We start from the raw sequence: 161,587 nt of genomic DNA on the forward strand, positions 1-161,587 counted from the left end.
GTGTCGAAGAAGGTCACCCCCGACTCGGCCGCCGTCTCCAGCACGGCCAGGGCATCCCGATCGCTCACATCACCCCAGTCGGCACCCAACTGCCACGTGCCGAGACCGATCACCGAAGCATGCTGACCCAACCTGTCGAATACGCGCTCGTCCATGCCGTCAGTCTGACACTTCTGCGCCCCCGCACAGGACCCCACCCACCCTGTTGCCTATGCGTCAACAGAGAACCTCCTGTGAGGGTTTGCCACTCGTACGAGTGAAGCGCTTCGACGATTGATTGATTCGTGTCAACCGCCGCCTAGCGTGCAGCGCATGACCGACCGTTCAAGAAGTGAAGGGCGAACCGCGTGGTCGCGCCGGGGGGTTTCTGCTGAGCGCCGCCACGCTGGCCGCCGGGCCGCCGCTCTCGGTTCGGGGCAGTGCCGCGGCCGCCGATCTGCCCGGATTCCCCGACGGCGTCGACGTCCACCGTACGGCCTACCGCAACTGGGTCGGCGAGATCACCGCGGACGGACTGTGGGCCTGCGCTCCACGCGGCGGGGACCAGGTCGTCCAGGTGGTCAACTGGGCCTGGAAGCAGGGATGGACGGTCCGCGCGCGGGGCTGCTCGCACGGCTGGGCGCCGCTGACGATCCCCGAAGGGACCGCGGCGGACGCCCGCGTCCTGCTGGTCGACACCGCCACCCGGCTGACCGGTCTCTCGCTGGAGTCGGCCCAGCCCGCCGCCGTACGAGCCGGTGCCGGCGTGACCCTGGAAACCCTGCTCGGCTTCCTGGAGGACCACGGCCTCGGTCTCACCGCGACGCCCACGCCGGGCGATCTGACGCTCGGCGGCGCGCTGGCCATCGACGCGCACGGCACCGCCGTTCCGGCCGACGGCGAAAGCCGGCTGCCCGGACACACCTACGGCTCGCTCAGCAATCTCGCACTGTCGCTGACGGCGGTGGTCTGGGATCCCGGCACCGACGCCTATGTGCTGCGCACGTACGACCGCGCCGACGCTGACTGCGCGGCGCTCCTCACGCATCTGGGCCGAGCCCTGGTCACCGAGGCCGTGCTGCGCGTGGGCGTGAACACCAACCTGCGCTGCGTCAGCCGCGTCGACATCCCCGCCGCAGAGCTCTTCGCGGCGCCGGGTAGTGCGGGGCGTACCTTCACGAGCTTCCTCGACGCGGCCGGACGGGCCGAGGCGATCTGGTTCGCGTTCACCGAGTTTCCCTGGCTGAAGGTGTGGAGCGTCGCCCCCGCCCGCCCCCTCACCTCGCGGCGCGTGACATCGCCGTACAACTATCCCTTCTCCGACAACATCCCCACGGCCGTGGCCGATCTCGCCGGGCGGATGGTGACCGAAGCGGCCTGGTACCTGGCTCCGGCCCTGGGCACCGCGCAGCTCACCGCGGCCGCCCTGGGCCTGACGGCCACGCTGTCGGCGGACATCTGGGGGCCGTCCAAGAACACGTTGCTCTACATCAGGCCCACCACCCTGCGCGTGACCGCCAACGGCTACGCCGTGCTCACCTCACGGGCCGAAGTGCAGCGCGTCGTCTGGGAGTTCACCACGTTCTACCGGGAGCGGCTGGCCTCCTACGCGGCCCGCGGAGGCTACCCCGTCAACGGCCAGGTCGAGATCCGCGTGACCGGCCTCGACGACCCGTCGGACATCGCGTCGTCCGGCGCACACGCCCCTTTGCTGTCCGCGCTGCGACCCCGAGCCGACCACCCCGAGTGGGACACGGCCGTCTGGCTGGATGTCCTCACGCTGCCCGGGACTCCCGACGCCGAGGCGTTCTACCGGGAGTTGGAGCACTTCCTTCTCACGACATTCGACGGCGGGTACGCCCTCACCCGCGTCGAATGGTCCAAGGGCTGGGCCTATACGGACCAGGCGGCCTGGTCCGATCCGGCGGTCCTCGGCAGCACCGTGCCCGCCTCGTTCGACGACGGCGAAGGAGCGGACTGGGACGCGACAGCCGCCGTACTGGACCGGCTCGACCCGCACCGAGTCTTCGACAACGCCCTCCTGAAGCAGCTGTTCCCCTGACTCCGGGCGGCGCGCGCGGGAGGCGCCGCGCGGTGACCGTGCGGACCCCCCCGCACCCGTATCTGGTCAATGGGCAAGGCCCGCCGTCGACTTGGTCACCGAGCAAAGCCGCCCTCCCCGGCCACCGCATCACCGCGTCACCGCGTCACCGCGTCACCGCATCACCGCATCACCGCATCACCGCATCACCGAGCCGAGGCTCTGCGCAGGCAGGGCCTCGGCTCCTCGTCGTCGCCACTGGGTCTCCACGCGTTCAACTCCTTGTGAACACGGCCCAATTTACGGGCTACTTTGCTTCATCTCTTGACGACTTTGGTGCAGACCTTTAGGTTCCCGATCACCACAGCTCCATGAATGCGCTCGTTGTTCAGGAACGTGAACACTCCCCCACCATCAGCCTCCAGTGAAAGGCTGTGATCCCCCCTGATGTCCAGACAATCCCTCGCGCGCTCCACCGCGTTGCGCGGCACGCTCACCACCGCCGTGCTGGCTCTCTCCGCCAGTGCCCTGAGCGTGGCGCCCGCCTCCGCCGCCACCGGCACGATCACCGGTCTCGCGGGCAAGTGCCTCGACGTGGCGGGCGCGAACTCCGCCAACGGCACGGCCGTACAGCTCTACGACTGCAACGGGACCGCCGCCCAGCAGTGGACCGTCGGCTCGGACGGGTCGATACGGGCCCTCGGCAAGTGCCTTGACGTCACCGGCAATTCGACCGCGAACGGGGCCAGGCTCCAGCTGTGGGACTGTACGGGCGGCGCGAACCAGAAGTGGACGGTCTCCTCGGCGCGCGACATCGTCAATCCGCAGGCCGACAAGTGCGCCGACGTCACGGGCAACACCTCGGCGAACGGCACCCCGATACAGATCTGGAGCTGCACCGGCGGCGCCAACCAGAAGTGGACCGCGCCCGCTCCCGACGGGGGCACGACGCCCGCCGCGCCGATGGCCGTCGCCCCGTACCTCTACAACGGCTGGGGCAGCCCGCCGAACCCGGCCACCGTCATGAACGCCACCGGCGTCAAGTGGTTCACGCTGGCCTTCGTGCTCAGCAACGGCTACTGCAACCCGCAGTGGGACGGCAGCCGCGCGCTGACCGGCGGTGTCGACCAGCAGACCGTCAACGCCGTGCGGGCGAACGGTGGTGACGTCATCCCGTCCTTCGGCGGCTACAGCGGCAACAAGCTGGAGAGTTCCTGCTCCAGCGCCGGGGAGCTGGCGGCCGCGTACCAGAAGGTCATCAACGCCTACGGGCTCAAGGCGATCGACATCGACATCGAGGCCGACGCGTACAGCAACACGACGGTCCAACAGCGCACAGTGGACGCGCTCAAGACCATCAAGGCGAACAACCCCGGCATCAAGGTGTACGTCACCATCGGCACCGGGCAGAGCGGCCCCGACACGGGTCTCATCAACCGGGCCGCGGCGTCCGGGCTCACCGTGGACAGCTGGACGATCATGCCGTTCGATTTCGGCGGAGCCGGCCAGAACATGGGGACGCTCACCCAGCGGGCCGCGGAAGGTCTGAAGACGGCCCTCAAGAATGCTTACGGCTACGGCGACGACCAGGCGTACCGGGACATGGGCATCTCCTCCATGAACGGGATCACCGACCAGAACGAGACGGTCACCGTCGCCGACTTCCAGACCATCCTCGGCTATGCGCAGCAGCACCATCTGGCACGGCTGACGTTCTGGTCCGTCAACCGTGACCGGCCGTGCACGAGCGGCGTCGCCGACAGCTGCTCCGGAGTGAGCCAGCAGGACTGGGACTACACGCGGGTCTTCGCGAAGTACACCGGCTGACCTTGCCCACCCCCCACCAGCACAGGAGAGCCCCGTGTCCAGATCCAGAAGGCAGTCCGGCCGTCACCGGATACCGAAAGTGCTGATCGTGTTCGCCCTGGTGGCGACAACGGTGTCAGCCGTGGCGATCGCCTCGCAGGACAAGGCTGCCGCGCAGCCGGCCGCGCTGCCCACCGGTTGGGCCACCGTCGTCAACGCGGGCAGCGGCAAGTGCGTCGACGCGCGCGCCGCCGCCACGGCGAACGGCACCGCGGTCCAGCAGTACGCGTGCAACAGCAGCCAGGCCCAGCAGTGGCGGTTCGCGGCCACGTCCGGCGGATACTCCCAGGTCGACCTTCGCGCCGACGCCACCAAGGTCTGGGACGTCACCGATGTCTCCACGGCGGACAACGCCCTGGTGCAGTTGTGGACGTACGGCGGCGGCAACAACCAGCAGTGGCAGGCCGTGGCCGAGTCCAGTGGCGCGTACCACTTCCTGAACCGGGGCAGCGGCAAGTGCCTCGATGTGCCGAGCGCGTCCACCTCGGACAGCGTGCAACTCCAGCAGTACACCTGCAATGGCACGGCGGCCCAGTCCTTCTACGTCAACCCGGTCGACGCGACGCCGCCGCCCGGAACTCCGGACCTCGGTCCGAACGTCACTGTCTTCGACCCGTCGACTCCGGCCGCCACGATCCAGAGCAGCCTCGACTCGGCCTTCTCCCAGCAGGAGACCAACCAGTTCGGCACTGCCCGAAAGGCCTTCCTCTTCAAGCCGGGTACGTACGACGCCAACGCGAATGTCGGCTTCTACACACAGGTCGCCGGCCTTGGCCTGTCCCCCGACGACGTCAACATCCGCGGCGCGGTGCACGCCGAGGCCGACTGGTTCCAGGGCAACGCCACCCAGAATTTCTGGCGGTCGGCCGAGAACCTGTCGGTGACTCCGACGGGCGGTTCGGACCGCTGGGCGGTGTCGCAGGCCGCGCCCTACCGGCGGATGCACCTGAAGGGCAACCTCGCGCTGGACGACGGCGGTTGGTCCAGTGGCGGCTACATGGCCGACACGAAAATCGACGGGCAGGTCGACTCCGGTTCGCAGCAGCAGTGGCTGTCGCGGAACACCGAGTGGGGCAGCTGGACCGGCTCCAACTGGAACATGGTCTTCGTCGGCTCCAAGAACGCTCCGGTGAACAGCTTCCCGAGTCCGCCGTACACCACGGTCGACCAGACCCCGGTCACGCGTGAGAAGCCCTTCCTGTACGTCGACTCGACGGGCGCCTGGAAGGTGTTCGTGCCGTCCGTGCGCACCAACACCAGTGGCACCACATGGAGTTCCGGCACCCCCGCGGGCACGTCGCTGCCCATCGCCGACTTCTTCATCGTCAAGCCGGGCGCCACGGCCGCGCAGATGAACGACGCGCTCGCGCAGGGCAAGAATCTGCTGGTGACGCCGGGGGTCTACCACCTCGACCAGACGCTGAAGGTGACCAGGGCCGACACCGTCGTCCTGGGCCTGGGTCTCGCCACGCTCGTCCCCGACAACGGGATCACCGCGATGTCCGTGGCCGACGTGAACGGCGTCCAGCTCGCCGGACTGCTGATCGACGCGGGCACCACCAACTCGTCGCAGCTCATGGAGATGGGGCCGAGCGGCTCCTCCGCCGACCACAGCGCCGACCCCAGCTCGCTGCACGACGTGTTCTTCCGCATCGGCGGTGCGGGCGTCGGCAAGGCCACCACGAGCCTGACGATCAACAGCGACGACGTCATCGGTGACCATCTGTGGCTGTGGCGCGCCGACCACGGCAGTGGCGTCGGCTGGACCAGCAACACCGCCGACACCGGACTCGTCGTGAACGGCGACGACGTCACGATGTACGGCCTGTTCGTCGAGCACTACCAGAAGTACCAGACCATCTGGAACGGCAACGGCGGCCGCACGTTCTTCTACCAGAACGAGATGCCGTACGACCCGCCCAACCAGTCGTCCTGGATGAACGGTTCGACGCAGGGCTACGCCGCGTACAAGGTCGCCAACTCCGTGACGAGTCATCAGGTGTACGGCTTCGGCAGCTACTGCTACTTCAGCACCAACTCGAGCGTGGCCGCCGAGCACGCCATCGAGGCACCCAACACCGCGAACGTGAAGTTCAAGGACATGGTGACGGTCTCCCTGGGCGGCACCGGCACGATCCGGCATGTCGTCAACGACAAGGGCGGCCCGTCCAACTCCTCCACCAATGTCGCCAACCTCATCAGCTACCCATGACCCGCACAGAAAGGATCGATCAACCGATGCACACGATCAGATCCGGTCCGGCGCGCGCGGCCCTGCGGATTCTTCTCCTGCTGGCGACGCTGCTGGGCCTCGCGGCACCGCCCGCCGCCCAGGCGAGTACGGCGGCGACGCCGTTCAAGGTGCTGGCGCTCTACAACGGCACATGGGACGCGGCGCACATCGACTTCGTCAAGGAGGCGAACGACTGGTTCCCCAAGCAGGCCGCGGCGAACGGCTTCACCTACACGGCCAGCAACAACTGGGACCTGCTCAGCAACGGCGGCGTCAACGCGTATCAAGTCGTGCTGTTCCTCGACGATTTGCCGCAGACGGCGGCCCAGCGGACAGGGTTCGAGACGTACATGCGCAACGGGGGTGCCTGGCTGGGCTTCCATGTCTCGGCCTTCACAACCGACGCGGCAGCCTGGCCGTGGTACCACAACCAGTTCCTCGGCAGCGGCAACTTCCGGTCGAACACCTGGGGTCCGACGACGTCGGTCCTGAAGGTCGAGGACCGTACGCACCCCTCCACCAAGAACCTGCCGGCCACGTTCACCTCGTCGGTCAGCGAGTGGTACAGCTGGTCCAACGACCTGCGGCAGAACCCGGACATCAAGATCCTGGCCTCGGTCGACCCCAGCAGCTTTCCGCTGGGCACCGATCCCGACCAGAGCTGGTACAGCGGCTACTACCCGATTCTGTGGACCAACACGAAGTACAAGATGCTGTACGCGAACTTCGGTCACAACGCGATGGACTACTCGACCAACACCCGTCTGTCGTCGACGTTCGCGAGTGAGACACAGAACCGGTTCGTACTGGACGGGCTGAAATGGCTGGGCGGGGCGGATACCACCACCCCGCCGTCGGACTCGATCTCCGAGACCGCCTGGTACTCGCTGACGAATGCCGGCAACGGCACCTGTGTGGACGCCCGTTCGGCCGCCACGGCGAACGGGACGGCGATCCAGCAGTACGCCTGCAACGGCACGCAGGCACAGCAGTTCCAGTTCCCCTCGACCGACAGCGGCTACCGCCGAGTCGGTATCCGCGGCAACCCGCAGCAGGTCATCGACGTGACCGGTGTCTCGACGGCCGACAACGCGCCGCTCCAGCTGTGGAGTTACGGAGGCGGGCAGAACCAGCAGTGGCTCCCGGGCAAGGAGAGCACCGGGCGCTACCACTTCACGGCCCGGCACAGCGGCAAGTGCCTGACCGCGGCGAGCGCTTCGACGAACAGCGTGCAACTCACCCAGCGCACCTGCGACGGCTCCGCGGCACAGAGCTTCACGCTCACCGCGCAGCCCTGACCGCTCGGCGCGAGGGTGCCCCCGCCGCACTCCAGCGGCGGGGGCACCGGTCTGTCGTCGTCAGGAGCGTGCCAGTCGGGCGAGTTCGGTGCCGGCGAGCAGGAAGGCACCGACGCCGAAGTTCGCGGTGCTGTCGTAGGTGACGGGCTGGCTGGACTCGGGACGGTCGCCGACGTTCTGGACATAGCCCAGGAAGCCGTCGGGGTGTACGGCGGTGGTGACGAGGCCGTTCCAGGCCCGGGCCGCGACCGGGAGGTAGGTGGGCCGGTCGACCAGGCCCGCGCCGATCGCGTACGACGTGCCGTAGAGGAAGAAGGACGTGCCGCTGGTCTCGGGGCCCGGCAGGTGCGCGGCGTCGGCGAGGTTGACGTTCCAGAAGCCGTCACCGCGCTGCACGCCGGCCGCGCCCCTCACCAGGCGGGTCAGGGTGTCGCGGTATTCCGCGGTGTGCCCTTCCCCTGGGGGCAGGGCCTTGAGGATCTTGACGTGTCCGCCGGTCACCCATCCGTTGCCGCGCGACCACACGACCGGCTTGCCCGCGGGAGAAACGATCCCTCCGGGCAGGAAACGCTTGTCGCGGTACCACAGGCCCGTGGTGGGGTCGTACAGGCCGGGGCCACCCTCGATGCGCTTGGTGTGGTTGTAGAGGGCGTACAGCTTCTCCCAGTACCGGGGGTCCTTGCGCAGGGCGCCCATGCGGGCGAAGGGCGGCATGGCCATGTGGAGGGCGTCGTCCCACCACCAGTCGTCGTTCTTGTCGGGCTGGTCCTCGTAGACCATGCGGTGCAGGGACGTTTCGATCGCGGTGAGCTTGCGCTCCTCGGGCTCTCTCTCGTAGAGATCGAGGTAGGCCTGCCCTGCATTGTGGTTGTCGGCGTGGCGGGTGGTCACACCGCCATTGAGGCCGTACGCGTGCTTCTCGGCCCAGCCGCGGGCGTAGGCGAGGTAGCGGGCGCTGCCCGTCAGGCGCTGCAGCGCGAGCAGCCCGCTGAAGAAGGTGGCGTTGGCCCAGCCGTTGTCACCCGGGTCCGTGTGGGCGCCGATCCACTGGTCGGCCACACGGCGCAGGACAGCGGTGATCTCGGCCTTCGGCGGCAGCCCGGATGAGGCGGCGCGCGAGGCGGCGCGCGAGGCGGCGTGTGCGGTGCCCGCCAGGGAGGGCAGGAGGGATGCGGAGGCCGTGAGCGTGGCCGCGCCGGAGAGCAGGCGTCGTCTATGCATGTGAACAACTCCTACGGATGGGGACTCCCATCCTCAACTCCCGCCTCACACGCTGTCCATGGCGTGTCGTCAACTGGTCGCAAATCAAGGGCAGTTCAACTCAGCGCACCTCGTTCAGACTGCAGAACCGAGACTCCCGGGCTCTCACGAACCGGGCTCCTGGGCTCTCAGGAACCGGGCTCCCGCGTTCTCACACCCTCCCCCACCGCGCCATCGCGCAGGAGAACACCCCGAACAGGACGAGCCCCGCGGCGACGCAGGCCAACAGCCACGGGCCCAACGGGGTTTCGGAGAACGAGCGGAGCGTGTCGTCCAAGCCCTTGGCCCGGTCGGGTTCGTAGTCGACGGCGGCCCGCACCGCGAAGGCACCCGCCGTGGCGAACACCAGCCCGCGCGCCACCCCGCCCGCAACGCCCGTCGTATCGACCGCCCGCCGCACCTGCCGCGACATCTCCCCGAGCTTCAGTTGCTCGCGGTACTTGCGCAGCACGGCTCCAACGGCGATCCAGACACCCACCACGACGGCGCCGACTCCCGCCATGCCCACGATCCACTGCCCTGCCGGCCACTCCAGCGCCCGGGCCGTAACATCCTGAGACTGCTGGTCGCTGGAGGTCGTGCCCCCCGCACCGGCGGCGAAGGACAGCACGGAGTAGGCGACGCACGCGTAGAAGACACAGCGCACGGCCGACAGCAGTCGCGTTCGCGCGGTACGGCCGTCGCGCCCGGCCGCCCCGAAGAGCGCCTCGGAGAGCCGCCACAGCGCCATCCCGACGAGTCCGGCGCCAAGGGCCCACATCAGGACGGCCCCGAAGGGCTTCGTGGAGATCTCTTCGAGCGCGCCGCTCCGGTCCGCCGGGCGTCCACCGTCACCGAAGGCGATCCGCAGCGCCAGTGCGCCCACCAGGAGGTAGATCACGCCTCGCGCCACCAGCCCCGCCCTGGCGGTGCCCTCCCGTACCGATCCCGTCGCCGCCCGGCGGGCCCGGAGCCGGCCGCTCCGGGTCACCGCATCGGCGTTCACACGGATCCGGACTGGTGCGCCGGGACCGCCTCCAGCCGCAGCTGGACCTGGACCTCCTGGTCTCCTGCGTCCTCACCCAGCTCGGACAGGGCGAAGGCCTCACGCAGGGTCTCCCGCACGACCTGCACCGCGTGGGGGGTTCCCTGCACTTCCGCCGTCACCGGTCCCGACAGCCGGCCCGTTGGTACGGCCGCGCCCTCGGGCGCGTCCTCCGTGTCGAAAGTGCCGGTCCACACCGTCGGGTGATGGCCCTCGGCCTCTCGAATCTCGTCCTCGGCACACCGGTCCGAGGCGAAGCGACTGCACAGGACGGCGAACAGGTGCCCGGCGTCGGCCGCCGAGCAGTCGCTGAGCACCACCTGGACCTGCGATCCGGGCAGCGGATGCGCGCTCATGGAAATCCTCTCCCCTCTCGCACGGGGATCTCGCCTTCGATCGGGCGAGTCCTTGCGTTGTCGCGGGTACCCCACAGGCGCGAGTGAAACGGCCGTGCGTGCAGGCCACGTGTGGTGAGACACCCCCAGGTCAACACGCTCAGTGAGCTATGTTGAGTGCTCGTGGGACACAAAGGAGGCGCACCGGTGCCATCGCCGCAGCAGGCACGCGCACAGGCATCCGCGATCACCTCGGGCAAGAAGGCCCCGGAGGCGAGCGTGGCTCCCACGGCCCAGCTCAGGGAGCTGTTCGACGGACCGCGGCTCTCGCCGGGCCAGCGGCGCATCGCGCAGTACCTGATCGAGCACATCACCGAGGCGGCGTTCCTGTCGATCACGGATCTCGCGGAGCGCGTGGGCGTCAGCCAGCCCTCGGTCACCCGTTTCGCGGCGGCGGTCGGCTTCAGTGGTTACCCCGCGCTACGGGAGAAGCTCCAGTCGATCGCGCTCAGCATCCTCGGCAGCACGCCGGGCACGCCCGCGGAGACCACGAGCAACGAGCTGCAGGCGGCGGTGGACGCCGAGATCGAGAACCTGGAGAACCTGCGGAGGGACTTCGCCGATCCGGACGAGGTGATCCGTGTCGGCCGGGCGCTGTCGAAGTCGACGCCGCTGACCGTGCTGGGACTGCGGATCTCCGTGTCGCTGGCCGAGTACTTCGCCTACGCCGCACGGCGCATCCATCCGGACGTACGGCTGGTGACCCGGGGCGGCAGCGTCGCCTACGACGCACTCCTCCAGTCGCGCGAGGCGGGCGGCACCTGGGTGCTGGCCTTCGGGATGCCGCGGCACGCCCAGGAGACGCTCACGGCCCTGCGGGTCGCGCGCAGCGCCGGGCTCCAGGTGGCCCTGATCACCGACCTGGGGCTCGGACCGCTGGCGGACGAGGCGGACGTCACCTTCACCATCGGCACCGGGTCACGCCTCGTCTTCGACTCCTACGCCGCGCCCGTCGTGATGTCGGCGGCGCTGCTGCAGGCCATGACCGACGCCGATCCGGAGCGGACGCAGGCCCGCCTGGAGGAGTACGAGCAGGTCGCCGAGCAGCACCAGTTCTTCCTCAAGGACTGATTTTTCTTCGTCGAGCTACCGATCGACCTTCGTCGAGCTCTCGGGTCCCCTTGCAGAAAACCCTTTCCCCTACCGCCCGCCACCACGGCATCACGGGATCATTCACATCAATTCGCGCATGAATGTTTTCATGTTCTTGCGTATCCGGCGGTATATATAAATACTTCTCGCGGATCGCGACCAGGAGGCCCTCCGGGTCGCGTCCGACGACCACCCGGGACCGTCCGCTCCTACCCGCATCGGGTCCCGGGTGTTCAGACGGGCCTCGCCTGCGCGAGCGCCCGTGGTGGCGGCCCCGGCCATCCCCTAGACCGGGGCCGCCCCAGACCCCCACGACCCTTCCCGCCGACGTAACCCGGAAGCGATGAACATGGCCCTGACATACTCACCGATCACCTCGGACTGGCCGTGCCAGGTCAAGACCCCCGGCAGCTTCGACTGGGAGCGATCGGCGGTCAAATGGCTGCGTGAGCTGGTGCCGAGCCGCTACGCGAGCTACCCCGTCCTGCTCAAGCACCCCGTACTTCTCGCCCGCCACGCCCAGATCCAGGTGCAGCACGAGATACGGGTCGCCCGCACCGCGCTGCAGACCGCCCGGGCCGAACTGCCCGCCCTGGGGCTGCACGAAGGGGTCATCGAGCACACCATCAAGCTGTACGCCGCCGAGGTCATGCAGCTCCAGCACATCGCCCGCAGCATCCGCGCGGTGACCCACGCTCTGACGGACGGCAGCGCCGCGCGAAACTGAGGTCCCGGGGCCTGTGTGATGGTTCCGGCAGGACCGTCACCGAGGAGTCGCCGTGGACACGCACAGGCCGCCGCAGATTGTCGCAGGTGGAGCACGGGGAGTGGAGGGAGCCGGGGAATCCGCACCGGCACACACCCTCGACGTACGGTGGATTCACGGGTCGCCGTCGGCCAAGCACAACACCGATCCCGACATCCAGGTCCACGCGTACGACGCGCACACGATGATCCTCCGGCAGAACATGGCGATCGACTACGAAGCGCCCTTCATGTTCCTGCTGTTCGGTGAGGAACGGGCCGTTCTGATCGACACCGGCGCCACCGCGTCCGCCGAGTACTTCCCGCTGCGTCGCGTGGTCGACGAGGTGATGGAGACCTGGTTGGCCGCACATCCCCGGGACGCCTACGAGCTCCTGGTGCTGCACACGCATCCGCACAGCGACCACATCGCGGGGGACGGTCAGTTCACCGGCCGTCCCGGCACCAGAGTCGTGGACGCGGCCCTGGACAGCGCCTGGGAGTTCTTCGGCTTCCACGACGATCCCGAGGGCGTCGCCCGGGTCGACCTGGGTGGCCGCGTCCTCGAATGCCTGGCGACGCCCGGGCATCACGAGGCGGCGGTGACGTTCTTCGACCCCGGGACCGGGTTCCTGCTCACCGGCGACACGGTCTATCCCGGCCGTCTGTACGTGGAGGACTGGCCGGCGTTCACCCGCACGATCGACCGACTGATCGACTTCTGTGCCACCCGGCCGGTCACCCACGTCCTCGGCTGCCACATCGAGATGACCCGGCAACAGAGCCGGGACTACCCGGTACGCACCACATATCAACCCGACGAGCCGCCGCTGCAGATGACCACGGATCAACTGCGTGACATCCGAGCGGCGATCGAGACCGTCGGCGACCGGCCGGGACGCCATGTGTTCGACGACTTCGTGATCTGCCGCCGCGACACTCCGGACGCGGATTAGGAACGCGGACGCACCGCGAATGGCCCAAGCCGGCGCGATAGGAAACGGCGTGGGCGGGAACACGCAGAGCGAACAGCCCGACGAGCGGACTGGACGGTCGCATGGATTCCACAGCGTGGACGTTGATCCTCGTTGTCGCGGTGCTGGCCGCCGCTGCACTCGCGGTGGCCATCGTGCTCCTGATCCGGCTCGTCCGCGCCCGCCGCGACCTGCGGCGGGCCGGACTGCCGTCCGGGCCGCGCTGGGTCTTCTGGGGCGCGGTCCTCTACCTCGTGCTCCCGGCCGACCTGCTGCCCGACCCCGTGTATCTCGACGACATCGGCGTACTGCTGCTGGCCCTCCGGTCGCTGCGCGCCCTGCCGAAGGAACCGCTGCCCGACATGCGCGGGAACCCGCGTGCGCCGACAGGACGTTGACGTCTGTAGCGAGCACCACGTCGACGGGCGGCACCATGAGTGAGCTGGTTCCCGGGGCCAATATGCCCCTGCCGGGCGGCACCCTGACCCTCAGGGTGCCGGGCCCCTTCGACGTGTCCGCGCTCGTCACCGACGACAGCGGGAAGGTGCGCGGCGACGGCGACTTCGTGTTCTACAACCAGCCGTCCGCGCCCGGCGCCCGCCTCCAGGGCGAGCGCCTGACCATCGATCCCCTGGGGCTGCGGCCCGGAGCCAGCCGCGTCACCGTGGTCGTCAGTCCCGCCGACCCCGCGACGCCCCTGGGGCAGCTGCCCGCGCCCACGCTGCACGTCATCGCACCGGACGGTCGTCCCCTCGCCCGGTTCACCCCGCCACGACCACAGCGGGAGACGCTGCTGCTGCTCGCCGAGCTGTATCGGCGAGGCACCGCCTGGAAACTCCGCGCCCTGGGCCAGGGCTACGCGGACGGACTGGCGGGCATCGCCCGGGACTTCGGGGTGGATGTCACCGCGGACGACGCCCCGGCGGACCCGCCCCCCGGCGCGACGGCCGACCCGGACGGTTTCCTCGGTCCGGTGAATGCCGCCCGCTCCGCGGCCGGTTCCCCGCCCGTCTCCCTCGACGCACGACTCACGGCCGCGGCGCGGGCCCACGCCTCCGGCATGGCCGCCCGCGGACAGCTCCGTTCCGAGAGCCCGGACGGTGTCTCCGTGTACCAGCGCGTCACCTCGGCCGGATACGCGTATCTCACCATCGGCGAACACCTCGTGTCCGGCCCGCGCACACCGGCGGAGTTCGTGGATTACTGCCTCTCCTCCGAGCAGTCCCGGCGCACCCTGTGCGACCCTGGGTTCCGCCAGGCGGGGCTGGCGCACGTCAGCGACGGCCGCTCCGGCGTTTTGTACTGGACGGCGCTGTGGGCGCTGCCCTTCAGCCCCGCGGGCCTGGAGCGCACGACGCGCGAGGTCATCGCCCTCACCAACGCCGAACGGGCCACGGCCGGTCTGCCGCCGCTGTCCGGCGACTCCCCTCTCACCGCGGCGGCCCAGGCCCACAGCGCCGACATGGTGGCCCGCGCCTTCTACGCCCACACCTCACCCGACGGCAGCCAACCCTGGGACCGGGCCGCCGCCGCGGGCTCCACCCGCCGCACCGTCGGCGAGAACATCGCGTGCGGTCAGCGCTCCTCCGCCGAGGTCGTCCGCGGCTGGATGAACAGCCCCGGCCACCGCGCCAACATCCTCAAGCCCGACTTCACCCACATAGGCGTCGGCCTCGCGGGCGGCGGCGAGGCGGGCACGTACTGGACACAGCTCTTCGGAGGCTGACCGGGACGCCCGGGCCGCCGACAAGAACGCTTCGGCCGCGGGCTGAGGGCCCTTCAGCCGCCGACTGTAACTCTCGGCTGCCGGCAGGGGCTTTCGGGTGCGACACGCGTGTGCGGACCGGCGCTGAAATGACGCGTGCGGACGCGAGATTCGGCCGTTCGTGGCTCAAGACCATCGTTTCACCGCAGGTGGCAGAACAATGCAACCTGCTCAGCCGCCCCACGCGTACAGAATGAGCCGTCGCATGTTCAGGACGCGATCAGGCCGGGGCGTGTGGCACCGACAGAACGACAGGGGAGAAGAACAGATGGTCTCAGGAATGGTCGGCACAGGTACGGCGCTCGGCGCGGTTCTGGTGTCCCTCCTGGCGGTTCCCGCACAGGCCGCCGAGCCCGCTGCGGACGGCGTCAACGCCATTTCCCGCGCGGCGACTTCGCCGACGACGGCCCAGGATCTTGCGGCGCCGGATGTGACGGGGCTGGCCGACGTTCTGAAGACGGCGATCAGCCAGGGCGCACCGGGAGCCATGGCGCGGATCGACGACGACGGCACGGCCTACACGGTGACCAGGGGTATCGCCGACCGGGGCACCGGGCGCGCCATGAACGCGAGCGACCGCTTCAGGATCGGGAGCGCGACCAAGAGCTTCTCCGCCGTCGTACTGCTGCAACTGGTGGACGAGGGCAAGCTGGACCTCGACACCTCGGTGAACACGTATCTGCCCGGACTGCTGCCCGACGACCGGATCACGGTGCGGCACGTGCTGAGCCACCGCAGCGGCCTGTACGACTACACGAACGACATGTTCGCCGACACGGTCCCCGGCTTCGAAGCGGTGCGCAACAAGGTCTTCAGCTACCAGGACCTGGTGAACCTGTCTCTGCAGCAGCCTCTCACCAACGCGCCGGGCGCCGCCTACTCATACTCCAACACCAACTTCGTCGTCGCGGGCATGCTCATCGAGAAGCTCACCGGCCATCCCGTGGCCACGGAATACCAGAACCGCATCATCAATCCGCTGGAGCTGAGCGACACCCTCTACGTGCACCCCGACACAGCGATCCCGGGGGCGCACATCAACGGCTACCTCCCGCCCGACGGCGGCGGCGCTCTGGTGGACTCCACCGAACAGACGGTCTCCTGGGCGCAGAGCGCCGGCGCGATGATCTCCAGCACCCATGACCTGAACGTCTTCTTCTCGGCACTGATGGGCGGAAAGCTGATGTCCGCCGCCCAACTGGCGCAGATGCAGCAGTGGACCACGGTCAACAGCACCCAGGGCTACGGCCTCGGTCTGCGCCGCCGGGACCTGTCGTGCGGGGTGTCCGTCTACGGGCACACGGGCACCGTGCAGGGCTACTACACCTACGCGTTCACCTCGAAGGACGGCAAGCGCACCATCAGCTCGCTCGCCAACACCTCCAACAACGCCGATGTGCTGAACACCATGGCCCGCACCCTGGAATCCGCGTTCTGCGGCAAGTCCGCGACCAAGGCCGCCACACGCACCGCGGCGCCCCAGGAGCGGCACGAGGACATCGCACCGGCCATCACCCTCAACTGACCTCCCGGGCTGCACCTGACCCCGCACGCTTCGGCCGCCGGTGCGCGGCCCGCCAGGGGCCGGGTGCAGCTTCGGGGCCGGGGTGAGTCGCCGCGCGTCGTCCGCGGCCGGATGAACAGCCCCGTCCACCGCGCCGTCATCCTCCACCCCGACTTGACCCACATGGGCATCGGCACCGCAGCCACTGCCGCTGCCTCTTTTCCGCCAATTCACCGATTCGAATTCACCGATTCTGATGCATCCCCGGGCAATGCAACCCACTCCGCCTTCCAGCGCGTAGAGATGGTGCCGACGCCCGCATCCGCGGCGCGGTCCGTGCCGGAATCACACCGGCAGAAGGAACTCGGGAGAGAACTCAGATGGTCTCAGCAACGGTGGGCACGGGTACGGCGCTCGGCGCGGTTCTGGTGTCCCTCCTGGCGGCCCCCGCGCAGGCCGCGGCGCCCGCGGCCACCGGCGGAGCCGACACCGAACGGGTCGCAGCGGCGGGAGCGTTGGCGGCGCCCGACGACGCCGGGCTGCGCAAGGTGCTGCGCACGGCGCTGACGCAGGGAGCCCCCGGCGCGATGGCGCGGATCGACGACAATGGCACAGTGCACCGGCTGACCGAAGGAGTCGCCGACCGGACCACCCGACGGGCCATCAGCACCAAGGACCGGTTTCGCGTCGGCAGCGTCACCAAGACCTTCTCCGCCGTGGTGCTGCTCCAACTCGTCGACGAGGGCAAGCTGAAGCTGGACCGCTCGGTCAACAGCTATCTGCCCGGGCTGCTGCCCGACAACGGGATCACCGTGCGCCATGTGCTGAGCCACCGCAGCGGCCTGTACGACTACACCAACGACATGTTCGCCCAGACGGTCCCCGGCTTCGAGGCCGTCCGCAACAAGGTGTTCGGCTACCGGGACCTGGTGAAGCTCTCCTTGAAGAAGCCGCGCACCAACGCGCCGGGCGCGGCCTATGCGTACTCGAACACCAATTTCGTCGTCGCGGGCATGCTCATCGAGAAGCTCACCGGCCATCCCGTGGCCACGGAATACCAGAACCGCATCTTCGAGCCCCTCAACCTCTCCGAGACCTTCTACGTCCACCCCGGCACGGCGATCCCGGGTCGCCACGCCAACGGCTACCTCACCCCCGACGCGGCCGGTGCCGCCCTGGTGGACGCGACCAAGCAGACGGTCTCCTGGGCGCAGAGCGCGGGCGCGATCATCTCCACCGCGCACGACCTGGATACCTTCTACTCCGCCCTGATCCGAGGCAAGCTCATGTCCGCCGCCCAGCTGACGCAGATGCGCAAGTGGACGACGGTCAACAGCACCACGAGCTACGGCCTCGGGCTGCGCCGCCGTGACCTGTCGTGCGGAGTCTCCGTGTACGGGCACACGGGCACCGTGCAGGGCTACTACACGTACGCCTTCACCTCGAAGGACGGCAAGCGCAGCCTCACCGCGCTGGCGAACACCTCCAACAACACCACTGTGCTCAACACCATGTACGCCACCCTGGAATCCGCGTTCTGCGGCAAGCCCGCGACCAAGGCCGCCCCGCGCGGCTCCGCGCCCGTGGAGCGGAACGAGAACATCGCACCCGGCGTCGCCCGCTACTGACCGCTCGCGCCGCGCCTCACCCCTGACGGTTCGGCCGCCGGTGCGGCGGCTGGTCGGGGGCGGGGCGCAGCCTCGGCGCCGGGATGGGAAGGCCCTGGGCCTTGTCGCCGTCGACGGTGACGGGTTCGCTGTAGTGGCGGATCTCCAGGGGCTCGCCGGTCACCAGCGTGTACGTGGCGACGCCCGGCTCGATCTCCACGCGCAGACGACGGCCGAGGAGTTCCAGGGAGAAGGCGAGCCGGCTGAAGCGCTCCGGCAGCCGGGGCGCGAACTCCAGGGTGTCGCCGTGGTGGCGCATGCCCCCGAACCCGGCCACCAGGGCCATCCAGGTCCCGGCGAGCGAGGCGATGTGCAGGCCGTCACGGGTGTTGTGCTCCAGGTCCTCCAGATCCATCAGCGCGGCCTCCACCAAGTAGTCGTAGGCGAGGCCCGGATGCCCGGCCTCGACCGCGATCACGGCCTGGCAGCAGGCGGACAGGGAGGAGTCCCGGACGGTGAGGGGCTCGTAGTAGGCGAAGTTGCGGGCCGTGTGCTCCTCGTCGAAGAAGGGGCTGCACTTGTACATCGCGAGCACCAGGTCGGCCTGCTTGACGACCTGTTTGCGGTAGATGTCGAAGTACGGGAAGTGCAGCATCAGCGGGTACTGGTCGGGCCGGGTGGCGGCGAAGTCCCAGCGCTGGTAGCGGGTGAACCCGGCGTGCTGTTCGTGGACGCGGAGTTCGTCGTTGTAGGGGATGTGCATGGCGTCGGCGGCGTCGTGCCAGGCGGCACTCTCCTCGGCGTCGACGCCGAGCTCCGCGGCTCGCCGAGGGTGGCGCTCGACGACGTCCGCGGCGGCCAGCAGGTTCGTACGGGCCATGAGGTTGGTGTACGTGTTGTCGTCGGCGACCGCGCTGTATTCGTCGGGTCCCGTCACCCCGTCGATGTGGAACTTCCCCTGGTGGTCGTGGTGGCCGAGCGAGCGCCACAGACGGGCCGTCTCGACCAGCAGCTCGACCCCGGTGTCGCGTTCGAACCGCGCGTCGCCGGTGACAGCGGTGTAGCGGACCACGGCGTCGGCGATGTCGGCGTTCACATGGAAGGCGGCCGTGCCGGCGGGCCAGTACGCCGAGCCCTCCGAGCCCTCGATGGTGCGCCAGGGGAACGCGGCGCCCCGCAGACCGAGTTGGGCCGCCCGCTCGCGTGCGGCGGGCAAGGTGTTCTGGCGCCAGCGCAGTGCCTCGGCGACGGCGCCGGGCGAGGTGTAGGTGAGCAGCGGCAGCACGAAGGTCTCGGTGTCCCAGAAGGCGTGGCCGTCGTATCCGGAGCCGGTGAGCCCCTTGGCGGGTATCGCGCGCTGTTCGGCGCGGGCGCCGGCCTGCAGGACGTGGAAGAGCGCGAAGCGGACGGCCTGCTGGATCTCCTCGTCGCCCTCCACCTCGACATCGGCGCGCGCCCAGAAGTCGTCCAGATAGGCGCGCTGTTCGTCGACCAGCGCCTGCCAGCCGCCGTGTTCGGCCGCCGCGAGCGCCGCGTCGACCTGATCGCGTACGGCCGGCAAGGACCGGGGGCTCGACCAACCGTAGGAGACGACCTTCTCCAGACACAGCTTCTCGCCGGGTGCCAGGACGGAGGTGACGGTGAGCCGGGCGATGTCGTCGCCGCTCTCGCTGCTCGTGGTGGTCGGCTCGGGTCCGTTGACGACGTGGTCGGCGGCCGTGGCGACCCGCAGTCCGCTGCGCCGAGTGCGATGCACCAGCCGCAGCCGCCGCCCCGCCGCGAAGTGCTCCTCCGCCTCCAGCGGCGCCTGCAGGGCGGTCGCGGCCCGCGGGTCGCCGCCCCGGCCGGGCAACTGCTCGTTGGCCACGAGCTCCGACTGGACGACCACGCGGACGCGGGCGTCGACGGCCTCCACCTCGTACGCCACGGCGGCGATCGCCCGTTGGGTGAAGGACACCAGCCGGGTGGAGCGCAGCCGGACCGTGGAGCCGGCCGGTGAGGTCCACTCGCAGGTCCGGGTGAGCAGGCCGGTGCGCAGGTCGAGCACGCGTTCGTGGGAGCGCAGCAGTCCGTAGCGCAGATCGAACGGCTCGTCGTCGACCAGCAGACGGATGATCTTGCCATTGGTGACGTTGATGACCGTCTGGCCGGACTCGGGGTAGCCGTATCCCGCCTCGGCATAGGGCAGCGGGTGGACCTCGTGGACGCCGTTCAGATAGGAGCCCGGAAGGCCGTGGGGTTCGCCCTCGTCGAGGTTGCCGCGCCAGCCGACATGTCCGTTGGAGAGGGCGAACACGGACTCGCTCTGCGGCAGAAGGTCGAGGTGGAGGTCGTGCTCGCGCAGGATCCAGGGCGCGACGCCGTACGACGTGTGGGTGATCACGCCCGCTCCCCCAGTTCCGCCAGATCCCGTACGACGATGTCCGCGCCGTGTGCGCGCAGGGCGGCGCCCTGTCCCACCCGGTCGACGCCGACGACGTACCCGAAGTGGCCGGAGCGGCCAGCGTCCATGCCGGCCAGCGCGTCCTCGAAGACGGCGGATTCCGCGGCCTCGACTCCGAGGTCGCGCGCGGCGGCCAGAAACGTGTCCGGGTGCGGCTTGCCGGGAAGCCGCCGCTCGGCGGCGACGACACCGTCGATCCGTACGTCGAAGAGGGACTCCGCGCCGACCGAGCGCAGGATGTCGCGGCAGTTGGTGCTGGAGGAGACGACCGCGGTCCGCAGCCCGCTCGCGCGCACCGCTTCGATGTAACGCAGCGTACCGTCGTACGCCTCGACGCCGTCGCTGCGGATCAGCTCCAGCAGCAGGTCGTTCTTGCGGTTGCCCAGGCCCTGGACGGTGCTGCGGTCCGGTGGGTCCTCGGGCGCCCCCTCGGGCAGTTCTATGCCGCGAGAGGCGAGGAAGGTGCGGACGCCGTCGGCACGAGGGCGTCCGTCCACATACTCGTCGTAGTCGGCCTTGTCGTCGAAGGGACGGAATCCCTCACCGTCGCGCTGCCGCAGAAAGTCGTCGAACGTCCGCTTCCAGGCAGCCGCGTGGACGACGGCGGTCTTGGTGATGACGCCGTCGAGGTCGAAGAGGCAGGCCAGGATTTCTTTCGGAAGACCGAGCTCTGTCATAGGAGGAGTGTGCCCCGGGGACCCGCGGACAGTGGGTGGCGAACGACACACCGCATCGCGTCGGATCAGTCGTGCGGGTACGAATGGTGCTCGTGGGCAACCCTCCAGCGCCCGTGTTCCTTGCGCAGTCCGAGGGTGAGCCGCAGGCGAAGGTCGGGCTGTTCGGCGAACTCCTTCGCGGTTCCGCAGCGCAGCAGGGCGTGCGCGTACGCCACGTCCTCGCCCGCGGTGACGTCGAGGGACTCGATCTCGAACGCCGCGCCCTGCGCCTGCCACTCGAAGAACGGCGGCCAGGTCTCGCGGTACGCGTCGATGCCATGAACCCCCTCGTAGGGCGGCGGCACGTCGTACATCACGATGTCGTCCGTGTGGTCCACCAGCACACCGTCGAGGTCGCGCTGGTGAACCGCGGCGGCCCAGCGCTCGATCAGGGTACGGATCTGCTCCTGGTCATCGTTGTTCATGGTCCATGCATGCCCCGTCCTGTCCGGGACTTCTCAACCGCTGCCGGGCACGGATACTGGGGCCATGGAATTCGCCGTCTTCTTGACATCTCCCCCAGCTGAAGCAGGGGGATTCTTCCCTCGCGGGTTGAGCTTTCTGCTTCTCAGACAGCAGCTGCCCCGAATCAACGGCGGGGGACGTGGGGACGCCCAGCAGTCTTACGCCAGCTCCACAGACCTGACATCCCGCCAGCCCGGCGGTAGGCCCGGCCAGCTTGGTTATCACCGGCCGTGCCTGGCAACTCTACTACATCCGCAGGCAGTTGCTGGTGGACGACGATCCGCCCTGGCGGCGAATCGTCTTCCCTTGCCCTGCTCCGCAGGAGTCCGTTTCCTCCCCAGCCTGAAGGCTGGGGTATCCACGGAGGAATCCAGATGACCCTGCCCGGCCTGGTCATCCTGCTGACGTTGGTGGCCTTCGCGGGTCAGCTGCTGCTCCGGGCAGGGCGGGCGGGCCTGCTGCCCTGGCGGAACGGTGCGCGGCAGGGCCAGATATCCGCGACCGGGTTCGAGCAGCTGCACGCGAGTCTGTCGCCGGGCAAGCAGAACGAGCTCAAGGAACGGCAGTCGGCCCTGCTGATGCGGGACGACGAGGAGGACGGTGCGCCGCCGAACCGGACCACGGTCGATCTGGTCGGCGGGGCCGCGGTCGTGCGGATGCCGCCGGCCGGACGGTAGGCGCGGCGCCGGTGAATACGGAACAGGAAGTCGGGGAGACCGGGGTGCCCATGACCTTCGACGATCTTCTGGAGCGGGCGGCATCGCTGGTGCGTCCCGGGCGGCGTGCCCTGCTCGGTATCGCCGGTAGTCCCGGTGCGGGCAAGACGACGCTCGCCGAGCGTCTGGTCCGGCGGCTGAACGGTGCCGGTCCTGCCTGGGTCGCTCAGGTGCCGATGGACGGTTTCCATCTCGCGGACGTCGAGTTGGACCGCCTGGGCCGCCGCGACCGCAAGGGCGCTCCCGACACGTTCGACGCGGCGGGGTACGCGGCGCTGCTGCGCCGGCTGCGGGAGGACGAGGACGACCTCGTCTACGCGCCCGGTTTCGAACGGATTCTGGAACAACCGATCGCGGGTGCTGTCCCCGTGCCCCGCGCCGCCCGCCTCGTCGTGACCGAGGGCAACTACCTGCTCCTGGGGGATGCCGACTGGGCTCGCGCGCGGGCGCAGCTGGACGAGGTCTGGTTCTGCGAGCTCGACGAGGCCGAACGCCTGCGGCGTCTGGTCGCCCGCCACGAGGAGTTCGGCAAGGACCACGACACGGCGGTGGCCTGGGTGCTCGGCACGGACCAGCGCAACGCCGACCTGGTCGCCGCGACACGCGGACGCGCCGACCTGGTCGTCGATGCGGCGGTCAGCGCGGACGGAGCTCCAGTTCGGGTTCCCCTCGCGGATCGCCCGCGGGATCGCCGATCCGTGCGGTGAACGCCTCGGTGCGGATGGTCAGTTCCGCCGGGCTCCCCTCGAAAGCGGGGGTGAAGGCGCCGCCGGGGCCGTACCGCACCGCGAAGACGTGCAGGTCCTCCGGAGCGCCGGGAGCCGGGTCCGCTTCGAGGGCCGTGGAGGCCACGAGATGCCGCCAGCCGTCGTCCGGGTTGCCGTACCCGCGCGGGTCGGCCGCCAGGGCGAAGGCCTCCAGCTCCTGGGTCGTCTCCGAGCGGGCGTCGAAGTGGTCGGCGCCCTCCGCCCGCGGGTGCGTCAGACTCAGGCCACCGGCGGAGGTCACGTCGGACTCCGCGGTTCTGCGGACCCGGTCGCCGTCGTCCTTGGCGTACGGCAGCCCGGCGAGCAGGTAGGGAGTCCCGTCGAGCCGTTCCACAGCGACCGTCACCCACAGGCTCGTGCCGTTGGTGACGTACAGGGACCGGACGTGGCGCAGGACGTGGTCGCGGCCTACGACCGGCTTGGTGACGAGCTTGGCCGTCAGCGCGTCGGTGCGCAGGTCGCGTACGCGGACCTCGCCCATGGGGCGGCACAGCAGGAACCCGTCGGTGACCGGGCCGAAGCCGTGCTGGCGGTTGACCGCGGCGGCCAGGTAGTACGTGCCCGCCGCCTCGACCAGCGACGGGGTCATCCGGTCGTCGAAGGCCACCGAGACCGTTCCCGCGCGGAGTTGATGGCGTACGGGGTCCTTCGAGGGTGCGCGGTGCCAGCGCGAGGTGTCCTGGATCTGCCAGACCAGCATGAAGGCGAAGTGGCCGTCGATGCCTCCGTCCCGTTGGACCGCGTGTCGGCCCCAGCGGGTGTCTCCCCGGTAGCGGCCGAGGTCGGCACCGATGCGGTGGCCGAAGTAGCGCAGGCCGAGCACCGACTCGAAGCCGGAGTGCTGTTCGCTGTAGCGGGGGCCGCCGTTGTCGTAGCCGCCGACAGCCAGGCGCGCGTCGATGTAGCGGGCGAGGGCGTCACCGTCCTCGGCGAAGATCTCCTCGCCGCTGATCCGGTGGGCCTGGGCGAGGAAGGACAGGGAGATCGGGCCGTAGTTGTTGTCGTACGCTCCGCCGTGCTCCGGGGGCAGGAGCGCGCCCCGGTCGCGTACCCGCCGGGCGCGGATCTCGTCGACGTACAGGCTCATGGCGCGCGCACGGACCGGCTCCGCTTCCTTCGTGGGCAGGTGGCGGGCAAGCATGAGCCCACCGACGACACAGCCGATGGCCTGGTTCCCGGCCTCCTGAGGATTGAAGAATGTCGCCTCGGTGAGCCAGTGCCAGTAGCCGTGTGCCAGCTCGACGAGTTCGTGGCGTTCTTCGTCGGGGACGATCGGGTCTGCCGTGGCGAGGATGTTCACCGCCTGGAGCAGCGCCCACACCGTGCTCGGCCAGTCACCGATGGGGTGCGCGCCGGCTTCCAGTACGTAACGGGCGTACGGCAGGCCGGATCCGCGGATCCTCAGGTTCGGGTAACCGGGGTTGTCCTCGGTGAACACCCGCTCGCGCAGATGGAAGCGCAGGCTGCGGCACACGGCCTCCGCCAGGCGGGGATCCTTCGTACGCTGCCAGGCAAGTGCCAGCAGTGCGGTGATGCCGAGTGAGGTGTCGCCGATGTCGTCGAGGGCGGCGGGGTGTTCGAGACTGCCTTCGGGGGTGAGGCGGGCCAGTGCCTCCTCGGCGACGGCGGTGAGGACGGCGTCGTACGCGGCCGGATCGTCCGGGAGGTCGTGCAGCGGGCCGCGCTGATGGGGAAGATGCACCGGATGTCAGCCCTTCATGCCGGAGGTCGCCAGGCCCTCTACCAGTCTCTTCTGGAAGATGAGGAAGCAGATGAGCGTGGGCAGGAGGGCGAGTGTCGACATGGCGAACATCGCGCCGTACGACGAGCCGCTGGTCTTGTCCAGGAACAGGGTGAGGCCGAGCGGCACGGTGAAACGGGCGTTCTGCTGGAGGTAGACGAGCTGGCTGAGGAAGTCGTCGTAGGTCCAGATGAAGGTGAAGATGGTCGTGGTGACCAGGGCCGGGCGCATCAGGGGCAGGATGATCTTCCAGTAGATCTGGAAGGGGTTGGCGCCGTCCATCATGGCGGCCTGGTCCAGTTCGCGCGGGATGGAACGGATGAACTGGACCATGAGGAAGATGAAGAAGGCGTCCACCGCGAGGAACTTGGGCACGATCAGCGGCAGGAAAGTGTTGATCCAGGTCAGGTTGTAGAAGATCGTGTACTGCGGGATCAGCGTCGCCTGCATGGGCAGCATCAGCGTGCCGAGCATGATGCCGAACCAGATCTTCTTGCCGCGGAACTCGAAGCGCGCGAAGGCGTAGGCGGCCAGCGAGCAGGAGACGACGTTGCCGATCACCGCGCCGATCGTGACGATCAGCGAGTTGGTGATGTAGAGGGAGAAGGAATTGCCGGAGCCGCTCCAGCCCTCGGAGTAGTTCTCCGGGCGCAGCGCGTTCGGGACGAGCCCGGGGTGGGTGAAGATCTCGGTGTCGGGCTTGACCGAGCTGCTCAGCATCCACAGCAGCGGGTACAGCATGGCGATCGCCATGCCGATCAGCAGCGTGTGGACCAGGATGCGGCGCGGGCCGGTGAGCGAGCGCAGCTTCTGCAGTGGCGAAACGGACGGGGTGATGGCGGACATGGGCTGACTCCTCGCTCAGTCGTCGTAGTGGACCCAGTAGCGGCTGGCGATGAAGTTGACCGCCGTGAAGCCGGCGATGACCAGGAACAGCACCCAGGCCAGCGCCGAGGCGTACCCCATCTGCAGGTCGGTGAAGCCCTTCTTGTACAGGTACAGGGAGTACAGCATCGTCGAGTTGAGTGGTCCGCCGGTGCCGTTGCTGACGACGAAGGCGGGGGTGAACGTCTTGAACGCGTCGATGATCTGCAGGACGACGTTGAAGAAGACGATCGGGGTCAGCAGCGGCAGGGTGATGCGGAAGAAGCGGGTGACGGGGCCGGCGCCGTCGATCGCGGCCGCCTCGTAGACGTCCTTCGGCAACTGCTTGAGGCCGGCGAGGAAGATGACCATCGGGGTGCCGAACTGCCAGACGGCCAGCAGGACGAGCGTGTAGATCGCAGTGTCGGGGCTGGAGATCCAGTCCTGGCCCTTGATGCCGAACCAGCCGAGGAAGTCGTTGAACAGGCCGTCGCCGCCGAAGACCTGTCGCCACACGATGGCCACGGCGACCGCCCCGCCGAGCAGCGACGGCAGGTAGAAGGCGGCCCGGTAGAGCCCTATGCCCTTCAACGGGCGGTTCAGCAGGATCGCCACGCCGAGCGCGAGCGCGAGCTTCAGCGGTACGGAGACCAGGACGTACAGGAGCGTGGCGTGCACCGAGTCCCAGAAGACCGGGTCGTCGGTGAACATCCGCTGGTAGTTCTCGGTGCCGACCCACTGCGCGGGCGTCAGCAGGTCGAACTTGGTGAAGGAGAGATACAGCGAGTCGAGCATCGGGTAGATCGTCAGCCCGAACAGGCCGAGGAACCAGGGGGCCAGGAAGACGTAGGGCCACCATCCGCCGCCCCGCCGTCTGGCGAGGCGGCGGCGCATGCGATCACGTTCCCGCTGGTCGGCGGGTGTCGCCGGAGCCGGCGGCTCCTTCACGACCGCATCGGTCTTCGCGGTGGTCATTGTCATCTCCCTGGCCCTCTCCCGGTGTTCGTACCTGCGCCGCGGCCTACGCCGACAGGGTGCCTGCCGCCTGGTCGAAGAACTCGCCGAGCTGCGCCTTGATCGACTTCTTGCCGAAGGCGACGGCAAGGTTGGCCTGGAACAGCAGGTCCCAGATCTGGTCGGCGCCCTGCGGCGGGGGCACCGGAGCGGGCAGGGCGTTGGTCGCCTTCGAGACGCGCTGGGAGATGTAGTCGGCGTTCTCCATGTTCAGCTTGTCCGTCTCGGTCAGGCCCGCTGAGATCAGCTTGCGAGCCTTGTCCGTCGGCGGGATGCCGCGCAGCAACTGCATGTCCTTGATCGCCGTCGCGTCCTGCGCGAAGAACGACATGATCTTGACGGAGTCGGCGACCTTCTTGCTGGCCTTGGTGGCGCTCAGCAGCACACCGCCGTTGACGAAGTTGCCCTCGCGGGCGCCGGAGAAGTCGCCCTGCGGGGTGGGCAGGAAGTCCAGCTGTGCGTCGGTGATGGAGCCGCCCGCGCCGTACACGCCGGAGTCGAAGGTGAACAGGGCTTTGCCGATGACGACCGCGTTCTTGGTGAGGTCGTTGTGCGCGGCGGAGGTGATCGCCGGCGGCGGGGAGGCATGGGTCTTGCGCATCTCGGCCCAGTACTCCCACCACTCCTGGAGGGTGTCGGAGGTGAAGCCGAGCTTCTTGCCGTCGTCGGAGAAGAAGGTCTGACCCTTCTCCCGCGCGAAGATCTCGAAGCACTGGAGGGTGGAGCCGCCGCCGTCGTCGACGCCGTAGATCTTGCCGCCGCTCTTCTTGTAGACGTCCTGGGCGATCTTCTTCAGATCGGCCCAGGTCCATTCGCGGTCCGGCAGCTTCAGGCCCAGCTTCTCCAGGCCGCTGCGGTTGAGGGTGAGCTGGTTGACGCCGATGCCGGACGGAACGCCGTACAGCTTGCCGTCGACGGTGCCTGCGGCCAGGAGCGTCTTGGAGAAGCCGGTGAGGTCCAGGGTTTTACCGACGTAGGAGTCGAGCGGGGCGAGCACTCCCTTGCGGGCGTACTGGGCGACCAGCGCGGTGTCCATCTGGAGCAGGTCGGGGGCACTGCCGCCGGCGACCTGGGTGTTGAACTTGTCGAAGTAGCCGTCGTAGCCGGAGTAGCGCTCCTCGATCTTGATCTTCGAGTTGCTCTTCTGGAAGGTGGTGAGCGCCTTCTTGTAGGCGTTGTGACGGTCGTCGCTGCCCCACCACGCCATGGTCAGCTTGTCGCTGGTGGTGCCTGCGCCGGTGCCCCCGGCGCAGGCGCTCAGCGAGCCGCCGATCGCGGCCGCGGCGGCTATGCCGCTCGCCGTGCGGAACAGGCTTCTGCGCGAGATCTGGTGACCCACCGGGTCCTCCTTGATGTGCGTGACGGATTCCCCGGCCGGTCGATGCGGCACGGGTCTGTTCTGCCTCGGAGTGCGCCTCCGGCGGCACGGCCTCGCCCAGCCGCACCGCTCTCACGGGTGGGGCTCCCGGCCACCGTGGGCCCACCGCACGAGCACGCCCTCGTGCGGCCGCCGTACCTCGCGTACAGACGGGACGCTCACCCCAAGTCGGCGTCCCGGCCGACTTAGAAAGCGCTTGTCCGGACATTGGCAGACCGAGCCGGAGGCCGTCAATCCTTCACCCATGAGCCACCGGTCACGGTTTGGATTCCCCGGGCGACCGCGAGCCGGGCGGCGCCCACGACGGTACCGGCGTCCCCGACCGTGCTGCTGACCACCTCGGTGGGCCAGCTCAGCCGCGCCAGTTCGGCCCGCACACCCGGCAGGAGCTGCGGGTCCGCGCCGGTGCTGCCGCCCAGCACGATGAGCCCCGGGTCCAGCACGGCGGCCACGGCGGCGGCGAGCCGGCCGACGTCGGCGGCATGGCGGCCGACCACGGCGCGGGCCGTGGCCCTGCCCTCCGCGGCGAGGGCGAAGAGCCGCTCGGCGGTGCCGGGGAACGGTCCGTCGGCGTCCTGCCACGTCTCAGCGGCCCGGCGCAGCAGGGAGCGCGAGCCGATGCGCTCCTCCAGCGCCTCACGGCGCGGTTCGCGACCCTCGTCCCACGGATAGGGCAGTCGGGCCACCTCGCCCGCGGCGCCGTTCGCCCCGCGCAGCACCTGGCCGCCGATGACGATGCCGAGGCCGATGCCCACGCCGATGCGCAGATAGCCGAAGGTCTGACGGCCACGGGCGGCACCCTCGTGAAGCTCCGCGAGCGCGGCGCAGTTGACGTTGTTCTCGAGATGGACAGGAACGCCCGGCGGCAGGGCGACGGCCATGGCATCGAAGACGGGCCCGGCCTTGGCGGTCGCGGGCCGCATACCGGTGCCGTCCTGGTCCTGTGCGGTGACGTCGCCGACGGCGACGACGATGGCGCGCAGCGGGCCGTCGGCGGGCAACCCGGCGAGCGCCGTGCGTACGGCGTCGGCGGCGTGCGCGCGGGAGCCGGTGCCCTGGGCGAGCAGCGTGCCGTCCAGGGCGCAGCCACGCACCTGGGTACGGGCGGGCCCGAGGTCTACGGCGAGGACGGCCCCGGCGGCCGGCCCGAGTCCGTAGATGGCGGCGGAACGGCCGGTGCCGCCCGAGACGGTACCGGAGTGGGCGGCGAGCTCGGCCGCCTCGAGCTCGGCCACCGCGGCGGAGACGGTCGGCTTGGAAAGGCCCGCACCAGCCGCCAGCTGGGGACGGGTGGCGGTGCCGACCGCAGCCAGTACGGCGAAGACCGCGCCCGCACTCTCGCTCAGCCGCCCCATGCCTTCGCCCAGGTCGTATGCCACAGCTCTCCCGCAATTCGTCGGACCGCGCCCAAACCTCTTGACGCACCCTACTTCGTTAGTTAATTTCCTAACGAACTCCACGGTACTCGCCTGCCGTGGCCCGTCAGAGGCCCGTCCCGGGGCTTCCCGAATGCTTCAACTCCGGTTTGTCCAGGCACGGTTCGCCCGCCGTTCGCAGCTCGGTCCAGCGACGAAAGAGGTTCCGTGCAGGACTCCACGCCCCTCGTGGTCGGTATCGACGTGGGCGGCACCAAGACCCATCTCCGTGCGCGCGAGAGACAGCGTTCCGTCGCGGATCACGTCCGTACGAGCAGTGGATGGCGGCCGCACGACCCGGCCGCCGCCGCCGCGTGGCTGACCGCACTGGTCGGTGACGCGCTGCCGCCCGGCATACGTCCGTCCGCCGTCGCCGTGGGCGGACACGCCTGCGAGACGCCCCGCCAGTGCGAGGAGATCCGCGCCGCGCTGCGGGAGCGGCTCGATGTGCCCGCGCTCGTCCTGGGTGACGCCGAACTCCTGGTCCCCGCCGCGGGGCTCGACAAGGGCGTCGGCCTGGTCGCCGGTACCGGATCGGTGGCGGTGGGCCGGCTCGCCGACGGAAGCCCCGTTCAGGTCGGTGGTTGGGGTGCGGTGCTCGGCGACGAAGGCGGTTCGGCCGGTCTCGTCCGTGAGGCGGCGCGGGCCGCGTGGGCCGCGCACGATCGCGGCGAAGACCCGGACGCGCTGGCTCTGGGACTCATCACCGCGTTCGAGGTGAGCGAAGTACCCGCGCTCGGCGCGGCCTTGGAGAGCGCCACGGATGTCTCCGCCGAGTGGGGTCGACACGCACGAGTCGTGTTCACGGCCGCCGAGGCGGGCTCGGCGCTCGCCCGCCGGGTGATCACCGAGGGCGGACGAGCGCTCGCCGGGCTCGTCGTGCGCCTCGCCGAACGCGGGGTCGCCGTCGACGACGTCGTGGTCGCGGGCAGCACCGTCCTCGCCCAACCCGACCTGTACGACGCCTTCGTGGCGTCGCTGGCCGAGGCCGCTCCGGGCGCGCGGCCGAGGCCTTTGCGGGTGCCACCCGTCGAGGGGGCGGTGGCGCTGGCCCGTTCACTCGTATGACATGTCTCGGACGCCGAGCCCAACCCGGCCCGACATGACTCGGCCGTAGATCTTCGCTTGTACGACACACCCTCGCCACGGGACACCTGCGACTGACACGTCTCATGTGCTCCCTGATGTCCGGTCCATCGAACGACCTCCCACCGGCCGCACGGCCGAAGAACTCGAGAGAGGCACACCCATGCCGTCACCAGCCGGGCACCGCGCCATCCCCTCGGCCGGTCAACTCACCGTCGAAAGGCGGGGATTCCTCAGAGCCTCCCTGGGCGCGTCAGCCGGCCTGCTGGCCGCTCCGACCGTCGTCAGCTGGCTCGTCGCCGCGGACGCGAAGGCCGCCACGGGTCCCGCCGCGTTCGTCGACGACTACACGACCAACATCCCGACCAACCTGACGCCCGAGACCAATGCGGTGGTCCGGATCCTCGGCGGCATGGCCAAGGTGTGGAAGACCGGTGACGCGTGGAACACCGGCACGCCGCTGCAGCCCGAGGTGCTGCGCGCCAACATGCGCTATTGCGCCCGGATCACCGCCGCCCGCACCGACGCGCAGGCCAAGGAAGCATTCATCTACGACCGCCAGCACCAGAGTTACGCGATGATCGCGGGCCTGGGTCCACTGGCCGACCTGTACACGTCGGGTGCTCAGGCGGTCACGTCGATCACCAGCGCGCCGGACGGCACCCCCGCCGGGAAGATCAACGACGCGGTGCCCGCCGACGCTCCGGCCGGTTCCACGCTCGGCGCGGGCTCGCACACCTCCGCGCTCGGCAAGGTGGCCGAGCTGGTCGACACGGTGCGCGGCCCGTACGCCTCGGGCAACCCGGCCAAGTACGCCTACCAGTACCCGCGCCCATGGCGCATGAACGAGGAGAGCGAGGTCGTCGACACGGGCAAGGTCGACACGCTCGGCTTCCCCGTCTACGACTCCGACGTGATCGTCGCCCCTCAACTGCTGTGGCAGCGCGGCACGACGCCGACCGACGACGGCGGCTTCCCCAGCGGGCACACCAACGCCTTCCACCTGGCGGCACTGGCGTACGCGTATGCCGTACCGGAGCGATTCCAGGAGCTGGTGGCCCGCGCCTTCGAGCTCAGCCACACCCGCATCATGGCGGGCATGCACTCCCCCGTCGACGTCCTGGGCGGCCGGATCATGGCCACGGCCCTGGCCGCCGCCACGCTCGCCGATCCGCAGTACGCGGACCTCAAGGCCGCGGCCCGCACCCAGGCCGCCGCGTACTTCCAGCAGCAGACCGGTACGACGGCGGACACGCTGTACGCCTACGCCCACGCGGCCGGCGTCGACACCGACCCGTACGCCGACCGAACCGCCAATGCCCGCGCGCTCGAGCCGCGTCTGACCTACGTGCTGACCCGGCACGGCCGCTCCGAGGACATGAGCGTGCCCAAGGGGGCCGAGGTCCTGCTGGAGACACGCCTGCCCTACCTCGACGCCGCGCAGCGTCGCGAGGTGCTCCGCACGACGGCACTCCCCTCCGGGTACGTGCTGCTCGACGGCTTCGAGCAGTGGGGGCGCCTCAACCTGTTCGCCGCCGCCGACGGGTACGGCGCGTTCGACTCCGACGTGACCGTCACCCTGAACGCGGTCGACGGCGGCTTCGGCGCGGCGGACACATGGCGCAACGACATCTCCGGCTGCGGCGGCCTGATCAAGCGCGGCAGCGGCTCACTCACCCTGACGGGAACCAACCGTCACACGGGCGGCACGCTGCTGGAGGAAGGCGTGCTGACCGCCGGTTCCTCGGGCGCTCTCGGACACGGTGACGTCCGGGTGGAGAGCGGCACGCTGCGGGTGGCTCCGGCGACGGCCGCCCGTGTGCGCGGCGCCTACGCGCAGGCATCCGGGGCGACCTTGGAGGTAACGCTGCGCGAGGGCGGCACCCCCGCGCTGACGGTGGACCGACGGGTACTGCTGGGACGGGACGCCACGCTCTCGGTGCGGCTGGACACCGAACGGACGCCGACCGCGGGAACCACGATGTCGGTGATCCGGACGTCGGCGCTGCGGGGCCGGTTCGGACGGATCGACGTGCGGGCGGACGGCTACCGGGCGGTGCCGGTGTACACGGCCGAGGGGTTGTCCGTACAGCTGACCAAGCACTGATCCGCGTACCCGACGTGTGTGAAGGGGCCGACGGCCGACGCCGTCGGCCCCTTCACATGTCCTGCGACAGGTCGGTGTCCGATTCCCGCCGGACGGAGTGCCGGACAAGCGGCAAAATTGCTGGTGGAGCGGTCCCGGTACCGCTTAAGCACTCTTGAGAGGACCCTCCCGATGACGGTCTGCACGACCATCGACAGCCCCCTGGGTGAGCTGCTGCTCGTGGGCGAGAAGTCGGCCACCGCGAGGGGCGGCACGGCACTGGCCTCGCTGTCGATGCCCGGCCAGAAGCACGGGGCCGTCGTCCAGGACGACTGGGTCGAGGACGCGGACGCGTTCGCCGAGATCGCCTCCCAGCTGCGCTCCTACTTCGAGGGCACGCTGACCCGCTTCGACATCGAGTACGTCACGCGCGGCAGCGACTTCCAGCAGCGGGTCTGGAAGGCCCTGGAGACGATCCCGTACGGGACGACGACCAGCTACGGCGAGATCGCCGCGCGGATCGGCGCGTCGCGGGCCGCGGTGCGTGCCGTGGGTACGGCGATCGGCGCGAACCCGTTGCTGCTCGTGCGCCCCTGCCACCGGGTGATCGGCGCGAGCGGAGCGCTCACCGGCTATGCCGCGGGGCTGGAACGCAAGCGGCAGCTTCTGGATCTGGAGAGCGTGGGGGCGTGAGGGTTCGGCTCCTGAGCAGAAGGGCGAACTTCGGGGGGCGTTACCCAGGTCGTGCTCGCCATGACTTGTTCCGAGGCGTCTTCGGTGGTGTGGGCCCGCGGCGGTGTTGACGACGTGGCGCAGTGCGTCGGCGTACAACTGCGGACGCAGCACCGCCGGCACGGCTGCCGCCACGGCCGCCGTGAGCAGCCGGGGCTCCCAGCGACCGCCCGCGGGGCCGCTCACCGCACGCGCGCGGCGAACTTGGTGGCCCTGCCGAGGAGCCACTCCAGCGGACCTCGCCGGAAGGAGCGCGACCACAGCGTCGCGAACACGGTCATGGCCGCGATGAAGCCGAGCAGGACGTGCAGCGGCAAGCCGGAGAGATCGTCGATGCCGAGGACCTGCATGCCGATGATGTGGAAGACGTACGCGGTCAGGGACATGGCGCCGACGGCGGCCACCGGGCGGGCGAGCCCGCGGAAGCGGGGAGAGGCGTCGGTGGCGGCGATGCAGGCGGTCAGGACCACGATGGCCACCCCGGTGCTGGCCACCACGGAGAGCGTCGTCTCGCTGTGCGGGGATGCCGCCAGCAGCCAGGCGGGGGTGTCCCCCGTCGGGTAGCCCACGGAGTCGGACCACCAGGCGGACAGGGGCGATCCGCCACCGTCCTGGCTGGAGGCGCCGATGGCCGCGGCGGCGCCGTGGACGAGATGCAGGGCGAGCCAGGAGCCGCCGTATCCGAGCACGGCCAGAGCGCCGCCGGTGACCGCGAGGCGTATGCGCACGGTCGTGGACGCCAGGTCGAGCCGGGCCACGGCCATGCCCGCGATGACGAAGGGGATCCAGGCCAGTGCCGGGTAGCTGCCGGTGAAGAGCAGCGAGACGATGCCGTCGGCGTCGGCGGGCCAGGCCCAGATTCCGCCCGGATCGCCGTCCGCACCGCCCGAGTCGAGGGCGCGCTGCACCACGTACAGGATCTGCGGAAGGATCACCACGGTGCTCGCGGCGATGATCGCCAGCGGGCGGGCGCCGAGCCGGTACAGCGGCAGGACCAGGAGGAAGTACAGGCCGTAGAAGGCGAGGATCACCTCGACGGGGGTTCCGCTCATTGTGAGCGCGGTGCCCAGGCCCACCAGGATGACGGCCCTGATCACCACCTTGGCGACTGCCTGGCGACCCGCCCGGCCCGTCTTCGGCGCCCTCCGGCCGGTGATCAGAACGATCGAGAAACCGGCCAGGAAGGCGAAGAGCGCGGAGGAGCGGCCGTGCGAGAGCTCCATGAGGAAGCCGGTCGTGCCGCCCTCGGAGGGGTCGGGGCCGAGGTGGGCCGCGTACATCCCGAAGACGGCGAGCCCGCGGGCAAGATCGACGCCGATGAGCCGTCCGAGCGAGGAAGAGGCGGTCGTGAACGCCTCGGGTGCGGTCCGGGCAGCGAGTTGCGCACCAGCCGCGTTCTGTGTCATGTCTTCAGGCTGGAGAGAACGCCGATCGGCGGGTATCCGGCAGGCGTCCGGTCCTTACCCGCCGGGTGGCGGGTAAGGACCCGGCTGGGCGAGGGCGCATCCGGGGCTGCCCACGCGATGCCTCCGGACGGCCCGCGTCGGAGCCGCCCCACGGGGAGTGCAACTCCCCGTGGCGGGCTCCCCCATTTGGTGCATTCATGGAGGGAAACGCCGGTTCCGGCAGGCGATGCAGCGTGCCCATGCCATCAGGTGGACATGCGTCACAGCGGCCGATCGAGAGCTGAGGTAACGGCATGGCGTTCGTGAACGTGGGCCAGGAGAACGGCACACCGATCGCTCGCGTGCCGTTTCGCCGTACCGCGTGAGGGCGCCGACCATCCGGCTCGCCGGCAGGCTCCCCCTCCCCCGGAGGACTGGAACCGTCCCCCCAGGTGGCTGGTGTGTCCGGCCGGCGCGCTCGATGCGGCGGGGCTCGTTCTAGGGTCTGGGCTACGACATCAATGTGCGGCCCCAGACGTACGCACGACGAACGACGAGACGGCGGAACGCGCGTGATCCGGGTAGTGGTGGTGGACGACGAGGCCCTGGTGCGTTCCGGATTCGAGCTCATTCTGAGCGCGGCCGACGACATCGAGGTCGTCGCGACCGCGACGGGCGGGGAGGCGGTCGACGCGGTGCTGCGGGAGCGGCCGGACGTCGTGCTGCTGGACATCCGGATGCCGGACGTCGACGGGCTGACCGTGCTGCGGAAGCTTCGGTCGGTGCCGGACGCCCCGGTGGTGGCGATGCTGACGACGTTCGACGCGGACGAGTACATCCTCACCGCGCTGCGCTCCGGCGCCGCCGGGTTCCTGCTCAAGGACACCGCGCCCGACCAACTCGCCCAGCTCGTCCGCACGCTGGCCGCGGGTGGTGTCGTGATGTCGCCGAAGGCGTCCCGTGCCGTCTGGCAGAGCCACCCCGGGGCCGCCGCCGACGACGATGAGGGGGCCACCCGCGTCGGACGGCTCACCGAGCGCGAACGCGAGGTGCTGGTGCTGATCGCGGACGGACTGTCCAACGCCGACATCGGGACCCGCATCCACCTCAGCGCGGGCACCGTCAAGGACCATGTCAGCGCGATCCTCACCAAGCTGCGGGTGAGCAGCCGGGTTCAGGCGGCGCTGCTCGCCCAGCGGGCCGGTCTCCTCGACGAGCGGAACCGAGCGGAGTCCGGACGATGACCACGGGCAAGGGGCTGTCGCCGCGCCGAACGGGCGCGGGGGGCCGGGCGCGGGCAACGGGCCAGGAGTCCTCGGCCCGGGACTCGTCGCTCGTGGCGCGCGCGACCGGCAAGGGTTTCTGGGCGCGCACGCCGCCTTGGGCCGTCGACGGCGGGCTCGTCCTTCTCGCGGCCGTGGACGCCTGGGTCAATCTGTTGGACGCGACCCGCCTCGCGGTGGCACCGGCAGCGGTGGCCTGCGCGGCGCTCGCCTTCCGTCGGCGCTTCCCGCTCGTCGTCTTCCTGCTCACGCTCCCCGCCAGCGTGATGGTGGACATCGTGGTCGCCCCGATCGCCGCGCTGTTCACCCTGGCCGAACGGTCGCGTGATCGTCGCCTCCTCGTCGGCTGCGCCGTCCTGTTCGCCCTCGCCGCCTCCACGCCATGGCCGCCGGCCGACCTTTCCTCGCACGACCGCACCTGGACCCTGATCTACTTCGTCTACACGCTGGGCACCGCCGCCGCCCCCGTTCTGCTGGGCCAACTCGTGCAGGCGCGCGGAGATCTGTCCCGCCGGCTCGTCGAGATCGAGGAGGCGCGGGAGCAGGAAAGGCTGCTGCACTCCCAGGCGGTGCTGGCCCGTGAACGCGCCCAACTCGCCCGTGAGATGCACGACGTCGTCTCGCACCAGGTCAGCCTGATCGCCGTGCAGGCCGGGGCCCTGCAAGTGGCGGCCAAGGACTCCGACTTCCAGGAGGGCGCCCGCACCATCCGGTCGCTGAGCGTCGACACCCTCGACGAACTGCGCCACATGGTCACGCTGTTGCGCGCCTCCGGCGGCCGCGCCACCGAGCTCACCCCGCAGCCCACACTCGCCGATCTCCACAAACTCGTCTCGACGAGCGGCATCGAAGCAGAACTGACCGGCGAACTCCCCTCCGACATCCCCACCCCCGCCCAGCGCGCCATCTACCGCACCGTGCAGGAAGCCCTCACCAACGTACGCAAACACGCGCCCGGCGCCACCGCGACCATCCTGCTCGCCAGCGACGGCGGCTACTTCGGCGTGACCGTCACCAACACCTCCCCGACACGGCCCTCCCTGCCGCTGCCCGGCTCGTACCAGGGACTGGTCGGTCTCCGGGAGCGTGCCGAACTCCTCCACGGCACCTTCGAGTCAGGGCCGACTGTCGAAGGCGGCTACCGGGTCACGCTCCGCATCCCGGCCCACGCGGACTGAGCAAGCGCACGTCGATGACCCTTAGGCACCCCTGGGCATGCCTCACGGGTGTACGGGGCAACGCTGACGCCGCTCGGAGGCGACGCTCTCCACGACGACGCGGCCGGCTATCGCGAGGCGTCCCCGCAGAAGGTCAACCAGTGGATCCGCAGCAACGGCGGTTCGATGCCGTGGTCGACTGCGACAGAGCGGGCCCGCGATCCGCGGCGGCCTTCGCGGCTCCTGGCCGCGACCGACGACGGCGACCATCCGCACCTCAACCCGAGCGGCTGCCGGCTCTTCGCCGAGGCCGTCCCCGCCCGGCTGTTCCGGCTCACACCACTGCCGGAGGACTTCGGCCCCGCTCTGAGGTGAGTTCTGCGGTGATGTCACACCCCGGCCCTCCGCGGTCCTCTTGGTTGGGGATTCCGACACGCACAGGAGGCCCGTATGAAGGCGAAGGTCCAGTCCGGGATCGAGCTGTCCGCCGGCACGATCGAGTACGCGGACACCGGCGGCGTCGGTCGCGTGCTGGTGCTGCTGCACGGTCTGATGATGGATGCCTCGCTGTGGGACGCGACGGTCGCCGACCTGTCCATCGACCACCGATGCGTGGTGCCGACGCTCCCTCTCGGTGCGCATCGCCGGGCGATGCGTGCCGACGCGGATCTTTCGCTGCCCGGGGTGGCCCGGCTGGTCGCCGAGCTCCTCGACCGCCTCGATCTGCGGGATGTCGTCCTCGTCGGCAACGACACCGGTGGGGCGCTCGTGCAACTGCTGATGTGCGACGGCGGGGATCGGGTGGGCGGGGCCGTCCTCGTCTCGTGCGAAGCGTTCGACAACTTCCCGCCCGGCCTGACGGGCAGGACGCTCGTGCTCTCCGGCAAGCTCCCGCCCCGGCTGTTCGGGCTGTTCATGCAGCAGATGCGGTTGCGGATGCTTCGACGGCTCCCGCTCGCCTTCGGATGGCTGACCCGCCGAGGGGACGCGGCGACCGCGCGCTGGATCGGGCCCGTGCTGCGGCAGCCCGAGATCCGCCGCGACGCCGTGCGCGTTCTGCGAGCCGTGGGGGCCGACCCCGGTCTGCTGCTGGTCACGGCCGAACGGCTGCCCGGCTTCGAGCGGCCTGCCCTCGTCGTCTGGGCCGGCGAAGACCGTGTGATGCCGCCCGAGCACGGCCGTCGCCTCGCCGAACTCCTTCCGTACGGCGGGCTGGCCGAGGTCGCGGACAGCTACACCCTCATTCCCCTGGACCAGCCGAAGGAGCTCGCCCGGCTGATCCGGGAGTTCATCCGCGCACCGCACACCAACTGACCATGCCGCCCGCGGCATCGGGCCGTGGTCCACCGGATCGCCTCGCTGCCCGGACAGGCACCATTGCCGTGTGGCCATGCCCGCCGCCGACGAGACGGTCGACGCCGGTTTCCGCGGGCGGAGCATCCGGGTGTTGCCCGCGTCCGAAGTCGACTTCGGAGCGGCTCAGATCGCTTCCAGCGATGCGGTTGCACGCTGCATCACGCGGCTTCAGGCACGGCCGTTTCACGTCGCGGCCGTTCACGACGTCGTACGGGATTCGAGAGCGGCGCGGGTGTCGTTGCCGTAGACACCGGTCTCGTCCCCCTGGATGCCGTACCAGAGCTGGAAGCGGGCCACTGCGGCGGTGAGCGTGGCGTCGTAGGTGCCGCTGGTGGTGCCGTTGTCGTACACGTCCGGGACACGGAGGAGCCGCTCCTGGAGCTCGGTCACTTCGGGACCCGTGTCTCCCTCCCGGAGGGTGCCCGCACCGTCCGGGTCGGCGGACCGAGGCGGGCCCTGGGCGGCGGGCGTCGTCGAGGGCTGCGCCCCGGTCCGGGGTGCGTCGTCCTGGTCGCCGCTCGGCAGCAGAAGCGCGAGGGCGAAGCCGACCAGTGCCGCCGCGGTCACGGCGACGGCGATCGCGGCGCGCCGCAGGCCTGCGCCGCGCCCGAATCCCTTCCCGAATCCGTGCCCGCCCCCGTACCGCCTGCCGGGTGCGGGGGACCGTCCTGCCGTGCCCGCGACGTGGCGCTCCCCCGCCAGGACCGGCGGCAGTTCCTGAGTCTCGTACTCCTCGGCCCCGTATTCCTCCGATGGCGGCAGCAGTCTTGTCGCGGTCGACGGGACCGCGACCGACTCGTACCCCTCCTCCGAGTCGGCTCCCCCGTCCCCCTCGCGCACCTGCCTCAGCAGCTCCGCCAGCGCCTCTGAGCGGCGGCGGCGCTGGACATGGGTGGGTTCGAGCGCCGGACGCCTCTCCGGCTGCCCGGGCTCGGGCGGTATCGACACACTGATCTCCTTCCGTGCGCGCGGTCTCCCGCCATCCCCTGGAGTGATACGAGGGTGTGAGGCCGGCGGTTCAGCGAAACACCACACCTCAGCAAACGATCGATATGCTCAATTCGGTAAGAGTCATTGAGCGTTTGAACGTCAGCGTGCTAGAAACCGCCGTCATGACGACTCGTTGGTCACGCCGTGGCTTCCTGGCCGCAAGCAGTGGCACCGCGCTCGCGCTCGGGGTGCACACCACCGCCGATGCCACTCCCCTCACGTCCACCGACATCATCGAGAGCACCGACACCTCCGAGGCCGCGGACGAGTTCGCGACCCTGCGCGCGAAGTGGCGCACCCTGATACTCGGCGACGGATTCAGTCCCACCGCCGAGCCCTTCAAGACCCGGCTCACCGAACTGGGCACCACCGCAAGCCAGTTGCGATCCACGATGGCGCCGAGGTCCGGCTCACTGTGGCCGGACCTGGTGTACGCCGACCCGGAACCCGACACCGACCAGGAGTCGTACGGCTACTCGGGCAACCTGAACACCAGCTACACAAGGCTCAACACGCTCGCCCAGGCCTACTCCCAGCAAGGCACCGGGCTGACCGGCGACACCGGTCTCCGCGACGACATCCTGACCGGCCTCGATCACCTCTACTCCGAGGTCTACAACGAGAACCAGGCCCGCTACGGCAACTGGTACAGCTGGCAGATCGGCGCACCCCAGGCCCTGCTGGACGTCTGTGTCCTCATGTACGACCAGCTGTCGGCCACGCAGATCGCCGACTATCTCGCCGCGGTCGACCACTTCGTGCCGGATTCGGCGGTCTCCAGCTACAGCGGGACGAGCACCGGTGCCAACAGGGTCGATCTGTGCCGGGTGTTGGCGCTGCGCGGGGTCGTCGGTGCGAGCTCCGCGAAGATCACCCTCGCCCGCGACGCGCTCTCTCCCGTCTTCCCTTACGTGAGCAGCGGAGACGGGCTCTACACCGACGGCTCGTTCATCCAGCACACCACCGTCCCCTACACCGGTTCGTACGGTTCCGTGATGCTGGGCGGGCTCGGGATGCTCTTCGCGCTGCTCGCCGGGTCCGCGTGGGCGGTCACCGATGGCAACCGGCAGATCGTGTTCGACGCGGTGGAGAACGCCTGGGCGCCGTTCCTCTACAACGGTCTCGTCATGGACGGCGTGTCCGGGCGGGCGATCAGCCGGGGCCTGTCCGCGTCCGACGCCAAGCAGATCCAGCAGGACGACCATCTGCGCGGCCATCCGATCCTCGCATCGATCGTGCTGCTCGGACAGGGCGCGAGCAGCGCTGAGAACGCCCGCTGGCGCGGCCTGGTGAAGGGCTGGATGCAGCGCGACTACTACAGCCCGCCGATGAACAACCCCTCACTCGGTCTCACGAGTCTGGCCCGGCTCAAGGGAGTTCAGGACGACACCACGGTCTCCGCGGTCGCCGAGCCGACCGGGCACCGGCTGTTCACCAATATGTCCCGGGCCACCCATCGCCGCCCCGGCTGGGCCGCGTCGATCAGCATGGCCGACCGGCGCATCACGTACTACGAGACGGGCAACGGCGAGAACCTGCACGGCTGGCACACCGGTTCCGGAATGCTCTACTGGTGGGGCGACACGTTCTGCAACGGCCAGTACAGCGACGCCTTCTGGCCCACCGTCGACCCGTACCGGCTGCCCGGGATCACCGCCTCCCGCAAGGTGCTCGCGGACGCGGCGGGCGGCGACTGGGGCGCCTCCCTGCCGGACGTCAACTGGGTCGGGGGTACCACCGACGGGCAGCGGGCCACGATCGGCCAGTACCTCAAGGGCCTGCAGAGCACGCTGCTGGCGAAGAAATCGTGGTTCTGCCTGGACGGCTCGATCGTGTGTCTCGGCGCGGGGATCACATGCACGGACGGTACGGCCGTGGAGTCGACGGTCGAGAACCGCAACCTCGGGCCCACCGGCACCACCACCTTCACCGTGGACGGCACGGCGAAGCCCACCACGTACCCCTGGTCCGAAACGCTCACTGGCACGCAGTGGGCGCACATCGGCGGCCACGGCGGCTACGTCTTCCCGGGCGGCGCCACCGTGAAGGCGCTGCGCGCGGCGCGTGACGGCAAGTGGAGCGACATCAACAAGGGGGGCGCCACGACCGTCCTGAACCGTAAATACCTGACGATGTACGTCGATCACGGCACCGACCCGACGAACGCCACGTACGCCTATCTGCTCATGCCGGGTGCGACCGCCGCCCAGACGCAGACTCGTGCCGCCGCGACGAGTTGGCTGACGATCCTCGCCAACACGGACAACCAGCAGGGCGTCAGCGTGCCTTCGCTCGGCTTCACCGGGGTCAACTTCTGGTTCGGCGGCACGGTCGGCGCTCTCACGGCGAGCAACCCGTGCTGCGTGATGATCACCGAGAGGACCGACGGCACCGCGGTCATCTGCGTCAGCGACCCGATGCGCATGCAGACGAGCCTGACGCTCACCTGGAACAAGGCGGTCTCCTCGGTGACCTCCAAGCCGGTCACCGTCACCTCGGCGACGACCGGTTCCTCCCTGAAGCTCACCTTCGGCGACCTCAGCACCACCGCAGGCGTCACCCAGAAGATCACCGTCAAGCTCGGCTGAACCCAGGGTCGACGGGCCGGAGCTGCCGCCCTCGAGGACATCTACTCTCGTGTCTGCGTGCCCCACTGCTCCGGCCCGACGCCGCGCCAGTCGATCAGCGGGGACACCGCCACGGTCACCGGGTCGACGTCCAGGCCCGCACGCCTCAGGAATTCGGACAGGTCCTCCAGGCTGTGGGCCAGCCCAAGGCTCTCGCCATTGACGCGAACCCGGCGGCCACCCGCCGGTGAAGGCGGGGACACGACCACAGGATGCAGTTCGGGCATGCTTCCAGCCTCACTCATGCGACTCGGACTTGCACGCGGGGGTGCGCATGCGGGAACGCCTGGCCTCTGAGGGCCCGGAGTCCCGCCAGGCTGTCAGGGAAGTGGTGGCGCGCCATGACAGTAATTCAATCACGTGTTCGATTTCTGGCGCCAATGAGAGGATACGACTGTGACTCACAGCGACAATCGGCCACTCACGGTGCGACTTGGCCACAAAAGCACCCTGGGCGATTTGTCCTTGGGATTCGCGAGAGGTGACACCTGATCTTGATGGTGGGCAACACCCTGGGAAACGCCGAAGCCGCACCGGATGTCTGCCGTGCCCGTTCCCGCAGCCCGCACGGCGCTAGCATCGCGTCCCATGATCGTATGGATCAATGGCACCCACGGCGCAGGCAAGACGACGACCAGTGCACTCGTGCAGCAACTGATCCCGGATTCACGGGTGTTCGACGCCGAGAAGGTCGGCGAGACACTCATGGACATCACGCCGGGGCTGCCCAGGACGGACAACTTCCAGCACTGGCCGCCGTGGCGGCAGCTCGTCGTCGAAACCGCCCGCCGCGTACTCGACTACACCGGCGGCACTCTGGTGATCCCCATGACTGTCCTGGTCGAGCGGTACTGGCGCGAGATCAGCACGGGCCTCGCCCAACATGCCATCCCCGTAAGGCACTTCGTCCTCCACGCTGACCAAGACACCCTCCGCGGGCGCATCGAGGGGGACACTGTCCTTGGCCCTTCCTCGTTCCGCCTCAAATACCTCGAGCCCTATTCCGAGGCGGCCCGCACGTGGCTGCACGGCGAGGCCGAGGTCGTCGACACCACGCACCTCACGCCCGCCCAGGCCGCCCTACAGATCGCAGAGGCCGTCAAGAGTTGAGGTCCGCCCGCCACGCGAAAACAGCCGCAGGCGGCAACAGGGAACGATCTTCCGGCAAGTAGGGCGGGGACGCCCCACCCCGCTCTTCCGTCGCCACCGCCATCCGCCTCCTTGCCGGGCCGCGCTCGACGGCCGTCCGCGGCACAGTGGAGATATGAACGCAGACGACAGGAATCCTCTGGCCCGGGCCGGCGTGGCGACCAGGCTTCCGGCCCAGGATCTGGACCGGGCGCGGCGCTTCTACTCCGAGCAGCTCGGTCTCGACCCCGTCGATGAACGGCCCGGTGGGCTGCTGTATTGATGCGGAGGAGTGGAGTTCGTGGTGTTCCAGTCGACGGGTGCCTCGCCCGGCACCTTCACACAGATGGCGTGGAGGGTCGACGACATCGAGACGGTGGTGGCGGAACTCAAGCGGCGCGGCGTGGTGTTCGAAGAGGTCGACGCACCTGGGTTCCGCACGAAGGACGGGATCGCCGAGATCGAGGGGAACTACCCGAGCAAGGGCGCACGGGGTGAACGCGGTGCCTGGTTCCGTGACAGCGAGGGGAACCTGCTGGGCATCGGCGAGCCGGTCCTCTGAGCGGCGCACGACCACTGGATCACCCAGTGGTGCGTGCCGTTCATCGCGCAGATCGGGCAGGCACCGATGCGGAGCGCAGACCCATTGCCGGAGACCTCCACGACTCGCCGCCAACTCGCCCACCGCGAGCGGTTGTTACGGCCCGACAGGCATACGCGAGTGCCCTGTCCGTCGGCCGCTCTCACCGCCGGTCAGCCGACGATGGCGACCGGCGGCTGAGCGTGCGGGTCTCCGGGTATCCCCTCCGACACCCGGAGACCTGCGGTCCCGATGCCCGCGAACGGACGGCCATCGAGTGTCCAGTGCGAGTCGGTTTCACACCCCAGCGAGACGAAGACCTGGGCGGCGATGTCGACATGGCGTATCGGCTGAGGTGCCGAGCACAGGCCGGGACCGGCGGCGACCAGCCAGGCGGTGCGTTCCTGCGGGGAACGGCCGCCGTGGCCGCCGGTGTCGACATGGCCGTGGTCGGTGACGACCAGGACCGTCCACCGCTCGCTGTCGCGAGCGGGCCGGGAGCGTACGGCGTCCAGCAGGCGGCCGACGCGCGCGTCGGCGCGCTCCACCGCGGCCTCGTAGGCTTCGCCACAGCCCCGGAAGTGCGCGGTCTCGTCCGGAGCCCCCAGGTAGACGAAGGACGCGTCCATGTCGTCGGCGGCGAGGACGCGCACCGCCTCCTCGGTGATCTGTTCGTCGCAGCTCTCCCAGGCCTCGGGGGTGTCCTCAGCCGGGGCGACGTACGCGGTCCTGGACGGGGCGCGGAAGAGGGGGCCGCCGTCGCGGACCTGCATGAGCGGCTGCCAGCCCGCCGCGACGAAGGTGCGGCGGCCGTTCTGCCGGGCGAGGCGGGTGGCGAAGTCGGGGAAGACGTCGAGGCGGTGGCCGGTGAAGTCGTTGCTCCACACGCCGTGTTTCTCGACGCCCACTCCCGTGACGATCGTCGCCCAGCAGGGGCCCGACATGGTGGGTGTGCGGTCGTCGACCTCGATCGGCGCGAGGAAGCCGTCGGCCGTGAGGACATCCAGGTGCGGGGTGTGCACACGGCGCAGCGTGTCGAGGCGTACGCCGTCGATGCCGACGACCAGGACGCGGTGGACGGTGTCGGGCATAGGTGATCCCTTCGGTGAGGCGGTCACGGACCGACGGCTCCGTGCGGCGGTCACAGGGCCCGCAGGACCAGGTGGAGTGTGGTCGGCCGGGCGTGCAGGGTGTGTTCCGGCAGGGGGCCCGGGCCGCAGGAGGCGGTGCCGATGCCGTGGTGGGCGGCGTCGAGATGGACGTACACCTTGTCCCCGGGGGTGAGGTCGGTGGTGTGCCGGGCCACGTCGAGCTGTTCGCTGGTCCAGCGGCGCACCGTGAGGTCGAAACCGCCGGTCACCTCCAGACCGCCGGCGTCGCCGGTCAGCCGTGCCCAGCGCACTTCGCGGCGATTGCCGTTCTCCTGGGGGCGGACGTACGGGGTCTGCATCGCGTCGACGCTGCGGCGAAACCGGCCCAGGCGCGCTGCGGCGGTCGTGTCGCGGTAGGCCTCGCCCGGGCCCCTGCCGTACCAGTCGACGGTGTCGATCCAGCGGGGCAGTGCGAGCCGCAACCCGATCCGGGGGACGGGCAACGGCCAGTCTCCGACCGGGTCGACGGTGAGGTCCAGGTGGAGCGCGTCCGCGTCGGCGCGCCAGCGGTACGTGGCGGTCATCGACGCCTCGCTGCCGGCGGGCGCGACCCGGGCGACGACCGTCAGGCCCTCCTCGCACGGGTCGACGGCGAGGACCTTGGTGGTGAGCCGGTGCAGTCCGAAGGTCCGCCAGCGGTCGGCGAGACGCGGGCCGAGGATGTCGTTGTCGGTGGGCGCCCGCCACAAGTCCACCTCGGGTCCGTCGAGTTGGAGCTCCCGCAGGCGGCGCAGGGTGCCGGTGGCGGGGTCGAAGTGGCCCGCGCCGAGTTCCAGCCGGTCGGCGGTGCGCCGCGTGCTTGCGCGATGTCCGCTGTCGTACGGCTGCGGCGGCTCGCCGGTCACGGCCTGGCCCCACGCGATCTCGTGACCGGCCCTGGCCCAGGCCTCGTCGTGGGCGAGTTCCGCGACGACGGTCAGGACGCACTCGCCCTCCCCGGCGTGCCGAAGCTCGGGCCAGGGCACCACGGTGTGCGCGCCTGCCACCAGTACGGGCACGTCGAGGGCGCCCTCGGTGCGGGGTTCACCGTCACCCTCGGCCCGCCACCGGAAGTGGAGATGGGAGGTGTCACGGACATCGTGCCCGTTGCGGATCCTGATGCTCCTGCTGCCCGTGTCGATGTCGATCCGCACGGGCTCGATGACTTTCTTGTACTCGGCCAGGCCCGGTGAGGGCGTGCGGTCGGGGAAGAGGAGGCCGTCGGCGACGAAGTTGCCGTCGTGGACGGTCTCGCCGAAGTCGCCGCCGTACGCGAAGAACTGCCGTCCGTCGGGGGCGCGTCGCGCGATGCCGTGGTCGATCCACTCCCACACGAAGCCGCCCTGGAGCCGTGGATACGCCTCGAACATCCGCTGGTACTCGGCCAGTCCGCCGGGGCCGTTGCCCATGGCGTGGGCGTACTCGCAGAGGATGACGGGGAGTTGACGACGGTGCGCGTCCAGTGCCGGGTCGTCCGTGACGGGTTCCGCACCGCGGCCGATCAGCTCGGTCTCGGCGTGGTCGGCGTACATGCGGCTGTAGACGTCCACGTATCCGCTGTCCGGGTCGCCCTCGTAGTGGATCGGGCGGGAGGGGTCGCGGTCGCGGGTCCAGGCGGCCATCGCGGCGAGGTTCTCGCCGGTGCCGCTCTCGTTGCCGAGGGACCACATGATGACGCTGGGATGGTTCTTGTCGCGCTCGACGACGCGGCGCATCCGGTCCAGGCAGGCCTCGCGCCAGCGGTCGTCCGCGCTGGGGTTGCCGCGCCAGTCGACCTGCTCGAAGCCGTGCGTCTCCAGGTCGCACTCGTCGACCACCCACAGCCCGTACTCGTCGCACAGGGCGAGGAATTCGCTGCTGGGCGGGTAGTGGCTGGTGCGTACGGCGTTGATGTTGTGCCGCTTCATCAGCAGGACGTCACGCAGCATCGTGTCGTCCGTGAGGGTGCGTCCGGTCTCCGGGTCCCATTCGTGACGGTTGACGCCGCGCAGCAGCAGGGGGTGGCCGTTGACCTTCAGCAGTCCGTCCTCGACCGCGACCGTGCGGAAGCCGATGCGTACGTGCACACGTTCGCCGTCCGTCGTCAACTCGCCCAGATACAGATGAGGTTGTTCGGCGCTCCAGGGGACGACGCTGTCGAATGTGTGCGGTCCGGCCGGTTCGGCGTCGGTGAGACCGAGCGCGGGCACGGTGAGCCGGGCCGCGCCGCTCGTCTCGACGCGCAGGGTGCCCGTCTTCGTGGTGTGGTCGTAGTCGGCGTGCACGAAGAAGTCGTCGAGGCTGTCGGCCGGCCTGGACAGCAGGCGAACCGAGCGGAAGATGCCGGACAGCCACCACATGTCCTGGTCCGCCAGGTAGCTGCCCGCGGACCATTGGTGGACGCGTACGGCGAGGATGTTGCGGCCGGGACGCAGCGCGTCGGCGGCGTCGAACTCCGTAGGGACCCGGCTGCCCTTGCCGTCACCGAGGCGTACGCCGTTGAGCCACACCGCGAAGCAGGAGTCGACGCCGTCGAAGCGGAGCACGCTCGGGCCCACGGGCCAGTCGTCGGGGAGGCTGAACTCCCGGCGGTACTCCCCGGTCGGGTTGTCGTCGGGTACACGCGGCGGGTCGATGGGGAACGGGTAGGTGACGTTGGTGTACGCGGGCGCGCCGACGCCGTGCAACTGCCAGCAGGACGGGACGGGCAGCCGGTCCCAGTGGGTGTCGTCGAAGGTGGGCGCCTCGAAACCTGGAGTGAGATCGGCGAGTCCGGCGGCGGCCCGGAAGCGCCAGAAGCCGTCGAGTTCGAGGCGCGGGGCGTCGGAGTCGAAGCAGGCGCGGGGTGCGCGGCGGCCGTGGCCGGGTGAGCGGTCCTCGACGTAGTCGGTGTCCAAGTCAGCCATGCGAGGCTCCTGTTCAGGCCGAGCGGGTCAGCTCGTCGGGACCGACTGCGTACGTGAACGGGAGTCCTTGTGCATAGCGCTCCACCTCGTCCACGGCCCAGTGCGTCATGCGGCCGAGTTCGTTGCCGAGGGAGCCGGCGATGTGCGGGGTGAGCAGGACGTTGGGGAGCGTGTAGAGCGGGGATGCGGCGGGCGGTACATCTGGTTCGGTCACATCGAGTACAGCGTGAATGCGCCCGGAAACGAGACGCTCGGTCAGAGCGTCGGTGTCGACGAGCGAACCGCGCGCCGTGTTGATGAGCGTCGCGCCGTCTTGCAGGAGCGCGAGCCGGCGCGCGTCGAACATGTGGCGCGTCTCGGGGAGCTGCGGCGCGTGGATGGACACCACATGGCTGCGCCGGACGAGTTCGTCGAGGTCTACGAGTTCCACGCCCAGGGTTCGGGCGTCGCCCCGGTCCAGGTAGGGGTCGTGCAGGAGGACGTGGAGGTCGAGCGGGCGGAGCAGCTCGACGACACGGCGTCCGATGCGGGAGGCGCCGACGATGCCCACGGTGCGGTGGTAGTTGCCGTAGCCGGTGAAGTACGGCAGCAGTGTCGGTTGTTCGCGCGTCTGCGCGTAGGTGCGCGCGATGTCAAGGACCCGCTTGTTCGCGAACAGGATCGCCGCGAGCGTGAACTCGGCGACGGGCAGGGCGTTGGCGGCGGCCGCGGAGGAGACGGTGATGCCGCACTTCCACACGGAATCGGTGATGTGGTGCTTGATGGAACCGGCCGCATGGACGACGGCCCTCAGCCGCGGCATACGACGCAGCGCGTCCTCGGTCAGCAGCGGCGCACCCCAGTGCGTGAACAGGATCTCCACGGCGGCCAGTTCGACGTCGTCGGCCGCGGCGAAGTCGATGATGTGCGCCGAGGTGTCCACACAGGCGACGGACCGGAGCCGGTCGAGGGCGCCTTCGGCCAGCAGCGAGCGGTGGATCTCCGGTCCCATGGCGAGAGCGGTCCGCGGGCGCCGCGCCGCGGCCGCTGGGTCCGAGCTGTTCAGGAGAGTGCCTTCCGATGCGAGCATGGTCACTTCACCGCGCCGACGGTCAGGCCCGAGCGCCAGAAACGCTGGAGGCAGACGAAGGCGACGATCAGCGGGACGACGGCGACGAGCGAGCCGGTGATGACGAGCGAGTAGTACTCGGGCTGCTGCTGCGTGACGCTGTTCCACATGAACAGGCCGAGGTTGACCGGGTAGAGCTTCTCGTCGTTCAGCATCACGAGGGCGCCGAAGAAGTTGTTCCAGCTGGCGGTGAACGAGAACAGGAAGATGGTCATGAAGCCGGGTGCGAGCATGGGCAGCGCGATCCCGGCGAAGGTGCGCAGCTCGCCGGCGCCGTCGACACGGGCGGCCTCCAGGACCTCGCCCGGCACGTACCCCTCGGAGAAGACGCGGGCGAGGTAGACGCCGAACGGGTTGACCAGGGCGGGCAGCAGCAGGGCCCAGTAGGTGTTGACGATCCCGACCTTGGTGGCGAGCAGATACATCGGCAGCTGGATCACCGTGGTGGGGACCAGGACGCCGCCGAGCACCGCGCCGAACAGCTTCTCCTTGCCCTTGAAGTCGTACTTGTCGAAGGCGTAGCCGGTGGCGATGCACAGGAGGGTCGAGGCGGCCGAGCCGACGACCGAGTACAGGATGCTGTTGCCGAACCAGCGCAAATAGATGCCGTCGTTGAAGGTGAAGACGTGCTGCAGGTTGGCGAAGAGGTTGAAGTCGCCGAGGGCGAAGCCTGAGGTGGAGAACAGGTCGCGGTCGTTCTTGGTGGCGGCGAAGAGCAGCCAGCTGACCGGCATCAGGGTGTAGAAGGCGGCGACGATCAGCAACCCGTTGACGACGCCCTTGGAGAGCAGGGCGTTGGGCGAGGTCCGGCGGCCCCTGGTCCGGGTGGCCTTGCGCTCGGCCGGTGCCTTGGCCGGGCTTGTGGTGTGGGTGAGGGTGCTCATGACGCCGCCTTCCACCGGTTGCCGAGCCGGGTGACGATGTAGGAGAGGAGGACGCCGAGCAGGGCGAGCAGCAGGGACGCGGCGCCGGCGAGGCCGTAGTCGTGCTGGACGAAGCCGGCCTTCCAGATGAACAGGGTCGGCGACCACTCGGTGTCGATGGAGGGCGCTCCGCGCTGGTTGAGCAGCTTGGGCTCGGTGAAGATCTGGATGGCGCCGACGCAGGTGAACAGAACGGTCATGACGACCGCGGAGGCGATCAGCGGCACCTTGATCTGCAGGGCGGTGCGGATGGCGCCCGCGCCGTCCACGACGGCCGCTTCGATCATTTCACGCGGAACGGCCTGCAGGGCGGCGTAGAAGATCACCATGTTGTAGCCGATCCACTGCCAGGCACAGAGATTGACCATGGACGAGAGCACATGATCGTTGCTGTAGAAGTTCCATGAGCCGCCCAACGCGCCGATCCAGTCGAGCACGGGGCTCAGGCCCGGGGTGTACAGGTAGATCCAGATGATCGAGGCGATCAGTCCCGGGATCGCGTGCGGCAGGAAAAGCGCGAGCTGGAAGAACCGCTTGGCCCGGGCCATCGCGGAGTCGACCAGCAGCGCGAGAAGGAGTGAGCCTCCGATCATCACCGGGATGTACAGCGCGCAGTAGAGGGCGATGTGGACGAAGGAGTCCTGGAAGCCCGCGTCGGACAGGGCCTTGGTGTAGTTGCCGAGTCCGGAGAACACCCGCTCGGTGCCGCCGAAGCCGAGCCCCGAGGAGTGCTCCTGGAAGAGGCTCATCCACACGGCGTAGCCGATGGGCGCCGCCATGACCGCGGCGAACAGGACGAAGAACGGGGTGATGAGGAAGGCGGCGGCCCGGCGTTGACCGCGCCGGAGCTGCGAAGTGCCCGGGGGCTTCGTCGGGGGGTGGGCCCGGGCCTTCACGGCGGGGGCGAGAGGTGCTGCCACGGTGGCTCCTTGGCGGGCTGGACGCTTGGGGGAGGCGATCGGTGACGGAAGTGCCGGGACGGCGGAAACAACCCCGGGGTGACGGGAGTGCGGGGTGGCGGGAACAACCCCGAGGTGACGGGAGCGCCGGGGTCAGGGGAACGGCTCCGGGGTGACGGAGCCGTTCGCGGCCCGAGTCCGAGTCGCGCTCGGACCCGGGCCGCGAACGGCCGGACCGATCAGATCACTTGGCGAGCTTCAGCCCGCGCTCAGTGATCCCCGTCTCGGCCTTCTGCTGGCCGGCGTCGACGCCGGCCGCGAAGCCGGACTTGGCCGTCGCGTCCTGGACCGCGGTGTAGACGTCCATCTGGTTCGGACCCCACGTCCAGCCCGGGACGATCGTGTCGACCTGTGCGGAGGCGAGTTGGTAGAGGTCCTGGCCGTTCAGATACGAGGTGTCGAACTTGGCCGCGGCGACCTCGCGCATCTCCGAGTTGGCCGGCAGGGCGCTGCTGGGCGACTCCAGGTCGGCGAGGCGGGCCTCGACGCCCGCCTTGTTCGTGGTGAGCCACTTGATGAACTCGGTCGCGGCCTCGGCGTGCTTGCTGCCCTTGAGGACACCGTAGGAGGTGCCGCCGTAGTTGCCGCCGGCCGCGGTGCCCCAGTTCGGCATGGGTGCGGCGGCCCACTTGCCCGAGAGGTCGGGCATGGCGGTCTTCATGCCGCCGGCGGACCAGGAGGCGCCGAGGAAGGAGAGGGTCTTGCCGGAGGTGCGGGCCTTGGTCTCCTCGGGGCTGTACGCCGTGAAGGACTGCACCAGGTCGTCCTTGATCAGGCCGTCCCAGTAGGCCGCGACCTTCTTGCTGGGCGCGTCGTTCACGCCGGGCTTCCAGGCGTCGCCCTCGGTGGCGAACCACTTGCCGCCGGCCTGCCAGGACAGCGCGGCCAGTAGCGCCGGGTCGGACTTCGGCATGGAGGCCAGCCGGACGTTCTTGTCCTTCTTCTTGACCTTCGCGGCAGCGGCCTTGAACTCGTCCCAGGTCTTGGGGACTTCGATGCCGTACTTCTTGAACAGGTCGGTGCGGTAGTAGTACAGCTGCGGCGCGACGTCGTAGGGGACGGTCCAGGTCTTCCCGCCGAAGGTGACCAGGCTCTGAACGGACGCGGGGAACTTCGACTTGACCGTTTCACCTGCGTACTTGGTCAGATCGATCAGGTTTCCCTGGCTCGCGAACTCCGGGACCATCTGGTACTCGATGGTCGCCACGTCGGGGGCATTGCCCGCCTTCACCGCGTTGGAGAGCTTGCTGTAGCCCTCGGTGGAGCTGGGGATCTCGGTGAACTTGACCTTGATGTCCTTGTGCGTCCTGTTGAACGCCTCGACCGTCGACTTGGCCCCGAGGGTCCAGGTCCAGTAGTTGATGGTGACCGGCTTGCCGTCCGACTTGCTGTCGGTCGAGCCACCGTCGCCGCCGCATGCGGTGGCGAGCATGCCCAGGGCGGCGAGGGTGGCGACGGCGGCTGTGCGGAACGAACGTGAAGTGCGCGACATGGCACGGCTCCTACGAGACCTCGTACGGGAAGAGGCGGATGCAGGACATCTTTTGCGCGCACACGATCAGAGTCAAGAGCGTTCGACCAAGACAATCAAAACGATCGCGCAACGCTCATGACTCGAGCACTTCGCCACCGCAGGACGAACGGATCCTCAACTCGGGGAGAAGTTCGAGATGCTGACGGGGTGCCGGGCGCTGTCCGCTCGCACGTTCCGCGAGCCGCTGGAGCAGCAGTTTCGCGGCCAGCTCCCCCACCGAGCGCTTGGGCGGGGCGATGGCCGTCAGGGGGACGTCCGAGAGGCCGGCCACCTCGTCGTCGTACGCGATCAGCGCGAGGTCCTCGGGCACTCTGACGCCGCGCGCCTGGAGCTTGGGCACCAGCACGATCGCGTCCTCGTCGCTGTGCACGAGCGCCGCCGTCACTGCGCGCTTCTCCACGGCTTCGACGAGGTAGTCGATGCTGGCCTCGTAGTCCCCGTGCTCGCGGACCGACGGCGCACCGGAATCGACATCCAGGCCCAGGGACTGCACCGCCGCCAGGTAGCCCGCGGAGATCTGTGCGGCGTGCGGGCCCTCCTGGAGCACCGCGGTGATCCGGCGGTGCCCCAGAGAGGCGAAGTGGCCGACGGCCACGGCGGCCCCGTGCGCCCGGTCGGTGCGCACCCGGTCGAGGCCGGCCGCGGGGTTCCCGGCCGGCGCGGAACGCTCGACCAGGACGGTCGGCACCGCACAGTCCAGGAGCCACTTCTCCTGGCCCCCCATGGGCACACCGCCGAACCAGCTGGGCGCGACGAGCAGGCCTTCCGCACCGCCCGCGATCAGGTGTTCTGCCTGCACGGCGTCCTCGGAGTCGACGTATCCGGTCATTCCGAGGATCAGCCGGCCACCCTGGGCCGCGACGGCCTCGCGGGATCCGCGGACGATGTCCCCGAAGATGTTGTTGGTGGTGGGCACGATCATTCCGATCACGGCGCCTTCCGCGGACTCCTGGCGGGGCTGCGCCTCGGCGGCCGCGTCGCCCGGCCACACCACCGCGCCGTGCAGTCGCTGCACCCGGCCCTGTGCGGCGAGCGCCTCCACGTCACGCCGCAAGGTCACCGCGGACACACCCAGTTCGGCCGCGAGATCGGCGACCCGGAGGCTGCCGCGCTCCCGGACGAGTTCGAGTACCCGCTCATGACGCTGGTCGACGTGCAGTCGCATGGGCTCCCCCTGGGGCAAGGCCGGCCGGACAAATCTACGGGCGAACGCGGAGCGTGATCCCGTGTGCTTACTGTACGCCCACAATCGTATCGATCATCTTTGATCAATTCGATCAGACAAGCATGGACAACCCGCACTCCGGTCGTACAACGTGAAGAATGGGCACGAGGGGGGTAAGACCACCTTCGGGGAGCGGAGAGGGTCGCAGTGGGTGCGAGCGAGGAACGAGACGTGCTGGCCCGTCAGCGCTTCGACATGGCGGACGCCGCGCCACTGCTGCTCGATGCCCGGATGGCGGTGACCAGCTGGACCGCGGACGCCGAGCGGCTGCTGGGATATCCGGCCGCCGAGGTGCTGGGACGGCCGGCGGCCGAGCTGCTGGTCCCCGAGGACGCGGCGAGGATCCCCGCCCTGATCGAGCGGTGCCACGAAGACAGCGGCTGGACCGGCCTGCTGTCCGTGCGCCACCGGGACGGGCATCCCGTCCTGTCGATGGTTCGAGTCGTTCCGGTGCAGCGCATCGGCGGCCCGGCGCACTGGGTAGTGCTGCTCGCTGATCTGGCCGGCGGTCCCGGCTGGGACATGAGCCGCTCCGCGCTGGAGCAGATGACCGCACGCTCTCCGGTGGGCATCGCGATCGTGGACGCCGACCTGCGGTACGTGTGGTCGAACGCCGCTCTCGAGCAGTTCGGCGGGGGCCCGCCGCACGGGCGGCTGGGACGACGGCTCGCAGATGTGCAGCCCGGCCTGGACGCCGAGCGGCTCGAGGCGCAGATGCGCCGGGTGCTGGAGAGCGGCGAGACGGTGGTCTCGTACGAGCACGTGGGCCGCGTACGGTCCGCGCCGCACCGCGAGACGGCCCACTCCATGTCGTTCGTCCGGCTGGAGGACGACCACGGCCACCCGATCGGCGTCTACTACACCGTCGTCGACGTCAGTGAGCGCTACCGTGCCCGGCGGCGGCTCGCCCTGCTGGACCGGGCCGGTCAGCAAATCGGCCGCAGCCTGGATGTCCTGCAGACCGCGCAGGAGCTGGCCGACGTCGCGGTGCCGGGGCTGGCCGACGTCGTCGCCGTGGACCTGCTGGAGACCGTACTCAAGGGAGCGGAGCCGACGCCCGGTCCGGCGCAGGACACGGACGCGGTGCCCCTGCGTCGCGCCGGACACCAGTCGGTGCAGGGCGGAGTCCCCGAAACCGCCGTCGAGATCGGCGAAGTGGCGTCCTACCGGGCCGGGACTCCGCCCATCCGGTGCCTGATCGACGGCGAGTCCTGGCGCGAGGAGCGGCTCGACCCGCTCAGCCGGGAGTGGGCCACGGTCACGCCCGCCGGTCGGGCCGCCACCTTCCTCGACCTCGGGCTGCACAGTGTGATGATCGTGCCCGTCCGTGCCCGCGGCGTCACACTGGGCATCACCACGTTCTTCCGGCGCAGCCGCCAGGAGCCGTTCGACGAGGACGATCTGGGCCTCGCCGAGGAGTTCGTCGGCCGGGCGGCCCTGTGCCTCGACAATGCCCGCCGCTACACCCGCGAGCGTGACGCGGCCCTCGTCCTGCAGCGCAATCTGCTCCCCCACCTCTTCCCCGAGCAGGACGCGGTGGAGGTCGCCGCCTGCTACCGGCCCGCCGACGAGCTGACGGGGCTCGCCGGGGACTGGTTCGACGTCATTCCGCTGTCCGGGGCCCGGGTGGCCCTGGTGGTGGGCGAGGTCGCGGGGCACGGCATCGACGGTGCGGCCGCGATGGGACGGCTGCGGGCCGCCGTGCAGACCCTCGCCGACCTGGATCTGACCCCGGAGGAGGTGCTCGCCCACCTGGACGACCTGGTCAGCCGCGCCGCACGGGAGGAGGGCTCGGGCGCCGACACCCGCACGAGCGGCATGCAGGCGGTGGGCGCGACGTGCCTGTACGTGGTGTACGACCCGGTGAGCGGGCTGTGCTGTATGGCGAATGCGGGCCATCCCGCGCCCGCGATCGTCACCCCGGAGGGCACCGTCACCTTCACCGAACTCCCCGACGGTCCCGCGCTCGGCGTGGGCGGACTGCCCTTCGAATCGGTCGAGTTGGCGCTGGCGGAGGGCAGCGTGCTCGCGCTGCACACCGACGGGCTCATCGCCACGGCCCGGACCGGGCGGGATCCGGAGGCCGGCCGGGAGCGGCTGCGCCGCGCGCTGGAGGCGCACGGGCAGCCGTTGGACGGACTGTGCCGCACCATCGTGGACGATCTCGTGCCGACGCGCCCCTACGACGACGTGGCGCTGCTGATGGCGCGCACCCGGCGGCTGGGGGCCGAGCAGGTCGCGACCTGGGACCTGCGCAGCGACCCGGCGGTCGTCGCCGAGGCCCGGAAGGCCACGACCCAGCAGCTGAGCGTCTGGGGCCTGGACGAGCTGGCCTTCACCACCGAACTGGTCGTGAGCGAACTCGTCACCAACGCCATTCGGTATGCCGCCGGCCCTATCCGCTTGCGGCTGATCACCGAACAGGCCCTGATCTGCGAGGTGTTCGACTGCGGTGCCACCGCCCCGCATCTGCGCCATCCGAAGACGACCGACGAGGGCGGCCGCGGGCTGTTCCTGATCTCCCAGTTCACCCAGCGCTGGGGCACCCGCTACACCCCCGAGGGAAAGATCATCTGGGCCGAGCAGCCCCTCACGGAGCCGGTGATCTGACATACCCCGCGACGAACCGGTGGCTCGCGGCGTCAGCAGTCGCGGAACTCGGGCGACTGGTTGAGGATCTGCGATCGCAGCGAGGTGAAACGGGTGTGCGTGTCTCCGCCCTGCGCCTCGGGACGGAAGGCCGCGACCCGGTGGCGGTTCATGAAGGCCGGCGCGACCCCGAAGTGCCGCTCCAGGCTGCCGCGGATCGCATCACTGGCGAGCGCCCTGAGCAGCTGCCCGCGCTCCTTCTCGGTGGGCGGCGGGGTGTGGTTGTCGGCGAACTCTTGTGCTCCGTCCCGCAGTTCGGCGATGAGATCGTACGCGTACCTGTTCCTTGAGGAAGAGCAGGGCGTCCTCGCCGTTGACCTTGTTGCCGACGACGGCGAGCGAGATGCCGAACTCCTCGGCGTGGGCGCGGTATCGGCGGCGGACCGAGACACCCTTGCGGGTGGGCTCGGCGACCAGGAAGGTCAGGTCGAAGCGGGTGAACAGCCCGGAGGCGAAGGCGTCCGCGCCCGCGGTCATGTCGACGACGACGTACTCGCCGGACCCGTCGACCAGATGGTTGAGGTGGAGCTCCACTGCTCCGAGCTTGGAGTGATAGCAGGCCACCACGAGGTCGCTCCCGGCGGGAACGGCCATGGGGGTCTCCTGGATGGGTGAGCCGGCAGAAGCCCCCGCTACATGAAAATGGATCTTGCTACCAAGTAGCAGCTCGACCGCGTGTCGCCGCGATCCTCCGGAGGTCGAGAGCGTTGCGGGCAAGCCGAGTTGACGGAAGATTGACCAAGTCTCTGGAGATCGCTGAAACAGTCGTCTATATGGTCTGCCGCATGCCCCCACAACCTCCGAGAACGCCGGCACTCCCGGTCCTCCCCTATCGGAAACCCACCCGCGATCGCGACTACTGGGTCTTCGACAATGTGCTGCCCGACGTGGATGCCGTCCGGGCGCGGTGCGTCGTCAAGGACGACTGGGTCAAGGGCCACCCATACACGTCGGAGAGCTGGCCCGGCCTGCGGACGATGCCGGGGCTGGAACCGGAGGAGCTGACGCGCGTAGAGCGGCTGGTGAAGAAGGCCACCGGTGCCCGGAAGCTGTGGCAGCAGACGACGCCGTCCGGCGCCACCCTCAACCACAACTGCATCCAGGTGGTCGGCAAGGACGAGGGAGAGCCGCGCCCCCACACCGACTCACGCGCGCTCTGCCGTTACGCCGCGGTGCTCTACCTGAATCCGAACGTCCCCAAGAACTGCGGCACCAGCTTCTACCGGCAGAACCTGCCCGGCGGACGGCTGGGCGGCAACGTGGTGGCCGCGCCGCACAACAATCTGGTCGAGGCACTGGGTACGCGCTTCGTCCCGCCGGACTCCTTCGTCGAGGACATCGCCGTACCACACCGGTACAACCGGCTGCTGCTCTACAACGCCAACTTGATGCACAGTGCGACCGATTACTGCGGCAGCACCATCGAGGACAAGCGGATGACCGCGGTCTTCTTCTGGATGGCGTGATCCCGGAAGACTTTGCGTGACGCCGAGCGGCCACGGACCGTCGATTCCGGGGCCGCTCGACGTCGCGGACGGGCTTCAGCCACGTGTGAGTTCGCGTTCGACGGAGACCGACTCGGCCGCGCCGTTGTGAGCCTTGGGGCCGCCGAGCACCTTCGGATGTCGAATCCGTATCCGGACATTCCTGCGCTACGACCCGGTTACTTCTTCCTCAAGTCCTGGTGGCCGGGCGGTGAGCTGGTCATGATGGGCGCATGACGTTGGCCTTGAGAGCCATGACGCGGCTGGCGTACTGGCCGGATCTCGCGGAGGTCCGGCCGAGCTGCGGAACGGGCCGGGCACTGTGCTCGGCCCAGGGCGAGATCGTCCACTTCCATACGGACCACGACGTCGACCTGCACCTCACGGACCGGGCCATCCGGCGCTTCGAGGACCACCTCAAGGGCGCGACCGCGGTTCGCATGGTGCCGGGCTCGCGATGGGTGACCATTCACCTCGAAGTCGACTCGGACATCGACCTGCTGCTCACGCTGGTGAGCGTCGCCCTCCAGGCCCACCAGACACGGCCGGTTCCGGATGACGCGCCCCCGGCGGGCTGCAACGGTTGAGTGCTCACCACCACGTCACACCACCGTTCCCAGGGACTGATCGGAACCCCCTCCGCGCACCGTGTGACGTCACGGCGGTCCCGGTGCCATGGACGCCATCGGTCTGCGTGACATAAGAGCCCCGGCACTCAGTCACGGGTGAGTGCCGGGGCTCGTCAGCAGGTCATCGAGGGCCGATGACGACGACGCGGAGCGTCAGGAGCGGCCGCCCGCAGCGCGCCGACGCCGAGTGGCGACGGTGATCGTGGCGCCGGCCGCGAGGACCGCCACGGCGCCGGCCGCGATCGGCAGGGTGTTGCCACCGCCGGTCTCCGCGAGGTCGCCGGGCGGGGTCGACTCGCCACCGTTGGGCGAGGGAGCCGGCGGCGTGGTCGACTCGGACGCCGACGGGGTCGCGGACGTCTCGGGCGCCGAGGGCGACGTCGGGGTCGGGGGCGTCGACTCGGTCGGCGTACCGGGCGTCTGCGCGGGAGGCGTCGAGGCGGGCGGTGTCTGCGGAGTGGTCGGCTGCGTCGTGCAGTCCTTCTTGCCGCCGTTCCACGCCATGATCAGCTTGTCCTTGATGACCGCGTGGTCCGGGCCCGCGGGCAGATCACCGTGCTCGAAGCCGTCGTTGGCGTCGTACTTGCCGTCGAACTTGACGGCGCCCCGGTAGAGGTCGATCTGCGCGAAGCAGCCGGCGTCGGGCACCGAGATGTCCAGCGAGTCGGTGGCGCCCGGCTTGACCGTGACGGTGTCGAAGTCGTGGAACACCTGGACGCCGGAGGTCTTGAAGGTGGCGCCGTGGGTGCGGTACGCGGCCAGCGAGGCGGTGCAGGTGTCGGCGTCGCTCGCGGTTCGGACCTTGATGTGGGCCTTGCCGTCGTCGGTGGGCTTGAGGTTCTCGTCGTCGACACGGACCGAGTCGTAGAAGTTCGTCCCGTCCAGGGAGAACTGGCAGCGATCGGTCGCGGTCGCCGTACCCGCTCCCTGCCCGGGCGCGTAGCCGCCGGCGGCCTTGTCCCAACCGTCGCCACCGGGCCTGTCGGTGGCCGACGCGGTGGTCGTGACCGCAGAGAGGGCGAGCGCCGCCGCGCCCGTCCCCAGCAGGCAGCGAAGGGTGACACGTCTCGCTATGGACATGCAGTTCCCATCTTGATGATGCGAGACCCGGTCGACGGCAGCGGGCAGCACAAAGCAGCCGGGGGCCACACCGGGGGTAAGTGGTCGAAGAAACACTGGGCTCATTGGTCACATGGGCCACAGTGCGACCACATAGTCGATCACCACGGAGAGGCTGTCAACCTCGTTGAATACACAAGGACTTCACGGGCGATCACATTTCAGCCACATGAGGAATCAGAGGATCCGGAGGCATCGACCACGGCATCGGCCGAGGGTGCGCGCGTGTCCACACCCGCGGCCCGGACCGAGGGTGCGCATGTCCCACAGGCAGACCTCGCCGCCCTCGGATCCCGCCCTTCGCGCCCCTCACCTACGCAACATCTGGGCATTGCCCGGGCAATGCCTGAGCAAGGACCTCAGTTCCCTCCCCAATGTGCACTGAGTGCCATCCTGCCCGTTTCGATGCTAGTTTCCCGTCCATGAACGAGGGACCCCGGCGCCGCGAGCCCGCCGACGCGACGACCGTGAAACCGCCCATGCGGGACGCCCTGGTCGCGGCCGCGTTCCAGCTGTTCCTGGAGCGCGGCTACGAGCAGACCACGGTCGACGACATCGTGACGCTCGCCGGGGTCGGCCGCCGGTCGTTCTTCCGCTACTTCCCCTCCAAGGAGGACGTGGTCTTCCCGGACCACGAGCGCTGCCTGGCCGACATGACGGCGTTCCTGAGCGACGGCGCCGACGCGCACGACCCGGTGCAGCGGGTCTGCGACGCAGCCCGGCTCGTCCTGCGCATGTACGCCGAGAACCCGACGTTCTCCGTCCAGCGCTATCGCCTCACCAGGAAGGTCCCCGGCCTGCGCGCGTACGAGTTGTCGGTCGTCTGGCGTTACGAGCGTGCCCTCGCCGAGTATCTGCGCGGGCGCTTCGCCGGCCGGCGCGGCGGCACGCTGCAGGCCGACGTCATCGCCGCGGCCGTGGTCGCCGCGCACAACAACGCCTTGCGCTCCTGGCTGCGCTCGGACGGGCAGGGGGACGCGACCGCCGCGGTGGACCACGCCCTCGGGTATGTGCGGGACACCTTCGGGAGCCCGCCCCTCGACGCCCCGGACGCGGAGCCGGAGGACGTGGTCGTTGTCATCTCCCGGCGCGGCACGCCGATGTGGCGCGTAGTCCAGGAGATCGAATCCACGCTCGGGCGGGACTGATCACATCCCCACTCCCACCGGATTGAGGGTACCGAGTGCCTTTACGAGTGGCACTCAGTGCCATACTCTGTCGTCGTGCACGGTGATCCGGGCACCTTCAGACTCCGGCCGAGCGCAGGGAGATGACATCGTGTACCACCCAGGAATCGCCCTTCATCCGGGGCTCTCAGCGGCCCCGGACGAGCTCACCGCGGCCCCCACGGAGCACAAGGCGGACATCCTTCTCTTCCAGCGGTGCCACTGGTGCGGCACCGCGATGTACCAGCGCCTCCTCTGTCCCGTCTGCGCGGGCAGCGAACTGCGCACGGAAGCGAGCGCGGGGACCGGCGTCGTGCGCCATTCCACCGTGATCCACCGCAACACTCCGGCGGCGCGCAACGTCTCCCTCATCGAGATGACCGAGGGGTTCACCGTCCGGGGCAGGGTCATGGGCCCGCCCGCCGCCATCCACAGCGGTGACCGCGTTCAACTCGCCACCGCCCAAGACCCGGTGCGTCAGCAGCCCGTGTTCCAACTCATCGACGGCCCCTACGGGAGTTGGTGACGGCGGCAGGTCGGTCCGCCGCCGCGTCGTAGGTGCCATGGCGGGGAACTCGGCGAGCCGGCTGCGGACGGGGGCTGCCACATCATCGGGGCGTAGACGCCCGGCTCGCTGCCGGCGCCCCGCCGGGCGACCATGGAGTACGGGACCCGTCCGGGGGCCAGGCACTGGGAGACACCCGTGGCGCACACCCACACCACCGACGTGCTGATCGCGGGCGCCGGCCCGGTCGGACTGAGCGCGGCCGCCGAACTCCGCCGCCACGGGGTGCACTGCCGGCTCGTGGACCGGCTGCCGGCCCGTCTTCCGTACGCCAAGGCGGTCGGCATCCAGCCCCGCACTCTGGAGATCTGGGACCGGATGGGCCTCGCCCGCACCGTCCTGGAGGCTGCTGTTCCGATGCACGGCCAGCTGATCTACGTCAACGGCCGGGAGCAGGCGCGGATCGACCTCGCGCTGCCGCCCGAGGTGCCCTACGGATTCGCCGCGCTGCCGCAGTACGAGACCGAGCGTCTCTTGGAGGAGTACGTGGCCGCTCTGGGCACCGCCATCGAGCGCGAGACCGAGCTGGTGTCGTTCACCCAGGACGCGGACGGGGTCACCGTGCGGCTGAGCACCGCCTCGGGTGCCGACGAAGAGGTCCGCGCCCGCTACCTGATCGGTTGCGACGGTGCGCACAGCGTCGTCCGCAAGGGACTGGGGCTCACCTACGAGGGTGGAGCATTCCCCGAGGAGTACATGCTGGCCGATGTCGAGGCCGACTGGGACATGCCGCACGGATACGGCGTGCGCTCCAGCCACCGCGCCGACGACGGCTCCACCGACGACCTGCTGGTCTGCATCCCGCTGCCCGGGGTGGGCCGCTACCGCATGTCGATGCTGGTCCCGCCCGAACTCTCCACCCTGACGACGGACGGCACACCCGCACGGAGCGACGGCGTCGCGCACGGCATGGAGGGCGGACGCACCCCCGAACTGCCACACATCCAGGCCGTCGTCGACCGCCTGGCCCCCAGGCCGGCCACCCTCTCCCGGATGCGCTGGTCCTCCGTCTTCCGCATCAGCCACCGGATCGTCGACCGCTACGGCGACGGCCGGGTCTTCGTCGCGGGCGACGCCGCCCACATCCACCCGCCCACCGGCGCCCAGGGCATGAACACCGGTATCCAGGACGCCTGCAACCTGGCCTGGAAACTCGCCCTGGCCGTCCGCGGGGAGGCCGGCCCCGCCCTGCTCACCAGTTACGACGCCGAGCGCCGTCCGGTCGGCGAAGAGGTCGTCGGCCGCACCGTCCGCCATGCCACCCAGGGTATGGAGACCGATCCCGACGACCTGCGGACCATGCTGCTCCGCGAGGCCCAACTGCTGGTCGAGTACCGGGGAGGCCCGCTCTCCGGTAGCCCGTACGGGCCCGCGGACGCGCCCCAGCCGGGCGACCGGGCCCCCGACTGCGCCGGCCTGACCGCCCCCGTCGCCACCTACCCGCTGCGCCTGCTCGACATCCTGCGCGGCCGCGCCGGGCACGTGCTGATCTTGTACGCGAGCGACGCCGCAGACTTGGCCGAGGCCGACGCGGCAGCTGAGGCTGCCGGGGTGCCGCGCATGCCCGACGGCAGCCCGGGCCCCTCGGACGGACCCGCCCTCAGGGCCGGCCTGCAGACGCTCGCCGTCCTCGCCCGCGAAGCGGCACCGAGTACCCCCGACACACCGGCCGTCCCCGACACGCCGGCCGTCCCCGGATACCGCGACGCCGCCGGGGAGTTCGCCCGCCTCTACCGCCCCGGCGGTCCAACCGGCTTCGTCGTGCGCCCGGACGGACAGCTCGGCGCCCGCTTCCCCCTCACCGACACGGCAGCGGCCCTCTCCGGCTACCTTGCGGCCCTGAGCATCGGGGACTCGCTGCCCTCGGTCGTCACGGTGCCGGCTGCCGGAATGTCGTCCGGATGACGGCCCACCTCACATCCGCGGGCCCCGTCTCGTCATCAGGGGTATGAACACGAAACTCCGGTACGCCAGTCTCGGCTTCTTGGCCCTGACCGGGCTGTACGCAGGCGCCTGGGCCTACTTCTCTCCGAAGGGGTGGCACGAGAACTTCCCCGGCTTCGGACTGAGCTGGCTGCCTCAGCTGGGCCCGTACAACGAACACCTCGCCAAGGACGCCGGGGCGATGTTCCTGGCGCTGTCCGCCCTCACGATCATCGCGCTACGCCAAGTGCGGAACAAGCGGATCGTGCAGACCACGGGTGCGGTGTGGCTGGTCTTCAACGTGCTGCACTTCAGCTACCACATGCAGCACCTCGAGATGTACGGGACGCGCGACCAGGTGCTCAATGTCGTCACTCTGTCCGCGCTGGTGTTGCTGTCGGCCGTTCTGCTGGTACCGATGCTCTCCGGGCGGCGGGACGACACACGATGACGTACAACACGAACACGAGGGCGGAACGAGGCTCGGCAATGCGCGTAGCGGTGGCAGGCGGGACCGGACTGGTCGGGCGGTATGTGGTCGAGGAACTGGCCGCGGCGGGGCAGGAGCCGGTGGTGCTGGCGCGCTCACGGGGCGTGGACCTCGTCACGGGCGCGGGACTCGACGCGGCGATGGCGGGCGTGCAGGCGGTCGTCGACGTCAGCAACCTGACGACGACCAGCGCCAAGAAGTCGATCGCATTCTTCGAAGGCGTCAGCCGACACCTCCTCGACGCCGGCGCACGAGTCGGAGTCAGTCACCACGCGGCCCTGTCGATCGTCGGCATCGACCGCGTCGGCATGGGCTACTACCAGGGAAAGCTGCGCCAGGAGGAAGTGCTGAAGGGTGGGCCGACACCGTGGACGGTGCTGCGGGCCACGCAGTTCCACGAGTTCGCGCAGCAGATCCTCGACCGGGTACCGGGCCCGCTCGCGATCGTGCCACGGATGCGGACCCAGCCGGTCGCCGCCCGCGAAGTGGCCCAGCACCTTGTGCGACTCGTCCTCGCGCCGCCCCAGGCCATGGCACCGGACCTCGCGGGACCGCGCGTCGAGCAGCTCGTCGACATGGCGCGGCGCCTGCTGCGGGCCCGGCACCAACACCGGTTGCTGCTGCCGGTGAAACTCCCCGGCGCCACGGGCGCCGCCATGACGGGCGAGGGCCAGCTCCCGACCGGACCGGGCTCCCGGGGCAGCCAGACCTTCGACGAATGGCTGGCCGAGAACGTCACACAGGGAGGATGAGCAGGCCGTGCCCACACCACCCGGACCCGCCGAGGGCCCCACCCTCGGCTCCCTCATGGCCGAGCGCCGCAAACTGCTCAACCTCGGCTACCGCATGCTCGGTTCGGTGCAGGACGCCGAGGATGTCGTGCAGGAAACGTACGCCCGCTGGTACGCGCTGCCCGAGGAGGCACAGCAGGAGATCGAGGTGCCGATGGCATGGCTGACCCGGGTCGCCTCGCGGATCTGCCTCGACCATCTCGCCTCGGCGCGGGTCCGGCGTGAGCGCTACACCGGTGAATGGCTGCCCGAGCCCGTCCGGGACGGCCCGACGTGGACGAGCGCGGGTCGGGAAGGCGGGGACGATCCAGCCGATCGGATCACCCTCGACGAGTCAGTCAGCATGGGGATGCTCGTGGTCCTGGAGTCGATCACTCCCGCGGAGCGCGTCGCCTTCGTCCTCCACGACGTCTTCGGCATGCCGTTCACCGAGATCGCCGAGACAGTGGGCCGCACCCCCGCGGCCTGCCGCCAACTCGCCTCCTCCGCCCGCCGACGCCTCGCCCGGCAGCGGTCGGGCAGCAGCACGGCACACGAGCACCGGCAGGTCGTCTCCGCGTTCCGCGAGGCGTGTGAGACCGGCGATCTCGACGCGCTGGTCGCCCTGCTGGATCCGGACGTCGAGTCGCGCAGCGACGGAGGCGGCAAGGTGCGGGCTGCCCTGCGCCCGGTCGTCGGCCAGGACAAGGTGACCCGACTCATCCTCGGCCTCATGCGCAAGGAGCCCGACGTGGAACTCGTGGAGGAAGACGTCAACGGCACCCCCGGCATGACGGTCCGCCTGACCGGCACGACCATCGCGGTCCTCGCCATGGACGTGCACGAGGGCCTGATCACCAACCTGTGGCTCGTGCTCAACCCGGACAAGCTCCACGCGTGGAGCGGCGATGACACCCGCTGAGTGGGGCCGGCTGTCTGCCGTGACAGCAGCGCGGTCAACGGGCCGTCGTGGGTTCCGGGGCAGTTCCGGGCTGGGGCGGCGTCTCCCTGTTCCGGCGCCAGGCCGTGTAGTGATCGATGAGCGTCTCTCCGATCGGCCGGTAGGTGACGCCCAGCTCCTCGACGCTTCTCCGGTTGTCCACCCTGAATCTGATCCCGAGGTGCTTGCGGATGTAGTCCTGCGTGAGTCCGAACGCCGGTCCCAGTATCCTTACCGGCCAATGCGGGAGACCGTGTCGGGGCAGCCGGGCATTTCGGGGGAATCTCTCCAGGACGGCTCTCGACATGTCCAGGAAGGACACCATCTCCGCCGCCGCGATGTGCGCGCTCGCGACGTCTCTGACGTCCGCGACCGTGAAACTGAAGTCGGGCGCACCGTAGAAGAAATACCCCTTGAACAGTTCGTCGAGGAGAAACAGACTCCCGGAGTCGGAGGCGGGTGTCAGTGAAGGGCCCAGCACCAGGCCCGGGTTGATGGCGATCATGCGCCAACGGCCCTGGGCCGATTCCGCCTCCCAAGCCGCCCGCTCCGCGACTGTCTTCGCATAGTGATACGGGTTGCATCCAGATCGTCCGTGGTCCTGTCCCGTCGCGCCTGGCCGGAGCAGACCCGGTCCGAGGTTCGCCAGACGTTCTTCTCCCGGCCCACTGGCCGTAGGCGAGAAACCCGTTCACCCGACGCTCAGCGGGACCCGGCCGCGCGGTCACGGCCGGGACTTCGACGACCTGACGACCGCCTCGACGGACCCGCCGTGGCGGGCGAGACGCCGACCCGCTACTTTCCTGGTGCTCACGGCCTCTCCGGAACAGCGCGGTGGAGGTATCCACATTCAGCCGAAACCACTCTTCACCCGCTTATGGGACAATCCACTATGTGCAACGAAAGGTAACTTTCGTGACCGACAGTAACAATGGGACGGATTACGGGACCATAGGGCTCGACCGCACCGGTCAGGCCGAGGCCTTCGACGCCATCGGGGACCGCTACGACGAAGCCTTCCCGCACAAGGAGGGCCAGCTCTCCGCGGGCGAATGGCTCATCGAATCCCTCCGGGCAGGATCCCGCGTGCTGGACCTCGGCTGCGGCACCGGCGTGCCGACCGCGCGTCAACTGTCGGACGCCGGCTTCGAGGTCGTGGGCGTCGACCTGTCCGGCGGGATGGTGAAACTCGCCCGGAAGTACGTCCCGCGTGCGACGTTCCATCAGCTGGACCTCGCCGACCTGCGCACGGGCGGCCCGCACGACCTGGGTCGCTTCGACGCCGTCACGGCCTTCTTCTCTCTGCTGATGCTGCCGCGCGGAGAGATCCCCCTCGCACTGCGAACGATCCACCATCTGTTGGTGCCCGGCGGCCTGTTCGCCCTCTCGATGGTGGAAGCGGATGTGGACGATTTCGCGATCCCGTTCCTCGGGAACACGATCCGGGTCTCCGGTTATCTTCAGGAGGACCTCCGCCACGTCCTCGAGACAGGAGGCTTCGACATCGTGAAGGAGACCTCCTACACCTACGCCCCCTCGGTCGCCGACGTCCCGCCCGAGGAACAGCTCTTCCTCTGCTGCAGGCGACGTGGCTGAGAACCCACGAGCCGGCACGGCCGACCTGCGGCACCACTGAATGGAACGACAGGCGTGACGGAGCACCACAACCCCCACGAAGGCCCCACCGAGGGCACTCAGCGGGCCGGCGGCCCGCTGAGCGGGCCGGGAGCCGCCGCACCCGTCACGCCGATGGGCTCGCGGGCCACCCGCACGCCCCAGCCCTCCGCTGCCCCCAGCCGCCGCGGACTGCACAACGCGGCAGCAGGCGACACCGGGCCGCAGACGGACCGGCTTCGCTATCTCGACGTGGCGACTCGGCGGATCGCCCGCGGGATGGGCCTGGACGAGACGCTCCGGGAGCTGCGCCGGTCAGCTGTTCCCGCGTTCGCGGACGCGATCATCATCCATCTGCACGATCCGTTGCCCATCGGGGACGAAGAGCCGACCGCACCCGTCGTTCTGCAACTGCACAGTATCGACAACGCAGCGGAGACTCCGCACGCAGAACGGTCTCGGACGCCTGTGCTGAAGAGACTTCCCCTGCGCTCGGAGGTAGCCGAGCGCGTGCATCCGGCCCCAGATGGCCGACTCGCCAAGCTGCTGCTCGCCGGTCGTCCGGCGTTCGGCGACACACCGGAGGTCACCCTCGCGGTGGCCGAGTTGCTCGCGCCCGTGGCAAGTGGACCAGGGACGCTGCCGCCGGGGCGCAGGCTCATCATCGCCCCGCTGCACGGCCGTCACCACGCCATGGGCACCGTCGTACTCCTGCGTCGGCCCGACCGACACGCCTTCACCGGCGACGACCTGCTCGTCGCCTCACAGCTCGCGACGCACACCGCCATCGGCGTCCAGAAGGCGGTGATGTACGGGCACGAGGCGTCCGTGGCGGACACGTTGCAGCACACCATGCTCCCGTCGTCGCTTCCCGAGCCGACCGGCGTCCGGCTGGCCAGCCGTTACCTTCCCGCCTCGAAGACCGCCCAGGTCGGTGGCGACTGGTACGACGCGATCCCGCTGTCCGGCAACCGCATCGCGCTGGTCGTCGGCGACGTCATGGGCCATTCCATGACCTCCGCCGCGATCATGGGCCAGCTGCGCACCACGGTGCAAACCCTCGCCGGACTCGACCTGCCTCCGGACGAGGTTCTGCACCACCTCGACGAGCAGGCGCAGCGCCTTGGCAGCGACCACATCGCAACCTGCCTGTACACGATCTACGACCCGATTTCGCACCGGCTGCTCATGGCCAGCGCCGGCCACCCACCCGCGATCCTTCTGCATGTGGACGGCCACGCGGAGGTACTGCGCGTCCCGCCCGGCGCTCCGATCGGCGTCGGCGGCGTCGTTTTCGAATCCGTCGAGATGCCCGCGCCCACCGGAGCGACGCTTCTGCTGTACACCGACGGGCTCGTCGAGTCCCGTGACACGGACGTGGGAACAGGCGTCGAGGCCCTGCGCGCCCACCTCCAGACCACCCAGCACCCACGCCCCGCCCCTTCGCTGGAACTGCTCTGCGACCAGGTACTGGACACCATGGGCCCGGGAGACCGAGACGACGACGTCGCCCTGCTCACCGCGCGGTTCGGGGGCTTCCCCACGGACAGCGTCGGATACTGGTTCCTGGACCCCCACCCCCAGACCGCGGGACGGGCACGCCGCCTGACCCGCAGGACACTACGGCGCTGGGGCCTGGAGTCGTTGCTCGACACCACGGAACTCATGGTCAGCGAGGTCGTGACGAACGCGGTGCGGTTCGCCTCACGGCCCATCTCGTTGCGTCTGCTCCGCACCGACGTGCTCCGCTGCGAGGTGACCGACGACTCGCCCCAGGTGCCCCGGATGCGGCGGGCCGCACCGGGCGACGAAGGCGGCCGCGGTCTGTTCCTGGTCGATCAACTCGCGCAGCGCTGGGGAGCGACGAGGCTGAGCACGGGCAAGGTCGTCTGGTTCGAGCAGCAGATCCCCAGGGAGTAGCCCGGCCCTCGCATCGGCAGGCCGATGGCACACATCGGACACCTCCATTGGGCTTCCTACGGCTGAACAGACCCACCGTCGAGGGCGCCGCCGAACAGACCCACCGTCGAGGCGTCGCCAAATGGCGGCCCCAGGCGAGAGCGGCAACGATGCAGCCAGGAGCACCGAAGGCAGCACCCGGCGACGATCCTTTTCGTGATGCCTGGCGCCGTCCGGTGCCCCTGGCCGATGGCAGCGAGCACCGCAGGAAGTTGACATCATGACCGACGAACTCACCGTGAGCGTCCTGGGCACCGGGATCATGGGCGCAGCGATGGCCCGCAATCTCGCCAGGGCCGGGCACACCGTCCGGGCCTGGAACCGGAGCCGTGCCAAGGCCGAACCTTTGGCAGCCGACGGCGCCCACATCGCCGACTCCCCCGCCGAGGCGGTCCAGGGCGCCGACGTCGTCCTGACCATGCTCTACGACGGTCCCGCCACCCTGGATGTCATGAACCAGGCCTCCGATGCCCTGCGCCCCGGCATGGCCTGGGTGCAGTCCACCACCGCGGGCATCGACGCCATCGGCGAACTGGCCGCCTTCGCCCGGCAGCACGATCTGGTCTTCTTCGACGCCCCGGTCCTGGGCACCCGCCAGCCCGCCGAGGCCGGGCAGCTGCTCGTCCTGGCGGCCGGCCCCAGTGAGCACCGGCCTGCCGTGGTTCCGGTCCTCGACACCGTCGGCGCCCGTACGGTGTGGACCGGCGAGGACGGCGCGGCGGGCAGCGCGACACGGCTGAAGCTGGTGGCCAACAGCTGGGTCGTCGCGTCCACCAACGCCGGCGGCGAGGTCCTTGCCCTGGCGCACGCGCTCGGCGTGGACCCGCAGAGCTTCTTCGACGCGATCGCGGGCGGCCCGCTCGACATGCCGTATCTGCACGCCAAGGCGGAGCTCGTACTGAACCAGCAGTTGTCGCCGGCCCAGTTCTCGGTGGCCACGGCCGCCAAGGACGCTCGCCTGATCGTCGAGGCCGGCGAACGGCACGGCGTGCGCCTCGACGTGGCCGCCGCGAGCGCTGAGCGGCTGGAGCGTGCCGCCGCCCAGGGGCACGCCGACGAGGACATGGCCGCCGCCTACTTCGCCAGCTTCGACGAGAAGGCCTCCACCTGAGAATCGGGAAGCCGCCCTCCACCGGCGGAAGGGCCGCGAGGACTCCGGCCCCAGGGAACGCCTCGCATCCGCTTCCTCCCCGGGGTGCACCCCCTGGCCGGCAGGCACTCGCGGCGCTGGGGATCGACCTCGCCCGCGTGCCGAGGCCGGTGAAGTGCCGCTCGGAGTACAGGAGTTGACGGCCCGGGAACGGGCACCTGCTCACGGACGAGGACTGGGCGGCACCGGCGAGGGAGGTCCGGTGAGGGCCCCGTCCGAAACCGGCATGCGGCTGAACGAACCGGCGTGGGGGCCGGTTCGTTCAGCCGCCGGGGAAGAACCGTCAGCTGTAGGTGACGTCGGAGGTCGCGTACTTGCAGGAGGTGGCATCGGGGCCGGTGCCGTTCTTGGTCGGCTCCGCACCTGTGTTGTTCCCGATGTACTTCTGGCAGGGGATGATCTTCTTGCTGGTGTCCCCAACGATCTTGATGGCCTTCAGCGTCGCACTGTCGCCGTAGTTGGTGTTGATGCCGACGATCCGGCTTCCCTTGTAGGTCGCCTCGATGGTGTTGAGGTTGATCGTCCGCTTGTACTGCGTCCTGCAGTTGCCGCACGACCGGACGAAGGTGCCGAAGTTCTGCACCGCGAAGTTCGAGACGTTCAGCGTTCCGGCGCCGTTGAACTGGAACACCTTGTCGCTGGCTTCCTTCGCGCCACCGCCGGAGACGGTGTACACGTTGGACGACGAGGAGCCCAGGAACGTCGCCGCGTCCTCACCGACGTCCTCCCACCAGACGTTCTGCAGCGTGCAGCTGCCCAGACAGTGGATGCCGTCCGCGGCGGGAGAACCGATGATGACGTTCTTCAGAACGGTGCCCGCGGCCAGCTCCAGGATCGGCCCCTGGTCCTCGTCCTGGCTGCCGCTGCCCAGGTCGCCGTTGCCGTAGAGACGCTTCATCCCGTAGTCCTTGGTGCCGGAGACCGAGATGGTGGAGTAGACCGCCTGACTGCCGTTCGCGGTGGGCCAGGTGGCGGCACTCGCCGGAGACAGGGCGCCATCTGCCATGATCATGACTGCCGACAGGCCGAGTGCGGTCAGTGTGCCGGTGAGCGCGCGCCGACGGGCGCGCGGACGTACTGGTGAAGTCATGTCCCGATGCCTTCTTCCAGGTGGGGAGTGGTCAGAGCTTCCCGGCGCCGGCGCCGGACGTCACCGAGGCGACGACCGTCGAGGCCGGCTCGGCGGTGTAGCCGTAGGGCGGGGTGGTGAACGTGCCGACCTGCGAGACCTCGGTGGCGGCCCCGCCCAGATCGTTGCCGCGCAGGTTGGCGTAACCGTCCACGTCGCTGTCCCGGTTCGTGGTGACGGCGACCTTCGTGGAGCGGAAGACGTTGTTCTCGACGAGCATCTGCGCACCCATGCGCGAGTGGACGGCCGTCTCGGCCCCGACGACGTAGTTGTCGTAGAAGTGGCCGGTACCGAAGCGCAGGCTGGGGATGCGTGAGTAGACGTTGCTGAAGGAGTTGTGGTGGTACGTCACCCGCAGATGCCCGGTGTCCTCGCTCGCGTTGTTGTCGCTGTGCCCGACGAGCGAGCCCTTGTAGTGGTCCTTGAAGGTGTTCCAGGACACGGTGACGTAGTCGGAGCCGTGATTGATGTCCAGCAGACCGTCGTAGTAGTCCTTGTCGTGGTCGCGGTCCGCCGAGAACGAGTTGTGGTCGATCCACACCTTCGTCGACGCCTGGACGGTGATGCCGTCGGCCGGCGCGACCGGCTTGCTGATGTTCAGGTTGCGGACGACGACATTGGTCACCTTCTTCAGGCGCAGTCCGCCGCCGGTGAATCCGGAGGACGAACCGACGCCCAGGACCGTGGTGTTGGAGCCGATGTCGACCTGACCGCTCAGCGAGATCAGGCCGTTGACCTTGATGACCTTGGCCGCGTCACCGGTGACGGCCGACTTGAAGGCGTCGAGCGTGCTGACGGTGACGGCAGTCGCGCTGCCACCACCGGTGGTCCCGGCGCCGAAGCCGACCGGGGAGGACTCGGCGGCTCCCGCGGACTGCGGCAGGACGAGCGCGGTGGCGACGGCCAGGGCGGCTGTAGCTGCCGCCGTCAGGGCCAGTTGCCGGGTGTGCCGTTGTGGGGGGCGAGTACGCATGCGGGTGTGTCCCTTCGGGAGCGTCCGGTGGACATGTACTCGAACGTTGGACTTGATACTGAACAACGTGCGGCGCGCGGCGACCCGTCGTACGGGGGTTCATAGGCCCTGCTGCGACTACTTGCCCAGGTGGTGCGGCTCGGAGATCTGATGTCTCGTACATGAGATGTCACACGCGAGTCACGCTGCTGAACGGGAAACGTAGGGGGCAAGCGCTTTCTAGTCAACGCTTCACACAGACCACATCCGGCCAACTCCCTTACCGCGCACAGTCGATGACCACAAAGAGCCGGGCCCGACCCACACAGTGGATCGGGCCCGCCCGGGCGCCCGGGGGCAGTTGCCCCCACGCGCCGCCACGCGCGGAACGTCAGCTGAGGCCGAGGCTGGAGAGAGCGGTCGTCCAGTCGGTGATGATCGCGTCCTGGGCGTCGGTGAGCGTGACGGTGCCGGCGCAGACGGCCTTCTTGAGCTTGTTCTCGACCGTGTCCTTGTTGGCGGCGGTCTTCGTGCCGTACTCGGGCTCGGGCCAGAGGTTGAGCTCACTCTTGGGGGCACCGCCGAGTTCGAGCGGAACGAAGTGGTCTTCCTCGTAATCGGAGGTGGAGGTGTCGGCGTAGCCGTACTCGACGATCTGCTTCTTCTTCAAGGCCGTGGTGTAGGAGCTGGAGGGCCGCACGGTCGCGGTCCAGCCGGAGACGCAGATCGTGGAGTCGATGGTGTCCTCAGTGACATCCGGATTCAGGTCACCGGGCTGGCAGCTGGAGTCGGGCAGGGGAAGGTAGTCCTGACTGCAGGCGGCGGCGTGCGCCGTACCGGAGGTGACGGTGAGCCCGGCGGCGGCGAGGGCCAGCGCGGACAGACTGGTGATGAGGGGACGGGATACGCGGGACATCGTGGGGGTCTCCCGATGCAGTGCCCGGCAGAATTCCGGGCGGTCGTGTACATGACAGCAGCGCGCCTTCTATGCGGGTAGACCCTTTGACTTGACCGGGAGACGCTTGATGGAAGATTTGTCCGCACCCTGACCGACACATGTGAAGTCATGGCCTGGGCTTGGTTGAGGAGCGGACGACCTTCGCGGGAGGCGGCGGCTCAGCGCCGGGGCGTCATGTCGCCCTCAACTCCCGCCCCCGTACGGGAGAACTGCCGGCCGACCTCCTGGAGACGATCAAGCGCGGTCCGGCCTGCACCCTCCCCCACATCGGCCGGCCGCCCCTGCCTGTGTGAGGGCAGCGCCGCGGTTCCCGCCGGCCGGCACCTCGGTGGATGTGCACCGGCGGCGGAAAGAACTGGGCCAGGACGGGTTGCCGACGGTGCTCCTGCCGCGGAAGAGCCGGGGCACGTGCCGTGCGAGGCAGGCGCACGGCCAACTCGCCCCCGTGCCGCTACCGTTGGTTGTCCCCACCGGCGACTGCTCGACGAAGACCCGGTCCCGCGAAATCAGGATGTCACCCCTTGCCCTTGTCTCCGATGGCGTCGAGCTCGGCGACCGCCTCCGCGGGTAGCACGAGATCCGCCGCCGCGACGTTCTCGCGCGGGTGGGCGACGGAGGAGGTGCCGCGGATCAGCGCGATGCTGCTGGAGCGCTGGAGCAGCCAGGCGAGGGCGACCTGCTGGGGCGAGGCGTCCAGGCGGGCGGTGACGTCGCCCAGCGTGTCGGACTGGAGCTGGCTGAAGCCGCCGAGGGGGAAGAAAGGGGCGCACCAACGTCAACATCAGCATTAATGACGCGAACGTCTTCGGTACGACGACCTGGAGCGCTCCGGGGCCGTTCTACGCCTAGGAACGGTGCGCGGCGCGTCAGTGGGTCAAGGTGATACGGATCCCCACCGTGCCGCGCACGCCGCGCCGCAGGCGACTGCCGAAGAGGGTGAGGCGGCCCATGAGACCGTACTTCCGGGCGATGAGTTGCCGGTAGCGAGCGGTCACGGCCTCGTCGACGATCTCGGCCGTGGCGGGGATCTGCTCGCCGGTCGGCCTGCCCCGCATGTCGCAGGGGCCGACCAGGACGTCCGCCCGGTTGCGGATCCGCTTCACCTTCCCGGTGTCCGCGGCGGTCCAGGCACCGAGCGCGTCTTGGTCGCGCACCACCCACACCGGAGTCGCGACCGCTGTACCGGTCTTGCGGTAGGTGGTGATCAGCAGGTACTTGCCCGAACCGAGCGTGTCCAGCGAGACCTCGTCCATGACGGAAGTGTAAGCGGCCGGGTCCGGGAGCCCCAGGCACCCGGCCGCCCGCTTCAGGACAGCTGGCCGTCGTAGTCGGGCAGCTTGAAGGTGCGCTCGGCGTGGCCTCCGACCAGGTCGGAGGTGTTGTTGCCGACGTTCGCGATGATCGTGTAGCCCAGGGATTCGATCTGCGCGCGCTTGCTGGTCTTGTAGGCGCTGACCTCGTCGAAGAGGTCCGGCAGATCACGCACGTAGAGGCCCGAGACCGGGTAGCCGACGGTCTTCAGGTTCCACTTGGTCTCGCTGGCGATGATGCCGGGGCGTGCGGTGACGAAGAAGATGTCGACACCCCGGGCGTGCGCGTACTGGGCGAGCTCCAGGGAGGCCTTGACGGCCGGGGTGGGGAGTTCGTACCAGGGGTGGAAGTCCGTCTCCAACGTGGTGTTGTCGATGTCGAAGACGAGGGCGAGCTTCTGTCCGTCGGCGTGCGCGGTGCGCTGTTCGACGTAGGGCAGCGCCTGGTCGATGACGGCCCGGACATCACGCTGCCAGGTGGCGTAGTCGACGTCCTGTGCCGCCGTCGTGCTCGCCGCCGCCTGGGCCGGGGCCGCGGCGGCGGACCCGGCCGCGGTGACCGTCCCCCCGATGCCCAGTGCCACGACCGCCGAGACCGCGCCTATCCTGCGCCCCACACCGCGTCCTGTCATGCCCGTCCCCTTCTCGCGTCGGAGCGGCGAGCGTGCCTCGACACTTGCCGCGCAAGACATGATCACGCCCAGTGATGTACGAATGGGGAAGGGGAAGTTACTACTCGGTAGAAAATCTCGCGGCGGCGACCCCACGCCCCTTTGTGGGGTGGCAGGCGCGGGCGTCCCGTGTGAGCCTGGGCTGTGGTCGGCGGGCCGCGGTGTCGGCTCAAGGAGAGAGGCTGCTCGGATGGACGCACCGAACATCGTCATCGTCGGCGGCGGTTTCGCCGGGGTCGAGGCCGCGCGGGGGCTGGAGCGGACGCTCGCTCCCACCGACGCCCGGATCACTCTGGTCAGCCCGGCCGACTACCAGCTCTATCTGCCGCTGCTGCCGCATGTCGCCGCCGGTGTGGTCACCCCGCAGTCCGTCGCGCCCTCGCTGCGCCGGATCCTGCGTCGCACCGAGTTGGTGCCCGGTGGGGTGATCGGCGTGGATCCGGGTGCCAAGGTCTGCGTGGTTCGCAAGATCACCGGGGAACTCGCCGACGTGTCGTACGACTACTTGCTCCTCACCCCGGGCAGCGTGACCCGCACCTTCGACATCCCCGGTCTGCTGGACGAGGCGCGCGGCATGAAGACGCTCGCCCAGGCCGTGTATCTGCGCGACCACGTGATCGCCCAACTCGACCTGGCAGCAGCCACGTTGGACGAGGACGAGCGGGCGGCGCGGCTGCAGTTCGTGGTGGTCGGCGGCGGTTACGCGGGCACCGAGACCGCGGCCTGTCTGCAGCGTCTGACCACCGCGGCGGCGAAGCGCTACCACCCTCGGATCGACCCCGGCCTCATCAAGTGGCATCTGATCGACGTCGCCCCCAAGTTGCTGCCCGAGCTCGGCGACAAGCTGGGGGCGAGCGCGCTGCGCATGCTGAGCGAGCGCGGGGTGCATATCTCCCTCAAGACGAGTGTCGCCTCCGTCACCGAGGACAAGGTCACCCTCACCGACGGCCGCGTGCTGCCCTCGCGGACGTTGGTATGGACGGCCGGCGTCGCGGCGAGTCCGCTCGTCGACTCGTTGGGCGCGGAGACCGTGCGCGGCCGGATCGTCACCGAACCCGACTTCAGGGTGCCGGGCCTGGACGGGGTGTTCGCGCTGGGGGACGCGGCCGCGGTGCCCGACCTGGCCAAGGGCGACGGCTCGTACTGCGCGCCTACCGCCCAGCACGCCGCCCGGCAGGGCCGGCACGCGGCCAAGACCCTGGTAGCGCTGCTGAACGGGCAGCCCACGACGCCGTACAGGCACAAGGACCTCGGTCTCGTCGTCGACCTCGGCGGCCACGACGCGGTGTCCAAGCCCCTCGGCATCGGTCTCAAGGGCGTGCCCGCTCAGGTCGTGGCCCGGGGATATCACCTGTACGCGCTGCGCACCGGCACGGCCCGCTTCCGTACAGGCGCCAACTGGTTCCTCAACGCGGTCGCGGGCAACGACTTCGTCCGCACCGGCTTCCTCGCCGACCGGAAGGGCACCCTGGGGGAGTTCGAGCACACCCATGTCTATCTGACGCCCGAGGAGGTGGCCGCCCGCACCCGCGCCTGACGTTCGCGCCCCAGCGCCCCGAGCTCGTCCAGCGCCCAGGGCCTGTCCCTAGCGCTCGGCGGCGCTCCGCAGCAGGGCGAGGTAGCGGCGGCCGAAGAGGTAGGCGTCTCCCGGCCAGCGGGCCGAGAGGTAGTGGCCGTCCTGGACGACGAAGGCGTGCGTGTCGTCGGTGGCGGTGCCGCGCTGTGTGAGGGTGCGCGGGCCTCGCTCGAACTGCGTGTCCGGGTCGGCGAGGGCCGCCCTGACCTCGTCCTCCACGTAGGCGGGATAGGTGCGGTAGTAGCGGCCGAGGCGCCAGGCGGTGGTGAAGTAGGCGGTGCGTTCCATGTACTTGGGCAGGCAGGTGGTACGCCGGCCGGCCAGCACGCTGCGGCCCGTCGCGGTCTCCTGGGCCCGGGCGAGGACGAGGACGCCGTGGCAGATCGCGCCGACGGGCCGCTGAAGGGCCCAGAAGCGCGCGATCTGTTGCTGCAACTCCGGCGATCCGAGGTACTGCCGCATGCCGGGCGCGTGTCCGCCGGGCAGGATCAGCCCGTCGAACTCCGCCACGTCCACGTCCGCCCAGGAAACGGTGGCGTGGAACTCGGGCGCGTCGGTGAGCTCCTGGTAGAACCGCTGGGGTTCCGCCTCGGCGCCGAGCTGCCCGAAGAGCACGCCCGTCAGCAGCCTCGGGTCGGCCTTTGGCCGTGTGCCGGCCTGCTCGGTCGCGAAGACGACCTCGTGCCCCGCCTGCGACAAAATCCGCCAGGGGACGGCTACTTCGGTGACGTCGAAATCACGGTCCGGGACCGGAATCAGCACGCGCATGCACCCATCATGGCAGGGCGGTCGGTCAAGTTACCCGGCGGTGAACGCGCGGGCCCGGACGCACGTATGAGGGGAAGGGCTCTGGACCGGGGTCCTCGGCGGTGGTGACGCCGCGCCGTTCGGCTTCGGGAGCCCATGGATGAGGCACGCACGACGACGGATCGTCCGACGAGGGGCGCGCCTCGCGGCCGTCGGCGGACTGCTCTACGGAGGGCTGATGGTGACGCACGCGATGGCGAGCGAACCGTCCGACACGTCGCGTGCCAACGGCAGTTCGGCACAGGCCGCCGCCGACACGGGCTCCGAACTGGTCTCACGCCTCGGCACCTCGCGCACCGCCGGCAGCTGGATCGCCTCCGACGGCCGCCCGGTCGTCGCCGTGACCGACACGGCCGCGGCCACCGAGGTGAAGGAGGCCGGTGCCCGCGCCAAGGTCGTGCGGCACAGCATGCGGGATCTCAAGTCGGCGACGGCGAGTCTGAGTTCGGCACCCCGGGTGGCGGGCACCGCCTGGGCCGTGGACTACACGAAGAACGAGGTGGTGGTGCAGGGCGACAGCACGGTCTCCACCTCCGACTGGTCACGCATGACGAAGCTGGCCGACGGCATCGGCGACTTCGTGCGCATGCAGCGCACCCAGGGCGCGTTCACCACCCGGCTGAACGGCGCGCAGCCGATCTTCTCGACGGGTGGGCGCTGTTCGGCGGGCTTCAATGTGACCAACGGCCGAAGCGAGTTCATCCTCACGGCAGGGCACTGCGGGCCTGCCGGGTCCGTCTGGTTCGCAGACAACCAGGGTTCGCAGCAGGTGGGCCGGACCATCACCACGGCGTTCCCCGGCAGCGACTTCTCCCTCGTGCAGTATGACAAGGGTGGGCAGACCACGGCAGGGGCGAATGTCGTGGCCATCGGCGGCGGAAACGGCGTACGGATCACGGGCGCCGCCGATCCGACCGTCGGTCAGCGGGTCTTCCGCAGCGGGAGCACCAGTGGGCTGCACGACGGGAAGGTGACCGCGCTCAACGCGACGGTCAACTACCCGGAGGGCACGGTCACCGGCCTCATCGAGACCACCGTGTGCGCCGAACCCGGCGACAGCGGCGGCCCGATGTTCTCCGAGGGCATCGCGCTCGGTGTGACCTCGGGAGGCAACGGGGACTGTACCTCCGGCGGTACGACGTTCTTCCAGCCCGTCACCAAGGCGCTGACGGCACTGGGTGTGCAGCTCGCGGGACAGCCGCAGGCCTCCGCCAGTTCCCCGGCTCAGGGCTCCCCCGCGCCGTCGGTGTCGGCCTCGCAGGGCGCAGCGGTCGCGCCCGGCTCCGCCGCGCCGGGCGCTGTGGAGCCGGTGGGGACGACCGGGAACGCCGAGACGCTCGTCTCCCGGCTCACGAACCCGAGGAACGTCGGCCCGGGACTGCTGGTCGTCGCGGGAAGTCTGATCGCACTGGTGGCGACGCGCTATATCCGTACCGAACAGGACCGCAAGGCCTATCGACGGCAGTATTCGCAGAGTTGGGGCTAGGAGGACACGGCTCTCGAGGGAGTCGGAGCGGAGTGCCGGGCGGTCATGCCGCCTGCGTGGGCGACTGCGGAGAGGCGGCCGCCCACTCCAGGACGAGCCGCTGGTACTCCCGCCGCTCCTCCATGCTCAGCGTCCCGCCGGCCCGGAACCAGAGGGCCCGGATCTCCTCGTTGACCTCGGCGGCGGAGCGCTCGGAGTCGGCTTCAGGAGTGGTGGACATGATGTGAAGCATACGGGTCTTGATGTGAAGACGATGTGAGTAAAGGTACGTGGGACGACATTACGGACCGTGAAGCTCATCACTTACACGTCCGCGGCCCCCAGCACCAGTACCTGGATCGCCAACACCGCGGCGCCGCGCGCCCAGTCATGGAAGTCCGACACCTTCGTCTCCAAGTTGACCGGATCCGCCAGGGGGTGACGGTTCGCACGGATGGTCTCCTCGACGAGCGAGGCCGCCACGTCGACGAGGCCGACCCCCTCGCCGGCGAGCAGGATCTTCTGGGGCATGGCGAAGTTGGCGATCTGTGCGACGAGGGTGCCGAGCGCCCGGGCAGCGTCGTCGACGACGCGGGAGGCCATCGGGTGGCCCTCGGCGGCGAGGGCGAGGATCTCCTCGTACGGCATGTCGTCGCCGGTGGCGGCACTGACCTGGTAGCGGATGCTGGGAATGGTGAGCAGGGAGACGGCGCTGCCGCGCTCGCCCTCGGGGGTGAGCGGGCCGTTGGGGTTCACCATCCAGCGGCGGCCGACGCCGCGGCCGTCCTCGGTGGAGACGACCCGGCTGCCGCCGAGGACGAGGCCATAGCCGAGTCCGGCGCCGATGGTGAGGACCGCGAAGCGGTCGAGACCGCGACCGGCGCCGAACCAGGTCTCGGCCTCGACCAGGGCGGCCACGTCGTTCTCCAGGACCGCGGGCAACCCGGTGCGCTGCTCAACGAGTTGGGCGAGCGGGACTTCACGCCAGTCGAGGAAGGCCGACTCGGCGACGACGGCCCGCTTCTCGACACGGCCGCCCACGCCGATACCGATTCCGGCCAGGGCGGGGAAGTCGCGCGTGAACTCCTGCGTCATCTCCCGCAGCAAGTCGGCCACGTGGTTCGGTTCGTGCGTGGCGAGGGGGCGGTCGTGCCGCGCCACGATGTCGCTCCTGAGGGTCGTGACGACGCCGTAGACCATGTCCTCGGTGATCTTGAATCCGGCGAAGGAACGGGACTCGGCGACGATGTCGAGGGGCTGCGAGGGCCGCCCCTGACGCACCTCGGGGTGCCCGGGGTCCTCGGCCGCCTCGACGAGCAGGCCCGTCTCGATCAGCGGCTTGGTCAACCGGGTGAGGCTGCCCGCCGAGAGGTTCAGCCGGCGTGCGATATCGCTGCGCGACAGCGGACCGTGGACGAGCACCTCGATCGCCACCGCGCGTTCGCCCGGACTCAGCGGCAGCCAGCTGGCAGCAAGTGTGGTCATGAGCGTCAGACTCCCACAAGATTTTCTTTTGCATTGGAAGTAATAAAGTCACCCTATGCCACAGATCGGTCGTTGAGAAGTTCTCTGCACGCCTCTTGACGCCGGGATTGTTTCGCATCAAAAGTAAGTGGCCCGAGGATGAGCCGCAGCCGAGGGAGTCTCCCGATGACCGTCGCCTCCAGCCCTCCAACGCGTCTGCCGCTGCGCAGCGCCGAGGGAGCACAGACCGAGCCACAGAGCCGCAGGGCCCGAGCACGTGAGGGCCAGGGCGACGGCCCACTCGCGGCCGTGTTCATCGCCCCGGCCATGCTGGGCTTTCTGGTGTTCCTGCTCTGGCCGACACTGCGGGGCATCTATCTGAGCTTCACCCGCTTCAATCTGCTCACACCCGCGCGATGGGTGGGCCTCGACAACTACATACGCATGGTCAACGATCCGATCTTCTGGGACTCGTTGAAGGTCACCGTCGAGTACGTGTTCATCAACATCGGTGTGCAGACGGTCTCGGCCCTGGCCATCGCCGTGCTGCTCCAGCGGCTCACCCAGTCGGCGGTGCTGCGCGCAATCGTGCTGACGCCGTATCTGATGTCGGGCGTGGTCGCGGGCATCGTCTGGCTCTGGATGCTCGACACCCAGCTCGGCATCGGCAACGAGATCCTCCAGGGCCTCGGCCTCGACCGCATCCCGTTCCTGGCGGACGAGACCTGGGCGATCCCCACGATCGCCCTGATCAATGTGTGGCGACACGTCGGCTACACCGCGTTGCTCCTCTTCGCGGGTCTGCAGGCCATCCCGAACGACATGTACGAGGCGGCCAAGGTCGACGGAACGAGCGAGTGGCGGATGTTCTGGCGGATCACCATGCCGCTGCTGCGGCCGGTGCTCGCGGTGGTTCTGATCATGACGGTGATCGGTTCCTTCCAGGTGTTCGACGCGGTCGCGGTGACCACCGCGGGCGGTCCGGCGAACGCGACCAACGTGCTCCAGTACTACATCTACGGCTCGGCCTTCGGCCGCTTCCAGTTCGGCTACGCCTCGGCGATGTCCGTCGCCCTGCTGGTCGTGCTCAGCGCGATCACCTTCGTCCAGTACCGGCTCACCCGGGCCGGCCACACCGACCTCGGCTGAGCGGGAGGAGTCGCCATGTCTGCCGTGACAACGACGACACGTGTACGACCGATCCGGCGCAGGCCGTCGCTCGGGCGGGCCGCGGCCTGGACGGTCATGGCCGCGATCGTGCTGATCACCCTGCTGCCGTTCTACTGGATCCTGCGCACCGCGCTCTCCTCCAACGCGGCGCTGACCGCCGACCCCGGCAATCCCCTGCCCGTGGACCTCACCGGCGGCGGCTTCGCACGGGCTCTGGGCCTGCAGTCCACCAAGGAGGCGATCGCGCAGGGCGGTTCGGGCGGGGGCCTCGCGTTCTGGCGCTATCTGCTCAACTCGTTGATCGTTTCGACGCTGATCACCGTCTCCCAGATCTTCTTCTCCTCGATGGCCGCGTATGCCTTCGCCCGACTGAGGTGGCCCGGCCGGGACAAGGTGTTCGGGCTGTTCCTGGCCGGACTGATGGTGCCGGCGATCTTCACGCTGCTGCCGAACTTCGTACTGATCAAACAACTCGACCTGGTGGACACCCTGTTGGGGATCGCCCTGCCGACGATGTTCATGACGCCGTTCGCCGTCTTCTTCCTGCGGCAGTTCTTCATGAACGTGCCTCGCGAGGTCGAGGAGGCGGCCCTGCTCGACGGCGCCGGGAAGGTCCGGATCTTCTTCCAGGTGCTGTTGCCGATGGCGTCCACGCCGGTTCTCACCCTGGCCGTCCTGACGTACATCACCTCCTGGAACGACTACTTCTGGCCGCTGATGGTGTCGTACAGCGACAGTTCGCGCGTTCTCACCGTGGCGCTGGCCGTCTTCCGGGCGCAGACCCCCCAGACCGGCACCGACTGGTCGGGCCTGATGGCGGCGACGCTCATCGCGGCACTCCCGATGCTCGTCCTCTTCGGACTCTTCGCGCGGCGCATCGTCGGCTCCATCGGCTTCACCGGGATCAAGTGAGGGGACAGAAATGCGATTTCGTACGGTCGTGGCGCTGAGTGGGGCGCTGGCGCTGTCCCTGGTGAGCGGCTGCGCGAAGGGGGGCTCCGCGGGTTCCTCCGCGAACACGGTGACGTACTGGCTGTGGGACGCCAACCAGTTGCCCGCCTACCAGGCATGCGCGAACGGCTTCAAGAAGGAGAATCCGGGACTGCACGTCAAGATCACCCAGATGGGCTGGAACGACTACTGGACCAAGCTCACCGCGAGCTTCATCGCCGGCACCCAGCCGGACGTGTTCACCGACCACATCCAGAAGTTCGGCCAGTTCGCCGACCTCAAGGTGCTGGAGCCGCTGGACGACTTGGGCATCGAGGACTCCGCGTACCAGTCGGGGCTCGCCGCCAACTGGACCGGCCAGGACGGCCGCCGGTACGGCGCCCCCAAGGACTGGGACACCGTCGCCCTCTTCTACAACCAGAAGATGGCCAAGGCGGCCGGAGTCTCCTCCGGACAACTCAACAGCCTCTCCTGGAACCCGAAGGACGGCGGAACCTTCGAGAAGACCATCGCGCATCTCACCGTCGACCAGAACGGCAGGCGCGGCGACGAACCCGGCTTCGACAAGCACCACGTCAAGGTGTACGGGCTGGCCACCGGCGGCGCGGGCGACGGTGACGGCCAGACCCAGTGGAGCCCCTTCACGGGGTCCGCTGGCTGGACCTACACCGACAAGAAGCGATGGGGCACCACTTACCACTACGACAGCAAGACCTACCAGTCCGTCGTCCAGTGGTACTTCGGCCTGGCGAAGAAGGGATATCTGGCGCCCTTCACGGACTACAGCGAGGGTGCCAACCCGGCCAACGCCCAGCTCGCCTCCGGCAAGGCCGCGGCAGCCTTCGACGGTGCCTGGATGATCTCCACGTACTACGGGGCCAAGGGCATCGACATCGGCACCGCCTTCACCCCCGTCGGCCCCACCGGCAAACGCGCGACGATGATGAACGGCCTCGCCGACTCCGTCACCAAGAACGCCCGCAACAAGAAGGGCGCCAAGAAGTGGGTGGCGTATCTGGCCTCGGACGCGTGCCAGCGGACGGTCGGCTCCTACGGGATCGTCTTCCCCGCGACACCCGACGGCACGAAGACCGCGGTCGCCGCCTACAAGAAGAAGGGCATCGACGTCATGGCCTTCACCCGGCCGGTCGCCGACAAGAAGGACTTCACCACCTTCTCCTACCCGATCACCAACTACGCGGCGGACGTGTACGCGCTGATGCATCCCGCGATGCAGGACGTCTTCGCCAATGACGCGCCGGTCAGCGGGCTGAGCAGGACCAACAGCCAGATCAATCTCATTCTCGACCAGTGAAGGATGCTGTCACCATGACGTTCTCTCTCGGCATCGTCGGCGCCGGGCAGTTTTCCGGCCAGTTCGCCAAGCTGTTCCTCGCTCATCCCGGCGTCGGAGATGTCTACGTCACCGATCTGCTCCCCGGGCGGGCCGACGAACTGGCGGCCGCCGAAGGGCTGTCGGGCACGTTCCCCTCGTACGAGGCGATGCTGGAGTCGCAGGCGGTGGACGCCGTCGCGATCTTCACCCAGCGCTGGACGCACGGGCCACTGGTTCTTCAGGGGCTCCGAGCCGGCAAGCACGTGTACTCAGCGGTGCCCATGGCCGTCAGTACGGAGGAAATCGCCGCGATCATCGACGCCGTACGGGCGACCGGGCTGACGTACATGATGGGCGAGACCAGCCAGTACAACCCGGCGACGGTCCATGCCCGCAACCAGATCGCCGAGGGCGCCTTCGGACGGCTTTTCTACGCCGAGGGCGACTACGTGCACGACATGGACCTCGGGTTCTACGAGGCGTACCAGTACAGCGGCGGCGAGAACTGGAAGGCGACCGCCAGCTATCCCCCGCTCCTGTACCCGACGCACTCGGTGGGCGGGGTACTCGGGGCGTGGCAGACGCACGCGGTGAGCGTGTCCGCGATCGGGGTGCGCGACGAGCGCGGGGACGGCGTGTTCGACAAGGAGATCAGCCAGTTCGGCAATGACTTCTCCAATGCCACCGCGCTGTTCGAGGTGGCGGGCGGCGGCTCGTTCCGTACCAACGAGTTCCGGCGCGTGGGCTATCCCTCGCACATCCGGGAATCACGATTCCGGTTCTTCGGCACGGACGCGAGCATGGAGCAGCTCGCCACGGTGAGCTTCTGGCAGGACAAGAAGGGGGTACAGGACATCACCGAGTTCCTGGAGCCCAAGCCGACACTGGCACCCGACGACCCGTCGCTCCAGCACATCGCGCCCGCGCTGCGGGCCGCCTTCACCTCCGGATCGGCGCCCGTGCACGACCGGGCGCGGCTGCCAAGGGAGTTCGACCAGCTCCACAACGGGCACGAGGGCAGCCACCACTTCCTGGTGGACGACTTCGTGACCGCGGTCAACACCCGGACACTGCCGTCGGTGAACGCATGGGTCGCGGCCCGCTACACCCTGCCGGGCATCATCGCGCACGAGTCGGCGCGGCAGGGCGGCGTCAGGCTGGACATACCGGACTTCGGGGACGCTCCGGAGGCGTAACGTTTCGGCCCGTCGGGGAGCCGGGCGCCGTCAGGTGCCCGGCTTGCGGCCGTACACGAACACGTCGTCGCCGGTCTTCAGCAGCGACCAGTACTTCTTCGCGGTGGTCGTGGTCATGTTGACGCAGCCGTGCGAGCCCGGCGGGTTCCACATGCTCAGGCCGACCGAGTGGAAGGCCTGACCGCCGTCGAAGAACTGGCTGTAGGGCATCGGCACGTTGTAGATGGTCGAGACGTGGTCGATGTCCCGCCAGTAGATCTTCTTCAGGCCGGTACGGGTCTCGTATCCGTCACGCCCGGTGCGGACCGGCACCGGCCCGTAGACGAGGGTGCTGCCGTCCTGGATCCAGCTGAGCTGGAGCGTCAGGTTGACGCAGGCGATGCGGCCCTTGTTGACCGGGCACTTGCCGTCCTTGTTGGGGTTGTTGCCGACGGCCTTCTGCTTGTTCATGAGGTCCATCACGCCCCAGGTGACGGGTCCCGCGTACCCGATGTTCGGGGTGATGCCGTGCTTGGTCTGGAAGGCCTGGATCGCCTTGCAGTCGGCGGTGGACTGGCGCCCGTCGACCGGCCGGCCGAGAAACTTCTCCACCTGCTTCTGATACGGGCCGGTCTGTGTCGTGCAGCTCGCGGCCTGCGCGGGCGTCGTGCCCAGCGCGAGGGTCAGCGGTGCGACCAGTCCGGTGATCCCGAGCGCGACGGCTCCTCGTCTGCGTATGTCCCCCATGGCGGGCCTTCCCTTTCCTGCTGCTCGCGTTTCCTGCCTGGTAGACCCGCGTCGAGGGGTGTGCGTTGTAGGGGAGATCGGGCTGCGACCAAACGGTGACTTTTCGCGTAGCCTTGCGACACTTTTGGACGCCTTTGATCTGGGGCCTTGAGGAATCGGTCCTGCGCGGCACGATCGAGGTATAGGAGAACAACGTCAGCCTCTGTCCGGAATGGCGTGACGAGGCTGACGTCCGTCCAGTCCTGGACAAGCCGACCGCCGGCGCCCACCTCGCCGTCCTTCTGGAGGAGCGGAACTACGCGACCGCCACCGCCGCCCTGCGGCGGCAGGCCCTTCTCCTTGGCGAGGGTGGCCACGGCGAGACGACGGCAGCGGCGCGGCAGGAGGGCGACCGGCGGGTCGGCGAACATCCGGTCGATGCCGAAGCGCACGTCCACGTGGCAGTTCGGGCAGATGTCGACGGTGGAGGTGTCGATCGGCCGGCCCGCGTGGCTCGGTGTGCGGCCAGTTGGGCGCAGCCCGATCGGCGGGGCGGTGCGCCGGACGTTGCGTGTCGGCTGGCACATACGATTTGCATCACATCTGATGACCTCTACCGGTTTGTCCCACACTGGCGGAGGAGTTACGTACATGGCACAGCAGGTATCGGTCCGTCGATCCCGCCCCTTCAGTAAACGGCTGCTGGCAGCCGCGCTGACCCTGGGCACCGTCGGCACCCTCGCCGCCGCCGCGCCGCCCGGGCCGGGGGAGGCCGCCCCGCCCAAGACGGACCACGGCTTCCTGGAGAGGGACCTCGTCTCCGACCTCGCGGGCAGAGCGGAGGTGCAGGACACGAACCTGGTCAACCCCTGGGGCCTGGCACTCGCGAAGACCGGAGAGGTCTGGGTCTCGGACAACGGCTCCGACAAGGCCACGATCTACACCGGAGCCGTGGACGGGCAGCCGGTCAGCATCGTGCCCCTGGTGGTGAACTTCCCGGAGGGCGGCGCCCCGACCGGGGTGGTACGCAACGACACCGACGACTTCCAGATCGGGCCCTCAGGCTCCACGGCTGCCGCCAAGTTCCTCTTCGCGGGAGAGCACGGCGACCTCTTCGCATGGAACCCGGACATCACCGGGACGGGCGTCGACACGGTCGCGCACGAGGACGCCATCTTCAAGGGCCTGGCGCTGGTACGCGGCAAGGACCACAAGGAGAACGGGAAGGACGGCAAGGACGGCAAGGACGAGAAGTGCGACGAGTCGCGGATCCTCGTCGCGAACTTCAGTGACGCGCGCATCGACGTCTTCGACAAGGACTTCAACCCCGTACCGCCGACCGACAGCCGGTTCGAGGACCCGAACCTCCCCGACGGCTACGCACCGTTCGATGTCAAGACGATCGGTTCCAAGGTCTTCGTGACCTACGCGCTCCAGGACGCCGACAAGGAAGACGACGTCCCGGGACCCGGGCACGGCTTCATCGACGTGTACAGCACGGAAGGGAAGCTGCTGCAGCGCTTCGCGAGCGGCACCGACCCGAAGAACGGGCATGTGCTCAACTCCCCCTGGGGCCTCGAAGTCGCCCCCAAGGGCTTCGGAAAGTTCGCCGGTGACCTGCTCGTCGGCAACTTCGGCGACGGCCGCATCAACGTCTTCGACAAGAAGACCGGCAAGCTCAAGGGAACCCTGAAGGACCGCAACGGCGACCCGATCGAGATCGAGGGCCTCTGGGGCCTGCAGAGCGGCACGAAGCAGTCCGGCGGCAAGGACTCCGTCTGGTTCGCCGCGGGCATCGAGGACGAGGCGCACGGCCTGCTCGGAACCCTGCGGGCCGAGGACTGACCGCGCACTCTGCGCCGGCCCGGCGGGTGTCCGACTACACCAGCCGGGCCAGCACCTTCCCCGGCCACCGGTCGTAGGGCCGTGACGACGGTGCCGCCGCTGAGGTCGAGGGTGCGGGCGAGTTCCCGCTCGGAGGGCAGCCGGGTTCCGGCGGACAGACGGCCGTCGACCACCGCCTCGCGTACGGCGGCGGACAGCGACCGCGCGAGCGGGCCCTCTTTCGTGCGCCAGGTGCCGAGCGCGGCGGCGAATCCCCTCTGCATTGGTCCAGTTTCTCTCAATTGGACCAGGACGTGCGTCCGCCGCCCGCCTACGCTGCCGCCATGCACCCCACTCTCGCCGACGACCTCCACCGGCTACCCGAGCTCCTGCAGTCCGCCCGCGATGTCGTCGCGCGCGAGGTGAGCGGTCTCGACGACCGTCCCGTCGCCCGCCTCGACAAGGCGCCCGCCCCGGAGCCCCTTCCCGTCGAGGGAGCGGGCGCCGAGGGTGCGCTGGCGCGGTTCGCCGAGCGCTGGTCGCCGGGTTTCTCCGGCTCGGCGGGCCCGCGCTATCTCGGCTTCGTCACCGGCGGCGCGACGCCCGCCTCGCTCACCGGGGACTGGCTGACCAGCGCTTACGACCAGAATGTGTCCGGTAGCGGTGGCTCGTCGGCGAGCGCCCTGGAGCACGAGACGCTGGGCTGGCTGCGCGAGCTGTTCGGGCTGAGTGAGGCGCACAGCGGTGCGTTCGTGAGCGGGGCGACCGTCTCCAACACGGTGGGCCTGGCCATCGCACGAGAGTGGCTCGGCGAGCGCCGGGGCGTGTCGGTCTCGCGGGAGGGGGCCGGCGCGCTCGGTCCGGTCGACGTTCTGTCCGGCAGCCCGCACTCCAGCGTCGCCAAGGCCCTGTCCGTGCTCGGGATCGGGCGGGACCGGCTGCGTCCGGTGCCGGCGCTGTCGGCAGACCGCGAGGCCGTCGACGTCGAGCGGCTCGCCGCCGCCCTCGACACGCTCGACGGGCGCCCGGCCGTGGTCGTGGCGAACGCCGGGACCGTGAACACGGTCGACTTCGACGATCTGCGGGCCATCGCCGCGCTCAAGGAACGGTACGAGTTCTGGTTGCACGTGGACGCCGCGTTCGGCGGCTTCGCCGCGCTGTCACCGTCGTACGCGCATCTCGTCGAGGGCCTGGACGCGGCCGACTCCGTCTGTGTCGACCTGCACAAGTGGCTGAACGTCCCCTACGACGCGGCCGTGCAGTTCACCCGCCGCCAGGACCTCCAGGTCCGGGTCTTCCACAACGCGTCGCCGTATCTGGGACTGCCCGGCGCCGATCCCGACTTCCTGCACCTCACTCCGGAGAACTCCCGTCGGCTGCGGGCGCTCCCGGCCTGGTTCTCCCTCGCGGCGTACGGGCGCGAGGGGCATCGCGAGATCGTCGAGCGGAATGTTGCGCTCGCCGGGCGACTGGGCGAGCGGATCTCCAAGGAGGTTCCTCGGCTGCGGCTCCTCGCGCCGGTCCGGCTCAATGTCGTCTGCTTCACCCTCGCCGACGGGCCCGGCGAGGAGCGGGTGCACGCGCTGGCCCACGCGGTCGCCGCCTCGGGCGAGACCTTCGTGACGCCGACGTTCTACGCCGGGACACACGCGCTGCGGGCGGCGTTCAGCAACTGGCGTACCTCCGAGGCGGATACGGACCGGGTGTTCGAGGCCCTCAGGCGCCACTGCGCGGACCTCCGCCCCTAAGCACCGCCGTGTTGCTTGATCGTCTGCCGGAATCCCGTGTTGACCGCCAGCAGGCCCCCGTCCACGCACAATGTCGTTCCGGTGATCCACGCCGCGTCACGTGAGGCGAGGAAGGCGACGGCGGCCGCGATGTCCTCCGGCTCGCCGACTCGCCCCAGCGGATAGACGTCCGAGACCAGGGCGAGGTCGGCCTCGCGACCTTCCCAGGCCGTGGTGCGGACCGTGCCGGGTGCCACCAGGTTGACGCGCACGCCACGCGCCGCGGCGTGGCCGGCCAGCGTGCGGGTCAGCGACATGAGCCCCGCCTTGGCCGCACTGTAGGCGTGGTTGCCGAAGTCCTGGATGCCGTTGACGGAGCCGATGCTCACGATGGCGCCACGGCCCGAGGCCACCAGGTGCGGAAGCGCGGCGCGGGCGCAGCGGTAGGCACCGGTCAGGCTGATGTCGAGGTCGCGGGCCCACACCTCGTCCGGCTCGTCCTCGAAGAGCGGCTCGTCGGGGGTGCACCAGCACGCGTTGTTGACCAGGACGTCGAGCGAGCCGAAGGCGTCCACGGCGTACGCGACGGCCGCCTCGACCTGCGCCCGCTCGGCCACGTCACACCCCAACGCCTCGGCCCGCCCGCCGAGTTCACGGATCGACGTGGCTGTCTTCTCCGCCTCGGCCAGGTCCACGTCGGTGACGAGTACGTGAGCACCCTCGTCGGCCAGTCGGCGGGCGGTGGCCGCGCCGATGCCACGGGCCGCGCCCGTGATCAGAACTCCGTGTCCCTCGAAACGCCTCATCGCAGTCATGGCAGGGAAGGTACTGCCGTGATCGTCACGGGGACAGATACCGTGCGCCCATGTCCGCGTTCGTACAACAACTCCCGGCGCTGATCGGCGTGGTCATCGGTGCCCTCGGTTCGTACCTGGCGATCGTGCGGGGTGATCGGGCCCGGTTCCGCAGGGAGCGGGTGGTCCGCTGGGAGGAACGGCGGCTCGCGGTGTACGCCGACTACGCTCAGTGCCTCAAGAAGACGATCACGCTGACGTACCGGGTCGCGGCCCATCTCGGCAACGACCCTCACCCGCACCCCTTGTCGGCCGAGGAGGCGGCCCCTCTGCTCGCCGAGGCCGCGGATGCCGGGGACCCGGCCGGAGAGGCGCTGTTGCTCCTGGGCACCCCGGCGGTGGTGGCGAAGGCACGGGCGTGGGTCGTGATCGTGATGGACATGGAGCGGTTCCTGAACGAGGGGACGCGTGATCCCGAGGCATGGCAGGCCCTGCTCGAACGCCAGCGCCTGGGACGCGAGGCGTACTACTCGGCGGTCCGCGACGATCTGGCGCTCCCGTCCGGGCGTCCGGCGCCCTGGCAGGTCCCACCGCCTCAGCCGGGCATCTGAACACTCAGCGGTACCCCGTCGTGTCCGCCGGCTTGCCCGCGTCCTGTACCTCGACGAGGTAGCGCCAGGCGTCCGGGCGGCTGCCGTCACGGTCGGTGAAGCCGTACACCTGGGCGAGCTGCCCGCTCGAGAGGGACTCCCCGTTCCAGCGGGCGACGTCCGGGTCGGCGGCCAGGGCGACGACGGCACGGCCCACGTAGTACGGCGTCTCGGAGATGCCGAAGTGCGGGTTGCGCTCCACGGCGTCGCGCCAGTTCTCCTCGGTGACGCCGTAGTTGTCGAGCATCATCTCCGAGCGCAGCCAGCCGGGTGTGAGCGCCACCGCGGTGGCGCCGCGCGGGCCGAGCTCCTGTCCCAGGGCGAACGCCATGCGCAGGACCGACGACTTGGCGAGGTCGTAGAAGAAGGAGACACGGTAGGTACCCCGGTTGTACTCGGCGGTGCCGTCGGTCATCTCGACGACCAGGCCGCCGGGATGACGCAGCAGCAGGGGAAGCGCGTGGTGGTTGGTGATCGCGTGGGTCTCGACGGCGAGGCGCAGCAGCCTGAGGCCGTTGTCGAGGTCGTGTTCCCAGACCGGGGTGTCCCACTCGAAGAGCTTTTCGCCGCCCCAGATGTCGTTGACCAGGACGTCGAGCCGACCCTGTTCGTCCGCGATGCGCGCGACGAGGGCCTGGACCTCCGCCGGAACGAGGTGGTCCGTGGGGACCGCGATGCCCCGGCCGCCTGCCGCCGTGACGAGGTCCGCGGTGTCCTCGAGGGTCTCCGGGCGGTCGTACTCCGAGCGCCGCTCGCGTGTGCTGCGCCCGCTCACGTACACGGTGGCGCCGGCCGCGCCGAGTTCCACGGCGATCCCGCGTCCCGCGCCGCGGGTCGCTCCCGCGACCAGTGCGACCTTGCCCCGCAGCGTGCCTTCCAGCGGCCCTGACATGTCCGACCTCCGTGCTCGTGGAACCGACGGTGCCTTCCCGTCGGTGGTCCTCCGAGCGTCTCCCGGAAGTCGGACATCTCCTGTCAGGTTTCTTCGGTCCGTTCCGTCGCGTCCCGGCGCGTCGGTATCAGTGGCCGCGCGCGATCCACTCCTCCAAGTGCGGCGCCTCGGCCCCGATCGTGGTCGACTCCCCATGGCCCGTACGGACGACCGTGTCGGCCGGAAGCCCCAGGAGGCGCTCGCGGATCGACTCGACGATCGTCGGGAAGTGGGAGTAGGAACGACCGGTGGCTCCCGGTCCGCCCTTGAAGAGCGTGTCGCCCGTGAAGACGGTGCCCAGGCCGGGGTCGTACAGACAGACCGCGCCCGGGGCGTGGCCCGGGGTGTGCAGGACGGTCAGGTCGGCGCCGGCCGCCTCAATCACCTGGCCGTCCTGCAGCCAGGCGTCCGGGAGGCGGTCGGGGTGGGTCATCTTCCACAGCTGCAGGTCGTCGGGGTGCAGCCAGATCTTGGCACCGGTGCGCTCGGCGAGGGCCGGAGCGGCGTCGATGTGATCGTTGTGAGCGTGTGTGCACACGATCGCCAGCAGCCGCCGGTCGCCCACCGCCTCGGCGATGGCGTCGGCGTCGTGGGCGGCGTCGATGACGACGGCTTCGTGGTCGTCGCCGACGATCCACACGTTGTTGTCGACCTCCCAGGTGCCGCCGTCGAGCGAGAACGTGCCCGAGGTGACGAGGTGTTCGATGCGCGCGGTCATCAGAGCACCACCACCGAGCGCAGCACGTCGCCGTGGTGCATCCGCTCGAAGGCCGGCTCGATCTCGTCCAGGGCGATCGTTTCGCTGACGAACGCGTCGAGGTCGAGGCGCCCCTGGAGATGCAGGTCGATCAGCATCGGGAAGTCGCGGGATGGCAGGCAGTCGCCGTACCAGGACGACTTGAGGGCGCCGCCGCGTCCGAAGACGTCGATCAGCGGCAGTTCGAGCTTCATGTCCGGCGTGGGTACGCCGACGAGCACGACCGTACCGGCCAAGTCACGGGCGTAGAAGGCCTGCTTGTACGTTTCCGGACGGCCCACGGCCTCGATCACGACGTCCGCGCCGAAGCCGCCGGTGAGCTCGCGGATGGCCTCGACGGCGTCGGTCTCGCGGGAGTTGACGGTGTGCGTGGCGCCGATCTTCTGGGCGGTGGTGAGCTTCCGGTCGTCGATGTCCACGGCGATGATCTTCGCCGCGCCGGCGAGACGGGCCCCGGCGATCGCCGCGTCACCGACACCTCCGCAGCCGATGACGGCGACCGTGTCGCCCCGGCCGACGTTCCCGGTGTTGATGGCGGCCCCGATCCCGGCCATCACTCCGCAGCCGAGGAGCCCGGCCACCGCCGGGGAGACGGCCGGGTCGACCTTGGTGCACTGTCCGGCGGCGACCAGCGTCTTCTCGGCGAAGGCGCCGATGCCGAGGGCCGGTGACAGCTCGGTGCCGTCCTTGAGCGTCATCTTCTGCTTGGCGTTGTGCGTGTTGAAGCAGTACCACGGGCGCCCGCGCAGACAGGCGCGACACTGCCCGCACACCGCACGCCAGTTGAGGACGACGAAGTCGCCGGGCGCGATGTCCGTGACACCGTCGCCGACCGACTCCACGATGCCGGCCGCCTCGTGGCCGAGCAGGAACGGGAAGTCGTCGTTGATGCCGCCCTGTTTGTAGTGCAGGTCGGTGTGGCACACGCCGCACGCCTGGATCTTCACCACGGCCTCGCCCGGCCCCGGATCCGGCACGACGATGGTCTCGACGCGCACCGGCTCGTTCTTGCCCGGTGCGATCACGCCCCGTACTTCCTGCGCCATGTGATGAGCCCTTCCGTAGGTCGACGTTCCGTCAACCGACCCTACGGTGTGACCGGCCGGTAGAAGGCCAGGCGAGGTCCGGCGCTCGCGCTCCAGGTGTGCCGGGCGGCCGTACCGAAGGACTCGCCGCTGGAAAGGGGTCTCGCCGACGGTGAGGACGTGAGCGCCGGGTCCGGAGCGCCAGGCCGCGCGCGAGCCGGGCGCACGCCCACGCCGTCGGGGATGCCCCTCGGTCACCCAGCCCGCCCCGGGTTCGTCCGCGACCGACCGCGAGACACAGATGTGCGCGTAGGGCTCCGTGACGGCCCGTTCGTGGCTCTTGGTCCGCACCTGCGTTCCCTGTCCGCCCCGGCGCCGACGTAGCCTGAATGGCCCGCACCGAACTCCCGCGAGGAGCACCGTGAGTCTCACCGACGCCGAGCCCGACGAGCCCACGTGGCGCCTGCTGCTCGGGTACGTACGACCGCATCGATGGGCGCTGCTGGCGGGTGCGCTGCTGGCACTCGCGACCGGGGCCACCGGTCTGCTGCTGCCGCTGGTGGCGCGGGGCCTCATCGGCGACCTGTCGCACGACCGGCCCATCGGGCGCGCGCTGGTCGGCATGGCGGCGCTGGTGGTCACCAACGCGGCGGTGGGAGCGCTGGGTTCGTATGTGCTGCGGCGCACCGCCGAGTCGGTGGTGCTCGGCGCGCGGCGCGCCCTGTCGTCGTATCTGCTGCGACTGCGCATACCGGCCGTGGACCGCAGCGAGCCCGGCGACCTGATGGCCCGGATCACCTCCGACACCACGCTGCTGCGTGAGGTCACCACCGACTCCCTCGTCGGCCTCGGCACCGGCGGCCTCACCCTCGTCGCGACGGTCGTGATGATGGGGCTGGTGGACTGGGTGCTGCTGGGCGTCACCCTGGGAGTGATTCTCTGCGCCGGCACCGTGCTCGGCGTGATCGTGCCGCGCATCAACCGGGCGAGCAAGCAGGCTCAGGACGCCGTCGGCGTGATGGGCGCCTCGCTGGAACGGATCCTCGGCGCGCTGCGCACGGTCAAGGCGTCCGGTGCCGAGCACCGCGAGGAAGAGACCATCCACGCGGCGGCCGAGGAGTCGTGGCGGCAGAGCGTACGGGCCGCCAAGTGGTCGGCCGCGGCAGGCAATACGGCCGGTCTGGCGATGCAGATCGCCTTCATCACGGTTCTCGCGGTGGGCGGCGCTCGGGTCGCGACCGGCGCGATCGACGTGGGCACGCTGGTCGCTTTCCTGCTCTACGTGTTCTATCTGATGTCGCCGATCCAGCAGGTGGTCGGCGCGGTCACGCAGTACCAGACCGGTGCCGCCGCGCTCGCCCGGATTCAGGAGGCGTTGCGGCTGCCCGCCGAACCGGCGGCCCTGCCCGCGCCGTTGCCGACTCCGGGCGCCGAGCCCGCCACGCTCTCCTTCGACGAGGTCCGCTTCCGCTACGCCGACGATCTGCCGTACGTCCACCACGGTGTGACCTTCGCCGTGCCGCCCCGCGGCATGACCGCGTTCGTCGGTCCTTCCGGGGCGGGCAAGACCACCGTCTTCTCGCTCATCGAGCGGTTCTACGACCCCGAGGCGGGCGTCATCACCCTCGACGGCCGTGAGCTGGAGCGCTGGGATCTGCCCCAACTCCGTTCCGCCATCGGCTATGTGGAGCAGGATGCCCCTGTCCTGTCGGGGTCGCTGCGGGACAACCTGCTGCTCGGCAACCCGGACGCCGACGACACGGACCTCACGCGCGTGCTGAAGACGACCCGGCTCGACGGCCTGGTCGCCCGTCTGCCGCGTGGCCTGGACACGCTCGTCGGCCACCGGGGCACCAAGCTGTCCGGCGGCGAGCGCCAGCGCGTCGCCATCGCCCGCGCCCTGCTGCGCCGCCCCCGGCTGCTGCTCCTCGACGAGGCCACCTCGCAGCTCGACGCCGTCAACGAAGCCGCGCTTCGCGACACCGTCGCCGATGTGGCCCGCACGACCACGGTCCTCGTGGTCGCGCACCGGCTGTCCACCGTCACGATGGCCGACCGCATCGTCGTCATGGACGCGGGCCGCGTCCGCGCCGTGGGCACCCACCGCGAACTCGTGGCCGCGGACCCGCTCTACGCCGAACTGGCCGCCACCCAGTTCCTCGCGACCGCCGGCTGAGCGCCTACAGGTGCCGGTGGAAGAAGTCGGCGACGGTGTCCCAGGTCGGATCGCAGGGCCGCGCCTCGGTCTCCTTGCCCTCGCGCGAGGAGATGGTGAACGCGTCCCGCTTCACGACCGGGTCGGTCAGGAAGTCGTTCCACGGACCGTGGTCGGCGTGCGGCAGGGTGATCAGCTCGACATCGGCGCCTGCCTTCGCGAGCGCCTCGTAGAAGAGTTCGCCCTGGCCGTAGGGGACGATCCGGTCGGCCTTTCCGTGCAGGATCAGGAAGGGCGGGGCGTCTTGGCCGACGTACGTCGACGGACTTGCCCTGCGGGCGAGTTGGGGCCGCTGTTGGAGTGGGCCGCCGAGCAGCCGGGACTCCGCCGACTCGGGGTCGTCATGGCCGTACGGGCTGCCGGGGAAGCGCGTGAACTCCTGGAGCGTGCCGGGGAGCATCTGCTCGTCCATGCTCAGCAGCTCGGTCGGCGGGTAGACGGGTACGGCGGCACGGATGCCGTCGACGGTCAGCGCGGCCAGCGCCGCGGCCCAGCCGCCCGAGGACTCGCCGAACATCCCGATGCGCTCGGGGTCGAGGCCATAGGATATTGAGTGCGTGCGGAGGTGGTGGATGGCCTCCTCGATGTCGCGCAGTTGCCCGGGGAAGCGGGTCTGCGCGCTGGAGCGGATGGCCAGCCCGGCCACGGCGAAGCCGTGCGGGTTCAGCCGCCGGGCCACTACCTCGGCGTCGTCCCGGCCGGTGTCGGCCAGCCAGCCCGAACCGTGGCTCCAGATCACCAGTGGCCGGGGACCGTCACCGTCCGGGAGGTACAGATCGATCAGCTGGCCGTCGAGTCCGTCGCCGTACGCGATGTCCTTGAGTTCCTTGGCCATGGATCAGCTCTCCTTTTAAGGTGATGTTCTCTTTCCGCCACGAAGGGCGCTCGTCCACGCGGCGACCACTCCAAACTAGGCGGGGAGTGACGTCCCACTCGGATACACAGGCGACTGATGATGGTCACAAACCGACGCTCGGCCGGGCAGGCCATCCCCGAGGTCGTCTTCGCGGCGCCGGTCGGCACTCCGGCGGGCCTGGAAGTGATCTCGCTGGCCGACCTGCGTTCCAGGGCCGACGGCCGCGGGGTGGATCTCGGCGTGCCGCAGCGCCCGGGCTTCCACCATGTGCTCACGCTCACCTCCGGCACGCTGCGCCAGACCGTGGACTTCACGGGGTACGTCCTCGATCCGGACTCATGGCTGTGGGTGCGCCCCGGTCAGGTGCTCCAGTGGGGCGATCTCGAGAAGGCCGAGGGCATCCTGATCGTCTTCGAGCGGGACTTCCCTGACCCGGCCACCGTCGGCGCGGCCCGGGTGGACGATCCGGAGGCGCCGGTGCTGCGCACCCCGGCGGCCGAGGATGCCGAGGCGCTGCGTCTCGCGGCCACGCACCTGGAGCGCGAGTTCCGGGCCCGGGGGCGGCTGCCGCTCGACGCCCATGTCGCCGTGCTGCGCCATCTCCTGGACGTCCTGATGCTGCGCGTGGCCCATCTGGAGGCCCCCGGCGGCCGCACCGCCGAGCCGAGCGAGACCTTCCTGCGCTTCCGTGCCGCGGTCGAGCGGGACTTCGCCCGGACGCGCCGCGTTGACGACTACGCCGCCGCCCTCGGGTACTCCACCCGCACCCTGTCCAGGGCCACCCTCGACGCGGCGGGCGTCGGCGCCAAGGAGTTCATAGACCGCCGGGTCGTCCTGGAGGCCAAACGGCTGTTGGCGCACACCAACCTCGCCGCCGCCCGCATCGCCGCCCAGCTGGGCTTCTCCAGCGCCACGAACTTCGCCAAGTACTTCCATCAGCGCGCCGGGCAGGCCCCCATCGCGTTCCGCGGTGCCGTACGAGGTCGGACCGGGGGCGTCCGGTGAGGCTGGGCCCGGACCATTGACATCCCGCGCCTCCCGCGCCGACACCGTGCCCTCTCATCGAGTGAACAGAACTTCAGCATGCGAACTGGTCCGGCGTCTCCCGCCGGGAGTGACGTACGCCGTGGTCACGGTCACGTGTGTCCGCCTCTGAAGCGCCCAGGTGAAGGTGTACGCCCGTGAGGGACGGCGAGCCCCGGCAGAACGTCGATGTTCTGCCGGGGCTCGCCGTACCGTCCCGCGTCTGCCGCCTACTCGATGCCCGAAAGCAGCCCGGTCACCGGCGCTGCCAGGTCGGTCACCTGGTGCAGTTGGTTCAGGTCGTTCAGCCGGTTGAGCCCGGCGAGCTGCCTGGAGGGCGTCGGAACCTCGGACCGGTGCTCCGCGGGAATGTCGCTCATCGCGAGCGAGTCGAGCTGGGCGATCGGGTTCAGCTTCCCCGCGTCGTGGGCCTCGGAGCCCGCCGCGTTCGCCATCGGCGCGGCGAGGCCCGTGACACCGACGGCGAGACCAACGGCGGCGACCATACGTCGTGTTGAGATCATGCTTTCAGCAACGTGCCCGGGGTCCGGGCGGACACGGCCGGGTCCTCTCGCTCACCCGTCAGGCGCATCGGGGCGGCTGCGCTTGCCGAGGGCCGAGCAGCGGAGGAGTCTCGGAGGAGAGGCCTACGCGGCCCACTCCTCGCTGGGCCGCGGCCTTCCAAGGAGGTCGATCATGGGCACCGCGGCACCCCTTGCCTTCGACACCGAAGCGCTGCGCCGGGGCATAGAAGGACACAGTGCGGCAGCTCTGCTGGCGCTCTACGCCGACGACGCGGAACTACGCGTCGTCGACCGCAACACGCAACCCAGCCACCCGATGATCAAACACGGTCGCGACGAGATCGCCGAAATGCTCAGCGACGTCTACAGCCGCGACATGACGCACAAGCTGGACCAGTGCGTCATCCAAGGGGACCATGTCGCCTACACCGAGTCCTGCGAATACCCGGACGGCGTGCGGGTGCTGGCCACTTCGATGATCTCTCTGCGCGACGGCAAGATCGTCGAACAGACGCTGGTCCAGGCATGGGACGAGTAGGAAGGGATTGGCCGAGGGTCCAGATCAGATCCCGTCTGACCTGGACCTTTTCGGCGAATACGACGATGGGTCGGTCGCGCAGGCACCGGGATCGGCGGCCACGACCAGTTTCCGCAGCAGGTCTGCGAGCATCCGCCTCTCTGCTGGGCTCAGTACTGCGAGCAGCGCGTTGTCACCCTTGCCCGGCGGCACCGCGTGCTGCTCGAAGGCATCGAATCCGGCGGCGGTGAGCCGTACCGGTACCCATTGGCGGTCGTGTCCCGGCGGGCCTGTGCCGCATGCCGGGCCTGGAGTGCGAGCCGGGCGAAGATCGCCTCCTTGACCGGGTCCGTCCAGTGAGCGGCGAGGACTCGGGTGCTTCCGAGCCGCGCTGGTGGTCCCGTCGCTCTCGGCCGCCTCGGCGTGCAGGCGGTGATGCGCGCTACCGCCGGGCCGCGTAGGACCGGGGCGGGTTGCTCGCCCCGCAACACGGTTTCCGATCCATCGACGACAACGAGATCGGCGAACGGGAGACGGCGACGTCGGCCGGTGACCGAGCGGCGAAACGGGCATCGAGCAAATCCTCGCGGTGCGACGGTCATGTTTGTGCGAGAGCCTGGAGACAGGGGAGCTCACCCGACAGTGGCGACACATATCCAGTTGACACTCGCGCCTAGCGAGGAAGGCGGGCGTCGATGAGCGCTTCAGACACGGGCGCCGCGGGCCGGAGCCAGGGCGAGACGGCCCAATTCTCGGTGATCGCGTTGAGCGTCAACGATCAGGTGCGGCGGCTCGAGGTGGATCCACGGACTTCACTGCTCGACGCGCTACGTGAGCATCTGCGCCTGAGCGGGACCAAGAAGGGGTGTGATCACGGGCAGTGCGGCGCCTGCACAGTGCTGATCAACGGCCGGCGCGTCAACTCCTGTTTGACGCTGGCTGTGATGCATGAGGACGACGAGATCGTGACGATCGAAGGCCTGGGCGATCCCGATGCCCAGCACCCCATGCAACGTGCCTTCGTTGAGCGTGACGGCTTCCAATGCGGCTACTGCACTCCCGGCCAGATCTGTTCGGCTGTCGGCATGCTCGCCGAGGTGGAGGCAGGTTGGCCGAGCCACGCCACCGCCGACGTGTCCTCGTCGCGCATCGCGTTGACCGATGAGGAGATCCGCGAGCGGATGAGCGGCAACATCTGTCGGTGCGCCGCCTATCCGAACATCGTCGCGGCGATCCGCGGCATCGCGAGGGGAGGCCTGGAATGAGGTCCTTCACGTACGAGCGAGCGACGGACGCACAGGCCGCTGTCACCGCGGTGTCCAGAACCGGCGCCAAGTTCATCAGTGGCGGCACCAATCTGCTCGACCTGATGAAGCTCGACATCGAGCATCCCAGCCATCTGGTCGACATCAGTCGACTTCCGTTGCGGGACATCGACGAGCTCCCGGACGGCGGACTGCGCATCGGCGCCCAGGCGGCGAATTCCGACGTGGCCGCCGATGCCCGAGTGCGTACCCGCTATCCGGTTCTGTCGCAGGCGCTGGTGGCCGGCGCCTCGGGCCAACTGCGCAACAAGGCGTCCACCGGGGGAAATCTGTTGCAGCGCACTCGCTGCCCCTACTTCTACGACACCGCTGCGGGCTGCAACAAGCGGAATCCCGGGTCCGGATGCTCGGCGATCGGCGGGTTCAACCGGATACACGCGATCCTCGGCGCCAGCGACTCCTGCATCGCTACCCATCCTTCGGACATGGCCGTCGCGATGACCGTGCTGGAGGCGGAGATCGAACTGCTCGACGCCGACGAGTCGGTACGCCGCGTCGTCATCACGGACTTCTACCGGCTGCCGGGCGATACGCCGCACATCGAGACCGTGCTGCGGCCCGGCGAGATGATCACGGGCGTGATCCTGCCCCCGCCCCCGCCGGGCCGGCAGATCTACCGCAAGGTGCGCGATCGGGCGTCCTACGAGTTCGCACTGGTCTCCGTGGCGGCTGTCGTCTCGGCCGATCAGGGAACGATAGGTGAGGCGCGGGTGGCGTTCGGCGGTGTGGCGCACAAGCCGTGGCGGTCCTTCGAGGCGGAGGCCGCCTTGACCGGCCGTCCGGCCACGATGGCCACCTATCGCGCCGCCGCTGAGGCGGCGATGCGCGACGCCGTCGGGCAGGGGCACAACGACTTCAAGATCGAGCTGGCCAAGCGCACGCTGTGCCGAACGCTCGCACAAGCGGCCCAGTCGAGCTGAGGAGGCGACATGATCGGGCAAGCCTTGAACCGCGTCGACGGCCCGTTGAAGGTCGCCGGCCGAGCCACCTTCGCCTACGAGCACTGGGAGGCCGGCCAACCGCTCTACGGGTTCATCGTCGGCGCAACGATCGGCAAAGGCCGCATCACCCGGATCGACACCGAGAACGCCGAACGCGCTCCCGGCGTACGCATGGTGATGACCCATCTCAATGCCCCGGCGCAGGGCCCCCGCGACGAGTCCATTCCGTTCGAATACTGGCGCGCCCAGCCGGTGCTGACCGGCCCGGACATTCACCATTACGGCGAGCCGGTGGCACTCGTCGTCGCCACGACCTTCGAGCAGGCCCGAGCGGCGGCCGATCTCGTCGACGTCGAATACGTGAGCGGGCGGGGGCGTTTCGACTTCGCGGACGAAGACGAGACATATATCCCGAAAGTAGTCAATGCGGGACTCCCCACCGACACCGAGGTGGGCGATTTCGATGCCGGATTCAGCAACGCAGAGGTCAGAGTCGACGAGCAGTACACGACGCCGTACGAGTTCTCCATGCCGATGGAACCGAACGCGTGCCTGGTGGAGCCGCGTGGCGAGGACCTCGTCGTCTACGTCAGCTGCCAGATCGTCGATGCCGCTCAGACCTCGGTCGCCAGCACGCTTCGCATCGACCCGGCGCGGATTCACATCGTCACCCCCTTCGTCGGCGGGGGTTTCGGCTCCAAGCTGGGCATCCATTCCGAGACGATCCTCGCAGCGCTCGCCGCCCGCGAGTTGAGCCAACCGGTCAAGGTCGCGCTGACCCGGCAGCAGATCTTCCAGCTCGTCGGTATGCGCCCCATTTCCAGCCAGCGCGTTCGGCTGGGCGCGGGGCGCGATGGACGGCTGGCTGCGCTCGCCCACGAGGTCACCATGCACACCAACCCCGACGTCGAGTACGCCGAGCAGACCGCCGCCACGACCCGCAGCCTCTACGCCGCGCCCCACCGGTTGACGAGCCACCGGCTGACGCCCCTCGACCTGCCGCGCGGGACAGACGTCCGCGCGCCGGGCGAAGCGCCGGGCATGCTGGCGGTGGAGTCGGCGATGGACGAGTTGGCACACGTGCTGGGGATGGACCCGGTGGAGCTGCGGATCCGCAACGAGCCCACCGTCGATCCCGAGCGGGACGTGCCGTACAGCGACCGGCACCTGGTCGACTGCCTGCGCGAAGGCGCGCGCCGGTTCGGCTGGGAACGCCGCCCCGCCACCCCGGCGAGTATGCGCGAGGGACAGTGGTTGATCGGCTACGGCATGGCCGCCGCCATCCGTGGGCATTTCCAAGGGCCGACAACGGTGCGGGTGCGGTTCGAGGCGGACGGCACCGCCGTCGTCCAGACGGACATGACCGACATCGGCACGGGCACCTACACCGTCCTGACGCAGGTTGCGGCCGACGGGCTTGGACTGCCGCCAGATCGGGTGCGCATTGAGCTCGGGCGATCCGAGTTTCCCACCAGCTGGGGGTCCGGTGGCTCGTGGGGCGCCGCCAACTCGTGCACCGCGGTGGATCGGGCCTGCACGGCCCTGCGCGAGCAGTTGCTGTCCGCTGCGCGCGGCGACGCGCGCTCCCCGCTGCACGGCCGGGACACGGCGGACGCCGTGTTCACCGATGGCAACGTGCGCATCGGTGACGCGTCCGAGGCGCTGAGCGAGATCGTCCGACGCAACCACCCCGAAGGCGTGCAGGCGGTGGGCGAGACCTGCTTCATGGGCGATGATCCGAACTACACGGCCTACTCGATCCACTGCTACGGGGCCCATTTCGCTGAGGTGGGGGTCGACGCGGACACCGCCGAGATCCGTCTGCGGCGGATGCTTGGCGTGTTCTCGGTGGGCCGCGTGCTCAACGCGAAGACGGCCCGCTCACAGCTGATCGGCGGCATGATCTGGGGAGCCGGCGCGGCCCTCGAGGAAGAGGCCGTCGTCGACCCGCGATCCGGCGCCTTCGTCAACCGGGATCTCGCCCAATACCTGGTGCCGGTTCACGCCGACGTTCCCGACGTCGACGCCGTCGTCCTCGACGGGTACGACGACAAGGCCAACGTGCTGGGCGCGAAGGGCGTCGGTGAGGTGGGCATCTGCGGGGCCGGTGCGGCGGTCGCGAACGCGGTGTTCAACGCCACCGGCGTGCGCGTGCGCGACTTCCCCATCACCCTGGAGAAGCTTTTGCCCGGTCTACCACCGATGGACGCCTGAGTCTGTGACGCCGGTGCCATTTACCGACCCGTAGGCGTGAGCCGACGGTGTCCGGACACCCATCGCCGTCGGGGCGAGCGACGAAGGCCCGGTCATGGAACCGCGGGCCCTTCGCCCGGCCCGCTGACCGAGTACCGCTGTCGACCGGCCCAGGGAGAGCGCCAGACCCGGGCCGGCCAGGCCATGGTGTGTTCGGTGATCCAGCGGTGCCGACCGTTGATCGCACAAGCTACGCTGGTCGGTGGGCCGTGACTGGCGCTGAGGTGGAGTACCACCGGGGAGCGGTCTGACGAACGGGTCTTTGCCGCGCGCCTGGGCGATTGTGTCAACAACGCTCAGGAGGAGCACATGTCCCAGGCCCAGCTCATGGACGGCGCCGGTCTCGCGCGGCGCATCGTCGAGGAGACCGCCAAGCGTGCGGCCGACCTCAAGGACCGTACGGGCGCGGCTCCATGTCTGGCGACGGTGCTGGTCGGCGAGGATCCCGCCTCGGTCACCTATGTGCGGATGAAGCAGAACCGCAGCCGCAAGGCGGGTATCGAGTCGCGGCACGTCGCCCTGCCCGCCCACACCACGACGGCCGAACTGGTCGCCACGCTCGATGCGCTGTCCGGCGACCCGACCGTGCACGGCATCCTGCTCCAGCACCCGGTCGGACCGCACATCGACGAGCGCGCGGCGTTCGAGGCCATCGCGCCGGAGAAGGACGTCGACGGTGTGACGCTGAGTTCCTATGCGGCGATGAGCTTCGGCCTGCCGGGCTTCGTGTCCTGCACGCCCGGCGGCATCATGCGGCTCCTCGACGAGTACGACATGGACCCGGCCGGCAAGCGGGCCGTCGTCGTGGGCCGCAGCGCGATCCTCGGCAAGCCGGTCGGCATGCTGCTGCTCGGGCGCGACGCGACGGTGACCTACTGCCATTCGCGTACGGAGGGTCTGTCCGCTGTGGTGCGCGAGGCGGACATCGTGGTGGCCGCCGTGGGGCGCCCCCGGCTGATCCGCGGTGAGGACATCAAGCCGGGAGCCGTCGTGATCGACGCGGGCTACAACTTCGGGAACGTCGGTGACGTCGACTTCGACTCCGCCGTCACCCGGGCCGGTCTGATCACCCCCGTGCCGGGTGGCGTCGGCCCGATGACGATCGCGGTCCTGCTGGAGCAGACGGTGACCGGGGCCGAGCGCCAACTCGGCTTCTGAGCACACACTTCGAGGACTTCGGGGTCGATCAGCGCATCCACGCGCGGTACGACATCACGTCGCCGGCCTTGACGCCGTACTCGGGATCGGCCTTGGTGACCGTGTCCTCAAGGCCGAGAACAGCGCCGGTCGCCGGGTCCAGGATCAGCATCCGGCGGCCGGAGTGGGCCTTGTCGTCGTACATGTACGCCTGTCCCGTGCGGCCCAGCCGGTCGGTGACCGCTCCGACCGGGCGCAGCCCCTTCGCGTCGGCGAGGATACGGGCCAGCGCGGCGCTCTCGCGGGCACCGAGCGTCCAGTTGTCCAGCAATTCGGCGACGGCGTCCAGGAGTTGCGTCGTGTCCATCACCTCGATCGGGTCGATCTCCTCGAGGTAGGCGCGCAGCCGCACGGCGTCGTGCGGCGGTCGCGCCTGGGGCGGCGCGTCGCTCCAGCTCGGCGGGTAAGCCTGCCTGCTCAGCACATGGCCGTCCTCGACCGTGCCCGGGACGGAGTCGGCGTCGGTGATGACCGGCTTGCCGGGATGGCGCGGGTCGGTCGCCACGACGAGTTCGGTGTGACTGCCGTCGGCCTCCCAGCGGACGACGCGTTCCTCGGGGAGCGTGATCGGCGGCCGGGCCCCGGGTCCCGAGGTCATGCTCAGGCTCCACGTCTGGACGTGGGTGCCCTGGCGCAGCGGGAGCGAGCTGTCGGATGCCACCGCGCGGTCGGCGAGCCGGTCCAGGGGGACGGGGGTGGAGCCCGCCTCGATGACCAGCGGGCGCGGGGCGGCCACGGCGGGGGCGGTGGCCGGTCCCGACAGCGTGAGCACGAGGACGACCACGCTGACGGCCGCCGCGGTCCCGACGCTCCAGAGCCAGCGGCGCAGCGGGCGGGGGCGCGCGCCGTGCAGCAGGTGGTTGAGGCGCCGCTCGGCGTGCTGGTCCAGTGGGCGGTCGTGAAAACGGGGGTCGGCGGACGGCACCGGGTTGGCGCGGCGCAGCAGTTCGAGTTCGTCAGCCATGGCCGTGCTCCTTCGAGGTGTCGCGGCGGGGCGCTTCGCTGCCGGCGGCCACGGTGATCTGCAGGCGGTCGATCTCGGCTCTGAGGCGGCGGCGGGCGCGGTGCATACGCATCGCCGCGGCGCGGTTGCCACAGCCGAGGGCGACGGCGACCTCGTCGACGCCGAGCTCCTCCCAGGCCGTCAGCCGCAGTACTTCCTGGTCGGCCGGGGAGAGCCGGGCCAGCGCCTCGTGCACCCAGTCGCCCGGCGACTCGGAGTCGGGGCCCGCCACCACCTGCTTGCCGTGCGCACTCTCGTCGTTTCCGAGCCGGTCGACGAGCCTGCGGCGACGCCCGTAGCCGCGTACGGCATTGGCCAGACAGTGGCGCGCCACCCCGTACAGCCAGGGAAGGGGGGACGGCGGGAGGTCGGACCGGCGCCGCCAGGCGACGGTGAAGACATCCGCCACCACCTCCTCGACATCACTGCTCCGGCCGTCCAGTCGCCGCGCAACGTAGCGGCTGACCGCCCAGTAGTGCTCGCGATAGGCAGCGGCGAAGTTCTCGTCGTTGCTCATAATCCGTAGGTGTCCGGCAGGTACGTGATCGTCACACCCGCCGATGTGACGCTCGTCGCTTCGCTCCAGTGTGACGGTGGCGCGGGCGCCGGACACAGGCGGGGCATGGAGAGCAACACTGTTACGGCGCTGCCCGCACCCCCTTCCGTGCGTGCCCGGCGTCCTGGACTCGCCGCGGTGAAGTGGCTGACCACCACCGACCACAAGACGATCGGCACGCTGTATCTGGTCACGTCGTTCGGGTTCTTCTGCGTCGGCGGGGTGATGGCGCTGCTGATGCGCGCCGAACTGGCCCGGCCCGGACTGCAGATCATGTCGAACGAGCAGTTCAACCAGGCGTTCACGATGCACGGCACCGTGATGCTCCTGATGTTCGCGACCCCGCTCTTCGCCGGTTTCGCGAACTGGATCATGCCGCTGCAGATCGGCGCGCCCGATGTGGCGTTCCCACGGCTCAACATGCTGGCCTACTGGCTCTATCTCTTCGGCTCGTTGATTGCCGTCGGCGGTTTTCTGACTCCTCAGGGCGCCGCTGATTTCGGATGGTTCGCCTATGCACCCCTGTCCGACGCGGTGCATTCGCCCGGCATCGGGGCCGACATGTGGATCATGGGTCTGGCCTTCTCCGGCTTCGGATCGATCCTCGGCTCGGTCAACTTCATCACCACCATCATCTGCATGCGTGCTCCCGGCATGACGATGTTCCGCATGCCGATCTTCGTGTGGAACGTGCTGCTGACCGGTGTGCTGGTCCTGCTGGCCTTCCCGGTCCTCGCCGCCGCGCTGTTCGCCCTGGAGGCGGACCGCAAGTTCGGTGGGCACATCTTCGACGCGTCCCATGGTGGCGCGCTGCTGTGGCAACACCTCTTCTGGTTCTTCGGGCATCCGGAGGTGTACATCATCGCGCTGCCGTTCTTCGGAATCATCAGTGAGGTCATCCCGGTCTTCTCGCGCAAGCCGATGTTCGGCTACATGGGGCTGATCGGCGCAACGATCGCGATCGCGGGGCTTTCGGTGACCGTGTGGGCCCATCACATGTACGTCACCGGTGGCGTATTGCTCCCGTTCTTCTCCTTCATGACGTTCCTGATCGCCGTGCCGACGGGTGTGAAGTTCTTCAACTGGATCGGCACGATGTGGCAGGGGTCCCTGTCCTTCGAGACACCGATGCTGTGGGCCACCGGCTTCCTGGTCACCTTCGTCTTCGGCGGACTGACCGGCGTGATGCTCGCCTCGCCGCCGATGGACTTCCCCGTCTCGGACTCGTACTTCGTGGTGGCACACTTCCACTACGTGATCTTCGGTACGGTCGTCTTCGCGATGTTCTCCGGATTCCACTTCTGGTGGCCCAAGTTCACCGGCAGGATGCTCGACGAACGCCTCGGCAAGATCACCTTCTGGACCCTGTTCACCGGCTTCCACGGCACCTTCCTCGTCCAGCACTGGCTGGGCGCCAATGGAATGCAGCGCCGGATTCCCGACTACCTGGCAGTGGAAGGCCTCACGACCCTCAACACGGTGTCGACCATTTCCTCCTTCCTGCTCGGCCTCTCGTTCCTGCCGTTCTTCTACAACATCTGGAAGACAGCCAAGTACGGCGAGAAGATCGAGGTCGACGACCCATGGGGGTACGGCCGTTCGCTGGAGTGGGCCACCTCTTGCCCGCCGCCGCGGCACAACTTCCTCACCCTCCCGCGCATCCGGTCGGAGTCCCCGGCCTTCGACCTGCATCACCCCGAAATCACTGCCTCGGGCGTGCAGTTGGAGACAACGGTGAAGGAACTCCGATGACCGCCATGGACGACCGCCCGCCGGAGGCGGGTGCGCTGATCAGCGAGCTCGAAGGCCACCTGCTCATCGCGGCCGCCCGCGCCGAGGGACGTGCCGAAGCCGTCCGCTTCACCCGCTCGCTGACCTGGCTGACGGACACCCAGCGGGAGGAGGTGGAGGCGCGCTATCAGGAGACCTACCTCGCGCTCACCCGGCGTTCCTGGGAGCGCACCGCGCAGCGCGGCAGGGAACTGCGGGTCGAATACGAGGAGAGATACCGCTCGCTGCGACGGCGGCTGTGCGCAGGAGTTCTTCTTTGCGCCGCGCTCGCACTGATGGCGGTCGTGCTCGCGACTGTGCCGAACGGCTGGGGCGTGTAAAGATCTACCGGTCCGGGCCCCGCCGCGACGGCGACTCCCACAGGTTGATCACGATGCGATCTGCGCTCTGGAGCCACCCCCAATACGGCAACGACTTCGTGGTGTCCTCGTCACATGGAACGGCTGATCCGGCACCGCCGGTTTCAGGACCAGGCGACGCGCCCTACGGGCGAGCGGGCTGCGCGGGGTGATCCAGCGGGGGTGGAGCGAGCTGCGGGCCACCGGGGACGACATGTTCACGGTCGGCGAGATGCCGCACTCAGTGCTCTTTCCCCGGATGGCGGCGGTCGTTCATCACGCGGGAGCGGGGACGACGGCGGCGGGATTGCGGGCGGGTGTGCCGGCCGTGCCGGTGCCGGTCCAGTTCGACGAGGGCTTCTGGGCCGCGCGGCTCGTCGCGCTCGGTATCGCGCCCGGGGCCGTACCCCTGCGCGGACTCGGCACCGCCCGGCTGGCGTCGGCTCTCGTGAGGGTGACGAGGGATCCGTCGTATCGGCTGCGCGCGCAGGCGCTGGCGGCTCGCATCCGTGCCGAGGACGGGGTGGGGCCGGTCCTCGACACGGTGCACCGGCTGACGGCCTGAGGTACGTGAGGTCTTTCGCCCCCCTGTCCGCCCTACGGCCCCTGACGGCCTCGTCCTCCAAGGCCGGACGGGCCGACATCCGCGGGCCTGAGATCGAGCGGTGGTGAGGGAAGCCCGAGCCGATGAGGTTCGCGGCATGTCGTGCACCGCCCACGCCCACCGATCCGCCTCGCCGGACGCGAGGGGTCTCCGCAGCCGGTCGCGAAGACCCTGGAGGAGCACGTCGACGGGCATGCCCCGGGCGAGGACCACATTCACCTCGTGGCCGGGGAAGGAGTCCTGCATCCGGTTGGTCATGCCGGGCACCCTGGATGCGGGTCTGACAGTCGGCCGCTGCCCGGACGCCCGCCGTCAGGGCGCCCCGCCCCTCCCCGCCGGACACCACCCCGCCGGTCGCAGAATGCCCAACAGCTGCCGCACCAGCTCCTCCACCACCTCGTCGAGGGTCGCGTCCACCCACCCGGCCCGCCAGTCGTGGAGCAGACCGTTCACGCTGCCGATGAACGCGGTCGCGGCGATCCGGTAGTCGCGCGGCGCCGCCTCGCCGAGTGCCGCCGCCGCAGCCGCCTCCGCGCAGATGAAGTCCACCCAGCGAGCCCGACGCGCCAGGCGTTGCTCCTCCAACCGGGGGCTCACGCCGATGATTTCGACGAAGGTGATGCGGATCCGCCGCGGATCGCTCGTCACGTTCGCGGCATAGGCATGGAAGATCGCGGTGGCGCGCTCGGCGAGCGGCAGGTCTCGCTCCCGCGCGTCGGCGAGCGCCGCGAGGGCGGCGTCCTCGGCCCAGTCGTTGACCTGGAGGTGCAGCGCGGCCAGCACGTCCTCAAGAGTCCGGAACTCCTCGTAGAACTGCCGCGTCGACAGCCCCGCCGCCTCACTCAACGCCGCGACGGTCGTGGACCGGAACCCGGGGCTGTCACCGAAGAGTTGGAGCGCGGCGTCCAGGAAGCGTACGCGACGCTCGGCCTGCCGCTCCTCGGCGGTCCTGCCCCCGTAACGGCCGGTCGGCTGTTTGAGCCTGCCCGCCACACGTTCCTCCCTTGCCGGTCCGACGAACTGTTCGACTCTCCGACGATTTTGTCGTGTACGGACCCTTGTGGAGAGGGGCACCCCCTCCTTACTTTCCAGTAAGTCCACTCTGAACGCGGCCGTGTTCAGATTTTCGGCGCCATTGCTTGTCATGCCCTCGACACTCGCACCCCCCGCCTACGACAAGGACCCACCATGTCTGTCCGACCCACCAGGTCCGCTCTCAGACCCAGACATCTCTGTTCCCTCGCCGCCGCCCTCGCCCTCACCCTCGGCGGCACGGCGACCGCCGCCGGCGCGCAGGCCTCCGCCGGCGAGCTGCGCGAGGTGATGTTCGTGGGCAACAACTGGGACGGCACCGCGGACGTCATCAAGTCCACCGGTGACTTCGCCAAGATCGGCCGGATCAACGTCATCCCCGACAAGGACGAACGGCTCGCCGCGATCAACGCCGATCCGATCAAGTGGGCCTACTTCATGGCCATTCGCAACGGGGTCGGCGAGGGCCACGACCAGTTCGTCGACGACATGTACTCCACGCCCGACGGCGACTCCGTGGTCGTGTCCCGTCCGAGTTTCGCGGACGTCGTCTCCATCGACCTCGCCACCGGACACATCAACTGGCGCTTCCCCGTGTCCGGTTACCGCTCCGACCACATGGCCGTGTCTCCCGACGGCACGCGCGTCGCCGTCTCGGCCTCGACCGCGAACACGGTGCACGTCCTGGACATCCGAACCGGCAAGCAGCTCGGCTCCTTCGCCACCGGCGACAAGCCGCACGAGAACATCTTCACCCGCGACGGCAAATACATCTGGAACATGGCGATCGGTGACGTCAACACCGCTCTCGACGACCCATGGCTGGACTGGACGAAGGGCGACCGGCGCATCACCGTCGTCGACGCGACCACCTTCAAGCAGGTCAAGGTGATCGACATGCGGCAGCGGCTCGACGCGATCGGCCTCACGGACTACTCCGACGCGGTCCGGCCCGCCGTCTTCAGCCCCGACGAGTCCAAGCTGTACTTCCAGGTGTCGTTCTTCAACGGCTTCCTCGAGTACGACGTCGCCTCCGACAAGATCACCCGGGTCAAGACCCTGCCGAAGAATCCCGCGACCAGCACCGACCGCACCACCTGGGTCAACGACTCGCGCCATCACGGTATTTCGATGAACCCGGCCGGAACGAAGCTGTGCATCGCCGGGACCATGGACGACTACGCGACCGTCGTCGACCGGGCCACCCTGCAGGAAGGACCGCTCGTCACCGCCTCGAAGCCGTACTGGGCGACCGTCAGCGGCGACGGCAAGGACTGCATCGTCTCCGAGAGCGGCGCCGACCAGGTCACCGCCATCGACTTCGCCACCGGGCAGAAGACGGTGTCGGTGCCGGTCGGCGACCACCCTCAGCGGGTTCGCCTCGGCCATGTGGAGTCGAACTGGTCGGGTCCCTCGGCTAGTTGACCGCAGCCGCGGCCCACGACGCCAGTTCGGTCCGGGCCGCGCTCAACAGATCGGCGGGCGTCGCCGTCGCCCCGTTCGTGACCAGCGCGTAGTGCAGAGTCGCCGAGCCCGGTGCGGTGAGCAGCAGACGGCGGCTACCGGTGCCGCCCGGCTCGGGGGCGACCCCGATCGGGGTGGTCGTGGTGTAGGAAGGCGGGGAGATGGTCACGCCGAGGTCGGACACCACGGTCGTGTCCGAGGTCGGAAAGGACGCCGGCAGGTGGAGTTCCGTGGGGGCCGCGCCGCCGTCCGAGCGCCACAGCAGCAGCCCGTACTGGCCCGATCCCACCAGCTGGGAGACATGCGGCAGGGACGACGGAACCGGGTTCCAGGTCAGGGTGGTGGAGCCGTCGCGGGAGCGGTCCTCGTAGGTGAAGGCGACCGTGGTGCCCGCGGTGGCGCTCGGGTAGAGGCGGTCCAGGAGGCGCGTGTCCTGGCGCAGCACGGCGGTGCCCGAGTCGTCCAGGCGGACGGCGGAGAGGTCCTCGTCGTTCCAGGCGTCGCCTGAGGTCAGGACCTTGTCGGGGTTGTCGTTCATCAGCTCGCGATGACGGCCACTGTAGATGTCCCACTGCCACTGGGTGCCGGAGAGCACGGGTCCGGAGGATGCCGCCCTGGACCACCAACTGGAGCCCGGCAAACGGGAGTCGAGGGCTTGGTACATCGCCTTGACGACCGTGGGGGCCTTGTCGGAGACGGATCCGGACAGCGGGTGGCCGAACTCGCTGACGACAGCCGTCGTCCCCGCCGCCGAGGCCCGGTCGCGTACCGTCCCGAAGTCGGTGGCGTACTGACCGTCCCCCGCCTTGCCCCACATGAGGATGCCCGAGATCGCCTTCTGGTCGTAGAAGTGGGTGTTGAACACATAGCGCGAGCCCAGCGTGCCCGGGTCCAGCAGGCCGCCGTCCTGCTTCTGGGAGGCGATGTTGGCGTTCCAGAAGAGGTTCGGTTCCACGAAGGCGGGCTTGTCCTGCCAGCCTGCCGCGTCCATGCGGGCCCGGAACTTCACATAGAAGGGCCAGAGGACGTCTCGCTCCCACGTGCGGCTGTTCTGCCCGGAGTCGTACGTGCCCGCGTACGGCTCATTGAAGGGATCGAAGCCGACGACGCCCGCGAATTCGGCGGTGGTGAGGTGCTGTTTGACGTAGGCCATGGTGGCCTGTGCCGTGTCGAGGAAGGCGCCCTGGACACCATGAGCGTTGTGCCAGAAGTCGTACGACGCCTGCTTGACGGCCCCGTTCTGGGTGATGTTCTGCCCCCAGAAGAGACAGATCCCGCACGACTCCTGGGGGTAATTGCCCGCGGCCACGGCCCACTTGGGGGCGCCGTCGCCGCTGTACCAGCTGCCCGTGTTGAAGAGATAACGGGAGTAGAGGTCCTGGTGGAAGTCGGGGAACACACGGATTCCCGCGTCGAGGAAGGCGCGCAACTGGTCGGTGGCCGCGGCGAGATAACTGCTGTCGACCTGTCCGCGCACGGGTTCGGCGTGCGCCCAGGAGAGCAGGAAGCGTACGGAGTTGGCGCCGCCGAGGGCGCGCAGTGCGATAGCGGACTTCTTGGCGTCGGCGACCGAGACGAACGGCAGTCCGGTGTTCTCCTCCAGCTTCGTTTCGCCGGAGACGTTGTAGCCGCGCAGCACGACCTCGCGGCCGAGGCCGTCGGTGAAGCGGCCGTTCGCGACGGTGAGGGTGGCCGACGCCTGGGTGTCGAACCACAGCGAGTCGGGGAGGGGGTCGGCGGCCGCGGGCTGTGCGCCCGTGGCCGTCAGCAGGCCGGTGATCAGCACGAGAACGCCGAGCAGACGCGCACGTAACTTCGACATGTCCACTACAGTCCCGTTCGCATCAGGACGCGTCAACGGTTCTGACTTATGAGTAAGGTTCTACTTCTTCCATCCGTCTCATAGACCTCGTACACCCCATTGGTCTCAACTACCGACCCGTCGCGTCATGTTCAGCAGGTACTCCTTCCGGTCGAGCGGGTTGAGGTCGGTCCGTGGACGGTTCGGGACCTCGCCCCGCATGACCGGCGCGTAGTGGTCGAAGGTGCACTCCAGCTCGCCCTCGCCACGCGTCAATCCCGGTAGCTGTCGCTCCATTTCATGTACCCGGGCGACCGGGATCACGCCTTCCAGCACACACGACACGCCGCGGATCTCCGTGGTCTGCGGCACGGCGCGCTGTTGCGCGAGCACGGGCAGCACCGCCGCGAGCGTGTCCGCCGGGGCCTCCAGGCGGAACCGGTGCATCGGTTCGTACACCTGACTGCCCGCTTCCCGGAGCGCGCTCATCACCACCAGCGGTGTCAGGCCCCGGAAGTCGGCGCCGGTACTGGACATGCTCTTGTCGAAGCCCTGGTGTGCGTGGCTCTGCCGTGGCGAATAGCCGGAGTGGGTCATGGTGACCGTGCAGTCGGTGACCTGCCACCCGTGGATTCCCTGCCCCAGCGCCTCCTTCACGGTGTCCTCGACCGCCTTGAAGAACGCGTACGGCATCGCACCCAGTTCGACCTCCAGCCGGAATTCCACACCGGAATCGAGGGGCGCCGGATCGATGCGCAGTCCGACGGTCGCGAGAAACGGATTGGGGTCCTCCTTGTTGAACTCGACCGCCGCACCGGTGCCCACGGGGCGTTCGATGCACAGGGGTGTCGTCTCGCGGAACACGACGTCGATGGCGAATTCGTCCGCCAGCGTCGCCTGGATGACCTCCTTCTGCACCTCGCCGTAGAGCGATACGGAGATCTCCTTGCGGATCTCGTCGTGCCGGAGATTGATCAGCGGGTCCTGTTCGGCGAGTTGGGTCAGCGCGAGATGCAAGGCGCCCTTGTCGGCCGCATGGCAGGGGACGACGACGGTTTCGAGCGTCGGCGGGGAGAAATGGTGCTCGTCCGCCGACGATTTCCGCGGCACTCCGATGACGTCGCCGATACGGATGTCGTTCAGCCCCCAGAGCTTGCCGATCCGCCCCGCCGTCACCGCCCCCTCCCCCGTGGCCGAGCCCTGGTCGAAGACGCTGATCGCGGTGACCTTGCCCTTCTCGCCCTCGCGGAAGGTCAACCGGTCGCGCGTCCGCAGCGTCCCGGAGAACATCCGCGCGTACGCGATCTTCTCCCCCGCGGATCCGCGCTCGACCTTGAAGACGCCGGCCGAGACCGGGCCGTCGACATCACCCTCCGCCGAGGGCAGCAACTCCTTGATCCCGGAGATCAGTTCCGCGATGCCCGCGCCCGTCATGGCCGAGCCGAAGAACACGGGGTGCACCAGGGCCTCCCGCGTCTGCCGCACGAGAGCGGCGCGGAGCCGGTCGTACGACACTCGGCCCTCGCGGCCCTCGACAAATGCGGCGAGCAGGTCGTCGTCGTGCTCGGCGAGCAGATCGAGAAGAGGCGCCTGGAGGCCGGCGTCGTCGAACGGGGTGAAGCGAGCCTCGCGGATGCCCGGTTCAGCCACCCGTCCCATCGGGACGATCGCCGGGGTGAGTCGCGCGGAGATCGCCTCCAGTACACGGTCGTACCGCGCTCCGCGACGGTCGATCTTGTTCACGAAGACGAGCGTGGGGATCCGCAGCCGCTGGAGTGTCCGCATGAGCACACGGGTCTGCGCCTGTACGCCCTCCACGGCCGAGACGACGAGTACAGCGCCGTCGAGCACGCTGAGCACCCGCTCCACCTCGGCGATGAAGTCGGGGTGGCCGGGGGTGTCGATCAGATTGACGGTGACGTCGTCGATCGCGAAGGAGACGACGGCGGATTTGATCGTGATGCCACGCTGTCGTTCCAGCGCGAGAGAATCGGTCTGGGTGTTTCCGTCGTCGACGCTGCCGATCTCGTCGATGACCCCGACCGAGTGCAGGAGCCGCTCGGTCAGGCTTGTCTTACCGGCGTCTACGTGCGCCAGAATTCCCAGGTTGAGCATATGCACCGGGCGTCATGTCCTTTGAAGTGGGAGTGATTCCTTCCTGGGTGGACATGAGCGGTGTGCGCATTGCTGCTCCTCGATCTTGGTCGACGCGTCCCTCGTAGTGCAGCAGCCGGCGGCCCCCGGCGGCAACGGATTAACGCTCAACAAATGCGTGCCGTAGCGCTCGCCCCCCTCGACAGGCGGCCTTAGAGTGACGCACGTCACGTAAAATGGCTGATACCCCTCACCTGGCTCTCTGGGAGGGCACATGACCCGCATTTCGGTGAAGGTGGACGGCACCACGTACGAGGACGAGGTCGAACCCCGCCTCCTCCTGGTCCACTACCTGCGAGACCGCCTCGGCCTGACCGGCACCCCCATCGGCTGCGACACGTCGAGCTGCGGGGCCTGCACGGTCGACCTCGACGGGGAGAGCGTCAAGAGCTGCTCGGTGCTCGCCGTCCAGGCCGACGGGAGCGAAGTGACGACGGTCCAGGGGCTCGCCCGGGACGGGGAGTGGCATCCGCTGCAGACGGCGTTCCACGAGCGGCACGCCCTGCAGTGCGGCTACTGCACACCGGGAATGATCATGGCCGCCCGGGATCTGCTCCGCGAGAACCCCGATCCGACCGCGGACGACGTGCGCCAGGCCCTGGAGGGCAACCTCTGCCGGTGCACCGGCTACCAGAACATCGTGCGCGCGGTCCTGGCCGCCTCCGGTCAGGAGGTCACGACATGACCGACCAGATCACCGAGCGTGAGGTCGGCCGCTCCCGGCCGCGCAAGGAGGACGCCCATCTCGTCACCGGCCAGACCAACTGGACGGACAACATCAGCGTCAACGGACTGCTGCACCTGGCGATTCTGCGCAGCCCCATGGCGCACGCCCGCATCGACCGGGTCGACGTGGCACCCGCGCGCGAGCGCCCCGGCGTGGTCGCCGCCTTCAGCGGCCGTGACCTGGCCGAAGGCCTCGGCTCACTGCCCTGCGCCTGGCCGGTCACCGAGGACATCGTCCTCCCGGACCACCCGCCGATCGCGGTCGACGAAGTCCGCTACGCGGGCGACCCGGTGGCCGTCGTCGTGGCCCGCGACCGGTACGCCGCCGCCGACGCCCTGGAAGCCGTCGAGGTCGACTACACGCCCCTGCCCCCGGTCCTCGACCTGGAGGCCGCTCTCACCGAGGACGCCCCGCTGGTCCATGCCGACAAGGGCACCAACCGCTGCTACGTCTGGCCCCTCGCCACCGGTGAGGACTACGCCTCGGTCCGGCAGCGCGCGGACGTGGTCCTCAAGCGCCGCTACGTCCAGCAGCGGCTCATCCCCAACGCGATGGAGCCGCGCGCGGTGGTCGTGACGCCACTGGCCGCCTCCGGCGAGTACACCGTCTACTCCGCCACCCAGATCCCGCACATCCTGCGCATCATGCTGTCCATGGTCACCGGCGTCCCCGAGCACAAGCTGCGGGTGATCGCTCCCGACGTGGGCGGCGGCTTCGGATCCAAGCTCCAGGTGTACGGCGAGGAGGCCCTCGCACTCGCCGTGGCGCAGCGGCTGGGCCGCCCGGTGAAGTGGACCGAGTCACGGTCCGAGGGGTATCTCGCCACCCATCACGGGCGCGGGATGATCCAGGACATCGAGATCGCCGCCACCGACGAGGGCAAGCTGCTCGGCCTCAAGGTCGATCTCCTCGCCGACATGGGGGCGTACCTCATGCTCGTGACGCCGGGCATCCCGATCCTGGGCGCCTTCATGTATCCGGCGATCTACAAGATGGACGCGTACGACTTCACGTGCACCGGCGTCTTCACGACCAAGACGCCCACGGACGCCTACCGCGGCGCCGGGCGTCCCGAGGCGACGTACGCCATCGAACGGATCATGGACGAGCTGGCCGTCGAACTCGGCCTGGATCCGATCGAGTTGAGGCGGCGCAACTGGATCCGCCACGAGGAGTTCCCGTACACGGCCGTCGCGGGGCTGACGTACGACAGCGGCAACTACGAGGCCGCCACCGACAAGGCGCTCGCGCTCTTCGGATACGACGAGCTGCGCTCCGAGCAGCAGAAACGCAACGAGCACGGTGACGTGGTGCGGCTCGGCATCGGTGTGTCCACGTACACCGAGATGTGCGGGCTCGCGCCCAGCCGGGTGCTGCGGGATCTGCGGTACGGGGCCGGCGGCTGGGAGGCGGCGAGCATCCGCATGCTGCCGACCGGCAAGGTCGAAGTGGTCACCGGCACCAGTCCGCACGGACAGGGGCATGTGACCTGCTGGAGCCAGATCGCCTCCGACGTCCTGGGAGTGCCCTTCGAAGACGTCGAGGTGGTGCACGGCGACACCAAGGCGGCGCCGCAGGGCATGGACACCTACGGCTCGCGCTCGCTCGTCGTCGGCGGGGCAGCCGTGCACCACGCCGCCCAGAAGGTGGTGGAGAAGGCGCGGAAGGTGGCCGCGCACCTCCTCGAAGCGAGCGAGCACGACCTGGAGTTCACGCACGGCGTGTTCTCCGTGAAGGGCTCGCCCGAGGCGCGCAAGACCATCCAGGAGATCGCCTTCGAGACGTTCTCCTCGCACGACCTGCCCGATGGCATGGAGCCCACCATCAACGCCGAGCACCTGGTCGACCCGGAGAACTTTTCCTACCCGCACGGCACCCACCTGTGTGCCGTCGAGGTCGACACCGAGACCGGACGGACCACCATCCGCTCGTACGTCTGCGTCGACGACGTCGGCCGGGCCGTCAACCCGATGATCGTCGAGGGGCAGGTGCACGGCGGAGTCGCGCAGGGCATCGCGCAGGCGCTGTACGAGGAGGCGGTGTACGACGACGAGGGCAACCTGGTGTCGGGCACCATGGCCGACTATCTGGTGCCCTCGGCGCCCGACCTGCCCGAGTTCGTGACGGACCGGACGGAGACGCCGGCCACCTCGAATCCCTTGGGTGCCAAGGGAGTCGGTGAGGCGGGGACCATCGCCTCGACGCCCGCGGTCGTCAACGCGATCGTGGACGCGCTGCGGCCGCTGGGGGTGACCGAGGTGGCGATGCCCTGTACGCCGCAGCGGGTCTGGGAGGCCATCGAGCAGGCTCGTTCCGGAAAGGACGGCTCAGCATGATTCCCCCGGCATTCGAGTACGCCAGGCCCGCGAGCGTGGAGGAGGCCGTGCGCACCCTCGCGGACGCGGGCGAGGACGCGAAGGTGCTGGCCGGCGGCCAGAGCCTTCTGCCGCTGCTGCGGCTGCGGCTGGCCTTTCCCGAACTGGTCGTCGACGTCGGCCGCATCGTGCAGCTGCGCGGGATCCGCGAGGACGAGGGAACGCTGATCATCGGCGCGATGACCTCGCACCACGACGTCATCCGCGATCCACGGGTCCGCCGGCATGCCGGGCTGCTCGCGGCGGCCACGGCAACGGTCGCCGACCCCGCCGTCCGCCATCGCGGCACCCTCGGCGGTTCGCTCGCACACGCCGACCCGGCCGGTGACCTGCCCGCCGTGATCCTCGCGCTCGACGCGACGCTGATCGCGGAGGGACCGGCGGGACGGCGCGCCATCCCCGCCCGCGAGTTCTTCGTGGACTATCTGCAGACAGCGCTGCGCCCGGATGAGCTTCTGGTGGAGGTGGAGATACCGACGGCCGACGGCTGGGGTTTCCACTACGAGAAGTTCCACCGGGTCGCACAGTCCTGGGCCGTGGTCGGCGTGGCAGCACTGGTGCGGCGCGACAACGGGCACATCGCCGAGGCCCGGATCGGGCTCACGAACATGGGCTCGACACCGCTGCGGGCCGGGGCCACGGAAGAGGCGCTCGTGGGCGCCGCGGCACCGGGCGCGGTGCAACGGGCTGCCGAGGTGGCGGCAGACGGGACGCATCCGTCGTCCGATCCCTCGGCCTCGCCCGCGTACCGCGCGCACCTCGCCCAAGTCCTGACCAAGCGGGCGGTGCTGGCCGCCGGCGGGATGGGGTGAGGAGCCCATCACCGGCATGGTCGTGGACGGCTTGAACGGTCCGGACGAGGTGCGGGCCCGACTGGAGAAGACCGGGTACCTCGTCGACGACGGGCTGGCCGTCGCCTGTTTCCTGGCACTGCGGCTGCACCGGCCGATCTTCTGCGAGGGCGACGCGGGCGTGGGAAAGACCGCGCTCGCGTCCGCCCTCGCCGAGGCGATCGGCGCTCCGCTGATCCGGTTGCAGTGCTACGAGGGCATCGACGCGTCGCAGGCCCTGTACGACTGGGACTTCCCGCGCCAGCTCCTGCACCTGCGGGCCGCCGAGGCGGCGGGCATCACGGACGCCGACCGGCTCGAAGGCGAGCTGTACGACCGACGGTTCCTCATCACCCGGCCCCTCCTGCAGGCGCTGGAAACCCATCCGTGCGTGCTGCTCGTCGACGAAGTGGACCGCGCGGACGACGAGTTCGAGGCGTTCCTGCTGGAGCTGCTGTCGGAGTACGCGGTCACCGTCCCCGAACTGGGCACGCTGCGCGCCGAGTCACCGCCCGTCGTGGTCCTCACCTCCAACCGCACCCGCGAGGTGCACGACGCACTGAAGCGACGCTGCCTCTACCACTGGTTCGACCACCCCGGCTTCGCCCGCGAACTCGCCATCGTCAGACGGAGGTTGCCGGAGGTCACCGCCCGGCTCGCCGAGCAGGTCACCGCGCTCGTCCAGGCCCTGCGCACCGAGGACCTGCTCAAACCGCCCGGGGTCGCGGAGACGATCGACTGGGCCGAGGCCCTGCACGCGCTGGGTGCGACCGAGATGGACGCCGAGCTGGCGGTGGCCACGCTGGGATCGGTGCTGAAGTACCGCGAGGACGCAGAGCGCGCCCGCGGCCTCGACCTGACGTCGATCCTTTCCGCCCGGGGGGCGTAGGACGATGGGACGCGAGGGCACCGTAGACGCGTCCGCCGTCCTGGTCGGGTTCGCCCGAGCCCTGCGCACGGCCGGTGTCGACGCCGCGCCCGACCGCGTACAGGCCTTCCTCGGCGCGCTCGGACTCCTCGATCCGGGCGTGCGATCCGATGTGTACTGGGCGGGACGGCTCACCCTGTGCGGGAGCCAGGACGACCTCGAACGCTACGAACGGGTCTTCGCGGCCTACTTCGGCACGAAGACGCAAGGCACCCCGACGCGGTCCACTCCCCCGCCACGCCTGCGCCTGGCCGTCCGCGACGCCGGTCCCGTGCCTCCCACGGCGACGCGAGCCCCGGAGGACGCCGTACCGACGGCCACGCTCGCCAGCTCCACCGACGTGCTGCGCCATCGCGACTTCGCCGGGCTCACGGCGGCCGAGCGGGAGCAACTGCGGCGGCTGCTGGCCGCCTTCCGGCTGCGCGGCGAGGTGCGGCGCTCCGCGCGGCGGCACCCGGCGCGGCGCGGCAGCGTGGATCCGGGACGTACCGTACGGGAGATGCTGCGGCGCGGCGGTGAGCCGGCCCGGCTGCGACTGCACGCCCGGGCCGAACGCCCCCGCCGGGTCGTGCTGCTCGTGGATGTGAGCGGCTCGATGGCCCCCTACGCGGACGCGCTGCTGCGGTTCGCGCACGCGGCCTCGCACGGCACGGGCACGGAGGTCTTCACCATCGGCACCCGGCTGACCCGGGTGACCCGCGAGCTCACGCACCGCGACCCCGACACGGCCATGGCGGCACTCGCGGCGGCGGTTCCCGACTGGCGCGGCGGCACTCGGCTCGGCGAGATGCTGCGCGGCTTCCTGGACCGCTGGGGCCGACGGGGCATGGCACGCGGCGCGGTCGTGGTGGTCCTCTCGGACGGCTGGGAGCGTGGCGATCCGGCCCTGCTCGCGACCCAGATGCGACGCTTGCACCGGCTCGCGCACCGGGTGATCTGGGCCAATCCGCGCAAGGCCCGTCCCGGCTACGCGCCCCTGGCCGGCGGAATGGCGGCGGCGCTGCCGAGCGTGGACGCCTTCGTCGAGGGGCACAGCCTGGCCGCGCTGGAGCGTCTGGCGGCTGTGGTGAGAGGAGCGGCCCCTTGAGGAGAACGGGATCCTGCGGACCTGGCGAGGCCTTGAGGAGAACCGGGTCCCGCAGAAATGGCGGACCTCTGAGAAGCACCGGGCCCTTCGGAAAGGGCGGACCCTTGAGGCAGCAGACCCACCCCGCGGTGAAGGGAACGAGCGATGCGTGACATCCTCCCGGCGCTCAACCAGTGGTACGCGGCGGGGTCGCCGTTCGGGCTCGCCACAGTGGTCTCGGTGAGCCGCAGCGCGCCCCGCGACCCGGGCGCGGCCATGGCCGTGGGCCCGGCCGACGAAGTCGTGGGCAGTGTGTCCGGCGGCTGTGTGGAGGGCGCGGTCTTCGAGCTGGCCCAGGACGTCGTGGAGTCCGGCGAGGCGCGTGTGGAGTCCTTCGGGTACAGCGATGAGGACGCGTTCGCCGTAGGGCTCACCTGCGGCGGCGAGATCACGCTGCTCGTCCGCCGGGTGTCCCCCGCCGACGACCCGTCCTTCGGCGCGGTGGCCGAGTCGGTGGCCGCGGGCCGCCCGGTGACGGTGGCGACGGTGATCGACGGACCGGCGCCGCTCGGGGCCACGCTCGCCCTATGGCCGGAGGAGGAGTCGGAGACCCCCTCCGGTGGGGTGTCGGGCTCCCTCGGGTCGCCGGGTCTGGACGTCGCCGTCGCCGCCGACGCGCGCGGTGAGCTGGCCCAGGGCGCCACGGTCCGGCGGCACTACGGGCCGCACGGCGAGCGCCGCGAGGACGCCGTCACGGTCTTCCTCAACTCCTTCGCGCCACCGCCCCGCATGCTGGTCTTCGGCGCGATCGACTACGCGGCCGCGGTGGCCCGGATCGGCGCCTTCCTGGGCTACCGGGTCACGGTGTGCGACGCCCGGCCGGTCTTCGCCACGCCGAAACGGTTCCCGGAGGGCGTGGAAGTGGTCGTCGACTGGCCGCACCGCTATCTGAGCGGTACGACGACCGACGCGCGCACGGTGATCTGCGTCCTCACCCACGACCCGAAGTTCGACGTGCCCCTGCTCGAGGAGGCGCTGCGCCGCCCGGCCGCGTACATCGGCGCGATGGGCAGCCGTCGTACGCACGACGAGCGGATGAAACGGCTGACCGATGCCGGTCTCTCCGAGCGTGATCTGTCCCGGCTGCGCTCGCCCCTCGGCCTCGACCTCGGGGCCCGTACGCCCGAGGAAGTCGCCGTGTCGGTCGCCGCGGAGGTCGTCGCGCTGCGGTGGGGCGGCAGCGGGGCGCCCCTGACGGCGACGGGCGGGGCGATCCATCCGAGGTAGCCCGATCCAGGAGCGGCCGCAGGAGCCCGATCCACGAGTGCTCCCGGTAGCTCGATCCAGGAGGAAATGATGGATCTGCACCACGAGTTCACAGTCCCCGTCCCGGTCGAGGACGCCTGGCGGGTGCTCCTCGACATCGAGCGGGTCGCCCCGTGCATGCCAGGCGCGACGGTCGATGACTACGACGGCAAGACCGTGACCGGCTCGGTGAAGGTGAAGGTGGGCCCGATCACGCTGACATACCGGGGCACCGCCGTCTTCGAGGAACAGGACGAGGCGGCGCACCGGATGGTGCTGATCGCCAGCGGCAAGGAGTCGCGCGGCCAGGGCACGGCACGGGCCAGGGTCACGGGCACGCTCAGCGAACGCGACGGCGGCACGGCCGTGTCGGTGGAGACCGATCTGACGGTGACGGGGCGTCCGGCACAGTTCGGACGCGGGGTCATGGCGGAGGTGGGCGACAAGCTGGTGGGGCGGTTCGCGGACTGTCTCTCCGAGCGCCTCGAGGAATCCGGCCGCCCCGAAGAAGCGCCCGACCGAGCCGCGGAACCCAGCCAACGCGAAGAATTCGAGCCGCTCGACGCGCCCTCGGTTGCGGTGCGCTCCGAGGCGGAGCCGATCGACCTGATCAGGACGGCGGGGGTGCCGGTCGCCAAGCGGTTGATCGTGGCGGTCGCCGCGGCCGTCGCCGCGGCACTGGTGTTCTTGCGCCTACGACGCCGTCGGCGCCCCTGAGCCGGTCAGCGGGCCGCATCGCGGTGATCGGCGATCACCTGCTCCAGGTGGTGCAGCGCCGCGGTCACCCGAGCCGGGTCCTTCTGGAAGAACGGGTCGTCCGGCACGGGCAGGGATCCGGCGAGCGCCCAGCCGCGCCCCCGCGCCCAGGTCGCGTCGTCCAGATCGAGCGCGGCGCGGAAAGCGCCGCGTGCCTGGGCGGGCAGGAACATCCACGCGGGCAGCAGATCGACGGCAGGGTCGCCCACCGCGAGCGTCCCGAAGTCGATGACCGCGCTCAACCGGCCGTCGACAGCGAGGAGATTGCCGGTCGCCAGGTCACCGTGGATCCACACCGGCGGCGCGTCCCACGCGGGCGCCGCGAGCGCCGCTTCCCACACCTCCGTCACCGCGTCGGTGTCGACCATGCCCTTGAGCGCCTCGATCTTGGGGCGGACCCGCGCTTCGGCCGCCAGGGAGTCCCGCTCGTCCCCCATCGGCACACCGCGGAACGCGTTGCTCGGCTCGGGGCCGGGACCGCCGGTGGCGTCGAGTTTGTGCAGCGCGGTGATGAACCCGGCGAGCTGCACGGCCGCCGCGACCGGATCGACGAGGCCTTCCGTCGTGGCCGGCTCCCCCTCCAGCCATCGGTAGACGGACCAGGGGTACGGGTATCCCTCGCCCGGCTCCCCCTTCGCCACCGGTTCGGACACGCGCAGCGGCAGGTGCGGCGCGAGAAGCGGCAGCCACCTGTGCTCGCGTTCCACCTGGCCGACCCAGTGGGAGTAGCGCGGCAGCCGTACGGACAGGTCCTCGCCCAGCCGGAAGGTCGCGTTGTCCATGCCCGACAACGGGACGGGTGACAGGGGCAGTTCGGCCCACTGGGGGAACTGCGCCGCGAGCAGGCGGCGTACGAGATCGGCGTCGATCAACACGCCGTCCATCTCACTGGGCGCGGCCGTCAGCCGTCCACTCAATTAACCGGTGCGCGGCGGCAGTCGGTGCAGTGTCACGTCGGTGAGCCGACCGTCCGCCGCTGTCGCGGTCATGTAGGTGCAGTGGGGCTGGCGGCGGCGGTCGGTCGGCGAGCCGGGGTTGAGCAGGCGCAGGCCGGTCTCCGTTGTCGTGTCCCAGGGGATGTGGCTGTGCCCGAAGACCAGGACATCGAGGTCGGGAAAGCGCTCCGTGCACCGGTGCTCGCGGCCCTGGGCGGCACCGGTCTCGTGGACGACTGCGAAACGCAGGCCGCCCATTTCGGCGCGGGCGACCTCGGGGAGGCGGGCGCGCAGGGCCGGGCCGTCGTTGTTGCCGTACACGCCGAGGACCGCGCGGGAGCGGTCCTCCAGCAGGTCGAGGGTGGCGGTGTCCACCCAGTCACCCGCGTGCACGACGACGTCGGCGAGCGGGAGTTCGGCGAGGAGCTGTGCAGGCAGTTCCTTCGCCCGCTTCGGGAGGTGGGTGTCGGACATCAGCAGAAGACGCACACCCTCAGGGTGTCACTCCCCCGTGATTCCGCCTCGTGCACCCCACGGCTCACCGCGCACGCGGTCACTCCAACAGGACCTCGCTCCACACCTGCTTCCCGCCGCTCACCGGCACCGTCCCCCAGGCCGCCGACATGGCCTCGACCAGGAGGATGCCGCGGCCGCCGGTGGCCTCCCAGCCGATGCTGGTGGGCTTGATCGGCGTGCGCGGCGAGTTGTCGGCGACCGAGACCCGCAGCCGGTGGTTGATCAGGGTGAGGTCGAGCCGGACCTGACCGTCGGTGTGCACGAGGGCGTTGGTGACGAGTTCGGAGACGACGAGGAGTACGGCGTCCAGGTTGTCGCTCACGCCCCAGGTGCGCAGGGTGCGCCGGGTGAAGCGGCGGGCGTGCCGGACCGCCTCGGGGACGCGCCAGACGGTCCAGCTCTCGCGGAGCGGGCGCGTCGCCAGGCCGTCGTAGCGCATCAGGAGCAGGGCCACGTCGTCGCTGCGGTTGGCGTCGGCGAGCAGTGCGTCGGCGACGAGTCCGAGGTGGGCGGGGTCGGAGCGGGCCAGTTCCGAGGCGAGCCGGTTCAGGCCGTCCTCGATGTCGACCTCGACGGACTCGACGAGACCGTCCGTGGTCAGGGCCACGATCGTGCCGGGCTGGAGCCGCAGAGGGGTCATCGGGAAGTCCGCCTGGGTGACGACGCCGAGCGGCGGCCCGCCCTCGGACTCGGGAACCTCGGTGCGGCCGTCCGGGTGACGCAGCACCGGCGGCAGATGTCCGGCGCGGACGTACCAGGCGGAGCCCTCCTCCATGTCCACATCGACGTAGCAGCAGGTGGCGAAGAGGTCCGTCTCGAGGTCCATGAGGAGACGATTGGCGTGCGAGACCACTACGTCCGGGGGATGCCCCTCGATGGCGTAGGCGCGCAGCGCCGTGCGCATCTGGCCCATGAGGGTCGCGGCCGAGGCGTTGTGTCCCTGGACGTCACCGATGACGAGGGCGACGTGGTTGTCGGGCAGCGGGATCACGTCGTACCAGTCGCCGCCGACCTCCAGACCCGCCGTGGTCGGAAGGTAGCGGGCGACGGCGACCGCGCCGGGCAGCTGGGGCAGGCGGCGCGGGAGCAGCGTGCGCTGGAGCATGCCGATGAGTTCGTGTTCGGCGTCGAAGGCGTGGGCGCGCATCAACGCCTGCCCCGCGAGACCCGCGGCCGCCGTGAGCAGGGCGCGCTCGTCGGGGCCGAAGTCGTGCGGACTGTCCCAGCCGATCAGACAGGCACCGGCCATGCGTCCGCCGGCCGGCAGCGGCAGGACGGCGAGGCCGCCGGGGCCGACCTCGGCGAGCGCCGGCTCCAGGGACGCCCCGGCGGGCCAGACGGCGGGCCGCCCCTCGCTCAGCGCCGCGGCGAGCGTCGGCATGGCGCGGACGGGCGCGTCCGGCCACTCCGAGCGCCATTCGGTGCGCCACAGCTCGGGCCAGGACTCGGGCTCGGGCGGGTCGAGGACGGTGACGACGAGTCGGTCGCCCTCCAGTCCGGCGAGGGCGATGCGGTCGGCCCTGAGGGGTTTGCGCAGGGCGTCGACCACGGCCCGGCCGACGTCGCGGACGGTGCCCGCGGTGGCGAGGGCCGTGGCGAGCCGCTGGACACGGGCCACGTCGTTCACGCCGGAGCGCAGCTTCGAGGCGTCGAAGACCGTGCCAACGAGTCGCGCCGGGCGGCCTTCGCCACCGGGCAGCAGGCGGGCGCGCAGCCGCAGCCAGCGCTGTCCGCCGGACGGCTGCAGAATGCGGAACTCCAGCTCGCGGTCGCCGATGGACATGTGGTCAGGTTCCACGGCGGACATCAGCGAGGGCAGGTCCTCCGGCACGGTCATCGACAGCAGCGTCTCCACCTTGCCGTCGAAGTCGTCCGGGTCCAGGCCGAACAGCTCCAGCATCTCGTCGTCGACCTCGACGTGCCCGGTGTCCATGGCGAGGCTGAAGGAGCTGGCGGGCAGGTCCGCGATGTCCTCCGCCGCGGCGGGTGGTGGGCAGACGACGGCCTCGGCCAGCAGTCCCAGGTACTCCCGGTCCTCGGAGCCGAAGCCGCCCGGGTTCTCGCTGACGGCGGCCAGGCAGCCGCCGTCCCGCAGCGGCAGCACACCCAGCGAGAACTCCTGGGACGGAAGCCGCCGGGCGTCCGCGCAGCGGCCGATCTCCTCCGGGCCGAGCCACAGCGGCCGGCCCGAGCGGTGGGCGTCCACCGCGGGGGACCGACCGGCGAGCGGATAGCTGTCGCGCAGCCCGTACAACATCCTCGGCACCCCGGCGGACTCGGCCAGGTGCAGTTCCTCGCCGCTCTCGCTCGGTGAGTACACCGCCGCCAGGGTCGCGGTGGTGTAGACCAGCGCCTGTTCGAGGACGCGACGCAGCCGCTCGCGCGGCTCCAGGTCCGTGGTGAGCGTCTTGAGGGCAAGTTCGGCACGCAGCGTTCTCGTTCTGCGTTCCGCAGCGCCCTCACTGACCACGTCCGCAATTACAGCGCTTCCGGGACGCTCGCGCAGCCCCTGTGACCGTTCCGAGGCTGTCGGGCCTGCGGCTCGCTGTCACCGCGCGGCTTCTCGGCGCAGTGCGGGATGCCGTTCCGAGCCTGGCGGGCCTGCGGCTCGCTGTCACCGCGTGGCTTCTCGGCGCAGTGCGGGATCCCGGGTGGCTGTCGGCGTGCGGCGCGTCGGCGAGTCCGCTCGCCGTGCGGGACGGGCCGCCAGGAGAGAGCCTTGACCCCTGGGATCTGTCGCGCGGCCCTGCGAGGAGGTGGTCGGCGTGTCCGACTGGCAGGGGTCCGGGCAGGCGCCGGCGGGGGGCCCACCGGCGCCGGTCGGACGGCCGCTGCTGTCGCTGACGCTGGCCGCGATGATGGACGACGTGCACGCCCACTCCGGCGCGGTCTACCTGCTGGCGCCCCACGAACCGGTCCTGGAAATGGCGGTCATGGCGGGGCTGCCCAGGGCCTTCGCCGCACCGTGGGAGCGGGTGGGGCTGAGCGCGCCGATCCCGGTGGCCGAGGCAGTGCGCGAGCGGCGGCTGATCTGGGTCAGCGGCGAGGAACAGATGGCCGGCCGCTATCCGCGCATCGCCGTGGTGCTCCCCTATCCGTTCGCGCTGGCGGCGCTCCCCGTGGCGACCGAGAACAGGGCATACGGCGCCGTCTTCGTGACCTGGCCCGGCTCCCACCCGCCGGAGTTGTCCGACCGGGAACGCGGCCATCTCACTGCGGCCTGCGACCGGCTCGCACTGCGCCTGGAGCGGGCCGCCAAGGAGCACCGTCCCGTGCAACCCGAGCCGGACCTGCTGGCACCCGCCACCACGGCGACCGTGGCCGGCACACTCGGCACGGTGGAGGCCGCACGGATGGTGGCGCGGCTGCCGTACGGGCTGTGCGCGCTGGATCTGCACGGGCGGATCAGCTACGCGAACACGGCGACGGCCGAGCTGCTCGGGGTCACGGTCAGCGGATTGCTGGGCACCCAGCTGTGGGCGGCGGTTCCCTGGCTCAACGACCCCGTCTACGAGGACCGCTACCGTGCCGCACTGCTCAGCCAGCAGGTGACGTCGTTCGTGGCGCTGCGGCCACCCGGCGACTGGTTGTCGTTCCGCCTGTATCCCAGTACGAACGGGTTGAGCGTGCGTATCTCGCGGACCCGGGCGGTGGCCGAGATGACCCGTGCCGGGTCGCGGCGCGGCGACGACACACCGCACCTGGTCACCATCTCCCATGTGCTGAGTCTGGCGAGCGCGCTCACGGAGGCGGCAGGCGTGCAGGACGTGGTGCAGCTGGTCGCGGACGAGATCGCGCCCGCTGTCGGCAGCCAGGCTCTGGTCCTGCTCGGCACGCGGGCCGGGCGCCTCCATGTGCTCGGGCATCGGGGCTATCCGGAGCCGCACATCGTGGAGCGCTTCGACGGAATACCGCTCAGCGCGCAGACCCCTGGTACCCATGCGCTGAACTCCGGCGTTCCCGCCTTCTTCGACTCGCGTCAGCAACTGGAGCGTATCTACCCGTCCCGGAACACGACGCCGGACGGCATGGCCGCGTGGGCCTATCTGCCGCTCATCGCGTCCGGGCGGCCGGTGGGCACCTGCGTGCTGGCGTATGTCCAGCCGCACACCTTCCCCGCCGATGAGCGTGCCGTCCTGACGAGTCTGGGCGGCCTGATCGCGCAGGCGCTGGAGCGTGCCCTCCTCTACGACGCCAAGCTCCAGCTGGCGCACGGTCTGCAGGCCGCGCTGCTGCCGCACTCGTTGCCGTCGCTGCCCTCGATCGAGGCGGCCGCGCGCTATCTGCCGGCCACTCAGGGCATGGACATCGGCGGGGACTTCTACGACCTGGTGGCCTCGCCCGGCCTGGCCGCGGCGGTGATCGGCGATGTGCAGGGCCACAACGTGACGGCGGCGGGCCTGATGGGGCAGATCCGCACCGCCGTACGGGCGTACACGACCGTCGGTCAGCCGCCGGAGGAGGTGATGCGGAGCACCAACCGGCTGCTGATCGACCTGGGCACCGACCTCTTCGCCAGCTGTCTGTATCTGCGTCTGGACCCCGCGCGCGAGGTGGCCGTCATGGCGCGCGCGGGTCATCCGCCGCCGTTGCTGCGGCGGCCGGACGGCAAGGTCCGGGTACTCGACCTGGCCGGCGGCCCGCTGCTCGGGATCGACGCGTCGGCCACGTATCCGACGACCGAGGTGCCGCTCACCCCCGGCTCCGTGCTCGCCCTCTATACCGATGGTCTGATCGAGTCTCCCGGCGTCGACATCGAGGACACCCTCGCCGACCTCGGCCGACGGCTCGCCGAGTCCGGCGACCAGCCCCTGGACGCGCTGGCCGACAGCCTCGTACAGCACGGCAGGACGTCGGCGCAGGAGCGACCCGACGATGTCGCGCTGCTCCTCCTGCGGGCGCGGCCACCCGACTGACGCGCCCTGCAGGACCCGTAGGAGGAGCCGTCCGGTGAGGCGGCCATGGGCAGCCCGAACGCGGGAAGTCCAGACGCGGGAAGTCCAGACGCGGGAAGTCCGGCCCTCCCGCCGGAGGGCCGGACCCGTCCACTGCCGACCGGGACCGCTGTTCCGCGGCCGGGTCAGTGGTTCGTGGTGACCGACCGTCAGGGGGTGGAGGTCACCAGGCCCGAGCCGTCGTCCATACCGGTGCCGGACTGATCGCCCGCGGCTCCGCTCGGGTCCGCGGCGCCACCGGCCTGGTCGCCCGCGCCACCTGCCTGGTCGTCAGCACCGCCGGCCTGGTCGCCCGCGCCCGCAGGGTCACTGGCACCGGCGCTCGGGTCGGCCGCGCCCGCCGGGTCGCTGGCACTGGCGCTCGGGTCGGCCGCGCCGCCGTCACCGGCCCCGGCGTCTCCCGCGCCGAGCGTCGCACCGACCGCCGCCAGCGCGGTCGTGACGGGCTGGAAGAAGGTCTCACCGCCGGTGGTGCAGTCACCGCTGCCGCCCGAGGTGAGGCCGATCGCGCTGCCGTCCTGGGTGAACAGAGAGCCGCCGCTGTCACCCGCCTCGGCGCAGACGTCGGTCTGAATGAGACCGGTGACGGTGTCGACACCATTGGGGTCGGTCTCGCTCTGGAAGTTGACGGTGGCGTCGAGACCGGTGACCGAGCCGTCGTGCAGACCGGTGGTGCTGCCCATCCGGAGGACCTGCTGACCGACTGTGGCCTCCGCCGCCTGGGTGATCTGGACGGTCTGCCCGTTGCCTGCGTTGACCTCGCTCGGCGCCTGGGTGTTGGGGTCGTCGTACTTCACGAGTGAGAAGTCACCGGCGCCGGGGAAGGTCGCCTGGTCGACGGTCGCGATCGGCTGGCCGTTCTGCGAGTCCGACCACTGCTTGGCCGCGACACCGCAGTGCCCGGCGGTCAGGAAGGCGGGGCTGCCGTCGCTCGCGGTGACGTTGAAACCGAGGGAGCAACGCACACCGCCGCCGTTCGCCTGGGCGAAGATGGCGTCACCGCCCGACACGAACGTCTTGAACGAGCCGGCGGACTTCTTGACGGCGGCCACACCGGAGCCGAGCGAGTCGACGGTCGACGTCAGCTTGTTCCACTTGGCACCCGTGACCGTACTGTCGGCGGTGACCTGGATCTTGTTGGTCTTCGGGTCGACGGCCCACGCGGTGCCCGGGATCGTCGCGTCCGACTTCAGCGTCTTGGCGGCGGCCTGGAGTGCGGAGGTGCTGTTCTGTACCTGGTTGGCGACGGCGCCGGCCTTCTCGATCTGGTTGACGACATTGCTGTTGTCGCCGACGACATTGATGACGAGCTGCTGCTTCGAGGAGTCGTAGTACGACCCGGCGAAGGCGTCGCCCAACTGGGAGGCGAGCTGCGAGGCGACGTCCCCGACATCGGTCGCCTTGAATGTCTTGGGGGTGGCGTCGTCCGAGTTCGACTGGGACGCGTTGGCATTGGGCAGCAGAAGTGCCGCCGCTCCGAGCGCCGCCACGCTTCCTGCCGCGAGGGCGGCCTTGCGCTTGGGTATCCGTTTGTGACTCAACTCTTGACCTCCTGGGGACGGGGTCGATGCCGCCGTCCGGCAGCTGACTGGGGGGCGCCTGGATGGTTGTTGATACGGGTGAGCCACGTGGGTTGTTCAACTGCCTTTAAGAAAGGCAGGAGTTACCTCGGCGAAAGGCATGGATTACGAGGCAATCCCGCCCTTCCGCCGAGCGACCGGGGAACAATGCCTCGTATGACGCTGAACCTCGCGGAAGCCGACAAGATCCTCGCCGACCATTTCGCCCCCTGGGTGCTCGACCTCGGCCTGTCCGTGGCGGAGTTGGGTGACCGACACGCCGTCCTGCGACTGCCGTGGTCCGCGCGGCTCGCCCGGGAGGGCGGCTCGCTGTCCGGCCAGGCACTGATGGCCGCGGCCGACACGGCGACCGTGATCGCGGTGTCCGCGACGCGCGGCGCCTTCGTCCCCATGACCACCGTCCAGCAGTCCACCAGCTTCCAGCGGGCGGTGACGGAGGCGGATGTGCTGGTCGAGGCGGTGCTCACCAAGCTGGGCCGCCGGATGGCCTTCGCGGACATCACCCTGACCGCCGAAGGATCGAAGGAGATCGCGGCGCGGGCGAGCACGGTGTACGCGCTTCTGGGCTGAGCGGGACGCACACCCGGCGCGCACGACACAGTCCGCTACCGATCAATAACGGTCCGTCCCCTACCCAGAACGGAATCCCGGCTTCAGCGGATCTGCACATCGAATACGCAACGAAGGCACGGTGGGCGACAGATCTGCACAGTCGCGCGCCCCCCTCCGCGCCATTGCGACGGGACTGTCCCATTCGATCCCGGGGCGGCAAGGGCACGCACGAATCGATGCCGCGCAGCATGTGAAGAAGTCGCCCCCGAGACGTGTGCACGCCTGCACGGTTGGACGGTCGAAGTGCTCAAGTGCCCAGGTGAGAGCCCTGGTTGATTGGATACGCGCCACGCGGGCGTGCTTTGATCCGTTGCACCGCGGGGGTCGCACCGAGGCTCCCGGAAACGGGTGCCGCGCGCTCGCGGTGGCGGCCGTCATCTGTCCCCCAGAGGGGGCCGCTCCCCCTTATGAAATATCCAGACGAAGGGAAGTTCCATCATGAACTCCACCCCCCGTGTTGAGACCGCCGAGATCTCGGACGCCGACCTCGACAACGTCTCCGGCGGCCTGTCGCTGAACGCCGTTGGCACCGTCACCGGCCTGGTCGACAGCGTTGCCCCGGTCTCCGGCCTCGCGGGCACGGCCGTCGGCACCCTCGAGGGTGTGACCGGCCTGAACACCGCCCCGGTCACCGGCCTCGTTGCCGGTCTCTGATTGCATTTCATGCCGTTGAGTCCCGGAACCGCTTCCCGGTTCCGGGACTCTCGGATGTCGTAAATCTCTCGAACAGGTGAGGGAAGTCCCGTGCAGTTCCGCCAACAGGCCCTCGCCAAGCTGCAATCGCCCGAAGAGCTGGACCTTCCGGTGCGCTTCGCCCGCCCCCAGGGCTGGCTCGTGCTGTCCGTGACCGTCGTCGTCATGGCGGCCGCATCGGTGTGGGCCGTGACGGGCAGCGTCGCGTCCACGGTCGGCGCACCCGCCATCCTCACGCACGGGGAGGGCAGTTACGTCCTGCAGAGCCCCGTCGCCGGGCAGGTGACCGCGGTCCTCGCCAAGGAGGGCGAACGGCTCGCCGCGAACGCCCCCGTGCTGAAGGTCCGTACGGCACAAGGGGAAACGGCTGTCGTGCGGACCGTCGCCGCCGGCCGCATCACCGCGCTCGCCGCCACCATCGGCGCGATCATCTCGACCGGCGCGAACGTCGCCGCCGTGGAGAAGGTCGCCCACGCCGACGATCCGCTGTACGCGACCGTGTACGTCCCCGCGGAGAACGCCTCCACGATTCCCGCGAACGCCGCTGTCGACCTCACGGTCCAGTCGGTGCCGACCCAGCAGTACGGGGTGCTGCGCGGCCATGTGAAGGCGGTCGACCGGACCGTGCAGACCCAGCAGCAGATCACCTCCTTCCTCGGTGACAGCCAGCTGGGCGAGCAGTTCACCAAGAAGGGCAGGCCGGTGGCCGTCCTGGTCCGACTCGACCGGTCCGCAGGCACGAAGAGCGGCCTCAAGTGGTCCTCGGCCGACGGGCCGCCGTTCGCGCTCACCTCCATGACCCTGGCCACGGGTTCGATCCGCATGGCCGATCAGCGCCCCATCGATTGGCTCCTGCCGTGACCACCGCACAAGACACCCGGGGCAGACGCCGCGCCGCGCCCCCGAAGCGCACGGTCCCCAAGGGCAGGCGAAAGACCGTCCGCACCCCCACCGTGCTCCAGATGGAGGCCGTCGAGTGCGGCGCGGCCTCCCTCGCCATGGTCCTGGGCCACTACGGCCGGCACATTCCGCTCGAAGAGCTGCGCATCGCGTGCGGTGTCTCGCGGGACGGCTCGCGTGCCAGCAACCTACTGAAGGCGGCGCGCAGTTACGGCCTGACGGCCAAGGGCATGCAGATGGACACGGCCGCGCTCGCCGAGGTGAGGGCGCCCGCGATCCTGTTCTGGGAGTTCAACCACTATGTCGTGTACGACGGCATGGGACGGCGCTTCGGGCGGCGCGGCGTACACATCAACGACCCGGGCAAGGGACGCCGGTTCGTGCCGATGGAGGACTTCGACACCAGCTTCACCGGAGTCGTCCTGGTCATGGAGCCGGGGCCCGACTTCCGCACGGGCGGACGCAAGCCGGGGGTCCTGGGCGCCATGCCGGCCCGGCTGCGCGGCACGTCGGGCACCATGCCCGCGGCTGTGCTGGCGAGCCTGCTGCTGGTGGTGGTCGGCGCGGCGCTGCCGGCGCTCAGCCGGACATACATCGACCAGTATCTGATCGGTGGCCAGAGCTCCCTGCTCGGCGTGCTGTTCGCGTCGATGGGCGCCTCGGTGCTGCTCACGGTGGTGTTGACCTGGTTGCAGCAGGCCAATCTGCTGCGCGGCCGCATCATCTCCTCGACGCTCTCCAGCGCGCGTTTCCTGCGCCATCTGCTGCGGCTGCCGGTCACCTTCTTCTCCCAGCGCAGCCCGGCCGACCTGGTGCAGCGGCTCCAGTCGAACGACGCGGTGGCCGAGACACTGGCCCGCGATCTCGCCGCGGCCGGTGTGGACGCGATCGTGGTCGTGCTCTACGCCGGGCTGCTCTACACCTACGATCCGCAGCTCACCGCCGTGGGCATCGGCGTCGCGCTGCTCAACGTCGTGGCCATGCGGGTGGTGATCCGGCTGCGCGCGACCCGCACCGCGAAGCTGCGCGCGGACACCGCCCGGCTCACCAACACGGCCTACACCGGGCTCCAGCTCATCGAGACGATGAAGGCCACCGGCGGCGAGGACGGCTACTTCCGCAAGTGGGCGGGACAACACGCGACCACACTGGAGGAGCAGCAGCGCCTCGGTGTGCCGAGCGCCTGGCTGGGCGTGGTCGCGCCGACGCTCGCGGCGCTCAACTCGGCGCTGATCCTTTGGATCGGCGGTCTGCGCGCGATCGAGGGCCATATCTCGGTGGGTCTGCTGGTCGCCTTCCAGGCTCTCGTCACCCGCTTCACCGCCCCGATCACGCGCCTCAACGGCGTCGCGGGCCGCATCCAGGACTTCGCGGCCGACGTGGCCCGTCTCAAGGACGTCGAGAACTTCCAGGCGGATCCGCTCTACGCCCGCTCGGGCACCGGCGAGTCCACCCGCCGTCTGCACGGCCATGTCGAGCTGGAGAACATCACGTTCGGCTACAGCCCGCTCGACAAGCCGCTGCTCACCGGCTTCTCGCTGACGGTCGGCCCGGGCCAGCAGGTCGCACTGGTCGGCGGCTCGGGAAGCGGCAAGTCGACGGTGTCCAGGCTGATTTCGGGCCTGTACGCCCCCTGGGAAGGCACGATCCGCATTGACGGGCAGCGCTTGGAGGACATCCCGCGCGGCGCCCTCGCGGCCTCCGTGTCCTTCGTCGACCAGGACGTCTTCCTCTTCGAGGGCACGGTTCGCGACAACATCGCGCTGTGGGATCCGTCGATCCCGGACGACGCCGTGGTCGCGGCGCTGGAGGACGCGGCGCTGTACGACGTGGTCATGCGCCGTCCCGGCGGCATCCACAGCCGGGTCGAGCAGGACGGACGCAACTTCTCCGGCGGCCAGCGTCAACGCCTGGAGATCGCACGGGCGTTGGTCCGCAGGCCCAGCATCCTGGTGCTCGACGAGGTGACCAGCGCGCTGGACGCGGAGACCGAGCAGACCGTCATGGACAACCTGCGCAAGCGCGGCTGTGCCTGTGTCGTGATCGCGCACCGGCTCAGCACAGTGCGCGACAGCGACGAGATCGTCGTGCTTCAGCACGGCACGATCGTGGAACGCGGGCGGCACGACGCCCTGGTGGCAGCCGGCGGCCCGTACGCCGAGCTGGTCAAGGAGCGATGAGATGACCACGGTTCACGAGGGCGTTCACGAGGGAGACCTCGTCCTCGGCGCGCTCGGCGGCATGGGCACGCCGGTCGACTGCTCCGGCCTCAACCGCCTCGACCTGGAAGGCCCGCAAGTCCTGTGGCTCGTCGCGGCGGGTGCCATGGACCTGTTCGCGGTCGACGCCGCCCAGCAGGGCCACTGGCACCACCTCGGCCGGCTCGAAGCGGGCTCCCTTCTCCTCGGTCCGGTCGCGGGACCCCAACACACGCTCGTCGGGCGCCCGCTGCGCGACTGCGTGGTGCACCGGATCGTGCTGCGTGAGCTGTACCAGCCGGTCAACACCGAGACCTGGTCGTACGACGAGTACGGCAACCCCCAGTACGTACCGCCGACGTCGAGCCCGCTGGAGTACGCCCTCGCCCTCGGCGTCGGCCGCAGCCTCTCCATCCTCTTCCAGGCGCCGATGGCGACCGAGAACGCCGCCGCGCTCACGGACGACGACGTCTTCTGGATGCAGGTGCCACCCGGCAGTGTGCAGTACGGCTCGCTGTACGGCGCCGAAGCGGCCGCCGACCTGCTGATGGACCCCGGTGTCTGGCAGAGCATGGTCGACCAGCAGTACCGCCTGCTGACCACGCTCGACCGCTGGATCGAGCAGCTGGAGGCCAGCCACGAGGACCGTACGGCGGCGGGCATCAAGGCGGGCGAGGCCGTCCGTGCCCAGGCCGACCGGACCCTGCTCGCCTCCATCGGCAAGTCCGCGGCCAAGCGCCCCACCGCGGCCGACGCGGACGCCACGTACGCGGCCTGCAAGCTGGTCGCCCGCGCGGCCGGGATCACCCTCGCGGAGTCCGCGCAGAGCGGAACGGAGAGCGACCGGCTCGACCCGGTCGAACGGATCGCGCTCGCCTCGCGCGTCCGCACCCGTGCGGTACGCCTGGACGGGCGCTGGTGGCGGGACAACATCGGTCCGCTGATAGGCCACCGGGCCGTCTCGGGCGCGCCGGTCGCGCTGCTGTGGCGGCGCGGCGGATACGTGGCCGTGCAGCCGTCGTCCGGGCGCGAGACGCCGGTCGAGAAGGCGAATGCGGCGGAGTTCGAGCCGCGGGCCGTGATGTTCTACCGCCCGCTGCCCGAGCGGAGGCTGAGCCCGCTGCGGCTGCTTCGCTTCTGTCTTCAGGGCACCGGCGGCGATCTGCGCAACCTCGCCATCAGCGGTCTGGTGACCGTGGCGATCGGCGCGCTGGTGCCGATCGCCACCGGCAAGGTGCTCGGCGAGTACGTGCCGAAGGCCCAGCACGGTCTCATCGTCCAGGTCTGTCTGGCCATCATGATCACCAGCATCGTGTCGGCTGCGTTCATGCTCCTGCAGAACCTGACGATGCTGCGGATGGAGGGGCGGATCGAGGCCACGCTCCAGCCGGCCGTGTGGGACCGGCTGCTCAGGCTGCCGACCAAGTTCTTCACCGCACGCTCGACCGGTGAACTCGCCAGTGCCGCCATGGGCATCAGCGCGATCCGCCGGCTCCTCGCGGGTGTCGGCCCGACGGTCGCGCAGGCGGGTACGGTCGGCGCGATGAACCTGGGACTGCTGTTCTGGTACAGCGTGCCGATGGCCCTGGCCGCGATCGGCATGCTCGTCGTCATCGCGGCCGTGTTCCTGGGCCTGGGCCTGTGGCAGGTGCGCTGGCAGCGCCGCCTCGTCGTGCTCAGCAACAAGCTGAACAACCAGGCGTTCCAGACCCTGCGCGGACTGCCCAAGCTGCGGGTCGCGGCGGCCGAGAACTACGCGTACGCCGCCTGGGCGAGCGAGTTCGCGCGCAGCCGCGAACTCCAGCAGAAGGTCGGCCGCATCAAGAACCTCACGACGGTGATGGGCGCGGTGTATCTGCCGCTCTGTTCGCTGCTGATGTTCATGCTGCTGGCGGGCCCGGCGCACGGCTCGTTGTCGGCCGCCGACTTCCTCACCTTCAGCACCTCGATGACGATGCTGCTCACCTCGGTCACCCAGATCACCGGCGCGTTCGTCTCGGCGGCGGCCGCGCTGCCGATGTTCGAGGAGATCAAGCCGGTGCTCGACGCCACGCCCGAGGTACGCGTGGCGAGCACCCGCCCGGGCATCCTGTCCGGCGGCATCGAGGCCCGAAGGCTCTCCTTCCGGTACGCCGACGACGGCCCGCTCGTCCTCGACGACGTGTCGTTCGACATCAGGCCGGGCGAGTTCGTGGCGATCGTCGGTCCCAGCGGCTGCGGCAAGTCCACGCTGCTGCGGCTACTCATCGGCTTCGACAAGCCGGTGTCGGGCAGCGTGCTGTACGACGGCCAGGATCTGGCGGCCCTCGACCAGTCCGCCGTACGCCGTCAGTGCGGTGTGGTGCTCCAGCACGCGCAGCCGTTCACCGGCTCGATCCTGGACTGCATCTGCGGCACCGAGCCCTACACGCCCGAGGAGGCGATGGCCGCGGCCGAGATGGCGGGCCTGGCCGAGGACATCAAGCGCATGCCGATGGGGCTGCACACCATCGTCTCCGGCAGCGGCGCGATCTCCGGCGGTCAGCGCCAGCGGCTGATGATCGCTCAGGCGCTGATCCGACGCCCCCGCATCCTCTTCTTCGACGAGGCGACCAGTGCCCTGGACAACGAGACGCAGCGCACGGTCATCGAGAGCACCCGGGCGCTCAACGCCACAAGGGTCGTGATCGCGCACCGCCTGTCCACGGTGATGGACGCGGACCGCGTCATCGTGATGGAGGACGGCCGGGTCGCCCAGCAGGGCCCGCCCGCGCAACTGTTGGCGGACACGGGCGGGCGGCTGCACGAGTTGGTGCGGCGCCAGATGCAGTGAGCGGTCAGTCGAGGCCCGGGACCGGGGCACCCGAGGGGACTCCCGCCTCGATGTAGCCGCGATAGATCTCCTTCCAGGGCGCACCGGCACCCGCGTGCGGGCCTTCGAGCCGCTCGCCCCGCGCCTTCGCGTCGAGGGCGGCCAGGCACACCTCCCAGCCGGCTCCGTTGCGCGCGGCGGTGTTCTCGGCCACCAGAACATTGGTGAGCGTGAAATGCGTGCGCTTCTCGTCGAGGGCTTCGAGGTCGAAGTGCAGCTCGTCGCCGCCCCATTCGAAGGAGAGGTGGCGCGGAGCGTCGACCGCGAGGACCCGCCCGGTGGAGTCCGCCATGTTCGGGTCGCCGCTGAACGTGATGGTGCCGCCGGGCCGCAGCTCGATCTCGGCGCGGGACGGGAACCATTCGGCCAGCTCGTCCGGGTCGGTCACGAACTGCCAGACGCGGGCGACGGGGTGGTCGTAGGTCCGGCTGAAGCGGACGGCGGGGCGGCCGTCGTCCAGCGTGAGGTAGGTGCCGGTCAGGGCGGTGGGTTCGGCGGACATGGTGGCTCAGTCCTTCGGGGAGGGGGCATCGTCGTTCAACAAGGGCTCTTCGGTGTTCGGGAAGAGTTCTTCGGTGTTCGGGAAGAGTCCTTCGTGTTCGTCCGACGGCTCCCCCACCGCCTCGTCCAGGCGACGGCCGAGGACGTCGAGGCTCTCGTTCCACAGCTTCCGGTACGGGGCCAGCCAGGCGTCGAGCGTGGCGATCGGCGCGGGGTCGAGCGCGTAGACACGTCGCTGCGCGTCCTGCCGTACGCGCACGAGTCCCGCGTCCCGCAACACCCGCAGATGCTTCGAGGTGCTCGGCTGACTCTGACCGCACGCCTCGACGATCTCACCGACGGCGCGCGGCCGCTCCAGGAGCAACGCGACGATCGCGCGACGGTGCGGGTCGGCGAGCGCGGTCCAGAGAGAGGCATCGGACATGAGACCAAATATGCCTCCGCAGTTATATTCCCGTCAAGGAATACATGACCTTCGGTCCACTGTGACGGGCACCTCATCACGCCGACCCCATCGAAACGTTGCCGTTTCGCTGGAAGTGGCCTAACCTCGATGTGTACGAAACGGTTTCGTTTACGTACGCGTTACCTTCGAGCGATTTCCGTTTCCTTGAGCGGCTTCCCTGGAGTGGTTCTGCCATGTCTCAGACCCTGACCGACGGCACCCGAGCGGGTGCGGTCGACGCACCACCCGCGGAGGCGTCCAAGCGACGCTGGTTGATCCTCGCGATCATCGGCATCGCCCAGCTGATGGTGGTCCTCGACGCCACCATCGTGAACATCGCGCTGCCGTCCGCCCAGGCGGATCTGGGCTTCTCCGACGGCAACCGGCAGTGGATCGTCACCGCGTACTCCCTGGCCTTCGCCTCGCTCCTGCTGCTCGGCGGGCGCATCGCGGACCTCTTCGGGCGCAAGCCCGCCTTCCTGATCGGTGTCGCCGGGTTCGCCGCGGCCTCCGTGCTCGGCGGCGCGTCCACCAGCTTCGCAATGCTGGTCACCGCCCGCGCCCTCCAGGGCGTCTTCGGCGCGCTCCTCGCGCCCGCCGCACTCTCGCTGCTGAACACGACCTTCACCGACGCCAAGGAACGCGCCAAGGCGTTCAGCGTGTACGGCGCGATCGCCGGCGCCGGCGGCGCGGTGGGTCTGCTGCTGGGCGGTGTGCTGACCGACGCGCTCGACTGGCGCTGGACGCTCTTCGTCAACATCGTCTTCGCGATCGTCGCCTTCGCCGGTGGCTGGGTGCTGCTGACCAATCACCGTGACGCGGCGAACTCCAAGCTCGACCTGCCGGGCACGCTGCTGGTCTCCTCCGGTCTCTTCTCCCTGGTCTACGGCTTCTCCAACGCCGAGACGCACGACTGGAGTTCGCCCGCCACCTGGGGCTTCCTGGCCGCCGGCGGCATCCTGCTGACCGCTTTCGCCTGGTGGCAGACCCGGGCCAAGCACCCGCTGCTGCCGATGCGCGTGCTGCTCGACCGCGACCGTGCCGCGTCGTTCATCACGGTCCTGATCACCGGCGCGGGCATGTTCGGCGTCTTCCTCTTCCTCACCTACTACCTGCAGCTGAACCTGGGCTTCAGCCCGACCAAGACGGGTGTGGCGTTCCTGCCGATGATGGCGGCCCTGATGATCATGGCGCAGGTCTCCACCACGATCCTGGTGCCGCGGATCGGGCCGAAGGCCGTCATCCCCGCGGGCTTCGCGATCGCCGCGGTCGGCATGGCGTGGCTGACCGGCATCGGTCTCGGCTCGTCCTTCTCGACCGCAGTGCTGCCGCAACTGCTCCTGGTCGGCGCGGGCCTCGGCATGGTGATGCCGCCGGCCATGTCGCTGGCGACCAGCGGGGTCGCCCCCGCCGACGCCGGTGTCGCCTCGGCGACCGTCAACACCATGCAGCAGGTGGGCGGTTCGATCGGTACGGCGCTGCTGAACACGCTCGCCGCGAGCGCCGCGACCAGCTATCTGTCCGGTAAGGACGCGACCAACAAGCTGGTCCAGGCCCAGTCCACGATCGAGAGCTACACCACCGCCTTCTGGTGGTCGGCCGGCTTCTTCGTCCCGGGCGCGCTGATCGCCTCCCTGCTCTACCGCCGCGGGAAGCTGGAGCAGGACCCGAACGCCGCACCAGTCGTCCACATGTGATCGGTACCTGATCCGATCACCCGCCAGGCCGAGGGACCGCCGTCTGCAGGGAGACGGCGGCCCCTCATCCCTGTCCGGCGTCATTCGTGGCGGATCGTCTCGACCCTCTCCGGTAACGGGCCGTCTCGGCGGCCAGGCGGGCCTGCTGAGCCAGCTCGTTCTGCGGCTGCGCGGGCCGGTACACGACGATGGCCCGACGCGTCTTCTCCAGCCTCAACTCCGATGAGCCGGGGGCGACTTCACCGTCGTACGCCAGACTGTCCGCACCGGCGAGCCCCTCCAGCTGCACCCACGGGACCTGTTCGGCGCTGTACACCCTGGAGCGGCGGAGCCCCCCGACGAGCGCGGAGGCGATGACGCGGGTGCGCGCGAGCCGACGGTCGCCGTCGACCAGCCGCACGTCGAGCAGTCCGTCGTCCAGGCGCGGCCGGAACGCAGGGGCGAAGCCCTCGGGCACATACCGGCCGTTGCCCGCGAAGAGCAGCCACAGGCGGCGCGGGCGGCCGTTGACACTCAGCTCGATGGGGGTCGCGGTGCGCAGCACCCTGATGAGAGCGACGGCCGCGGCGGGCCACTTGCCCCACCGCTCCTCCAAGTGCTCGCGCAGCCGCACGAGTTCGGGGTACAGGCCGATGCTGAAGGTGTTCAGGAACCGCACGTCCTGCCCGGCCCCCGACCTCGCCACGCCGAAGTCCACGGCCACCGCCTCGCCCCGGGCGACCGCGACAGCGGTGTCCTCGAAGTCGGGGACGCCCACGTCCTGGGCGAAGTGATTGAGGGTGCCGCCGGGGAACACCGCCAGCGCGAGCCCCCGTTCGGCCGCCGCGCGGGCCGCGGCGTTGACGCTGCCGTCGCCTCCGCACACGCCCAGCGCGCCGCCCGCCCGCGCGGCCCGGTCGGCGGCCTCGGCGAGCAGCACGGTGAAGTCGTCGCCGGGGCCCCGCTCGATCAGCTCGGCCCCGGGCAGCAGGGCGCGCAGCCGCTCGGCGGCCGGCAGTGGCCCGACCGGCGCGCCGGTGCCGGCCCTGCTGTTGACGAACACGACCAGTCCCTCGCCGCGGGGCAGCGCGGGCGCGTCTGCCGCGGGCCGCTCCCGCTCCGGGGCAGTCGCGCGCGGTGGCCACCAGCGGCAGGTGAGCGCGGCGGCTCCGACGCCGATCACCACGCCGGCCAGCACGTCTCCCGGGTAGTGCACGCCCACGTAGACGCGGGAGAAGGCGACGGTGGCAGCGAGGGGCGCGACCACGGCGCCGTAGCGGGTGGATTCCAGGGCCACGCCGGTGGCGAAGGCCGCGGCGGAGGCGGAGTGCCCGGAGGGGAAGGACGTGGTGTGCGGTTGATGCCCGAGGTGCCGGATCTGCGGTACGAGATCCAGCAGCGGGCGGGGGCGCCGGGCGCTCCACTTCACGACCGTGTTGACGGTCAGCGAAGCCAGCGCGAGCGAGCCCACACCGCGCAGGGCCGCCCGTCTGGCCCGGTGCCCGCCGATCGCCGCGAGCCCGGCCGCCGTTCCCAGCCACAGGCGCCCATGGTCGGCGGAGTGGCTGAGCCGCCGCAGCGCCGGATCCGCTCCGGGCACCCGTGCCCCGGCCACCCGTGTGAACAGCCGCTGATCCAGTTCGCCGAGTACACGCATGCTCCATCGCTACGGTGCCGCGTCCGCGTCGGCATCCCGGGCGACTCGGACCGGTGACGTGTCTGCTCCGTGCGGCGCATGTCAGTGACGTATCCGCTCCGGCCGGCGAACGTCGGCGAGGGGCTGCCGGCCTTTCCGCTCCAGCCGACGAACGTCAGTGGCGGACTGCCGACCTTTCCGCTCCGGCCGGCGAACGTCAGCAGTCGGCTGCCCACCTTTCCGGCTCCGGCCGGCGAAGGTCGGCAAGGGGCTGCCGGCCTTCGGCGCACGCGGCTCACGGGCTGTCCGCCGCCGGTGATCTCCTGCCCGCCGGGCACATGGAAGTGACCGGCAGCCCCACTGCGCCGCCCGTTTACGCCGTGCCGCGCAGCCGTCATGGTGGCCGTATGCGCAGATCTGCGGCGGCGGCCGGCAGCTCTCTCTTCCTGGCGCTGGCTCCCGGCACCGTGGCGGTCCTCCTCCCCTGGTGGCTGACGGGCTGGCGGGCCGGTCACTGGTGGGGGCCGGTGCGCGTGCTGGGTCTTGTGCCCCTGGCCGCGGGCGCGGTGGTCCTGTTGTTCGCCTTCGCGCGGTTCGTCGTCGAGGGCCTCGGCACTCCGGCGCCGGTCGCGCCCACGGAACACCTGGTCGTGGGCGGGCTCTACCGGCATGTCCGCAATCCGATGTACGTGGCCGTCGTCGCGGCGATCGCCGGGCAGGCCCTGCTGCTCGCCCGGCCGGTACTGCTGGCGTACGGCGCGGTCGCCGGGCTCGTGATGGCGGCGTTCGCGCGGTGGTACGAGGAACCGGAACTGACCGATCGATTCGGCGCGGAGTACGAGCGCTACCGACGAGCGGTACCCGGCTGGTGGCCCAGGCTCCGCCCGTGGCGCGACGCCGGTTGACTCGGCGGCAGCGCGAGGGACAGCACCGGGATCGCGGCAAGGAGGAGCCACGGTACGGCGGGGGGGAGTCCGCTGTCCGGCGGCGCTCGTCCCCGCGCCGACCCCCGTATTCTCATGCCGCACGATCGCCCTCCGGCCCGGCCCGGAAGGCCTCGACGCTGCGCGAAGGCGCACGCGGGGAGTGCCGCCGGAGCACCGGGGTACATGCAGCGGCATGCGGCTGAGCGTGGTGGATGTGGGGTCGAACACGGTGCGGCTCGTGGTGGCGGATGCCGAGGGCGGGGTGCCGCTGCCGGTGCACACCGCCAAGTGGCGGCTGCGCCTGTCCGAGCGGATGGCGCATGGCGGCGCGATCCCCGACGAGGCGGTGGGGCAACTGGTCGAGGCGGTGCGCGCGGCGGGCGGCATGGCCCAACGATGGGGCGCGGCCGGCCCGTTGGCCTTCGCGACGACCATGGTGCGCAACGCCCCCAACCGTCAGGAGGTGCTGTGCGCCGTACGCGCGCAGACCGGAGTGCGGCTGTGCACTCTGCCGGGAGAGGTGGAGGCCGAGCTCACGTTCCTCGGGGCGCGCCGCTGGATGGGCTGGCGCTCCGGGCCGCTCGCACTCCTCGACATCGGTGGCGGCTCGCTGGAGGTGGCGTTCGGCCGAGGCAGGCTGCCGGACTTCGTGGCGTCGCTGCCCCTCGGCGCGGGCCGGCTGAGCCGCGAGTTCTTCGAAGGCCAGGACCCGCCGTCGGAGGAGAGCGTCAGGGCGCTGCGCCGCAACGTACGCCATCAACTGCGGGACGTGGCCGCACGGATCCGCTGGGAGGGACCGCGCACCGCCGTGGCGACGTCGCGGACCTTCCAGCAGCTGGCCCGGCTGTGCGGTGCGCCGCCCGGACGCCATGGCCCCTTCGTGGAACGGGAGTTACGCCGGGCGGACTTACACGACGCGCTCGACCGCCTCGCGCGGCTCACGGCCGCGGAGCGAGCGCTGCTGCCGGGCATCTCGGCACCGCGGGCCGTCCAGAGCCTGGCGGGGGCGGTGGTCGGGCACACGGCGATGAAACTGACCGGCCTGAAGAGGGTTTCCATCTGCCCCTGGGCCATCCGCGAGGGCATTCTGCTGCGGCACATGGAGGAGGGCGACTCATGGTGGGCGGACATCACCCGGCACAGCGACGAGGCCACGCCGCCGGCCGGTGGGACCCATCTGCGCATCGCGACCCCGGTGCGCTGAACGGGTGTCACCGTGACGCCCGCCCCGGTCTCCCGCCTCCACCTCAACAGCCGCTTCGACAGGGCTCGTTGAAGCAGTAGCGCATGCGAAGGCCGAGACGCCGTCGATCGTGAACACACAAATGCCGAGGGCCGGCCGACAGCCCCACTCTGTCCGGCCGACCCCCGGTGCGAAATCGCGTGGCGCCCCGCGACGGGGCCCGCACTCCCCAGCTACGGACCTCGATCGACGTTCACGAGGACCGCGCGATCCCGGTCCCTCAGAACGTGAAGACGGTCATCCCGTAGGAGTTCTTCACGCACTCGTTGGCGAAGGTGCGCTCGTACGAGACGCGCTTGCCCTGCCAGACGCCGTCGACCGTGACGACCACGGGGTCGAACTGCTTCGTACACACGGTCCCGTCTCTGACTGTCAGAGCGTCCAAGTCGCCGCCGGCTCCGCGGAGTTCGGCACAGGCCAGGGCGGCGGCGGGGTGGGTGCCAGAGGCGGTCGGGGCGCAGTTCAGGGTGACCGCCCGTTCCGGAGTGACGGTGGCTGCGCTGTTTCCATGGCCCATGGTGAGCACCAGGGCCGAGGGGGCGTAGAGCCCGGACGGACCGAGGCTCGGGGCCGCGTGGGCGGACCCGAGCAGGGGTCCGCAGACGGCGGTGGCCGTCAGGGTGAGAGTCGCTGCCCAGCGCGCGGTGGTCGGCATTGTGTGCATCCTTCCGCTCGATTGAATGCGATACCGGCTCGGTTGGGTGCCGGTTCGGCGAGCGCGAGTCTGCCGAGTCCGCACCGGAAACACACATCGACCCCATGCGTTTCGGTAACTTTGAGTGTTGAAACAGTGGCGTGAAGTTACGGAATTCGAACGTTCAAGCCCGGGAACTGCGCGGTTGTTGATCACAGGAAGCGCCTTCCTGGCCGAATTCCCTTGGCTCGGCAATAGGCCTGAAACATTCCGCTTCAGCCCATGGCGGAGACCCTTGCCTTTGACGGGCAATGGAGTAATGGTGATTACATGATTACAACCGAGCAGCGCGAGAAGTTGCGCGGCTGGTTCGCCGGCCGCTTGCCCGACGACCTCTTCGAGAGCCTCGCGGAGGTGACGGTCGACCGTGAGGAGATCACCGTCATCGGCCGCATCCCCGAGCCCCGGCTCACCGAAGGCGCCTCGGACGCCGAGAAGGAGGCGGCCGTCCAGGCACGTATCCAGGAATTCCGGGAGCGCACGCGCGAGGACCGGGTCGCGGTGGCGCGCGAGGCGGAGCACCGGTTCCGCAAGAAGGTCTCCTGGGGTGTGGAGTGCGGCGGCGAGCGCGCGCTGTTCACGCACATCGCCGCGCCCGTCATGACCCGGTTGCGCCAGCCCGAACGCCAGGTCCTCGACACCCTCGTCGCCGCCGGTGTCGCGCGCAGCCGCAGCGACGCCCTCGCCTGGTGCGTACGCCTTGTTCAGCGGCACACCGACGACTGGCTCGCCGAGCTGCGCGATTCGCTGGAGCACGTGCAGCGAGTCCGGGCGCAGGGCCCGGACGCCGAACCGGAAGACGCCCCGTCCGACGAGGAGTGACGAACCGCGCCACACTGGCACCAAGGTGCCGACGAGGCGAGGTGGTCGCGGATGAAGTTCGGGGTGTCGACGTTTCTCACCGATGAGGGCATCGGTCCGGCAGCGCTCGGACCGGCCCTGGAGGAGCGCGGGTTCGACGCGCTCCTGCTGGCCGAGCACACGCACATTCCGGTGAAGCGGGAGACGCCGTACCCGGCAGGAGGTGATCTGCCCCGCGTGTACTACCGCACGCTCGACCCGTTCGTGGCTCTCGCCGCGGTCGCCTCCGTGACCCGCGAGCTGCTGGTGGGCACCGGGATCGCGCTGGTGGTCGAGCGTGATCCGATCATCACCGCGAAGGAAGTGGCCAGCCTCGATCTGATCTCCGGCGGCCGCGCCGTGTTCGGTGTCGGCGCCGGCTGGAATCGGGAGGAGATGCGCAACCACGGGACGGATCCGGCCAAGCGCGGTCGGCTGATGGACGAGCGGATCCGCGCGATCATCGAGCTGTGGACCAAGGACGAGGCCGAGTTCCACGGCGACTTCGTCGACTTCGAACCGGTGTACAGCTGGCCCAAGCCGGTCCAGCGGCCGTACCCGCCCGTCTGGGTGGGCGGCAACAGCGACCGCGCCTTCGCCCGCGTCGCCGCATACGGAACGGTGTGGATGCCCAGCGGCGTACCTCCCAAGGAGCTCGGCGCGCGGATCGACCGCATGCGGCAGATCGCCGGTGACCGGCCGGCCGTGGTGGTGTACGGGGCCCGGCACGACCGCGAGTCCCTCGACATCTACGCGGAACTCGGCGTCGAACGCGTACTGCTCTTTCTCCCGACCCGGCCGGAGGACCAGACGCTGCGCACGCTGGACGAGCTGGCCGAAGCCGCGTCCGCCCACCGCTGACCGCGCCCGGCCGCCAGGGATACGGAGCTCACCGTGCCGGACATGGACGAGAACGAGGCGCGCCGCCGGTTTCTGACGGCACGGGTGGCGCGCCTGGCGACGGTGGACGCCGAGGGGCGACCCCATCTGGTGCCGGTCGTGTTCGCGCAGTACGGCGATTGCGGGCGCCGCCGCGACGAGATCGTCACCGCCGTCGACCGCAAGCCCAAGCGATCACCGCGGCTGAAGCGGCTGCGCAACATCGCCGCCCACCCGGCCGTCTGTCTGCTCGTGGACGCCTACGACGAGGACTGGGACCGGCTGTGGTGGGTACGGGCGGACGGCGACGCCCGCATCCTGCCGCCCGACGCACCGGAGTCCCGCGTCCGGGACGAGTACACCGCGGCGATCGCACCGCTGCGGGAGAAGTACGCACCGTACCGCTCGCAGCCGCCGGACGGCCCGGTGATCGCGATCACCGTCCACCGGTGGCACGGCTGGCGCGCCGCACGGGAGGCCGACCCACCCTGCTGAGCCGCCTACAGTTCCGGACGATGGACCAATAGTCCACCTCGGGCGTGAAAGATGGATGATTCGCCTCCTGTCGCATGGCCGTCGCACCGCCTTAGCGTCGGCAGATCCCACAAGGACGGCATCCGCGCACGCCGCACACCCCAGCAGCGACGACCGGCCACTCCTCCCCCCGCGCCACGACGCGCTCCGTCGCCCTTCCGGTACAGGCACTTCGCTGGAGCCCCTTTGTCCGAGAACTCCCCCGTCACGCCGTCGCGGTCTCTCACCGAGGTGGAGACCTACGGCGTCGAGCGCATCCCCGACGCGGACCGCACCGCCTCGCCGCTCGACCTGTTCAGGGTCGCCTTCGGCGGTGCGAACACCTTCTCCACCTGCGTCCTCGGGGCCTTCCCCATCCTCTTCGGCCTCTCCTTCTGGCAGGGGCTCGCGGCGACACTCCTCGGAGTCGTCGTCGGTGCGCTGATCCTGTGCCCGATGGCGGTGTTCGGCCCGGTCAACGGCACCAACAACGCGGTCGCCTCCTCCGCGCACCTGGGTGTGCACGGCCGGGTCGTCGGCTCGTTCCTCTCGCTGCTCACGGCCATCGCGTTCTTCTCGATCTCGGTGTGGAGCTCCGGCGACGCCCTGGTCGGCGGCGCGCACCGGCTGTTCGGCCTGGAGCGCAGCACGCTGTCGTACGTCGTCGCCTACGCCCTGTTCGGCGGCCTGGTGCTCGCGGTGTGCGTGTACGGGTTCCGGTTCATGCTGTTCGTCAACAAGATCGCGGTGGCCTCGGCGACCGTGCTGTTCCTGCTCGGCGCGATCGCCTTCGCCGGTGACTTCGACCCCTCCTACGCCGGTGTCTTCACGGCCTCCGCCGACTCGGCGACGCAGGCGCTGTTCTGGCCCTCCTTCATCGGCTCGGCGTTGATCGTGCTGTCGAACCCGGTGTCCTTCGGGGCTTTCCTCGGCGACTGGTCGCGCTACATCCCGGCGAACGCCCCCCGTCGCAAGGTCGTCGGCGCCGCGTTCCTCTCCCAGATCGCGACCCTGCTGCCGTTCGTCTTCGGTCTCGCGACCGCGAGCATCATCGCGACCAAGGCCCCGAAGTACGTCGACCCGGCCGCCCCCGACTTCGTGGGCGGGCTGCTGGCCATCTCGCCGAGCTGGTTCTTCCTGCCGGTCTGTCTGCTCGCGCTGATCGGCGGCATGTCGACCGGCACGACGTCCTTGTACGGAACCGGGCTGGACTTCTCGTCCGTGTTCCCGCGTCTGTCGCGGGTCCAGGCGACGTTCCTGGTCGGCGTGTTGTCGATCGCGTTCATCTTCGTCGGGCGCTTCGGCTTCGACCTGGTGCAGTCCATCTCCACGTTCGCCACGATGATCATCACCTGCACGACTCCGTGGATGGTCGTGATGATCCTCGGCTTCTACACCCGGCGCGGCTGGTACGACCCGGACGCGCTCCAGGTCTTCAACCGCCGTCAGCGCGGCGGCCGTTACTGGTTCACGCACGGCTGGAACTGGCGGGGCATGACCGCCTGGTGGGTGTCCGCGGTGATCGGTGTGCTGTTCACCAACATCCCCGGGCAGTTCGTCGGTCCGCTGGGCGACCTGGCGAACGGCATCGACATCAGCCTGCCGCTGTCGCTGGCCGTCGCCGCCCTCCTGTTCCTGACGCTGCTGCGGCTCTTCCCCGAGCCCCGGGCCGTCTACGGACCCGAGGGTGCGCGGCTGGCCCGTACGGTCGACGTGCCGGTGCCGCCGATCACCGGCCCCGGCACGGAGACCGACGGCGCGCAGCCCGTGCTCGCCGCAGAGAGCAGCTGAGGATGCCTGCTAGGGACATGAGTGTGAGGGAGTCCTGGCTCGACCTCTCCGTGCCCGTGGTCACCGGGATGCCCGTCTATCCCGGTGACCCGCAGGTGGAGGTGTCCCGCGCGCTGCGGGTCGCCGAGCACGGCGTCAACGTCCTGCGGCTGCACATGGGTTCGCAGTCCGGGACGCACGTCGACGCGCCGTACCACGTGGACGAGGCCTGGCCCAGGCTGGACGAACTGCCGCTGGAGCGGTTCGCGGGTCCCGCGGTCGTCGCCGACGTCCGCGGCCTCCCCGCGCGGGCCCCGATCACCCCCGACCTGCTCGCGCCCGCGCTGGCCCGCGTGCGCCTGCGGCCCGGCGCGATCCTCCTGCTGGCCACCGGCTGGTCGGCGCACTGGGGAACGGACCACTACCTGGCGCATCCCTGGCTCACGCCCGACGCGGCCCAGGCCGTCGTCAACGCGGGGGTGCGCACCGTCGGCATCGACGCACTGAGCGTGGACCCCACGGGAGGCACCGGCCTTCCGGCCCACCGCATCCTGTGCGGCACGGAAGGCGTGATCGCCGAGAACCTGACGCGCCTCGACTACGTTGCCACCGCGCAGGCTGCGGGCAGCCCGGTGGAGGTGTTCCTCTTCCCGCTGCATCTGCCCGGGGCGGACGGTGCCCCGGTCCGGGCGACGGCCCGCATCGGGGGCCGGGCGGGGTCGGCGTAGGCGCCCCCGGCACGGTGTGCGGATTCGCCCGCCTTCGAGAGGTCTTCGGGCCACCGGAGCGCCCTCGCGGGCGCGTCCCGTATGTCGAGGTGGGCGTCACCGACCTGCTCGGCCGGACACCGGTCCGCTGACACCCACGTCGGTGCGGGACAGGCCCTCGGTCAGCCGGCCGTGCGCGCGAGTTCGGCGATGACCTCGACGGCCCCGTCGAGTTCGCCCTCGGTGTTGTAGTAGTGCGGCGAGAGCCGCACCAAGGGGTGGACGCCCCGGTTCTCGGTGTCGAACTGGGTGTGCTCGGGGGTGGTCGTGGAGACATTGATGCCGCGCTGCGCGAGCGCCCTGGCGACATCGGCGGTGGGCAGGGCATCGACCTTCGCCGTCACGATGGCACACCGGTCCCGGCCCAGGTCGTGCGTGGTGACGCCGGGCAGGGCCGCCAGCCGGTCGCGCAGGTATGCGCCGAGGGCCACGACGCGCTTGCCGATCTGGTCCAGGCCCAGCTCAAGGGCCTGGACAACGGCGGCGTCCAGCCCCAGGACGTTGGCGTAGCTCATCTCCCAGGTCGCGAAGCGCCGCGCGCCGTCGTGCCAGGTGAAGCCACGCGCGCCGTCCCAGGTGGCGGACTCGATCTCGATGACGAACGGGTCGAGGTACTCAAGGGCCTCCGGACGGACCCACAGGAAGCCGATCCCTCGCGGTCCGCGCAGGAACTTGCGGCCGGTGGCGGTGAGCATGTCGCAGCCGATCTCGGAGACGTCGACGGGAAATTGCCCCACGGACTGTGTGGCGTCCAGCAGGAAGGGCACGCCGGCCGCCCGTGTGATCCTGCCGATTTCGGCCGCCGGGTTGATCAGACCGCCACTGGTGGGGATGTGGCTGATACCGACCAGCTTGGTGCGCTCGTCGATCAGGTCGGCCAGTGCCGCGGTGTCGAGCTGTCCGGACTCGTCGTCGGGGACCACGACGACCTCGGCACCGGTTCGCCGGGCGACCTGCAGGTAGGCCAGCACGTTGCTGCCGTACTCGGCCCGGCCGGTCAGGATGCGGTCGCCCGGCTCGAAGGTCATGGAGTAGAAGGCGGCGTTCCACGCGTGGGTGGAGTTGTCGAACAGCGCGATCTCGTCGGCCCGTCCGCCCACCAGCCGGGCGAGGTTCGTGTAGGTGCCGTCGATTCTGTCCCGCTCCTGGCCTGCCGCCTCGTATCCGCCGATGGCCGCTTCGAGTTCCAGATGGGAGGTCATCGCCGCAAGGGTCTGCCGGGAGAGCAATCCGGCTCCGGCGTTGTTGAGGTGCACCCGGTTCGCCGTGCCCGGGGTGTCCTTGCGGAGCGCGTCGATGTCCATACCGATGATTTCCCGTCTGCCCGAGATGCGTTCGCCTCCCTTACGTTCCCAAAGTGGCGTACATGAATGTTTCCGCGTCTGACAGGCCAGGAAAAGTGATGAACGGAGCCCCGCAGTGCTCCACCTGGACCGTGGCCGACGTACACCGCCATGTGCCGCCCGAGCACGGATGACTGCGGCGATCGCGGGGCCCGGAATCCGCGCTCCGGTCTCCGCGGACGCCCGCCCAGCGCGGCGTCCGAATACCGCCAGACGCGAGGCCACCAGAGCGGCAGACTCATACAGGAAGGTGAATCGTCAGAAAAGGGAATAACGATGACTATCTACGCGATGCTCGACAGCCCGCTGGGAGAACTTCTGCTGGTGGGTGAGGAGTCGGAGACAGCGACAGGCGGCACCGCGCTCAGGTCGCTCTCGGTGCCCGGCCAGAAGAGCGGCGTCACCGTCCAGGACGGTTGGCGCGAGGACAGCGAGGCCTTCGCCGAGATCACCCGCCGGCTGGGCTCGTACTTCGACGGCGAGCTCACCCGCTTCGACATCGAGTACACCACCAGCGGCACCCCCTTCCAGCAGCAGGTGTGGAAGGCCCTGGAGGACATCGAGCACGGCACCACCCTCACCTACGCGCAGGTCGCCGACCGCGCCGGGATCCCACGCTCGTCCTCGCGCGCCGTGGGCACCGCGATCGGCGCGAACCCGCTGCTCGTCGTACGTCCCTGCCACCGTGTGCTGGGCAGCGGCGGCGCGTTGACCGGATACGCCGGCGGCCTGGAGCGCAAGCGCCAGCTGCTGGACCTCGAGAACGTCCGCCAGGCCGTATGACCGGCCTCCATCGGTCGCAGGGCCAGGAACATCACGAAGAGGCCCTGCGGCTTCCACCTCCCCGGAGGGCACCATGATCGACACCAACCGACTTCCGGGCACGCTCACCGAGCGGGTCGGCTCGCAGGACTGGGACGCACTGACCGCGGAGGTCAACGAGTACGGCCACGCCCTCACCGGTCGGCTGCTCACTCCCGACGAGTGCACGACGATGACAGGCCTCTACGACGAGCCGGAGCGCTTCCGCACCACCGTCGACATGACACGCCACCGGTTCGGCTCCGGACAGTACCGCTATTTCACCCACGAACTGCCAGACGCTGTAAAGGAGTTGAGGAAAGCGCTCTACCCACACCTGCTGCCCATCGCCCGCGACTGGGCCGCCAAACTCGCTCAGCCGTCCCCCTGGCCGGACAGCCTGCAGGAGTGGTTGGCACTCTGCCATGAGGCCGGTCAGGCCAAGTCCGCGCAGATCCTGCTGCGTTACCGCGCCGGAGACTGGAACGCCCTGCACCGCGATGTGTTCGGCGACGCCGTCTTCCCGCTCCAGGTCGTCATCGGCCTCGACGCACCCGGAGTCGACTACAGCGGCGGCGAGTTCATCATGACCGAGCAGCGACCGCGCGCCCAGTCCCGCGGATCGTCCACCACCCTGCCGCAGGGCCACGGGCTGATCTTCACCACCCGCGACCGGCCGGTCGCCTCCAAGCGCGGCTGGTCCACCGGCCCCATGCGGCACGGGGTGAGCACCGTGCGCTCCGGCAGGCGGCACACCCTCGGCCTCGTCTTCCACGACGCCAATTGACCGACCCGACCAGCGGACAGCGCACGTACACACTGCGCGGCCCGGACAACGAGCCGTACCGAAGCAGCTCGCCGGGCACGCTCGGCGGACAGCGGGGCGGAAAGCTGTACGGGCGCCTGGACTGTCCACGCCGGGCCAGCCCCCACTGGTCGTGCGTGGCCTTCGTGATCGACCCGGCCCAGCGTGAGGAGGACTCCTCCGTCAGGGCCCGCTTGCGCTGCGCCCACGCGTCCGCGTCGTGGCCAGCCCGGCGGCGCACCTTTGCCGCCCTCGGCGACTCCCGCGTCCCGGCGCTCGCGGGCGCCCACACCCTGCACGGCCTGCGCGGCGCGAACCCGGACGGCACCACCTGGCGCATCGACCGCGACTGGGTCACCCCACTCCTGCCCTAGACCCACGCCGCTTCGGGATGCGGCTGCCTGGTGTGCTGCCGGCGTTGCGCCCCGCGGACGGCGAGCGGTGCCGCCAGGCCCGTCAGGGCGAACAGGGCTCCTACGACGTACCAACCGGGGCGGCCCCAGGTGATGCAGAGCGAGATGAGCAGGGTGGGGCCGAAGGCCTCGGCCAGGCCGGCGCCCAGGCCGAACACTCCGAGGTACTGGCCGGTGGCGTGCTCGGGCGCGAGGGCGAAGGACACTTCGAAGCCCGCGGCGGAGTGCCACAGTTCACCGACCGTATGGATGACCACCGCGGTCATGAGCAGCGTCGCGGCGGCCCATGTCGGTATGCCCGCGGACAACGAGATCAGCGAGCAGGAGACGAGGAAGGCCAGACCTGAGCGACGGTATGCGCCTCCGCCGGCCGCGGGGGAATCGATGGAGCGGCCGACTCGTACCTGAACCGCGATGACAAGGACCGTGTTGATGAGCATGGTGCCCGAGACCAGCCAGCGCGGTGCGTTGGTGGCCGTGACCAGCCAGAGCGGGATGGCCACGGTGAGCACCTTGAACTGGATGGCCATGATGCCGTCGAGGGCGGTGATCAGCAGGTAGGGCCGGTCCCGTAGGGCGAGCCGGCGTGGGCCGCCGACGGTGGGTACGGGGGTGACCGGCGGCAGGAGGACCAGGACGGCGGCGGAGGCCGCGAAGGCGATCGCGTTGCCGACGACCAGAAGCTGGTAGTCGGTGAGCGTGCCCGCCTGGAGGGCCCAGCCTGCCAGCAGGGCACCGAAGGAGATGCCGACGTTGCTGACAGCCCGGAGATAGGAACGGAACTCCTGCGGCCGGTCCCCTCCGTAGTACCTGATGAGCGGACTGCGTGCGGCCAGTCCGGCCGCCTTGGCCCCGGTGGCCGTGCATACCGTGAGGACGAACGGCCAGAAGCTGTCCGCCAGCAGGAAGCCGGCGGTTGCCAGCGCCTGGACGACAAGGGTGGTCGCGTAGACGCCGCGCGCTCCGTGCGTGTCGGCGAGATGGCCGACGGCGATGCCCGCGGCCAGCGAGACGAAACCGGCGATGCCGAGACCGAGCCCCACCTGGCCGGCCGGAAGGTGGACCGCCTGGGTGAAGTACAGCACCCCGGCCGTCAGAAAGAGGCCGCTGCCGACGGTGTAGATGAAGTTCGAGGCTGCGATGACGCGCTGCGGTCCGGCTTTCGGCATCAGATGGGGCATGTCATGGCTCCGCGTCCTGGGCAGGCGGTAAGGACCAGCCCAGCTTGTTGCATATTACTTGCAATAACAAGAGCCTCGCGATTACTTGGACACCGGCGAGGTCTCAGGACCTGACCGTGCGCGCGATGTCCAGCGTCAGCCTTTGCCACGGGTCGCGGGCATCGCGGCCCGTCAGTTCGCGGACGCGGCGCAGGCGGTAGCGCAGGGACTGGGCGTGCAGGTGCAGTTCGCGGGCGGCGGCGCTCGCCGAGCCCGTGTCGAGGTATGCGGTGAGCGCCTCCAGGAGGTGCTGCCTGCCCGCGTCGGTGAGCGGGCCGAGGACCAGTCGGGCGATGTGGTCCGGCGCGGCGGCCGGGTGCCCGGCGAGCAACGCGAGGACATGCGCGTCGGCGTCGGTGAGGAGGTGGCCCGGCCGGTGGGCATGGGCGGGCGCCGTGTCGAGGGCGTCGGCGGCGAGGCGGTGGGCGACGGCGACCCGGTCCAGGCTCTCGCCGGTGATCGCGCAGCCCCGCCAGGAGCGCACGCCCAGGACCGCTCCCGCTCCGGCGGCCGCTCCGGCCGGTAGCAGCAGAACGGCACGGGAGCCGCGGACGGTCGCCAATGAGGTGACCTCGCCGCCTGCAACGGCCAGCGCGTCGAGGAGTCCCGTGGCCGCGTCGTGCGCCATGTCGGGGCGGTCCGTACCGATCGGCTCCGCCACCAACAGGCAGTAGGCATCAGGGAGTTGGATGCCGAGCCGGGCCGACCGGTCGGTCAGCGCGCCCACGGACGCGTGCCGCCCGGCGATCAGGTCGTCGAGCAGCAGTCGCAGTGCACGGCCACGGTCCCCGGCAAGGTCTTCGCTGGTCGCGGCGTATGCCGTGGCCATCTCCTCGGAGAGTGTGTCGAGCGTGGCCAGCAGCATCCGGGCGAGCGCGAAGGCGTCCGCGGCGGTGAGCCGGGGCGCGCGGGCCGCGATCTCGTCCGTGAGGACGGTCCCGGCCACCCGGTAGGCGCGCAGCACCGCCTGAACGGGGCGCCCGTCGGCCGCGCGGGCCGCGGCGATGCCCCGGAACCGCCTGAGGTCGGCCGGTTCCAGCGTGCCGTCGGTCGCCCAGAGATGCAGCAGCCGCTCCAGCCCCCAGGCCGCGATGGCCCGTACCTCCGGCAGCCGGCTGTCGTCCAGCGCCGCGTACACCGGGACCTGTGCGTGCACCGCGGCGACGATCGCCTCCACGACACCCGGATCGGCGACCAGCTCCTGCCGGATGCGCTCCCTGGCTCCTGCGGGGACTTCTGCGGGCTTGCTTGTCACAGGGTGATAATCCCAGCCGCGCGATGTGCGCACCACAGTGGACGGGCCTTGTCACAGTGGCCAGGATCGACGTCGTACAGCGCAGTCTCAGGGACGAGAGGCGGGACGTACGGATGGCGAAGCATTGGGCCGACTTCCAGTACGAGATCTATCTGAACGGAATGACGGGTGCCGTACCGCGGCTGCCCACCGATCTGACCCGGCTGGAGGAGCTCACCGAGCAGCGGCTCGGGCCCGGTCCGGTCGGCTATGTGGCGGGCAGCGCGGGCAACGGCAGCACCGCCCGTGCCAACAGGGCCGCCCTCGACCGGCGCCGGATCGTGCCCCGCATGCTGCGCGATGTGCACGAACGCGACCTGTCCGTCGAGGTGTTGGGGCGCCAGCTGCCCGCGCCGCTGGCGCTCGCGCCGGTGGGCGTGCTGTCGATCATGCACCCGGACGCGGAGTCCGCCGCCGCGAGGGCCGCCGCGGCGCAGGGTGTCCCGTACATCCTGTCCTCGGCCTCCAGCACCCCCATGGAGCAGGTCGCCGAGGCGATGGGTGACGCGGAGCGCTGGTTCCAGCTGTACTGGGCGAAGGACCGCGAGGTCACCCGGAGCTTCCTGAACCGGGCGAAGGCCGCCGGGTTCACCGCGCTGCTCGTCACCCTCGACACTCCCCTGCTGGCCTGGCGCCCGCGCGATCTCGACCAGGCCTACCTGCCGTTCCTGCACGGCGTCGGCACCGCCAACTACTTCTCCGACCCGGCGTTCCAGGCGGGCCTCGCCAAGCCGGTGCACGAGGACCCGAACGCGGCGGTGATGCACTTCGTCGGCATGTTCGCGGACCCCGGCAAGACCTGGCCCGACCTGGAGTTCCTGCGGGAGAACTGGGACGGGCCGATCGTCCTCAAGGGGATCCTGCACCCCGACGACGCCCGCCGTGCCGCGAGCGCCGGAATGGACGGCGTGGTCGTCTCCAACCACGGTGGCCGGCAGGTGGCGGGCTCGGTCGCGGCCGCCGACGCGCTGCCCCGCGTGGTCGAGGCGGCGGGCGACCGGTTGACCGTCCTCTTCGACAGCGGGATCCGTACGGGCGACGACATCTTCAAGGCGCTCGCACTCGGCGCCGAGGCCGTGCTCGTCGGACGCCCCTACGCCTATGGGCTCGGCCTCGACGGGCAGGCGGGCGTCGAGCACGTCGTCCGCTGTCTGCTCGCCGAGTTCGATCTCACGCTCGCCCTGTCGGGGCATGCCCGCCCCGCCACCATCGGCCCCGACGACCTGATCGAGGAAACCGCATGACCGACACGAAGAACGTCCTGGCCGTCGTCTCGCCGCACGTCGGGGGCCGCACGGCGGGCGCGGCACTCGCCACCGTCTTCCCCGGGGAGGCCCGCGTCACCGTCGTGGAGGCGACCGACGAGAACCCCGCCGCGCTGCGCGCCGCGCACATCATCATCACCGGACTCGGCCCGGTGACCGCCGAACACATCGCCGCCGCACCGGACTTGGAACTCGTCCAGTGCGCCAGCCACGGCTTCGACTACGTCGACCTGGACGCGGCGCGCGCCAAGGGCGTGCCCGTCTGCAACATCGGCTCCAGTGGCGCCGAGAAGCAGAATGTCGCCGAGCAGACCTTCGCGCTGATGCTGGCCCTCGCCAAGCAGCTCGTCCCGGCGCACACCGCGCTCGTCGACGCCGACTGGGCGCTGCCACGGCTGCAGCAGTCCATCACGGAACTGTCCGGAAAGACCCTGGGCATCGTCGGTCTCGGGCACATCGGCGAGGAAGTCGCCCGCCGCGCGCTCGCGTTCGACATGAGCATCGTGTACGCCGGGCCGCAGCCCGTCGACGCGCAGACGGAGGCCCGACTCGGCGGTGCCCGCCATGTCGAGCTCGACGAACTGCTGCGCACGTCGGACTACATCACGCTGCACGCGCCGCTCACCGATGACACCCGGCATCTGCTGAACGCCGAGCGGCTCGCGCTCCTCAAGCCGACCGCGTTCGTCGTCAACACCGCGCGGGGCGCCCTGATCGACCAGGACGCCCTCGCGGACGCGTTGGAAGCGGGCGCCCTGGCCGGAGCGGGAATCGACGTCTTCGACCCCGAACCGCCCACCGAGGCCCTGCGGTTGCTCAAGGCCCCGAACGTGGTCCTCTCACCGCATGTAGCGGGCGTGACGCGCGAGACCCTCGTCCGGATCGCGCTGGCGGCCGTCCAGAACGCCGCCGACTTCGTGGCCGGCAAGCCGCCGCGCGATGTCGTCTCGTAGCGTCACAGTCCGACTCCCGTGGTGATGTCGGGGAGTCGCAGGGGCAGCGGCAACGCGGGCGCCGGTCTCGCGTCGCCGTCGTCGTCACTGACGGCCACGGCGCGCGGCTCCTGGTAGGTCTCCGACGGGGTGGCCTCCGGTTCGGCGGGCACGCCCGTCGGCTGCTCGCCTCGCGGCTCCTTGGGCGTCGCAGGCGTGCTGTCGGCCGACGGCGGATCGCCGGCGGGCTGGGTCGAGGGGCTGGTCGTGCCCGCGATCGACAGCGACTCGGGGCCGGCCGAGGCCGCGTCGGTCCGCCACCGCTGCACATCGGAGCCGTCGCGCACTTTCACGACAGTGTCGGCGTCGGGGTCGGTGGACGCGGGCGCGACGGCGAGTCCGTCGTTCCACCGGGGCAGCAACTCGCCGCGCACGGTGAGGTCATAGCGCTCGTCGTCGCCGCGGGCCGCGCCCTTGGCGACACAGCGGTCCAGGAAGACGACACCGTTGTCAGCGTGCGAGTCGAGGCACAGCCCGGGGTTGGCGAGGCTGCGCAGCAGACCGTCTCCTTCGTACGACCACTGCTGGGTCCAGGCGGACGAGCACACCGCCAGCCTGGTCTCGGCGCCGGCCTTCGCCGTGCCGCCCCGAATGTCGAGGCACAGGTCGGCGGCGAGGTTGCGCAGCCGGGTCTGCTCGGTGGTCGTCGGGAGTCCGGCCGAGGTGGGTGGCGAGGACACGGCCGGCGGGGCCTGGGAGCCGGGGGTGGGTGACAGGGTGCGACTGCTGCTCGCTCCGGTGGAGGCCGTGGGGTCGGCCCCGCCGTCGTCGTGCGACCACAGGCTGGTGGCGAGGACGGTCACGAGCAGGGCTGCCGACAGGCCCGCACCGGTGAGCAGCGCCTTCGGCGGCCGCTGCCCCGGCTGAGCCGCGCCGCGCCGCGGAGCCGGGATCTGGGACAGCAGGCGATGGCGTCCACCGCTTCCAGGACGGCCGCCGCTGCCGGGACCGCCGCCGCTTCCCCGCCGCCTGCCGCCGAAGGGGGACCCGCCCCGGGGGCGCACCGCTTGCCCCGCGCGCCCCGGACGGGAGTCGAGATACCGCCGTGCGCCCCAGCCGAGTACCGCCTCAGCGAGCAGTACACCCAACCCGCCCTCGAAATGACTGAGTTGCTCGGCCGCGTAACGACAGTACGGGCACTCCATCAGATGGTCTTGCACATCGGGCAGCAAGGCACCGCCGCGGCGAATCGGTACGTCCAGCAACCGGTTGTAGAAGCCGCATTCCTTGCTCGGCGCGAGTTCCCGGTGGGCGCGTACACAGCCCTCCCGAAATTGCTCCCGGGCCTGCTCCAGAGCCGCCGACGCTATGTCGGTATCCATGCCTGACAGACCGGCTGGTACGGATATGGGCTCCGCCTCGACCTCGGTGTGCCACAGCAGGCACCGGGCCAGTGCCGGGAGAGCGTGGAAAGCGCGCTCGGCGAGCTTCCGATTTTCGGCCGTCATGGACTTCGCCGCGCGCATACCGCGGCCTCCGGCGGGTTTCCTCAAGTCCGGCACAACACCGGATATCCGATCGTCCGCGGACCACTCCTTCACGGTGTCTCTTACCGTGACGAGGAGTTGTGGCCGGAGCGCGAGACCGGAGTCGCCTTGCACGAGACGATCGAGCTCCCGATGGAAGGAGGTCGCGGTCACCATGGAGGCGACGTTTGCCGAAGAAGCGAGGCAGATGACGGCGTAGTCGTACGTCGGCTGCCAGTGCCGGGCCATCAACAGGGCGACGGGATGGGCGACATCGCTCTCCGGCCGGCCTCTCAGCAGGGCGGCGAGACTCTCGTCGGATTCGCCGGGAACGCCACTGGGCGGATAAGGGGGACGCGGGGGGTGGGGGGTGTGCACGGAGCGGGTTCCTTCCAAGGTGCAAGGTGGCACACAGAAGTTCTTGTCCGCCGAAAAGGAGCCCTGATTGGTGCATACCTTTTTGACGGGACGCCGGGAAAACGGTCGGGGGCGAAGGCCGTACGGAGACCGTCGGTCAAGAGCCTTATGGGCTCGACGACAGTCCCGGAATAACGAACGGCGATTCGGACCCGGCCATTGACCTTGCGCAGCACGTTCACCCTCGCACAACACGCTCATGACCAACAAGGCACTTGAGCAACATACGTATCATTGAAAGAAAGTCAGATCCCGAGGCAACTCGCGTCGCTCGCACCGGCTTTCGAAATTCCATGCGCCCCGTGTGAACCGCGCGCACACGCCGGCGGCCCGCGCACGCTCCCGGCACACGGAGCTCCGTAGTCCACTGGAACCGGCCCTTCTCGGAGGCCCCGCGCAGGACGGCGGCTCTCCCGCGCGAAACCGGCCGCCGGCCCCGATCCTCCCGCCCTCGGTCGGCGGCCCCGAGGGCGGGGCCCGCTGCCGGACTCGCGACCGAACGCCCCCGAGACTGGACGGCATTACCGCAATGGGGCCCCGCCAAGATGGCGTCGCCCGTGGTCCCGTCCATCGGCCTGCCGTGGGCAAAGCTCGCCAGAACGCAGGACGCCGCTCGGGGTTCCACGGACAGCGGGCATGGGCCGGAGGTACGGCGGCTGCGGTAGAGCACCACGGCCGCCTGCGCCAGGAATTCTCACGCCGCCCCAAAGGGCCGTGCATTCAGGCCGATTGAACTGTGCGGACGATGAGATCCCCCTCGCTCCTCCTCACCCCGAAGGCTGCCGCCGCGTGTCCGACGCCGGCTTCGAGACCGGTGACAACGCCCCCGTACAGGAGATGGGACGCTCTGTCAGATCTGCCAGGACCGCAGTCGGTCGGCCGCGCCTTAGACGTCGGTCTTGCCGGAGATCAGGTCGCGGGCGAGATCGACGAGGGCGCCGTACGGCGGGTCGATGCCCACGCCACTGACGAACATGGCGACCGCCGTCGAGCAGGCGAAGCGGGCGTTGGCAGCCGGTAACGGCTTCAGCAGGGCCAGAGTGTGCAGGAGCGCGGCGGCGCGCCAGGCCGGGTCGGAGTCGACGCCGAGCCGGGGCGAGTCGACGCGGTGGCGGGCCACGGCGGCGACGAGCGCCGAGAAGTCGTTGACCGTGGGCTGGTCGGGCAGCACCTCTTCGTGGCGCTGGAGCAGCCAGAGCACGTCGATATGGATGACGGCAGCCATCGGTCAGGCGACCCGCCCCTCACCCTTGGCGGGTGGCTCGTCCTCGGGGAAGGCGGCGGCGAACTCGTCGGCGTGCGCGGTGAAGAACTGGCGGAACACCTCCGCGCCTTCCTGCAGCGCCCGGTGTCGCACGATGTCGGCCGCGGCCGCCTCCCGCACCAGGGCTTTCATCGACGTACCGCGCTCCTTGGCCATCTGCCGCAGGTCCTCTAGTGTCCTGCGCCAGAGATCCGTCGGCAGAAGCGGGCGAGGGAGTCGAGGATCTCTTGGGCTGTCTTGGTCCAGATGAACGGCTTGGGGTCTT

Annotated in this window: 137 protein-coding genes, 6 pseudogenes and 1 riboswitch (1 of these 144 cut by a window edge); of the genes and pseudogenes, 81 read left to right on the forward strand and 62 right to left on the reverse strand. The window is 69.9% G+C overall.

Features of this window, described 5'->3' with window-relative positions:
• Positions 1-155 carry the start of an aldo/keto reductase gene (locus tag ACIBK0_RS21785; RefSeq protein WP_399082213.1) on the reverse strand. It extends 829 nt beyond the left edge of the window, so the window shows 155 of its 984 coding nt (coding positions 1-155); it begins with the start codon at positions 153-155; the stop codon falls past the left edge of the window.
• Positions 156-331: 176 nt separating this feature from the next.
• Between ACIBK0_RS21785 and ACIBK0_RS21790 the strand changes: the two genes are divergently transcribed.
• The 4 genes from ACIBK0_RS21790 (at position 332) to ACIBK0_RS21805 (ending at position 7,417) form a co-directional block, all read left to right on the forward strand.
• The gene (locus tag ACIBK0_RS21790) at positions 332-2,041 is read left to right on the forward strand and encodes a cholesterol oxidase substrate-binding domain-containing protein (RefSeq protein ID WP_399082217.1); all 1,710 of its coding nucleotides are present in this window, start codon (positions 332-334) and stop codon (positions 2,039-2,041) included.
• A 426-nt stretch (positions 2,042-2,467) separates the two neighbouring features.
• A complete protein-coding gene (locus ACIBK0_RS21795; protein WP_399082221.1) occupies positions 2,468-3,847 on the forward strand; it encodes a lectin in 1,380 nt (459 codons plus the stop codon).
• Positions 3,848-3,881: 34 nt separating this feature from the next.
• Complete coding sequence (locus tag ACIBK0_RS21800; protein WP_399082224.1) at positions 3,882-6,098, forward strand: RICIN domain-containing protein; 2,217 nt, start codon at positions 3,882-3,884, stop codon at positions 6,096-6,098.
• A 26-nt stretch (positions 6,099-6,124) separates the two neighbouring features.
• Positions 6,125-7,417, forward strand: a complete 1,293-nt coding sequence (locus tag ACIBK0_RS21805) for a ThuA domain-containing protein (protein ID WP_399082227.1) — start codon at positions 6,125-6,127, stop codon at positions 7,415-7,417.
• A gap of 60 nt (positions 7,418-7,477) precedes the next feature.
• Here the strand turns inward: ACIBK0_RS21805 and ACIBK0_RS21810 are convergent, their stop codons facing one another.
• The 3 genes from ACIBK0_RS21810 to ACIBK0_RS21820 all read right to left on the reverse strand — a co-directional run bounded on the left by ACIBK0_RS21810 (position 7,478) and on the right by ACIBK0_RS21820 (position 10,057).
• Positions 7,478-8,638 (reverse strand): glycoside hydrolase family 88 protein, encoded by a 1,161-nt coding sequence (locus tag ACIBK0_RS21810; RefSeq protein ID WP_399082230.1) that lies wholly within the window; start codon positions 8,636-8,638, stop codon positions 7,478-7,480.
• A 190-nt stretch (positions 8,639-8,828) separates the two neighbouring features.
• Positions 8,829-9,647, reverse strand: coding sequence for a DUF1206 domain-containing protein (locus ACIBK0_RS21815; RefSeq protein WP_399082233.1), 819 nt, complete (start codon positions 9,645-9,647; stop codon positions 8,829-8,831).
• A gap of 11 nt (positions 9,648-9,658) precedes the next feature.
• Positions 9,659-10,057 (reverse strand): hypothetical protein, encoded by a 399-nt coding sequence (locus ACIBK0_RS21820; protein WP_399082236.1) that lies wholly within the window; start codon positions 10,055-10,057, stop codon positions 9,659-9,661.
• A 186-nt stretch (positions 10,058-10,243) separates the two neighbouring features.
• Between ACIBK0_RS21820 and ACIBK0_RS21825 the strand changes: the two genes are divergently transcribed.
• The 7 genes from ACIBK0_RS21825 to ACIBK0_RS21855 all read left to right on the forward strand — a co-directional run bounded on the left by ACIBK0_RS21825 (position 10,244) and on the right by ACIBK0_RS21855 (position 17,803).
• Positions 10,244-11,167: a MurR/RpiR family transcriptional regulator gene (locus ACIBK0_RS21825; protein WP_399082239.1), complete on the forward strand. Its 924-nt coding sequence runs from the start codon at positions 10,244-10,246 to the stop codon at positions 11,165-11,167.
• Positions 11,168-11,537: 370 nt separating this feature from the next.
• Positions 11,538-11,915, forward strand: a complete 378-nt coding sequence (locus ACIBK0_RS21830; RefSeq protein ID WP_399082612.1) for a hypothetical protein — start codon at positions 11,538-11,540, stop codon at positions 11,913-11,915.
• A gap of 100 nt (positions 11,916-12,015) precedes the next feature.
• On the forward strand, positions 12,016-12,888 hold the full coding sequence (locus ACIBK0_RS21835) for an MBL fold metallo-hydrolase (RefSeq protein ID WP_399082242.1): 873 nt from the start codon (positions 12,016-12,018) through the stop codon (positions 12,886-12,888).
• A 101-nt stretch (positions 12,889-12,989) separates the two neighbouring features.
• On the forward strand, positions 12,990-13,304 hold the full coding sequence (locus ACIBK0_RS21840) for a DUF1232 domain-containing protein (protein WP_399082245.1): 315 nt from the start codon (positions 12,990-12,992) through the stop codon (positions 13,302-13,304).
• Positions 13,305-13,339: 35 nt separating this feature from the next.
• Positions 13,340-14,632, forward strand: a complete 1,293-nt coding sequence (locus tag ACIBK0_RS21845) for a CAP domain-containing protein (protein WP_399082249.1) — start codon at positions 13,340-13,342, stop codon at positions 14,630-14,632.
• Positions 14,633-14,939: 307 nt separating this feature from the next.
• Positions 14,940-16,196 (forward strand): serine hydrolase domain-containing protein, encoded by a 1,257-nt coding sequence (locus tag ACIBK0_RS21850; RefSeq protein WP_399082252.1) that lies wholly within the window; start codon positions 14,940-14,942, stop codon positions 16,194-16,196.
• Between the two features lie 359 nt (positions 16,197-16,555).
• The gene (locus ACIBK0_RS21855) at positions 16,556-17,803 is read left to right on the forward strand and encodes a serine hydrolase domain-containing protein (protein WP_399082256.1); all 1,248 of its coding nucleotides are present in this window, start codon (positions 16,556-16,558) and stop codon (positions 17,801-17,803) included.
• Positions 17,804-17,819: 16 nt separating this feature from the next.
• Here the strand turns inward: ACIBK0_RS21855 and ACIBK0_RS21860 are convergent, their stop codons facing one another.
• The 3 genes from ACIBK0_RS21860 to ACIBK0_RS21870 form a co-directional block, all read right to left on the reverse strand.
• Positions 17,820-20,165, reverse strand: coding sequence for a glycoside hydrolase family 65 protein (locus ACIBK0_RS21860; RefSeq protein WP_399082259.1), 2,346 nt, complete (start codon positions 20,163-20,165; stop codon positions 17,820-17,822).
• Positions 20,162-20,902: an HAD family hydrolase gene (locus tag ACIBK0_RS21865; protein WP_399082262.1), complete on the reverse strand. Its 741-nt coding sequence runs from the start codon at positions 20,900-20,902 to the stop codon at positions 20,162-20,164. The genes ACIBK0_RS21860 and ACIBK0_RS21865 overlap by 4 nt, the downstream gene beginning before the upstream one ends.
• Before the next feature lie 65 nt (positions 20,903-20,967).
• On the reverse strand, positions 20,968-21,366 hold the full coding sequence (locus tag ACIBK0_RS21870) for a YybH family protein (RefSeq protein WP_399082265.1): 399 nt from the start codon (positions 21,364-21,366) through the stop codon (positions 20,968-20,970).
• 414 nt (positions 21,367-21,780) lie between these two features.
• Between ACIBK0_RS21870 and ACIBK0_RS21875 the strand changes: the two genes are divergently transcribed.
• Together ACIBK0_RS21875 and ACIBK0_RS21880 are read left to right on the forward strand one after the other, a co-directional pair.
• A complete protein-coding gene (locus ACIBK0_RS21875; protein WP_399082268.1) occupies positions 21,781-22,083 on the forward strand; it encodes a DUF6191 domain-containing protein in 303 nt (100 codons plus the stop codon).
• 44 nt (positions 22,084-22,127) lie between these two features.
• The gene (locus ACIBK0_RS21880; protein WP_399082615.1) at positions 22,128-22,829 is read left to right on the forward strand and encodes a nucleoside/nucleotide kinase family protein; all 702 of its coding nucleotides are present in this window, start codon (positions 22,128-22,130) and stop codon (positions 22,827-22,829) included.
• Here ACIBK0_RS21880 and ACIBK0_RS21885 read toward each other — a convergent pair.
• The 5 genes from ACIBK0_RS21885 to ACIBK0_RS21905 all read right to left on the reverse strand — a co-directional run bounded on the left by ACIBK0_RS21885 (position 22,759) and on the right by ACIBK0_RS21905 (position 29,241).
• Positions 22,759-24,591: a hypothetical protein gene (locus ACIBK0_RS21885; RefSeq protein WP_399082271.1), complete on the reverse strand. Its 1,833-nt coding sequence runs from the start codon at positions 24,589-24,591 to the stop codon at positions 22,759-22,761. The two genes, ACIBK0_RS21880 and ACIBK0_RS21885, sit on opposite strands and share 71 nt — an antisense overlap.
• A 6-nt stretch (positions 24,592-24,597) precedes the next feature.
• The gene (locus ACIBK0_RS21890) at positions 24,598-25,476 is read right to left on the reverse strand and encodes a carbohydrate ABC transporter permease (protein WP_399082274.1); all 879 of its coding nucleotides are present in this window, start codon (positions 25,474-25,476) and stop codon (positions 24,598-24,600) included.
• Between the two features lie 15 nt (positions 25,477-25,491).
• Positions 25,492-26,469, reverse strand: coding sequence for a carbohydrate ABC transporter permease (locus ACIBK0_RS21895; protein WP_399082277.1), 978 nt, complete (start codon positions 26,467-26,469; stop codon positions 25,492-25,494).
• A 46-nt stretch (positions 26,470-26,515) separates the two neighbouring features.
• The gene (locus ACIBK0_RS21900; RefSeq protein ID WP_399082280.1) at positions 26,516-27,898 is read right to left on the reverse strand and encodes an ABC transporter substrate-binding protein; all 1,383 of its coding nucleotides are present in this window, start codon (positions 27,896-27,898) and stop codon (positions 26,516-26,518) included.
• A 218-nt stretch (positions 27,899-28,116) separates the two neighbouring features.
• Positions 28,117-29,241 carry an ROK family protein gene (locus ACIBK0_RS21905; protein WP_399082618.1) on the reverse strand — a complete coding sequence of 375 codons (1,125 nt, stop codon included), beginning with the start codon at positions 29,239-29,241 and terminating at the stop codon, positions 28,117-28,119.
• Positions 29,242-29,469: 228 nt separating this feature from the next.
• On the opposite strand from ACIBK0_RS21905, the gene ACIBK0_RS21910 reads away from it, so the two are divergent.
• From ACIBK0_RS21910 to ACIBK0_RS21920, 3 genes are all read left to right on the forward strand, one after another.
• Positions 29,470-30,369 carry an N-acetylglucosamine kinase gene (locus ACIBK0_RS21910; RefSeq protein ID WP_399082283.1) on the forward strand — a complete coding sequence of 300 codons (900 nt, stop codon included), beginning with the start codon at positions 29,470-29,472 and terminating at the stop codon, positions 30,367-30,369.
• Positions 30,370-30,550: 181 nt separating this feature from the next.
• Positions 30,551-32,494: a phosphatase PAP2 family protein gene (locus ACIBK0_RS21915; protein ID WP_399082286.1), complete on the forward strand. Its 1,944-nt coding sequence runs from the start codon at positions 30,551-30,553 to the stop codon at positions 32,492-32,494.
• 171 nt (positions 32,495-32,665) lie between these two features.
• A complete protein-coding gene (locus ACIBK0_RS21920) occupies positions 32,666-33,166 on the forward strand; it encodes a methylated-DNA--[protein]-cysteine S-methyltransferase (protein ID WP_399082289.1) in 501 nt (166 codons plus the stop codon).
• 221 nt (positions 33,167-33,387) lie between these two features.
• Here ACIBK0_RS21920 and ACIBK0_RS21925 read toward each other — a convergent pair whose 3' ends face one another.
• On the reverse strand, positions 33,388-34,611 hold the full coding sequence (locus ACIBK0_RS21925; protein WP_399082292.1) for a DUF418 domain-containing protein: 1,224 nt from the start codon (positions 34,609-34,611) through the stop codon (positions 33,388-33,390).
• Positions 34,612-35,162: 551 nt separating this feature from the next.
• Between ACIBK0_RS21925 and ACIBK0_RS21930 the strand changes: the two genes are divergently transcribed.
• The 4 genes from ACIBK0_RS21930 to ACIBK0_RS21945 all read left to right on the forward strand — a co-directional run bounded on the left by ACIBK0_RS21930 (position 35,163) and on the right by ACIBK0_RS21945 (position 38,344).
• A complete protein-coding gene (locus ACIBK0_RS21930; RefSeq protein WP_399082295.1) occupies positions 35,163-35,834 on the forward strand; it encodes a response regulator in 672 nt (223 codons plus the stop codon).
• Entirely contained in the window at positions 35,831-37,051 is a 1,221-nt protein-coding gene (locus ACIBK0_RS21935; RefSeq protein ID WP_399082298.1) for a sensor histidine kinase, read from the forward strand. Before ACIBK0_RS21930 ends, ACIBK0_RS21935 begins: the two co-directional genes overlap by 4 nt.
• A gap of 48 nt (positions 37,052-37,099) precedes the next feature.
• Positions 37,100-37,405 (forward strand): hypothetical protein, encoded by a 306-nt coding sequence (locus tag ACIBK0_RS21940; RefSeq protein ID WP_399082302.1) that lies wholly within the window; start codon positions 37,100-37,102, stop codon positions 37,403-37,405.
• Positions 37,406-37,480: 75 nt separating this feature from the next.
• Positions 37,481-38,344: an alpha/beta fold hydrolase gene (locus ACIBK0_RS21945; protein WP_399082305.1), complete on the forward strand. Its 864-nt coding sequence runs from the start codon at positions 37,481-37,483 to the stop codon at positions 38,342-38,344.
• Between the two features lie 240 nt (positions 38,345-38,584).
• On the opposite strand, the gene ACIBK0_RS21950 is transcribed toward ACIBK0_RS21945, so the two are convergent.
• Positions 38,585-39,334, reverse strand: a complete 750-nt coding sequence (locus ACIBK0_RS21950) for a peptidoglycan-binding protein (protein WP_399082308.1) — start codon at positions 39,332-39,334, stop codon at positions 38,585-38,587.
• A gap of 164 nt (positions 39,335-39,498) precedes the next feature.
• Between ACIBK0_RS21950 and ACIBK0_RS21955 the strand changes: the two genes are divergently transcribed.
• On the forward strand, positions 39,499-41,964 hold the full coding sequence (locus ACIBK0_RS21955) for a polysaccharide lyase 8 family protein (RefSeq protein ID WP_399082311.1): 2,466 nt from the start codon (positions 39,499-39,501) through the stop codon (positions 41,962-41,964).
• A gap of 41 nt (positions 41,965-42,005) precedes the next feature.
• Here the strand turns inward: ACIBK0_RS21955 and ACIBK0_RS21960 are convergent, their stop codons facing one another.
• Positions 42,006-42,230 (reverse strand): hypothetical protein, encoded by a 225-nt coding sequence (locus ACIBK0_RS21960; RefSeq protein ID WP_399082314.1) that lies wholly within the window; start codon positions 42,228-42,230, stop codon positions 42,006-42,008.
• A 361-nt stretch (positions 42,231-42,591) separates the two neighbouring features.
• Between ACIBK0_RS21960 and ACIBK0_RS21965 the strand changes: the two genes are divergently transcribed.
• Together ACIBK0_RS21965 and ACIBK0_RS21970 are read left to right on the forward strand one after the other, a co-directional pair.
• The gene (locus ACIBK0_RS21965; protein WP_399082317.1) at positions 42,592-43,113 is read left to right on the forward strand and encodes an AAA family ATPase; all 522 of its coding nucleotides are present in this window, start codon (positions 42,592-42,594) and stop codon (positions 43,111-43,113) included.
• 154 nt (positions 43,114-43,267) lie between these two features.
• A pseudogene (locus ACIBK0_RS21970) lies at positions 43,268-43,693 on the forward strand (VOC family protein).
• A 191-nt stretch (positions 43,694-43,884) separates the two neighbouring features.
• Here the strand turns inward: ACIBK0_RS21970 and ACIBK0_RS21975 are convergent.
• From ACIBK0_RS21975 to ACIBK0_RS22005, 7 genes are all read right to left on the reverse strand, one after another.
• Entirely contained in the window at positions 43,885-44,802 is a 918-nt protein-coding gene (locus ACIBK0_RS21975; RefSeq protein WP_399082320.1) for an alkaline phosphatase family protein, read from the reverse strand.
• Positions 44,803-44,852: 50 nt separating this feature from the next.
• Complete coding sequence (locus tag ACIBK0_RS21980) at positions 44,853-47,726, reverse strand: glycoside hydrolase family 2 TIM barrel-domain containing protein (protein WP_399082323.1); 2,874 nt, start codon at positions 47,724-47,726, stop codon at positions 44,853-44,855.
• A gap of 13 nt (positions 47,727-47,739) precedes the next feature.
• Positions 47,740-48,795: a hydroxyacid dehydrogenase gene (locus ACIBK0_RS21985; protein ID WP_399082326.1), complete on the reverse strand. Its 1,056-nt coding sequence runs from the start codon at positions 48,793-48,795 to the stop codon at positions 47,740-47,742.
• 2 nt (positions 48,796-48,797) lie between these two features.
• Positions 48,798-49,718, reverse strand: a complete 921-nt coding sequence (locus ACIBK0_RS21990; RefSeq protein WP_399082329.1) for a carbohydrate ABC transporter permease — start codon at positions 49,716-49,718, stop codon at positions 48,798-48,800.
• Complete coding sequence (locus ACIBK0_RS21995) at positions 49,715-50,677, reverse strand: carbohydrate ABC transporter permease (protein WP_399082332.1); 963 nt, start codon at positions 50,675-50,677, stop codon at positions 49,715-49,717. The genes ACIBK0_RS21990 and ACIBK0_RS21995 overlap by 4 nt, the downstream gene beginning before the upstream one ends.
• A 223-nt stretch (positions 50,678-50,900) precedes the next feature.
• Positions 50,901-52,208, reverse strand: a complete 1,308-nt coding sequence (locus ACIBK0_RS22000) for an ABC transporter substrate-binding protein (protein WP_399082335.1) — start codon at positions 52,206-52,208, stop codon at positions 50,901-50,903.
• Between the two features lie 115 nt (positions 52,209-52,323).
• Complete coding sequence (locus ACIBK0_RS22005; protein WP_399082338.1) at positions 52,324-53,415, reverse strand: substrate-binding domain-containing protein; 1,092 nt, start codon at positions 53,413-53,415, stop codon at positions 52,324-52,326.
• Positions 53,416-53,622: 207 nt separating this feature from the next.
• Between ACIBK0_RS22005 and ACIBK0_RS22010 the strand changes: the two genes are divergently transcribed.
• The gene (locus ACIBK0_RS22010) at positions 53,623-56,085 is read left to right on the forward strand and encodes a SpoIIE family protein phosphatase (RefSeq protein WP_399082341.1); all 2,463 of its coding nucleotides are present in this window, start codon (positions 53,623-53,625) and stop codon (positions 56,083-56,085) included.
• A gap of 32 nt (positions 56,086-56,117) precedes the next feature.
• On the opposite strand, the gene ACIBK0_RS22015 is transcribed toward ACIBK0_RS22010, so the two are convergent.
• Positions 56,118-56,516 (reverse strand): SCO5389 family protein, encoded by a 399-nt coding sequence (locus ACIBK0_RS22015; RefSeq protein WP_399082344.1) that lies wholly within the window; start codon positions 56,514-56,516, stop codon positions 56,118-56,120.
• A pseudogene (locus tag ACIBK0_RS22020) lies at positions 56,401-56,700 on the reverse strand (ATP-binding protein); the annotation flags it as partial. The gene ACIBK0_RS22015 and the pseudogene ACIBK0_RS22020, both read right to left, overlap by 116 nt.
• 209 nt (positions 56,701-56,909) lie before the next feature.
• Here ACIBK0_RS22020 and ACIBK0_RS22025 point away from each other — a divergent pair.
• Both ACIBK0_RS22025 and ACIBK0_RS22030 read left to right on the forward strand, forming a co-directional pair.
• Positions 56,910-57,590, forward strand: coding sequence for a DUF6445 family protein (locus ACIBK0_RS22025; protein ID WP_399082347.1), 681 nt, complete (start codon positions 56,910-56,912; stop codon positions 57,588-57,590).
• A 251-nt stretch (positions 57,591-57,841) separates the two neighbouring features.
• Positions 57,842-58,195 (forward strand): luciferase family protein, encoded by a 354-nt coding sequence (locus tag ACIBK0_RS22030; protein WP_399082350.1) that lies wholly within the window; start codon positions 57,842-57,844, stop codon positions 58,193-58,195.
• Positions 58,196-58,390: 195 nt separating this feature from the next.
• Here the strand turns inward: ACIBK0_RS22030 and ACIBK0_RS22035 are convergent, their stop codons facing one another.
• A complete protein-coding gene (locus tag ACIBK0_RS22035) occupies positions 58,391-59,317 on the reverse strand; it encodes a hypothetical protein (protein ID WP_399082353.1) in 927 nt (308 codons plus the stop codon).
• Positions 59,318-59,835: 518 nt separating this feature from the next.
• Here ACIBK0_RS22035 and ACIBK0_RS22040 point away from each other — a divergent pair.
• From ACIBK0_RS22040 to sigJ, 6 genes are all read left to right on the forward strand, one after another.
• On the forward strand, positions 59,836-60,504 hold the full coding sequence (locus ACIBK0_RS22040; protein WP_399082621.1) for a TetR family transcriptional regulator: 669 nt from the start codon (positions 59,836-59,838) through the stop codon (positions 60,502-60,504).
• 217 nt (positions 60,505-60,721) lie between these two features.
• On the forward strand, positions 60,722-61,048 hold the full coding sequence (locus tag ACIBK0_RS22045) for a Zn-ribbon domain-containing OB-fold protein (RefSeq protein WP_399082624.1): 327 nt from the start codon (positions 60,722-60,724) through the stop codon (positions 61,046-61,048).
• A gap of 177 nt (positions 61,049-61,225) precedes the next feature.
• Positions 61,226-62,992, forward strand: coding sequence for an FAD-dependent monooxygenase (locus tag ACIBK0_RS22050; RefSeq protein ID WP_399082356.1), 1,767 nt, complete (start codon positions 61,226-61,228; stop codon positions 62,990-62,992).
• A gap of 43 nt (positions 62,993-63,035) precedes the next feature.
• Positions 63,036-63,461 carry a hypothetical protein gene (locus ACIBK0_RS22055; RefSeq protein WP_399082359.1) on the forward strand — a complete coding sequence of 142 codons (426 nt, stop codon included), beginning with the start codon at positions 63,036-63,038 and terminating at the stop codon, positions 63,459-63,461.
• Positions 63,462-63,499: 38 nt separating this feature from the next.
• Entirely contained in the window at positions 63,500-64,252 is a 753-nt protein-coding gene (locus ACIBK0_RS22060; RefSeq protein WP_399082362.1) for an SDR family oxidoreductase, read from the forward strand.
• A 7-nt stretch (positions 64,253-64,259) separates the two neighbouring features.
• Positions 64,260-65,192, forward strand: coding sequence for an RNA polymerase sigma factor SigJ (gene sigJ / locus ACIBK0_RS22065; RefSeq protein ID WP_399082365.1), 933 nt, complete (start codon positions 64,260-64,262; stop codon positions 65,190-65,192).
• A 34-nt stretch (positions 65,193-65,226) separates the two neighbouring features.
• On the opposite strand, the pseudogene ACIBK0_RS22070 reads toward sigJ, so the two are convergent.
• Positions 65,227-65,790 (reverse strand): annotated as a pseudogene (locus tag ACIBK0_RS22070) (cinnamyl alcohol dehydrogenase); the annotation flags it as partial.
• 335 nt (positions 65,791-66,125) lie between these two features.
• Between ACIBK0_RS22070 and ACIBK0_RS22075 the strand changes: the two are divergent.
• The 3 genes from ACIBK0_RS22075 (at position 66,126) to ACIBK0_RS22085 (ending at position 69,894) form a co-directional block, all read left to right on the forward strand.
• Positions 66,126-66,806, forward strand: coding sequence for a class I SAM-dependent DNA methyltransferase (locus ACIBK0_RS22075; RefSeq protein WP_399082368.1), 681 nt, complete (start codon positions 66,126-66,128; stop codon positions 66,804-66,806).
• A 54-nt stretch (positions 66,807-66,860) separates the two neighbouring features.
• Positions 66,861-68,744, forward strand: coding sequence for a SpoIIE family protein phosphatase (locus ACIBK0_RS22080; RefSeq protein ID WP_399082372.1), 1,884 nt, complete (start codon positions 66,861-66,863; stop codon positions 68,742-68,744).
• A gap of 202 nt (positions 68,745-68,946) precedes the next feature.
• Positions 68,947-69,894, forward strand: a complete 948-nt coding sequence (locus ACIBK0_RS22085) for an NAD(P)-dependent oxidoreductase (protein WP_399082627.1) — start codon at positions 68,947-68,949, stop codon at positions 69,892-69,894.
• Positions 69,895-70,216: 322 nt separating this feature from the next.
• Here the strand turns inward: ACIBK0_RS22085 and ACIBK0_RS22090 are convergent, their stop codons facing one another.
• From ACIBK0_RS22090 to ACIBK0_RS22115, 6 genes and pseudogenes are all read right to left on the reverse strand, one after another.
• On the reverse strand, positions 70,217-71,023 hold the full coding sequence (locus tag ACIBK0_RS22090) for a pectate lyase (protein WP_399082375.1): 807 nt from the start codon (positions 71,021-71,023) through the stop codon (positions 70,217-70,219).
• Positions 71,024-71,054: 31 nt separating this feature from the next.
• Positions 71,055-72,035: a polysaccharide lyase family 1 protein gene (locus ACIBK0_RS22095; protein ID WP_399082378.1), complete on the reverse strand. Its 981-nt coding sequence runs from the start codon at positions 72,033-72,035 to the stop codon at positions 71,055-71,057.
• Between the two features lie 370 nt (positions 72,036-72,405).
• Positions 72,406-72,930 (reverse strand): hypothetical protein, encoded by a 525-nt coding sequence (locus ACIBK0_RS22100; RefSeq protein ID WP_399082382.1) that lies wholly within the window; start codon positions 72,928-72,930, stop codon positions 72,406-72,408.
• 556 nt (positions 72,931-73,486) lie between these two features.
• Positions 73,487-73,735, reverse strand: a pseudogene (locus ACIBK0_RS22105) (aldo/keto reductase); the annotation flags it as partial.
• A 103-nt stretch (positions 73,736-73,838) separates the two neighbouring features.
• Entirely contained in the window at positions 73,839-74,225 is a 387-nt protein-coding gene (locus ACIBK0_RS22110; RefSeq protein ID WP_399082385.1) for a PPOX class F420-dependent oxidoreductase, read from the reverse strand.
• Between the two features lie 53 nt (positions 74,226-74,278).
• Positions 74,279-74,914, reverse strand: coding sequence for an HAD family acid phosphatase (locus ACIBK0_RS22115; RefSeq protein WP_399082388.1), 636 nt, complete (start codon positions 74,912-74,914; stop codon positions 74,279-74,281).
• A 229-nt stretch (positions 74,915-75,143) separates the two neighbouring features.
• Between ACIBK0_RS22115 and ACIBK0_RS22120 the strand changes: the two genes are divergently transcribed.
• Positions 75,144-76,490 carry an NAD(P)/FAD-dependent oxidoreductase gene (locus ACIBK0_RS22120; RefSeq protein ID WP_399082391.1) on the forward strand — a complete coding sequence of 449 codons (1,347 nt, stop codon included), beginning with the start codon at positions 75,144-75,146 and terminating at the stop codon, positions 76,488-76,490.
• 48 nt (positions 76,491-76,538) lie between these two features.
• Here ACIBK0_RS22120 and ACIBK0_RS22125 read toward each other — a convergent pair whose 3' ends face one another.
• A complete protein-coding gene (locus ACIBK0_RS22125; protein ID WP_399082394.1) occupies positions 76,539-77,297 on the reverse strand; it encodes a type 1 glutamine amidotransferase domain-containing protein in 759 nt (252 codons plus the stop codon).
• A gap of 139 nt (positions 77,298-77,436) precedes the next feature.
• On the opposite strand from ACIBK0_RS22125, the gene ACIBK0_RS22130 reads away from it, so the two are divergent.
• Complete coding sequence (locus tag ACIBK0_RS22130) at positions 77,437-78,822, forward strand: S1 family peptidase (RefSeq protein ID WP_399082397.1); 1,386 nt, start codon at positions 77,437-77,439, stop codon at positions 78,820-78,822.
• Between the two features lie 43 nt (positions 78,823-78,865).
• On the opposite strand, the gene ACIBK0_RS22135 is transcribed toward ACIBK0_RS22130, so the two are convergent.
• A complete protein-coding gene (locus tag ACIBK0_RS22135; protein ID WP_399082400.1) occupies positions 78,866-79,054 on the reverse strand; it encodes a hypothetical protein in 189 nt (62 codons plus the stop codon).
• Positions 79,055-79,125: 71 nt separating this feature from the next.
• Positions 79,126-80,286, reverse strand: coding sequence for an ROK family protein (locus ACIBK0_RS22140; RefSeq protein ID WP_399082403.1), 1,161 nt, complete (start codon positions 80,284-80,286; stop codon positions 79,126-79,128).
• 165 nt (positions 80,287-80,451) lie between these two features.
• Here ACIBK0_RS22140 and ACIBK0_RS22145 point away from each other — a divergent pair, with 165 nt between their 5' ends.
• From ACIBK0_RS22145 to ACIBK0_RS22160, 4 genes are read left to right on the forward strand one after another with little or no spacing between them, the layout of a single operon-like run.
• Positions 80,452-81,414: a carbohydrate ABC transporter permease gene (locus tag ACIBK0_RS22145; protein WP_399082406.1), complete on the forward strand. Its 963-nt coding sequence runs from the start codon at positions 80,452-80,454 to the stop codon at positions 81,412-81,414.
• 15 nt (positions 81,415-81,429) lie between these two features.
• Positions 81,430-82,347 (forward strand): carbohydrate ABC transporter permease, encoded by a 918-nt coding sequence (locus ACIBK0_RS22150; RefSeq protein ID WP_399082409.1) that lies wholly within the window; start codon positions 81,430-81,432, stop codon positions 82,345-82,347.
• 10 nt (positions 82,348-82,357) lie between these two features.
• Positions 82,358-83,701 carry an ABC transporter substrate-binding protein gene (locus ACIBK0_RS22155; protein WP_399082412.1) on the forward strand — a complete coding sequence of 448 codons (1,344 nt, stop codon included), beginning with the start codon at positions 82,358-82,360 and terminating at the stop codon, positions 83,699-83,701.
• 14 nt (positions 83,702-83,715) lie between these two features.
• Entirely contained in the window at positions 83,716-84,918 is a 1,203-nt protein-coding gene (locus ACIBK0_RS22160; RefSeq protein WP_399082415.1) for a Gfo/Idh/MocA family protein, read from the forward strand.
• Between the two features lie 30 nt (positions 84,919-84,948).
• On the opposite strand, the gene ACIBK0_RS22165 is transcribed toward ACIBK0_RS22160, so the two are convergent.
• The gene (locus tag ACIBK0_RS22165) at positions 84,949-85,644 is read right to left on the reverse strand and encodes a L,D-transpeptidase family protein (protein WP_399082418.1); all 696 of its coding nucleotides are present in this window, start codon (positions 85,642-85,644) and stop codon (positions 84,949-84,951) included.
• Between the two features lie 630 nt (positions 85,645-86,274).
• On the opposite strand from ACIBK0_RS22165, the gene ACIBK0_RS22170 reads away from it, so the two are divergent.
• A complete protein-coding gene (locus ACIBK0_RS22170) occupies positions 86,275-87,468 on the forward strand; it encodes a TIGR03118 family protein (RefSeq protein WP_399082421.1) in 1,194 nt (397 codons plus the stop codon).
• A 65-nt stretch (positions 87,469-87,533) separates the two neighbouring features.
• Here ACIBK0_RS22170 and ACIBK0_RS22175 read toward each other — a convergent pair.
• A pseudogene (locus ACIBK0_RS22175) lies at positions 87,534-87,731 on the reverse strand (GntR family transcriptional regulator); the annotation flags it as partial.
• A 60-nt stretch (positions 87,732-87,791) separates the two neighbouring features.
• Between ACIBK0_RS22175 and ACIBK0_RS22180 the strand changes: the two are divergent.
• Positions 87,792-89,195 (forward strand): pyridoxal phosphate-dependent decarboxylase family protein, encoded by a 1,404-nt coding sequence (locus ACIBK0_RS22180; RefSeq protein ID WP_399082424.1) that lies wholly within the window; start codon positions 87,792-87,794, stop codon positions 89,193-89,195.
• Here ACIBK0_RS22180 and ACIBK0_RS22185 read toward each other — a convergent pair.
• On the reverse strand, positions 89,192-89,989 hold the full coding sequence (locus tag ACIBK0_RS22185; RefSeq protein ID WP_399082427.1) for an SDR family NAD(P)-dependent oxidoreductase: 798 nt from the start codon (positions 89,987-89,989) through the stop codon (positions 89,192-89,194). The two genes, ACIBK0_RS22180 and ACIBK0_RS22185, sit on opposite strands and share 4 nt — an antisense overlap.
• Before the next feature lie 50 nt (positions 89,990-90,039).
• Between ACIBK0_RS22185 and ACIBK0_RS22190 the strand changes: the two genes are divergently transcribed.
• Positions 90,040-90,579, forward strand: a complete 540-nt coding sequence (locus tag ACIBK0_RS22190; protein ID WP_399082430.1) for a hypothetical protein — start codon at positions 90,040-90,042, stop codon at positions 90,577-90,579.
• Between the two features lie 4 nt (positions 90,580-90,583).
• Here ACIBK0_RS22190 and ACIBK0_RS22195 read toward each other — a convergent pair whose 3' ends face one another.
• From ACIBK0_RS22195 to ACIBK0_RS22205, 3 genes are all read right to left on the reverse strand, one after another.
• Positions 90,584-91,510 carry an SDR family oxidoreductase gene (locus ACIBK0_RS22195; protein ID WP_399082433.1) on the reverse strand — a complete coding sequence of 309 codons (927 nt, stop codon included), beginning with the start codon at positions 91,508-91,510 and terminating at the stop codon, positions 90,584-90,586.
• Between the two features lie 127 nt (positions 91,511-91,637).
• Entirely contained in the window at positions 91,638-92,267 is a 630-nt protein-coding gene (locus ACIBK0_RS22200) for an MBL fold metallo-hydrolase (RefSeq protein WP_399082436.1), read from the reverse strand.
• A complete protein-coding gene (locus ACIBK0_RS22205; RefSeq protein ID WP_399082439.1) occupies positions 92,267-93,352 on the reverse strand; it encodes an S-(hydroxymethyl)mycothiol dehydrogenase in 1,086 nt (361 codons plus the stop codon). Before ACIBK0_RS22205 ends, ACIBK0_RS22200 begins: the two co-directional genes overlap by 1 nt.
• A 400-nt stretch (positions 93,353-93,752) precedes the next feature.
• On the opposite strand from ACIBK0_RS22205, the gene ACIBK0_RS22210 reads away from it, so the two are divergent.
• On the forward strand, positions 93,753-95,507 hold the full coding sequence (locus tag ACIBK0_RS22210; protein ID WP_399082442.1) for an ABC transporter ATP-binding protein: 1,755 nt from the start codon (positions 93,753-93,755) through the stop codon (positions 95,505-95,507).
• Positions 95,508-95,511: 4 nt separating this feature from the next.
• On the opposite strand, the gene ACIBK0_RS22215 is transcribed toward ACIBK0_RS22210, so the two are convergent.
• Positions 95,512-96,381 carry an alpha/beta hydrolase fold domain-containing protein gene (locus ACIBK0_RS22215; RefSeq protein ID WP_399082445.1) on the reverse strand — a complete coding sequence of 290 codons (870 nt, stop codon included), beginning with the start codon at positions 96,379-96,381 and terminating at the stop codon, positions 95,512-95,514.
• Between the two features lie 117 nt (positions 96,382-96,498).
• On the opposite strand from ACIBK0_RS22215, the gene ACIBK0_RS22220 reads away from it, so the two are divergent.
• Positions 96,499-97,407: a helix-turn-helix domain-containing protein gene (locus ACIBK0_RS22220; protein ID WP_399082448.1), complete on the forward strand. Its 909-nt coding sequence runs from the start codon at positions 96,499-96,501 to the stop codon at positions 97,405-97,407.
• A 248-nt stretch (positions 97,408-97,655) separates the two neighbouring features.
• Here ACIBK0_RS22220 and ACIBK0_RS22225 read toward each other — a convergent pair whose 3' ends face one another.
• Positions 97,656-97,949, reverse strand: a complete 294-nt coding sequence (locus tag ACIBK0_RS22225) for a hypothetical protein (protein WP_399082452.1) — start codon at positions 97,947-97,949, stop codon at positions 97,656-97,658.
• Between the two features lie 172 nt (positions 97,950-98,121).
• On the opposite strand from ACIBK0_RS22225, the gene ACIBK0_RS22230 reads away from it, so the two are divergent.
• The 5 genes from ACIBK0_RS22230 to ACIBK0_RS22250 all read left to right on the forward strand — a co-directional run bounded on the left by ACIBK0_RS22230 (position 98,122) and on the right by ACIBK0_RS22250 (position 104,143).
• Positions 98,122-98,487 carry a nuclear transport factor 2 family protein gene (locus tag ACIBK0_RS22230; protein WP_399082455.1) on the forward strand — a complete coding sequence of 122 codons (366 nt, stop codon included), beginning with the start codon at positions 98,122-98,124 and terminating at the stop codon, positions 98,485-98,487.
• A 674-nt stretch (positions 98,488-99,161) separates the two neighbouring features.
• Positions 99,162-99,731: a 2Fe-2S iron-sulfur cluster-binding protein gene (locus ACIBK0_RS22235; RefSeq protein ID WP_399082458.1), complete on the forward strand. Its 570-nt coding sequence runs from the start codon at positions 99,162-99,164 to the stop codon at positions 99,729-99,731.
• Positions 99,728-100,711: an FAD binding domain-containing protein gene (locus ACIBK0_RS22240; protein ID WP_399082461.1), complete on the forward strand. Its 984-nt coding sequence runs from the start codon at positions 99,728-99,730 to the stop codon at positions 100,709-100,711. Before ACIBK0_RS22235 ends, ACIBK0_RS22240 begins: the two co-directional genes overlap by 4 nt.
• A gap of 9 nt (positions 100,712-100,720) precedes the next feature.
• Positions 100,721-102,946 (forward strand): xanthine dehydrogenase family protein molybdopterin-binding subunit, encoded by a 2,226-nt coding sequence (locus ACIBK0_RS22245; protein WP_399082464.1) that lies wholly within the window; start codon positions 100,721-100,723, stop codon positions 102,944-102,946.
• 238 nt (positions 102,947-103,184) lie between these two features.
• Positions 103,185-103,271: riboswitch (ZMP/ZTP riboswitch) on the forward strand.
• A 23-nt stretch (positions 103,272-103,294) separates the two neighbouring features.
• Positions 103,295-104,143 (forward strand): bifunctional 5,10-methylenetetrahydrofolate dehydrogenase/5,10-methenyltetrahydrofolate cyclohydrolase, encoded by an 849-nt coding sequence (locus tag ACIBK0_RS22250; RefSeq protein ID WP_399082467.1) that lies wholly within the window; start codon positions 103,295-103,297, stop codon positions 104,141-104,143.
• A 28-nt stretch (positions 104,144-104,171) separates the two neighbouring features.
• Here the strand turns inward: ACIBK0_RS22250 and ACIBK0_RS22255 are convergent, their stop codons facing one another.
• Together ACIBK0_RS22255 and ACIBK0_RS22260 are read right to left on the reverse strand one after the other, a co-directional pair.
• Positions 104,172-105,146, reverse strand: a complete 975-nt coding sequence (locus tag ACIBK0_RS22255; protein WP_399082470.1) for a CU044_5270 family protein — start codon at positions 105,144-105,146, stop codon at positions 104,172-104,174.
• On the reverse strand, positions 105,139-105,702 hold the full coding sequence (locus ACIBK0_RS22260; RefSeq protein WP_399082473.1) for an RNA polymerase sigma factor: 564 nt from the start codon (positions 105,700-105,702) through the stop codon (positions 105,139-105,141). Before ACIBK0_RS22260 ends, ACIBK0_RS22255 begins: the two co-directional genes overlap by 8 nt.
• A 105-nt stretch (positions 105,703-105,807) precedes the next feature.
• Between ACIBK0_RS22260 and ctaD the strand changes: the two genes are divergently transcribed.
• The 3 genes and pseudogenes from ctaD to ACIBK0_RS22275 all read left to right on the forward strand — a co-directional run.
• Positions 105,808-107,493 (forward strand): cytochrome c oxidase subunit I, encoded by a 1,686-nt coding sequence (ctaD, locus tag ACIBK0_RS22265; RefSeq protein WP_399082631.1) that lies wholly within the window; start codon positions 105,808-105,810, stop codon positions 107,491-107,493.
• Positions 107,490-107,852, forward strand: coding sequence for a hypothetical protein (locus tag ACIBK0_RS22270; RefSeq protein WP_399082476.1), 363 nt, complete (start codon positions 107,490-107,492; stop codon positions 107,850-107,852). The genes ctaD and ACIBK0_RS22270 overlap by 4 nt, the downstream gene beginning before the upstream one ends.
• Positions 107,853-108,009: 157 nt before the next feature.
• Positions 108,010-108,435: pseudogene (locus tag ACIBK0_RS22275) on the forward strand (glycosyltransferase); the annotation flags it as partial.
• A 351-nt stretch (positions 108,436-108,786) separates the two neighbouring features.
• On the opposite strand, the gene ACIBK0_RS22280 reads toward ACIBK0_RS22275, so the two are convergent.
• A complete protein-coding gene (locus tag ACIBK0_RS22280; protein WP_399082479.1) occupies positions 108,787-109,467 on the reverse strand; it encodes a TetR/AcrR family transcriptional regulator in 681 nt (226 codons plus the stop codon).
• Positions 109,468-109,662: 195 nt separating this feature from the next.
• Between ACIBK0_RS22280 and ACIBK0_RS22285 the strand changes: the two genes are divergently transcribed.
• The gene (locus ACIBK0_RS22285) at positions 109,663-110,931 is read left to right on the forward strand and encodes a YncE family protein (protein ID WP_399082482.1); all 1,269 of its coding nucleotides are present in this window, start codon (positions 109,663-109,665) and stop codon (positions 110,929-110,931) included.
• Here the strand turns inward: ACIBK0_RS22285 and ACIBK0_RS22290 are convergent.
• Both ACIBK0_RS22290 and ACIBK0_RS22295 read right to left on the reverse strand, forming a co-directional pair.
• Entirely contained in the window at positions 110,924-112,792 is a 1,869-nt protein-coding gene (locus tag ACIBK0_RS22290) for a cellulase family glycosylhydrolase (protein WP_399082485.1), read from the reverse strand. The two genes, ACIBK0_RS22285 and ACIBK0_RS22290, sit on opposite strands and share 8 nt — an antisense overlap.
• Positions 112,793-112,897: 105 nt before the next feature.
• Positions 112,898-114,892 (reverse strand): GTP-binding protein, encoded by a 1,995-nt coding sequence (locus ACIBK0_RS22295; protein ID WP_399082488.1) that lies wholly within the window; start codon positions 114,890-114,892, stop codon positions 112,898-112,900.
• Positions 114,893-115,139: 247 nt separating this feature from the next.
• Here ACIBK0_RS22295 and ACIBK0_RS22300 point away from each other — a divergent pair, with 247 nt between their 5' ends.
• From ACIBK0_RS22300 to ACIBK0_RS22330, 7 genes are all read left to right on the forward strand, one after another.
• Complete coding sequence (locus tag ACIBK0_RS22300; protein WP_399082491.1) at positions 115,140-115,610, forward strand: (2Fe-2S)-binding protein; 471 nt, start codon at positions 115,140-115,142, stop codon at positions 115,608-115,610.
• Positions 115,607-117,988, forward strand: coding sequence for a xanthine dehydrogenase family protein molybdopterin-binding subunit (locus tag ACIBK0_RS22305; protein WP_399082494.1), 2,382 nt, complete (start codon positions 115,607-115,609; stop codon positions 117,986-117,988). Before ACIBK0_RS22300 ends, ACIBK0_RS22305 begins: the two co-directional genes overlap by 4 nt.
• Complete coding sequence (locus tag ACIBK0_RS22310) at positions 117,985-118,839, forward strand: FAD binding domain-containing protein (RefSeq protein WP_399082497.1); 855 nt, start codon at positions 117,985-117,987, stop codon at positions 118,837-118,839. The genes ACIBK0_RS22305 and ACIBK0_RS22310 overlap by 4 nt, the downstream gene beginning before the upstream one ends.
• A 16-nt stretch (positions 118,840-118,855) precedes the next feature.
• Positions 118,856-119,746 (forward strand): AAA family ATPase, encoded by an 891-nt coding sequence (locus ACIBK0_RS22315; protein WP_399082500.1) that lies wholly within the window; start codon positions 118,856-118,858, stop codon positions 119,744-119,746.
• A 4-nt stretch (positions 119,747-119,750) separates the two neighbouring features.
• Positions 119,751-120,872 (forward strand): VWA domain-containing protein, encoded by a 1,122-nt coding sequence (locus ACIBK0_RS22320; protein ID WP_399082503.1) that lies wholly within the window; start codon positions 119,751-119,753, stop codon positions 120,870-120,872.
• Positions 120,873-121,016: 144 nt separating this feature from the next.
• A complete protein-coding gene (locus ACIBK0_RS22325; RefSeq protein WP_399082506.1) occupies positions 121,017-122,138 on the forward strand; it encodes an XdhC family protein in 1,122 nt (373 codons plus the stop codon).
• Between the two features lie 69 nt (positions 122,139-122,207).
• Positions 122,208-122,873: an SRPBCC family protein gene (locus ACIBK0_RS22330; RefSeq protein WP_399082634.1), complete on the forward strand. Its 666-nt coding sequence runs from the start codon at positions 122,208-122,210 to the stop codon at positions 122,871-122,873.
• Between the two features lie 5 nt (positions 122,874-122,878).
• Here ACIBK0_RS22330 and ACIBK0_RS22335 read toward each other — a convergent pair whose 3' ends face one another.
• From ACIBK0_RS22335 to ACIBK0_RS22345, 3 genes are all read right to left on the reverse strand, one after another.
• A complete protein-coding gene (locus ACIBK0_RS22335) occupies positions 122,879-123,796 on the reverse strand; it encodes an aminoglycoside phosphotransferase family protein (protein ID WP_399082509.1) in 918 nt (305 codons plus the stop codon).
• A 33-nt stretch (positions 123,797-123,829) separates the two neighbouring features.
• Positions 123,830-124,336, reverse strand: a complete 507-nt coding sequence (locus ACIBK0_RS22340) for a metallophosphoesterase family protein (protein ID WP_399082512.1) — start codon at positions 124,334-124,336, stop codon at positions 123,830-123,832.
• Between the two features lie 64 nt (positions 124,337-124,400).
• Positions 124,401-126,833 (reverse strand): SpoIIE family protein phosphatase, encoded by a 2,433-nt coding sequence (locus ACIBK0_RS22345; RefSeq protein WP_399082516.1) that lies wholly within the window; start codon positions 126,831-126,833, stop codon positions 124,401-124,403.
• A 286-nt stretch (positions 126,834-127,119) separates the two neighbouring features.
• Between ACIBK0_RS22345 and ACIBK0_RS22350 the strand changes: the two genes are divergently transcribed.
• The gene (locus ACIBK0_RS22350; RefSeq protein WP_399082519.1) at positions 127,120-129,279 is read left to right on the forward strand and encodes a SpoIIE family protein phosphatase; all 2,160 of its coding nucleotides are present in this window, start codon (positions 127,120-127,122) and stop codon (positions 129,277-129,279) included.
• 188 nt (positions 129,280-129,467) lie between these two features.
• On the opposite strand, the gene ACIBK0_RS22355 is transcribed toward ACIBK0_RS22350, so the two are convergent.
• On the reverse strand, positions 129,468-130,859 hold the full coding sequence (locus tag ACIBK0_RS22355) for a S1 family peptidase (protein WP_399082522.1): 1,392 nt from the start codon (positions 130,857-130,859) through the stop codon (positions 129,468-129,470).
• A 195-nt stretch (positions 130,860-131,054) separates the two neighbouring features.
• On the opposite strand from ACIBK0_RS22355, the gene ACIBK0_RS22360 reads away from it, so the two are divergent.
• The 5 genes from ACIBK0_RS22360 (at position 131,055) to ACIBK0_RS22380 (ending at position 138,113) form a co-directional block, all read left to right on the forward strand.
• Positions 131,055-131,468 (forward strand): PaaI family thioesterase, encoded by a 414-nt coding sequence (locus tag ACIBK0_RS22360; RefSeq protein WP_399082525.1) that lies wholly within the window; start codon positions 131,055-131,057, stop codon positions 131,466-131,468.
• A gap of 480 nt (positions 131,469-131,948) precedes the next feature.
• Complete coding sequence (locus ACIBK0_RS22365) at positions 131,949-132,164, forward strand: type A2 lantipeptide (protein ID WP_399082528.1); 216 nt, start codon at positions 131,949-131,951, stop codon at positions 132,162-132,164.
• A 90-nt stretch (positions 132,165-132,254) separates the two neighbouring features.
• The gene (locus ACIBK0_RS22370) at positions 132,255-133,064 is read left to right on the forward strand and encodes an HlyD family efflux transporter periplasmic adaptor subunit (protein ID WP_399082531.1); all 810 of its coding nucleotides are present in this window, start codon (positions 132,255-132,257) and stop codon (positions 133,062-133,064) included.
• Positions 133,061-135,283: an NHLP family bacteriocin export ABC transporter peptidase/permease/ATPase subunit gene (locus tag ACIBK0_RS22375; RefSeq protein ID WP_399082534.1), complete on the forward strand. Its 2,223-nt coding sequence runs from the start codon at positions 133,061-133,063 to the stop codon at positions 135,281-135,283. The genes ACIBK0_RS22370 and ACIBK0_RS22375 overlap by 4 nt, the downstream gene beginning before the upstream one ends.
• Before the next feature lies 1 nt (position 135,284).
• A complete protein-coding gene (locus ACIBK0_RS22380) occupies positions 135,285-138,113 on the forward strand; it encodes an NHLP bacteriocin export ABC transporter permease/ATPase subunit (protein ID WP_399082537.1) in 2,829 nt (942 codons plus the stop codon).
• A gap of 4 nt (positions 138,114-138,117) precedes the next feature.
• Here the strand turns inward: ACIBK0_RS22380 and ACIBK0_RS22385 are convergent, their stop codons facing one another.
• Entirely contained in the window at positions 138,118-138,654 is a 537-nt protein-coding gene (locus ACIBK0_RS22385) for an SRPBCC family protein (protein ID WP_399082540.1), read from the reverse strand.
• Positions 138,655-138,660: 6 nt separating this feature from the next.
• Entirely contained in the window at positions 138,661-139,077 is a 417-nt protein-coding gene (locus ACIBK0_RS22390) for an ArsR/SmtB family transcription factor (protein WP_399082543.1), read from the reverse strand.
• Positions 139,078-139,292: 215 nt separating this feature from the next.
• Here ACIBK0_RS22390 and ACIBK0_RS22395 point away from each other — a divergent pair, with 215 nt between their 5' ends.
• Positions 139,293-140,795 (forward strand): MFS transporter, encoded by a 1,503-nt coding sequence (locus tag ACIBK0_RS22395; protein WP_399082547.1) that lies wholly within the window; start codon positions 139,293-139,295, stop codon positions 140,793-140,795.
• Positions 140,796-140,859: 64 nt separating this feature from the next.
• On the opposite strand, the gene ACIBK0_RS22400 is transcribed toward ACIBK0_RS22395, so the two are convergent.
• Positions 140,860-142,431, reverse strand: coding sequence for a bifunctional phosphatase PAP2/diacylglycerol kinase family protein (locus ACIBK0_RS22400; RefSeq protein WP_399082550.1), 1,572 nt, complete (start codon positions 142,429-142,431; stop codon positions 140,860-140,862).
• Positions 142,432-142,817: 386 nt separating this feature from the next.
• Here ACIBK0_RS22400 and ACIBK0_RS22405 point away from each other — a divergent pair, with 386 nt between their 5' ends.
• Together ACIBK0_RS22405 and ACIBK0_RS22410 are read left to right on the forward strand one after the other, a co-directional pair.
• Entirely contained in the window at positions 142,818-143,315 is a 498-nt protein-coding gene (locus ACIBK0_RS22405; protein ID WP_399082553.1) for a methyltransferase family protein, read from the forward strand.
• 214 nt (positions 143,316-143,529) lie between these two features.
• Positions 143,530-144,540, forward strand: a complete 1,011-nt coding sequence (locus ACIBK0_RS22410; RefSeq protein WP_399082556.1) for a Ppx/GppA family phosphatase — start codon at positions 143,530-143,532, stop codon at positions 144,538-144,540.
• Positions 144,541-144,799: 259 nt separating this feature from the next.
• Here ACIBK0_RS22410 and ACIBK0_RS22415 read toward each other — a convergent pair whose 3' ends face one another.
• Entirely contained in the window at positions 144,800-145,234 is a 435-nt protein-coding gene (locus tag ACIBK0_RS22415) for a protease inhibitor (RefSeq protein ID WP_399082559.1), read from the reverse strand.
• A gap of 309 nt (positions 145,235-145,543) precedes the next feature.
• Between ACIBK0_RS22415 and ACIBK0_RS22420 the strand changes: the two genes are divergently transcribed.
• The 5 genes from ACIBK0_RS22420 (at position 145,544) to ACIBK0_RS22440 (ending at position 150,003) form a co-directional block, all read left to right on the forward strand.
• The gene (locus tag ACIBK0_RS22420; protein WP_399082562.1) at positions 145,544-146,095 is read left to right on the forward strand and encodes a hypothetical protein; all 552 of its coding nucleotides are present in this window, start codon (positions 145,544-145,546) and stop codon (positions 146,093-146,095) included.
• Positions 146,096-146,146: 51 nt separating this feature from the next.
• Positions 146,147-146,974, forward strand: coding sequence for an LLM class F420-dependent oxidoreductase (locus tag ACIBK0_RS22425; RefSeq protein ID WP_399082565.1), 828 nt, complete (start codon positions 146,147-146,149; stop codon positions 146,972-146,974).
• Between the two features lie 33 nt (positions 146,975-147,007).
• Positions 147,008-147,487 (forward strand): TIGR03668 family PPOX class F420-dependent oxidoreductase, encoded by a 480-nt coding sequence (locus ACIBK0_RS22430; protein ID WP_399082568.1) that lies wholly within the window; start codon positions 147,008-147,010, stop codon positions 147,485-147,487.
• Between the two features lie 225 nt (positions 147,488-147,712).
• Entirely contained in the window at positions 147,713-149,296 is a 1,584-nt protein-coding gene (locus ACIBK0_RS22435) for a purine-cytosine permease family protein (protein ID WP_399082571.1), read from the forward strand.
• 17 nt (positions 149,297-149,313) lie between these two features.
• Positions 149,314-150,003: a cyclase family protein gene (locus ACIBK0_RS22440; protein ID WP_399082574.1), complete on the forward strand. Its 690-nt coding sequence runs from the start codon at positions 149,314-149,316 to the stop codon at positions 150,001-150,003.
• A gap of 161 nt (positions 150,004-150,164) precedes the next feature.
• Here the strand turns inward: ACIBK0_RS22440 and ACIBK0_RS22445 are convergent, their stop codons facing one another.
• Positions 150,165-151,346: an aminotransferase class V-fold PLP-dependent enzyme gene (locus tag ACIBK0_RS22445; protein WP_399082578.1), complete on the reverse strand. Its 1,182-nt coding sequence runs from the start codon at positions 151,344-151,346 to the stop codon at positions 150,165-150,167.
• A 315-nt stretch (positions 151,347-151,661) separates the two neighbouring features.
• On the opposite strand from ACIBK0_RS22445, the gene ACIBK0_RS22450 reads away from it, so the two are divergent.
• From ACIBK0_RS22450 to ACIBK0_RS22460, 3 genes are all read left to right on the forward strand, one after another.
• Positions 151,662-152,168 carry a methylated-DNA--[protein]-cysteine S-methyltransferase gene (locus ACIBK0_RS22450; protein WP_399082581.1) on the forward strand — a complete coding sequence of 169 codons (507 nt, stop codon included), beginning with the start codon at positions 151,662-151,664 and terminating at the stop codon, positions 152,166-152,168.
• Positions 152,169-152,241: 73 nt separating this feature from the next.
• Positions 152,242-152,973, forward strand: a complete 732-nt coding sequence (locus ACIBK0_RS22455) for a 2OG-Fe(II) oxygenase (RefSeq protein WP_399082584.1) — start codon at positions 152,242-152,244, stop codon at positions 152,971-152,973.
• The gene (locus ACIBK0_RS22460) at positions 152,970-153,365 is read left to right on the forward strand and encodes a hypothetical protein (protein ID WP_399082587.1); all 396 of its coding nucleotides are present in this window, start codon (positions 152,970-152,972) and stop codon (positions 153,363-153,365) included. Before ACIBK0_RS22455 ends, ACIBK0_RS22460 begins: the two co-directional genes overlap by 4 nt.
• Here the strand turns inward: ACIBK0_RS22460 and ACIBK0_RS22465 are convergent.
• Positions 153,362-154,585, reverse strand: a complete 1,224-nt coding sequence (locus ACIBK0_RS22465; RefSeq protein WP_399082590.1) for an MFS transporter — start codon at positions 154,583-154,585, stop codon at positions 153,362-153,364. The genes ACIBK0_RS22460 and ACIBK0_RS22465 overlap by 4 nt on opposite strands.
• A 103-nt stretch (positions 154,586-154,688) precedes the next feature.
• Entirely contained in the window at positions 154,689-155,879 is a 1,191-nt protein-coding gene (locus ACIBK0_RS22470) for a PucR family transcriptional regulator (protein WP_399082593.1), read from the reverse strand.
• A 113-nt stretch (positions 155,880-155,992) separates the two neighbouring features.
• On the opposite strand from ACIBK0_RS22470, the gene ACIBK0_RS22475 reads away from it, so the two are divergent.
• Both ACIBK0_RS22475 and ACIBK0_RS22480 read left to right on the forward strand, forming a co-directional pair.
• Positions 155,993-157,162 carry a lactate 2-monooxygenase gene (locus ACIBK0_RS22475; protein ID WP_399082596.1) on the forward strand — a complete coding sequence of 390 codons (1,170 nt, stop codon included), beginning with the start codon at positions 155,993-155,995 and terminating at the stop codon, positions 157,160-157,162.
• Positions 157,159-158,136 (forward strand): 2-hydroxyacid dehydrogenase, encoded by a 978-nt coding sequence (locus tag ACIBK0_RS22480; protein WP_399082599.1) that lies wholly within the window; start codon positions 157,159-157,161, stop codon positions 158,134-158,136. The genes ACIBK0_RS22475 and ACIBK0_RS22480 overlap by 4 nt, the downstream gene beginning before the upstream one ends.
• A gap of 2 nt (positions 158,137-158,138) precedes the next feature.
• On the opposite strand, the gene ACIBK0_RS22485 is transcribed toward ACIBK0_RS22480, so the two are convergent.
• The 3 genes from ACIBK0_RS22485 to ACIBK0_RS22495 form a co-directional block, all read right to left on the reverse strand.
• Complete coding sequence (locus ACIBK0_RS22485; protein ID WP_399082602.1) at positions 158,139-160,019, reverse strand: RICIN domain-containing protein; 1,881 nt, start codon at positions 160,017-160,019, stop codon at positions 158,139-158,141.
• 925 nt (positions 160,020-160,944) lie between these two features.
• The gene (locus ACIBK0_RS22490) at positions 160,945-161,283 is read right to left on the reverse strand and encodes a toxin Doc (protein ID WP_399082606.1); all 339 of its coding nucleotides are present in this window, start codon (positions 161,281-161,283) and stop codon (positions 160,945-160,947) included.
• A 3-nt stretch (positions 161,284-161,286) separates the two neighbouring features.
• Complete coding sequence (locus ACIBK0_RS22495) at positions 161,287-161,478, reverse strand: hypothetical protein (RefSeq protein ID WP_399082609.1); 192 nt, start codon at positions 161,476-161,478, stop codon at positions 161,287-161,289.
• Positions 161,479-161,587: the final 109 nt, after the last annotated feature.

It is taken from the genome of Streptomyces sp. NPDC050564 (assembly GCF_044457265.1).
Classification (GTDB): domain Bacteria; phylum Actinomycetota; class Actinomycetes; order Streptomycetales; family Streptomycetaceae; genus Streptomyces.

Coding starts and splice junctions, on each gene's coding strand:
- ACIBK0_RS21795 (WP_399082221.1), top strand. CDS start 2,468: ATGTCCAGACAATCCCTCGCGCGCTCCACCGCGTTGCGCGGCACGCTC.
- ACIBK0_RS21805 (WP_399082227.1), top strand. CDS start 6,125: ATGCACACGATCAGATCCGGTCCGGCGCGCGCGGCCCTGCGGATTCTT.
- ACIBK0_RS21810 (WP_399082230.1), bottom strand. CDS start 8,638: ATGCATAGACGACGCCTGCTCTCCGGCGCGGCCACGCTCACGGCCTCC.
- ACIBK0_RS21820 (WP_399082236.1), bottom strand. CDS start 10,057: ATGAGCGCGCATCCGCTGCCCGGATCGCAGGTCCAGGTGGTGCTCAGC.
- ACIBK0_RS21830 (WP_399082612.1), top strand. CDS start 11,538: ATGGCCCTGACATACTCACCGATCACCTCGGACTGGCCGTGCCAGGTC.
- ACIBK0_RS21840 (WP_399082245.1), top strand. CDS start 12,990: ATGGATTCCACAGCGTGGACGTTGATCCTCGTTGTCGCGGTGCTGGCC.
- ACIBK0_RS21845 (WP_399082249.1), top strand. CDS start 13,340: ATGAGTGAGCTGGTTCCCGGGGCCAATATGCCCCTGCCGGGCGGCACC.
- ACIBK0_RS21850 (WP_399082252.1), top strand. CDS start 14,940: ATGGTCTCAGGAATGGTCGGCACAGGTACGGCGCTCGGCGCGGTTCTG.
- ACIBK0_RS21855 (WP_399082256.1), top strand. CDS start 16,556: ATGGTCTCAGCAACGGTGGGCACGGGTACGGCGCTCGGCGCGGTTCTG.
- ACIBK0_RS21865 (WP_399082262.1), bottom strand. CDS start 20,902: ATGACAGAGCTCGGTCTTCCGAAAGAAATCCTGGCCTGCCTCTTCGAC.
- ACIBK0_RS21870 (WP_399082265.1), bottom strand. CDS start 21,366: ATGAACAACGATGACCAGGAGCAGATCCGTACCCTGATCGAGCGCTGG.
- ACIBK0_RS21875 (WP_399082268.1), top strand. CDS start 21,781: ATGACCCTGCCCGGCCTGGTCATCCTGCTGACGTTGGTGGCCTTCGCG.
- ACIBK0_RS21890 (WP_399082274.1), bottom strand. CDS start 25,476: ATGTCCGCCATCACCCCGTCCGTTTCGCCACTGCAGAAGCTGCGCTCG.
- ACIBK0_RS21895 (WP_399082277.1), bottom strand. CDS start 26,469: ATGACCACCGCGAAGACCGATGCGGTCGTGAAGGAGCCGCCGGCTCCG.
- ACIBK0_RS21905 (WP_399082618.1), bottom strand. CDS start 29,241: ATGGGGCGGCTGAGCGAGAGTGCGGGCGCGGTCTTCGCCGTACTGGCT.
- ACIBK0_RS21915 (WP_399082286.1), top strand. CDS start 30,551: ATGCCGTCACCAGCCGGGCACCGCGCCATCCCCTCGGCCGGTCAACTC.
- ACIBK0_RS21920 (WP_399082289.1), top strand. CDS start 32,666: ATGACGGTCTGCACGACCATCGACAGCCCCCTGGGTGAGCTGCTGCTC.
- ACIBK0_RS21925 (WP_399082292.1), bottom strand. CDS start 34,611: ATGACACAGAACGCGGCTGGTGCGCAACTCGCTGCCCGGACCGCACCC.
- ACIBK0_RS21935 (WP_399082298.1), top strand. CDS start 35,831: ATGACCACGGGCAAGGGGCTGTCGCCGCGCCGAACGGGCGCGGGGGGC.
- ACIBK0_RS21945 (WP_399082305.1), top strand. CDS start 37,481: ATGAAGGCGAAGGTCCAGTCCGGGATCGAGCTGTCCGCCGGCACGATC.
- ACIBK0_RS21955 (WP_399082311.1), top strand. CDS start 39,499: ATGACGACTCGTTGGTCACGCCGTGGCTTCCTGGCCGCAAGCAGTGGC.
- ACIBK0_RS21960 (WP_399082314.1), bottom strand. CDS start 42,230: ATGCCCGAACTGCATCCTGTGGTCGTGTCCCCGCCTTCACCGGCGGGT.
- ACIBK0_RS21965 (WP_399082317.1), top strand. CDS start 42,592: ATGATCGTATGGATCAATGGCACCCACGGCGCAGGCAAGACGACGACC.
- ACIBK0_RS21975 (WP_399082320.1), bottom strand. CDS start 44,802: ATGCCCGACACCGTCCACCGCGTCCTGGTCGTCGGCATCGACGGCGTA.
- ACIBK0_RS21980 (WP_399082323.1), bottom strand. CDS start 47,726: ATGGCTGACTTGGACACCGACTACGTCGAGGACCGCTCACCCGGCCAC.
- ACIBK0_RS21985 (WP_399082326.1), bottom strand. CDS start 48,795: ATGCTCGCATCGGAAGGCACTCTCCTGAACAGCTCGGACCCAGCGGCC.
- ACIBK0_RS21990 (WP_399082329.1), bottom strand. CDS start 49,718: ATGAGCACCCTCACCCACACCACAAGCCCGGCCAAGGCACCGGCCGAG.
- ACIBK0_RS22000 (WP_399082335.1), bottom strand. CDS start 52,208: ATGTCGCGCACTTCACGTTCGTTCCGCACAGCCGCCGTCGCCACCCTC.
- ACIBK0_RS22005 (WP_399082338.1), bottom strand. CDS start 53,415: ATGCGACTGCACGTCGACCAGCGTCATGAGCGGGTACTCGAACTCGTC.
- ACIBK0_RS22025 (WP_399082347.1), top strand. CDS start 56,910: ATGCCCCCACAACCTCCGAGAACGCCGGCACTCCCGGTCCTCCCCTAT.
- ACIBK0_RS22030 (WP_399082350.1), top strand. CDS start 57,842: ATGACGTTGGCCTTGAGAGCCATGACGCGGCTGGCGTACTGGCCGGAT.
- ACIBK0_RS22035 (WP_399082353.1), bottom strand. CDS start 59,317: ATGTCCATAGCGAGACGTGTCACCCTTCGCTGCCTGCTGGGGACGGGC.
- ACIBK0_RS22040 (WP_399082621.1), top strand. CDS start 59,836: ATGCGGGACGCCCTGGTCGCGGCCGCGTTCCAGCTGTTCCTGGAGCGC.
- ACIBK0_RS22055 (WP_399082359.1), top strand. CDS start 63,036: ATGAACACGAAACTCCGGTACGCCAGTCTCGGCTTCTTGGCCCTGACC.
- ACIBK0_RS22060 (WP_399082362.1), top strand. CDS start 63,500: ATGCGCGTAGCGGTGGCAGGCGGGACCGGACTGGTCGGGCGGTATGTG.
- ACIBK0_RS22090 (WP_399082375.1), bottom strand. CDS start 71,023: ATGACTTCACCAGTACGTCCGCGCGCCCGTCGGCGCGCGCTCACCGGC.
- ACIBK0_RS22095 (WP_399082378.1), bottom strand. CDS start 72,035: ATGCGTACTCGCCCCCCACAACGGCACACCCGGCAACTGGCCCTGACG.
- ACIBK0_RS22100 (WP_399082382.1), bottom strand. CDS start 72,930: ATGTCCCGCGTATCCCGTCCCCTCATCACCAGTCTGTCCGCGCTGGCC.
- ACIBK0_RS22110 (WP_399082385.1), bottom strand. CDS start 74,225: ATGGACGAGGTCTCGCTGGACACGCTCGGTTCGGGCAAGTACCTGCTG.
- ACIBK0_RS22115 (WP_399082388.1), bottom strand. CDS start 74,914: ATGACAGGACGCGGTGTGGGGCGCAGGATAGGCGCGGTCTCGGCGGTC.
- ACIBK0_RS22120 (WP_399082391.1), top strand. CDS start 75,144: ATGGACGCACCGAACATCGTCATCGTCGGCGGCGGTTTCGCCGGGGTC.
- ACIBK0_RS22125 (WP_399082394.1), bottom strand. CDS start 77,297: ATGCGCGTGCTGATTCCGGTCCCGGACCGTGATTTCGACGTCACCGAA.
- ACIBK0_RS22130 (WP_399082397.1), top strand. CDS start 77,437: ATGAGGCACGCACGACGACGGATCGTCCGACGAGGGGCGCGCCTCGCG.
- ACIBK0_RS22135 (WP_399082400.1), bottom strand. CDS start 79,054: ATGCTTCACATCATGTCCACCACTCCTGAAGCCGACTCCGAGCGCTCC.
- ACIBK0_RS22140 (WP_399082403.1), bottom strand. CDS start 80,286: ATGACCACACTTGCTGCCAGCTGGCTGCCGCTGAGTCCGGGCGAACGC.
- ACIBK0_RS22145 (WP_399082406.1), top strand. CDS start 80,452: ATGACCGTCGCCTCCAGCCCTCCAACGCGTCTGCCGCTGCGCAGCGCC.
- ACIBK0_RS22150 (WP_399082409.1), top strand. CDS start 81,430: ATGTCTGCCGTGACAACGACGACACGTGTACGACCGATCCGGCGCAGG.
- ACIBK0_RS22155 (WP_399082412.1), top strand. CDS start 82,358: ATGCGATTTCGTACGGTCGTGGCGCTGAGTGGGGCGCTGGCGCTGTCC.
- ACIBK0_RS22160 (WP_399082415.1), top strand. CDS start 83,716: ATGACGTTCTCTCTCGGCATCGTCGGCGCCGGGCAGTTTTCCGGCCAG.
- ACIBK0_RS22165 (WP_399082418.1), bottom strand. CDS start 85,644: ATGGGGGACATACGCAGACGAGGAGCCGTCGCGCTCGGGATCACCGGA.
- ACIBK0_RS22170 (WP_399082421.1), top strand. CDS start 86,275: ATGGCACAGCAGGTATCGGTCCGTCGATCCCGCCCCTTCAGTAAACGG.
- ACIBK0_RS22180 (WP_399082424.1), top strand. CDS start 87,792: ATGCACCCCACTCTCGCCGACGACCTCCACCGGCTACCCGAGCTCCTG.
- ACIBK0_RS22185 (WP_399082427.1), bottom strand. CDS start 89,989: ATGACTGCGATGAGGCGTTTCGAGGGACACGGAGTTCTGATCACGGGC.
- ACIBK0_RS22190 (WP_399082430.1), top strand. CDS start 90,040: ATGTCCGCGTTCGTACAACAACTCCCGGCGCTGATCGGCGTGGTCATC.
- ACIBK0_RS22195 (WP_399082433.1), bottom strand. CDS start 91,510: ATGTCAGGGCCGCTGGAAGGCACGCTGCGGGGCAAGGTCGCACTGGTC.
- ACIBK0_RS22200 (WP_399082436.1), bottom strand. CDS start 92,267: ATGACCGCGCGCATCGAACACCTCGTCACCTCGGGCACGTTCTCGCTC.
- ACIBK0_RS22205 (WP_399082439.1), bottom strand. CDS start 93,352: ATGGCGCAGGAAGTACGGGGCGTGATCGCACCGGGCAAGAACGAGCCG.
- ACIBK0_RS22215 (WP_399082445.1), bottom strand. CDS start 96,381: ATGGCCAAGGAACTCAAGGACATCGCGTACGGCGACGGACTCGACGGC.
- ACIBK0_RS22220 (WP_399082448.1), top strand. CDS start 96,499: ATGATGGTCACAAACCGACGCTCGGCCGGGCAGGCCATCCCCGAGGTC.
- ACIBK0_RS22225 (WP_399082452.1), bottom strand. CDS start 97,949: ATGATCTCAACACGACGTATGGTCGCCGCCGTTGGTCTCGCCGTCGGT.
- ACIBK0_RS22230 (WP_399082455.1), top strand. CDS start 98,122: ATGGGCACCGCGGCACCCCTTGCCTTCGACACCGAAGCGCTGCGCCGG.
- ACIBK0_RS22235 (WP_399082458.1), top strand. CDS start 99,162: ATGAGCGCTTCAGACACGGGCGCCGCGGGCCGGAGCCAGGGCGAGACG.
- ACIBK0_RS22240 (WP_399082461.1), top strand. CDS start 99,728: ATGAGGTCCTTCACGTACGAGCGAGCGACGGACGCACAGGCCGCTGTC.
- ACIBK0_RS22245 (WP_399082464.1), top strand. CDS start 100,721: ATGATCGGGCAAGCCTTGAACCGCGTCGACGGCCCGTTGAAGGTCGCC.
- ACIBK0_RS22250 (WP_399082467.1), top strand. CDS start 103,295: ATGTCCCAGGCCCAGCTCATGGACGGCGCCGGTCTCGCGCGGCGCATC.
- ACIBK0_RS22255 (WP_399082470.1), bottom strand. CDS start 105,146: ATGGCTGACGAACTCGAACTGCTGCGCCGCGCCAACCCGGTGCCGTCC.
- ACIBK0_RS22260 (WP_399082473.1), bottom strand. CDS start 105,702: ATGAGCAACGACGAGAACTTCGCCGCTGCCTATCGCGAGCACTACTGG.
- ctaD (WP_399082631.1), top strand. CDS start 105,808: ATGGAGAGCAACACTGTTACGGCGCTGCCCGCACCCCCTTCCGTGCGT.
- ACIBK0_RS22270 (WP_399082476.1), top strand. CDS start 107,490: ATGACCGCCATGGACGACCGCCCGCCGGAGGCGGGTGCGCTGATCAGC.
- ACIBK0_RS22285 (WP_399082482.1), top strand. CDS start 109,663: ATGTCTGTCCGACCCACCAGGTCCGCTCTCAGACCCAGACATCTCTGT.
- ACIBK0_RS22290 (WP_399082485.1), bottom strand. CDS start 112,792: ATGTCGAAGTTACGTGCGCGTCTGCTCGGCGTTCTCGTGCTGATCACC.
- ACIBK0_RS22300 (WP_399082491.1), top strand. CDS start 115,140: ATGACCCGCATTTCGGTGAAGGTGGACGGCACCACGTACGAGGACGAG.
- ACIBK0_RS22305 (WP_399082494.1), top strand. CDS start 115,607: ATGACCGACCAGATCACCGAGCGTGAGGTCGGCCGCTCCCGGCCGCGC.
- ACIBK0_RS22310 (WP_399082497.1), top strand. CDS start 117,985: ATGATTCCCCCGGCATTCGAGTACGCCAGGCCCGCGAGCGTGGAGGAG.
- ACIBK0_RS22315 (WP_399082500.1), top strand. CDS start 118,856: ATGGTCGTGGACGGCTTGAACGGTCCGGACGAGGTGCGGGCCCGACTG.
- ACIBK0_RS22320 (WP_399082503.1), top strand. CDS start 119,751: ATGGGACGCGAGGGCACCGTAGACGCGTCCGCCGTCCTGGTCGGGTTC.
- ACIBK0_RS22325 (WP_399082506.1), top strand. CDS start 121,017: ATGCGTGACATCCTCCCGGCGCTCAACCAGTGGTACGCGGCGGGGTCG.
- ACIBK0_RS22330 (WP_399082634.1), top strand. CDS start 122,208: ATGGATCTGCACCACGAGTTCACAGTCCCCGTCCCGGTCGAGGACGCC.
- ACIBK0_RS22335 (WP_399082509.1), bottom strand. CDS start 123,796: ATGGACGGCGTGTTGATCGACGCCGATCTCGTACGCCGCCTGCTCGCG.
- ACIBK0_RS22360 (WP_399082525.1), top strand. CDS start 131,055: ATGACGCTGAACCTCGCGGAAGCCGACAAGATCCTCGCCGACCATTTC.
- ACIBK0_RS22365 (WP_399082528.1), top strand. CDS start 131,949: ATGAACTCCACCCCCCGTGTTGAGACCGCCGAGATCTCGGACGCCGAC.
- ACIBK0_RS22380 (WP_399082537.1), top strand. CDS start 135,285: ATGACCACGGTTCACGAGGGCGTTCACGAGGGAGACCTCGTCCTCGGC.
- ACIBK0_RS22385 (WP_399082540.1), bottom strand. CDS start 138,654: ATGTCCGCCGAACCCACCGCCCTGACCGGCACCTACCTCACGCTGGAC.
- ACIBK0_RS22390 (WP_399082543.1), bottom strand. CDS start 139,077: ATGTCCGATGCCTCTCTCTGGACCGCGCTCGCCGACCCGCACCGTCGC.
- ACIBK0_RS22395 (WP_399082547.1), top strand. CDS start 139,293: ATGTCTCAGACCCTGACCGACGGCACCCGAGCGGGTGCGGTCGACGCA.
- ACIBK0_RS22400 (WP_399082550.1), bottom strand. CDS start 142,431: ATGCGTGTACTCGGCGAACTGGATCAGCGGCTGTTCACACGGGTGGCC.
- ACIBK0_RS22405 (WP_399082553.1), top strand. CDS start 142,818: ATGCGCAGATCTGCGGCGGCGGCCGGCAGCTCTCTCTTCCTGGCGCTG.
- ACIBK0_RS22410 (WP_399082556.1), top strand. CDS start 143,530: ATGCGGCTGAGCGTGGTGGATGTGGGGTCGAACACGGTGCGGCTCGTG.
- ACIBK0_RS22415 (WP_399082559.1), bottom strand. CDS start 145,234: ATGCCGACCACCGCGCGCTGGGCAGCGACTCTCACCCTGACGGCCACC.
- ACIBK0_RS22420 (WP_399082562.1), top strand. CDS start 145,544: ATGATTACAACCGAGCAGCGCGAGAAGTTGCGCGGCTGGTTCGCCGGC.
- ACIBK0_RS22425 (WP_399082565.1), top strand. CDS start 146,147: ATGAAGTTCGGGGTGTCGACGTTTCTCACCGATGAGGGCATCGGTCCG.
- ACIBK0_RS22440 (WP_399082574.1), top strand. CDS start 149,314: ATGAGTGTGAGGGAGTCCTGGCTCGACCTCTCCGTGCCCGTGGTCACC.
- ACIBK0_RS22445 (WP_399082578.1), bottom strand. CDS start 151,346: ATGGACATCGACGCGCTCCGCAAGGACACCCCGGGCACGGCGAACCGG.
- ACIBK0_RS22450 (WP_399082581.1), top strand. CDS start 151,662: ATGACTATCTACGCGATGCTCGACAGCCCGCTGGGAGAACTTCTGCTG.
- ACIBK0_RS22455 (WP_399082584.1), top strand. CDS start 152,242: ATGATCGACACCAACCGACTTCCGGGCACGCTCACCGAGCGGGTCGGC.
- ACIBK0_RS22465 (WP_399082590.1), bottom strand. CDS start 154,585: ATGCCCCATCTGATGCCGAAAGCCGGACCGCAGCGCGTCATCGCAGCC.
- ACIBK0_RS22475 (WP_399082596.1), top strand. CDS start 155,993: ATGGCGAAGCATTGGGCCGACTTCCAGTACGAGATCTATCTGAACGGA.
- ACIBK0_RS22480 (WP_399082599.1), top strand. CDS start 157,159: ATGACCGACACGAAGAACGTCCTGGCCGTCGTCTCGCCGCACGTCGGG.
- ACIBK0_RS22490 (WP_399082606.1), bottom strand. CDS start 161,283: ATGGCTGCCGTCATCCATATCGACGTGCTCTGGCTGCTCCAGCGCCAC.
- ACIBK0_RS22495 (WP_399082609.1), bottom strand. CDS start 161,478: ATGGCCAAGGAGCGCGGTACGTCGATGAAAGCCCTGGTGCGGGAGGCG.